Origin of the sequence: Algoriphagus confluentis (assembly GCF_036245625.1) — a bacterium.
Classification (GTDB): Bacteria; Bacteroidota; Bacteroidia; order Cytophagales; family Cyclobacteriaceae; genus Algoriphagus; species Algoriphagus confluentis.
This window is the reverse complement of the sequence record NZ_BTPD01000001.1, coordinates 109324-340009: the sequence shown is the minus strand read 5'-3', so window position 1 is coordinate 340009 and position 230686 is coordinate 109324. Positions and strand designations below refer to the sequence as shown.

Genomic DNA, 230686 nt, shown 5'->3' with positions numbered 1-230686 from the left:
TCAAAGACTTCCTTGGTCCAGTAAAGGCTTCCGATTTCGTCCATATACTTGGCGAAATATTTGGCAAAACGCGGGTTGATGTCGTCGTAATTTTTTCTCGGTACCACCGGATTTTCTGAGCCATATGGTTTGGTCGGCTCGAAGAAATAGGTGCTGTTGGTGCCCATTTCATGAAAATCCGTGGTTACATTGGGATACCACTGATGGTACCATTCGACTTTCACTTGCGATTCGGGATGGGCAAGCGGAAGCCAATCCCGGTTCAGGTCAAACCAATAATGGTTGGTACGACCGCCCGGCCAAGCTTCATTGTGTTCACGATCCAAAGGATCAGCAACGGCAGGGAAACCTTTGTTGGAATTAGCCCAAAGGCTATGACGGTCTCTTCCGTCTGGGTTTAGCGTAGGGTCGATATGGACAACGGAATTTTCTCTGAGATTCTTCGCCAAATCCGATTGGGAAGCCATCAGCCAATAAGCCGTCAGCATGGCCGCCTCGGCCGAGGAGGGTTCGTTTCCGTGAACGCCATAGCCCAAGTGAATGATCGAAGGCATAGAAGCCATATCAGGTTTGGGCTGGGAAGGATCTGCCAATTGGAGTTGTTTTTGGCGGATTTCTTCCAGATTTCCCATGTTTTTGACCGAAGCGATGGTTAGGATCACTTTGGGTCTATGCTCATGGGTGTAGCCGATGGTAAAAAGCTGAGCGCTTTCGCTCAGTTGATCGAGTTTTTCAAAATACTTCACGATCAGGTCATAGCGCGTATGCCAATCTCCGACAGGGTAACCCAAAAACTGGGAGGGTGAAGGAATGGAGGGGTCAAATTTTTCACCGGGGAAGTAATATTCCTCCTGAGCAAAGGCTTGTAAGGTCAAGATAAAGCCGAAAATCAATCCAAGTAAAGGTCTTTTCATTTCGATGGTTTTTTTGGGAAAAGTAGAAAAGGATTTGGGTAATTCCAGCAAAAATCCATCAACGGCTTTCCGTTTCACGCCTTTTTTCCTGTAATTTATTGGCTTAGTCCGATATCCTAAAATAATCTATTGTACCATGAAGAAACTTTTGACCCTGGCTTTGATTGCAAGCGGTTTGAGCTTGAGCAATTTGTCCATCGCCCAGCAAAACCCAACACCACCCCCCATGCCTCCTCAGGCTACGGAATTTTACACCCCTGTGCCTCCCAAAATCTCACCCGGAGCCCAAAACAATCTTCCTCCATCGGATGCCATCGTGCTTTTTGACGGAACCAGCCTGAGCAATTTTGTTTCAGCAAAAGACGGTTCGAGTCCAGCAGAGTGGAAAATCGAAAACGGAGAATTGGTGGTCGTCCGGGGAAAAGGGGATATCCAATCGAAGCTTCCTTTTGGAGATGCGCAATATCATGTGGAATGGTCCGCACCTACTGAAATCGTGGGCGAAGGTCAGGGCCGAGGCAATTCCGGCTTTTTCCTGATGGGCATGTACGAAGTGCAAATCTTGGACAGCTACGAAAGCAAGACGTACACCAATGGACAGGCAGGTTCGATATACAAGCAATATCCACCTTTGGTCAATCCGCTGAGAGCTCCAGGTGAGTGGAACTACTACGACATCATCTTCAAAGCGCCACGTTTTGACAAAAATGGAGTCTTGACTTCCCCTGCCACCGTGACTGTACTGATTAATGGGGTGGTGGTCCAAAACCATGTGATCCTGAGAGGTCCGACGGAGTACATCGGTATTCCTAATTATAAAGCTCATCCAGAGGAATTGCCGATCAAATTGCAGGATCATGGCAATCCGGTGAGATTCAGAAATATCTGGGTCAGACCCTTGTGATTTCGGATTTCGGAAGGTTGATTTCGGATATTCCGACGTCCGAAATCCCAAATCCGAAACTTCACTTTTCTCCCAATAACCAATAATCCAATAACAATCATGTCTTCAAGAAGAAAATTTATACAAAACACCATGCTCCTCGGAGCTGGTCTCAGCATGCCGAGTGTGCTTAACGCAGCGGATTTCGGGCGGTTTACCAGAACTGTAGGTCCTAATGACCAGATCAACTATGGCGTAATCGGCTGTAAAGGTATGGGCTGGTCCAATATGAATGCCCATCTCAAAATCCCCCAGGTCAATTGTGTTGCCCTCTGTGATGTAGATCAAAGTGTCTTGGATCAGCGTACCGAAGATGTGTTCAAACTTCGCGGTACCCGACCCAAGCAGTACAAAGATTACCGAAAAATGCTCGAAGACAAGGATATCGATGTGGTCATTATCGGTACTCCGGATCATTGGCATTGTCTGAATATGGTAGATGCAGTGTCTGCCGGAAAGCATGTCTATGTAGAAAAACCCATTGCCAATACCATTGAAGAGTGCCAAATCATGGTCAAGGCCCAGGAGCGCTATGGAAAAGTAGTGCAGGTAGGACAATGGCAACGATCCGGTTCTCAATACGATGAAGCCATTCAATATGTGAAATCAGGGAAACTAGGGCAAATCCGTCTGGTGAAATGCTGGGCCTATCAAGGCTGGATGAAGCCCGTACCTGTCGTGCCAAATGGATCGGCTCCTGCTGGAGTTGATTACGACATGTGGCTGGGTCCTGCACCCAAAAGAGAATTCAATGCCAACCGCTTCCATTTCAATTTCCGTTGGTTTTGGGATTATGCGGGTGGCTTGATGACCGACTGGGGCGTACATGAGATCGATATCGCCTTGTATGCCATGGGAGTGAGTGCCCCTAAATCCGTGATGGCTTCCGGAGGAAAATTCGCCTATCCCGATGATGCTTCCGAGACACCGGACACCTTGCAGACGGTGTATGAATACGAAGGATTCAATATGCTTTGGGAGCATGCGACTGGTATTGACGGAGGAAATTACGGCACGACCGAAGGAATTGCCTTTATTGGAAACAATGCAACCTTGGTTGTCAACCGTGGCGGCTGGAAAGTCATTCCTGAAACCGAAAATGTAGACGGGCAACGTAAACCAAAAGTGGATGAAGTGCCTCATACCCGACCTCAGGGCTCGGCTTTGGACTTGCATGCTGTCAATTTTGTGGAAGCAGTGACGGCAAATGATCCCAAGTTGCTGAAGTGTGCGATTCAAACCGGTTCGGTTGCTGCTATCAATGCCCAAATGGGAAATATTGCCTACAAAACCGGAAAGAAGGTGTATTGGGATGCAGGGAAAAATATGTTCACCGATTCAGAGGCCAATCAGCTGATGAAGGCGCATTATCACAATGGTTGGAATGTGCCAAAGGTTTAATGTCATTGCGAGGAGCCCTTCAAGGTACAGAAGACTGTTTGAGAATGACTGAGGCGACGAAGCAATCTCATTGAAAGTACAAAGTATGATTTACGAGCCCTCAGGAGAGATTCTGGAGGGCTCTTTTTCTTGAAAAAGACATTTCTTTTGAAGGGTTTCATTTCGTTCATATCCGCACATTTTTGTTCGAATACCAGATCACCTTGTTCTACACTATCCTCATTCTGATTAACCGGATTAGGTTTTCTTTGGCAAGACTTTTTCAATAGTCAAGGAGTTCAAAACCCTTATCTATGGTATTTCACCTCCTCAAGACCAGTTTTCGAAGTTTCCGATCCCATCCTTTTTACAATGGGATCAGCCTGGCCGGAATTAGCTTGGGTATTGCAACCTGTCTGTTGATGGTCAGTTATTGGTCTAAGGAAACACACTACGACCAGTTTCACCCTGATTTTGAGAGTATTTACAGGATTGCTCAAGTCAAGGAGATTGAAGGAGGAGGGGAGGTTCTCAGTGCATCTACCTATTCAAAAATAGGTCTAAACCTTTTTGAACAAACCAGTTTGGTAGAATCAGGTGTTCGAATCCACAGAAATGGTCCAAACACGAGTATTCAGGCTGGAAAGGAAATCCTAATTCAAGGAGAAATGCTTGGGGTGGAAAACACCTTTTTCGACTTGTTTGATTTCCAGTTTCTCTATGGCTCAGTAGCTTCTTGGAAATCCACCCCACAGGCAGTGATTTTAACCCAAGAAGTATCAGAACGTCTCTTTGGTGAGCAAAATCCAGTTGGACAATCTCTTTTGATCAATGGATCTTATGGGGTTTATGGTTCTGAGGGATATGAAGAATTTAGAAATTATACCGTAGCCGGAGTCTTAAAACCCATTCCTGACGATACGCATTTGGAATTTTCGACTTTGATTTCACTGGATCTGTATGCAGATCCAGATCGGGAATTTTCGAATTGGGGAGATCAGTTTTTCACTTACGTCAAACTGAGGACTGGAACATCTGAGGCCGACCTGAATCAAGCATTAGCCCAAATTGCCTCTGAGCATTTCCAGGGTTCAGGACTTGCCTTTTTCGCCCAGCCCTTGTCCTCCATTCATTTGGAGTCTCATTTACTCAATGAATTCAAAGCAAACGGGAATCCCGGATCGATTTGGATCATGGTAGTTTTGGCTTTTTTGGTGCTGGTTTTGGCCTGTACCAATTACATCAATTTCACTTTGGCTAGGTCAATCCAGCGGCAAAAAGAACTCAGCCTCCGCAGAATTTTTTGGGCAAGCAGATCACAGCTTTTCAGGCAATTGGTTTTGGAGGCTGCGATGATCAATTTCTTGGCATTGGGAATGGCGGCTCTGATCATTGTGCTGATTCATCCGGTAATCCAGACAATCACGGGTTTGGACTTATTGTCGCCTTTCTTTCGTTTTGAAAATATCGTTTTAGCTTTTTTGATTTGGGTACTCGCGGTAGTGATTTCGGGGTTTTATCCCGCTTGGTCCATTGCCAGCAGGAATTACCAAAAGGTAATTCCCGAAGGCTTTCAGGCTCCCAACTTCCAAAAACCTTTAGTGATTCTCCAGTTTACCGTTTCGATTTTTGTCGTCGCATTTACTCTTCTGATTTATCAGCAAATACGGTTTATGAAGGAAAAGGACTTGGGCTATGAGCTCAATCAAACCTTGGTTCTTACTGGACCCACTGTCATCATTGATCAAGAAAACCAGGATAAAAGGCTCTCTTCTTTTTTGGAAGAAATCCGACAAATGCCGGAAATCCGCGCTGTGTCCTCAGCCAATTTTGTGCCTGGGCTGGCAATTCGGGGAAAAGCCGAAGGCTATGTGCGGCAGCTAAACCAAGCAGAAGAAGGAGCCCAAACCTACTATTTTTCACAGGTAGATTCCCGCTTTTTTAATGAGTTCAAAATGAAGCTATTGGCAGGTGAGTTCTTTTCTCCGGAGAAAAGTCAGGAAAAAGGCTTGGTGATTTCCAGACAGGCTTCCCGATTTTTAGGCTTTGATAGTCCTAATGATGCAATAGGGCAAAAAATTCATTACAGGATGAATTCCACACCTGAAATCATCGGGGTAGTAGAGGATTTCCACTTGCTGGGCGCGCAGCAAGCGTTTCAGCCTGTGATTTTTGAGCTTAGGGATTTACCCGATACCTATTTTTTCCTTCATTTTCAGGCAGGATCGGATATAGCAGTCAGGAAAAAGACAGAACAGCTCTGGGCCTCTTTTTTTCCTGCCAGTCCTTTCCAATTCTTTTTCTTGGATGATTTTTTCATTAGACAATATGAGCAGGAAAATCACTTTTTCATCGCCATGAGGCTATTTGCAGGCCTTACTTTGTTGATTTCCTTTTTTGGGTTTAATGGCTTGCTTTTTTGGATAGCCAATTCGAGAACCAAGGAGCTGGCCATCCGAAAAACTCTGGGAGCAGAACTCAAGGATTTTTTGTATTTAATGGGAAAGGAGGCGGTAATATTTCTGCTGGTTGCAGGTTTGGTCAGTGGGCCACTTGCAGTTGGGTTGGGATTCACTTGGTTGGAAAGGTTTGCATTTAGGGTTTCTCCGGACTTGTGGTTTTTTCTGTTTCCAGTAGTGGGATTCGGGACGTTGATCGGAATTTTGGTTGGGTTCCAAGCACTCAAGATTAACTTCCAAAGTCCGGTAGAGAATCTCCGAGATGACTGATTGGACAGGAATTATATCGATTTTTGGAAAACAATAAATCTGGTGAATCCAGATTTTTCATGTTCCGGAATGTCTTTTTAAAGCCTTCTTTTTTAGGCTGAATTGGTTTTTTGGTCCAAAATCGAGGTGTTTTTCTTATCTGAAAGCTCAGTCAAAAGGGAATTATCCCGGATTTATCGGGGAACAAGTTTTTCCAAATAAAAAACGGATAGCTTAACTTTTTAAAAAGGCTTATTTAAACAGGAGAATATTCCTTTTTCAAAGAATCTGCTGATAGATTTGGCCTATGCGCTTCCGTTTTTGTGTTTTCCTAATCGCCCTTTTTTTTACTTTTTGGAATGTACACCTGGTTTGCTCCCAAACTTTGGACAGTAGGCTGGAGAAGATGGAGGAAAAGGTCAGTAAAAATGATTTTGTGGAAATTTTCCCCATGATGGAGGAGCTGCTGCACAAGATTTCAATAGGAGAGCTTCGACCTTCCCCGAGGCAAAGCCTGCGTTTCGGGGTGGTCCGGATGGCTGTTTTGGATTATTTGGGAGAGTCTGAAAAAGGTTTGGCTTTGGGCGATTCCCTGGAAAAGGACAAGGCTTTGGAAGTGATTCCTGGGTCGGAGTGGGCTAGTTTTCAGTATAGAAAAAGCACTATTCTGCTGAATCAGGAAAAATTTCTTGAGTCGGCTCAGACCTATGAAAAGGCCATTCGGCTGTTTGAGATGCAGCCTCAACCTGATTTTTCCCAAGTGGCACTCTGCTACAATAATCTCGGCTACCTGCAAGACATTTTGGGGTTTCAAAACCGGTCTATGGAAAATTATTACCGGGCCTTTGAAATCTGGAAAATCAGCCATCTGGATGATTTTGAAAATATCTCCACTGTTTTGAACAACCTGATTTTTGCTGAAATTGAATACGGTAACTACAGTGCTGCCTCCGAATTGCTTCATTTTTTTGAGAGGTATGTAGCTGAAACACAAAGCACCTATGATCTGACTCAGGTAGAGGCTTTGGATTTGGAAATAAAACTTTTGTTGAATTATTCCCGGTATTACGGAGCCACCAAAAATGACCGGCTTCTGGACCTGAATCTGACTAAAGCAGAAAAACTCTTGAAAACCTCTCCAAAGGACTTTTTTGCCGAACAGTGGGGGGTATTGGCAGTGATGTATGAGGAAGCCGGATTTTTGCAAAAGGAATTGAAAAACTATTCCGCTGCAGTAGCCTACTACGAACGAATGAGAAACCTTCCTCTCTCGGGTTTTTTTGAGATGAAATACCACGCCAATCTGGCGATTGTCTACTACGATGCAGGAGAAAATGAAAAGTCTTTGGCCTTTACCCGAAAAAGCCTTTCTCTACTTAATCAGTTTGGTTTTGAGGGCTCGAGTAGTTTTTCTCTACAAGTCCTGCAGGCTGATTTATTGTATCGAATGGGAAGGGAGGAAGCGTCTATTCTTGGCTTGCAAAAAATGCTCGGAGAACTATTGGATCGAGAGATCAGCAGGTCCTCCATTCCTCAGCTTTCCTACAGGGATTTTTCCCGCTTGAACAATGTCCGTTACCTCACTATTTTGATTAAGGCAGGGCAGATTTTTCGGAAAGTAGGCCTGAAAAATAACAATAGGTCAGATCTGAGATGTTCTTATGCTCTTTTTTTGATTGCGGCAGAAATGTTTCAGGAATATTACCTGAAGGGAAGCTATACCCAGTCTTTGGAGAATATTCATCGACAAATCCAAGAAGGCTTGCTTTTTATGGCTTTGGAGAAAGGGCTCCTGAAGAAAGAAGAGAAAATTCTAGTGGTGGAACTTTTGGAAAAGAATGGTTCCCAGCAGGGATGGAAGAAGTTTCTCAGTAAAAATGAAGAGTTTTTGGGGACTACTGCTGATTTTTTGCGGGAGCTCAACCTGAAAAGCCTGGAGCTGAATCAGGTGAATGCTTCCTCGGATCAGGAAAAAGGGCTTCGGGATGAGCTTCGACAGATCGAAAGAAGAATTGAGGAGGAAGATACTTACCGATTTTTTACCGGAGGATCTTTTACTTTGGTAGAATTTCAAAAAAAACTTTCTCCCCAGACTACCGTGTTGAGTTACGCAGTGACAGAGAATCAGGTGTTTGTCACGCTGATCCAAAGGGGTCATCTTGAGATTTTTTCTCTGGGTCCGGTTGCTCCGGTCAGTTCATGGACTGAAGAATTTCAAAATTCGCTTCGCAGACTGGATGATTCCTACAAGGAAGCTGCGACGGTTCTTTTTCGGCTACTAATCGGTCCTCTTTCCAAACAATTAACCGATGAGGTATTTATTCTCCCGGATGATTTTTTGCATGTTCTGCCTTTTGAAGCACTTTTGGATGATAAAAGGAAGTTTTTGCTGGAGAATCATCGGGTCTCCTATCAGCAGTCATTTCGGCAGATGTCTTTCCAACGACTCAAAAGCAGACCTTTGGGGGATGGATTTCTGGTCGCTTTTGCACCCGAATATCAGGGGACCGGCTATCAGGCCATTCAAAACAACCTCACTGAAGTAAGCCAGCTTGTCCAAGCTCTTGATGGTCACCTGTACATTGGTCAGCATGCGACAAAAATGTCCTTTGTGAATAGTTTTACTGACTATCAGGTGCATCATTTGGCTATGCATTCCGCGCAAGATCCGGTCAATTTCGAAGAATCCGCCTTGATTTTTTCAGGGGGAGAAAAACTCCGACTAGGGGATCTGTACCAGATGAATTTTCCTGCAGAACTCGTGGTGCTCAGCGCCTGCAATACCGGATTGGGACAATTGATGCCAGGAGAAGGACTGATGAGTTTGTCCAAAGCTCTGAGTTTTGCAGGAGTAAAAAGCACGGTATACAGCCTTTGGGAGGTTCCCGATCGGGAAACGGCCGACTTGATGGTTGACTTTTACCGGGAGATCCAAGAGGGAAAGCCTAAAAATACCGCACTGACTTTGGCCAAAAGAAGATTCTTGGCGGAGAATCCTCTAAAAAAACATCCCTTTTTTTGGGCGGGGTTTGTTTTGAATGGTAAGTCAGAGCCCTTGGAGAAGCCGTATTTCAGAGGAGGGTATTGGTGGAGTTTGGGATTGGTTTTGGTGATAGTGGGAGCACTGTTTTATTCCCTTAAAATCCGGAAGAGGAAATGATTTACTCTAGCTTTTGGAAGATTTCTTGAGCTTGGGACTGAAGTGCATGGCCATTTGCCTGAGCTACTTTTCCGATTCTGAGCTTGGCTTCTTCCAGTTTATTGAGTTTGAAATAGCCCATGGCTTCATACCAAAGTGCGGTAGGTTTATCCGGTTGGGAAGCATTTTCTTTGATTTTTTGAAAAGATGGAATGGCTTTTTCAGGTCTTCCCAATTCCAGCTGGCAAATTCCCAGATAGAATATGGCGAATTCCGAGTTGGGTTCCTGTATCAGATTTTCGAACAGCACAGCTGCTTTTTCGTAATCCCTATTGTCAAAAGCCAGAAAAGCCTCAGACTTAAGGCCACCAGAACTTGATCCTCTGACCGTCGGTGCTACTAGGTTGGGATAGGTCTGATAATAGGTTTGGTAGAGTTTTTCTCCGGGCGTAGTGCTTAGGCTAGTCCAAAGAAAATATCCGACCAAAACAATCAAACAAGCTGCAACGCCGGCGAACAGCCAGGATTTTAAAGAGTTGGTTTTGGCAAGGAGACGGGCTTCATTTCGGTCGATTTCCCGCAAAAAATCCTTCAGTTTGGATCTTTCCTCCAGTGTAACGGCAAGTTTGATTTGGCGCTGTTCTTCCAGAGCCTGTAGGTAGACAGGGTCCTCTTGGAGGAGTTGCTCGAAGAGGCGCTTATCATCAGGGCTAAGTTTTCCGTCTAGGTAGGCATTGATTAGTTCGTCCTGGTCCATATTAGTTTCTAATAAGCGATTCTTTGAGATTTTTTATGCATCTGGATTTCGAGCTTTTGAGTACATCTTTGGATTCGTAGCCCATGAGTTTGCAGATTTCCTCCAAACTTTTGGATTGGAAGTAAAAAAGCCGGAGAATTTCCTGGCATTTGGGACCCAACTCGCTTAGCTTTTGCCTGAGCAGAAGCAGGTACTCGTCCCGCGCTTCCTCCTCGTAGGTTTCAATGGGTATGGTTTCCAACATCTCTTCACTGAGCTGACCAGTTAGGTTTTTTCCCTTTAGATTTTTGAAGAGTATAAATTTTCCGATGGAAAAGAGGTAGGTACCAATCGAGGAATTTAGGGTTTCGATTTTTCCTTTCTGGGCATTTTCGGCCAAGGCAATGATCGCATCCTGGTAGCAGTTGTCGATCTGAAATTGGTCTTGGGTATATCGCTTCGCAAAAAGACTGAAACCTGCTTTGTGCTCAAGGTAGAGTTGCTTGAGTGTTTCCCGGTCTCCTTTTTTCAGCAATTCCAGCTGCTTTTCTTTCACTTCCATTGGTTAAAAAAAAATCGAAAAGTAAACATAGATTTTTTTGACCAAGATGCAAGAGTGAAAAAATCTAACCGGAATGGGGGAAGAGCAAGGTGTTTTTGGACTTAAAATGACAGAAGAGGCCCTGCTTTTCTGCATTGGATATGTTCTCTATTTTATTTTTTATGTATATCCGCTAGGATGCCATAGATTGAAATGGCCTCGACACTTCGACAAGCTCATTGACTGAGCGCGGCCTCCGGGTTAGTATAGTTTTTAGGAGGGGAGTAAAATCCGGTTGTGCCGCATTATACTCCCCCCTCACCAAAAAAAACTTGACGGTCACCGAGCGACGGTTGGTGAGTTGGTCGAACCAAGTCGAGGGGAGTAGTTATGAAGTTTCGTTATTGGTAAGAAAACGGATACATATTTAATTTTTATTTTTTTTTGTTTTTGGTGTTTACCTTTTGGCTGATGCGATACTAACGGGAGAAATCTAATCTCAAAGCATCATGAAACAATTTTTAATTCTGGGTTGCTGCTTGGTTTTGCTCAATGACCTTAACGCACAGAGTTTGGGCAGACGAATTGTCCTGAATACGAAAACCCAAACTGAGGGTAAAGCAGAGTCCAAGAGTAGTGAGACTGTGGACAAGGCCTTCAACAAAATGGAAGAAGGGGTCAACAACCTTTTCAAAAAGAAAGAAAAAGGAGAGAAAACCTCAGAGGAGATGGAAGCAGAGCAGAATCCAGAACTATTGGATGATAGCTCCTCCTATTCGTCCTTGGGTACTGAGCTTGCCTCGGCTTCTACTCTTCAGACTTATTCCAATTTTGATTTTATCCCCGGCGAACGGTTGATTGCCTTCGAGGACTTCTCCCAGGATGCGGTGGGGGACTTTCCTGCCCGATGGAACACCAACTCCTCCGGAGAGGTAGTGACTATCGATGGTATGGAGGGCAGGTGGCTGCTTTTTTCGGATGAGGGAACCCTCTATCCCGAATTTGTAGAGGTGCTGCCAGAGAATTGCACCATAGAGTTTGATCTCATTGTGCTCAAAGAAAATGCAGTATTGACCAAATTGGCCTTCATCGATGAGAATCTCAATTCAAATCTACTTGAACTTGGATACCTCAATGGCACATTTATCGAGCTGGAACCGAATACAGGAAGTACCTCTATCCTCACCTATGATGCCAGTGGAGGGGTTGTTTTGCAAAATAGAAAGCCTCAAAACCAATTTTTCATTGCCGAAGGTGGGGAATATTCTTCCGTCAGAGTATCCATTTGGAAACAAAAATCAAGACTGCGTGTGTACCTCAATGAGTCCAAAATCTGGGATATTCCCAGAGCTTTTCAGTCGGATGGCAAGTATCGTTTTGCTTTTGGTACCTCTACTTTTTTCATAGAAAACAGGGAGTTTATGATGTCCAACCTCCGCTTTGCTGTAGGTCAGCCGGATACCTGTTCCAAATTGATAACTGAAGGAAAATTCACCACCCAGGGGATTGTTTTTGACTCGGGTTCGGCATCCATTAAGCCGGAATCTTTTGGCGTATTGAAAGAAATCGCAACGGTCCTCAAAGAAAATCCAAGCGTCAAGGTACACATCATTGGGCATACCGATAGTGACGGAGATGTCCATCTCAACCTTACCCTCTCCCAAAAGCGGGCCGAAGCAGTAAAGGCTGCCCTTTCGGGTCAGTTTGAACTGGATGAAGGGCGGATGAGCACCGAGGGAAAAGGGGAGTCTGAGCCTATTTCCGACAACGGAAGCCCGGCTGGAAAAGCGCAAAATCGTCGGGTGGAATTCATCAAAAAGTAAGCGATGAAAACTCAGATTTTCTATGTGATTATTCTTCTGGGAATGGTTTCCTGTGGAGAAAAAGGCAATACCGGTTCACTCGGAGAGGCAGTGGAATTGGCCGAGTCCAAGGGATTGTTTGAGGCGGCTAAAGCCTATGAAGGTAAATTGAATGAACTGCTCACGCTGGAAATGGCAGCAAATACCATGGGTTTCCCAGCTAATGACGCTGATGTGGACTATAATACCACGCTTTCCAATCCTTCATTTCATGCACTTAACTACACCTGGGACAGAGGTCGAACTCGCCCGATGACCGTAGCCAATATGAACATCGAGGTGCCGGACTTAGATCGACTCGAGCTCAGTGGCATTCAAGAGATCAGCAAAAAGGATTATGAATTCCAATATCGCGTGCTTACTCCTGAGGAAGTGCAGCAATCCAATCAACTCATGAAGGATGCTCTTCAAGATCGGGTAGCCAAAGGCGAAATCACACAGGACCAAGCAGACCTCGCAGGAGGACTAGGCGAAGGATTGGCTGGAAATCAAACCCGTGAGTTGGTCTCTGAAGTGGGTGAAGCGGCTACCTGGATGCCTGAGGAAGGTGCGCTCTATGTCTATCAAGATGGACTGATGTTTAGACTCACGATCAATCAAGGAGAGGATGAGGCTAATCTCAAGCAAAAGCTGATTAAGCTCGCAGAAGAAATCATCACTAAACTCTGATTCATTTTAACCACTCTTTTCAAGTAAAATTTCCTGACCATGAAAAAGCTCCTTTTTATTCTTCTAATGCTATCTGGGCTGGGTCTTTCCTCCCAAGCCCAAAATCTGAATTTTGTCAATATCAAATCCACCCAAAACATCCCCCGCTTTGAGGTGAAAAATAACCAAACCACCCTCTACCACATGGTGGGAGGGAAGCTGGTAGTGATGCAGACTTGGAATCAGGCTCCTCAGTTTTTCAACGATGAGGATCGCATCAATCGATACAAAATGACCGTAACTCGCGAGGATAAACTGGCCCGCCGGACCTTTGAAGTGTACTACAGTTTTTCGCGTGATGCCCAAGCTTATGATGGGTATATCAAAACTACCATCCGATACAAAGACTCCCGGCCAAGCAAAGTCTTCGAAGATTTCTTTGTCCAGCGAGCCGTGACCAATTAGTTTATAGATATCTGACAGACAATGTTTTAGGATTATTTTCATACGAAAAGTTTAACTCCAAAAGCGATGAAACTCAAGTTGATTTTTGCCTCTCTCTTTCTATTGAAAAGCAACTGGACTGCTGCCCAAATGTGGGAAGGTACCTACCAAACTCAATACGGTCCAGTCCAAGCTGGTCTATGATAATGGAATTTATTATGGGGATTATGCCGGTGGTGGGACGGTAATAGCATTTGAATATTATTACCAAAACTATGAATTGCAGGGCATATTTTTCAACGGAAATGCCCGGGGAAAATTCCTGTGGCGGGCAGGAGCTAATCTCAATATTCAGGGATTCAGCGGTCACTTTGCTTATGACAATAATGCCACTCTTCAAAATATAAGGGGTAAAAACCAGTATTTTATCAATGATTTTCAAACGGGTAATCTTGATTTCCATTGGAGCGGAAAGCGAAATTCCAATGCAAAGGTGAATGATTTAGTCACAGCCGTTTGGTCAGGAACGTGGAAAACCAATTTTGGCGATTTGGTTCTGGAACAAGTTGGAAATAAAGTGACAGGAAAATATAGCACCGTCGGAGAGATCAATGCGACTTATGACAAGAATGCTAAAAAGCTGAAGGGAACCTTTACCAACAAGGGGCGAACGGGCTACCTGGAACTCACCTTTACCGGCAATGCCTTTACAGGAAATTGGGGCTGGACCACCCAAATGACCGAAACACAGGCCTGGACTGGTGATAAGGCTATCAAATCCATGATGCCAATTCCTGCACCCGTTTCTGCTTCAGCCACCAAAAAAATCACCTTTCGTCTAGGATCAATTATGGCCAGTGATATTCCAAGCCATCGAAATCCTGGGATTTACGGTTTTGCGGGCATAAATGTGTATCGGGTGACCTCCTCGGGAAGGGAAGAAATCAGCTCATTTGGAAATAAAGCTCCCAACTACTTTGACCGAACGGAGAATAATCCTTTCCCGAGAGACTCCCGCTATGCCTATCAGGTGGACTTGCCTGATTCCCCGGAATACACTCGAGAATTCACCATCTCTACCCAAGATCTCAATAATCCCAATGTCGATATCGAAGTGGAAATATGGCACCATGTAAAAGGGAAAGTCCTAGGCCCAAAATATGACATGGTGTATTTCAAAGAGATTCTTAATTTGGAGAACATCCGAATTGAATCTGGAAACCTTTTGAGAGTCGGTCAGGAATATCGGAATGGACAACGCCAAGGAAATCTCCAATCCAAATCCCATGCGATGGTCTATGTGTCTGGATTGTAGTTTGTTTGAGCGTAGCCGTTCATCTGAAGATAGGCCGTAAAGCAGTCAGTAAAAAGAGGCTTTCAAGAAGCGGATAGTCTCTTTTCTTGAGACTAGATAAACCCTTTTTCCTTGATTTCCAGGTATTTATTGATCGTCTGTATCGTCAGATCTTGAGGTTTGGTCAAAATGGTCTGAATCCCATTTCGCTGAAGTTCCTTGGCGATCAGTCGCTTATCAAACAGAAACTTTGAAGCAATAGTTTTCTCCACAATTTCCGAAAGGGTGGAGGCAGGTGTCTCAGCAAATTCCTCCAGGATGTGATTTTCAAAAAATATCACCAATACCACATGATGTTTACTCAGGGCTTTTAGGAACGGAAGCTGCCTTCGCATGGCTCCTACATGTTCAAAATTGGTATAAATCATCAGAAGGCTTTTTTGCCCCAGTTTTTTTCTGGACCAGCTGTATAATTTTCCAAAATCTGACTCTGGAAATCCCGTCTGAATCCCATACAACAGCTCCATTACCAGGCGAAGTTGAGTGGGGCGATGGGTTGCCTCGCAGTTTGGTCCAATTTGATCCGAAAAAGTGGCCAACCCTGCCTTATCCCCATTTTTCAAGGCGATATTGGAAAAAACCAAGCTACTATTGATTGCATAATCCAACAAACTCAAACCGTTGAAGGGCATTTTCATAACTCTGCCCAAGTCAATGATCGAATACACAGGCTGTGATTTTTCTTCCTGGAAATGGTTGGTCATCAGTTTTCCTGTTTTTGCCACCGCTTTCCAATTGAGATGCCTGAGATCATCTCCCAATACATAGGGTTTGATTTGCTCAAATTCCCGACTTTGGCCGATTCGTTTCTGTTTTTTTAAGCCAAATTCCCTTTTCAAGGCTGTAAAAGCCAAGAACTCATATTTTCTCATTTGCAGAAAAGAAGGATAGACTTTGACAGTTTGATTTTTGTCGAAACTAAATCTCCTGACTACCAGCCCTATTGGACTCTGAGCGAAAAGGTGTAAGTTGCCAAATTGGTAAACACCCCGTTGGTTTGGGGTGAGCGCGTAGACTTCTTCGACTTCTTTTCTGGAAAAGAGTTGTGTGGAAAAACCGAAATCCCGCTTTTGGAATTGGTCCGGAATCTCATCCAACACAAACAAGCCAACTTCAAAAGAATATTGATTTAAGATTCGGAGGATGACTCCGTTGGCATCGCCATTCGAAAATTTTTCCGGTAGAGTTCTGCTTGCTTTTATCCCCTCTTTTTTACCAAACAGCAAGGTGAAATCGACGATGAAAAAGACTCCCATCATGCAGGCCAAAAACAAACCGAAAGGATAAAGGATATAAAACCAAAAGGAAAGGAAAAAAATCAAAACAATTCCCATCAAGGCCCAATAAAACCTTTTCCCCAAATACAACTGTCTGAGTATATGAATCAACTTACCGCGGGATTTCGATGGACTGGATGATTCCTTGAATGATCAAATCTGCAGAGACTCCTTCCATTTCTTTTTCCGGGCTGATAATGATTCGGTGCCGCATAGCCGGTAGAGTAGCGCGCTGAATATCCTCAGGCAGAACAAAATCCCGTCCCGCCATTGCCGCCAAAGCCTGAGCAGCTCGGAAGATGGCCAAAGAGGCCCTAGGAGATGCGCCTGCATAAAGGCTGGGATGATTTCGGGTTTTTACTACCAGCTGGGCTATGTAGTTCACCAGGTTTTCCTCCACCTGAATCGCCTGAGTCCATTCTTGAAATTGGTTGACTTCCGCCCCGGTCAACACCGCTTGGGCTGTAGCAGATTCAGAGTTTTCTTTACCCCGGGTTTTCAAAATCAGAATTTCCTCCTCCAACTTAGGCAAGTCTAGGTTGATTTTGAAAATAAATCGGTCCATCTGGGCCTCTGGTAGCCGGTAAGTGCCTTCGGAATCAATGGGATTTTGCGTGGCAAGAACCATGAATGGAGGAGCCATGGGGTAGGTATTGCCGTCTAAAGTCACCTGTCGTTCTTCCATGACTTCAAACAATGCCGCCTGCGTTTTGGCTGGAGCCCGGTTGATCTCATCAATCAAAATCAGGTTGGAGAAAATCGGACCTTTTTTGAATTCAAATTCACCGGACTTGAGAATGGAGGTTCCCAGCACATCAGCAGGCATCAAATCCGGGGTAAATTGGATTCGGCTGAATCCGGTTTGTATGGCCTGCGCAAAGAGTTTGCTGGTAAGAGTTTTGGCTATTCCGGGTACACCTTCCAACAACACGTGGCCTTTGGACAATAGGGCGACAAGCATGAGTTCCAACAGCTCCTCCTGTCCGACTATTGTTTTTTTGATCTCATTTCGGACTTTTTCTATGCCTTCAGCCAATTTTTCAATGGGTAGCCGGTTGCCAAAAGAAAGGGATTCGCCCTTAGGGTGCAGATTGGAGGTTTCTTCCATGGTGGTCTAGTGATTTGAACTTTTCAATACTTCTTTGGATAATTTCAATGTCCGAGCTGTGCAACTGAGCTTGCTTTTCAGCTTTGCGGAGCTGCTCGATTAGAGGAAGAGTGGCACTTTGGTCCACTCCGCTTTTTTCAATAAGATTTTGGATGAAATAGGGATCATTGGGATCTCCGGAAAGGAAAAAGGCCGATCGGCAGTAATCCCAAAAGAGTTTGATCTGTAGCTGCCCCAGTTCTGTCATATCTTTCCGTTTGAAGTAGATCGAGGCGATCGTTTTGGCAAATTCCAAGGACTGATTTTTGACTGGAGGGATAAGTTTGATGGCTTTCTGCCTTCTTTTTCCTTCAAAAAGCACCCAAAAGATCACCCATACCCAAGCAGCATAATAAGCCGATTTCAGGTATTGGTTTTGTAAAATCAAACTCAGCGGGGTCAAGAGCGAGCCCCGTTCTTCTTTGATATACTGATCCAGGATAATCGGCTGATCCCAATTCCAAATACCGCTTACTTGTTCGGTGTATAACTTCCACTCCGGATGAAGCATGAAGTAATTGGAAAATGCCTCCGGAAATGCATGGAGGGTCACCCAGCCATTTTCTAAGGGCACTTGGATAAAGTTGGGTTTAGCTTCTCCTTTGTTTGAAGGGGGATGGATTTGCCCCAATACCCTGATTGAGAGGCTGTCCTTCCAAGTGAAGTAAATACCCTGAAGAAAACGATCGTAGGTGACGGGCTCTTCTAATTCCAAGGGGGGGAGAAGCATTAATGAAGAAAATTCGGTACTGTCCGGATCGAGAGAGTTGAATTCCATTGGGAAATTAAAATCTCCTAGATCAGCACCAATTCCCAAACTGTCCAGAATTCCCCCTGAAAAATAAGTGGCAGAGACAAACAAATGTCCCCCATTTCTCACCCAGGCGAGGAGTTGGTGAGTTTCCTGAGGGTCTGAAGTATAGCCATGGTTAATTATGACGAAAGTAGCCTGATCCGGAGCTTGTTTGATCCAGTCGATGGGTGGTTCTAGATTGTCAGATTTATCCCCGGGAACCTTCCTGAGGAGTTCATAGAATACCTGTGCACCTACAGGGCGGCTGTCGGTTTGAGAATAGCTGAGTGTCCAGTCCAAAGGTGGGGGAGAAGAATGCAAAAGCAGCAACATGCCCAAGATCGAAAGGGAGAGGAGAAAAAAGAGAAACCGCAAGCTCTTGCTCATACCCTTTCTTTGATCTGATGAAAAGAAGATTCTAGTGCAGAAAAAGTTGCCTTATCCAATTCAAAATGACCATACCAGACAAAGTTGTAGATTCGCGTCACTTCAGAAAAAGGAGCCTGAAGGGCATTTCCCTGAAGTTCACGGAGGTAATCTCGATTGGTTTTAAATGATTTCCACTCTATCAATTTTCTGCTGATCAGCTGTTGGAGCGCTTCTATGTAGCGATAGCGCACGGCCTGCCTGTAATCTTGTCGAGCCAATGCCTCCTCGGCCAAGGCATGAAGATCCCGACGCTGAAGCAAGAGCTCATCAGAGCTCATTCCCTGCACCTGAATCCCACTTTGTGGATTATTGCCTACCCCATACTTCAAGGCTATCCAAACCAAAACTCCCATTAGAATCAATACCAGGAGATAAGGAGCTAGCTGAGCGATAAAGTTGGTCAAGCCTGAAGTATCTATGGTGCCAAAGAACAGGTCCAGAAACTCGTACCAAAGGTGATTGAGCCAACTCTTGAACTCCTCCCACCAATTATTTTCATACACTATTTCCTCATATTGAAACTCCCTTTTGGACTGGTAAGCTTCAATATAGGATGAGCCGAAGTTAGGAGCTTGGGGGGTATAGACGGGTGATTCGACCCGGCTGAATTCAACCGAATCTATCTGGAAAAGCATGCTTTCCTGGGCTATGGCAATTCCCTGAAAACAAACCAAAAGAAGCAAGATGAAGCCGTGTTTAGCCAAGTTCTTCCAATTTTGCACGAATTCCTGTTTTGTTTTTTTCTTCATCCAAATCAAAATATACCAGCCCCATGGCGATGATTAGAAATATGGAAAGAAGATTGCCTACCGCCGATGAAAGCGTAGAAAGAAGGAGAAAAATAAAATCTCCGCTCATGGCATTGGTTTCCGGCTCCACAACGAGGGTTTTTAAACTTAAATAGACCGTAGCGGGAAGGCTGAATACAAACGAAATAATCCCTATGACGATCACTACAACCAGCAGGGTGCCGAATGTCACCCACCAATAGCCCGAAACCAGCTTAAAACTTGCCTTGAAGCTTTCCCATTTACCTAAATTTCGAAAAATCAATATCGGGAAGCTTAACGCAGCAGGAATAAGCAAATAGATCCCGGGAATCAGAAAAAAGACCAGTCCGATCAACAGAATAAAGTAAACCATCAGGCCCAGAAGAAGTAGGTTGACCATTAGGGACCAACTCTTCTGAGTGATCTGATTGGGATCGACCAGCCCTTTATTTTCCAGGTAGTCTGCCATAAAAGAATAGATTGCCGATGAGGCAGAAGCATAGTAAAGCAGACTTCCCATCAACATCAGCAGCAGGGATCCGAAAAACAATCCCGGATTGGTCACAGCCAAGTTATCCAGAGTGGTGTATTGATACACTGCTGAAAAAAACAGATTGATCAAAAAAAAGACTCCGGTGGTTTTGATCAAAATAGGCAGGAGCGTTTTCGAATTGATCCGGGCAAAAGTAAAAGTGTCTGAAAGGATTTCGCCCAGTTCTCTTCTTTTCCTTAGTTCAAAATAGGTTTGCATAATTTGGTTTGCTTATAAAGTTTACGTGGTAAAATGACATAGTAAAACAAAATCATACCCAGCGAACTCAAGATGATCAGAAAGCTGAGCCAGTCAGGCATTTGAGTGTAGCGAGTGACAAATGACTCCAAAAAACCAGCTAGGATAAAAAAGGGAATGGTGCTAACCAATATTTTTAGTCCGTCTTTCATGGCTCTTTGGAAAGAGATCAATCGGCTGTAAGTTCCGGGAAACAGCATTCCTTTCCCAAGTACCATTCCTGCACATCCAGCTACGATGATGACTGAAATCTCAATCGTGCCATGGATCCAGATTGTCCGCGCAGATTCCCAAAACAGGTCCTGAGTCCGAAAGAAATACTGAAATGAACCCAACATGATCCCATTGTACATCAGGACAAGCACTGTACCCAGTCCCAGAAAGATTCCGGCCACAAAAGCCGTCAAAGAGACCCGGATGTTGTTGACCGTAATTCCCAGAAACATGTCCGCTTCATTCATGGATTTGTACACGGCCATGGGATCTCCGGATTCAATGTTTTCTAGGGTTTTGTTGACATAGGCATCACCAAGAATACTTCGGACAAAGGTGCTTTCGGTATGGGTGGAATACGCTCCCATCAGCGCAAACAAAGCGAAAACCGCAAAGGCAATTCCAAGCACAGGGAGGTATTGATAAAACATCAACGGGAATTCTCTGAAATAGAAGTTCAGAATGGATCGGGATCCTAATTTTTTATCCTGATAAACCTCACGGTGATAGGTGGAGGCGAGCTGATTGAGGTAATAAAAAACTTGGCTATCTGGAAAAAACGTCCGTGCATAATTCAGATCATCTGCTACTTCCAAGTAAAGGTCTGCAAGCTGGGAGGGGGAAAGAGCGCTTTTCTTGGCTAAATACTGCTCAAGACTGGTCCATTTCGATTGATTTTTTTTTACAAAAAGTGATTCCCGCATACATACTGGTCAACAGTCCTAAAACTATTTGATTAAATGCAATTCTGCAAGGAGTGGATTGGAGTTTGGGATTAAAAAAACAAGAATCCCCAATTGGATAGATTGATCCATTAAGATTTCCTTTTTAAATTTTTGGCAGCCTAAAATCCGAAGGATTGTAACCATTCCTAACCCCCGGTATAGCCGGGGGTAAAGTTAAATAATAAAATAGGAACCCTGAAGGGGTGACACTTTGATGTTTCACCCTTTCAGGGCTTAGGGGAGGGGGAATTTCAATAGCTAGCCTGCACTTCGTACAGGGTCATGAATAGTTTGGCTCCTTTGGAGCTACTAAATATGGCGGTTGAAATTTCCTAAAAATATCGAGTTCATAAATCTTGTGCAGCTTTCAATTTTATGCTGTTGCAATTGCGGATATAATGTAAACCTTAAATGTATATCAGTAATTCTGCCAGTAACCAAATTTTATTAGGTCTCACGTCGGTTTGGTTCGACCAGCTCACCAACCGTCGCTCGGTGTCCGTCATTTTCCTCCCCTCCCAATAAGTACCTGAAATCCGGTGGCCGAGCTTGGTCCCTGAGCTTGTCGAAGTGTCGAGGCTATTTTGAACTTCTGGCAAAGAAGTGGATAATCAGAAAACCTTTTTTCATTTGGATTATACTCAAAGAAATTGACTGCTCTTTTTTGGATTAGGAATTAGAATCAGTGGCTAGAGTTAAAAATTCAAGCATTTGCCTAATGTGGCAAAGCACCGATCTACTGATTAGGATAAATATACCGAAGCATTAGTTTTTGAAGAATTTTGAGCTTGGAACAAAAAATCTAATGCATATTTTGGGTTTAATTGCCATAAAAAGAAGTCCAATGAATTCATTGACCCTTGAAACCGCCCAACATATTCAAATCATGCAGCAGCCGGCCAGCTTGTGGGAACGCATTCTTGCCTATCTGATTGATGTTTTTTTTCTTGGTGTGTATATCATTTTGGCCTCTTTGACGGTTTTTGGTCTTTTGGAACAGAAAGCAGAGGGTTCCATTGCCCTACTCACCGGATTAAGCTTACCCTTTTTCCTCTATCATTTACTTTTTGAGCTGTTGATGAATGGACAGAGTCCCGGCAAACATGCCATGGATATTCGGGTGGTGAAGTTGGATGGTTCCAAAGTTTCTTTTGCCGATTACTTGATTCGTTGGATCCTTCGGCCAATTGATTTGACAATCAGTAGCGGAGGAATTGCCGTATTGGTAATTCTTCTCGGGGGAAAAGGTAAGCGTTTGGGGGACTTGGCGGCAGGGACAGCGGTGATTTCTCTTAAGAAGCGCGGATTGAAAGGTTCGGAGCTTTTGACCAAAGTGGCAGAAACCCATACCCCAAAATTCCCTCAAGTGATCAACCTCAATGACGCCCAAATCCGAAATATGAAAGAGATTCGCTTGGAGGCTTTGACTACCCAAGATTTTAAGTTGATTCAATCTCTAGCCGATAAGACCGCGGAAATTCTTCAAATAAGCTATGAGACAAAAGCTTTGGAATTTATCAATCAGGTGATTTTGGACTATGAGTTTTATGCACAACGGGAAGAATAGGCTGCTTTTTTTCAATTTTTTCCTGGTCTAATTGCTGAATCTCAATTTGAAAAATTGAAAGTACTCCTCAGAAGACTTCCCTGACCCATCCAAAGCTTGAAAAAAATTTGCAAAATTAAATTTGGGTAAGATTTCAACCGACTTTAACTTTTGAATCAAAAAACCGTGCTTTTTTTGGTAACTCACTCATTGATAGTCTTTTGCAAGAGAGGTTAAGCAATGGTTTCAATTCGTGACCGGGAGTTTTTCCCGAGGTTTCACCAAACTAAATTTGGCTGCTAAAAATCTTCGATTCCGGGCCCAAAGTGCTGTTTTTTGAGGATTTTTCTTGATCTACATTTGAGGTTATGCTGTTTGCAGCATTTCCTATTTATGAAAAAAAACGGTCTTACAGTTGCCATTTTGGCGGCTATGTTTCTGGGTCTGATTGTGGGCTTTTCGATTCATCAAACGGGTAGTCAGGAGCTAATTGACAGCTACAGTAAGAATATCAAACTACTCGCCACCATTTTCATCCGATTGGTTCAGATGATCATTGCCCCCCTTGTATTCAGTACTTTGGTGGTGGGGATTGCTAAATTGGGCGATATTCATGCCGTCAGTAGGGTGGGTTCTAAAGCCTTGATTTGGTTTTTTTCTGCTTCCTTGATTTCCTTGGTGATCGGTTTGGTGATGGTCAATTTTTTCGAACCCGGCGTAGGAATGAATCTGAGCATCACCGATGCATCAGGAGTGGAAGATGTGACCGGTAAAACCCAGAGTTTTTCTCTTCAGAATTTTGTGGAACATATCGTTCCCAAAAGTGTGATTGAAGCTATGGCCACGAATGAAATTCTGCAATTGGTGGTTTTTTCGATTTTTTTCGGAATGGCTTTAGCTGGATTGGGTTCGAAAGGTAATTCTCTGATTAAGGCATTGGACATTGTCTCCCATGTAGTGCTGAAAATGGTGGGGTATGTCATGAAGACTGCCCCATTGGGTGTTTTTGGGGCCATTTCGGCAGTGATTGCCACCAGAGGATTGGATATCCTGTTGACCTATGCCAAATATTTTGGAGCATTTATCGCAGGAATAGCCGTGCTTTGGGTGATTTTGTTGCTTGTGGGATATTTGATCTTGGGAAAAAGGCTGGGAAGTTTGCTTCAGCGCCTTTTTGGCGCCATGGTAATTGCATTCAGCACTACCAGTTCTGAGGCTGTATTTCCCAAATTGACTGAAGAGTTGGAGCGTTTCGGATGCAAAAACCGCATTGTTTCATTTATTCTCCCTTTGGGCTACTCCTTCAATCTGGATGGGAGTATGATGTACATGACTTTTGCCAGCATCTTTATTGCCCAGGTCTACGGAATCGAACTTGACCTGGGCACTCAATTGACCATGCTATTGGTGTTGATGCTGAGTAGCAAAGGGGTGGCTGGAGTTCCCAGGGCTAGTTTGGTGGTGGTAGCTGCTACCTGTGGCATGTTTGGAATACCTGTTGAGGGAATCGCATTGATTCTGCCCATCGATCATTTCTGTGACATGTTTCGCAGTGCTACCAATGTTCTGGGAAATGGATTGGCTACGGTGGCGGTTTCTAAGTGGGAGGGAGAGTTAGAAGTAGAACGACTTCCGCAAGAGGAAGAAAAGGTCCTCGTTTAATCTGTTCTTACCCAGCATAGGAGGTTATTCTCATTCATGCTCTAATGGAGCAGAGACGGAGGAGGTGGGGTGGTTTTCGAGTTCTTCTTTTACCAAAAGTTCACAAAAAATATGGGACCAAATCAAGCGCTTTGCTGTCAAAGGCGAAGAGATTGGTGGTTGATCTGACTTCGCTTCAGAAAAAGAGAGGCCTGCGGCCGTAATTTGAGCTGTTTTATTATTCACTTGTTATTTTTTCCAGATTGGATTTTAGGGATCAACTGCATTTCAGCGAAGTATTTTGAAAACATAAAGCTTGCTGAGGCTCCGAAGTGAGGTTTCTTTTTTGGCAAAACTCCCCAAAAACTTCTTTCCCAAATTCTGCCATTAACATCCATTTTCCCGCCATCCTCATAATCCTTTTGAAATTCCCTGAGATTCGGGTTACATTTTGGATTCTGAATGACTAACCAAAAAGTATAAACTAACAAACCATTGAAAAGAAGAGACTTTCTACATTATTCAGGGCTTGGTCTAGGTGCCATGATGGTTCCTGGCTTAGTTGCCTTTAGCAAACCTGTCCCCGCGGAGCATCTCCTGGCACCCGGAATGGATGCCGCCGCCAAAAAGCTTTTGGCAGACGTGGCACTGAACACGACCAAAAGTCTTGGAGCTACTTACACTGATGTCCGTATCGGTCGCTACTTGCAGCAGTACCTGTTTACCCGCGAGAAAAACGTACAAGGAATCACCAATGCCGAGTCCTTCGGTGTTGGAATCCGTGTGATTGCAAACGGCACCTGGGGCTTTTCTGCCACCTCCGACGTGACTCCTGACGGGATAAAAAAATGTGCAGAAACAGCAGTAGCTATTGCAAAAGCCAATTCCAAACTCCAAAAAGAACCCGTAGAACTCGCTCCGGTCAAAGCGTATGGAGAAGTGAGCTGGAAAACTCCCATCCAGAAGAATGCGATGGAAGTGCCGGTCAAGGACAAAATTGATTTGCTGCTTTCTGTCAACAATGCTGCCTTGGACAATGGGGCTGCTTTTGTGAACTCCGCGCTTTTCATGATCAATGAGCAGAAGTATTTCGCTTCTACGGATGGCTCCTACATCGATCAGGATATCCACCGCATTTGGCCAAACTTCACGGTAACTGCCGTTAACCGTCAGGAAGGACTTTTCCGTTCCCGTCAGGCACTCAGTGCTCCTATGGGCATGGGTTATGAATATTTGGATGGCTTGGCTTCCGAAAAGTTTATGAATCCGGCCGGATTCAATAGCTACCGAAACAGCTACGACATGGTGGAAGACGCCGTCACGGCTGCCAAGCACGCCAAGGAAAAACTCACAGCCAAGTCTGTTCAGCCCGGAAAATACGACCTGATGCTCGATCCGGAACACTTGGGATTGACCATCCACGAGTCTGTGGGTCATCCGCTGGAGCTGGATCGAGTGCTTGGCTATGAGGCCAACTATGCGGGAACAAGCTTTGCCACACTGGATAAGTGGGAAACCAAAAACTTCAAGTACGGCTCTGATTTGGTCAACATTGTAGCGGACAAAGTCCAGCCCAATTCCCTTGGAAATGTAGGTTGGGATGATGAAGGCGTACAGACCAAGGAATGGGATTTGATCAAAAATGGGGTGTTGGTGAATTACCAAGCCATCCGCGATCAGGCTAAAATCATCAATGAATCCGAATCTCACGGCTGCTGCTTTGCGGACAATTGGAGTTCGGTGCAGTTCCAGCGCATGCCAAACGTGTCCCTGAAGCCAGGTGAGGCTAAAATGAGCCCGAACGACATGATCAAGGACATCGAAAAAGGAATTTACATCTTGGGTCGTGGTTCGTATTCCATCGATCAGCAGCGTTACAATTTCCAGTTTGGAGGTCAGCTTTTCTACGAAATCAAAAACGGAGAAATCGCCGGAATGCTGGAAGACGTCGCCTATCAGTCCAATACGCAAGAATTCTGGAACAGCTGCTCTGCCCTTTGTGACAAAGACGATTACCGTTTGTTTGGGTCATTCTTTGACGGCAAAGGTCAGCCTTCCCAAGTATCTGCAGTTTCCCACGGTAGTCCTACCACCCGCTTTGACGGAGTCAATGTAATCAACACCGGTAGAACTATTTAATCCTCAAAATCAATATGGCTATACTAACTCAAGAACAAGCTAAAGCAATCATAGATAAAGTGTTGTCTTATGCCAAAGCCGATGAAACCGAGGTGACCATCAGCGGTGGCCGAACCGGAAACATCCGCTATGCAAGAAACACGGTCAATACCAGTGGGGAGACCAACGAGCTGAGCCTCGCGATCACCTCTGTGTATGGTAAAAAATCAGGTACCACCACCATCAATGAATTTGATGATGAATCGCTCAAAAGAGCCGTGGCAAGGGCCGAAGAAATCGCCGCACTGGCTCCGGAAAACCCGGAATATATGCCCGTGCTTGGCCCTCAGAATTATGCGGAATCCAAGACCTTTGCCAAGGCAACTGACTCCATCAATCCTGATTATCGGGCGCAGCTGGCAGTGGACAGCATCCAACCTTGCGTCGAAAATAACCTGACTGCTGCCGGATATTTGGAAGATTTCACCGGATTTGTGGCTACTGGAAACAGCAAAGGCCTTTTTGGTTACAACCAAAGCACTTCGGTGGATTTCACCGTCACAGTAAGAACAGCAGACGGTACCGGTTCAGGATACGCCGGCAAAGACTTCAATGATGCCAGTCTCCTCAAGGCTGGACCGGTGACCAACATCGCCGTCCAAAAAGCCAAAGCCTCTGTCAATGCACAAGCGATCGAGCCCGGAAAATACACCGTGATTCTCGAACCAATGGCAGCCAACGACCTCCTTCGGTTGCTGACTTCTGCCATGGATGCCCGAAATGCTGACGAAGGCCGGAGTTTCCTGAGCAAAAAAGGCGGAGGGACCAAATTGGGAGAAAAGCTCTTTGATGAGCGGGTAAATATCTACTCCGATCCCAATCACCCGGATATTCCTTCTGCTCCTTGGTCAGGAGAAGGCTTGCCTTTGGAAAAGACAACTTGGGTCGAAAATGGCGTGGTGAAGAACATGTTTTACTCCCGCTATTGGGCTCAAAAACAAGGTGTTCAGCCCGTGCCCAGACCAAGAGGAGTGATATTCGAAGGAGGTGATCAGTCTCTGGCCGACATGATCCGAAATACCGAGCGTGGGGTTTTGGTGACCCGATTCTGGTATATCCGGGCAGTAGATCCTCAGACTTTGCTCTACACAGGCTTGACCCGTGACGGTACATTCTACATCGAAAACGGTCAAATCAAATTCCCGGTGAAAAACTTCCGCTTCAACGAAAGCCCGATCATCATGCTCAACAACATCGAGGCGATGGGCAAACCCGAGCGAACCGGAGGAAACATGGTGCCTCCGATGAAGATCAGGGACTTCACCTTTACCTCCTTGTCGGACGCTGTTTAATTTGATAGCCTTTCCATACCTGTGAAAAGTAAGTGGTAACTGGTGAGTAGTAAAGGAACTACTTACTTTTTACCACTTACTGTTTACTGCATTTAAACTGAACTCTGTGACTGCCAACTGGAAACTGCCATCTGGAATTTTCTTCTTCACCCGAATCAAATACACCTCAGGCAATTGGGATACGGATCAGCGCATGCCGTCCAATATCCTGCATAGCCTGGTGGAGTACACGACGATTCCGGTGGACGAAAAGGAGCGCGTGATTGAGTTGAGCAGTGAGGAGATTTACAAAAGTCCCTTTTGCTACCTGAGCGGACACAAGCTCGTGGAGTTTACCCAGCAGGAGCGACAGATCTTCAAAAACTATGTGAAGCGGGGAGGTTTTGTCTTTGTCGATGATTGTAATCATGATATTGACGGGCTTTTTGCCAAGTCCTTCGAAAAAGAAATGGCCCGAACCTTCGGAGAAGAAGCCTTGCAAAAAATCCCAAACGACCATTGGCTCTACCGATGCTTTTTTGAGTTTGAAGACGGTCCGCCTACTACTTCCTTCGAGCTCAACGGCTGGGGAGATGACTTGGTGCACGACTACCTCAAAGCAATTCAGATCAACGGACGGATCGGTGTCCTGTACAGTAACAAGGATTATGGCTGTGAATGGGATTACGATTTTCGAAACAAACGCTTTAACAAAATCGACAATACCCGATTCGGGGTCAATATTATCGTTTACGCTTTAACCTAAATCTATGAGTCCTAAAACTTTCGCTCAACCAAAGGTTATAAAGTTTGATGCTGGATTTTGGCAAATTCCCCCTTATAATGGGGGCTAGGGGGATTTAAACCTCGAAATGATTTCAAATTTTATTTATTCGTGAAACAATCCAAAAAGTCATAAACCTAAACCTACTTGGAGACCGAACTAATCAAATACCAACAGCTCGTGGAGAAGATTCTACAGCTGAAAAAAGAAATTGCCAAAGTCATCGTTGGGCAGGAGGAAGTTCTTGACGAGGTGATCATCACCCTTTTGGCAGGAGGGCACTGCCTGCTTGAAGGAGTTCCCGGTTTGGCCAAAACCCTGATGGTAAAAACCATCTCTGAGGTGATGGAGCTGAGCTTCAAGCGGATTCAGTTTACACCGGATCTGATGCCCGGTGACATCATCGGGACAGAAATTCTCGAGGAGGATCACAGCACGGGCAAAAAGTTTTTCCAGTTTAACCAAGGGCCGATCTTCGCCAATATGGTTTTGGCCGATGAGATCAACCGAACGCCTCCCAAAACTCAGGCAGCTTTGCTGGAAGCCATGCAGGAAAAGTTGGTGACCTATGCCGGAAAAAACTACCCGCTTCCTGATCCTTTTTTGATCATAGCAACCCAAAACCCCATCGAGCAAAGCGGTACCTATCCGCTTCCCGAGGCACAGTTGGATAGATTCCTCCTTTATATAAAATTGGGCTATCCCTCCGAGCAGGAGGAACTCGAAGTTCTCCAAAAAACCACAGGAACCTATAAAGGATCTCCTCAGAAAGTTTTGTCAGGGGAGGAAGTCAAACAACTTCAGGAACTCACCCGACAAGTTCATTTGGACTCAGCTTTGTTGGCCTATATCAATCGCCTGATCCGGGCGACAAGATTAGAAACCACCTCAGTAGCCGAAGTGAAAAACTTCGTGGAGTGGGGGGCAGGCACCCGTGCCGGACAGGCCTTGGTTCTTTGTGCCAAAGCCCGGGCTATCGTCAAAGGCAGGTTTTCCGTGATTCCTGAAGATATTCAGCACCTGATCTATCCGGTTTTGAGGCATCGGATTTCCCTGCATTTCCGTGCAGAGGCTGAGCAGTTGGATACCGACTTTATCATCAAAAAGATCCTCGAGCAAGTACCCGTTCATGCCAAGTAATCTGGAGATCATCAAGCTCAACGACCTGCGTCTCGCCGCCCGACTGATCAGTCAGCAGCTGAGGCAAGGCATCCATTCGGGCATTCGGGTGGGGGTCGGCAGCGAGTTTGAGCAATACCGGCACTATCAGCCCGGGGATGATCTCAAGCGGATTGATTGGAAGTATTTTTCCCGGTCCGGCAAGTACATGATCAAAGAATCCACTACCGAAAGCAATCTCAATATCCGTTTGATGTTGGATCTTTCAGGGTCAATGAATTATATCGATAATGGGGTTTCAAGACTGGATTATGCCAAAAACCTGATTGCTTCTTTGGCTTATCTGGGATTTTTGCAGGGGGATGCTTTGAGTTATTTTACCCTTTCCGAAGGCAAAATCGAACAAAAAGTAGCACCCACACCCAAAAGCTTTCAGCGGATTTTATTGTTTTTGGAGCAGGCCAAAGCGGCCGGTTCTTGGCCCTTGCAGCCGATTTCAGATTCTTTTTTTCAGGGAAAAGAACGAGAGTTGGTGATTTGGGTTTCTGACTTTTTGCAAAAGGAATCCGAATGGGAAAGCCTCATCAAGTCCTTCAATCATCCCAGAAAAGAGCTGATGCTGATTCAGATTTTGGGTGAACAGGAGTTGGACTTCAAGCTGGAGGGGAACTTTGTTTTTCGGGATTTGGAGTCCGGACAGGAAGTGGTGCAGGATGCACGGGCCATGCAGACTCAGTTTCGCGAGAGGTTTCAAGGATATCTCGATCACTTGAATCAAACTTTTCAAGCGCCAAATGTGCAATTGATCCGGGTTTCCATGAAAGAACCTTTGGCAGGAGTGGTTCGGCAGATTTTGAATCGTAAAAAGTTAGCCTGATGGAGTGGATTCAGCCGAATTTGCTTTGGGGACTTTTGGGTTTGACGATTCCCGTGTTGATCCATTTGTGGAATGGGAAAAAGGGCAAAGTAATCGCTTGGGCGGCTTTTCCATGGCTCGATCCCAAAGAATCCCAATCCAGCCGTTCGATCAAGTTGGAGAATTGGCTATTGCTTTTGATCAGAATTCTCCTGTTGGCCATGCTAGTTTTTTTGTTGGCGGGGTTGATTTGGAAAGGATTTGGAAGCAGTCGGGAATACAAAGTAGTGCATCTGATTTGGCCGGATGAGCAGGTGGAGGCAGAGTTTCGCTTTGAACTAAATCAGGCTGCTCAAAAAGGGCAGGAAGTTCGCTGGATTGGAACTGGCTTGCCGGAATATGGAACGGAGCAGGTTTTGGCGGTGGATTTTTCTCAAGAAAAATTGCAAGACTACCTCGATGAACTGAATACGGACTTGGACTCGATTTATCTCTACACTTCATTGCAATCCTCATTTTTTCCAAAAGAAACCTATTGGTTGCCTCAAAATCCGGTGATCCGAATGGCTGAGAATTACCTTCCCAACGGATCGAATCCGGCTGTCAGCTTGGAATCAGGCGAGTTTTTGGAATTGGATCAAAATGGGATTTTGGTCAAAACGGCTACCAAAGGCAATGCACCCAAGACCATTTCGGGTCAGATTTCCTACGCCTTTGGAGCTATTTCGGAAGAGAGAAAAGCGAGTATTCAAAAGGCCTTGTCTGCGATTTCAGAGGTCTATGGTTTCCACTTTAATGAAGGGAATTTGAATACAGCCGAACTGCTGTTTTTAGATTCGTTGACTTTAAATTTTGATGGAAACAAACTAGTGTTTCTATCAGAAAATCAAGGAGATAAGATTTCAAATCAAGTCTTGGTCCTAAGCAATTCCGTTAATCTGAACTGGGAGGAAACGGTAGAAAAAGGGCTTCTGCCGGAACAGATTTTGGAAGGGATTTTGGCTAATTTGGGAATGGAAAAACCTGATCTGAAAATCACCAAAACTCAGCTCGAAAAAAAGTTTTTAGCCATTCCAAGCTCCAAATTGAGCAAAACCGCCAACCTGAATGAAGTGCTGTTGGTTCTCTTGGTGATCCTCTTTGCTGTCGAACGCTTTCTCGCCTATCGCGCCAACCTGTGAAAACGCTCCAATCACATATCGCCTCGATCGAGCTACAGCTTTCAGCCAATCTTTGGTTGAAAGCTTTAATGCTTGGGCTGAGTTTGGCACTGATTTTTGGTTTTTGGTGGGATGATCAGGTTTGGAAGAGCGCTGTAGTTGGAGGAGCTATAGTCTTGATCGCCTACGTTTTGGGTGCTTTTCGAAGCCAAAAGAAAAAAGCAGTTCAGATCGTTCATCAGCGAGCCGAAAATTTGGAGTTTAGCCTGGAACTGCTGGAAAAGAGCGAGCTGAATATTGCCGAACAGCTACAGATTTCACGGATTTTGAAAGAAATCCCACAAAAAATTTCGGTTTGGGGAACAGGCCTTTGGCCCTTCTTAGCTGGATTTGGGGTGTCTGTTTTGCTCAGTTTTTTAAGTCCCTTTTTGGCCAAACCAAGCCAAAATTTAGACTCTGCCTCAACGACTTCTCAGGAAGCATTATTGGTAAGTGAGGAAAGTCCAAAGCTCCCCATTCTACAATCTGCCCAAGTTCAGATTCAGGCTCCGGCCTACACCGGTTTGCCCGCTAAAACCGATTCCAATCTTAATCTCCAAGCGCTAAAAGGTTCGCTTCTGACTTGGAATTTGAATTTTGAAAACGGAAAGGGTTTAGAGGTTTTTCTGGTGAATTCCAGAAATGAAAAACTGCCTTTCCAGCAACAAGTTGCCGATTTTCGGTTGCAAGAGCGATTGCTCGGTTCGGGAATTTATTCCATTCAGGCTTTTCGAGAAGGTCAACCTGTTTTCCAATCGGAGTTTTACACAATCGAGGCAAAGGAGGATTTGAGTCCGGTGATCGACCCTGAGGAGAAAGAGACGTACAAGTTCTTTTTCCCAGGAAACAACCCAAAAATCCCCCTCAAAGCTCAGATTTCCGATGATTTCCGGGTGGATGAGGTAGTGATCGTGGCGACCTTGGCGAGAGGAAGAGGTGAGAATGTGAAGTTTAGGGAAACTCAGATTCCGGTGGAGAGCAGGCCTTTTCAGCGGAAATCCAGCGAATTGGTTTTGGATCTTTCCGGCATGGATTTCCAGCCTGGGGATGAGTTGTACTACTATTGGTCGGCCAAGGACAACAAGCAACCTGAAGCGAATTTTTCCCGATCGGATACCTATTTTATCAAGTATTTCGATGAAAATGACGACAGTGAGGAAGCTTTTGCGGGCATGGCGATCAATGTACTGCCGGATTATTTTCGAAGTCAGCGGCAGATCATCATCGATACCGAAAAGCTGATCGCCGAGGGGAAAAAGAAATCAGAAAAGGACTTCAATTTCACCTCAAACGAGATCGGATACGACCAAAAACTGCTACGCCTGCGCTATGGGCAATATCTCGGAGAGGAATTTGAGTCCGATGCAGGAGGTGGTACGATGGAAGGGCAGGAGGGTGATCTTTTGAGCGGATACATGCACCTGCACGATCAGGAAGGGGAGCATGATCCGGATTTCAAGGTTGAGGAGGAAGAGCACGACCATCACGTGGGGCATGACCATGGGGAGGAAACCGCTGCGGGAGGTGGGATCGAAAATCTGCTCGGAGACTACATGCATGCGCACGATTCGGAGGAGATGAACACCTATTTTGAGAAAAGTACACGAGGTGCTTTGAAGGCTGCCCTCGAGCAAATGTGGCAGGCGGAGCTGTATTTGCGGCTTTTTGAACCCGAAAAATCCCTTCCTTACCAGTACAAAGCCTTGGAAATGCTGAAAACCGTACAGCAAAAATCCCGGGTGTACATCAAGCGAACGGGCTACGATCCGCCTCCAATCAAAGCGGATGAGATTCGTTTGAGCGGAAAGTTGGAGCAACTCGGAACCCGCTTGGAGAAGGAAATAGCGGAATTCGAGAAGCAGATCGAACCGCTGGCTTCTGAGGTCTTGGGTTTTTTGCTTAAGCAAGTTTTGACTGCTGCTGAAAAGGAAAAAGTCAAGCAGTTGGGGCAATTGTGGACCGCACGGATTCAAAACACCGGGATGGAGGATTGGTCAGTTTTGTTGGGGTTGCAGGAATTGGAAGCGGGAAAATTGGATGAAAAAGGCAGAAATCTGCTTCGGGAAAAACTATATCCTTTTGCCAAAAATTACAAGCCCACCGACCCAAGTAGGCTGTCCAACAAAGCCCTGAAAGAGGCCTTTTTAAAGAAGAATTCATGAGTTTGAGCTTTGATCCGATAACATCTGATTTTTTCCTTTGGACCATCCTGATTTTGGTCTTAGGGATCGGTTTGGCTTTTGTATTTTTTTATGGGAAGAAAGGAATTTCAAAAAATCGACTTTGGGTTAAAACCGGTCTATTTTTCGGATTTTGGGCTTTTTTGGCTATTTCTTTGCTTCGGCCTCATGTTTCGGATTTGAAAGATTCTAAGCCTTGGTTGGTCTACGAAGAAAGCCTAGAACAGGCTGAGCTTGACTTTTGGATGGACAGTTTGGGTTTGGAAAAGTCAGTCGGAATATCGGATTTTGACTTGCACTCAGACCCAGTCGTTTTGCTCGGAAAGCAATTTTCCAAGGAAGAACTTTATTTCCTTCGGGGAAAGCAAGTCAGCTGGATTTTGCCCCGTGAACAGGGAATAATCCGGGATATTTCCTGGAAAGGCTACCTGCGAAAAGGGGAGGTTCAGCGTGTTTCCTTTTCGGTTTTTTCCTCAAAATCCGATCAAAAACTGTCATTAGGAATTCCTCAGGTCGATTCGGTTGCTTTGGTCACCGGCTGGAATGAAGGGCTGCTGGAGTTTAGACCTTCCGGTCAAGGCAGGGCGGAGCTTCCTCTTGTTCTGGAAAAAGACACCCTAGCTGTTCTTCGCTACTTTATCGGACCGGCTGTTCCCAAAAAGTATCAGGTTCAGATGGGATTTCCGAGCGCAGAAAGCAGGACTTTGGCCAATTGGCTTCGAGAAAAGGGAGAGACGGTAAGCGAGCAGATTCAACTTTCTCGGGAGACTTTTTTGCAGAGCAATCCCCAATCGGATTCCCTTCAAGTCCGCATTATTGATCCTGCTCAACTCAAGCAAAAGTCTGTTCAGGATTGGGTGAAAGGCGAAATGGGAAATCTGATGCTGATTCAGGTAAGCGATCCTTTGGCACTTACTCAGCAGGTAAATCGGCTTTTCGGGACTGATTTTGAATTGGAATCAGCCGGTTCAGAGTTGGAAAATGGGTTGGAAGCCTTGCCTTTCTCTTGGAAAGAAAAGCCCGGTCAGGAAGTTTTTCAGGAGAATCGAATTGCGATTCAGCGATTGGGGAATGCCCAAATAGGGATCAGTCTGCTGGAATCAACCTATCCACTGCTGTTGGAAGGGAAAAAGGAGTCCTATGAGGAGATTTGGGGAGACGTATTTGGAGCGATGGAACCCGCCGAACCGAGATCCAAAAGGTTGGATGCTCCTGTTTTTCAGGGTTTGGAAGCTCAGATTCAACTTTTTGATCAGGATAGTTTGCCGGAGATTTGGAGCGCTGGAGAGGATACCGTCTGGTTGAAACGAAGTGCGATCAATCCCTTTTTGGCGGAAGGCACCTGGCAGGCAACTTCAATCGGATGGATCGATTCAGGCACTGATTTTTCGGTTTATGGGTATGGTTTGGAAGAATTGCCTGCTGTAAGGACTGCTCGGAATATTTCAGATCTTGAAAGAAACTCCAATAAGATCGAAGAATCCCAGTCTAGCCCGCTTTCTCCTTGGATTGGCTTGATAGGGATGTTCCTGTTTTTGGGGGCGATGTGGCTGGAGCCTAAGCTTTGACCGCCAAGTTCACAAAGATAAAATGGAGGGCACAAAGAGAAATTCACCACAGAGGCGGGGAGTTTGGCGAGTAATTTTTTTAAAAGTTAACTCAAATACTTTTTGTCTCACAGATTCCACAGATGGGCACAGATGATTTGATTTCGTTACTTTTTGCACCACAAAGTTCTCAAAGATTAAAAGTAGGTCTTAGAGAGAAACTTCCAGGTTCCTAGGGTTCTACTAATCCCAACGGCATATTTTATTTAATCTTGGAACGGAACGCCAATTAAATCAGAAGAGCGATTGATTTTAGTTTTTTCAAAGATTGCATGACAGGTTAATAAATTATCAATCAAATCCGCGATAGCCCGTCAAATCTGCTAATTTTGTGACCCGATAAAAAGGCCCTTTTTTGGCCTGAAATGAAGAAAATCAAATTTCCTGCACGACATATCTTCCATGGAAGCAAAGAAAATCCGAAGTACGTTTATTGAGTTTTTCCAATCCAAGCAACACCAATACGTTCCTTCCTCACCCATTGTAGTCAAAAACGATCCCACGCTGATGTTTACCAACGCGGGGATGAATCAGTTCAAAGACGCTTTTTTGGGGAACGAAGTCGCTAAATATCCGAGAGTTGCCAATTCCCAAAAGTGTCTTCGAGTCAGTGGCAAGCACAATGACCTCGAGGAAGTAGGCGTGGATACCTACCACCACACCATGTTTGAGATGCTTGGTAATTGGTCCTTTGGAGATTATTTCAAAAAAGAGGCTATTGAATGGGCATGGGAGCTTTTGACAGAGGTCTATGGTCTTCCCAAGGACAGATTGTACGTGTCTGTTTTTCAGGGAGACGAAGGAGATAAGCTAGCCATGGATCAGGAGGCTTATGACTTATGGAAATCCATCGTAGCCGAGGATAGGATCATCATGGGTTCCAAAAAGGATAATTTCTGGGAAATGGGCGATACGGGGCCATGCGGACCTTGTTCAGAGATCCATGTGGATTTGAGATCCGATACTGAGCGCGGGGAGATTGCGGGAAGAGACCTGGTCAACAATGACCATCCACAGGTTATTGAAATCTGGAATTTGGTCTTCATGCAGTTTAACCGTTTGGCTGACGGGAGCCTAAAGGAGCTTCCTGCCAAGCACGTGGATACCGGGATGGGTTTTGAGCGCTTGGTGAGAGCCATTCAGATGAAATCATCCAATTACGATACAGATTTATTTGGGCCGTTTATTCAGGCTTTGGAGAAAAAGTCCGGTAAAACTTACGGACAAAACGAGCCCGATGATATCGCTTTCCGAGTCATTGTAGACCATATTCGAGCGATTTCCTTTACTATCGCCGACGGGCAGATTCCTTCCAACAACAAGGCTGGCTATGTCATCCGAAGGATTCTTCGAAGAGCTGTGCGTTATGGATATACTTTCTTGGGCTTTCAGCAGCCGTTTTTGTACGAATTGACTCCTCTGATCGCAGACTATTTTGGGGATATTTTCCCTGAAGTCAGAGCTCAGCAGGAGTTTATTGCCAAGGTGATTCAGGAAGAGGAAACCTCTTTCCTTCGCACTTTGGACAATGGTTTGAAAATGCTCGAATCCATCAAGGCAGAATTAAATGCAAAAAATCAAAAAGTAATCCCAGGCAAAACTGCTTTTGAACTCTACGATACCTATGGATTTCCTCTGGACCTCACTTCTTTGATCGCCAGAGAAAATGGATTCTCGGTGGATGAAAAAGGCTTTGCAGGAGAAATGGAAAAGCAAAAGACCCGTTCCAGAGCGGCTTCCGAATCAGAAACCGGGGATTGGGTTTTCGTTCATGATGATACTGGCGTGGAGTTTATCGGATATGATTTTACCGAAACCCATTCCCAGATTATCAAATACCGAACTATCACAGATAAAAAAGGCGACCGATACCAATTGGTATTGGATCGAACTCCATTTTATGCAGAAAGTGGAGGACAGGTAGGAGATACGGGTTGGTTGATTTCAGATTCGGAAAAAATCAGGGTCATGGACACCAAAAAGGAAAATGATCTGATCGTTCATTTCGTAGAAAAATTGCCCGCTAATCCCGAAAAACGCTTCTCAGCCGAAGTAGACAAGGAAAAGCGAACCTTGACGATGAACAACCATACAGCGACCCATTTGCTTCAATCGGCTTTGAGAGAAGTATTGGGAGATCATATTCAGCAGAGAGGCTCCTTGGTCAATGAATATCTACTTCGATTTGATTTTTCCCATTTTGGGAAATTGTCTGAAGTGGAGATTGCCAGGGTAGAAGAAATCGTCAATGCCAAGGTTCGTGAGAATATTCCTTTGACGGAGCAAAGAAATGTGCCGATTGAGGAAGCAAAAAAAATGGGCGCTACGGCACTTTTCGGAGAAAAGTACGGAGACTTTGTGCGTGTAATCACTTTTGATAAGGACTTCTCTGTAGAGCTTTGTGGAGGTACCCATGTGCCAGCCACTGCACAGATTGGCCTCTTTAAGATTACTTCCGAAGGTTCCATTTCTGCTGGGGTCAGAAGAGTGGAAGCCATTACTTCCAAAGCTGCAGAAGCCTACCTACGCGAGCAGGAAGCTTTGGTCAAAGAAATCCAAGAGTTGTTGAAAAATCCACGGGATATCAAAAAGGCCATAGAATCACTCATCCAAGAGAGAAATGACCTGAAAAAAGAAATTGAATCGCTTCACTTGGAAAAAGCAGCCAACGTCAAGGGCGAATTGCTCTCCAAGTTTGTTGAAAAAGACGGGGCTCAAATCCTCATTGCCCAAGTGGAATTGCCCCATGCGGACTCCTTGAAAAAGCTAGCCTACGAATTGAAAAATGAAGTCTCGCCTGCATTGGTGGTTTTGGTGGCAAAGATTGAGGATAAACCACAGATTGCAGTGATTTTGGAGGAAAGTCTGATTGCTTCCAAGGGCTGGAATGCAGGACAGATTGTGCGGGATTTGGCTAAAGAAATCCAAGGTGGAGGAGGAGGGCAGCCTTTCTTTGCCACTGCAGGAGGAAAAGACCTGTCGGGATTGGAAAAAGCAGTGGCCAAAGCCAAGGCCATGTTTTTGTAAGAAATGAATCAAGAAACCATGCCTAGCGAGGAAATAAAAGATAAATATCAACTGGTAATCGGGCTGGAAGTCCATGCCCAATTGCAAACTGAAAGTAAAATATTTGCAGCGGACTCTACCGAGTTTGGAAATCATCCCAACACTCAGGTGTCGGTCATTACTTTGGGACATCCCGGTACACTGCCAAAAATCAATAAAAAGGCGGTAGAATACGCCATCAAAATGGGTTTGGCCTGTAATTCAGAGATTACCCGTACGAATATCTTTTCCCGCAAAAACTACTTCTATCCCGATCTGCCCAAAGGGTATCAGATTACGCAGGACAAAGGACCCATTTGTGTAGGGGGCATTGTGCCTATTCTTTTGGCCGATGGTACAGAAAAGCAAATCCACCTCAATCGGGTGCATCTCGAAGAGGATGCGGGTAAATCCCTACACTTGGCTGGGGAGCAGGACACAGCTGTGGATTTTAACCGGGCAGGTACCGCGCTGATCGAGATCGTAACTGATCCTGATTTGCGAAGCTCAGAAGAGGCTACGGCATTTCTTGCAGAAATCAAAAAGCTGGTCAAATACCTAGAAATCTGCGACGGCAATATGGAAGAAGGCTCTCTTCGCTGTGATGCCAATGTCTCAGTGATGAGAAAGGGGGCTACCGAGTACGGAAAGAAGGTAGAAGTAAAAAACATGAACTCCTTCCGTAATGTAGCCAGGGCTATTGAGTACGAGTTTGACCGGCAGGTCGAATTACTCGAAAAGGGAGAGGAAGTAGTGTCTGAGACGCGAACTTTTGATGCCAATTCGTTTACGACGGCTAGCATGCGGACCAAAGAAGATCTGAATGACTATCGGTATTTTCCTGAGCCGGACCTCAGTCCTGTGGTGATTTCCGAGGAGTGGTTGACTTCTATTCAGCATCAGATGCCGGCTTTGCCCAAGGAGCTTTTCCACAAATTCATGGATGAGTATAGCCTTCCGGTATATGATGCAGCCTTTTTGACCGAAGAAAAAGATTTGGCGCTGTGGTTTGTGGAATTATGTTCTAAAACGACCAACTATAAATCAGCCTCCAACTGGATCATGGGGCCCATCAAATCCTCGCTGAATGAACTTTCTCTTTCTTTAGCCGATTTTCCTATTCGACCCCAAACCATTGCCGAGCTTATTGCTTTGATAGATGAAGGAAAAATTTCTTTCTCGGTTGCTTCCCAAAAAATCTATCCTGAACTTTTGCAAAATTCAGGAGAAAGTCCGGAAGAAGTGGCGCATAGACTCAATCTGATTCAGGAAAGCGATGAAGATTCACTGAAGCCGATTGTAGAAAGTGTCTTGAAAGAAAATCAAGCCAAAGTGGCGGAATACCGATCCGGGAAAAAAGGATTGATGGGCATGTTTATGGGGCAGGTAATGAAAAAATCCCAAGGGAAAGCCGATCCCAAAGTGGCTACCCGCATATTGACAGAATTATTGGAAAATTAAAGCTATGAACAAAATGATGATTGGAATCTGGATGATTGCCTCGCTCTCACTTTTTTCCTGTGGAGGAAGTGAAACAGCCACTGACGGGAAGGTTCAGATTAACGGAAAAATCGGAAATGCACCGGAAGGAATAGTCATTCTTTCCCAGTTTACAGACAGTCGACCCAAGGTATTGGACACCTTGGAGGTCAATGGTCTTGGAGAATTTTCCTATGAGTTGGAAGTCACTACCCCTACTTTCTATGAATTGAACTTGTATGGTCAACGGGTGGTGAGATTAGCGCTTCTTGATGAGGATGTGTCTGTCAGCTACAACTTCAATGAGCCATCCAGTTTGGTGATCGAAGGTTCAAAAGATTCTCAGGAAATGCTGAAAATCGAGACCCTGATGGAAGAGTATCAGCTGGCTGTAAACCAGCTTAACGAGCGGTACTATGAGGCTATGGGAAATAATGATACCGAGGCGATTAAGCAGATTCAGACGGAAGCATTGAAACTGGAATCGGATCAGGCAGAGAAGGTCAAAGCAATGATCAGCAGCATGGGAGACTCCTTTGCCCCCTTGGCAGCAGTGGGGTTGCTTAATCCTAAAAATGATTTTCCTTTCATCGATGAGCTGATCACCAAGTTGGATCAACGCTATCCCGGGACTTCATCCATCATGCAAATGAAGCAGCAACTCGATGAATTGAGAGCCTTGTCTGTCGGACAGCCAGCACCGGAGATTGAGCTTCCCAACCCTGATGGCACTGTGGTGAAACTGTCGGACCTTAGGGGGAAATATGTATTGATTGATTTTTGGGCGGCATGGTGTAAGCCTTGCCGTCAGGAAAATCCTAACGTGGTAAGGCTCTACAATCAATACAAAAACAGGGGCTTTGAAGTATTTGGAGTTTCATTGGATAGAACAAAAGAGGATTGGGTAAAAGCCATCGCTGAGGATCAGCTGACTTGGACTCATGTTTCTGACCTCAAGTATTTCAATTCTGCAGCTGCAGAGACTTATCAGATTCAGGCTATTCCGGCTACTTATATGATCGATCCGGATGGGAAAATCATTGCCAAGGACCTTCGGGGACCTTCTTTAGAGAACAAGCTTGCCGAGCTTTTCGACTAATGTCCGGAATCTATTCAAAAAAAGAGCCTTCTGTTTTTGCAGAAGGCTTTTTTGTTGAGCAGAAGTCCAAAATTAGAAGAAAAGGAGGAGGAAAAAGTACCAAACATTCCTCCCTTTTAAAAGTCGAGTCTCTCAAAAAGGAATAGCAAAAGTTGTTTATCACCCGAGACAAAGCTAATAAAAAGATTCAATTTAAAAACAATTCGATATTTATTCTTTTTCATCCTTCTTTCAATTTTGTAATAATTATTTGCACTATTCGAATATAGGACTTCTGGATTTATCGATTGCAGAGGCCTGGAAGGCGTTCCGTTATTAAATTGTAAAGAAATCGATTTCCTTATTTTTTTATTTCGGACCCCTTTCTTGCCTCATGGAGAAGGGGATAGAATTGGAAAAAAATTCAGGAGACGTCGGAAGGTTTGAAAAAGTCCTTTATCGGGAGGTTGAGAAAAAAAAAAACCGACAGAAACTTGTCGGTAGTGGGCCTGAGATTTTCCCTTGTTATTTCTCTATTTTTTGATAACTGGCAATCACACCCCGAACCATTGCGGAACTGAAGCCCTGATGCTCCATTTCATTGAGTCCAACTATAGTACACCCTTTGGGTGTAGTTACCTTGTCTATCGCTGCTTCGGGATGGATGTTCTTTTGAATCATCAATTCGGCTGCGCCTTTGACGGTTTGGTTCACAATCTGACTGGCTGTATGGGCATCAAATCCAATCTGAATTCCTCCTTGAATCATGGCCCTCATGAATCTCAAAACATAAGCAATTCCACAAGCCCCAAGGACGGTAGCAGCTTCCATTAGGCTCTCATCGATGGTAAGGGTATGTCCGATCGAGTCAAATAGTTCTTTGACCAAACTGATTTGTCCCGGGTTGGCTTTTTGCTGACAGATGCAGGTAATGGATTCCTGGATATCCGCCGCAATATTGGGCATAGCTCGAAAGGTGACGGTTTCAGGATAAAGAACCTGATACATTTCTTCCAAGGTCACTCCTGTAGCCAAAGAGATGATCAACTGCTTTTTAGGGTTTAATACAGGTTGGATTTCCCTAAGGATGGTGGCTACATTGTAAGGTTTGACTCCAAGTAGAATGACATCAGCATACTTTGCAGCCACTTTATTGTCTGAATGTACATGCACACCTTTTGCTTCAAACTCAGCCAGGGCGCTGGTATTTCTTTTGGTCAGGCTTAGATTTTTTGGATCAAAATCCTCCTTCATCAATAAACCATTGGCGATGGAAGTACCCAGGTTGCCACATCCGATGATGGCGATTTTCTGACTGTTTAGCATGGATTTTCTAATTAGAGAAGCTGTCGCTTAAATAAAGGTAAACAAATCGGGCTTTTTTTTGCCAAAATGAAAAAGTATTCTTTTCCTCCTCAAATTCGGAATGAAAAAATTTTGGAAATTTTGTTTGACATAAAGTAAAGTATGTTTTACATTTGGTAAAAAATACTTGACTTATGGAAAATCAAATCTCATTCAAAGTTCCTCTTTTGCCGGAGTCTTGGAAGAAGATCGCATTGGTCTTCTTTCCGCTTCCAATCTTGTTGGTGATCGGTTTGGCTTTTGTCAATCCAAATTGGGATCCCAATGAAGCAGCGCAGTTGATTTATGGGTTTTGGGCGATTGGTTTCGGGATCCTTAATCTGACCAAAGAAAAGATTGAGGATGAAATGATCCGGTCATTTCGTCTTCAGGCTTTTCAGACGGGTTTTTATTGGCTGCTTTGGGGCCTTGCAGCCTTGATGCTGATCAATTATGTCAGATTTGAGCGGTTTACTTCCGAGCTATTTACTGCCTACCTTGTTTTGTTTTTGCTCAATCTGTACATCTATGCGGCTTTTCAGCTTCAGAAGTATCAGGCCAATAAAAAGGAGGATTAAAAGCCACTGCCATGAAACTTTCACCAATCATATTGCCCTCCAGATTTAAGCCCATTGGATGGATTCTGCTAGGGCCATTTGCTTTCTTGACTTATAAGGCAGTATTTCAAAAATTTTCCTTTGAGTGGCTGGATATGGTGACCCAATCCCTTTCTTCAGCCTTTAATTTTGAGGTTAAAAACCTGGTCATGGAATTGGCCTTTTTTGGGCTGTTGATTTCCTTGTTTCTGATTTCTTTTTCAAGAGAAAAGGAGGAAGATGATTTTATCCAAAAAATCAGGCTTGATGGTCTTTTGGTTGCCAGTTATGGCTATTTCTTGATCAATGTGTTGGGCACCTTGATTTTCTTCGGGCTGGACTATTTGCCTTTCATATTTTTCAACCTGATTATCATTCCTGTACTTTTCCTGGTGAGGTTCCATTGGGTCTTGTTGAAAGAGCGAATAAAACCGGACTTGGCCTTATGAAGAATATCCTAAAAATAGAGCGTGCCAGGCAGAATCTGACCCAACAGGATTTGGCGGAAAAAGTTCAGGTCTCAAGGCAAACGATCAATTCCATCGAGGCAGGAAAATATGTTCCTTCGACAGTCCTGGCTTTGAAGATTTCCCGGGTTTTTGGAGTCCCGGTAGAAACTTTATTTGAGTTGGAGGAGGGAGACTAAAAAAAATAAGCTTGCTCTTCCATTTTTGCAGTTCCCAGAAAAACTGCTTCCCTGCTTTTTGGATTTTTCTGGAGATGGATTCAATTATTGAGGAATACGACTCGTTAAAAACCTTACCTTTGCCACCCAAGAATCTGCTTTTTTGATGCCAAAACTGATCCGAATCACCACAGTTCCCATTTCTCTTAAACTTCTTATTGCAGGTCAGCTGAAGTTTATGAAAGAAAAAGGATGGGAAGTGATTATGGTCAGTGCCGATGGGAGGGAAGTTGCCCAAGTGATCAAAAATGAAGGCGTCCGGCATGAGGTGATCCCTTTTTCCAGAAAAATCACTCCCGTCCAAGATCTCAAGTGCATTGCCCTGTTGGTTAAACTTTTCAAGCGAGAGAAGCCGGATATTGTGCATACGCATACGCCTAAGGCAGGATTGCTGGGAATGATTGCTGCAAACCTCGCCGGAGTAAAAATCCGGATTCACACCCTGGCAGGAATCCCGGCCATGGTAGCTGAAGGAAGTAAGAAAGGGCTTCTGGAACATGCCGAAAAATGGACCTATTCCAATGCTTCGGAAGTTTGGCCCAATTCACAGGGACTCCTGGATTTTGTACTACAGTCAGGGTTATGTCCGGCTTCCAAGCTTAAATTGATCGGAAGAGGATCTTCCAATGGAATTGATCTGGAGAAATTCAATCGAGAAAATCTAAAGGAAAACCATTTGGTAGCCGCTACGATGAGGATTTTGCCGGGAGATCAGGATTTTATAATTCTCGCAGTAGGCAGGCTGGTCAGAGACAAAGGGATTGAAGAATTAGTGGATGCATTTTTGGGGTCGAAGATCGTCAACCGATCCAAGTTGGTGCTTTTGGGCTCCTTTGAGCAAGAGTTGAATCCACTTTCTTCTGCCACCATACAGACGATTCAGGATCATCCGAGAATCGTCCAAATCGACTGGACAGATCATGTATCTCATTATCTGGCTCTTGCTGATGTATTGGTGCATCCTTCACACCGGGAGGGTTTTCCCAATGTACTTTTGGAAGCTGGAGCGATGCAGGTTCCCGTGATCTGTTCCGACATCATTGGCAATCGGGATTTGATTTCCCAGCAAAAGACAGGACTTATTTTCCCGGTCAGGGATGCTCAGGTATTAAAGGAGGCTTTGGAGTTTGCTTTTGTCAAGCGGGAAAAAATGACGGAATATGCCAATAATCTTTACCTGGAAGTGGTTCAGAACTTCGAAAGGAAGCGCATGCATGAGCGGATTTTTAATGAATACCAAAGGCTGATTGAGCAGGCTTAAACGAGAGAATAGCTTATCTTTGAAGATCAATCACACACAATACTTTTCTTTATGAAGTACCTAGTGACCGGCACCGCCGGATTTATTGGATTTCATGTTGTTCAGAAACTGATAGAAAGAGGAGAAGAGGTAGTCGGCTTGGATGTCATCAATGATTACTACGATATCAATCTTAAGTTTTCCCGACTGGAACATCATGGTATAGCCAAGGAAAATATCGAGACTGGAGTTTTAATTTCCTCCTCCAAGCATCCCAATTACCGTTTTTTGAAACTGGACCTGATTGATAAGGATTCTCTTATGGGTTTGTTTGAGCGGGAGAGATTTGATGTGGTTATTAATTTAGCTGCTCAGGCTGGAGTGAGATATTCTCTTACTCATCCTGAAGTATATGTGCATAGCAATATCACCGGATTCCTTAATATTTTGGAGGCTTGCCGTTTTTATCCGGTCAAGCATTTGGTTTATGCCTCTTCCAGTTCAGTCTATGGAGCTAATGAAAAAATGCCTTTTTCTACTTCAGACTCTGTGGATCATCCGATTTCACTCTACGCGGCATCCAAAAAGTCCAATGAATTGATGGCGCATACTTACAGCCATTTGTTTGGAATACCCACGACAGGATTACGGTTTTTCACCGTTTATGGTCCTTGGGGAAGACCTGATATGGCTCTTTTCCTTTTCACTGAGGCCATTCTAAAAGGAGAACCTATTCAAGTCTTCAATTACGGGCAGATGAAGAGAGATTTCACTTACATAGACGATATAGTAGAAGGTATTCTGAAGGTTGCCGATCGTCCTGCAAGTCCCAATCCTAATTTTGACTCTCAAAATCCTGATCCAGGGAGCAGTAAAGTGCCCTATAAAATATACAATATCGGAAACTCCTCCCCGGTTCTCTTGATGGACTACATCCATGCGGTAGAAAAGGGCTTGGGGAAAGAGGCCAAAATGGATCTATTGCCCTTGCAGCCCGGAGATGTGCCTGCATCCCATGCTGATGTGGAGGATCTGGTCCGAGACACTGGTTACAAACCTGCTACTCCAATCGAAGAAGGAGTGAAAGCCTTTACAGACTGGTATTTGAGCTATTACAAGAAATAAACAACTATGTCAAAATCAATTCTGATTACGGGAGGGGCCGGATTTATCGGTAGCCATGTGGTGAAACTTTTTGTTGAAAACTATCCTAAATACAGGATTGTCAACCTAGATGCCTTGACTTATGCAGGTAATCTGGAAAACCTCAAAGAGGTCCAATTCGAGCCCAATTACTTTTTTGAAAAAGCAGATATTCAGGATGCGGAGGCCTTGGAAGCGGTCTTTGAAAAACATCAAATCACTGATGTGATTCACCTTGCAGCAGAATCCCATGTAGATCGCTCGATTTCTGATCCTTTGGCTTTTGTGAAGACCAATGTCTTTGGAACTGTGAATCTCCTCAATTCAGCCAAAAAAGCATGGGCAGGAGAATTGGAGCAGCACCTGTTTTATCATGTTTCCACGGATGAAGTTTACGGTTCACTTCATGATGGAGGCTTCTTTTTGGAAACGACTCCCTACGATCCCCAATCGCCTTATTCTGCTTCCAAGGCAGCTTCCGATCATTTTGTACGTGCCTATGCCAATACCTACAAAATGAAAACCGTGGTGTCCAATTGCTCTAACAACTACGGACCCAATCATTTCCCTGAAAAGTTGATTCCGCTCTGCATCAATAATATCAAGAATATGAAACCGCTTCCAGTCTATGGAAAAGGGGAAAATGTTCGGGATTGGCTGTTTGTCAAAGATCATGCACGGGCCATTGACACGGTTTTCCATAAAGGGAAAGCAGGGGAAACCTACAATATCGGTGGCTTCAATGAATGGAAAAATATCGATATCGTCCGATTGCTTTGCAAAAAGATGGATGAGAAGCTAGGCCGTGAACCCGGAACTTCCCAAAGGCTAATCACCTTCGTCCAAGACCGTGCAGGCCATGACCTTCGCTATGCCATCGATGCGAGCAAAATCCAACAAGAACTGGGTTGGGAGCCAAGTTTGCAGTTTGAAGAAGGTATTGATTTCACCATTGATTGGTACCTCTCCAATCAGGATTGGCTCGATCATGTGACAAGCGGATCGTATCAGGATTATTATAAAGAGCTCTACGAAAACAGGTAAAATCAAAAGCCCCGAGGAATTTCTCAGGGCTTTCTTTTTGTTGGGTATTGATCTCAATAGAGTGTCCTGAACCGAATGGTTCCCGGGATACTTTTCAAAGCTTCGATCGCATCTTCCTCATAGGCTTTATCGATATCCGTGATCACGTATCCTATTTTTTCATTGGTCTTCAGATACTGACCCACAATGTTGATGTTGTAGTTGGCCAAAACCTGATTGATTTTTGCCAAGACTCCGGGTTCATTGTGATGCAAATGGATCAATCGGTGAGCATTTTTCAGGAATGGCAACTGGATATTCGGGAAATTGACCGAGTTGAAAGTATTGCCTGTATTAATGTACTCCATGATTTTGCCGGGAACAAACCGGGCAATATTTTCCTGAGCCTCCAAAGTAGACCCTCCGATATGGGGGGTCAGGATGGTGTTGGGCAGACCGATCAATTCAGACTCAAAAGGCTCCTTGTTGTTTTTTGGTTCTTCGGGAAATACATCCACCGCACACCCTGCCAAATGTCCGGAGAGCATAGCATCCCGAAGTGCAGGAATATCCACCACATGCCCGCGGCTGAGATTGACCAGAATGGCTCCTGGCTTCATTTTTCGGATTTTCTCAGCGTCTATCAGGCACTTATTTTCCTTCCTTCCGTCTACATGGAGGGAAATCATGTCACAGGTTTCCAAAAGCTCATCCAAGGAATTCATTTTGGTGGCATTGCCTAGGGCCAGCTTTTCTACCACATCGTAGTAGAATACATTCATGCCCATGTTTTCTGCAAGGACAGACAGCTGAGCACCGATATTTCCATAGCCTACGATTCCCAGCTTTTTGCCCCGTATTTCAAAAGATCCGGAAGCAGATTTGTCCCATTTCCCTTGGTGCATTCCTATGGATTTGTCATGAAATCTCCTCATGAGGAAAATGATCTCAGCAATAGCCATTTCCACTACAGATCGGGTGTTGGAAAAAGGAGCATTGAATACCGCCACACCTTTTCTCTGGCATTCTTCCAGATCGATCTGATTGGTGCCGATACAGAAAGCTCCTACTGCCAAAAGGCGGTTGGCATTGTCCAGAACCTTTTTTGTCACATTGGTTTTGGATCGAATCCCCAAAATGGAGACGTTTTTGATTTTTTCGCAGAGCTCATCCTCGCTCATCGCTCCAGTGGCCACTTCGACTTGGTAGCCTTCTTCTTTGAGTAGGTCCACAGCGATTGGGTGTACATTCTCGAGGAGAAGTACTTTGATTCGGCTTTTTGGGTAAGAAAACTTGGTGTTCAATTTATTGATGTATAAGATTTCGTCAAAACTCGGGGCAATATGGTCTGCTTGGCTGGTGACTTTGGGTCGGTGGACATTTTCCGTAAAGGCGTAGAATTTATTGGCCAATCCCGAAGCCTTGATTTCATAATCGGTATACCCGTCACCAATGACGTAAATATCCCCTTCCAGATTTACATTTCTTATGGTTTCGGATTTGCCGTTATTTTGAGAAAGAGGATTGTTTCGATTAAAATCGATGATGTTCCCTTTTTCGTCATAGACAAAATCGTTGGCAAATACATTTTCCTTTTTGATTCCGAATTCAGTCACGATAGGGATAATAAAATCCTTAAAGCCATTCGAAACGATAAATACATCTTTTGCATTTTCCTCAAGCCATTCTTTGTTCCGCTCAAAGGATTTGGAGACTTTTTTCTTAAGGGCTTGGATTAGCAGGTCAATTTGCGACTTGTTGGCCTTAAGGATTTCCAGTCGCTGCTCTAGACTTTCCCGAAAAGTGACCGACCCTTCCATTCCCCGGTCTGTAATCTCTTTGATGGCTTGGAGTTTTTGGGGCTTCTCAGGATCGCCTTCTAGGGAGATTTCCCCGAGAATATCCAAGGCTTCCACTCGGGTAAAGGTACTGTCAAAATCGATGATGAACTTTTTGGTTTGAGGCATAGGTGCTGGGTATTCACGTAATTGAGGAGGTAAAATTAAGGGATTGTCAAAAATTGTAGGGGATTATTGACATTTTTGTTCGAAAAGATTTTCCTCAATTGAAATTTGTTAAAATATTCCGGGTTTCCTGTTTTTTCAATCGATTTCATCCCTTTGGTTCATGAATTCTTGCTAATGGACAGGAAGCCCAAACGGGTCGAAAAGCACTTCTCTTTTAAATTCAAATGACTCGTTTCAACTGAATGGGGATATCCCGGGGTGGTGACACGCTTTTCTTCTTTTCAGGAAAAAATCAACCAACGGTCCCTTTTGGGGAGGCGAAGAAGAAGCGAGGCAAAGACAACCCGGCTACATCCGAAGTTTTTAAGATCCATTCTTTTCCGTCAACAGTTTTTTCGCGGGGTGCTTTTGCCTTATTTTTGGGAAAATAGTCTTGCTCTTGTAGATCAACTCTCCACAATACTGGGGAATCATCTCGAAGACAAGTCTATTCTCGAGTGTTCAATCTTGAAATCAATACCTATCCATCGCGCAATGAAAAAATCCTTCCTTCTTTCTCTGGTAGTCTTGTCTTGGACGACCTTTTCCTGCCAAAAAGCATCAGAAACATCCGCTGAATCCACCACCTACGAAGTAGTGGGGGAGGCAGAGGTGGTACCCGGAAATTACGGGGACCTTTTGGACTCCAAAGAGATCCGTACGACCACAGAAATGGTGTCTCTGGTCCAATCCAATGGAACTTTTGAAGGTAAAATATCCGGAGAAATAAAAGAAGTATGTACCAAAAAGGGCTGCTGGTTTGCCATGGACCTTCCCAATGGGGAATCCATGCGGGTCACATTCAAGGATTATGGATTTTTTATCCCCACCAATTCTCAGGGTTTTCCGATCGTGATGGAAGGCAAAGCTATTCTGACCGAAACAGATGTAGAGACTCTTAGGCATTTTGCAGAAGATCAAGGAAAAACCAAAGAGGAAGTAGAGGCCATCACTGAGCCTAAGAGAGAGATTACTTTTGAGGCCACAGGAGTGGTGATTAAAGCAAAAGCGTGATGCCAATCGCTTTGGATAATCTCCGGGTGGGAAGGACTTACCTCCTTATCAATCAGGGAGAGAAGAGGAAGTTGGAAATAGTCTCCAGGATATCAGGTGAAAATTTCCGGGTCAAAGACCTGGATACCTTGGAATATTATACCCTCGAAGAACTATTGCAGTGGGGAAAAGGCAAAGATTATGACTTGGAAGAACTGAGATAGCTCAAGACGATAGCATAGGCTTTTGAGACCAATAAAAAGGGGCAGCATCCGTCGTGATCTGCCCCTTTTCGATTAATGAATCGCTTTGAAACCCGGTTCGTAGATGATCCGGACAAAGGAACCCAAGCCTGCATCCGGCTGGCCAATCGGGATAGCAGAAACAATCCCGACCATCAGGTTTTCGGCCAATCCCAATCTCATTTGGGGACGAAGCGTGGTCCAGATTTTATCCCCTTCCAGTTCCTGATTGATCTCCATCCCGATGAAGTTTCTTGTGCCAGTGACCATGTAGTGGAAGTTCCAGTTGATCTGATACCCAAAGTTTGCTTTTTTATCAAACTCCTTTTCAATCACCGGGCCGGTGTAAATCAGCGTATGATAATTGGTGTTCCACCGTTTGGCAGCCACAAAAAAGGGATTATAGATATTTCCTTTGAAGGTTTGTCCTTTTCCCAGTTTGTTAAGGTCTACCAATTCGAATTCATGGATATATCCTAAGGCTAGGGATATGTTGCTTTTTTCAGAGACCAAAAAGGTATACTGAGTAGCAAGTTTTAAGGATTCCAAGCGATTGGCAGGAATGGTGCCTTCCCGATTCCCGTTTCGAAAGGAATACATACTCAAAGGAAGCTCTACCTCCAAGCCCAATCGGTCAATAGGCGCCCATTCGTATTCAATCAAAGCCTCAAACTCATCGTACCGCCGCATATCCTGCATACCCATCCCGATGTTCCATTCTTTTTCGCCTTTTCTAGCACCCAAATCCCGAATCAAGTCGATGTATAAGGGTTCGGCATGTAAGACTTTTGGTTTTTGGTTGGAGCGGGGTTTCTCTACTTCATCAATAAATAAGCTGTCCTTGTATTCCCGGGTAAGCTTGAGTGTATCGCCCTCCTGTTGGGAAAAGACCAAATGAGAAAACAGCCCAAAAAGGACCATAATCAAGAATTTTTTCATGGTATTTGAAATTAGTTGAGTTGGTTGAAAAAAAGCGGGAACTCAACTCAAATCAGGAGGTGAAAAAGGTTTGGGAAGTGAACTTGAAATCAAAGTTTCCTGATCAAAATGGTGTTTTTTCTTGTATGGTAGACTGGAAAAGTGCAAAGAAACCAGCTCCAAAGGAACCCCCCAAACTTTCCCTTTTTTGGGAGATTTGTCTTCCTGTTCGGTTCCATTATCTGGGATGACATCACAATCCCCGTTCAATGCCCATTCATAGACAAGCTCTCCTAAGGTGTCAATCGGGTCTTGAAGATCCAGATTTTCAGGGTGGGAAATCTGTGACTCTTGAAAATTGACTGAGAGATTAATGAAATTGAGTAAAACCAACCAAAAGAAAGCCTTGCAAAGGGAATTGCCTTTGATGCGGGACATGACTGAATAGGATGGTTTGGGATTCATGGTTCAAAGCTAAAAAGGGAATTTCCAATCCGGTAATTTTTTAATAATAATTAGCATAAAGGTAACCTTTGTCACCTATTTAATCCCCTTGCCGGTTTACTTTTGGGTACAATTGATTCCCTATGTCTAGATCTCTTTCCTCTGCCATCGCTCGCTGTAGCTGCCCCCGGTGCCGGGAAGGAAAGCTATTTCCGGTGTCCCCATTCAGCTACAGGAAGCTTACAGAAGTGAATATGACCTGCGAAGTTTGTGGTTCCAGGCTGATTCCGGAACCTGGATTTTATGACGGTGCCATGTATATCAGTTATGCCTTTTCGGTAGCCTTGGTGATTACATCTCTTGTGGCTATAAATCTTTTGGTGAAAAAGCCGGAATTATGGATGTATCTCAGTTCCGTAGCGGTATTGAATATGGTCTTGCTACCCGCTATGCTTAGGTATTCCAAAACGCTGTATCAATATGCGGCCGGAAAACTCAAATACAGGGGAGATTGAGCAAATGGGCTGTGAAGCTTTTGGATTCTGGGATTTTTTTGCAAGTTGGGTGTGGATAATTTCTTTCTGATGAAAAAATCAACCTCCCTTGTCTTAAAAAAAGTGGTGATCCATGCTATGGGCTATTTTTATCTTATTGCCGGAATCAATCACTTTCTGACCCCGGAGTTTTACCTGCCTTTGATCCCTCCTTTTTTTTCTCATCCGGACTTGATCAATACCCTTTCTGGAGTAGCTGAGATTCTGCTTGGATTGGGCATACTCTATTTCCCAACCCGGACCAGAGCAGCTTGGGGTGTGGTGCTTATGCTTTTGGCATTTATCCCTGCTCATGTTTATTTTATCCAAATCGGGTCCTGTATCGAGGAGGGTTTGTGTGTATCCGAGTGGATAGGTTGGGTCCGATTGATGATCATTCATCCCATTTTGATCTTTTGGGCCTATTGGATCGCAAAAAATCCCAGGATTTATGGCTAAGAATATTTTTGGAGAGGAACTGGAAATGTGTTGCAACAATCCCATGACTGGATTCTTTAGGGATGGGTTTTGTAAGACAGGTCCTCAGGATTTGGGGACACATACGGTATGTGCAGTCATCACTCAGGAGTTTTTGGAATACACCCTCTCTATGGGTAATGACCTGATCACTCCAATTCCAGAATACCTTTTTCCTGGATTGAAGCCGGGAGACCGTTGGTGTCTTTGTGCCTTAAGATGGCTGGAAGCCTACAGGGCGGGGAAAGCTCCTGCCGTGGTCTTGGAAGCTACCCATGAAAAAACACTTGAAATCATCCCGATGAATATCTTGGTAGGTTTTGCTTATCAGAGGTGAGGTTTATTCGGGGTCAGAATTGCAATGCCTCCAAGAAAGGGAAGGATTTGAGGATTGAATGCTTGCTCACTCGGTAGATAAGCTAGCCCTCAGTATGGAAATCAAAAGTGAATTGGGCTCAATGTTTTCAACTTTGACAGGGAATAGATTTCTATAATTTTTCCTTATTGTTAATATTACTAACAATTCTGAGAGAATAACAAACTTTTTGTTTGTAAGCCTCGTTTAGTCCTTGTTCGTGGAACCAAGGATGCTATGGAGTCAATTCTAAAAAAGATTCGGGTAGAAGTGAATTCCAACCTTTACCTGAAAGATCCTTTCAGTTCTGAACTGGGAGTTTCAATAATTAAAGAGGCAATAAAGCAAATCCAGCAATTGGGGATGGAAAATTTCACCTTCAAGAAACTGGCTTCTGCGATCGGAAGTACCGAAGCGGCTATTTACCGATATTTTGAAAACAAGCACATGCTTTTGCTCTATCTCAACGCCTGGTATTGGGGATGGATGGAGCATAACTTGGTCTTTGCCACGGCCAATCTGAGGGATCCTGAGGAGAGACTTGGAGTAGCCATTCGCCTGATGGTAGATGGCCCCCTTTACTGTGAAAATGATTTTTTAGACCCCAAGCAACTTCACCTTTTGGTTGTCAATGAATCCCTGAAAGGCTACCTTACCAAAACAGTGGATAATGAGCATGAATCCGGAATTTTTGCGCAGGTATATAAGTTTGGGGAAAGGATTTCGGCTATTATTCAGGAAATCAATCCTACGTATCAATTTCCCAAAACTCTCGTATCGACCGTAATGGAGTCCTCCCTTTTGCAAAACTTTAACTCCCGCCACCTACCCGGAATGACCGAAGCGAAGCCGGAAGGCGGTGAGCGTTTGAATTTCTTTAAAGAACTCGTTGTAAAAACCATTTCCAATGCATAGCACATCAGGTTTGACCCCAACCAAAAGGTTTTTCAGCCTACTCCGAGAGGAGAAAAAGCCGGTTTATGCCATCTATTTCTACGCCATTCTCAACGGAATCATTACTCTTTCGCTTCCTTTGGGAATTCAGGCTATTCTTAACTTTATTCTGGGCGGTCGGATTTCCACCTCTTGGGTGATTTTGGTGGTGATCGTAGCTCTGGGGATAGTTTTTGGTGGGTTTCTTCAGATTTCCCAGCTGCAGATCATGGAAAAACTGCAACAAAGGATCTTTTCCAAAGCCGGTCTCTCCATCGCTTATCGACTTCCTAGAGTCAAAACTGAAATTCTGCATGGGGAGTATGGTCCAGAAATCGTCAACCGGTTTTTTGATACCGTAAATCTTCAAAAAGGACTTTCCAAAATCCTGATTGATTTCTCGGCTGCTTTGCTCCAGGTGTTTTTCGGCTTGCTGCTGTTATCCGTTTACCATCCCACCTTTATTCTTTTTGGTTTGGTTTTGATCGGAATTCTGACATTGATTTTCTACATCACAGGGCCTCAGGGGATGGAGACGGCCTTGAAAGAATCGAGCTATAAATACAAAACGGCTTTTTGGCTGGAAGAAGTGGGCCGCACTATGAATGCCTTCAAGCAGGCAGGGCACACTCGACTTCCCCTTCTTAGGGCAGATAAATTGCTTCAGCGCTACGTGGAGTTTCGTTCCAAGCACTTCTCGGTTCTGATTTTCCAATATAAGGTCATGATTGCCTTCAAGGTCCTGATCGTTACCAGTTTGCTGCTTGCGGGAAGTTTGCTTTTGATCAACGAACAGATTTCCATCGGACAGTTTGTAGCGGCTGAGGTGATCATCGTTTTAGTGATCAATTCGGTGGAGAAGCTCATTCTTTCCCTTGAGACTGTATATGATACTTTGGTATCGGTAGAAAAGTTGGGGCACGTGATGGATCTGGAACTAGAGCATACCTCTCCCAATGAAAAAGTAGTGCAGCCTACCAAGGAAGGAGCTCTCAAACTGGCCTTGGATCAGGTTGTATTTCAGCCACAGGATTCATTAGAGCCTCTACTGAAGGGGGTCAGTCTTACCGTAAATCCGGGGAAAAAAGTAGTCATCACCGGGAAAAGCGGAAGTGGGAAAACGGCCGTTTTGGCTTTGATCTCAGGAATCTATGAAGAGTATGAAGGAAGGGTTCTGATCAATGATCTTTCTTTGGAATTTATCAATCTGGAAAAATACCGAGGGATGGTCGGGGACTTTCAGGAAATTCAGCAAATCTTCCATGGCACTATTTCCGAAAACATTCTTTTGGGTCGGGATTTTGACAAAAAGCACCTGGATCATTTGATCGAGCTGGTTGGGTTGGACGAATACATTTATCGGCTTCCGGATGGTCTGGAAACCATGCTCCAACCAGAAGGAAAAGGACTCTCTAAAGCTCAAGCTCAAAAAATTCTGGTGGCCAGAGGCTTGGTCGGATCTCCCAAAGCGATTTTGATCGAAGAGTCTTTTCACTACCTCAATTCTGAGATTTCACAACGCATCATTGACTATCTCCTATCCGGTACTTGGACACTGGTGGTGATCTCCGAAAACGATGAAATCATGCGAAGAGCTGATGAGGTGATTCTGATGGACGAGGGAAAAGTAGTCTTTCAGGGTCCATATGAGGGATATAAAAATCTTAAATTCTAAAGGCTATGATGAACATCACTTCCAATAAAATCAAGGATACCATCCCATTTAGCGGATCCAAAAGCCTGGTGATGACCCTTCCCCAAAAGGAGAGCCAAAAGAGAATCCGGATCTTGACCTGGGCGCTGCTGTCCGTGTTTTTGATGCTCTTTTTGCCTTGGACCCAAAATATCCGGTCCAAAGGCTATGTCACAGCACTCCGACCCGATCAAAGACCACAAACGATTCATTCCATCATCGCAGGCAGAATCGAAAAATGGTACGTGGCCGAAGGTGATTTTGTGAAAGCCGGCGATACCATTCTCAGGGTATCTGAAATCAAAGACGAATACTTTGACACCTTGCTTTTGCCCCGAACTCAGCTTCAGGTAGATGCCAAATCCCAATCTGCTCGATCCTATGGAGATAAAGTTCAAGCGCTTCAGAACCAGATTGCTGCATTGAGAAGGAATAACATTCTGAAAATTCAGCAGGCTCAAAACAAATTGAGAATAGCGGAGCTGAAAGTGGAATCAGACAGCATTGAGTTTGAGCAATCCAAGGTCAATTTTGAAATCGGCAAGTACCAAATGGAGCGGTCCGAACAACTTTTCAAGGAAGGGTTGAATTCGTTGACCACTTTGGAAGGCAGACGCCTGAAATTTCAGGAAGTCCAAGCCAAACTTATCTCTTCTGAAAATAAACTTCTGAGCAGTAAAAATGATTTGATCACGGCTCAGATTGAGTTAGGGGCAATTGACAATGATTTTCAGGACAAGCTAGCCAAAGCTGAATCCGATATGTATACGGCTATGTCCTCCCAGTTTGATGCCGAAGCCTCGGTGACAAAACTAGAGAATCAGTACTCCAATTATGCTCAGCGAACCAGTTACCGGCATATTCTGGCGCCACAAAACGGATATATCGCCAAGGCGATTCAAGTCGGTATTGGAGAAACCATCAAAGAAGGTGCAGAAATCGTACAGATTGTGCCATCAGAGGCTGATTTGGCAGTGGAGATGTACGTGCAGCCGGTGGATCTGCCGCTGATCAAAGTCGGAAACAAAGTTCGATTTATTTTCGATGGATGGCCTGCCATCGTCTTTTCAGGTTGGCCTCAGATTTCCAATGGTACCTTTGGCGGAAAGGTAGTGGCCATCGATCAGTTTGCCGGACCAAATAACTTGTACCGGGTTTTGGTGACTGAAGACCCTGAAGAGGAGGCTTGGCCCGAGTTGTTGAGAATAGGTTCAGGGGCCGATGGAATTGCCCTACTGAATGACGTACCTGTTTGGTATGAGATTTGGCGACAACTCAACGGCTTTCCGGCTGATTATTACACCCAAGAAGAGAAAGATAAGACTGCTTCTGCCAAAAAATGAAAAAATTAATCGTCAGCTGCGTTATTCAGGTTCTTTTTTCAATGTCCTCTTTTGCCCAAGATACGCTTCAATTGGGTTTTGAAGATTTCTTGGAGTGGGTGAGACTCTATCATCCCATTTCTGCGCAGGCAGAAATCAATCTTCGTATGGGGCAAATGGAAGTGAGGCAGGCTAGGGGAGGTTTTGATCCCATGGTCTACGGCAATCTGGACAAAAAAGAATACAAGGAAACCAACTACTACGACAAACGAGAAGCAGGGGTGGTCATCCCCACTTGGATGGGCGTAGAATTGATGGGAACCTTCGAGCAGAATACCGGTGCATTTCTCAATTCCGAAAGTTCTGTCCCTACTGAAGGCTTGATTGCTGCCGGCGCTGCTGTCAATCTCGGCCAGGGTCTGATTTTGGATGATCGAAGAGCCGCCTTGCGAATTGCTCAGATCTATCAGCAATCCACGGAAGTAGAGCGGGTCAGGCTTCTCAATGAGCTCCACCTTTCGGCTACCGATATGTATTGGAAATGGTCCGAAGCATACGAAAACCTCAAAGTATTTCAAGAAGGGGTAGAATTGGCTGCTTTCCGATTCAGAGGCATCAAGAGAAGTTTTGAGCAGGGAGATTTGGCGGCTATCGATACCGTAGAAGCCTACTCTCAGCTTTTGAATCGACAGTATCGCCTTCAGACCGCTGAGAATGTGTTTTTCGCAACTACCCAGGAGCTGAATACCTTCCTGTGGAATGAGGCAGGAGATCCCATGGAAGTAGCCCTGGGTACCATTCCTCAAAATCTCTTCGATGAATTTACCAAAGTGCCTGATTTTGAAGAGCTCAGGGATGTGGTTCCCAATCACCCGGAGTTGATGTTGACAGACTACGAATTGGCTAGCTTGGATGTAGAGCGAAGGCTCAAAGAGCAGCAGCTTCTACCCGTGGTCAAACTCAAATACAATTTCCTCACCGAGTCAATTTCTGAATTCAATCAGTCTCCATTTTTCGAAAACAATTACAAATGGGGAGTTTCAGTCTACACCCCGCTTTTGTGGAGAAAAACCCGGGGAGCCATCGGTTTGACCCGGGCAAAAATTGATTTCAAACAGAACTCACGGGACTTGAAAGAATTGCAGCTGAGAAACAAACTGGAAACCGAATTGAACAATTGGACTATTTTAAACAGGCAGATTATCACTTTTCAGGACAATGTGACCAGCTTGGAACTGCTATTGAGAGGGGAGTTGCGTCGCTTCGAAATCGGAGAAAGCAGCTTATTCTTGGTCAATGCTAGAGAGGTTTCTGTGTTCGATTCCCGGGTTACGCTCAATGATTTGGCAGCCAAGCTCCGTATTTCCTTTGCTAAGGCTAGATATGCTGCCGGTTTGGGTTTTGAATAAAAGCCAGGTTTACCGAAGTGATGTCAAGAAATGCCTGTTCCAGACCAGGATTCCATTTCAATCCAAAGAGGTTTTTTGTTACCCACATGATTTTTTCTTTGGATGAAAGCTCCCGGGGCACCTCAGCCAATAAAGAAGTGACTGCAGATGTTTCCCGGACTTGATTGGGGTTTTGTAGGTAGAAATGGAGAAGGTAGATTAATCCCTTGCAGATTTCCTTCGGATATATTCCTTCATTTTTTTGACTGAATGGAAGGAATAGAGGGAGTAGACGGCTTTTGAATTTGGCTGTGGAATTGAGCAGGATGTCTTCCAGACGGTGATCGACAAAAGGATTGGCAAATCTGGCAAAAATCTCTTCTTTGTAACTTTTTAGTTCATTTAGATCCATTCCCAGGTAAGGAATGATTTCCTTTTCTACCATTTCATTAAGAATGGACAGATTTTTTTTGTCAGAAATAAATTCCCGGACTGTCTGATATCCTGTCATTATTCCTTTGGCAGCGATGTAGGTGTGGCAGCCGTTGAGTATTCTGATTTTTCTCAGGGAGAATCCTTGGATATCTTCTTCCAAAACCACTTGAGAATCTGCCTTCAAAAAAGGAAGGAGAGGACTTTGCTCTTTTTTTCCTTCAATCGCCCAGAAGGAATAAGGCTCGGTTTGCACCACAAGTGCATCGTTTTCTTTTTCTTTCAGATCCAATCGATTTGGGAATCCCGGCACTATACGATCCACAAGGTTATTGAAAAAATAGACCTTCCGGTCTAGCCATGAAAAGAACTCGGGGGATTGATTCCATCTTCGGGCATGCTTGACCACAAATTCTTTCAAAAGGTCCCCGTTGTTGGGAATCAATTCACAGGGCAAAAGGACGGTTTCTGTTTCTGATAAACGTTCAAATCTCCGAATTAGCCATTGCGCAATCCGTCCCGCAAAGGATTCCGCAAATTCTTCGAGAAGTCCCTCTTCTTTCCACACCATTCCGGCTTCCGTTACATTCGAAATGATCCATTTGACCTGAGGATTGGAAGCCAAGTCCAGAAATTTCTCATTATCCTTAGGAAGGTCAAGTCCTTCCCTGACACAGGTAATTTTCTGAATTTCCTGAACTTTTTCTCCATTTTTTATCCCGGCTTCACAGACATGGTAATGGAAATTTTGGGCTTTCAATTTATCAAGTGTTTTCCCTCCAGTACTTTGTATCATGCAGATATTCAGCGGGATATTTTTTTTATTCAGCGTCTGAACCATGGGTTCAAAAAATGCCCTGAGAAAATTTCCCGTTCCGAATTGAAGGATATGGATGTCTTGGTTTGGCATTTGAATTTTTTTTTTCAGTTTCGGTCAATCAATTATTTCAAACTATGGCAGCATTTGTACTCGTGGAAGTAGATATCTATGATAATGAAGTTTACGATGAATATAAAAAATTGACACCCGGAAGTATCGAACCCTTCGGGGGTAAGTTTGTAATCAGAGGGCTTCCTGTGGAAGCTTTGGAGGGAGAGTGGAAGCATGACCGGCTGGTTTTGCTCGAATTTCCAGACAAGCAAAAAGCCTTGGATTGGTACCACTCTGAGGCCTATATCAAGGCAAGGCAAATTCGGTCAAAAGGCTCTTCGGCCAACTTTTTTATTGTAGGTTGATATTTTTGGCATTTTTATTGGTATGAAATGCAAAAAATATGTTGTTAGTAGTGAGTTTGTTTAAATCACCCAACTTCTTATTATCTTCCAACATTGTATTTCAATCACCTAACTTAATCAACACATGAAAGTAAAATTTCTAAAGCCATGGGCTTTGGTGATGGTCTTTGCCGTTGCTCTAGGGTCTTGTACGGAATCCGTAGACCAAAAAGCCGTCCTTGAAATGAACGAGGAAATAGCCGAACCTACCTATGAGGAAGCTCTTGGAGTATGGCAGGAACTCGATCTGGAAGCCGGAAATCCGTTTGGTCTCAGACTTGCCGGGAACTTCAATTATTTTGAAACTTCCAGAAATCAGCTGTTTTTCATACCCGGCGAAGGATATGTCGGAGGTCCTGCTCCTGGATTTTATCCAGGTACGGGGCGAGTAAGCGCCAGCAAAATGGGTAGAGCCAACAGTTTTTTAAACCAGTTCGCTTTCTTCGAAGGGCAGGAGTTGGTCACTGTGGGAGCACCGGTATCTTCTGTATTCGGCGCAGAGTTATTGGCTTTGGGCATTGAAAATGTACCCGATGAGGTGAGTTCTTTAACCGTCGACAAAAAGGGTAATTCCATTTGGTTTAAGAATGTAAAGAACACGGTCACGCCTATTTCCTCAACCCTGTCTTCATTTTTGGCAGAAGTAGAAATCATAGGAGGAACGGGAAGGTTTTCTAAGCTCCGAGGTACCGGGGTGGTCCGAGGAAACTTCAATCCGGTCAACGGAGAAGGGAAATCAGTCACGATGGCCCAATTGAAAAATGGCAAGTAAGGATTGAATTCCTTCAGAAATTCCGGATTAGGTCAGTGCCTCCAACGAAGAAAACGGCTTGGGGGCACTTTCATTTACAGCTGAGATCAGAGAGAAACTCCCCTTTTCCAAGGGATAAAGTCGAAATTTGACTTTTCCTCCGCTTTGGTTTTTTTCTTCCCGCTAGCTACCTCAATGATCAGGTTCAGAAGTTTTTCTCCGGCGGAATGGGGAGTATCCAGTCCTTCAATGATGGTACCTGCATTGAAATCAATGATATCCGGCATTTTTACCTCCAACTTTGAATTGCTGGAAACCTTGATTACCGGAGCGATAGGATTGCCAGTGGGGGTTCCCAGGCCTGTAGTGAACAGGATGATGTTTGCTCCGCTTCCTGCCAATCCTGTGGTGCTCTCCACGTCATTCCCCGGTGTGCACAGTAGGTTGAGTCCCGGGTTGGTTGCATATTCGGTATAGTTCAATACGTCGGAAACTGGTGCAGTTCCCCCTTTTTTGGCAGCTCCACAGGACTTGATCGCATCGGTCAGCAGTCCGTCTTTGATATTTCCCGGACTGGGATTCATGTCAAAACCGCTTCCCACTCGTTTGGCAGCTTCATTGTAGGTTTCCATCAGATGGATGAATTTTTCGGCAAGCTCAGGACTTTCGCATCGTTGGATGAGATTTTCTTCAGCTCCGCAAAGCTCTGGAAATTCGGACAGGATAGCCTTTCCTCCCAAAGCCACAATCAAATCGGAAACGGCACCTAAGGTGGGATTGGCCGAAATCCCCGAAAAACCATCCGAACCACCGCACTCCAAACCAATGGTCAGATAACTAAGAGGTACTGGTTCTCTCATTGCCTGATTGGCTATTACAAGCTGGTGGAAAGTCTCCTCAATGGCTCGGTTGAGCAGGGCTTCGGTAGTCCCTGATTGTTGCTGATCGCAGATGACCAGGGGTTTGGTGCAGCCCAAGGCTTGGAGTTTTTCCTGAAGAATTCTCACCTCTGCATTTTGGCAACCCAAACTAAGCACAGTTGCTCCTGCAACGTTGGGATGATGGATGTATCCTGCCAGCAAGGCACACAAAGTCTCCGCATCCTGTCTCGTTCCTCCACAGCCCATAGCATGGGTCAAAAATCGGATTCCATCCAGATTGGGGAAGATTTTTGATTCAAAGGTCTCTGTTTTTTGCGCAACCGATTCCGTAAATTTTTCCCCGTTCATGCCTGAAATCAGGGCTCTGATTTGTCGCTCAAAGGGGTTTATTTTCTTTAATCCCAAGGCATTTTCAAAGGCTTCCTGCATGAGTTGAACATTGGTATTTTCGCAAAAAACCATAGGCAAAACTAACCAGATATTTGCTGTACCTGCTTGATTGTCAAGTCTTTTAAATCCTAGAAAGGTTTGATCTTTCCAATGCGATACATCAGGAGGATTCCAGCTGTAGCCCCCTGTTTTGACCTCATACTTTTTGGTTTTGTGGCGGATGTTTTGCAGGGTAATAGCACCTCCTTCACGGATAGCTTGGGTCGCTTCTCCCACGGTGGTGCCATACATAAAAATTTCCTCACCCGCTACAAAAGGCCTGATGGTAAACTTGTGTTTTGCCGGGACAAATTCCTGTATTTCAATGCTTTTTCCATGGATATTTACCGTATTTCCAGGAAAAAGATCCATCAATGCCACAGCTACATTGTCAGAATTATCCAAAAGGAGGACCGTATTGTTCATTTGTATTATTGCTTAACTTGGTCAAATTAGAGAAAAAAATTCTTCCATGAAGAAAATCGTCACCCTTGGGGAAATCATGCTGAGGCTGTCTCCCCCCGGAAATCAACGCTTCTTTCAATCGACCTCTTTGGATGTGGAATTTGGGGGCTCTGAAGCCAATGTAGGAGCCGCACTAGCTTATTGGGGAATGGATGTAGCTCATGTCACGGCTTTTCCTGACCACGAGCTAGGCCGCTCAGCAGCAGGTAAGCTCAGAAACGTTGGAATTGACACCCGATTTGTCCAATTCTCTTCCGGTAGGATGGGGATTTATTTTTTGGAGCAGGGAGCCATGCAGCGAAGTAGTCAGATTATCTACGATCGGGTAGGGTCTTCTTTTTCCCTGCTTGATCCCAAAGCCCTGAATTGGGAGGAAATTCTGGATGGGGCCGATTGGTTTCATTGGTCGGGCATCACTCCGGCATTGTCTCAAAACTGTGCAGATATTACTCTTCATGCCTTGGAAGTAGCTGCCCAAAAAGGAGTAAAAGTAAGTGGAGATTTGAATTACCGAAGCAATCTCTGGCAGTTTGGGAAATCACCTGATGAAATCATGCCTCGATTAATGGAACTCACGGACGTGATGATTGCCGGTTCTCGGGATTTCAAGCAGTGCTTGGGAGAAGATTTCAAAAGCTTTGCGGAAGTCAGATCTATGACCTTCGACCGATTTGATCGTCTGGAATATATTGTGAAAACAGACAGGATTTCCCATAGCTCTTCCAGCAATACCCTTTCTGCTTCACTTTATGCCAAGAAGAAGACTTTTTCTTCCCGCGCATACGAACTCACGCATATTGTGGATCGGGTAGGGACAGGAGATGCTTTCGCAGGAGGATTGATTTACGGCCTTCTGGAAATGAAGCCCAAAGATGCAATTGAATTTGCCATGGCTGCTGGAGCGATGAAGCATAGTGTACCTGGTGATGTACTGATTTGCTCCCTGGAAGAAGTCCTGGAACTTGCAAAGGGAGAAGCCACCGGAAAAATCAAACGATAATGAGAAATCCAAGTCCATTTATTCAACGCATGCATGCCGGAGGCATGATGCCCATATTTTTTCACCCGGATGAGCAGGTATGCTTAGACTTACTCTTTGCTGCCTATGAAGGGGGAGTTCGAGTGATCGAGATGGTCAATCGGGGAAAAGAAGCGAAATCCATTTTTCCAAAAATACGAGAGGCAGCAAGCCGAATGCCGGGGTTATTCCTAGGTGTGGGTACGATCTATCATCCTTTCGAAGCGGAGGAGTTTCTGGATATGGGAGCTGAGTTTATCGTTGCCCCGGTCATGAACCCCAAATTGGGGGAGTATTGTGCTAAAGTTGATGTGCCTTGGATTCCCGGATGCGGAACCGTTTCCGAAGTTTTTTTTGCTCAACAGCTTGGTTCCCAATTGGTAAAGATCTATCCTGCCAATATTCTGACACCTGAATTCGTGCCAGCGGTTCATGCGGTTTTGCCCCAAATTGAAATCATTCCAACAGGAGGGGTGGAGCCCACCGCCGAAAGCATGAAGGCATGGTTTGATGCCGGAGTGCTTTGTGTGGGTATGGGATCTCAGCTTTTCCGAAAAGACCTGATCAAACGGGGAGCTTTTGGAGAGATTCAGGAAAGAGTAAAGCAGGCAATGAATATCATTGAGTCTATTCGAGAACAACCAACCCAATGAACCCAAAACTGACGCTAATTCTTTTGTTATTGCTGGCCTTGTCCGGATGCAAAGAAGATTCCCGGGTGAAAATCATCAAAATGGGCCATGCCCAAGTCACCGCCCACCCGGTGCATAATGCCATGGTATTTTTGGCTGAAAGACTGGAGGAGAAATCCAATGGCCGGATCAAAGTGAAAGTCTATCCCAATCAGCAATTGGGTACAGAAAGAGAGCTGATTGAGCTTCTTCAGATCGGAAGTGTGGGAATGACCAAGGTTTCGGCAGCCTCATTGGAGGCATTCTCTCCTGAAATCAGCGTTTTTGGAATCCCCTTTCTTTTCCGGGATGATGCTCATACCAATCAGGTTTTGAATGGGGAAATCGGAACCGAGCTATTGCTGAGCTGCCAGAAGTTTTGGCTTCGTGGCCTTTGCTTTTATGATGCAGGCAAAAGAAGCTTTTACACCAAAACCAAACCTGTAGAGACTCCGGCAGATCTTGCCGGATTGAAAGTGAGGGTACAAGAATCCAAAATGGCCATCAATATGGTCCGGGCTATGGGTGGATCTCCGACTCCGGTAGCTTATGGTGAGCTTTACACGGCCCTTCAGCAAGGGATCGTCGATGCGGCAGAAAACAACCCTCCAAGCTTTTACAATTCACGGCATTATGAAGTGTGCAAATTCTACTCCATTGATGAACATACCATGGTGCCAGACGTGGTGCTGGTCAGCACTAAGGTTTGGGAGGAGCTCAATCCCCAAGAACAAGAGTGGCTTCAGGAGGCAGCGGATGAGTCGGCAGTCTTTCAGGCACAACTTTGGAAAGAATCCGTGGAAGAATCCATGCGTGAGGTTCAAAAAGCAGGAGTGATAGTTTCTTACCCTTCCAAGGATGCCTTCCGTGAACAAGTACAGTCTATTTATGATCAGGTAGAAGCTGAAAATCCCGTTTTGGCTCGCCTGATCGAACGAATCCAAAATACACGCGAATGAGAGTCAAAGTCTTTTTGGATCAAATCATCCAAGGATTGATTGCAGTCCTGATGGGACTGATGGTCGTCAATGTTACCTGGCAGGTGTTTTCCAGGTACGTGCTGGGAGACCCTAGTTCTTTCACAGACGAACTTTCCCGGTATATGATGATATGGCTGGGTTTGGCAGGTGCTGCCTATGTTTCAGGCAAAAACGGGCATTTGGCGATCGATATTCTCCCAGAAAAGCTCAAAGGTAGGCAATTGCTTTATCTTCAGTTATTTATCCATACTATGGTCATTGTTTTTGGTTTTTTTGTTATGATTATTGGAGGGGGAAATTTGGTTTACATCACTCAGATTCTTCAGCAAAAATCAGCAACTCTTCAGATTCCCTTATCCTGGATATATGGAATTGTCCCTATCTCCGGAGCCTTGGTGGTGTACTATCACCTGTTTCATATTGTCCAACTAGTTAAATCCAAAGCCTAACCATGGAGTGGATCGGTATACTTATTTTGATTCTGAGCTTTATCACCCTGTTGGTATTGGGTGTTCCGGTAGCTTGGAGTTTGGGGCTTTCCAGCTTTTTCACTTTGTTGATTACCGTTTCTGCACTTCCTGCATCGACCACCATCGCCCAAAGGATGGCCACGGGATTGGATAGTTTTGCGCTTTTGGCGATTCCTTTTTTTGTCTTGGCGGGAGAAATCATGAATCGGGGAGGGATTGCCAATCGTCTGATAGATTTTGCAAAAAGCCTAACAGGCAGACTTCCAGGAGGATTGCTGTATGTGAATATTATTGCGGCTATGCTTTTTGGGGCTATTGCAGGCTCTGCAGCAGCGGCAGCTTCGGCTATTGGAAGTATTTTGGGTAAAAGAATGGATGAGGAGGGCTATCCTAAGACGCTTGGGGCCTCAGTAAACATCACCTCATCCACGACCGGCTTGATTATTCCCCCTTCGAATATTCTGATAATTTATTCCTTGGCAAGCGGAGGAGTCTCCATTGCCGCCTTGTTTGTGGCAGGGTATCTCCCCGGGCTACTATTGGGACTGACTTTGATGGTATGTGCCGCCATTTTTGTCAAAAAACACAAAATCAAAGGTGGGGAGTCGGTCAGTTTAGGCGAACTGGGTAGTTCCTTTTGGAGAGCAATACCCAGTCTGTTTTTACTTTTCGTGGTAATAGGAGGGATTGTAGCCGGAGTTTTTACAGCGACTGAGGCTTCTGCCATTGCAGTGGTATACACCTTGGTGCTTTCTTTTGCTTATAGGGAGTTAAAGCTCAAAGAGCTTCCCGGAATATTGGTGCGGAGTTCGGAGACTACCGCTGTGGTTTTGCTCCTTATCGGCACTTCCATGAGTATGTCCTGGGTAATGTCAGCTGAGGATATTCCTCAGATGATCAGTGACTTTATGCTGAATGTAAGTGATAATAAATGGGTGATTCTGATTCTGATCAATCTGATTCTTTTGGCCGTTGGGGTGTTTATGGATATCACACCAGCCGTTTTGATTTTCACTCCGATCTTTTTGCCAGTGGTTACTAAAGTAGGGATTGACCCTGTGCATTTCGGAATTATGATGGTGTTGAATCTTTGTATTGGATTGTGTACTCCTCCGGTGGGTTCTCTGCTGTTTGTAGGGGTTTCAATAGCCAAGATTTCTCTGACTCAGGTCATTCGCCCTTTGATTCCTTTCTTTTTGGCCATGATTGTGGCATTGGCCTTGATCATGATTTTCCCCGAGATTACGCTAGTCCTTCCTCGTCTTTTTGACTTGATTTAAAGACTGGAATAATAAAGAATTATTGGAATAAAGAAGGCTGTCTTTGCGTAAGACAGCCTTCTTAGGTTTTATAGGTCTGGTTGAGGAGTAATCCTTAGGTAGGGTTTGATGACCTTATGCCCTTTTGGAAATCTTGAAGGGATATCTGCTGTAGCTATCGCTGGAGCGACTACCACATCCTCGCCCTGCTTCCAATTGGCAGGTGTAGCCACAGAGTAATTGGCCGTAAGCTGCAGAGAGTCAATCACACGCAATAATTCATCAAAGTTTCTTCCCGTACTCGCAGGGTAGGTAATGATCAGCTTGATTTTTTTGTCAGGACCAATAACAAATACTGATCTCACGGTGAAATTTTCATTGGAATTCGGATGAATCATGTCATATAATGAGGAAACCTTTTTGTCATGATCAGCGATGATTGGGAAATTGACTGCTGTTCCTTGGGTTTCCTGTATATCTCCGATCCAACTTCTGTGGCTTTCCAATCCATCTACACTTAAGGCAATTACCTTCACATTTCTCCGGACAAACTCATCTCTGAGCTTGGCCACAGCGCCCAATTCTGTAGTGCAGACTGGGGTGAAGTCTGCAGGATGAGAGAATAATACTCCCCAACTGTCTCCAAGAAATTCATGAAAGCGGATTTCACCTTCTGTCGATTCGGCAGCAAAATCCGGTGCTACATCTCCAAGTCTTAAGCTCATTTTAATTATATTTAAAGTCTATAGAATTAATAGAGTAAATATAAGACTGATCAGGCAAATCTTCTACAGAATTCAAAAAAATCATTCCCCGTGGGAGCTTATAGGACATCAATGAAAAAAATAAGTGATCCAGAAAATCTCCTTTTCTCTGTAAGAATCAAGTAATCAAAGCCTTGCGTGATTAATCCCTTGCATAGCAATATTCTTTTGTTCCAAGCTCCTTTCAGATTGGGGAAATTTTCAGCTTTTTTGAAACAATGACAATCTACATTTAGCTATTAGTTCGTATTTCATCCTAAAATCAATTAACCTTATGAAGACGTATTACAATCCTGAAGATTTGAAAAAATTTGGTTCTATCACAGAGCTTCAAAAAGCAATGGGTGATAAGTTTTTTGCTTATTACGCAGAGGTGTTTAAAGAAGGAGCGCTCACTGCCCGTGAAAAGTCTCTCATTGCCCTTGCCGTAGCTCATGCGATTCAATGTCCTTATTGCATCGATGCCTATTCAGTGGATACGCTGGAAAAAGGCTGTGACGAGGAGCAGATGATGGAGGCTGTGCACGTAGCCGCTGCTATTCGGGGAGGGGCATCTTTGGTTCACGGAACCCAAATGATGAATAAAATCAAGGAATTATCCATGTAATGAAATCTTTAAAAGCTTTAAATCACACTTTAGCCAATTCTAAGGAGGCCTTTGACATCCTTCAATCTCCCGTCTACGGGAGAGAAATTTCCTTTGCTGACCATTTAGAAGCTTCGGGATTATTTCCTTTGAAGCCTACCCAACTTGAGATTTTTCAAATCAATCTGGGTAAAATGTGCAATCAGGTCTGCAAGCACTGCCATGTGGACGCGGGTCCTGACCGAAAGGAGATCATGACCCGAACCACGATGGCCCAGTGTCTTCGCGTGATTCGGTCTGAATCCAGCATTCACACAGTGGATTTGACAGGAGGAGCTCCAGAGATGAATCCGGAGTTTCGTTGGATAGTGGAGGAGATACGAAGCTCCAGGCCGGATGTTAAGATTATAGTCAGATGCAATCTCACCATCATCCTTGCCAATCCACGATTCCATGATTTGCCGGATTTTTTCAAAGCCAATAGAGTAGAGGTGGTTTCCTCTCTTCCATATTTTACCGCATCCAAAACCAATGCACAAAGGGGAGACGGAGTTTTCGAAAAATCTCTGGAAGCCTTGAAAAGACTCAATGATGTAGGATATGGTATGGAGGGATCAGACCTGGTTTTGAACTTGGTTTACAATCCATCAGGAGCCTTTCTTCCCGGAGATCAAAATGAACTTGAGTTGGAATTCAAAAAGAAATTGCTGGACAGGTATGGTATCCATTTCCATGGGCTTTTCACCATCACCAATATTCCTATTTCGAGATTCTTGGAATATTTGATTCGCTCAGAAAATTATGAGGGCTATATGGAAAAGCTTGTTGGTGCATACAATCCTTCTGCTGCTGCAGGGGTAATGTGCCGAAACACACTTTCGATCGGCTGGGACGGTTATTTGTATGATTGTGACTTCAATCAAATGCTGGAGATGAAAGTGGAAAAGAGTGCTTCTCAGCATATTTCTGAATGGGATGCAAAGTCCCTTCTGGAGCGCTCCATTCAAATCAATAATCATTGCTTTGGTTGTACTGCCGGAGCGGGTTCTAGCTGCGGAGGGGCCACAGCCTAATGCAAAAAACTGCCCTGATTATTTTTCAGAAAAATCCCGAATTAGGTAAAGTGAAAACCAGACTAGCTGCTGGTATAGGTGATCTCAAGGCCTTGGAAATCTACCGGAATTTGATCCAAATAACCTGTGAGGAAGCTCAAGAGACAGGTTTCGAGGTGTTTGTATTCTATTCCTCATTTATTCCGGATCAGGTAGCATTCCCCAGATTTCAGGCATTGCTACAAAAAGGCAAAGACTTGGGAGAAAGAATGGAAAACGCTTTTCATGAAGTATTTGCTATGGGGTATTCCAAAGCAATTATCATTGGGACGGACTGTCCTGAGCTCAGCACGGAGATTCTACTGGAAGCAGAAAGCAAACTCGAGACAAATGAAGTGGTGATAGGACCTGCAGAGGATGGAGGATACTACCTTTTGGGCCTGAAATCCCTGCACCCCGAACTATTCAGATCCATTGCCTGGAGTACGGGATCAGTTTTGAAAGAAACCTTGGGCCGGGCTAGAGCTTTTCGTTTAAAGTCGGAGTTGTTGGTTCAGTTGAGTGATTTGGATACAGAAGAGGATTTGATCCGGCTCTTTGGTCAGGGTTCTGAGTGGAAAGAAAAATTGGGATGGGATGAGAAAAAACTGGAAAACCATCAGAAGTAAGGGTAGGATTCTTCGTTTCCTGATTGGTTTCATGCTCTTTTCTCAAAATTCACCTGCGCAAGAGGCAGATGTGGCTCTATTTGAGGTGGTGGTTTTGGGTATAAAGATCGGAGAGCTCGAGGCCAGCCGGGATAAGAATAGGAAAGATAGCCTCGTTTATGAAGTGAACAGTCAAGTTAAGTTTTGGTTTTTTGGAGGGGTGGATGTGCGGTTTCAAAACCGGTCCTTTTTTCTGAAAGACCATATTGTCAAGACCACTTCCACAAGTAAAACCAACCGGGGAGATTTTTTTTCTTTAGTCCGCTGGGATGGGGATCATTACCAGGTAAAGGCTGATTCGTACCAATTTGAAAATAGAACACCTGTATCAGGACCTGTAGCCTGGTGCAGCACCAAGCTGTTTTTTGAAGAGCCAAGTCCTCAGGATATTTTCCTCTCTGAAGTCTATGGATTAGCTCAGAGGATTATCCAAGTTGAACCCGGTGTGTATGAAATTGAAATCAACGGAAATAAAAACCGCTATTACTATCAATCCGGAAAGCTAGATAAGATCGTACTTGAAAACCCGATTAAAAATTATCAAATCAGAAGGGTAAAATGAATGGTTTATTTCAACTGTCTGTCATCATTCCGGTTTTGAATGAGGAGGCCAATCTCCGGGAGCTGCTCCCCTTGATTTCCGCTCATGGAGGAAAATTCGTCGTGGATTTGATTGTGGTGGACGGAGGGAGCAAAGACAACAGCGTCGCAGTAGCCCAAGAGTTTGGGGCTAAAGTTTTTGAGTTAAAAGAAGCCTCGAGAGCCAGGCAGATGAACCTCGGGGCTAAAGCGGCTCAGGGAAATACGCTTTACTTCGTGCATGCCGATACCAGACCCCTTCCCAGTTTTGCCATGGATATTCAAGAGGCCAGATTGAGAGGGTTTAGAGCCGGATGCTATCGCTATCAGTTTGATTCTGACCATTGGCTTCTCAAAATCAACGGTTGGGCCACTCGATTCAACGGTCCATTTTCGGGAGGAGGAGATCAGACGCTTTTTATTTCGACCAGTTTATTCCAAAAGTTGGGCGGATTTAAGCCGGACTATTGCCTGATGGAGGATTTTGAACTAGTCCGACGAATTAAAAAAAGATGGTCCTTCTATATAATCCCAAAATCCATTGTAGTTTCTCATAGAAAATATGTAAATAATTCCTGGCTAAGGGTTCAACTGGTTAATCTTTATATCTTTATCCTGTTCCTCATGGGAGTTTCTCCTGAGTCCCTGAAAAAAACATACAAAAAACATTTGAAACATGGGTGACTTCGGCTATCAGTTAAATGGGATTCAACAGGTAGGTATTGGCGTTATAAACCTGGAAGAGTCCTGGAAGTGGTACCGAAAAGCATTTGGAATGGATGTTCCTATTTTTCAGGACAAAGCGGAAGCTTACCTTATGAAAGGGTATACTGGAGGAGAAGTTCACTCCCGGCATGCTGTATTGGCGATGAATATGCAGGGTGGAGGAGGATTTGAAATCTGGCAATTTACCAGTCGCAAGCCCACTGCTTATCAGGGAAAAACGAGTTGGGGGGATTTGGGAATTTTCGCAGTGAAGATTCGCAGCCGGGATGTGCTCAAATCCAAGGCATGGTTGTTGGAATGTGGGGCAGAAGTCGTGACTCCTCTTCTTACTCACCCAGACAGCACCCGAAGTTTTTTCATCCGTGATCCCTTTGCCAATTTGTTCGAAATCCGCGAATCCGAATCCTGGTTTAGATCCGGTAAGTCCTTGCATGGCGGTGTACTGGGCGTATGTATTGGAGTCAGTGATCTCCAAGAGTCCCTCAATTTGTACCAAGATATTTTGGGTTTTTGTGACCAAGTCTATCTGGAAAAAGACTACCAAGCCAAGTGGGAGAACAATATAGGAACCTCTTCCAGAACCTTGCTTGAGATGAAAGGACTAAATCCGGGAGCTTTTGGTGCCCTATTGTGCAAGGCTCAGGTAGAATTGGTGCAGTTGGACCAGAAACCGACCTGCAGGATTTTTCAGGACAGATACTGGGGAGATTTGGGATTCATTCATTGCTGTTTGGATGTCAATGGGATGCATGACTTAAAAGCTAAAGCTCAACTAGCAGGCTATCCCTTTACCGTAGACAGCGAAGACAGCTTTGATATGGGCACCGCTTCCGGTCATTTTTGTTATTTGGAAGACCGGGATAGCACCTTGATTGAAATGGTCGAGACTCATAAAGTGCCCATTTTTGAAAAGTTCAATTGGTATATCCACCTCAAATCTCGTGATCACCGCAAAAATCTGCCCTCGTTTTTGGTCCGGATGCTTGCAATCAATCGAGTAAAGGATTGATTTCGATGAGCTTGAGGGCCAAGTCGACCAACCGATTGGCATAACCGGATTCGTTGTCATACCAGCCGACTACTTTCACCAAATTCCCTTTGGCAGAGGTCAGAGCTTCGTCAATAATGCAGGAGTGAGAATTGCCTATGATATCCATGGAAACAATAGGGTCTGATTCCACCTGCAAAATCCCCTTCATTTCACTTTTCGCTGCCTGTTTGAATGCCTGATTGATTTCATCGGCACTTGGAGATTTTTCCAGTTCTACAATCAAGTCTGTCAGAGAGCCATCAGGTACAGGAACCCGCATTGCCGAAGCTTCAATTCGACCAGCAATAGAGGGCAGTACACGGTCCAATGCCTTGCCGGCATTGGTAGTAGTAGGAATGATGGAATAGGCAGCAGCCCTGGCTCTCCTAAGGTCCCGATGGGGCGCATCGTGGAGGTTTTGATCATTGGTGTAGGAATGGACCGTGGAAGCATACCCCTTAATCACTCCAAAATGCTCATCGAGGACCTTGATCATCGGAGCCAGGCAGTTGGTCGTGCACGAAGCGTTGGAGAGGATCTGTTCCTTTCCTGTCAAAATGGAATCATTGACACCCAAGACCACCATTGGAACGCTGGTGTCAGCTGCCGGGGCAGAGATAATTACTCTTTTTGCTCCTGCCTTCAAATGCTTTTCGGCGCCTTCACGATGGGTAAATCTTCCGGTACACTCCAAGACCAAATCAACGTTCAGTTCTTTCCAAGGGAGATTGATCGGGTCAGAGTGGCACAGAAGCAAGGTTTTTTCTTCTCCTATGTTCAAGTAGGGAAGGGATAGACTTACCTTTTTTTCCAATTTTCCATGAATGGAGTCGTACTTGAGTAGATGGGCTATGGAATCCGGCTGGGCCAAATCGTTAATTGCCACTAACTGAATCTGAGGATTATCCAAGAGCAACTTGGCTGTGTATCTGCCAATACGGCCAAAACCATTGATGGCCACTCGAATTTTGGGTAAGCTTGAGTTCATTGGGTTTTTATTCCGGGACGAAATTAGCTAAAAGTCTTTAAGGTATTTCAAGCAAATTTTTAAGGCTTTGGTTCAGTGATTTACCCTATTTCCAAAGAAATTTTTGCAGCACTTTTGGCTTTGTAAACTTGACCCGCTATATTTGCACAACCTTTTGAAAAAGCACGTTTTTCAAACAAAAAATGGTCCGTTCGTCTAGGGGTTAGGACGTATCCCTTTCACGGATAAAACACGGGTTCGATTCCCGTACGGACTACTTAACATGCTGATTTACATTGATTTATGAAAACATATTCCCTTCGTAAATCAGTTTTATTTTTCACCCTTTCATGGTCCGTTCGTCTAGGGGTTAGGACGTATCCCTTTCACGGATAAAACACGGGTTCGATTCCCGTACGGACTACTAAGACGTCAAGCTCAATCACCGAGTAGTCTTAACTTATTTTTGTTTTATGGTTGTTAGTGGTTAAAGTGAACAAAATCCCGATCCTTGATCGGGATTTTTGTTTTTTACGGCATTTTGATCAACGGCGTGCGGAATATTTGCCTTTTTCCTATTTTTCTGTGTCAAAATTCCAATAGTTATGCCCAAAGCCTATTTTCCTTTTCGGTTTTCTTTCTTTCCCCCTTTAGTTGTTCTCCTCATACTTTTTTCCTGTAAAAAGCAGGAAGAAGTAGACCTCCGGATTCAGACACTGACAAAGGATCAAATCCTTCCTTTGGTAGAAAGTGCCAAAACATCGGTGAATCCCATTTTGACCGAAGGGTTAAAACTCGAAGTTTGGGCAGTTGATTCTCTTGTCAAAGATCCCATCTCCATTCAAGTCAATGACCAAGGAGATATTCTCTATTCCCGGTCTCCGAGAAGAAATACAGCCGAATTTGATATCCGGGGACATCAATCTTGGGAAATTCGCTCCATTTCTCTTCAAAATATTGACGACAAGCGGGCTTTTCTCCGGGAAGAACTTTCACCTGAGCGTTCTTCCGAAAATACTTGGCTGACTGACCTCAATGGAGACGGAAGCCATGACTGGAGAGATATGTTGGTGGAGAAAAACGAGGTGTATAAGCTTCGGGATACTGATGGGGATGGGTATGCCGATTGGTCTCAGCTCATGGTGCAGGACTTTCATGAGGAAGTCACCGACGTGGCCGGAGGCCTGATGGAAACCGAAGATGCGCTCTTTGTGGCCGCAGGTCCGGATTTGTGGAGGCTGATGGACAAAAACGGCGATGGAATCATGGACGAGAAGAAATCGCTTTCCTACGGCTATGGAATTCACATCGGCTTTGGAGCTCATGGTATGTCCGGGATCGAAATGGGGCCTGACGGGAGAATATATTGGGGCATAGGAGATATTGGGTTCAATGGAAAAGGTCCTGATGGTACCGAATGGAAATATCCCAATCGGGGAGTAATTGCCCGGGCAAATCCCGACGGAAGTGATTTTGAGATTTTTGCCATGGGCGTGAGAAATACCCATGAGTTTGTTTTTGATCAGTACAACAACTTGATCTCTGTGGACAATGACGGGGACCACCGGGGAGAAAGTGAAAGGCTGGTCTATCTCACCAATGGCTCAGATACGGGCTGGAGGATCAATTGGCAGTTTGGAAAGTACCGAGACCCTGACAACAATACCTACAAAGTCTGGATGGATGAAAAATTGTACCTTCCGCGCTGGGAGGGCCAAGCGGCATACATCACCCCTTGTATCCAAAACTACATCAACGGTCCTACGGGCATGCTTTTCAATCCGGGTACGGGATTGGGTGAGCGCTGGAAAGACCACTTTTTCGTGGTTGAGTTTGTTGGGAATCCTTCCACTTCAGGTCTTCATGCCTTTCAGCTACAGCCAAAAGGAGCCTCCTTTGAAATGACCAAAACCGAAAAGGTAATCGGTAATTTCCTGCCGACAGGAATTGATTTTGCCCCGGATGGATCGATGTATCTGGCTGACTGGATTTTTGGATGGAATGATAAAAATTATGGAAGGATCTGGAGACTGACAGACGAAACAGCCAAAGGTTGGGAATTGCAAAAGCAGACAGAAACTGAAATCAAGGCTGATTACAAAAAACTCAGCGAGAAAGAGCTGGAAGCCAAACTTTATTTCGGAGATCTCCGGGTCAGAAGAAAAGCTCAATTTGAGCTTGCCCGCAGGGGAAGCAAAGGGGCAGAAGTTTTTTCAAGAGTCATCCAAGACCAAAGCAATCAATTGGCAAGGGTGCATTCAATTGTTGGATTGAGTCAGCTCGCAAGGATGGAAAAGATGGAGTTTGCAGATGCACTTGTGCCTTTGCTGAAAGATAAAGACCCTGAAATCCGGGCTCAGGCCGCCAAATGGCTGGGAGACATTCGTTATTCCAAGGCTGGAAAGGAATTGATTGCGGGACTTCAGGATGAAAATTCACGTGTACGCTTTTTCAGCTCGGAAGCTTTGGGACGAAGCAGCAATCAGGAGGCTGTACAGCCTTTGATTTCACTTTTGGAATCCAACAATGATGAAGATGCCTACATCCGCCATGCAGCCTCTTTGGCTTTGGCAAGAATCGGTCAGGTAGAGCCTGTGGCAGCGCTTTCCACTCACCCTTCTTTTGCAGTGCGCTTGGGAGCGGTAGTGGCCCTGAGAAGAATGGAATCTCCCGAATTGGTTCGATTCCTGAATGATTCCAATGAGTGGGTCGTCACAGAAGCAGCAAGAGCAATTCACGATGACTTCTCCATTCCTGAAGCAATGCCTGCCTTGGGTGCTTTGCTTAGCACCACCGAATTTCAAAATGAAGCTTTGATCCGAAGAGCCATCAGTGCCAATCAGCGATTGGGAAATGTAGAAAACCTGAATCATTTGCTCGTCTACCTCGGCAAACCGGGGATTTCTGAAGCATTAAGAATGGAAACCCTTGCCGCAATTGGCACTTGGGCCAAACCATCCCTAGTCGATCGGGTAGATGGACGCTATCGAGGAGTCGTCGAAAGAGACCCGGCCCTAATTCGCGATCAGGTGAAGCCGGTTCTTGTCTCTCAGATCAACCAACCTGCAGAAGGCTTGAGAATGGAGTCTGCCAAGGCTTTGGGAAGGCTTGGGGTCAAAGATGCTCAGGATTTGCTTTTGACAAAATTGAAATCAGACCCGTCCGACGGGGTGAAGATTCAAGCCTTGGATGCCTTGGTGGCTTTGAATTCGGATAATTTGGGAGAGGCGATTTCCACGGCAATGAAAGATAAGTCTCAGGCAGTGCGTGTGTCCGGATTGAGCTATCTCGCGGAGCTGGACCTTCCTACCGATCAAAAGGTTCAGCTATTAACCGACATCATCCAAAACCAGACAGTTCCCGAAAAGCAAACGGCACTGCTCACCTTGGCAGGCTTGGAAGGAAGTCAATCCTTTCCTGTTTGGAAGACCTTCTTGAGTGATTTTGAGGCAGGAAAAATGCCGGAAGCCACTTGGATCGAGTTGGAAGAAGCCATTGTGCAGACGGGTTCAGAAGAATTGAAAAGCCAGTTTACTGCCGCTTTGGATAAAAAGGCGGATGGTGAAGAATGGAAGAAATACTCTGGCGCTTTGGCACAGGGAAATGTGAGATTGGGAAGATCAATTTTCTTTGAAAATCAAACCGCCCAATGCATCCGATGCCATGCCTACACGGATATGGGTGGCACCGCAGGTCCGCCATTGGATGGCATAGGACGAAAGCTTTCCCGAGAGGAATTGCTTATTGCCTTGGTTGAACCAAGCAAAAGACTCGCTCCTGGTTATGGATTTGTGACTTTGGAATTGAATTCAGGAGATAAGGTCACAGGAACTCTATTGGCTGAAGATGAAAAATCTTTTCAGATCAGAGTCGGTGCTGAGGACAAGACGATTTCAAAAACAGAAATCAAGTCTTCTCAGTTGGCACCTTCCAGCATGCCGGCCATGGGAGGACTTTTGACCAAGAGGGAAATCAGAGACTTGGTTTCTTATTTGAGCACCTTATTGAGTACTGAATGAAAAAGCTGTTGTTTGTCACTTTAGGGATTTTTTTGGTCATCATTGCACTGACTCCGTGGATGCTGATTCTCTTTGCCAAAGGACAACTGCATGACCCTGAAGTCATCCAAAGGGATAATTTGGTGGGAAAAATGCCAAAGAAGGTGATTTTGGCACTTTTTCCTCATCCCGACGATGAAGTGACCGTGGCAGGTACCCTGATGAAATTGAAGGAAGACGGGCATGAAATACGGATCGTTACTCTGACCAAAGGGGAAAAAGGGAAGTCATCCGTACTGGAAGATGAGGATATCCTGGCAGAAATTCGGTGTGAAGAAATGCACAAAGCTGCTGATTTGATTGGAGCTTCTGAATTGCATCTTTTGGATTATCCGGACAGCGGTTTGTCAGCAATAGGTTTGGATTCTCTGAAAGGGATTGTTTCAGATTTGATAGACCAAATTCAGCCAGATGTCCTGATTACTTATGACTCCAAAGTGGGACTTTATGGCCACCCCGATCATCGATTGTCTGGTTTGGCTGTAGAGCAGGTCTTTCAGGAAAACTCATCCAACCCCCAATTCAAGCCTCAAAACCTTTTTCAGGTTACTCTTTGCTCCAAGCAGATTAAAGTGGCCTTGAAGCTTTCTTCCAGCTTCAATAAAAACTATCCGGAAGACCCTTCCCAAGGATTGCCCGATCCCGATTTTTCTGTAAAAACTCAAGAACATTTTCCTCAGATATTGGAAGTAATGAATGCTCACAAGAGCCAAAAAAAGGTACTTAAAGACCTGATGCCCTTTCATGACCGGGTGCCTATTTGGATGTACTCCCGGGTTTTTGATCGGGAGTATTTTCACGAAGTCAAGTGATGGGAGGACTCATTGAGCCCCTGCAAACTATCAGTCAGGGTAGTTTTTCAAGGCAAAGTTTTCTGCATTGGTGTAGCAGAAGTCATCCACCCATTTTTCTACGTCTTCTCTGGATTTGAAATGAGCTAAATGCTTGGCTTGGGGATTTTTTCTTGCTTGGTCGATTTCAAAAACCAGATTGTTGGCCATCTGCTCGTACTGTAGGGAAGTAGGATAGGGATCTACCGGATCGATCAGCCCTTCAAAATCCGTCCCGATGGTAATGCACTGCCAGATCTTGGGTTTTTCTTCCTCACTCAGATTTTTGCTGGAATAAGCCGCTTTTACAATTCCTTCGATATTCTCCCAAATCAGCTGAATTCCATTGCGCTTGGGGTTATTTTTTAAATCGGATTTGGTGATGCCCAGAATCCTTTGATCAAAAGAAATTCCAAACAATCCCCCCGTCTTCACGATCATCTCGATATCTTCATCACACATGTTGATGTTCCATGCGTTGAATTTTCCTGTAGGATCGCAGTAGTCATCTTTTTCCTTTTTTTCACATTCCATGTGTTCTGCCAGGGAGGCCATACCAGAATACCCACAATGGGATGCTATCACCGGGATAATATCACCTTTCTCCATGCAGGTTTTGACCATCTCGTAATATTCCATTCTTGATCGGGCAGCCATGTGCTTGACATCAATGAGCATCCTGTATCCGAGTTCGGGGTCTTTTTCAAATTGGCTGTTCAGTCCCAGCATTTCCCGGATGATTCTTCTTCCATTTCTTCGAAAACCCTCATTCATGTGTTTTTTCTGAGTCATCAGGACTTTTCCCATGCCCGGAATGGAATGGGCATGACCGCAGAGGTGATTGTCAAAATGGTGGGCAAACGTGATGAAGAATACCGGTGCTTCCCACATTTTCTTAATGAACTGCACCCGGTCCGAAATGTCCTGTACGTAGCGAAGCCGGTCGGTACCTAAGGCATGTGCGCCTTCGATCGTGAGGATCATAGTAATTTCCGAGTCATCAGCCAGTGACTTTTTGAGTTCTGCTTTGTCTTTTGGTATCCGGTAGCAGGCGTTTTCAGCCACATAGACTTGGGGTTCAGCTTTGGCTCGCTTTTCTGCTGCTTTTTTGTCTCCGAAAAGGGCCTGGGGTACATGGATTTCATTTTTTTTGATCCGCTTGCCGGAGTCCATCAGGACAAAGTCCTTTTCCCGGTTGAGGGATTCCCAATAGTCGTATTCTTTGGATTGAAAGAAATTGACCACCTTGTCCGGTATTCGCATGTAGGCTGTCTGGAGAAGATCTCTTTTGATCCCTGAGTGACCCAAAATGCCTCTCGCCAGGAAATTGTACCACTTGTCTTCTCCGATTTTGGGATCCATGCCGATTACAAACTGACGCTCGAGGGGGTAGAGGGAGTTGAAAGTGAGTCTCAGGTTGGAGTTCCAGCATTTGACCAAATCGATCTGACTGTAGCTGGCTCCCATTTTCCCTTTATCCTTATTTTTTGAGTTGGAGGCAATTACAGTCCAAGGGCTGAATTCACCTTTTCTGGTAAATTTCTTTTGCTTCTCCTGCATGTGAAAATGTGCCCTCATGTGATTGTGGCAGTGCAGGTCTGAAAATTTCCTCTTCATAATGGTTTCTGTTGGGTTGAAAAAGAATTGGGTACTTGAAAACTTTAAAATGAAAGAAAATACTTTGGTATTCGATTCTATAAGTTGTTGATAAATAGAGGGAATTGCAAGTCTGCCTTAGGGTTTTTAAATGTATGCCTAGGATTAAGAAATTGATAAATTTGATCTGTGGGCTCTATTTTCCACTGCATATTTCCCATTTTTCCTATGCAAAAAATCATCACATGAAATGCCAATGAGAAAATGCTTCTCACACAGGGGGATGATTATCAAGGGCATTCCATCTGACCATTAAAAATCAAAATATAAACAGATGAAATCCATCCGAATCCTATTTCTTACTGCTCTAATTTTGGCAGGCATTTTTTCCTGTAAAACCCAAAAACAAACTTCCTCTGAAAATGAAATTACGCGCATAGCTTTCGGTTCTTGTAACAGACAAGATGCTCCCCAGCCACTTTGGAATCCCATCCTTGCGGATCAGCCTGATCTTTGGATTTGGATGGGAGATAATATCTATGGGGATTCTCCGATCATGGATACGCTCAAGGCTAAATATGCCCGACAAAATGCCCATCCTGACTATGCACGACTGAAAAAATCCGTTCCAATCATCGGAGTCTGGGATGATCATGATTATGGAAGAAATGATGCCGGAAAGTTCTTTGCCCAAAAGAAGGAGTCAAGAGACCTTATGTTTGATTTTTTGGATGTACCCGCAGGTGCACCCGAAAGGAAACGTGAAGGAGCCTATTCTTCTCATGTTTTCGGTTCCGCAGAGCAGCAGGTGAAAGTTATTTTGCTGGATGCAAGGTACTTCCGAGATACTCTGGAGCGGGTGGATAGGGTATACCGACCCAATCCGGAAGGAGAAGTACTCGGAGAAGCACAGTGGAAGTGGCTGCAAAAAGAGCTGAAAGAAAGTCAGGCCAAAATCAATCTGATAATATCGGGAATTCAGTTTTTGCCCACTGAGCATGGGTATGAAAAATGGGCCAATTTCCCCAAAGAGCGGGAGAGGCTTTTGGATGTGATTGCCGCCTCCGGAGCTCAGTCTCCTGTTTTGCTGAGTGGAGACAGGCATATTGCAGAAATTATGAAGCTGACTGATTCGCGTTTTCCGGAGGGTATTTATGAGATTACTTCCAGTGGGCTCACGCATACTTGGAGTGAAATAAGCGAAGAGCCTAATGCTTATCGGGTCGGTGACTTGATTGCCAAGCTCAATTATGGATTGGCCAGCATCGATTGGGAGAAAAAGGAAATTCTCTTTGAGGTAAAAGGGGAAACGGGGGCCGTCTATGCTACTCAAAAAATCCCATTCAATTAATGAGCGCTAAACGGGCATACAGAAGCTAAAAATTATCCTTCCGTTGGCAAATAAGCAGCAAAACCATCCTATCTATGTTTAACAGAAGAGAATTTATCAAAGGATTGAGTCTAGCCTCAATGGGCTGGGTAAGTTTGGGAAATCCTGTTTTGGCTGAGATCCAGAGGGAAGTTTCCCTTCAGAATTTGCCGACTCTATTCCGTCCCATTCGAATCAGAGGTCGGGTGACTACTTCCGGTCAGGGATTGTATCGAGTGGCAGTTTCGGATGGGAGAAGTGTAGTCTGGACCAATTCCTCGGGGGAATACACACTTTATTCCTCCTCGGACAGGGATTTTGTCTTTCTATCTCTTCCTTCAGGCTATGAGATACCCAGACAAGCCAACGGTTCCTCCTCTTTTTTCCAGAAAATCAATAAGGCCCGGGAGGAGCAGCAAATCAGCTTTGAATTGAAGAAAACAGTCTCTTCGGATGAAAATCATCATTTTTTGCTGCTTTCGGACACCCAAATTCAGGACGAATACGAAGCAAATCAGCTTTTGACGGTAGCGGCTCCGGATGTCAGAAATACTATCTCCTCACTGAATGATCCCAATTTGTTTGGGATCGGATGTGGTGATTTGGTCTACGACCGCTTGGAGATGTTCAAAGAATACAACGAATCGGTGGCCTCCTATGGAGTGCCGTTTTTCGAAGTCATCGGAAATCACGATATGAACTTTGGCGTGAGATCGGATGAGGGTACTTCGGATACCTTTAAAGGGCATTTTGGGCCCACCTATTACTCTTGGAATCGAGGGGAGATTCACTATGTGGTCTTGGATGATGTCTTTTACCTGGGCACCGGGTCCAAATACATCGGGTATATTCCTGAGGAGCAGTTGGCTTGGCTGGAGCAGGATTTGATTCAGGTGGAGAAGGGGACTACCGTTGTCGTAGCCTTGCATATCCCCACTTATACCGGTGCGGTACAGCGCTATCCGGACAGGGATACCTTAGGAGGTACGGTCAGCAATCGAGAGCATCTTTATCGACTACTGGAAGGCTATCAGGTCCACATCCTCTCAGGACATACTCATTTCAACGACAACATGATTAATGGGCACGTCTATGAACACTGCCATGGTACAGTTTGCGGAGCTTGGTGGTCTGGACCGATTTGCTATGACGGTACGCCTAGCGGATTTGCGGTTTATGAAGCAAAAGGTTCCGAATTGAGATGGAAATACAAAGGCACAGGCTTGGATATAGAAGAGCAGTTTCGAGTCTTTACCAAAGGAGAGCATCCGGATTTTCCTGATTTTTATTCCCTGAATTGCTGGAACTACGACCCGGCCTGGGAGATTTCTTGGTATGAAAACGGCATCAAAAAAGGTCAGCCGGAGAAAATAATGGCTTTGGACCCTTTAAGTATGGCTCTCCACTCGGGACCTGAATTGCCCGCCCGAAGGAAATGGGTGGAGCCTCAGCTCAATGACCATATGTTCTTCTTCAAGCCTGAAACTACTTCCAATTTGGTGGTGGAAGCCAAGGATAGGTTTGAAGCCGTCTATTCCAAAAAAATAGGTTGATATACCTTCCAAAATCAAAAAGAGGAGCATCACATCTGCTCCTCTTTTGATTTATGGGCATTTACCAGGCTATTCCATAGTCATCCCCATAGTTACTGGATCCTCCCCAGAAGGTGCCATGCTTCCAGTCAAACCAGATGGCATTGATCGGTCCGGAGGTTTTTGGCCAAAAATCCATTTTGTAGCCCCGTCTTAGCAAATCCTTTAGAATCCATTCGGGAGTATCTTCCCTTAGAGTAATTGCCCCGGGTTTGATCTCGTGGTCCCCAAAGCTGCTCTGCATCTGATAGGTATTGAAGTTGGCAGCTTCGCTAGCTTCCTGCACATCCATTCCAAACTCCACAATATTCAAAAACAGCTGGAGCAGGTTTTGATCCTGAGAATCTCCACCCTGCACGGCAAAGGCCAAGAAGGGTTTTCCGTCTTTCAGTGCTAAGCTAGGTGTGAGGGTGACTCTTGGTCTTTTTCCCGGTTCGGGAAGGTTGAAAGGATTCAGGTTTTCATCCAAAACGAAGCTCTGCATGCGCTGAGAAAGCCCCACGCCGGTGTTTCCGGCAATGACAGCGGGAATCCATCCTCCGCTGGGTGTGACGGAAACTACCCATCCATCCGCATCTGCTGCTTCCACGGAAGTGGTTCCGCTCTGGAATGCGGATAAGAAGGTTTCATCAAGGGTCGAATTAGCTTGTGAAGGGTCTAAAGCCGCGATTTTTTCCTTGTTTTTGTTTAGGATATCCAGGTAGGGATTGGTTTCTCCCTGAAATGGATAAGGATCGCCAGCCGTGATTTTTGGGTCGTTCTTTTCCCCGATGAGCTTAGCTCTTTCCCTGGCGTATTCTTTGGAAAGCAGGCCTTTCATAGGCGATTTTACGTAAGCCGGATCACCATAGTAAAAATCCCGGTCTGCGAAAGCCAAGCTCATGGCCTGGTAGAGGGTATTGATATATTCCCCGGAATTGTACCCCATGGATTTTAGATCAAAGTTTTCCAAAATATTTAGGGATTGTAGCAAAGCCGGACCTTGAGTCCATTCCTTAAGCTTGTACACGTCGATTCCTTTGTAGTTTACATGCAGAGGCTCCTCGATTTTCACCTTCCAGTTGGCAAGGTCGGCTTCCGTGAATAAGCCTCCCTGTTCCCGGGTTCCTCTTACGATTTCTTTGGCGATGTCTCCTTTGTAAAATCGGTCATAGGCAGCATAAATGGCCTCCTTTCTGGATTTTCCGGCTTTTAGCGCAGCTCTTTCCGCTTCGACCAGCTTGGAAAGGGTTTGGTAAAGATCTTCTTGGACAAAAATTTCTCCGGGAGAAGGTCCTTCTCTTTCTTCTCCCAAGTGGGGTAAAAATACTTTTTTGGAATAAGGCCATTCTTTTATCCTTCCTTTGCCGGATTCTATGGCATTGGCAGTCTGTGCTTCGATGGGATAGCCTTGTGCCAATTGCATGGAGGGGGCGAGGACCTGCTCCAGACTCAGCGTACCGTATTCAGCAAGCATAGTCATAATACCTCCGGGAGTCCCCGGCGTCGTAGCTGCCAAAGGACCAAACTTTGGAGGGTAATCCATCCCTTGGGATTTGTAGAAATCCACCGTTGCCCCTGTAGGAGCGTAGCCCATGGCATTGATGGCGATGACTTTTTTCTCTAGGGGATGGTAGATGAGCGCTTGCGTCTCACCACCCCAAGAGAGTACATCCCACATGGTAGAGGTCGCCGCAATCATCGCACATGCTGCATCCACCGCGTTTCCTCCTTGATGAAAGATAGCGGCTCCTGCAGTCGCAGCTAGGGGTTTTCCGGTGATGGCTACCCAGTTTTTTCCATGAAGGATGGGCTTGTCATTGGGTGTGGATCCGGGAGCCATTCCCGGGAGATTCTGTGCTTGGCTCATCCAAGGCAGACAGCATAGTGCCCATAGGTAGAGTTGTTTCATAAGGTTAGGTGTTGATTTGCTTTGGGTGTTCTGTTTTTACTCAGGAGAAATTGGAATCCCGGGCTAGAACCCCAATTCTATTGGCTTTGATGGCCTTCTAATCCGACTCATCGAGGAGCTGAGTCATGATCGGGACAAAGCCTGGATATTGGGCATTGTAATGCGTGAAAAGCTGAAAAATACTGCCTTTCTCTTTGATGTTGAGTAAGTTGTCTTCAGTAAATTTTTCCATTTCTCCGGCTTGTTCTCCAAATATCTGAAAGAGGTCTTTTCTTTTCTTGGGGACTTCGTATAAGTCTTTTCCTTTCAGATAGTAATAGACATTTCTTTTGATGATTTCATCATTCCTATTGCCTACCATTAATGCAGTATTGTAATTGGACTCTTTGAAAATAGCCTTGGTTCTTCTCATCAGAGGAAGTTTGCCTTCCACCAAAACTTCAAAGAAACCGGATATCGGTGCTCCATCCTCCTTGAAGTCCATTCCATTCACAAAGTACCTTGGTACTTTGTATGCACTATCCATCCAGACGATATTCTGAATTCTCAAGCCGGGCATCACGGAGACCAAGTTGTTTTCCGGCTCCATCAGTTCAAACATGTTGGAATTGATATTGTACCTCACCCGGAATCCTTCCAGGACTTGCTGTTCGCGATAGAGTAGGATAGAGGCAAGATTCCATTTGGTATCGAGATAAAAATTGCCTACCACTTCTTTAGGTTCGGGCGGAATGCCATAAAACATATTGCCTCCGATGAAATTGGGCCTCTCTACCAATAAGCGACTCACATTGGCAGAGCGAATGGTCTTTTGCAAAGCTGCTCCAGTGCCCTCGCTGCCAAATTTGACCATGCGGATGACTCCCAGATCCAAGTCTTTGTCCAGAACAAGGATTCTTTCCTGAATATTGTACCCAGGTAAACTGATTGCCAAGGTGTATTTCTCTGCCTGCACGTTTTCAAGGACAAATCCGCCTGCTGAATTGCTCTGTATCCCCATGGGAGTGTTTCTTAGGACAACAGAGGCACCTCCCAGCGTTTCTTCAGTTTGGGAGTCGATTAGTCTTCCCTTGATGGAAAAATTTTGACCCCAAGTCAGTAGGGGTAAGGATAGGATAAGTGAAAGGAGGAAGAATACTCGGGGCTTGGGACAGTACATGAATTCAAATTTCTTTGGATAGGGGAATATAAGCTAAACTATTCAATCATGCGAAATGATTTGGGTTTGACTTCAATTTGGCGCAGCTCATCGGCAAAATTCGTTTTCTATCGTTTAAGGTCTTATATTTGAACGGCTTGGCCTTATTGCCAGCTTCTTTTATAAAATCACCAAACATTGAATTTTAAATCATTTGAATTCGAGGAAAATCTTCAGGATGGCCTCGATGCGATGGGTTTTGAACAGCCCACCCCCATTCAGGAAAAAGCTATTCCGGTCATTTTGCAAGGCAAAGATCTGATAGCCTGTGCACAAACCGGTACCGGAAAAACGGCTGCTTTTATTCTTCCTATCCTAAACAAAATTTCCAAATCGGGCTCCAGCAGTCTGAATACCCTTATTCTGGCGCCAACCCGAGAATTGGCTTTGCAGATTGATCAACAGATTCAGGGTTTTGCCTACTTCCTGGGAATCAGCTCCATCCCGATCTATGGTGGAGGAGACGGAGTGGTATGGGAACAGCAAAAACGTGCTTTGGAGACCGGGGCTGAAATCGTGGTAGCTACCCCTGGAAGATTGATAGCTCTTTTGGCCGGAGGAAAAATCGACCTTTCTTCCCTGGAGCATCTCGTCTTGGACGAAGCTGACCGGATGATGGATATGGGATTCTCCGAGGATATTCTCAAGATCGTCAATTACTTGCCTACCCAGCGGCAGACGGTTCTTTTTTCGGCTACCATGCCGCCAAAAATCCGGCAGTTTAGCATGAAAATTCTAAACCAACCGGAAGAAATATCCATAGCCATCGGCAAAACAGCCGAAGGGGTCACCCAATCCATGTATTCGGTCTATGACACCCAAAAGGAGGACTTGGTTCGACAAATCCTTTCCCAAAAGGCCTACGAGGCGGTCATTATTTTTGCTTCGACCAAGGAAAAGGTAAAAGCGCTCTACAAAGTACTGCGCAAAGGCTTTGATGTAGAGGCCTTTCACTCTGATTTGGACCAAGTGGAGCGTGAGAAAATCATGTCTGCCTTCAAAAACAAAATGGTCAAAATTCTGGTGGGTACAGACATCATTTCCAGAGGCATTGATGTGGTCGGGATTGAATTGGTGATCAATTACGATACTCCAAGCGATCCGGAAGATTACGTTCACCGGGTAGGGCGTACCGCACGTGCAGACAAGGAAGGTGAAGCCATCACCTTTGTGAACCCAAAGGATCAGCACAAATTTGTGAGGATAGAAAAGTTGATCGGTATGCAAGTCACCCAAATACCTCTTCCTGAAGAGTTGGGTGAAGGGCCTGTTTATTCAGGTGACAGTCCCAAATCCTCAGGAGACTCGGGTAAGTCCTTCAAGAAAAACAAGAAGAAAAAACCCTTCAATAAAGGCTCCAAAGGTCCAAAGCCGGAAGGAAGCCATGAAGAAAAAGCCCCAAGACAACCTACTCCAAGTGCATCCATTTCTCAGGTAGAATCACCAAAGTCTGAATCAAAATCCAGTCGTTTTGGGAATAGAAAAAATGTAATTGATTCCTGACTTACAGGGAATTGTTTGCAGATTTGTAAAGTACTTCAGGTAAATTGGAGTACTTTTCTTTTTTTCATCAAACCAAAAATCCCATGCAAACACTTAAATACAGATCAAGAGGAGAGTTTGTCTCCTACCTTCAGGAATTACTCAATAAGCTGGGTTACCAGATTCCGGGTACAGGCTATTTTGGTCAGATGACCGAGGCAGCGGTGAAAGACTTTCAAAGGAAAAACGGATTGGTAGATGATGGAAAGGTAGGAGTCAAGTCCTGGACTGTCCTCATGGAAAAAACCAAGCCTGCCAAAAAGTTGGAAGACAAGTTCCTTGGCGAACAGGACTTGATCGACTTTGCCGCCAAGTTTCAATTGGAACTGGCAGCAGTCAAAGCGGTAAATGAAGTGGAAAGCAGCGGAAAGGGCTTTTTTGTGGATGGACGACCGAAAATTCTCTTTGAAGGTCATATTTTTTGGAGACAGCTGAGAGACAGAGGGATCGATCCTACTTCGCTTTCCAATGCTTCCAATGCAGACATTCTCTATTCCAAATGGACCCGTTCCCACTATGTTGGAGGCCCCAGAGAATACGATCGGTTGGAAAAAGCCGCCAAGTTACTTTTAGATCCTAAAGTAAGAGAGGCAGCCTTGGCTTCGGCTTCTTGGGGGAGTTACCAAATTATGGGTTTTCATGCCGAAAAACTAGGTTATGCATCGGTGCAAAGTTTTGTGGATGAAATGTACGTCCACGAGCGGAATCAGCTGGAAGCCTTTGGCAAATACCTTTCTGTCTTTGGATGCCTCGCTCATCTCAAAACCAAAGACTGGGCTAAGTTTGCCAAATGCTATAACGGTCCAAGCTATCATGTCAACAAGTACGATGTCAAGCTGGCTAATGCCTATCAAAAATATCTCAATCAATAATGGAGACAAAAGATATTAACTTATTGTTTCAGAGGGATTTGGATCGATTGAAAAAAGAAGTGGAGGCTTATCAAATGGAGGAAGATCTATGGGTTATCGTGCCCGGAACAAGCAATTCAGGAGGAAATCTCACCCTGCATCTCTTGGGTAATCTCCGGGCTTTTATCGGCTCGGACATGGGAAAGACTCCTTACCAAAGAGACCGAGAGCGGGAGTTTGGAGCCAAAAATATTCCAAGAATAGAACTTTTGGAGGAAATCGATCTGGTCAAGGGAATCATGGATCGCTCGCTGACCAACTTGAATCCTCAGGAGCTGGAAAAAATATCACCTCATCGATTTTTTGGTTATGAAATGACTCAGGGCTACTTCCTTGTTCATCTATATGGTCATTTCAATTACCATTTGGGTCAAATCAACTATCATCGGAGAATGATAAATTCGTGATGAAATAGTAAAAAATTGCAATAGAAAGTTGAATAAAGGAAACAAATGAAAATTATTACCTTACCTTTAAGGTAATGAACAGCCTCTTTGCCAACCTTCTTCTTCTTTTGGGAATTCTTTTTTTGACCAATGTTCCTGCGTATTTCCTTGGGTTGAGATTTGAGGGAAATGAGCCTAAAAAAAGGCTCTGGTTTGAGCCGCCAGGATTTGTGATTCCCATCGTTTGGATCTTTTTGTTCCTTCTCTTGGGGTACCTGAGGTATGAATTGCTTCAGATTAACGCAGACAGGCTGGCTCTGATGGTTGTTTTTCTCGCGTTGGTTTGTGCTTCTTATGCCTATTACACACTAGGTTTGGAAAAACTCACCGGTATTTCAGCATTGAAATTTGGCTTAGGGGGAAATATTTTGGTCATTTTGGTTGCCCTTTGGGTAGGCCGAATGGTTTCGGATCTTTCCGCCAATCTTTCCTATTTTGTCTTTCCGATCGTGGCTTGGACATTTTTTGCCACCATGATTATTTTGGGTCAATTGAGATACGAAAAAAGCTAAATTCTTAACTTTTACGTTGATCAGCCAGGAAAATCAAAAGTCCCAAAACCATGATTCCTATTCCTGCCAGACTTTCCCAAGGCCTGCTCCAAAACAGATAAATCAAAACCGACGTACTGAAAATCAGATAGATGTATTGAGGAATCGGCTTGAATGGGGTTTTAAAACCGTTTTCTTTTTTGATTCTCAGCGAAGAATAGACAGTGATCGTTCCCATCAACTGCAAGATAAATCCCGCATAGATCATTACCTGCTCAAAGGATCCTGAGAGAAAAAGCAAAAGACTGATTGCTGTATTCAGGAAAATGGCCCTTACGGGAATTCCTTCTGAATTAAGTTTAGAAAGGGGTTTCCACAGTCGGAAATCCTTGGCCATGGCATAGGTGATTCTAGGTCCTACCCAGCTATATCCGGAAATGGTGGCTATGAGTTGGACGGCAATAAAAAAGCTCACCCACAAAGCTCCTTTGGCACCAAAAAGATTCCCAAAGGCAATATCTGCTACCTGCACCTGTCCTGAAAGTTGCTCCAAACTGGCATGTCGAAGCAGAACCAACTGAAGCAGAATATATACTCCCATCACAAACATCGTAGCCCAAATCAATGCTTTAGGGAGGTTTTTGGCCGGTTGTTCCACTTCCTCGGTGATGTAAGCAGCCGAATTCCAGCCTGTGTATGCGTAGAAAACATAAATCAGAGAAACCGCAAATCCTGGCTGAAGGAGCTCACTTTTCCATGTGTCAGAGAAAAGTAAAGCAGAAGATTCCACGCGGGAAGCGAATAAAACTCCAAGTAGGATCAAGGCCAGTACAAAAAAGATCTTTACCAGGGTGAGTAAATCATGAATCCAGGCAGATCGACTGATGGAAAAAATATGAGCCAGAGGTACTGCCAAAAGGAAAAACAAACCCACCCAAATTTGCTCTCCAAAGAGGGGAGAGAGGTAGAAGTTCATCGCCATGGCTGCTATGGCAATAGGGGCTGAAAATCCTACTGTAAGTGAAATCCAAGCATATAAATACCCGATTGAAGGATGGATGGTCTCGGATAGGAAAATGTAATCCCCACCCGTCTTTCGAAAATGAGTGCCCAATTCAGCATAAACCAAGGCTCCGATCAAGGCCATACCTCCTCCCAATATCCAAAGCATAAGTATGGACCAAGTATTTTGGACCTCGGCCAGCTGAAAACCCAAGCTGGTAAAAACACCGGTGCCTATCATATTGGCAATGACCAATCCTGCGGCGGTTTTCCAGGATATTTTTGAAGTGGTGTAGCTCAAGTTCTGGCTTTTGTAGGGTGATTTTAATCAAGAGAAATGAAGTCTTTTTGATTTTCCTTGGAAAATGCGCGCAGGAAATTCTTTTCCATCAAAGTAACTCTAAATAAACAAAAAAAAGCACCCGAAGCGATCCGGATGCTTTTTTAGGATTAAGGTTGGTTTTAATTTTTCACTGCTTCAAACAGGTCGATAGGAGTGGCTTTAACTTTTTCTTCGTAAGCTTTCCAGTCTCCGTTCACGAAAGCATCAACGATAGCCATGGCCTCATCAGCCGATTCTTTGGCCTGATTGTAAAGTCGCTCTTCTGTGCTTCCCGGTGCACCAAAACTGGAATTGACATAGCTTCTAGGAGCAAATTGTCTGGTCATCGTGGTTGGATAAAGGTTTCTCACGATTCCCTGACCTTCGCGGGTAGGGCCGTAGAAGGCTTCTCTGGTTTTATCCAACTTCTTTTTGATCTCCTTCGTGGCTTCTGCCAAAGCCTTGGCTTCATCGGTGTCCACATCTTTGATCATTGCATTGACCTTGTCAATTACTTTCTGGGCATCCTCCAGCTTTTTGGTGGATTGGCTCACCTCGGTATTCAAGGACTCTAGTTTTTTGAGGAAGTCATCTTTTGCTTTCAAATCAGCCAACTGATAGTCAATTCTAGGGTCCATATTCACTTGGATGGAAGTCTCAGAAGATTCTCCTCCATATTCGAATACCGCCTTGTACAGACCGGGAAGGGCATCTCCGCCACTTGGTTCAAAGAATCCGGATCTTCTTCCGGATCGGGCTGGCATCTCTGCGGTCGATTTTCTGTCGAGGTTCCAAGTAATTCGGTTGACCCCTTTTTCAGGTACCGTCTTCAAGGTGCGAATTTGCTCACCAGCTGCATCGAATATTTTCACAGTAACGGAATCCAGTTTTTCCTTGTCGTCATTGAGGAAAAAGCTCAGTCTTCCACCAAACTCTCTGTTTTCTCCGGCATATTTTCCATCAGCCATAAATCGCTCCCCATGGGCCCGCTGAATTACAGCCTGATAGGCATCCGGTGCTTCAAAAGCTGTGATTTTTCCCGAAGGTGCTTTTCCACCATTTTTGGCGAAAGCCCTCAATGGTCGGATATCGTCCAGAATATAGATCGCACGGCCAAAGGTACCAATCACCAAATCAGCCTCTCTTTCCTGAATGGTCATATCATAGGTGGAGACAGCTTTTGGATAGCCATGTTCCCACTTGTTCCAGGTTTTGGCCTTGTCAAAGGAAACATAAAGTCCGTATTCTGTGCCCAAGAATACCAACTCAGGAATTTCGGTATCCTGAACTACAGAAAGGGTATAGCCCCAGACTTTGTTGTCATCCACGATACGTGTAAACGTTTTGCCGTAATCAGCGCTATGGTACGCGTAGGCACTGAAGTCGTTGTTTCGGTAGTTGTTGGCAATCACCCATACTTCACCTGCATTGTACTTGGAAGCCTGTACTTGAGGAATCCAAGAAGCCTTGGGCAATCCAGGAAGTTTGGATGCCAAGTTAGTCCATGACTTTCCTCCGTCGGTGGTCAGTTGTAGGTTGCCATCGTCTGTTCCCACCCAGATTACATTTTTGTCCACCGGGGAAGGAGCTATGGCCAGAATGGTGGTGTGATTTTCGGCACCGGTGATGTCAAAAGTCAATCCTCCAGTCTGCTGCTGTCTTTGCTTGGTGGAGTCATTGGTAGTCAAGTCCGGAGAAATGACCTCCCAAGATTCACCTGAATCCGTGGATTTGTGGAGGAATTGAGAGGCATAATAGACCGTATTTGCATCGTGAGGATCCTGGGCAATGGCCGCATTCCAGTTGAACCGAAGGAACACGTCTTTATCAGGATGAGTCGGTTTGATGAATCGGTTGTGACCTGTCAGCTTGTCAAATCGACTTACATTTCCTCCCTGAGACATGGTGTATCCGTATCGGGAATCTGCCGGATGAGATACAACATCGAAGCCGTCTCCGAAAGAAACTTCCTGCCAATACGTGTTTCGGATGCCGTCCACTCTCCACACATAAGCAGGACCGGTCCAGGAGCCGTTGTCCTGCATACCTCCGTAGACATTGTAAGGAAGCTCATTGTCTACATTGATGTGATAAAACTGCCCAACAGGAATGCCTTCAGCAAAATACCAAGTCTTGCCTCCGTCGCGAGTGATGTTTAAGCCTCCGTCGTTTCCATCGATCATCAGCTTGGGATCGTTGGGATTGATGTACCAAGCATGATGGTCAGGATGCACTCCTTGATATTGCAAAAGCTGGGTGAAGGATTTTCCTCCATCCTCGGTCATCCCAACTCTAGAGTAAAGCGTATAGAGCCGGTTTTCGTTTTTGGGATCGGCATAAATTTCGAAATAATAGAAAGGGCGGTCGCCGATTTCCTCTTGATCATTGATCATAGAAAATTTTTCTCCTCCATCCTCTGAGACATACAAAGCATTTTTAGAGGATTCAATCAAAGCATAGACCTTATTGCTGTTGGCTTTGGAAATAGCCAAGCCCATTCTTCCCAGATTTCCTTTGGGTAGGCCATTTTCCTCAGCTGTAAGTTTTTTCCAGTTTTCACCTCCATCATGGGTCACATACAGACCTGAAGATTCCCCTCCTGATTCAAAGAACCAAGGGTATCTTCTGTGCTGCCACATGTTGACAAAAAGTTTGTTTGGGTTATTTGGATCCATGATCATTTCTCCGACTCCAGTTTTGGTGTCGATATAGAGGATTTTGGACCAGGTTTTTCCTCCGTCTGTAGTTTTGTAGAGGCCTCTTTCTTCCTGCTCACCCCAAGGTGAACCGATGGCACCTACAAATACGGTATTGGGGTCATCAGGATGAACGATGATTCGGTGAATGGCTCTGGTTTTTTCCAATCCCATTAATTCCCAAGTCTTACCTGCATCCAGAGATCGATAGACTCCATAGCCTAGGTTGAGCGAGTTTCTCGGATTGCCTTCGCCGGTTCCTACCCAGATGATATTTGGATTTTTCTGATAGATGGAAATAGCTCCGATAGAGTGCACCTTCTCGTTGTCGAAAATGGGCTCCCAGGTGATTCCTCCGGAGGTGGATTTCCAAAGTCCGCCTGAAGCCGACCCGGCATAAATAATGGATGGATTATCGTCCACGGCATCAATGGCTGTGATTCTGCCGCTCATTGCACCTGGACCGATGCTTCTGGCTTTCATGGACTTGAACCAATCCATGTTGACCTGCTGGGCTTGGATTCCCAAGCTGAACAGCGCCAGAACAATCAATAAACTGATTTTTTTCATAGGGTATTTGATGGTTTTCTTGCCTTCAATTAAATCAAAAAGGCTTGAATTGTCTCTGGAATTTTATTTCAATGGAAGAATGACCTTATTGGAGAAGATTCAAAATTTGACTGATGGTTTGGGTAAGGGATTTCTTTTCCCTTTCTTTCGAAAAAAAAGTTTACCCTTATGCATAAGATTTTCGTGAAGCCTTTGTTGGGGCTTTTTCTTTTTGTGATAGCCAACCCGCTTTCCGCTCAGACAGGGCGCTTTCAGCAGGCGGTGGATTATAAGATGGAGGTTGCCATGGATGTCAACACCAATCAGTACCAGGGAAAGCAAAAGCTGGCTTACACCAACAATTCTCCGGATACCCTGACCCGGGTTTTTTATCACCTGTATTACAATGCTTTCCAGCCGGGAAGTATGATGGATGTCCGATCTAGAACTATTGCCGATCCGGACAGAAGGGTAGGAGACCGGATTTCCAAGCTGAAACCTGATGAAATAGGGTATCTCCATGCCAAGTCTTTGACCATGAATGGGAAGCCCGTGGAATTCAGAGAAGTGGAAACCATTCTGGAAGTGAATCTTCCAGAGCCGATTCTGCCCAATACCACCGTTACCTTTGATATGGAGTTTGAGGGTCAAGTTCCTTTGCAGATCAGAAGGTCAGGAAGAGACAGTGATGAGGGGGTACGCTACTCCATGTCCCAGTGGTATCCCAAGATGGCCAATTACGATGAGCAAGGCTGGCATGCCAATCCCTACATCGGGAGAGAGTTTTATGGGATTTGGGGAGATTTTGATGTGAAAATCACCATTGACAAAACCTATGTACTCGGTGGCACAGGCTACTTGCAAAATCCCAACGAAATCGGGCATGGATATGAGGACGAGGGAGTTACCGTTCCTGCTCCAAATGGAAATACACTGACTTGGCATTTTGTGGCACCTAAAGTCCATGACTTCATGTGGGGTGCTGATCCCAAATACAAGCACGACAAGGTGGAAATGGAAAACGGGATCACCGTTCACCATTTTTACATCCCTGGACCAAAGACCACTGAAAACTGGGAAAAACTGAAGGAATTCACCCCAAAAGCGATCAACTTCCTTTCCGAAAAATTTGGACAGTATCCCTACAAGCAATTTTCGGTAGTCCAAGGTGGAGACGGAGGTATGGAGTATGCCATGTCCACCTTGGTGACCGGAGAGCGTTCTTTGCCCAGCTTGGTAGGAGTGATGGTTCACGAACTGGCACATAGCTGGTTTCACGGGGTATTGGCTTCCAATGAGTCCTTATATCCATGGATGGATGAGGGCTTTACCTCTTATGCTACCAATCTGGCCATGGCAAATATATTCCAGGCAAGTGCCAATCCTCAGCGGGGATCTTATGCTGGCTATTACAGATTGGCCCTATCAGGATTGGAAGAACCCATGTCTACCCATTCAGACCACTACCATACCAATCAGGCCTATGGTGCCGCAGCCTATTCCAAAGGGGCAGTTTTCTTGGCTCAATTAGGCTATGTTTTGGGTGAAGAAGTCCGTGACCGGGCCATGCTTCGGTATTGGGATACCTGGAAGTTTAAGCATCCAAATGTTAATGACCTGATTCGGGTGATGGAAAAGGAAAGCGGAATCGAGCTGGATTGGTACAAGGAGTACTTTGTTTACACGACCAAAAAGATTGATTATGCGGTCAAAGAAGTAAAAGCCAACGGAAGCAACACAGAGATTACTCTTGAAAGAATTGGCTTGATGCCTATGCCTATCGATTTGGTGATTACGTACAAAGATGGTTCTCAAGAGTCAATTTACCTGCCTTTGGTGATCATGAGAGGTGAAAAAGCTCAGGAGTCTTTCACACCCACAAGAATTCATACCGAAACCTGGCCATGGACTAATCTGACCAAGTCCTTGATCCTTTCCAAGCCTTTTAGCTCGATCAAATCTGTGGAAATTGATCCTTCCAAGCGATTAGCGGATGTGCAGCAGGAAAACAACAAGAAGGAGTTTTAATTCCCCTTTGTCAACAAACAAAAACGGCGACCCAAATCAGGTCGCCGTTTTTTTTTGGATCACACTTCGACTCCGCTCAGTGTGACCTGTTTTTTGGAACAAAATTCAAAAGTTAAATTATCCGATCTAAAAGGGGACGGAAGTCATAGTTTGAAAACCTTATGAACCCCTGTCTTTCATTTCAAAGGTTTGATCCAGATATTCCGGTAGAGGACCTCATGTCCTTCCGCCTGAAGTTTGAGTCCTCCAGGGGTGTCGGTGATTCCTTTTCCTCCGTCATTTCCCCCATCGATCCCTGAATTGGGACCGCCCCAAACTTGCTGGATCACCACATTGTCATGTATTCTTACTCCGTTGAAAGTGACGGTCACTCTTGCCTTTTCGGTCAGCTTCCCATTTTCAAATCGGGCGGCTCGGAACTGGATATCGTAGGCATTCCATTTGCCGACTCCGTTGTATACTTTTTCTGAAGGTAAATGCTCGTTGATCACGGCAGCCATCCCATGGAGTCCATAGTCCCCATCCAGGATTTGGATTTCGTATCGGTTTTGAAGGTAGACTCCACTGTTTCCTCCTTCATTATTCACCAAAAACTCCACATGAGCTTCAAAATCCCTGAATTCATCCTTAGTCACAATGTCCGCTGCCCCGTATTTGCCACCTGCCCCGGAGGGGTCATTGGAGGAAATAGCCGGCTTGCCATCCACCGGATCGGTAACTTCCTCCCATTTGATGGGCATTTCTGCTGAGAATCGGGGACCTTCCCAGTATTTCCAGTTTTTGTGTAAAGATTTGGCAGTACCGTCCAAATAGACTTTCGCACCTTTTGGGGCTGGGGTGCCCAAATAGGAAGCTTTCTGTGCCGAAACATAGCCGACTACTCCAAAGAAAAGGAGCAAAAAGGAGTTGATGATTTTCAGGTTCATGGGTTTGAATGTTTTTTTTGAGTTCGGAAACGAATACTTAATGCATTCCACACGTCAATTTCTTTAAATTTATCCTAAATCAAATACCCTTTTACTCAAATGGCCCGGATTAGGTAGCATCGTCTGTCTTGGTCAAGAATAAGTTCTCACGATCTCAATGAAAATCCCATGAAATGGCAAGGCAGAAGACAAAGCTCAAATATCGATGACCGGAGAGGGCAGCCGGGTCCAAGAGGGGGAGGCGGTGGAATTAATCCTTTGCTTTTGGGGCCACTGCTAAAGATTCTTTTTTCCAAAACAGGCCTAGTCATCATTGGTTTGTTTATCGCCTTCTCCGTTTTCACTGGGACCAATCCCTTGAATCTCTTGGGCGGCCTATTGGGCGGTGGGGGAAGTCAGGGTTTTACCACAGAGACCAACTATACTCCAACTGCCGAGGAGGAAGAAATGGCTGCTTTTGCGGCTACTATTCTAGCTGATACCGAAGATGTCTGGAATCAGTTGATCGACAACTACCGTGAACCTACTTTGGTGCTGTACACAGGGGCTGTTTCCTCTGCCTGCGGAAATGCCAGTGCGGCTACAGGTCCATTTTACTGCCCTGCGGATGAAAAGCTATACATCGATCTGAGTTTCTTTCAGGAAATGGAAACCAAGCTTCGTGCGGGAGGAGATTTTGCCTATGCTTATGTCATTGCCCATGAAGTGGGACATCATATTCAGAAAATCATGGGGATCACGGATGAGGTACACAGCCTTCGGGGTAAGGTAAGCCAAAAGGAATACAACGACAATTCGGTCAGATTGGAGCTTCAGGCTGATTTTTTAGCCGGTGTATGGGCGCATCATAGCCAAAGGTCTTCCGCGATGATGGAGGCAGGAGACTTGGAAGAAGCGCTGAATGCAGCCAATGCCATAGGCGACGATCGGTTACAAAAGCAAGCTACGGGTAGAGTGGTGCCGGATTCCTTTACTCACGGTACCTCTGCCCAGCGGATGCGATGGTTCAAAAAAGGATTTGACACGGGGGATTTGAGCCTGGGAAATACGTTTCAGGCGAGGGAGTTGTAAAAAAGATCGAAGACGGGAGACGGAAGTATTGACCGATGTCGGATGACCGATGTCTGTGAAGGATAAAGTAAAATGTTTAAGGTGAGGGAATCAGGGTTGAAGATCCTACAGATGTCGTAAATCGTAATTCGTACCTCGTAAATAAACTCAGGCCTGTATTCGGAAATTTCAAAAATCGAACTTCAAAACCATCCAAAAACAGCCCCAAGACTTTTTAAGCCCAAAACCAGTGTAAGGACCCAAATCAAAAAGCCAAAAAAGGTCCATGTTTTGGAATTGGTGTGGTGTCCTAGAAAACCGGATTGACTACCTGCCCAAATCAACCATCCACTGATAATGGGCAAAAGGATGCCATTGGCAAGTTGGGCCAATGTGATCAGGTAAAATGGACGAATCCCGAGAGAAGAAACGACTATTCCCAGCAGTAAAATACTTCCCATGCCAATCCTCATCGATGTCGACTGGATTTCCTGACTTTTTCCCAATAAGCCACAAATCACCATTCCACCTGCCAGAGGAGCGGTAATCGTAGAGGTCAATCCTGCAGCCATCAACCCAAACCCCATCAAGTAAGAGGCAAATTCCCCAAAAACCCCACGCAGTCCTTGGGCAATATCAGCGGCTGTCCGGAGCTCGGATACGGGATTGGCTACACCTACAATCAGAATACTCATCGATACTCCTACGCCCAATATCACAGCCAAGCTGATATCCCAGCGCATATCAGTGATTTCTTTGGGCTTAATCCACCTGTTTTTAGCCAGACTGGCGTAGAGAAAAAGATTGTAAGGAACTACCGTAGTCCCAATTAGGGCAACTATAGTGGGAAGTTTTTCCTCATCAAAAACGGGGACAAACCCTGAGAATACCGCCGACCAATCCGGTCGGGTCATGCCTGCCGCCATCAAAAAGGCCAAGGACATCAAGATGACCAAGGCAATCAAGGCTTTTTCCAATGTTTTGTAATTCCCGGACCAAAGGAGGAAAAAAGCCAGTCCCCCGAAAAGCAAGGTGCCGGATTGGATGCTGAATGAATTGATTTCCCAAACCGGAGCTTCCCAAAACACGCCCAAACCTAGATTGGCACCAGTAAGATTCCCTCCCTCATAGGCTGCATTGCCCAAGCCAATGGCAAGAAAGACCAATACCAGAGAAAGGATTTTAAAGACTTGATTTTGGGATTGTTTTTTCAATAATTCACTCAGATCCATCCGGGTAATCAATCCCAATCGACCTGAGATTTCCTGTAGATAAAGTGTAGCTACCAAACTCAGTCCCAATGCCCATAGCAAGGTATAATCAAACTGGATGCCCGCAAGAGAACAAACCGTGACTGTTCCCGGACCGATAAATGCAGCGGTGACCAGAGGACCTGGACCGGTTTTTTTCAGGAGATCTTTGAGTTTCAAAACAGATTTTTTGGGAAAATAGAGAATTGGGAAGATTTTTTGTAGGAATTGTTATATCGCTTAAAGAAAATAGGGCATGCAGTGGATTTTCAAGATTTTAAAAGTTTTAGCCGTTCTGATATTGGCATTGGTGTTTTTTTTGGCGCTTCTTTACCGGGGAGATATTTCGGCTGAGGAAATCAATTCCAAATACTGGACACCTCAGTCTCACTTTATAGAAATCGACGGAGTTAATGTACATGTCCGGTTTTTGGGAGATGGGGAACCCATTTTTCTTCTTCACGGAAGCTTTTCCTCTTTGCATACCTGGGATGTTTGGCAGCAGGAGTTGAGCCCTTACTTCATGACCATTTCTTTGGATTTTCCCGGGCATGGGCTTACAGGTCCGGATGAGCTTAAGCGCTACACGGTGGAGGATTACAGTCACCTGGTAATGAGGTTGGCCGAGAAGCTCAATATTTCAAAGTTTCACCTAGCGGGTAATTCCATGGGAGGAGCAGTGGCTTTGAATATCGCTTCCAATCGTCCGGACAAGGTTCTTTCTCTGAATCTGATCGACGCCTCAGGTGCACCGCAAAGAGAAGTGAGAAGCTTAGACTCTATTTCCACCACCAACAGAGGGGGAGGTGCTTGGATTTTCAAACTGATCGAGAACCCGGTATTTTCCAAAATTCTACTCAAGTGCACGCCAAAGTTCCTTTTTGCCATGAATATGAAGGAAGTTTACGGGGATGAGTCCCGGGTATCTGCTCAAGTGGTGGATCGATACTATGAATTGATGCTTCGGGAGGGTAATCGCCGAGCTACCATGGATCGGATGACTCAGGGAAGAAGATCCACCATTGATTTTGATCGACTGACTATGCCGACTTTGATTCTTTGGGGCGCAAAGGACACCTGGATTCCCCTTTCTCAGGGGCAACAATTGGAAAAGGTCATTCCAGGCTCCAACCTGATCGTTTTTCCTGATGCGGGACATGTGCCAATGGAAGAAATACCGACAGAATCTGTCGCGGAATACCTGTCTTTTTTAGGGGTGGAGGTCAGAAAAAACTACCTTCATCCACCTAAACAAATGGTATATGCAGATTGAGTATTGGATTTATGTACTTCTGCTGCTTCAGATTTTGCTTTTTTTCTTTCTTATTTTCAGGAAAGGTGGAGAAAATCAGCAGCAGGCTCTTTCGGAGGAGTTCTCTAAAATTTCCAAGGAATTGACTTTTTCTCTTAAGGAAAACAGAAAAGAAGTATCAGATCGACTAATCCAGCAATTTCAGTTGGTTTTTGATTCCCAAAGAGCAGGGGCAAAGGATCAAAGTGAAGCCCTGCGTCTGTTTGGAGATACTGTTCGCCAAAGCATGAGAGACTTACAGGAAATGCAACGGGAGAAGTTTTCTGAGCTGAACAGAAGACAGGAGGAGCTGGTCAGAAACACGGAAACCCGACTGGAAAAAATTCGGGAGACGGTAGATGAAAAGCTGCAGAAAACCTTAGAAACCCGTTTGGGCCAATCCTTTGAAATGGTAAGCAATCAGCTACAGGCCGTGCAGAAAGGATTGGGTGAAATGCAGCATTTGGCCAATGGAGTAGGAGATCTGAAGCGAGTTCTGAGCAATGTGAAAAACCGAGGTGTCTTGGGTGAATATCAGCTACAGGCTATTTTGGAAAATATGCTTTCTCCCGACCAATTTCTGTCCAATGCCTCCGTCAACGGATCAAGAGAGCGAGTGGAATTTGCTGTGAAAATGCCCGGACAAGAGGAAACGGTCCTTCTTCCCATCGATTCCAAGTTTCCTCAGGAATCCTACCTGAGACTGGTGGATGCCTACGAAACAGGAGAAAAAATCAGCATCGATGCTTTTCGCCTAGAGTTGGTGAAAGCGATTAAAAAGTCAGCTGCTGATATCCAAAACAAATACATTCATCCCCCGGCAACCACAGATTTTGCCTTGCTTTTCCTTCCTATGGAGAGCCTTTACGCGGAGGTCCTTCGCGAACCTGGCCTAGCCCAGCAGATTCAGCAGGAGTATAAGGTCATCGTAACAGGTCCCACTACGCTTTCGGCTATTTTGAACTCCCTTCAGATGGGATTCAAGACTTTAGCCATCCAAAAAAGGAGCTCCGAAGTCTGGCAAATTCTTGGAGCGATCAAGAATGAGTTTGGGAAATTTGGAGATTTACTGGAGAAAACGCAGAAAAAGCTGAGTGAAGCCAATGCTGAGCTGGACAAACTGGTAGGGGTGAGGACTCGGGTGATCCAAAGGAAGTTGAAAGAAGTTCAGGAAATGCCCGATGCAGAAAGCCAAAGTCTATTGGATGAATAGGAAGGGCAATCATGGAGATGGGTTTGGAATAAATTAAAGAGAGTGGGAAATAATTGGTCGTTTCGGAAAAAAGAAATAGTCTGAATTCCGTGGTACACTGCCAAAAGAATTTAATTTTGTTTCTCAATTCACTCACGCTACCTACATGGGAATGAACATTGTAATCGCCGGGGCAGGAGACATGGGATACCACCTTGCCGAGCGATTAAGTTTCGACAACAAGGACATCACCCTCATTGATACCGACCGGAATGTTTTGGATTATGTGGCTTCCAAATTGGACGTGATGACCGTTCAAGGAGATGCGACCTCCCTGGATGTGCTCGATCAGGCCAATGTCCAAAACGCAAATATGGTCTTGGCGGTCACCACTTCTGAGAAGACTAATCTGGTTACGGCGGTTTTGGCTAAGCAGCTGGGAGCTAAGCGAGTGATGGCAAGGGTGAGAAATCACACGTACCTGAAGGAAGATAATGTGCCTTACTTCAACAATTTGGGCATAGACAATCTGATATCTCCTACCATGCTATGCTCTCAGGAGATTGCCAAAATGATTGAAAACTCCAGCTTTACCGAGGTTTTCGATTTTGGAGGAGGCAAGTTGAACATTGTAGGGATCACATTGGACCAATACAGTCCTTTGGTCAATCAACGGATCATGGATACCAAAGAAGATCCTACCTACGAGGATATCCGTATCATTGCCATTGTTAGAGACCAAAAGACGATCATTCCTCGAGGAAGTACGATTATCCGAAACAACGACCATGCATTTTTTATCTCCCACAAGAAAAACACCGAGAGCATTATCGAAGCTTTGGGTCAGAAAAAGGTACGGATCAAGAACATCATGATCATCGGAGGAGATGACATGGCGGTGACCACAGCGATCCGTCTTCAGGGAGACTACAGAATTACCTTGGTCAATAACGACAAAGAGCGCTGCAAATGGCTTGCGGAGCGGTTACCAGACACTTTGGTCATTAATGGTGACTACAAAAACATTGAATTGCTGGTGGAAGAAGGGCTAGAGCAGATGGATGCATTTTTGGCTCTGACCGAATCCTCAGAGACCAATATCATCACCAGTCTTTCAGCCAAGAATCACGGAGTGTATAAAACCATCGCCCATGTGGACACCAGGGAGTACATCCATATCTCCCACAGCATCGGGGTGGATTCTCTGATCAATAAAAAACTCGTGGCAGCCAATGAAATCACCCGATACCTTCGGAAAGGAAAAGTAGATGCAGTTTCTGGGATTTACGGAGTGGATGCAGAATTTATTCAATACAGCGTTTCCAAAAACAACAGACTCACTAAGCATCCTTTGAAAGATTTACACTTTCCTTCCACCGCGATTGTGGCCGGGGTGATTCGGGGGGAAAATGTATTTATACCGGATGGGGAGTTTATTCTTCATATGGATGATAAAGCTATTGTCCTGGCCCTTCCTGAAGCCAAGCAGACCTTGGAAAAGCTGTTTCACTAAGCGATGGTTCATCTCAAAGCCATAGGGAAAATCATGGGAGCCTTGATGTTTTTGATCGGGGTTCTGATGCTTCCTGCCGTAAGTATTTCCTGGATTTATGGAGAAAACTCAGCCCCATTGGCTATTTCCGCAGCTATTTCGGTTCTTCTTGGATTGATCTTTTTCTTTTCTTTTGCCAAGTACGATCAGCTCATCAGAAAGCGGGAGGGCTATTTGATTGTGGCCTTGAGTTGGGTGATCATGTCCCTGTTTGGGATGTTGCCTTTTTTGCTTTCAGAAGAAATCAATAGCCTCTCCGATGCTGTTTTTGAGACCGTTTCGGGTTTGACTACCACTGGGGCCTCAATTCTGAATGACATCGAAGCCATGCCCAAGGGGCTGCTTTTCTGGAGAAGTATGACCCAATGGATAGGTGGTTTGGGAATTATCGTATTGACCGTTGCCATCTTCCCCTTGCTGGGTATTGGAGGTTCTGAGCTCTTTGTGGCCGAATCTCCCGGTCCTACTTCAGACAAGGTACATCCCAGAATTTCCGAGACTGCCAAGCGATTATGGTACATTTACGTAGGATTGACTGCCCTTGCCACCTTGGCCTATTGGATAGGAGGAATGACGTTTTACGATGCGATCAATCATGGATTGACCACCTTGGCTACGGGAGGGTTTTCTACCAAAAATGCCAGCATGGCCTTCTATGACTCGGCATTTATCCAGTACTCAGCTGTTTTTTTTATGTTTTTGGCGGGGACTAACTTCACCTTGATTTATTTCGGGATGGTCGGACGCTTTTCCAGAATTGTGAAAAGTGATGAATTCAAAGCTTACACCGGGGCAGTCGTCTTGCTGACTTTGGTTGTTTTCGCCGGAATCTTGGGTACCTCAGATAATGGAATCGAATTATCCTTCCGTAAAGCATCATTCCAAGTCGTTTCCTTGATTACCACCACGGGTTTTGTGACGGATGATTATACGCAATATGGAAAAGGGATCACCTATATCTGCTTTATGATGTTGTTTTTGGGAGGTTCAGCAGGTTCTACAGCAGGAGGAATCAAGTTTATCCGACACGTCACCTTCCTCAAAAACTCCTGGCTGGAATTCAAACGCATCGTTCACCCTCGCGCCATTGTCCCTTTGATCATTAACGGTGAGCGGGTTACCGGGAGGATCATCAATAACATCATGAACTTTCTTTTGATCTACCTCAGCACTTTTGTAGGTGGTTCATTGGCAATTTCGCTCTTAGGCTATGATCTATCCACCTCCTTAGGGGCTGTGGCTACCTGCTTGGGAAATGTAGGACCGGCCATCGGTGAAGTGGGCCCTGTCGATAATTTCGCCTTTTTCTCACCGGCCGCCAAGTATGTGCTTTCTTTCCTGATGCTTTTGGGCCGCTTGGAGCTCTTCACCATTTTGATTCTGTTTACTCCGTTTTTCTGGAGAGCCAATTAATCCACTTCCTCCATTTGAGCGAGGATTTTGGCCACTTTGTCTTCCACACTTTCTGAGGAAATGTTGGTTCGGCTGAGTCGGTCCACCATGATGGGAAAGGAAAAAGGGGTAAACTGACTGGGATATTGGATACTGAATCGGGAGCGGTTCAGTTTTTTCATTGCTCGGATAAACATCTCCTGCTCCATCTGTTGATTGAGCGCTTCTTGCCGAGCCTGTCTGAGCAGAAGGTTGTCCGGGTCGTATTGTTCAAAAACCTGAAATAACAGGCTGGAATTGGCCTGAATATGCTTGAAGGAAGTGGGCTTGCCCGGGTATCCCTGAAAAACCAAACCGGCTATGCTGGCAATTTCCCGGAACTTCCTTCTGGACATTTCACTCTCATTGACGCAGTGAAGGATATCTTCTTCGATGTTTTTCAGAGTAAAAATATCCTCCTCGATCAGCTCTTCTATGGAAATCGGGGTGTCGGACAAGATCTCAAATCCGTAGTCATTCATAGCCATGTTCAAAGACACCGGATAGCTTAGGGAAATCCGATAGGCAATCAGCGCACTCATCAACTCATGCATCATCCTTCCCTCGAAAGGATAGAAAAACAGGTGATAACCATCCCTGGACTGAAGCGATTCTATCAGAAAAGTCTCTCCATCCGGCACGATGGACAGCTTACTTTGCAAATCCAGAATAGGCAGCACCCTTTTTACTTCCTCTGAACGGATGATTCCCTGATTGTATTCCTTGAAAATCTCCCTAATCTTGTCAGAAAGCATGGAGGAAAGAGACATTCGTGCTCCCATCCAGCTCACCACATTTGAAGTCTTCTTTTCCGACACTTTTACAAAAACATCCATTCCCTTCACCTGCAGGAGTTCCAAGCTTCTACCGGCAAAAAAGAACCGATCTCCGATTTTCAATTTGGATATAAAATATTCCTCCACCGAACCCAGGTAAGTCCCATTCTTAAACTTTACCCTGAGGTTCACATCGGATACGATGGTTCCCATGCTGAGCCGATGCTTCATGGCGATTTTCTTACTCTTGACCCGATACAGCCCGTCTTCGTCCCGTACTACTTTGAGAAAATCCTCGTAATTGCCCAAGGATGCACCTCCTTTGATGATAAAATCCAAGATCCATAGCTCCTCTTCTTCATTCAGTTTGGAAAATGAACGGGTCCTTTTGACCAAAGGGAAAATAAACTCAGGATCAAACCCTTCTCCCACTGCCAAAGTGACCAAAAACTGAATCAAAACATCGTAAGGAAGCTCAGGTGTGTATTGGGATTCCATTTCTTCCATTTCTATGGCATTTCGAAGAGCTGCTGCCTCGACCAACTCCAAGGCATTCGTGGGGACAAAAAATATTTCCGAGGGAAGTCCAGGCTGATGACCTGCCCGGCCAGCCCGCTGTACAAAGCGACTTACCCCTTTTGGACTTCCTACTTGGATGACTCGATCCACTGGCCTAAAATCCACTCCCAAATCCAAGCTTGAGGTACACACGACCAATTTCAGGATTCCTTCGTGCAGCGCATTTTCTACCCAAGCTCGTACAGACATATCCAATGAACCATGATGCATGGCAATCCAGCCTGCCCAATCGGGACGGGTTTCCAGGATTTTCTGATACCAAATCTCAGTTTGTGAGCGAGTATTGGTGAATAACAGGACTGATTTTCCACTTTCAATGATGGAAATTACCTGATCGAGCATACGAATTCCCAAATGCCCAGCCCAAGGGTACTTTTCGATTTCCTCAGGAAATACTGAGCGTATGATGATCTCTTTTTCCACCTTGGCCTTCACAATATGGATGGGAAGATTATTTCCCAAGAGCGTTTGTGCTGCTTGGCTAAGGTTGCCGATGGTGGCAGATACCGCCCATCTTCTGAATTGACCGGGACAAATAGCCTGAAGGTATTCCAAAGCCAGCTGAACCTGCACTCCTCGTTTGTTTCCTACCAGTTCATGCCATTCATCGACCACCACTGCTTTCAAGGACTGAAAAAGATTCCTGTGATCTTTTTGGGAAATAAGGATATGCAAGGTCTCCGGGGTGGTGATCAGGCATTGGGGAGGCCGGCGCTTCAGTGCTGCACGGGTCTTGGCATCGGTGTCTCCATTGCGGACGACTACTTGCCAAGGAAGCCCGATTGTCTCACAGACTTCCTGCATGGCTTTTTGGAGGTCTTGTGCCAAAGCTCTCAGAGGAGTCACCCAAATCAGCTGAATTCCATCATTTTTAGGGGTTTTCCAGCTATCCGGATGGTTTTGGATGTACTCCAAGATAGCCGGAAACCAAAGCGCAAAAGTCTTTCCCGATCCGGTGGGTGCATTAAGAAGTCCCGACTTTCCTGCCAAAAAATCCCTCCAGGTCTCCAATTGAAATGGAAAAGGGGTCCAGCCTTTTTGCCGGAAAAACTCAAGGCCGATTTCCAGATTCTTATCCTCCATAGACTTTGAGCAGGGATTTGAGATCTTCGAGCGTATTGGCTTCCTCCATGGGTTTGTCTTTTCTCCAGCGTGAAATTCGGGGAAATCTCAACGCAATCCCACTTTTGTGACGGGGACTGTCCTGAATTCCTTCGAAGGCAATCTCAAAAACCAACTCGGGCTTCACGGTTCTCACCGGACCAAAGCGCTCCTTGGTGTTTTTCTTAACAAAGGCATCCACCTCTCGCATTTCCGCATCGGTCAGCCCGGAATAGGCTTTGGCGAAAGGAACCAAACGGTCTCCTTCCCACACTCCAAAGGTGTAATCCGAATACAGGTCAGCCCTTCGGCCATGACCTTTTTGAGCGTAGATCATTACCCCGTCAATGGTCAGGGGTTCGATTTTCCATTTCCACCAGCTTCCTCTTTTTCTTCCCGATTCGTAGGGAGAATCCAGTTTTTTCATCATCAGGCCTTCAGCAAAGTGTTCTCTTGATGCTTGTCTAAGATCGGCAAGATCCTTCCAAGACTCAGGAGACAAAGCTTTCGAAAGTTCAAATCTTGGATGGGGATGGGAGTGATAAAGTTCCTGAATGATTTTTTTCCGCTCAGCCAAAGGCCAGTCTCTAACATCCTTTCCCTTCCATTCCAGCAAGTCATAGACGAGAAGACTTACAGGAGCTTCTGTCAGCTGCTTTTTGCTAAGATTCTTTCTTCCAATTCGGGTTTGAAGAATTGCAAAGGGTAGGGGTTTGCCTTCACTAAAGGCGAGAATTTCACCGTCTAGGACTGTTCCATCCGGGAGATTTTCGGCCAAGTCCAGTAGCTCGGGAAACTTCTCGTTGACCAGTTCTTCCCCACGACTCCAAATAAAAGTCTCTCCTTTTCTCCGGATCAGTTGCCCCCGAATTCCATCCCATTTCCATTCGGCCAGCCACTCAGCCCTATCTCCCAACTCTTCAGGCACGCCTTCCAAGGGATGGGCCAAAAAGAAAGGGTAGGGCTTGGATATGTCCTGTTCAATTTCCCCCTGATCAAAGAGCTCTTCAAAACTGAGCTTCAAGGGATCCCAATTGCCCATCAAAGCATGTGCTATTTGGGATTTGTCTCTATTCAAAAACTTTGACAAGGCCTGAATCATCAGATTTTGGCTGACACCAATCCGGAAACCTCCAGTAATCAGCTTATTGAACACAAAGCGCTCGGTACGATCCAATTGATCCCAAGCCTGAAGGATAAACTCTTTTTTGTTTTCCTCTTCTTGTTTTTCCAGAGCAATCAGTTGATCAATCCACTCTGAAAGGGGTAGGGAGTTGGCCTTGGAAGGCTGTGGAAGCAGCAAAGCTATGGTTTCGGCCAAGTCACCCACGGTATGATAGCTTTCTTCAAAAAGCCATTCCGGGATACTGGATGTCTCCATGCACCAATCCCGAAGCTGTCGTGTGCTGACTTGTCTTTTGGGCCTGCGGTGGGAAAAAACTGCAATTGCCCAAACTTTATCAGAATCAGAAGCCTCTTCGAAAAATTGAAGCAAAGCACCAAGTTTATCTCCAGTCTTATTGGATTGGTCCAGTCGGGAAATAAGTTCCGCAAAATGCTTCATAGGGTGGAGAAAAAAGGTGAGCTCAGGAAAGTGAGCGAGATCACCGAAAATGTGGTTTTAATTGATAATTTTAGCTAATTAATGAACAGCTTCCCAGAAGTGTTCGTTAGAAATGAAAAACTAGGAATTTATGAAAAAGTTAATCCTTGGATTGGTTGTGATGGCTGGTTTGTGGTCTTGCAGCGAGCAAGAACCGGATCTTTATACAGGACGTCAATTGGAATTTCAACTTTTTAAGTCCAGTGATTACGATTTTGATGGGAATTTGGTCGTCAAAGAGCTCGCTGACGGAAATTTGGAATTGTCTCTGAGAATGGATGGATCAAAATCGAATACAGACTATTCTTTTCCTGCACATCTCCATTTTGGAAGTTATGATCAGGCGGATTCTCCGATTGCGTTTATTTTGAGCCCTGTATCAGCAAGAAATTTAAGCTCGGTGACTCAATTGGGGCAATTGTCTGATGGATCCAGGCTTACCTTTGAAGAAATGTCCCAATTTGACGGGCATGTGAAAATCCATCTGGCCAATGAGGGACCGGATTACGAGGTGATTTTGGTGGCAGGAAATATAGGAATCAATCCTTCGGCTGGTTTTGATGCTCAGAAAGTAGCTATTTGCGGAAAAGAATTCTAACTCGAAAAAAACATTAGATATAAAAAAAGCAGCCCTAGAGCTGCTTTTTTTATTGGCAAAATTGGAAATCAATTAATCACCACTGGGAATGTAATATCCAAATCAGACTCTCCGCCTGCCTGAACAAAGTTGGCAAAGTTAGGGTCATCTGCTCCAGGGGAGTTTTTATCCAAATCGTGTCTCAGGACTACTCTCATTTGAGTGTTATTGGTGCCGGGAGAGGAAGAAACAGTGAGCATATTTCTCAGGCCTAAGGCGATTCCATCAGGGTCAGCATAGGAAATTGAAAGAATATTGCTGTCAAATCCGCTTCCCAAGAAATAGAATTGATGCTCATCGGCTTCCTCTTCGATTTCTTCCGTGATGTCTTCATCTTCAATGGAATTATATACCTCGATGGTCATCAAATAAGTCTTTCCTCTGGTCAGAGTTACCGTTTCGATAGTAGGAGAGCCACCCACTTCGATCCCTTGAGGGTCACTTGCCGTGAAAGAAAAGGGACTTCCTACCGGATTGTTGGATTCGTCCATTTCTTGGAAAGTTAAAGTTACATCGGTGATCACTTCTCCGTCGTTTTCCTCTACCGGATCCTCGCTTTCGCAAGATGCAAAGGCAAAGCCCAAGGCTGCAAATAGGTACAACGGTAGTTTGGTGTAGTTTTTCATAGGATTTTTTGGTTTTAGAATTGATAGTTGAGTTTGATTAATAAATTTCTTCCCATATCCGCGGTGAAGTAGCGGAAGCGATTCATGTATTCTTTGAATTCGGTATTGAATAAGTTGGTGACCTGTAGGCCTACATTAAGGGAATTGTCCCCTAATTGGATTTTTCTCTGATAGCCAAGATTAAAAAGAGCATAGGCAGGAGGTGCAGGAGCCAAGTCAAAATCCGGTTCCCGAGTCTGTTCTGCTACCAGCAGATTGCTAAGGGTGATTCTGTTGGCGTTTGGCTGTGCTTTATTTCCAAACTGATAAGACAGACCCCAATCCATCCTGTCTGAAGGAATAAAAGGGAAATAGTTGTTTTCTTCAATATTTCTGGCCCGGATGATCGAACCTTTCAAATATCCACTGAATTGGTCTGTGAAAGAGTAACTTCCGGAAAGGTCTACTCCATAAAAGAAGGCGTCGGCCTGCAGGTACTCGTAGACATTAAAGGTCCCCCTCAGGCTGACAAAAGTCTCCCCTGTAGGATTCAGGTAAATGTAATTATTGATTCGATTGGCATAGGCAGTTAATTCAATCAGTGCTTTTTTGCTTTCGTATTCCAGCCCATTGACCCATTTGAGGGAGTTTTCGGACACCATGTTTGGATCTCCTATTTCCACTGCAGCCGCTCCGTGATGCAAGCCCTGACTGAATAGCTCATTGATATTCGGAGGCCTCCAGGCAGTTCCCAAATTGGAAGTGAAGGAGAAATAGGGGCTCAGTTGATATCTTCCTCCAAAGAATGCTGAGAAGTTTTGGTAGTCCAAATCGGCTTCCTGAAGTTCATTTCCCACAAATCGGGCTGCACTTACTGTTCTGAAATCATAGCGAAGGCCTCCCTCAAGCTCCAAGGGACCTTTCAGGTACTTCTCCATCGCATAGATTCCCGCATTGACCATGTCGTAGTTGGGGATCAAAGGAGTGACCCCGGTCCCCGGAACATTGGAATTGGCCTGCTGAATCACATTTACTCCAATTGATCCGCTCCAGGTATTTTTTCGCGTATGGTCTACAAAAAGGTCTAGGGTGTTGGTAAATAGCTCCAAATCCAAGCTGGGACGGCTATTCAATTCTCCTCTTCTTCGGTCAAATTCCTGTCTCTGATTCAATTGGAAGCCGTATTGGAAATTGATCTTCCATTCCGGAGATAAGTGGTAATGGGTTTTGACCTTGGCCAAATGATGGGACACCACTTGTTTGGGGTTATTGATTTCGTAAGTGAAATCCGGTTTGATAAAGGGTTCTCCGTTGTTTATAATTTCCTGCAGGTCAGAAAGGTTACCTGTGTGTGAGTCCCGTAAAATCCCTATTTCCGTATTGAAAAAGCTGTAATAAAGTTCTGCCCCCAGTTTTTGAGAACTGTAGCCTACAGAACCTGAGAAATTGTACTCGGCCATTCCGGTATTGGCCTGATAGTAGTTGGGCGTGCGTACATTTCCAGCTCGCTTGGCAGAACCCTGCACCCGGTAGCCTAGTCCTTTTATTTTTTCAGATCCACCGGTATAGGCAGCCGAAATGTTACCCATTCGGGAGTTGGTACCTCCAAGGAGATGGATGTCAGTCTGATTTTGCTTAGAAGTAGGTAAGGATGGAGGATTGACCAAAATAACTCCTCCCATTGCTTCCGGACCGAAACGTACCGTCTCAGCACCTTTGATTACTGTAATTTCATCGGCAAGGAAAGGGTCGATTTCAGGGGCATGTTCGGCACCCCACTGTTGCCCTTCAAGTCGGATTCCGTTGTTCAGAATCATGATTCTATTGCTGTGCAGACCATGAATTACAGGTTTTGAAATCGTGCTTCCTGTTGAAAAGGTGGTGACACCAGCCACTCTTTTCAGACTTTCCCCCAAGCTTTCGCCTCTGGATTCGAGAAGGGTTTCACCATAAAGAGAAGTGACAGCAGTGGTAGTTTGTACACTTTCCCTATGCCCGTGCACGTCGACTCCTTCAAGCCCTATTGACTCTTCCATCATTCGGAATGTCTGATTAATGGAGCTGCCAGTAAGTTCCAATGTGGTACGAATTTCCTTATGGCCAATGTATTGCACAGTGATGGTATAAGTGCCTGGACAAAGATCCCTGATGATAAAGTTACCGTTGGCGTCAGAGGCAGCTCCGGTTCTGGTTTCCATCACCATCACATAAGCAGCCTCTATCGGGTTGTCATTTTCCTGATGGAGAATCTTCCCTCTTAAGCTCAAATTGCACTTTTGTGCCAAAGAAGAGCCCGCACCCAAAAGAAAGAGGTGAAGTAATATCAGAACTGTGACTTTTTGTAACACGGTTGCAAAAGTAGCTTTTGACTTCACATTAAACCAATCTTTTTGAAACAAAGTTGCATAGATTTTTAAATGGTCTATTAGCCGGATGTATTGAAATCGGGTGCTTTGGCAAAAAAAAATCCGGCTTAGTTAAACCGGATTAAGAATGTATTGATGGAGATTAACCCAACCAAGCTGCCCAAGGAATACGGCTAAGAATCAAGACCAAGCCTACTGCGTAGAGCATGTAGATGCTTCTGAATTTGGCTCGGGATTCCTGCAATTTCTTGGCGCGGATGTAGCCTATGGAAATCAGTACAATCGCCACAATATTGATCAAAGGGTGCTCCAAAGCAGTCAATCTTGCTGCTGAATCCGACATAGCTCCTCCTCCGGTAAGCAGGGAAAAACCCAAAGGACTGACGAAATAAAGAATCAATCCGATCAAAAGTTGGGTATGGGAAAGGATAAAGGCAATCATAGCGATTTTCCGGTCCTTTTCTGTAAAGGCTTTGCCAGAGAGTGATCCGATTAAGGCGTAAATGATTACCAAAACCAAAGCCGCTAAAGCCAAGTAAGCCAATCCTGAATGGGCGTGTTGAAGTCCTGTGTACATAGTTGTTTGTTTACCGATGTGAAATTAGCACAAATGAAAGTAGGATAGGTCCTGTATTGTTTGAAAACTTTACTCGATGTATAAAACCAGCCCTTTTAAATACTCTGTTTCAGGGTGAAAAATATTCACCGGATGATCCGCAGGCTGGGAGAGGTGGTGAAGGATTTTTACCTTCCGCTTACTTTCCATCGCAGCTGCGGCTATGGTATGAGCAAAGAGATTTTTGTCCACTACCTGACTGCAGGAGAAGGTAAATAGGATTCCACCGGACTTGATTTTCTTTATTGCTTCCAGATTGAGCCGCTTGTATCCCTGCACGGCATTGTGACGGGCTTTGATGTTTTTGGCAAAAGCGGGAGGGTCCAGAATGATCAAATCAAAGTCGTCGCCGATTTCCCGGATGTATTTGACCACATCTGCCACAATAGACTGGTGAGCGCCCTCAAAGCCCGGATTGAGCCTTACATTTTCTTCGGTCAATTCGATGGCTTTGGGGGAAATGTCCACCGAATGTACTTCTCTGGCACCTTCCTGAAGGGCCAACACCGAAAAGCCTCCGGAGTAGCAAAAAGTATTCAGCACCTTTTTTCCTTTGGCATAGGTGGAAACCAGTTTGCGGTTTTCCCGCTGATCGATAAAAAAGCCTGTTTTCTGCCCTTTTTCCCAATCGATCCTGTAATTGGCTCCGTATTCCTGGACTAATTCCGTCTCGGCTTTTCCCCACACCCAAACATTGGAAGCAATACCTGAATCCCGTGGTAGTGTCTCGGAACTCTTGTCATAAATGCCCTTCAATTCACTGCCATAAACAGACTTAAGCGCTTCTGCGATATCCTCCAAATGTCGGTGAATCCCCACATGATGGGCCTGAATCACGGCAGTTCCTTTATAAAAATCAATGATCAAACCCGGAACAAGATCTCCTTCACCATGAACTAAACGATAGACGTTAGTTTGCTGATTATCAGTTAATCCAATTCTTTTTCTTAAATCAAAAGCAGAAGCAATTTTTTCTTTCCAAAAGGCTTGATCAATCTCTCTTTCCTCAAAGGAAATGATTCGAACCCGGATCGAACCATTGGAAAAATGACCGGTTCCTAGGAATTCATTTCTGTGGGAAAAGACTGAAACCAAATCTCCGTTTTCAAGGCCCGGTTCTGCTTTGGCCACGGCTCCGGAGAAGACCCAATGGTGTCTGCGAAGTAGGGAAACTTCTTTGCCTTTATGAAGGACGATTTTAGGGTAATTCATAAGTCTGTTTGATTTTGTCCGGAAAGGAATAACTCCCGAATATCATGGAAAGAATACTTGCACCCAATCCGAAAAGATGGGTTTCCTCTACCCATTCGTAGTTTTCTGCAGCCAAATAGGCAATCATCCCAAATACCATAGACATCAGGGCTCCCATTTTGGAGGCCTTTTTCCAATAAAGTCCTGCAGTAAGGGGAACAAAAAGGGATACGAGCATCAAAATGGATGCTCCCGCAACCAATTCGTAAATATTGGACTTCCAGGATGCCATCAGGATGGCAATAATGGCTACCAAGATCACATTCACCCTCAATATCCAAAGGAAATGCCGATCTTCTAGCTTTTCACCAAAGTAGGGTCGGATGATGTTTTCAGAAATGATCGCGGAGGGAGCCAAAAGCCCGGAACTCGTCGTGCTCATGATAGCAGAAATCAAGGCTCCAAAGAACACAATTTGAATTCCGATGCCTCCATGCTGCAAAATCATGGAAGGAAGGAGCATCTGCTTGTTTTCCAGATAAAGCTCAGGATAGAGCACTTTGGCACCCAAGGCAATGAAAAGCGGAAGAAGCCCGAAGGTCAGGTAGAAAATACCTGCCAAATAGGTGGACCTGACAGCTACCTTTTGGGATTTGGAAGCCATGACTCGCTGGTAGATATCCTGAGAAGGAATACTGCCCAAACCCAAGATTGCCCAGGCCCCGAAGTATTTGGTCCAACCCGACCAGGTGTTTTCAGGAAAAAACTGAAAGCTTTCCGGAGGTGCTTGCGAAATAATTTCCTGTATTCCTCCTGCCTCTTGGGCAACCGTAACTGCTACCCATACCAAACCTACCACAATCATGGTCGTCTGGATAAAGTCGGTAATCGAAATCGCCCACATTCCTCCGAGGAATGTGTAAAATACCACGATTCCTCCTGAGATGAGAATGCCTTGGAAAAGCGACAAATCAGTAACGGCCCCCAAAACCAAACTCAGGGCCACTAATTGCGCAGCTACATAGCCGAAATAGGCCGGAATCATGAAAATAGAGGCAAAAAATTCGATTCTCCTTCCGAACATCTTTTTGAAGACATCCCCAATGGTCAGCACATTCATCCCGTACATGGGACGGAGGTAAAACATCCCGAAGAGAATCAAACAAAGCGCTCCGCCAAAGGGATCTTCAATCACTCCCAGGAGTCCTTCTTCCAAATAAACCGAAGAGGCCCCGAAGATCGTCTCCGAACCAAACCAAGTGGCGAAAAGAGCTGAAGCAGAGAGAAATAGAGGCAAGGATCGTCCAGCCAGGACAAAATCACCGGAGTTTTTCACCAGTTTGGATGACCACACGCCAATGCCGACAGTCACCCCCAAATAGATCAGAATTGCGGTGAGTAGCAATTCAGTAGGACTTAGCTTTTTCCATACATTTTCTCTCGCAGAGCTTTGATCTCTTCGCTTGCCAAGTAATCGTCGTAAGGCATTCTGCGATCAATGGTGCCGTTTGGAGTGAATTCCACGATCCGGTTACAGGATGATTGCACAAACGTGTGGTCATAGGAGCTCATCAAAACCGTTCCCTGGAATTCGATGATGGCATTGTTGAATGCCGTGATGGATTCCAAATCCAAATGGTTGGTAGGTTCATCCATAACCAAGAGGTTGGGATTTTGGAGCATCATTCGGGAGATCATGCAGCGGACCTTTTCCCCTCCGGATAGGACCGAACATTTCTTTAAGGTCTCCTCACCTGTGAACAGCATTCTGCCCAAGAAAGTCCGGACGTAGGCCTCTTCCTGATTGCTGGAATATTGTCGAAGCCAGTCGATGAGGTTTAGCTCGGATTGAAAATACTTGGAATTGTCATTAGGAAGGTAGGCTTTGTTGATGGTAACACCCCATTTCAAGCTGCCTTTGGTGGGCTTGTTTTCCTCCATAATGACTTCGAAAAATTTATTTACCGCCTGTTTGGTCTTGGAGATAAAGGCAATTTTATCGCCTTTGTCCACCATGAGATTCACATCGGTAAAGTAAGTGACTCCATCTTCTTTCAGCTCGAGATTTTCGGTCATAAAAATCTGGTCTCCGGCTTCTCGTTCCTGCTTGAATTGGATGCCCGGATACTTTCTGCTGGAAGGTTCGATGTCATCTACATTGAGTTTCTCGAGCATCTTTTTACGGGCAGTTGCCTGACGTGACTTGGCCACGTTGGCAGAGAATCGGGCGATAAATTCCTGAAGTTCTTTTCGCTTCTCCTCAGCCTTCTTGTTTTGGTCCGAGCGCTGCTTGAGAGCAAGTTGGGAAGACTCATACCAGAAGGTGTAATTACCGGAGTAGATTTTGATCTTGCCAAAGTCAATATCCACGATATGCGTAGAGACTGTATCAAGGAAGTGACGGTCGTGAGACACAACAATGACCAGATTTTTGAAATCGATCAGGAAGTCCTCCAGCCACACGATGGTTTCGGCATCCAGGTCGTTGGTCGGTTCGTCAAGGATAAGGATGTCCGGGTTGCCAAAAAGAGCCTGAGCTAAGAGCACACGTACTTTTTGATTACCCGCCAGATTTTTCATGGGGGTGTAGTGAATATCCTCAGAAATCCCCAAGCCGGATAGGAGTGCAGCTGCATCAGATTCTGCATTCCAGCCGTCCATTTCGGCAAATTCTGCTTCCAGTTCAGAAGCTCGGATTCCATCCGCCTCAGAGAAGTCCTCTTTGAGGTAAATGGCATCTTTTTCCTCCATGATGGCATAGAGTTTTTTATGTCCCATCAGCACGGTTTTTAGCACTTCCACCTCATCAAACTCGAAGTGATTTTGCTTCAAAACAGCCATTCTCTGACCTGGAGTAATATTGATGGCTCCCGAAGTGGAGTCGATTTCTCCGGAAAGGATTTTTAGAAAAGTGGATTTTCCGGCACCATTGGCACCAATTACCCCATAGCAGTTGCCGGGGGTAAATTTGAGGTTGACGTCTTCAAAAAGTGTTCTTTTACCAAACTTAAGGGAAAGATTATCTACTGAAATCATGGGTGTGTATTTGCCTTTAGAAGGCGCAAAGATAGGGAATTAAAATTTTTTACGACTTAAGCAAAATAAACCTCTGCTCACCCATTTCACATTTTCCGGGTTTTAAAAAAAAATATGTATCTCCGCTTGTTTGCACGTTACCGATTATCTATTGGTTTTGAGGATCCAAATAGGAGGATTCCCCCTTATATAGAGGCTAGGAGTCTTTCCCGACGAATGACGGATGGATTTTCCGTCATAGAAATTTGGCTATTCTTAACCTACGGCAATGTTCCGGATTCACATAAAAAAAAATTATTTAAATTGATTTCTTTAAAAATTTTTTAGTATTTAGTAGTTCAACGAAGAAAATCTATTTATGATTGAAAATGAAAACAACCTAATCAGGGGAAGCAAGAGCCTAAGGATAGTAGGGTTATCTTTACTTTTTTTTACGTTTATTTTTCCGCCTAACTTATTTGGGAAAGCAACTCCAACTGTAACAATTACAGGTCCGGAGATTGTATGCCCTAATAACTTTCATCCTAACGGGTCGATTGGACACACCTATATAGCTAATGCAAAGCTTTGGGGACAAAATATCAATTGTTCAAATTGGGAATGGATAATTAGTGAAAATGGGTTTCCAGTAGCTTCGGGTTTGGGAAATACTATTTCGAATTATTCATTCCCAAATGTTGCATCCTACCGAATTCAGTTTTCCACGACCTGCAGCCCTATCCCCATAGAAAAGAATTTATATGTGACTTCAAGAGTCAAAATGCCCAATCCAATCCAGCATGTCACAGCTCCAATTATTTGTAACCCTGGACAAGCCTATACTTTTGCAACAACCCCTCCATTAGATTTAGGTGATTCAACTTGCTATTATCATTATTTATATGAATGGACTGCTCCAACAGGTTGGAGTATTGAAAGTGGTGGAAATATTGAAATGGAGGGAGCTTCTGTAAGTATAGTTGCTCCTGCCAGTACTCCGCACGGAACATATACTATTTCTGTGAAGTCGACTATTCCAAGAAGTGGTCAGCCGAACAATCCATTTAAAAGTGCTCCCGTCAATTATTCCGTACGGGTAGGTCCATTTAATCAGTCTGAAATGTACGTGACAGGTTCCCAGGCAGTTTGCAATGGCAATACTTATCTTTACACAGCAGTTGTGCCGGGGGGCCATAAAAATGGGTACATATACAATTGGTATTTTCCTTCTGGTTGGACCGTGCAGCAGCAACTTACGAACACAATTACATAATATGTACCCACCTATAACAGCTCCTATGGTCCAGTAAGATTTTCTGTAAATACAGGCTGTGGTCCACCTACTGGATATTCAGGAATTACTACATATCCGTGTAATTATTCTGGGTATGGAAACTTTATAGTTTACCCTAATCCGGTAGAAGGGGAATTCAACGTTGAATATATCTTGTCAGAAAACTTTGGTGAAGGCCATAATAGTGAATCCCGAACAGAAACCAATATAAATAATCCTCAAGAAAAGGAGTTTAAGATTGAATTGTACGATAAAGATCAAAAGTTGGTCAAAACAGGTAATTCGAAGCACGGAAAAGTTACCGTTGAAACTTTTGGTCTAAATCCCGGCACCTATTTTCTCCATATCCACTTTGGAAAAGAGGTCTATACAGATCAGATCATTGTGAAATAGTATTAATGTTTTATTGCCACTAAACAATTAAAAAAATGTCATTTCCGAAAAAACATATTCTTCTCGCTTTATTTGGGCTTTCGATGTTTGAAAATAAACTGTTTGCTCAATCTGAAACGGAAACTAAGGCAGAAATTTTCACGGCTAAGAATTTGATATTTGCAGAATTCTTTGGGAATTCTGGTGGCTATGCACTCAATTTTGGGAGGATTTTTTTCCAGAAAGAGAAATGGAAGATTTCAGCAAGTGCTGGCTTCTCTGTATTGTATAAAAGTGAAGATGAACCGCTCCACCCTGGATATTTAGTGCCTGCCTTCATACCAGAGATCTCGGCATTTTATGGAAAGTCAAAACATCATTTAGAATTGGGAGTCGGTTTCAATGCTGCCTATCAAAAAAGCTATTCTTTTGATGAAGATTTTCCAAACAATACAAAAGAACAAACTTACTGGAGTAAATCTATTGTGCCCAGAATTGGATATCGATATCAGAAGCCCGAAGGAGGGTTCTTTTTTAGGGTAGGTTATACTCCTTCGATTAGTTTTGAAAGTCTTGATAAAGCGGCTAAAAAGGCCACCTTTATCCCATTTGGTGCTGGAATCAGTTTGGGGGTAAGTTTTTAATCTTAGCTTTGAAGTAACATAATTAATTAGTTTAAGGCAGCCATTCTCAAGAAGATCAAACTTTTTTAGCCAAAATTTTCGCCACTTTACTATCTTGAATTTCCTTTAGAGGCCCTTTAAGATATGCAGGTAAAGTTTTTGAGGTTGGTTTTGATCTTTGTGTTGTTCTGCTTTGGTTTTTCAGCATTTGGCCAACTTTCCACCGTAGGCAAGGAGTTTTGGGTAGGCTTTATGGATAACAACCGGGTGCTAGGTGGCGGTCCAAATAATCCCGGAGCTCCAGATTTTGCTGTATTGATCATCACTGCAAATGAGGATGCGACAGGATTTATAGAATATTTGAATGTATCCGTTCCCTTTTCCATCAATTCCGGCCAGCAGTTTTCGATAAGGGTTCCTTCAGAAGATTTAGACCTTTTGCACCGATCCTCAGGAGTGATTGAACGAAAGGGGATCTATATTTCTTCCACAGGAAAAGTAGCTGTGCATGCCTACAATGAGCGCTTTCGAAGTGCGGATGGTACTGTGGTCCTGCCTGTCGGGGCTTTGGGAAAAGATTATTACATCACCTCCCATTACGAGACCATGACTACCCCGGTCAATTACAATGCAAACCTCAATGACGAAAGTACCTTGCTCGTGGTAGCTACGGAAGACAATACTACGGTTGAAATAACCACTTCCGTGGGCACTTTGAGTGGAAACCCGGCCCGAACACCCTTTACAATCAATCTCAATCGGGGGCAGAGCTATCAGCTCAAAGCTAAAGCTGATTTGACCGGCTCGAGAGTTCGAGTGGTGGGAGACAATGCGGATGAATGTAAGAAAATCGCTGTTTTCGGTGGGAATAAATGGACCTCAGTTGGGAATTGTGGAGAGGCAAATGATCACCTTTTTCAGCAAGCTTATCCGGTCAATACCTGGGGTACTTCTTTTGCGCATGTGGCTTTGAATGGTCGGACTTCCGGGGAATTGGTCAAGGTTTTGGCCTCGGAGGATAATACGGAAGTATTCGTTAACGGAGCCTCCCGTGGAAGTATCAATCGGGGAGAATTTCTTTCTCTTGAGTTTGGCATCAATGAGTCAGGGAAAATCGATACATCCAAACCCGCCTCAGTTACTGTTTTTTCCAAAAGTATGGCCTGCAATCAGCCCAATGCCCCCGGCCAGCTTTCCGGGGATCCATTCATGATCACCTATAGCCCTGCCGAGCAGTTTCTTACACAATTGACTTTCAACTCACTTAATCTTCCATCCATTACAAGTCATTATGTCAATATTGTAGTCAAGACCGGCGAGCAAAACAGAACACTTTTGGATGGGCAAAATATTGGTGGGCGTTTTTTCCCGCTTCCCGGTGATCCTGATTTACAATACGCCCGAGTCAACATCACTCAAGGAGTGCACCGATTGAATAATCCCTCAGGATTTAATGCCTTTGTTTATGGATTTGGGGAATTGGAATCTTATGGGTATGCCGCAGGTGCTGCATTGGACAATCTCAATTTTCAGACAGAGACGGAGTATGGATTTGATGTCGTGGGAGAAAAAGTGGCTTGCCTCAACGTGGAGGGAGTTTGGGATATCAATCCTGACAATCCTGATTTCAGCTATTTTGTCTGGGATTTTGGAGACGGATCAGATCCGGAGGTGGGTAAGCAGGTGCCACATACTTTTTCCCAGCCGGGAGTTTACGAAGTGACGGTTACCGCTGCTTTGAGCCCTAATTCCTGTGACGAGCAGGAAGAGGTGGTGTTTGAAGTGGAGGTTTTTGAAACCAAGGCTGAAATTTTGGGTGAGCAATCGGTCTGTCCTGAGGTGGAAGAGGTGATGTACCGTATCCAGGGAAAAGAGAATGTAGCCCGGGGTATTTTTGAAATAGAGGGAGGAGAAATTCTGCAGGATTATGGGGATTCAGTTTTGGTCAAATGGGGGAGTGCCAATGATGCTGCACGAATTCGGTTGATTCCCTTCTCTCCCAATGGTTGTCCCGGTGAATCGATTGAATGGCCGGTAGTCATCAATCAGCGAATTGAAGTGACAGAGGCCGAAGGGGCTGAGGAGATTTGCTTTGACCCAAGTATTCCTTATTTCTACGAGGCTCCAAACTCAAGTAGTTCCAGAGGCTATGAATGGACAGTCACAGGAGGTCAAGTCGTCTCTGGACAAGGTACTTCTCGTGTGGAAGTGATTTGGGATCAACCGGGGATCGAGGGCGAAATCGAGTACGTAGCTTTCAGCTTGATCGATAATTCCTGTGAGGGAAAAGCTCCTGTTCATCGGGTGAGTATAGCTCCTGAGTTTACCACAAGGATTCAAAATGTACAGAATGTAGGTTGTAATGGTGATAGCTCCGGTTCTATCCGTCTGGAAATATCAGGCGGGACGGGAAGCTATACCTATTCATGGTCACATGATTCTGGCCTGAATTCTCCCAATGCCAATCAGCTTTTGGCCGGAGTTTATACTGTTGAGATTAGAGATGAGAGGGGTTGCCTCAGAACGGTGGAGGGTATTGAAATAGTAGAACCCGAAGCCCTGAGCTTAGTATCTGTTTCCCCTGTAGCGACTTCCTGCTTTGGAAAAGCGGATGGTGAGCTGGAATTGGAGATAGCAGGAGGTGTGGCTCCATATACAGTAGATTTTAATGGACAAAATGTGTTTTCCGGTCGGTTAAAATTGGATCAGTTGCCCCAAGGAACATATCAGTGGGAAGTGATCGATGCCAATGGATGCAGCATTCCAGTCAGTTTTGACATTGATTCGCCTCCAGCTTTGCAAGTGGATGTACGATTGGAAAGGCCTGCCTGTCCCGGAGGGTCTGAAGGGGCTCTTTTGGCTTTGCCTTCAGGAGGAAACGGTCCTTTTGTATTTCAATGGAATACGCTTGCCAGATCAGGTTCCTTGGTCGATGGGTTGAGTGCAGGCAGCTATGATTTGGAAGTGACTGATACCAATGGATGCGTAAGTCTGGGTCGGGGAGTTGTTTCAGAGGCCGCACCTCAAGTACGGATGCCAACCGGATTTGACCCGAGACAGACCCCTGGGCTTTATGAGGGAGTTTCAAACTGTGAGACAGATTTTCAGTTGTTTATCTACAATCGCTGGGGACAATTGATCTATTTTGGAAACACAGGCTGGGACGGAACTTATCAGGGCGAAGAAGTGCCCACGGGCACATATACCTATCGGGCTATTTATTCCTTTTCACTTGAAGGAACTCCTCAAAACAAGGAGTTGCAGGGGTCGTTTTTTCTGGTTAGATAGAAGCTGTAAAAGTGGAGGGAGATGAGAAAGGAACAGAAAATAAGTGGCCTTGGAGGATTACTGGTCTTGCTGTTGGTGCTTTTGCCTTCCCTTTGTTTTTCCCAAGTAAATACCCTTGGAAAAGAATTTTTTGTGGGTTTTTTGGAAAATGGACGGCCTCTCGACTCAGTCAACACCGCTCCTGAAAAAGCGCTGATTATCCTTACTGCCAATGAACGGGCTATTGGTACCATCACCACACCCCGTCAAAGCATTCCCTTTGAAATCGAAAAAGGGCAGCAGTTTGTCCGGGAGTTTGATGCCAATTCGGAAGGACTGCTTCTTTCGGCTTCCGGAAGGGTGGAAAAGCGATTTGTCCATATCGTATCTTCCGGGGAAATCGCCGTTCACGCCTTAAATGGCCGCTCCTACAGCACGGATGGTACGGTGGTGCTTCCCAAAGAATCCCTTGGACTGGACTATCTGGTCATGTCCCATCACGAAAGGGCACTGATTACCGGTTCCTCGCTCAATCATACCACCTTGGAGAGTTCCCTTTTGGTCTTGGGAACAGAGGACAATACCGAAGTGGAAATCATCCCCTCAGCCCGCACCCAAACCGGAATTCCGATCAATTATTCTTTGAAAATCACGCTCAATCAAGGCGATGCCTATCAAATCAAAGCCGATGCAGATTTGACGGGTACCATTGTTCGGGTACTCAATGACAACGACACCAATTGCAAGAAGGTAGCTGTTTTCGGGGGTAACCGAATGTCCAGTTCGGGAATTTGCGGGACCACAGGGGATCATCTTTTTCATCAGGCTTATCCTACCAATACTTGGGGAAAGTCCTTTGTCCATATCCCATTGAAAGACAGGACCTCGGGGGAATTTGTCAAAATCTTGGCCTTGGAAGACAATACCGAAGTCTATGTCAACGGAAAACTGGAAACCCGTCTCAATGCCAGAAAATATACCCAACTGGAGTTTGACAAGACGCAAGTGGTCCATATCGAGACTTCCAAACCCACCTCCATGGCGGTGCTTTCCAAAAGCGGTTTTTGCAATGAATTTTTTGTGGCCTCTCTTGGCGACCCCACACTTTTTGCCTATTCGCCTACCAATCAGATGATCCGGGAAGCGCCTTTTTCCACAGGAAAGCTTTATGGGCGGTTCAATATTTCACTCAAGCATTATATCAATGTGCTGGTAAACAAGGGCTCAGCATCCAAGACCAGGTTGGATGGGCAAAATATTGGGAGCCTGTTTCGACCTGTACCCGGAGCGGATTTTGACTATCTGCAGCTGGAAGTAAGTGAGGGGCCGCATATCCTGAGTAACCCGGAAGGGTTTATTGGCTATGTCTATGGTTCGGGTCAGGTCGAATCTTACGGATATCCAATCGGTTTGGGAATGGAAAGTATCCAGTTTGAGACGGAGACTAACTATGCTTTTGAAGTGGAGGGAGATCGGGTAGGTTGTCTGAATCAGGAGGGAACTTGGAAGATTCTGCCTGAGAATCCCATTTTCACCGAATTCGAGTGGAATTTCGGAGATAGCTCATCCCTGAAGCAAGGGCAGGAAGTCAGCCATACCTTCACCCAACCGGGCAACTACCTGGTGGAGGTATTTGCCACTTCAGGTTCGGGTGATTGCGATGAGCAGGAAACTTTCCGCTTTGAGGTCGAAGTGAAGGACATCTCTGCCCAAATCTCCGGGCCGGAGTCAGTTTGTCCTCTTTTGGACGAACAGGTTTATGTTTTGACCGATACGTTAAATGTCCATCGGGTAGTCTGGGAAATAGCAGGAGGGGAGATTTTGGAAGAGTCCCTCACCTCTGTAAAAGTCAAATGGGGAGCTCCTTCCAATTCTGCCTTTATCAAAGCAATTCCATTTACCGATCAGGGCTGTCCTGGAGAAGTTCAACAGCTGGACGTGGAGATCACAGAGGCGATCGAGCCTTCCTTGCCTAAAGGCGACTCGGGACTCTGTGGGGGAGAGACGGAGTTGATTTATGAGGTTCCTTTTCCAAATGATAATAGAATCTACACCTGGACCCTCAGCGGAGGAATATTGACCTCGGGTCAGGGGACTTCACAGGTGAGCGTGGCTTGGGATCTAAGTGCCCCAACAAAGTCGATTTTTTATGAGGAGAAAAGTACGTCCAATTCCACCTGTTTCGGAGTTTCTGAAGTGCTTGATGTGGTGATTTATCCGGAATTTCGGCTAGAAGAACCAGAGATTTTGACTCCGGCGTGTCCGGGTGAATCCAACGGCAGGATTCAGATTAATCCTCAAGGAGGTTCTGGAGTGTATGATTTCGAATGGTCTCACAATCCTAAGCTGAATGCTTCTTTGGCTCAGGGACTTCCTAGCGGAACCTATGCCGTTTGGGTACGGGACCGAACAGGATGTGCCGAGGAGCTGATTACCATCACATTGGAAAATGCTAAGCCATTGGAGATTCAGGGTCAGCCTGAGGCGATTCCGGTTTCTTGTTTTGGAGGAAATGATGGGTCTATAGAAATCCGTTTGACAGGAGGCACGCCTCCTTATCAGGCCATCGGCTTGGAATCCATTTGGGATGGAAATGTCCTTCGGGTTTTGGGCTTGGAAGCTGGAGAAAATGAGCTTCTTATCGAAGACCAACGGGGATGTCAAATCCCGGTTTCCGTAGAAATCGAGTCTCCCGAGGAGCTAACTGTTTTGGCTTTGGTCAATAATCCGGGTTGTGAGGGGAGTTTGGATGGAGAATTGGAATTGCAGATCAGTGGTGGAACCGGTCCTTATGAAGTAATATGGGACAATGGACAGACAGGCAATAGACAGGTCGAGCTTCCATTTGGGGAGTTTGGCTATACTATTACGGACGCGCAGGGATGTGTGCTTACCGGAAAAGCCCAAGTCAATCAGGCTAAAGCACAGGTCAGAATGCCGACAGGTTTTGATCCGGAGCGTGAACGCTTCGGGCCGGTTTCAAACTGTAGCATTGACTATGATCTTTTTATTTGGGATAAATGGGGTGGATTGGTTTATCAGGGAAGAGAACCTTGGGATGGACTTTTGGATGGTACGGAGACGCCTCCAGGATCTTTCTCCTACTTGATCCGATTTAGCTATCAGTGGCAAGGAGAGCAGGTCACAGAGGAGAAAAAGGGAGTTTTTACCTTAATCCGATAACTTTTCTTCTTTGATTTGGGAGTATTTGGGATAGTTTTGCCAAGAATTCACTTTTACATCAGATGAAGAAAATTTTGATCACCGGAGGAGCCGGGTATATCGGTTCCCATACCGCAGTGGAGCTTTGGAGTGCGGGAATGGAGCCTGTAATTATCGATGATTTATCAAATACTCAGGAGAAAGTAATTGATCGACTGGAGGAGATTACGGGCAAGCGCTTCAGTTTTTATAAGGGAGACTGCAATTCCAGAGAATTATTGGATCAGATAGCGGCAGACCATCAAATTGAGGGGGTGATTCATTTTGCGGCTTTCAAAGCCGTGGGAGAAAGTACCCAAAAACCCCTGAAATATTACCGGAATAATGTCGGTTCACTTTTAGTGCTGTTGGATTGGATGAAAGACCACCGAATTCTTGACCTGGTCTTTTCCTCTTCCTGTACGGTCTATGGACAGCCGGAAGTGTTGCCGGTGACAGAAGCCACACCCCGTCAGGAGGCAGAAAGCCCCTATGGCAATACCAAGAAGATCTGTGAGGATATTTTGGTGGATTTTGTAAAAAGCAAGGCGGGTGTGCGGGTGATTTCCCTGCGCTATTTCAATCCCGTGGGGGCTCATCCTTCGGCTAAAATCGGAGAATTGCCCCTTGGAGTACCTCAAAATTTGGTTCCGTTTATCACCCAAACTGCCGCAGGAATTCGGGAAAAGCTGACTGTGTTTGGAAATGATTACGATACACCGGATGGCAGCTGCGTCAGAGATTATATCCACGTGATGGATTTGGCGGATGCCCATGTCAAGGCTTTAAGCTTTCTTGGAAAGCAGGAATTGGATTTTTACGAGGTTTTCAATGTGGGCTCGGGCAGGGGAAATACCGTGTTGGAGGTCATCCACGCCTTTGAAAAGGTATCCGGGCAGAAGCTCAACTACGTGATTGGTCCACGCAGACCAGGAGATGTCGTCAAAACCTGGGCTGACACCACCAAAATCAATCAGGTCCTGGGCTGGTATCCCCAATACTCCCTGGAAGACTCCATGCGGGACAGCTGGAACTGGCAGAAGAGTTTGGGGTAATTCTTTAGTCTCGGGCTAGTTCAATTCTTCAGGCTTGGACTATATTTTCTTTGCAGTTTTCAGACCTGTCTGCCGACAAAGGCAGGTCAGGAGACTTGAACCAAAGGTGGCAAGTTTATGCCTCGATCAATGGGAACCGACTTATTCCCGAATCCACAAACTGTCATTTTTCACAAAAGCAATCAATCCCAGACGCTTGGCTAAGTAGATTTCCTGAGGCTGGACATTCGGATTGGCTTGGCTGATCTTGAAAATGTCATTATAAACCATTCCTCCCAGTGTCAGGGAAGTGATGTTTTCATAGGTTAATTCTTCGAAATCCCATTTGGTATGACGGGTTCGGTTTCCAACCAAAGTGTCATTGACAATCCTCATTTGCACCGCAGTGGAATCAAACAAGACACTGATGGAAGGCTGCTCCTTGGAATTTTGATAGCCAATTGTGTTGAGTATTACCAAGGATCGGTCTTCAGTGGTATGGCTAGAAGTGTAGCTGGCAAAGCAATCCCTTACCTGACCATCCGGGAAAAGAGCAAAAATTGACCTTCTTTCATATTCCAAGGTGTAGGGCTCGGAGATGTTGTATTCCGAATTGAGCCTCAGGATCTTATCCCCGCTTCGAAAAGAATAAGATCTTCCTTCTGGAAAAAGGATCCAATTACTCTCCTGAATGCTGAAGTCAAAGGCCTCACAGTTTTTGACCACTAGTTTGTCTTTCTCTGAAATACATCCCGAGAAGGCCAGCAGAAAAATGGAAACAAGGACTTTGGAGTAAGGCCTCATGGATTTGAAGTTGATTGAAAGATAAGCCTGCTGGTTAAAATTAGAATTTATTCTATAATCCACAGACTGTCTCTCATGGTAAATGCCACCAATCCCAAGCGCTTAGCCAGGTAGATTTCCTGGGGCTGTGCAGAAGGATTGAATTGACTGATTTTGAATACGTTGTTGTATTGTTTTTCTCCGATCCGAAGGGTGGGAAAATTTTCATAAAGATAATCCTCAGAGTCTTCGACGGTAGGGTTAATTCTTTTGCCGACGAGTGTGTCATTGACAATCTCCATCCGAAAGCCCATTTGTAGAAAATATACTTCCATCAATCCCAATCCGGATGTTTTTCCATAGCCGACTTTATTGGAAAAACTGAAGGCATGGTCTTCTGCTCGATGGGTGGCCAGATAAACCCCTCCACACCTGCTTTGGCCTAATTGAACCTGTTCCGGATCGGACTCCACGGTGTAGGGTTCGGTAATGGTATAATTTGACTCAATTTTTCTGGTTTTTTGCCCACTGCGGACGGAATATTCAGGTCCGGGAGTGAGCAACATCCAATCACGGGCGGGGATGGAAAAATCAAAGCCCTCACAGGATTCATAAAAGAGTTCCTCTTCCTCAGGTTGGCAGGAAATCAAGCTCAGACTTACCAAACTTGCGAAAAAAAATGACCGGATTTTCATGGAGTGGAAGTTCGTGTAGGTTTTTAAACGAAAATAAGTTAGGGAATATTTAGGTGAAATTGAAAAATTTTGTTTTTCGTTTTCCTTTAGGTCATTTAATGGGTCAAGCCTGTCTGCTTTTGAAGACCGGCAAGTTGTTTGGGACCAAGGATTTAGAATGATTCAAGTCTCCTGACTTGGACTATTGATTAATTAAAAAAAACCAAGCCTTTCCGCCGAAAAAGGCAAATCAAGTATCTTGAATTCTGGGTTTTATTTTCAGCCCTGAAGGGCGGTTGTTCCTAGCCCCAAATTCAATTTAGGGCTAGGTCCAATCGGAATGCAGTGAAGAGCCCTGAAGAGGCGAACTTTACCCTCGGATTTAAAATCCGGAGATAGGACCTTCAAATTGCAAATATGGAGGAGCTTACACTCTTCTCAAACAAATACAATTATCCCAAATACTAGAAAAGGTTACCTGAAAAGAATTCATTTGAATTTAGGTGAGACGGGTCATGATTGAAAATCAGTCTTGGGATTAAGGTACCTTAATCCTAATGCTTCTACTCTCCGGAAGTCTTTATCATTGTCCCCAATTAGAGTTAAATCATTCGCAATCGCCGTAGCGGCAATCAGAGCATCTGGGATTTTGATTTTGAATCTTTTACGTATTTCGATTGTCGTCTTAATCACGGAATGATCAATCCCAAGAACTTCGGCGGCTGAAACAAAATCATTCAAAATATTAGCTTCTTGAGCATTTTGTTCCCAGACCAAGAGTTCGATTTGGGTAATGCAGGAAATAATACATTCCCGATCCAATATCCTATCAAGAAAATGAAGTGATTCAATTGGAAACGATTCGTTTAAAAATTTAATTGCAGCGCTGGTGTCGATCAAAAATCCCCTTTCCATTCACTTCTTAGCTCTTCTATTCTTCTATCTATTTGTTCCTCTGTCAGTTTTTTCATTTTCCCTCTAAGCGCGGACACCTTACTCTTTTGGTTGTGAGGCTTTAGAAACTCCATATTTAGGGAATTTGGCTTAACATACATTGTAGATTCATCAATCCTAATCACATTAGAATTAATATCAATAGCTAAACCAGTTGCAAACCAGGATTTTTTAACGTAAGGTGTAACTGGTTCATTGACGATTGCTTCTGCTTCCATGGTTTCAATCCCTCTTGATGAACTTATACTTTGTTAATTTAAGAATTATGCAAAGTAAAACTATAACAAAACCCAAACTATATTCATCCACATCCAATAAGCAATGTGCTACCTTATTGCGTAGATTGTATCCTGATTTTGATGTCATTACATATTTGATCAAGAATCGATCATCTTCATCGAAATTTGTCTTTTGATCTGGATTTCCTTCCGGCATGTGTGCTAAATCTGCCAATAGGTCGTCCAAAAGCTTTTCTATTGCAATTGAATCTTTAAACTTGAATGTTGGGATTCCAAGCCTTTCGACGAAGTATCGAATCAATCCTTCAATTTTCAAAGTCAAGCTGTCGATAACCGTTACTATATCCGGGTTGTAAGAATTATCTAATCGGTACCTTTCCAACTCAACAAAGAAATACTTGATCGGCGGTTTTAAAATATCAAGTGGCTTGATCTTCGCCGCCTGACCATAATAGTTTCTTTCTATTTCTTCGTTTAACCAAGTCGATTCCAGATGGCCCAGGATCGATTCGAAGCTTAATTTTTTTGCATGAAAAGCCTCCCAAAAAAACCTAACCAAGGTCTGGGTCCCAATTTGGAAGTTGAATCCATAGGTTGATAAAAAGTTGTGTTCGATTTTCTCCGCGTCTGAAGTAAACCGTTCAATAGTATTTCCAAACTTATCCAGTACAACAGTCGGTATAAGCGTCAGAAAAACACTCTTGTTTGCACTCTCCTCTGACATTTGGCGTGCCATTTCCAATGAAGGGTACCAGGGACACCTGATTAACAATCCTATGATCTCCTGTTCATTGGATATGGAGACAGATTCTTTGATCCTTCTCAAAAGGTCGCGGGTCGCTTCACTTTCAAGTTCCTGACTGAATTTGCCGAGCTTAAATTTCCCTCTTAGGTGTGCATATTTCCGTTGAAGTCTATCCAAGTCTGATTTGGACTTTACCTGCTTGAATAGCCGAATCGAATCCTCAACAAGGGACACAGCAGAGTTATTCCCTGCCTTTTCGGCTTCGTCAGCTAATTCCTCATAAAGGTTGGCTTTTTTTGCTATATAACTTTCTGTTGGTTTTTGCAACTTCTTTTGGAGACTAATACATAAGCTCAATACAGAAATAGATCCCCATTTATTGTGGTTTTTTAGGTGTTCGGCTGCTTCAAAGCATTTTTCGATCACCTTGTCAAAGTCGGATTCAGCTTTTTTAAACCAATTTATGTTTTGAACAATTATTCCAACCAGGTCTGAAACGACTCTCAATGTCCCCGGTTTTCTTATATCCCAATCATAAAGCCTGTTTAAAACGTAATTTAGTATTTGTTTTAATTCGCCTTCAAGCTTTGCTTCGATAGCAATTTTTAGAGCTTTTTCGACTGAATCGAAAAAATATAAAGTATAACCCTTTGGATTTTCCTGTGAATTAACCTTCTCAAAATATCTTTTGGCTAGATCAAATAAATTTTGATATAAATGGCTCTTAAAAGTTTTATGATTTGAAAAATCAGTCATTTTACCAAAATAAACTAGTAACCCATACTCGGCTTTGGCATATTGGTTCCTGCAATTTCTAAATCTTTCCTCGAAATAGTTGAATTCGTTAATGGAATAAGCAGCTACATTGGGCCAATAGAAAGGAATAACCTCTCCGTTTTCTAGTGTCTGTGTCCCACTGAATTGCCAGCTGAGGCCTGCAACTTTCCCATTCCCGGGTTCGTTTTTGTAATCAAATGATTTTTGAATAGAAAAAGCTTCTCTTTCAAGCTCAGAAAGCCCAGCATCTTTGCTTTTTTTAGAAGAAAGAAGGTTGGTTAGTTGTTTTAATCTGTCGCATATTTCTCCTTCGTTTGACTTATCAAAGTCAGACACATCCAGAGTATTATAAAATTCTTGGAGGCTATTCATACACAGTCAATATAAGTCATTTCTGATAGCTCTGAAAAGAAGTGATTTTTGGTTATACTTCAATAAATTTCTAGTCAAGTATAAAAACGATATTACCAAATGCTAACTACAATTCATAGTGCTCTCATTCAAACTTTCCAAGCTTTCATACAAAGTTGTAAATAACTTCCTCGAAGTTAGTAACCTTGAGTACCTATTTCAGGGTTTAAAATCCAGAGGAGCCTAAAGAAACTTAATACCCCGCTGCTTGCCCGTCCTTCCGGGATTCAGAGGCGCCGATGTAGACTTTGTTGATGGCATCGAAGAGGATAGCCTGATAGCCTCCATAGGGCCCTACACTAAACTCGACCCGATGGCCCATTTCCTCCAATTGGCGGATGACTTCGTAGGAAAACCCGCTTTCCAGATTCAGGGAACCTCCATTGGTCATTTTAGAACCAGTAGGTTCGGAACTTCCATTGTGTCGCATTCGTGGAGCATCTCCAGCCTCCTGCAGATTCATGCCGAAGTCAATCAGATTGACTACGATCTGAGTATGACCCTGAGGCTGTACCGAGCCGCCCATCAATCCAAAACTGATGTAAGGCTTACCGTCTTTCGTGACAAATGCGGGAATAATCGTATGAAATGGACGCTTGCCTTTGGCTAGTGAATTCCAATGATCGGGATCCTGGACATTGAACTGCTGACCGCGGTTTTGCAGCACAAAGCCCAATCCATCAGGGACCATGCCTGATCCAAACTCATCGTAAATGCTCTGAATAAAGGACACCATATTTCCATCCTTGTCCGCCACAGTGAGATAGGTGGTGTTTCCTTTTTCGATTTCTCCGGCAGGATAGGAGAGGGCAGCCTTGTTGAGATCAATCAATTTGCGACGCTCTGCAGCATATTCCTTGGAAATCAGGGTCTCCACCGGAATTTGATTGAATTCCGGATCGGCGTAGAATTTGGCCCGGTCCTCAAAAGCCAATTTTTTCGCTTCGGTCAGTACGTGTAGGTATTCTACACTTCCAAAACCCATGGATTTGATATCGAAACCTTCGAGAATATTCAGCATTTGTAGGACGGCGATGCCTTGTCCGTTGGGCGGGAGTTCCCACACATCATAGCCCCGGTAATTGGTATAGACTGGCTCCACCCATTCCGATCTATGCTTTTGCAGGTCTTCGTAACGGAGATAGCCTCCATTTTCTTTCATAAATCGGTCGATGGTTCGGGCGATTTCTCCCTCATAGAAAGCCGAGCGGCCTTCCTTTGCGATCAGGGAATAGGTTCTGCCCAAATCCGGATTTTTGAAGACTTCACCTTTCTTCGGTGTGGTTTGCCCATTGGGCATATAGGTCTGACGAAATCCGGGAATGTCCTTCATTTGGTCTACCATACCGCTCATCTGCCAAGCAATCACCTCGGTGACTGGAAAGCCGTTATTGGCGTAGTCAATAGCCGGTTGGAGGATTTCAGCCATGGGGAGTTTTCCGAATCTCCCGTGCATCTCAAACCAGCCATCTACACATCCTGGCACTGATACAGGGAGCGGACCCAACAAGGGCACATTTCTCAATCCTTTTTCTTTGAAAACGTCCATGGTCAGGAGTTCTGGTGCCCGACCGCTGCCGTTGAAACCATAGAGTTTTTGGGTTTTGGCATCCCAGATGATGGCAAAAACATCCCCACCAATTCCGCAACCGTTCGGTTCCACGAGTCCCAGCATGGCATTGGCAGCGATGGCTGCGTCCATGGCTGTTCCTCCTTTTTTCAGGATATCCAAGGCCACTTGGGTTGCCAAAGGCTGGGCAGTAGCAGCCATGCCATTTTGGGCAATGACCTCTGATCTTGTGGTGAAGGTTTTTCCGGTGACTCGGTCCTGGGAAAAGGACAGAAATGGAAGAAGGAGTCCGGTGAAGAGGAATAGAAGGGCGTTGCGATAGCTCATAGGAGATTGGATTCTTGGATGGATTGAAACTACTCCTTGGAGGATGTTTTTCATTTACCGAAAATGTAAAAAATCAGGAAAATCTGGAGCCTGTCTAATTAGTCCAAATCTGTAGGCTTGCCTGAACTCTTGGACGTTACCGAAAAAAAAGTGGTTTGAGGACCGGTTCAGGCTTTATGGAACTTGAACCGTGAACGAATATCCGCATCAGATAACGCTTGCCAAAGTCAAACATCCGTTATTGTGTATACCCGAACTATTTTTTCCCGTAGATCTTAATTTTGTTTTTTAAATAGAGCCATATAGAGGCTTTTGTAAACAATAAAAATAGATTAATACAACTATTTTCACCGAAATGAATAATTTTTAATTGTAGAAATTTCCACAATACAAATCATAATAATCAGATGATTTAAATTGGATATTTTAAAATTTTTCTAAATTTATTAATGTTCTGAGTAACTTAATTTTCGCGTAACTGATTAATTTTTAAATAAATACGATTATCTACTCTAGTTTGACACGGATAGCCGAAACCGCTAACAGTAGGCAATAAATTTTAATACAGCGCCAAAATGAAAACAATCAAACTTGGCAAACTTACCTTACCGGAGTTTGCAGCAGAAAAATCAATTGGAGTTCGTGGTGATGGTTCGCTAATGTATGCTAAGGAGGTTTTGTCAGGTAAAATTCCTCCAAAGTTCGGACTTGATCTTACCTCATTAGATAATAAGGTAAAGATGGCAATTCAGCGAATTAAGTTGGAACCTGACTTGAAAATAGGGGTGATCAATGCAGGTATTTACAACAAAGCCGAGATCATATCGCACATAGAAAGGCAGACCTCTTTTGGAAAGCAGATTGCTGACGCTGAGGTGAAGTATGCGGAATTCACGCTAAATCAAATGTTGGGTAAAGTTTCGGTAGCAACCAAACGCTTCGTAATGCCAAAAGCGGTAGCATTACCCGCAGTACCGACTGAATGGAAAATAATTCCAAAAAATAGGTGGGTTCTTTTTACAAATAAAGTTTTGTTCTCTGAAAATACGACCGACAATGTTACCCTAGAAGCAGCGAACTATAGGATAAACAACGTACATCCTGTCTTTGAAAGTCGGGGGTTTGAAGTAATTAAGTTAACAGGAGTAAATAACAACCGAACGAATTTTGCAGCAAGAGCCAAGGAATCCCGTGTGGTGTATATAAGTGGCATTGGGCACGGCAATTATGATAATTATACCGGCCATAGCAATTCGAGTTTGATGCGAGTTGGTTCGTATGATTCTGAAGAAGTTAACCATAGCTCTATTCACCTTTTGAGCTGCCGAACAGGAAGAGATTTGGGCCCAAATACAGTCACCAAAGGGGCAGTTTCCTATATGGGGTATAGCGAGAACTTCACATTTACTTGGTCAAACTCAACACTATTTTGGAAGGCTGATTCCCAATATGACATTAGTTTGGCCCTCGGCCGTACTGTTCAACAGGCAGTAGCCGATACCGTTGCCCAGTTTAATATAGGCATGGCATTGGTTCCCGGAACGACTACAGCTGCTTTGCTCATGCAAGACCGTGATTTAATGCGTTCTGCTATGTCCGGAAGTGCTTGGGGTAGCAAAACTGCCAAGATTCTTCCTTATCTGTTCTACAATATGTCATTTGCTGACTATGCGATGAGACGTTTTTAATGAATTAAATAGCAGTTGTTTTAGAATGAACAACTGCTATTTTTTAGCTTTAAATCTATGGAAAAGATAACCCTCCCGCCTATCGCTGCTGAGGCTAAACGAAAACCTCTAAGCTATAATCCACAATCAGGTGAATTTATCTATTACGACAAAGTCGCAAACGGTGAGCAAAGGATCTATCCAATTTCCCGATTGGAAAAGAGTGACCGAATCCTATTAGCAATTAAACGCTATCAATGCTCTGAAGAGGATTTGATGGTGTCGTCATTAAATGGAGAAACGTATTCAAAACAAGACATTGTTTCTCAGATAGAAAAACAAACTCCAGTTGGCCAGAGTTTTTTATTACTTGATCTGAACTATTTAGAATATTTTCTGAGCACTTTTCCTAAGAGTGTTTTTAGTTAAAAAAGGTGTTTGTATTAAAAAATAAACTAGTTAAAACTTCAATTTTGATCCTTTTATTTCCCGATTACCCTCACCAGCAATCGCTCGCAGACTTTTTCGCTGAGGGTCTCGGAAGGATGATCATCATAGCTGACGACCATACTTTGGTCATAGGCCTCTCTGGAGTGGATTTTTAGATTTAGCCCCAGTCTTAAAGCGCGCCCGTTCAAAAACTCCAAAAATTCGGTGGAGGAATTGGTAAGTGCTGTCAACTGTACCTCCTGTCCAACTTTGCAGGATGAAAGCGGGAGATAGGAAAACTCCTGAATACGGCCCTGAGCATCCGGAATCGGTGATCCATGAGGGTCGATAGTCGGAAATCCAAGCATCTCATCCATTCGCTCGAAGAATTTTGGGGCATGAATATGCTCAATCTGTTCGGCTACTTCGTGCACTTCTTCCCAGCCAAAGCCCATCTTTTTGACCAAAAACATTTCTGTCAATCGATGCTTTCGGATAACCAAAGCCGCTGCCTTTTTTCCCTCTTGGGTGAGTATTACAGGCTTGTATTTTTCATAGCCAACCCAGCCTTGCTTTTGTAGGTTTTTGACCATGCTGTTGGCTGTAGGCATGGATACATGGAGGTTTTGTGCCAAGTCAGAGATACTCACTTCTCCTTGCTCATTGGCCAGATTAAAAAGGGATTTGAGGTAATTCTCTTCGGTCGAAGATGCCATGTATTGGGATTTTGTCCAAAAATCGAAAATTTATCTTAAAAACAAATTTGTTAGATTAATCTAAGTATCTAATTTTGTTCTTCTAAATATAAATTTTGAGATAAAATTACTTTAAATGCAATAATGTTGCATTTTTGAAAAAAACTAAACCAATGAAAAAGCTGGCATTTCTGATAGGATTCATCTTTTTGCTTTCCAAAGGGCTTTTGGCGCAGGAAGCATTGCTTTCGGGTAAGATTTATTCCGATGGAAAACCCTTGCCTTATGCTACTGTAGTCATAAAGGATACAGGTAAGGGAACTGTGACGGACGAGGAGGGAAGGTATTCTTTGCAATTGACCCAAGTTGGTCGATACAGCATTCAGGTAAGTTACTTGGGAAAGAAAGCTTTTGAAGAGATCGTTGAAATCACTAAAGAGTCATTCGAACTGGACATCAATGTAGAGGGTGTGGAGGCCCTGTTGGACGAGGTGGTGGTCAGTGGTACCCTACAGGAGATTTCGAGAAAGGACAGTCCCGTGCCTGTGGAGGTGTATAAAAGCTCCTTTTTTCAAGCCAATCGAAGTCCTTCCCTTTTCGAATCCTTCCAAAATATCAATGGAGTTAGGCCACAAGTTAATTGCAGTATCTGCTACACGGGAGATATTCAGATCAATGGGCTGGAAGGTCCGTACACCATGATTCTGATTGACGGGATGCCCTTAGTCAGCGGTCTGGGGACGGTGTATGGACTCTCAGGAATTCCCCAAAGCCTGATTGATCGAATTGAGGTGGTGAAGGGGCCCGCATCCACTCTTTATGGCTCGGAAGCAGTTGCAGGGCTGATTAATATTATCACCAAACGGCCTGAAAATGCTCCTTTGGTTTCGGCTGATGTGATGGGAACTACTTGGGGTGAACTGAATCTGGATTTAGGGATTCGATCTTCATTGGGTGAAAGCGTTCAATCTTTAACAGGCATCAACGCCTTCTACTACGACAATCCGATCGATAACAACGGGGATGGTTTGACGGATTTGACTTTGCAGGAGCGATTTTCTCTCTTTCAAAAATTTCAGATTCAGCAGCGAAACGGAAAAATGCTTTCTCTGGCCGGAAGGTACATTCAGGAGGACCGATGGGGAGGAGAGCTCAATTGGACACCAGCTTTTCGAGGTGGAGATGAAATCTATGGGGAAAGTATCCGAACCCGGAGATGGGAGCTTTTCGGGAATTATCAACTGCCCGTAAAAGAAGAAATCAACCTCCAAATTTCAGCCAATGGGCATAAGCAGGATTCTTATTACGGGGATATGTTTTACTTGGCCGATCAGCGGATTGGTTTTGGACAGCTGACCTGGAATAAGACCCTTGGAAAAAATCAATTGCTCACAGGATTGGCTTATCGGTACACCTATTATGACGACAATACTCCGGCTACAGCAGAATCAGGCGGACAGGGAAATAATCCGGTTCAGATTCATCTGCCGGGATTTTTTGTCCAAAATGAGTTCAAATTCAAATCCAATCAAAGTCTCTTGGCGGGATTGCGATATGACTATAATTCGGTACATGGAGGGATTTGGTCTCCTCGGATCAATTACAAACTGAGCTCGAAGGACCAATCCCTGATCTGGAGGACTTCCATCGGAAATGGCTTCCGGGTGGCCAATGTCTTCACGGAAGACCACGCGGCGTTGACTGGAGCTCGTCAGGTAGTTTTTGAAGAGGATTTGGATCCAGAGAGAAGCTGGAATATCAATACCAATCTGGTCAAAAAGATCTATACCGATCAAGGGAACTACTTCAGCTGGGATGCTTCTGCCTTTTTTACCCAATTCTCTAACAAGATTATCCCTGACTATGATACCAATCCCAATCAGATCATCTATGCCAATCTGGACGGAACTTCCAGAAGTCAAGGGATAAGTTTGAGCTTTGATGGGCTTTGGGCCAATGGTCTGAAAATCCTTACTGGTGTGACCCTAATGGATGTCTCTTTTACCGAAGGAGGGGTTAGGGAAAGGCAATTGCTTACAGAGCGATTCTCCGGAGTGTGGACGATTGGCTATCATTTTCATCCCTTGGAGCTCACCGTGGATTATACCGGCAACATTTATGGACCAATGCGGCTTCCACTATTGGGAGAACTGGATGATCGCTCGGAGTATTCTCCTTGGTGGAGTTTGCAGAATATTCAAGTCACCAAAAGTCTGGGCAGAAAGTGGGAGATTTATGGTGGGGTGAAAAATCTGTTGAATTACACTCCTCCGGCAAATAGTATTGCAAGACCTTTTGATCCATTTGATCGAGAAGTGGTATTTGATGAGACAGGGCAGGCTGTCTCTACTCCTGACAACCCAAACGCACTGACCTTTGACCCTACCTACATGTTTGCTCCCAATCAGGGAATGCGGGGATTTCTCGGCGTTCGATTGACTTTGGACTGATCAGACCCAAAAACAAAAGCCCCCAGAAGAATCTTTTTCATCTTGGGGGCTTTGATTGTTCAAGGTTGGTTTTATTCCTCTTTGGCTACCGGAGCACCATTCATCTTTTTGACCAAATCTCCATCTTTCAGCTGCTTGCTTACGATGAAATATGGACCAGAGATAACTTCTTCTCCGTCTTTGATTCCTTCTAGAATTTCTATGTTTTCGTAATCGGAGATTCCTGTTTTAACCACCCGCTGCACGGCTTTTCCATTTTCATGCACGAACACCAATTCCTTCACTTTGGTGGTTCCTCCGGCTAAGGTATCCAGTACGTTGTCTCGTGTAGTCACAGAGGCCAAAGGAATGGAAAGGATATTGTCCTTTGAAGTAGTCAAAATCTCAACAGAAGCCGTCATGCCGGGACGGAAGGGATATCGGTTTCCTGTTTTTACCAAATCTTGGTAGGAGCTGTTGAGGATTCGGATTTTTACCTTGAATTCGGTCACTGCGTCCGCAGAAGCTTTGGTATTTGCGGTATTGGCAATGCTGGTGACGATTCCCTTAAATTTCTTGCCTGTAGAAGAGTAAGCGTCTACATCGATAATCGTTGTGTCTCCCAAGGACAATCGGATGATGTCGTTTTCATTGACATCCACGCGCACTTCCATTTTGGAGAGGTCGGCGATGGTCATCATCTCGGTGCCGGCCATTTGCTGAGTACCTACTACCCGTTCCCCTTTTTCCACTAGAAGGCTGGAGACAATACCGGATACCGGAGAATTGACATTGGTCAGCCTCAGGTTTTCTGCAGCTTCGTTGACAGAGGCTTGAGAGCTTTTAATGATGAATTCTGCGGCAACCACATTTTGCTTGGCAGCCTCCAAATCGTTTTTGGCAGAAAGGAAGTTGGCCTGAGCCGTTTCAAAATCCGCATCAGAAATGGCTTTGGATTCGTACAGGGATTTTTGCCTGTTGAAGTTGAGCTCAGCTTGAGTGTATTGTGCTTCGGAGCGCTGTAGGGTAGCTTTGGTTTGGGCCATGTTAGCCATTTGCTGATTGAGATTGGCACGGCTTCTCTCGAGTGCGGAAACGAAGTTGTCAGGGCGGATTTTGACCAAAAGTTTTCCTGCTTCCACAGAATCCCCTTCCTGTACATTGAGCTCGATGATTTCACCGGCTACGTCGGGGGAAAGTTTGACCTCCACTTCGGGTTGAATTTCTCCTGATGCACTTACTTTTTCCACAATGGTGGTCTTTTTTGCAGTAGCAAATTCCACCTCGGTCACTTTTTCTCCGCCAATCCATCCGGCGGTCCGTCCGATGACCGCAAAAAGGATAATCAGGACAACAGCTCCGAGGAGGTAATACAATAGTTTGTTGGACTTTTTATTAGCCATGGTTTAGTTTAAGTTAATGGGGTTACCGATATAGAAATCAAGTACTTTTATTCTGAAAATGTAGGTGTATTTGGCATTAAGCAAATCAGCTTGAGCATTGAAGAGGTTGTTTTGGGCCACTTGGAAATCAACCGAGTTGATGGCTCCCAAGTCAAATCTTTGCTGTGCTATCCGGAAGGTTTCCTCCAGACTTTTTACCCGGACCAGAGAAGCTTCGTAAGATTGTTCGGCAGCTAGGGCTTGATTGTAAGCCGTCTCGATATCCTGACGGAGTTGGTTTTTGGCCTGCTGATTGTCTACTTCTGCCAAAGCTTTTTGAGCTCTTGCCCGCTGTACCGCTGCCCGGTTACTGAAGTTGGTAAAAATAGGGATATTCAACTGCAAATTGGCTGATTGGGAGAGGTTTCGCTCTACTTGGGTGCCAAAGCTGGGAATTTCAGTCTGGCCAAAACCCGGCTGATCCACGTAGTTGGAGAATACGTTTGCTCCGAGGCCCAAGGTAGGGTAAAACGCCCCTTTGGCAATTTTCACTCCGTATTCTGCACTTTCGATACTTGCCTCGCTGGCTTTGATCTCCGGCATGATGTTGATTGCGATTTCATAAATTTTAGCAGGGTCATTGGTTTCCAAATCGTAGGAAGTCACTTCAAACTCCGGCTCGATTACATCAAAATCTTCTGAGAAAGGAATTTGCATCGCCTGTGCAAGCGCAAGTTTGGCTTGTCTTAAATTGTTTTTGGCATTGATTACCTCCAGCTGATTGGTAGCATTTTGAGACTGAAGATCCAATTGATCGGAGATGGGGAGTGAGCCTGCATTGACCAGTTTAGTGGTTCTTTCCAATTGCTCTGAAGTAGATTTCAACTGGTTTTCGGCGATTTTCACTTGTTCCCTGTTGAAAACCACATTGATAAATTGGTTGATGATATCCAAGGTCACCTGATTGGTAGTCGCCTGAAGATTAAACTCCCCAGACTCCAGATCTTTTCGGGCTTGTGCTACGGTGTTGTTGATTCTCATCCCTCCAAAGACGGTCACATTGGAATTGGCAAACAGGTTGATGTTGCCTATTCGGTTGTTTTCAAAGAGGTTGGTTACCGGGTTGATAGAACGACCCCATCTATACCCCGAGCTGGCACCCATGGAAAAGCTGGGTATTCTTTGGCCTTGACTCTGAAGCAAAGTAGCTTCTGTAATTTCCTGATTAAGTCGGGTTCGCTGCAAGGTTAGGTTGTTTTCCAAGGCGATGTCCACACAGGTCTGGAGATCATAAGGACCTGAAGGCAATTCTGCTTGGGCCAATACTGTAAAGAAGGTCCCCAGAGATAGATAAAAGAATAGAAACAACTTTTTCATTCGGATGGATAGTTGGTTTAAGTTGGGAATTTAATGGGTTTTAGAGATCAATATCAGGAATGTATATCAACTCCTTGATCCATGGTATAGACTGTAAATATTGGGTAGTGATCGGTCTAATTCCAGAATCCATTTCAATAACATGGCAGGCGGTATCATGTTTTCCTTTTCTGGAAACGGACATAGTGGCGATATTCGAACCCTCCTGAGCGATCACACTGGCAATAAAAGCGATAGCTCCGGCGGTATCTTTTGCTTTGATGATAAGGGTATGGGATTGTGCAGAAAAATTAGCCACAAAGCCATCCACTTCGGCAATATTGATGACTCCGCCGCCCAGACTTTCACCTACCACCTCTATGATTTTCTCTCCTTTTTTCAGGTTGAGCTTGATCGTATTCGGATGGTGAACTGAGGAATTGCCGATTGACTTAAACTTGTATTTGAGGCCTTTTTCTTTGCTCAGTTCGATTGCATTTTTGATTTGGGAATCATCGGTTTTGAAATCCATCAAGCCTCCCAAAATAGCGCGGTCACTACCGTGCCCCTCATAGGTACGTGCAAAGGAATTGTAGAAAGTGATATCTGCCTCGTCTGGAATCCCACCAAGAATGCGTATGGCTGAACGGGCTATCCGTACTACTCCGGCTGTATGGGAGGAGGAAGGACCGATCATTACCGGACCGATCATATCAAACACACTACTTTTATTGGCCATGGGCTTTTTTCAGTCAATATTAATGCTAAGCCTGATTTCGTCCCGAAGATTAAAAAAATATTTCCTTAAACGGCATATTCAGTCAAAAATCCACGCTTTCTAGAATCAGTCTATTCAATGGTCGGTAGAACAGATCAGAAAAGTGTGCGAATATGAACATAAAGATGAGCGGATATGAAACAGGTTTTGGGGAATGGGATGGAAAACGAGGAGGAGTCCGATGTCGGATGACTGATGATCACTGTCAGGCAGAGCACCTGAGAGACGGGAGTCTTGAAGTCGAAGCCCGTACATTCATTTGATCAGGAAGGAGGAAGACCAAATACCTAAGACCGGAGTCGGGAGATGGATGGAACGTTGACGTTTTACTGATTTTGTTCTGTGGAGGTCGGAATTATTGATGGATTTCGCCACTTTTCCACTATTTATGAGAGAAAAAGGGGATGAACTGTAGATTTTCGATAAAATTAAACGAGACTCAAAGAAATCTCTGCAGACGTTTGCATCAAACCTTTTATATTTATCGACCTTAATAAATAAAATTTGAACTAATCCTGATTCTCATTACCCAAAACTCTCAACCTAACCCAATCCTATGCTCCTTGAACCCATTGACCTAGCCGTATTCGTAGGCTACTGCCTGTTGATTATCGGAATGGGCCTTTTTGTCTCCCGTGAGAAAAAAGGCCATGTCAAAAACTCCTCAGATTATTTTTTAGCCTCCAAAGCCCTTCCTTGGTGGGCAGTAGGTGCCTCTCTGATTGCTTCCAACATCTCAGCTGAGCAATTTATCGGTATGTCGGGCTCGGGCTTTGCCCTGGGTCTTGCCATATCCACCTACGAGTGGATGGCGGCTGCGACTCTTCTGGTGGTGGCTATCTTTTTTCTTCCCGTATATATTAAAAAGGGCATTTATACGATGCCGGGATTTCTCCTGGATCGGTACGATACCCGGGTGAGGACCACAATGGCTGTCTTTTGGCTTTTGCTGTATGTCTTTGTCAATTTGACTTCTGTACTTTATCTCGGGGCCTTGACCCTCAACACCATTTTGGATGTGCCTTTATTTACTGGAATTGTGGGATTGGCACTTTTTGCCATGGTGTACTCCATTTACGGCGGATTGAAGGCTGTAGCTTGGACAGATGTGGTTCAGGTTGTTTTCCTTATTGCGGGTGGATTAGCTACGACTTATATCGCCTTGAGTATGGTCGGAAATGGGGACGCATGGGAAGGTCTTGGATTATTAAGGAAGGAAGTCCCCGGTCACTTTTCCATGATTCTTTCGAAAGGTGAAATGATGATTCCCGATGGAAAAGGAGGAACCAAAGACGCTTACCTAGAGCTTCCCGGACTTTCCGTTTTGGTCGGAGGAATGTGGATTACCAACCTCAGCTATTGGGGGTTCAACCAATACATCACACAGAGGGCCTTGGCAGCCAAAAGTTTGGATGAAGCCCAAAAGGGGATGATTTTTGCAGGATTTCTGAAGCTTTTGATGCCTTTGATCGTGGTGATCCCGGGGATTGCCGCTTGGGTAATCGTGAAAAATGGAGGAGACACCACATTTATCCAATCCATGACTGACCCGGCTACCGGACTGGTAAAATCTGACCGGGCTTATCCTACCTTACTTCAGTTGCTTCCTGTTGGCTTGAAAGGCTTGGCTTTTGCTGCATTAACTGCCGCAATTGTTTCTTCTTTGGCTTCCATGGCCAATAGTACTTCCACGATTTTCACCATGGACATTTATACCAAGTACTTTGGGAAAAATGCCTCTGAAACCAAGCAGGTGACTGTAGGTAGGATTACCGCTTTGGTTGCTTTTGCCATTGCATCGATCGTTGCTCCAGCGTTGGGGCAGTTGGACCAGGCATTTCAGTTCATTCAGGAATATACCGGGTTCATCAGCCCGGGAGTGTTTGCGATATTCTTTTTCGGTGTATTCTGGAAAAAAACCACTTCCAATGCCGCCCTTGTGGGAGCTTCCTTAAGTATCCCGCTTTCAGTGGTATTAAAAGCAGTTTTCCCCAATCTTCCTTTCCTTGATCGGATGGGAGTGGTATTCCTGATATTGTCTACCTTGATGGTGGTGATTTCCCTGGTTGAAGGGAAAGGAAAAGATCATCCAAACAGCATAGAGGTCAACAGAGACTTGTTCAGGACCAGTACCCAATTCAAAATAGGAGCAATATTGATTGCCGGGATTATTGCAGGTCTCTACACTATTTTTTGGTAAGCCATGAGAAAATTACTGTTAGGACTTGATTTGGGAAGCAGTTCGGTGAAAGCTTCCTTACTTGACGCTGACTCCGGCAAATCCATTGCTTCCAAAGCTTATCCGGAGGAGGAAATGCCAATTTCGTCTCCTGAAAACGGCTGGGCTGAGCAAGACCCGGAAATGTGGTGGAACTATGTCAAAGAAACGACGGCCTTTGTCCTGAAGAAAGCAGGAGTGAAAAAAGGAGAGCTCAAAGGCATAGGGATTGCCTATCAGATGCATGGCTTGGTCTGTGTGGACAAAGATCAAAAAGTCCTCAGGCCAGCAATCATCTGGTGTGACAGCCGAGCGGTGTCCCTAGGGGAAAAAGCTTTCCAGGCTTTGGGTGAAGGCTATTGTCTACCTCACTTGCTAAATTCCCCGGGGAATTTCACAGCTTCCAAACTCCGGTGGGTGATCGAGAATCAGCCTGAGGTGGCGGCTCAAATCGACAAAATCATGCTTCCGGGTGATTTCATTGCCATGAAGTTGAGCGGAGAGATATTGACCTCTGAGACGGGACTATCCGAAGGTATCTTTTGGGATTTCAAATCCAATGGGCTGAGTAAAAAGCTGCTCAAGCAAATGGAAATCCCAGAACATTGGATTCCCAAGGCCGTTCCTTCTTTTTCCATTCAAGGAAAAGTCAGCAAAAAAGCCGCGAAAGAAACCGGTCTCGATGAAGGGGTTCCCATAGCCTATCGGGCAGGGGATCAACCCAACAATGCTTTTTCCCTTCAGGTACTCAAACCCGGAGAATTAGCCACTACGGCTGGCACTTCAGGGACTGTTTATGGAGTCTGCGATCAGCCTCTTTATGATCCCAAATCCCGGGTAAATACCTTTGTCCATGTCAACCATTCAGAGAAAAACCCTTCCTATGGGGTATTACTTTGTGTAAATGGTACTGGAATTCTGAATTCATGGCTGAAAAAGCTCATGGGAGGCAGCAGGCTTACCTATGATGAAATGAACCGAATAGGCAGCAGTGCCCTGATCGGTTCTGAGGGCCTAGTCTTTATTCCCTTTGGCAACGGAGTAGAAAGAATCATGCAAAATCGTCCCGTAGGCGCACATCTTGTTGGGCTTGATCTTCTAAAGCATGATAAAAGCCATGTGGTACGAGCAGCCCAAGAAGGGATTGTATGTGCCTTGACCTATGGATTCCGAATCATGAAAGATATGGGAATGAATCTTCAGACGGTAAAAGCCGGGCATGCCAATATGTTCCTAAGCCCATTGTTCCGCAAAACCTTTGTGCACATGAATCGCGTGTCTCTTGAGCTTTATGATACAGATGGAGCACAGGGGGCAGCAAGAGGGGCAGGGATTGGAGCAGGGATTTTTGCTTCTGAAGCGGAAGCTTTCCAAGGCTTAAGCTTGTTGGAGACCCTGGAGCCTAACGTAAACTTCTTTGAACCCTATGAGGAAGCTTATCAGCAATGGGAAAAACGTCTAAATGAACTCCTCAGAAATTGATCGATAAAACTCAAACACAACCTATTTATAAACCTATTACCAAAATAATCTAAATCTTATGGCTAAAACTTATTTTCCCAACATCGGCAAAATCCAATTTGAAGGAAAGGAAAGCGATAATCCTTTGGCATTTCGCTATTATGATGAAAACCGCGTGGTAGCCGGAAAAACCATGAAGGAGCATTTCAAATTTGCCATTGCCTATTGGCATTCCTTCTGTGGTACAGGAGGAGATCCTTTCGGACCAGGCACGATTGTCCATCCTTGGGATGCAGATCCGGATCCGGTGCAGCGGGCAAAAGACAAAATGGATGCTGCATTTGAGTTCATTTCCAAAATCGGCGTGGATTACTATTGCTTCCATGATATCGATCTGATCGATGAAGGCCCTAGCCTTACTGAATATGAGCGAAGAATGGGAATCATTACCGATTATGCGCTGCAGCATCAGAAAGCCTCCGGGATCAAGTTGCTTTGGGGTACGGCCAATGTCTTCAGCAATCCCCGCTACATGAATGGGGCTTCCACCAATCCTAATTTCGATGTGCTGGCTTTTGCCGGTACTCAGGTAAAGAATGCACTGGATGCCACTATTAAACTGGGCGGTGAAAATTATGTCTTCTGGGGTGGAAGAGAAGGCTATATGTCCCTTTTAAACACCGATATGAAGCGGGAGAAAGATCACCTGGCACGCTTCCTTACCATGGCCAAGGACTATGCCCGAAAAAATGGATTTAAGGGTACCTTCTTTATTGAGCCCAAACCTATGGAGCCAACCAAGCACCAGTATGATTATGACTCTGAGACGGTGATTGGCTTCCTGCGGCACTATGGATTGGATAAGGATTTCAAATTGAATATCGAAGTGAACCATGCCACTCTGGCTGGACATACCTTCCAGCATGAATTGCAAGTCGCAGCGGATGGAGGGTTTTTGGGCTCTATCGATGCCAATAGAGGAGATTATCAAAATGGCTGGGATACGGATCAATTTGCGATCAACCTTCAAGAACTAGCCGAATCCATGCTAGTGATCTTGGCGGCAGGTGGTCTGCAGGGCGGAGGAGTGAACTTTGATGCCAAGGTGAGACGCAACTCCACGGATCCTGAGGATCTCTTCCTTGCGCATGTCGGAAGTATGGATGCGTTTGCCCGGTCAATGATTATCGCCTCCGAAATCCTGGAAAAGTCAGATTACCTCGAGCGGAGAAAAAACAGATATGCCAGCTTCGATTCCGGCAAAGGGAAATCCTTTGAGGCAGGGCAGCTGACTCTGGAAGATCTTCGTGCCCATGCTTTGGAAACAGGCGAACCCAAGCAGATTTCCGGTAAGCAGGAGTATTTTGAGAATCTCATCAATCGATTTATCTGATAGGCATTAGTGCCAACAAATAATGAGGCTGTCTCAAAAGTATAGTTTGTCACATGGAGCAAAGTGGAAATATGTTCCAGATATCTGGAAATGGCTTTCGATTTCGAGACTCCCGTCTCTCAAGTGCTCAGGCTGACAACGAAACGATATTTGAGACAGCCTCTTTTTGTTACTGGTCAAGACTCTCTACCAAATTCTTGGCTCTTGCCATTTCCTCTACCTGCTCTTGATACTTGGGGTTGGGCTGGACCCCGACCACATTTTCCAAGAAATCTATACTGGCAAACAGCACTCCCTGCCAGTCGTGGGAGGTGATGGTACTCGCGATCACATGATCCCCAGATTTGGGAAAAGCCTGTTCCCGTTTAAGGTTTTCCGGAGTCCCTACCTGAGCGTACATCTCCAGCATTTTCGGTACAGAGACGACCCGATCTTGCTCCTGATCATTTTTGAAATAGTAGCCAAGAAAGAGCGGCTGCCTGATTTTGGCAAAAGTCTCCGGATTCATCGCACTGTACATGAGCACGCCCAAACTTTCGTAAGCATTGAAATGTTGGATTTCGGACCAAAATTGAGCCTTTTCTCCGGTTCTCTTCATGTCCACGACGCCATTCTCAGTCATGGCACTTTTCATAAATACCTTAGCCCAGGGATTGAATAAATAAGAAAGTCGCTCCCCGTTGTCCCGGATGGCTGGCGAAAAAAGAACGACGGCCGCTAGCTCAGGCTGCTGACTTGCCAAAAGCAAAGTTAAGGTGCCTCCCATGGAAGTTCCCACTACAATGACCGAATCTCCCAAGCTTTTTCCTATTTGAAAGGCCTCTCCGGCGGCATCTGCCAGCTTTTGGGCAGTCACGTATTCCATGCCGTTGGCCCGGCGAATACCATGGTCGGGAAGACGGGTCACAAAAACATTGGCCCCAAAATGCTCCCCAAGAAATCGATGGACTGGATCTCCTTCCATAGGACCCGCCCCAAAGCCGTGAATGTAAACGATAGCGTAGGGAGTTTTTCTCTTGTTGAGACTGTCTGCCCATTGGATATAAGCTTCATTACCCTGTTTCAATCCAATCACGGTATCCTCTCGATGATGAAGGTATTGTTCCAATTCTGACAATCGGGTAGGGACTTCAGGAAAATGGATGATCAGCTCCTCTTTATTGGTCTTTGGTCCCAGCATATAGACAATGACTAGGACCATAGCAGTGGCAAAAACGCCTAAAAAAATTTTTCTGAGCATGTCAATTGATCTTTAAGTAGGGAGAAGTAGAGTCGATGAATGAGCGGTCACCATTTCTCAAAAACAAAAAGGTTCTTGTTTTCAACTGGGAATAGTTTTCAGGGGTGATAGTCAATCTGCTGCCAAAGTAAACGGAAATCCCATCAAAAGTTCTCAGGTCAGCTATTTTTTTACCTTCTGGGGTTTGCAGAAGATACCCGATATCCGTTCCGATGGGAAGTCCAGCAAAAGGTGCAGTTAAAACAACCGAAATGTTGGAAATATTGCGAAGGGTAAATGTTTCTAAACAGCTCAAGGCATAGGCCTGACCGGGTAAGCTCCCTCCTGAAGGATTTTCTTTTCTCAGAATTTCCAGTTCAAAATTAAATCTAAACTGCTCTATCGAAACGGTGTCTGAGGAGCTGGCATAGCGCTGATTGAGGTAGGGACTGTAAAAAACCTCCTTGATACTTAGCGCGTCGGCTTCTACCGGGTTGGGGCAAAGGTCATTCAAGTCGGGGGTATCTACGCAGGAAGAAGTGATCAGGATCAATAAATAGGCGAGTCCCAAGCAGCAGGTAGCTGTTGACTTTTTTGAATTCAGGACCCTTGACCAATTTTTGATTTTCATATCTTAAAATTAAGCAATTGAATGAGGATCAGTGAGCTTCAGGTTCTTTTTCAGATCTTTTAAGAAATTAATTCATCAGATTTTTTGAAAAAAAATTGTTTGCAGCACCTACTTTGTACGTGTAAATGTAGCGGATTCCCTAGTTTTAACGTCGAAAACAAAACCTCAGGATTAATTATGAAAAAACTACTTCTATTTTTCTTTTTGGCCTCAACCACTATTTCTCAGGCCCAAGACCTATACAGCATTGAAACCAAAGTTCCGTACCAATCCATGTATTTGGAGCTGGGTGGCGCCGGCTTACCGTACTCCTTCAATTATGATTTTCGCTTTGACAAAAGCAGAATTGATACTTGGGGAATGCGTGTTGGATTTGGTGGATATACCATAGATGGGGATTCTTTCTTCTCTTTGCCAGTAATGGTAAACAAACTTTACGGCAGAGGTCCTCATTATTTTGAATTGGGCTTTGGAGCCACTTTTTTCGCATTTGATGAATACACCTATTCTTATTGTTCCAATGGATATTTTGATTCCAATGGACGCTACATCTGTACCAGCACGGTGCAGGAGACCAGCAACTATAATTACATTTTGGATGTGGATGGTTCTCCAAGTGTCATGGGAACCCTAAACTTCGGCTACCGAAGAGTGCCAATAGATGGAGGATTTACCTGGAGAGTCGCATTGACTCCTATCTTCAACAACAATGGTTTCTGGCCGCTTTATGCAGGATTCGGATTTGGTTATGCCTTTTGACGAGAAGGTTCCCTTGGAGATTTTGATTCCTTTCGGACAAAACCTGTACGCATGCGTACAGGTTTTTTTGTGTCAATGCATTTTATTTCAGTAGGTTATAAACTTTTTGAAAATTAATTTCTCTTAACCTGAACAATAAGATGTAACATGGATTTTCTCTGGTTTTGGTCAAAATTGTACGGAAATGTGACAGTCGAACGAGGGTTTTCCCAAAGACGATCATTTTTTGATGAATTTTTGAAAAAGGAATTAGCGGCTCATGGAATAGGTTTTTTAAAAAAATCTTAATTCCGATGCTTTCAGATGGTTGTTCAAATGGGGCATGTTGGCATTTGGTATTCCGTTCGCAGTAAGGCTAACAACTCTAAACCAACAAAACATTATGAAAACCTTATTCACATTCGCACTTGCAGGCACATTGACTTTAAGCAGCCTCGCTTCGTTTGCCTCCGATGATTTGAAAGCCGACTCGGATGTCAAAGCCAATTTCAAGAAAGTAAACGTACTCCTAAAAGAGGGAGTAGGGGAAGCAAAAATTGCCCTTTATGATCATTCCGGCAAAAAGCTTCATCAGAAAAAGGTCAAGGTACAAGATCAGGATGTGGTCATTCCTTACAACCTGTCTGAGTTGCCTTGTGGAGAATTTACCATCAAAATTGAGTCCGATTCTGAAGCAGTGGAGTACAAGGTCAATACTTTTGAACGACCTTTTCAGGCAGTAGCTTCCCCATTGACGGCCTATGGCAAGGTCACTGACAGAAGCACCATAAACTTGACCGTGATCGGAATTACCGAAGAAGGGGTGAAAGTTCAAATCCGAGAGAAAGGATCCAATCAAATCATTTATTCAGAAGACTTGGCAGTGAAAGATGCTTTCAAGAAGGACTACGCGCTCAAAGGTTTGGAAGCTCAGGATGTCTATTTTGAGGTGATGGATTCCAGGGGACAGATGAAGTCTCTTCACTTTGAGTAATCGCTAAACCACCTATTGTAGCGACCCCGGTTCTTGTTGAAGAGCCGGGGTTATTTTTTGAGCAAATGTTTCGTGAGGTTTTGGGCGGACTCGACCAAGTCAATTCCCAGCTCGTTCTTGCTGATTTCCAAAACCTGATTCTTTTCCTTCTCAGGAAGAGCCTTAAAGCCGTACCAGGTACCCAATATTCCACCAACCAAAGCCGCCGTGGTATCGTTATCCCTTCCATAATTGGTCAGGAAAATCAGAGAGTTTTTGAAATCAAAATCTGCATAAATCATTGCAGTGAGGGATTGAAGGTAGATTTCCCCGGCATGAAAAGGCATGTCTTGCTGCTTTTGATCGAGTTGGGAAAAAGCAAATTCAAGTGCCGGACTGCCCGATTTCATAGCGCTGGGTAGGCTGTCCAGTTTTTTGGCTTCCTGATTGATGAAAAGTGCATCTCTGAGAATCCGGTACGATGTCCTTCCCACCAACCTGCTCTGAAAATAACCCTCAGGATCCAAGCGTAGGGAAGCCAGCAAATCCTGCTTGGTTGCTTTGGGCTTCATTCCTGCCGAGGTCATGGCCATGGCCAAGGCAGAAATATCTCTTGCATAGCCCAAATCAAAAAATGTAAGCTGAAATCCCTCCTGATAGGCTTTTTCCGGATTTCCCGGGAAAAACACACCTAAGGCCGGGGCGTACAATAATCCCGCACAGACCATTTCTCCTCCGTAAAATTTGGAAAGGGAATCCGCATAGCCAGTCAGGTTATCATCTAGATAGGGTCGACTCACTTTTGCCCACTCCGAAAGCCAATTGACCTCCAACATGACCTGTTCGTAAGGTTCCGGGTCGGAAGTCTCGAGTTTCTGGAATTTCTTCAGGCTTTGCTCATAGGTTTTCAGAATATGCCCTGCAAACTCTTTGGCTTCCAATTCTCCCGGTTTTTGAGTGAGCAAATATTCTGTAGTTAATATTTTCCATCGGGTATCGTCTGTGGTTCCGCCTGCGGGCAGATTTGCTATCCATGTTCCCTCGGGAGATACTTCCCGAATCATGGAGTCGAGACTTTCCACGTAGCCGTATTCCAGATTAATGCTCTCCCTGCTCCACATTTCGGTAGGTGCACCCATCGCATCCCCAATGGCCGAACCTACCAGCATACCCAGTATTTTATCGTAGAGTTCTGCTTCGGTAAGGCCTGATTCAGTTTGAATTTCGGAGGAAAAAGCAGGTATTTCCTTTACCACATCCTGATTGGTACAGGAAAAGAGGAGAAATAATAATCCGAAAAAAAGTAAGTGAAAATGCCTCATATCAATTCAATATCAAGTGTTTAGCAAATTTGAGAAGCTCTTCTTTTTGTTCCAGATTCAACTGAAGCGGAAGCTGAGCAATGCCAATCAGGCGACGGAGGATTTCTACACCCCGGCATTGATTCAGCAAGTGATGATCCAGGGGATGAGCGTATTGATCCACAATCCGACTAAGAATCTCCTCACCCTGCAATCCCAAATCCATATGTGCCAAAAAGACCCCGAGATCAAATTCCCGATCTCCCAAAAAGCCAAATTCCGGATCAATAATCTTGATTGCTGAGTCGACCTGAAGCCAGCTTCCGGGATAGAAGTCGCCGTGAAGCAGTGTTTTACCAGAGGATAGATACCTTTCACCCAGCTCGGCTACTTTCTCTTTTAATACTTCATCCTGTTTTATTTTCATGCTTAAGGCCTGAAGTCCGGGCTGAATGGTATCTAGATCGAAGCCGTTTTCCTCCCGAAAGGGAAAATTGAAAATGTGCTCATGATTCAGTCTTCTCATGGGGAGATTGTCCGGAAAGTCTGTTACCGAAAGCTCATGGAGGGTATTCAGAAATCGGACAAGCTGGCCCACTTCCTCCAGCCGGAGCTTTTTCTTTCCTGAATAGATCTCTGTAAAATCCTTGCCTACACCCAAATCTTCGGTGAGAAGCAGATGATTTTCCGGATCAAAGCCTAAAATTAGAGGGACAAATTCCCGCATGGTCTGCGATTGATTGAGGATTTGATAGAATTGATACTCAACTTGGATTCGATCAATCGGTGCAGGGATTTGAGGAAATTTCTTGACGAAAGGTTTGGACTGCTTGAGGATCACAGATCGTTGATCTGTTTTTACACGGAGCACCAAATTCATGTTTCCAGGGCCGGCGATACTGATTTGGGCTACCTTTTCTCCTTGCTTCCAGAAGCTGAGCTTTTGGATTTCTTCCAGAGAGCTTTTTTCGGATAATTCTAGCATAGTTTTACAGAAAGCCTTCAAAAGTAAATGCTTTGGCTTCATTTCGAGGCAAATTCTTCAATTTCTTGGCAATTGTCTGAGGAACGGCAAGTATGTCCTTTTACAAAAACCTTATTTTTGAAAACAGAAAAACTAAACCCAAATATGTTCGGACTACACAGATCCCTTTTTACAGAAGAGCACGACCTGTTCAGGCAAAGTGTCAGAGATTTTATCGCCAGAGAAATTGTCCCCAACAATGCCCAGTGGGAAAAAGACAAAATGGTGAGCCGGGAATCCTGGTTGAAATTTGGTGAGAATGGCTTTTTGGGCATGCAGGCCCCAGAAGAACTGGGCGGAATGAATATTCAGGATTTCCGTTACCATGCCATTTTGATTGAAGAAATCGGGTTGAGCGGTTGCTCCGGCCCGGCGATTGGCTATCCTTTGCACAGTGATATCGTGATGCCTTACATTCTTCACTATGCGACTGAGGAAGCCAAGAAGAAGTACATACCCAAAATGATTACCGGGGAATACATCGGTGCTGTGGCCATGACCGAACCCGGGGCTGGTTCCGATCTTCAGGGCATGCGGTCTACAGCTGAGGATAGGGGAGATCATTACCTGATCAATGGCTCCAAGACCTTTATCACCAATGGATATCTTTCTGACGTCGTGGTCGTTGCAGCCAAAACTGACCCTTCCAAAGGAGCTAAAGGCATCAGCTTGTTTTTGGTAGACCGGAATATGAAGGGATTTTCCAAGGGAGTTCCTTTCGAAAAAGTGGGACTTCATGCTCAGGATACCTGCGAGTTGTTTTTTGAAGATGTAGTAGTCCCCAAAGAGAATCTCCTTGGGAAAGTAGGTGACGGCTTTAAGTACCTCATGACCGAGCTTGCACAAGAGCGGCTGGTCGTGGCTTTGTCTGCAGTGGCATTGGGAGAATTTATGCTTCTTTCCACTTTGGACTATGTGAAGCAGAGAAAAGCCTTTGGTAAAAGTATTTCTGACTTCCAAAATACCCGATTTAAACTGGCTGAGATGACAGCAGCCCTAGAGCAGGGCAGAATCTATTGCGATTATTTGGTTCAGCTGCACAATGAAGGCAAGCTGGATTCTGCCATGGCCTCAGCGGCCAAATACAATATGACCGAGCTACAATGCAAGGTGGCCGATGAATGTGTGCAGCTTCATGGAGGTTATGGCTACATGTGGGAATATCCTGTGGCCAGAGGATGGGCAGATGCTCGGGTCCAAAGAATTTATGCAGGGACCAATGAAATCATGAAAGAACTCATTGCAAGAAAAATCCTCAAGTAAAATTCAAACACTTGGCGATACAGTGGATTTTTAAGTAATTGATCCTCGAAAAAACCCAAAACCCACCCAAACCAATGAGCGATTACCCTTGGCTAAAGCAATACCCCGCCGCCGTGGATAAGGAAGTCAATTATCAGGCCTATTCCAGTGTCACGGAGCTGTTTGAAGAAAGTGTAAAGAAATATGGTTCAGCTATTGCCTATGAATGCATGGGCAAAACCATGACATTTGATCAACTCGACCAATTGAGCGCCCAATTTGCCAATTACCTGACTCAGGTACTGAAGCTGGATAAAGGCTCCCGAGTGGCGATTCAAATGCCCAATATCCTGCAATATCCAGTAGTCATGTTTGGTGTATTGAGAGCAGGAATGGTGGTAGTGAATACCAATCCGCTTTACACTCCTTCTGAGATGAAGCATCAGTTTAACGACTCAGGAGCTGATGTGATCGTGATAGTGGCCAATTTTGCAGCCAACCTGGAGAAAATCCAAAATGAAATCTCTGCCAAACATATAATCGTCACCGAATTGGGAGATCTATTGGGAGGACTGAAAGGGACTATCGTCAATCTGGTAGTGAAATATGTGAAAAAAATGGTGCCTCCATTTTCCCTCAAAAACTCAGTCACCTTCAAGCAGGCTATATCCAAAGGTTCCGGATTTACTTTCAAACCGGCTACCTGTACCTTGGCACAACCTGCCTTTTTGCAATATACCGGAGGTACAACAGGAGTCTCCAAAGGAGCGGAATTAACCCATGGAAATATCGTCGCCAATATGCAGCAGATTTCCGCCTGGATGAAACCTCAACTCAAAGAAAGAGAAGAAATCGTGATTACGGCTTTGCCTTTGTATCACATCTTTGCTTTGACTGTGAATTGCTTGGCCATGCTGAAAATTGGAGCGCATAATGTGCTGATTACCAATCCAAGAGATATGAAGGCCTTTATCGGTGATTTAGCTAAAAAACGATTTACTGTCATCACCGGAGTCAATACCTTATTCAATGGACTTCTCAATCAGGAGTCTTTCAAAGGTTTGGACTTCTCCGGATTGAAAATTGCAGTAGGGGGAGGAATGGCAGTACAGCGGGCTACTGCTGAGAAGTGGAAAAGCATCACCGGAGTTCCTCTGGCTGAGGGCTACGGTTTGACAGAAACTTCTCCCGTAGCGACCTGTAATCCCATCGACGGTACCGAGCGAATCGGAACCATCGGAGTACCACTTCCCAATACAGAAGTGATGATCGCCGATGATCAGGGCAATCCTTTGTCAATCGGAGAGCGTGGAGAGATCCTCATCAAAGGACCTCAGGTCATGAAAGGTTATTGGAATCGTCCTGAGGAAACCGCCAATGTTATGCACGGAGAGTGGTTCAAATCCGGAGACATCGGGGTGATGGATGAGGATGGCTTTGTCAAAATCGTGGACCGTAAGAAAGAGATGATCCTTGTGTCAGGTTTCAATGTATATCCCAATGAAGTGGAAGATGCCGTAGCCTCTTGTCCTGGAGTATTAGAAGTAGGGGTAATTGGAATGCCTGACCCTAAGTCAACAGAGAAGGTCGTGGCCTATGTGGTTCAAAAAGACGGTTCCTTAACTGCAGAGAAGGTGATTGCTCATTGCAAAGGTTCGCTAACCAATTACAAAGTTCCTAAGGAGGTTTACTTTACGGATGAGCTGCCTAAGTCCAACGTAGGGAAAATCCTCCGCAGGAAAATCAAAGAAGCCCACATCGAAAAAGTGGGTGAAAATGGATAAACTGAAAAACTAACCTAATCCTAAACTCATAAAACCGCGTTTTCGCGGTTTTTTTGTTTCCTTTGTGCTCTTTGATCAAAAGCAAGTCACTCTAAATCAAATCATACAAAATCTCTAAATCCTATTTTAATTTTTGACTGAATGAACTGGCAGCTTTTTAAAGACGCGATTTTGGGCAAGGAGCAGGATTTTACCCGTCTTTCCCTTCGCACAGCAATTTTCATACTTGCCATACCCATGATTTTGGAGATGATGATGGAGTCGGCCTTTGCAGTGGTGGATATTTTCTTTGTAGCCAAACTGGGAGAGTTTGCCATTGCTACGGTCGGGCTGACCGAATCTGTGATCGTATTGACCTATGCTATTGGATTTGGAATCAGTATGGCAGGTACTGCCTTGGTATCCAGACGATTTGGGGAAAAAGAGTATCATGAGGCGGGCTCTGCCACTTTTCAGCTTTTGATTGTCGGAGGTGTGATTTCCGTCTTTTTGGGAATAGGAGGCTGGATCTTTGCGTCTGATTTATTGACCCTGATGGGAGCGGAGGAAGCCGTAGTAAAATCCGGAACCAACTACGCGAGGATTGTTTTCGCAGGGAATACAGCCATCATGTTGCTTTTCTTGATCAACGGAGCCTTCAGGGGAGCAGGTCAGGCGCATCATGCGATGCGCTCGCTTTGGATCGCCAATGGGCTGAATATCGTGTTGGACCCCCTTTTTATTTTTGGTCTGGGTAGTTGGGATGGATTTGGACTGGATGGAGCAGCGATTGCCACTACCTTGGGGCGAAGTGTAGGGGTGGTCTATCAATTATATCACCTTTTCAATGGAAAGCATCGACTCAAAATCGTCCGGGAAAACCTGAGAGTGAAGTGGGAGACCATCCGTAAGATCATCGATCTGTCCTTGGGCGGGATGGGGCAATTTCTCATTGATTCTCTTTCCTGGGTAGCTTTAACCCGGATGAACGCAGAATTTGGTTCGGCAGCTTTGGCGGGGTATACCATTGCCTTTCGGGTGTTGATTTTTACCATTTTGCCGGCCTGGGGACTTTCCGGAGCAGCAGCTACGTTAGTCGGGCAAAATTTGGGTGCCAAAAAGATGCTGCGGGCCGAGCAGGCCGTTTGGTTGACCACAAGGTACAATGTCATCTTCATGGCCTCTGTCACGGGGATATACCTCCTCTTCAGCAAGCAGTTGGCGGAGATTTTCACAGATATTCCTGAGGTAAGAGATGTTGCAGCCCAAGGGCTTTGGGTCATCGCATTGGGTTACATTTTCTTTGCGGTTGGGATGGTACTCACTCAGGCATTTAACGGAGCTGGAGATACCAAAACCCCCGCTTGGATCAATACGGGGGTACTTTTGGGGATGGAAGTGCCTTTGGCTTATTTTCTGGCTTTTCCTATGGGAATGAAATATCTGGGAATATTCATAGCTATCGCATTTTGTCATTCTTTCCATGCTTTGGTTTCTTATTACTTTTTCCGTCAGGGAAAATGGAAGAAAATGGAGGTATGAAAAAAAGCCTTCCTGCATCTCAGGAAGGCTTTTTGTTATCTGGTAATCAGGTATATCTTGTGATTGTTGTGTTCAAGCAGAAGCTCTGTTTTCTCCAGTAGGACTCCAAATTCCTTTTGGATCTCTTCTCTTTCTCCATAGAATTCGGCTTTTACTTTCAGCTCTTTATCAACCAGGATTATGGTGGGGAATTTCTTATCCAATCCCTCAATTTCCAGCTTGATTTCTACTGATTCGGGTTGGTTGTTGGGTTGATTGGCAAAGGTATTCTGGCTAGTTCCTAAGCTCATTCCCAAAACCAATAGCGCAAACCCTATTTTTTTCAGCATTTCGTTTCGGATGATTTTCATGGTTTAATTCTGTTTGAAATAGTTGGTTAGTAATACTAACTACCTTAACGAAAAGAGAACTTCCGGGTTAATTAATTTTACTTATTTTTAAAATAAAATTCTGTTTACTTTCAATTTTTTAGATAAATTATATAATCAAATGAAGATAATTTTCTTGAATAAAGATTAAAATTCTGTTTTGTAAGAAATTCGGTTAATTAAGATTTCTTCTCTAATCTGGACTTGAATTCAGAAAAAAGTGTGGAAATCAATCCAAGATTTTCATCTGAAGGATCCTTACCTCGGAAAGGGGCCGATCCTGCCGATTGGTCGGAACGGATGCGATGGAGTCGATTACTTCCATTCCCGAAATGACCTCCCCAAATACCGTATAGCTTTGATCCAAATGTGGGCTTCCCCCCAGTTTGCGATAGATTTCTTGGTGCGGGTCAGGGATTTGATAGGCTTCAAATTCTTGGTAATTCTCTGCGATTTGATTCCATTTTGCCTGTAACTGAACCGCAAGGAGCGAATCACGCTGAGCTCTTGCCTGCTCTAGAGAATCCAAGAGCGGTTTGTTTTTCGGATCATTGACTGCATAGTGCCTGGACAAAAACTGATTGATTCTTCCCTGATTATGCCGAAGAAGACTGTCATTTTGGATTTTTCCCTGGACAATGTAAAACTGAGTACTGCTGGAGACTCTTTGCGGATTATTGGTACGTGCAGCTCCGATCGCTCCTTTCTTGTGAAAATACTCCGGTCTGATTTCCGCCGGGAGCGTGTAGGGTAGGTCCGAACTGCCCAATCGGGCTGTAGAATTCGCACTTTTACTTTGGGTATCACCTGTCTGGATCATAAATCCTTCGATAACCCGATGAAAGAGCAAGCTGTCATAAATTCCTTCATTGACCAGTTTGATAAAGTTGTCCCGATGAATGGGAGTCTCGTCGTAAAGGAGTAGGACCATAGTGCCGTAATTGGTCTTCATTTCCACTTTGATCGGGTCAGAATTTATCCGTAGCCATTGAAATTCCAGTGCCAATAGTATTAGTAGGCCACTGAGAAAATTTAGAATTGAGCTCATGATTTACTGATTTATATCAGGGAATTGGGTGATCTTCTTTGGGATTATTCTCCGGCAATCTAGCCAACTTGTCTTAGATCTAAAAAGCGAATTGGCGTGGCAAACAAGGAAAATGCTTTTTTCAAAGAGGTAGGAGAAATCGCGCGATTTACAGCCCGATTCTTCAAGGAAGTCTCCAAGCCCAAGCAGGAATGGGAGGAATTGATTAACCAATGCTACTGGATTGGTTACAAAACCTTTACGCTGGTTGGGATCACCGCATTTATCATGGGTTTGGTATTGACGATTCAGTCAAGACCTACTTTGGTGGAGTTTGGAGCAGAATCCCTCTTGCCCTCGATGGTTTCTGTTTCCTTGGTCAGGGAGATTGCTCCTGTCATTACAGCTTTGATCTGTGCGGGCAAAATCGGTTCAGGAATCGGGGCGGAGTTGGGATCCATGCGGGTGACTGAGCAGATAGATGCCATGGAAGTCTCCGGTACCAATCCATTCAAGTATCTCGTGGTGACCCGGGTTTTAGCTTCCACGGTGATGGTCCCCATTCTGTCTAGCTTAGCTATAGCGATTTCCCTCTATGGTGGGTATTTGGGAGCCAATCTGAAAGGGGACGTTTCTTGGTCTTTGTTTTGGTATCAGGCGTATAAGGTGCTCATTTATGGGGATTTTATCCCGGCCATAGTCAAGACGATCTTCTTTGGATTTGCCATAGGTATTGTGGGTTGCTATAAGGGATATACTTCCCAGAAGGGTACCGAAGGAGTAGGAAGATCAGCTACCACTGCCGTGATCGTAGCTTCTTTGATGGTATTTATTCTGGATTTGATTGCGGTGCAGATTGCTGATGTATTGGGATTGACATGAGTCCTATGGAGAAGGAAAAAGCTATAATTGAAGTAAAAGATCTCAATAAATCCTTTGGGGAAAATCATGTTCTCCGGGACTTTTCTCTTTCTCTTTTTAAAGGGGAAAATTTAGTGATTCTTGGAAAATCCGGTTCCGGAAAATCAGTATTGATCAAATGCATTATCCGGCTTATTGAACCGGACTCTGGAGGGATAATCGTTTTGGATCAGGATATCAGCGAATTGGATCAGGATGAGATGGATAGACTCCGAGCGGACGTGGGTTTTCTCTTCCAAAGCAATGCGCTCTATGATTCGATGACAGTCAGGCAAAATCTGATGTTTCCTCTCAGAAGACACTGGTCTAAAGAAGAACGGGCAGCTAATGCAGAAACTGCTGTAAAAGAAGCTTTGGAGGATGTGGGACTAGCCCATACGATCGATATGATGCCTGCGGAGCTTTCCGGAGGGATGAGAAAGCGAATTGCCCTAGCTAGGACGCTGATTCTCAAGCCTAAAATCATTCTCTACGATGAGCCTACTACCGGCCTTGATCCCATTACGGCCAGAGAAATCAGCGAGTTGATGAACAGTATACAGGCCAAGTACAATACGGCGGCCATTATCATATCCCATGATATGAATTGTATCAAAATGACAGGAAACCGGATCATCATGCTGATTGATGGGAAAAATTATGCGGAAGATCAATTTGAAAATCTATTGAAACACACCGATCCCAAAGTCAGGGATTTCTTTGAAGGACTATGAAAAGCGATAAAAAAATAGACAATACCAAATTGGGAATAATCGTCATTGCCGGGCTGTTGTTTTTGGTTTTTTCCCTCTACATGATCGGAAGAAATCAGAATATTCTCGGCGCATCCATGAATGTCTACGTGGAGCTAAAAGATGTAAATGGCCTCTTACCGGGCAATAATGTCCGCTACAAAGGAATGAATGTAGGTACCGTGGCGGATATCGAAATGCAGGATCCCGAGCTGATTCGAGTTCGGCTGTTGATCAAGAAAACCATGGCTCCCTATATTATGGACAATTCCCGAACGACGATCAACACGGATGGACTGATGGGAAACAAAATCATTCATATCCATCCTCAGGAAGGTCACGGAAATCCAATCGAGGAAGGGGTAGTCCTCTATCCTTTGGATCAGGTGGGCACAGAAGATATGCTCAAAAAGCTCAATGATTCGGGTGATTATCTGGAAAGAACCTTGATGAACCTATCTGAAATTACTGACAAACTCAATGAGAATGAGGTGCTTTGGAAATTCATTTCTGATTCACTCTTAATTTCCGAGGTGAAGAATGCCGTTCGTTCATTTACTCAGGCCGGAAGCAATGCCGCTGAAATGGCAAAGGCAGGAAAAGAACTATTGCAGGAGATTGAAAGTGGAGATGGATTGACCTCTGCATTGATTTCAGATTCCTTACTGACTGAAAGTGTCGAACGTACAATCACGCAAATGGAATCTACCACCCAAGAAGCCAATCAGGCACTTCAGCAAGTCAGGCTTCTGCTCAAAGATGTGCAAGAGGGGCAGGGGACGGTCGGAATGTTGATGAAGGATTCTCTATTTCGGGAAACTTTGATTCAGACCATGATCAATCTGGAGCAGAGTACGGAGAGCTTCAATACCAATATGGAGGCGATGCGGTCCAATTTTCTGTTCAGAAAATATTTCAAAAAGCAGGAAAAGGCCCAAAAAAAGGCCGAAAAGGCCAAAGAGAAATCCAATTAATCAAAAAAAACTCCGGGTTGTGCCCGGAGTTTTTGATTTGGTTAGGGCTAGAAGGCTAAGGCCGCCAGCCCAAGTTTGGATTTGAGTGGGTTGATCCCTTTGAGGACGCTGCCCAAGTATTTATCTGCCAAGCCACTTCCCAAAAGATTGGTAAGGAATCCCATGCGCTTATTTTTCAAGTCTAGAATACTCGCTTTTTTCTGATCATCCGATCCGGATCCACCGGTGATTTTGAACAATTGGTCCACAAAGGACTTGTTGTTGGCTTTGAGCTTGGTGGTTTGGTCACCGGTCAGATTAAGACCTGAGGTATTATCTAAGATGCCAAGAACCTGCTTGGAGAGGTCAGCTCCACCTACATTGGGGATTTTTGGAACCTGAGCTTGAGCTGAGATTACTACTCCGAAAAGGAAAAGTAAGAGGGAGAGAGTTTTTAAATTTTTCATAGTTAAAACTTTTAAAGAGATTCTAAAATAAGGATTACAATCCAGAAGTAATGATGTCAATGTTCATATTAGCCAAAATAAAAGAATTATTGGCAGCCTTCCGCATGGTCAATCCATTTGCCATCCAAGCTCAGATAGCCTCCCATGCAATCGGCAGTCATGCAGGAGTGGATAGGTAAAATTCCTATCAAATCCCCAATCTGAACCTGATTCAAGAGGGTAGAAGATGCCTTAACGATCCCGTGTTCTTGGGAAATACTTTTCAGGTAAGACCGTTCAGGCAGAAGGGACCATCCCTTTTCAAGAAGTGAGACCACTTCTCCAAAATTTTTATTGCCTGAAGAATCCAATAAGACATCTTTGGCGAGATGCACTCCACCTCCATGAACCAATATTTCCCCTCTTTCCCGATTAATATCCACCACAGGCACAGCTAAACACACAGCGATATCTTCCTTGGAGCAGCTACCCAGTTCCGCTTGCATGAGGTCAAAAAAGACAAAATTCCCCGGCCCAAGTTCATCCACATCTCCAAATTCCTCCATGACTGCACAACCCGGAGTATCTCCCAGTCGGGTGACCAAGTCCGGAAATTCGCTGCTGTATTTGGTTTTGAGCATAATCAGCGCGTCTATACTCTGTTGGTAAATCTTTTTCTTGTCAGGAGTATAGTAGGTATGGCCCGGGTGGAGATAAAATCCCCGAAACTTCAACTTATCGGTGGATTTGGCTATTCTCAAGATTTCCTCAATAGTGCCAAAGTCTGATACATGAACTCCCGTTCTTCCATATCCAGCGTCGATTTCAATAAAAAAACCCACAGGTTGGGTAAGTTGATCTGCTAGTTTTTGAGCAGTTACCGGACTGACAATCTGGACTGAAAGTGATTGATTGACAGCCAAAGTATCCAGTTTTTTGATTTCCCGGATATTGAATGGAAAGGCTATATGGATGGTATCCCAACCTTGACCGCAGAGATATTCGGCAAGCTTGATGGAAGAGGCGGTGACTTCTCTGATCCCGTAGTCTTTTGCCCAATTTCCTATTTGATTGGATTGGGCTGTTTTCCAATGGGGCACCAGTTTCTTTCCCTGAGCAGCTGCCTTGTCAGCCATTCGTTTGATGTTGGTTCGAGTGATTTTTTCGTCAATAAGAAGAGTAGGAGAGGTGATTTGGTCTAAATAGGACATAAGGTCAAGGTTGGATTCGGAATATAGGCGGTGTTGCCATCATTTTCAAAAGAATTGGTTCAAACGTCAAATGAAAGCCGAAACCCAAAGCGAGGAATACGCTCATTCTCTGCTTAGGAGATTCGGCTCAGATTAGTCGCAGAGAGATGGGGAAATCAGCTTGCTGTTCATTAACAAGGTTGGCCGATTTGTAACTTGGCGGTTTAAAACAATGGGAAATTGCAAATAAACTTTAGAGCTAAAGTCGCTTCGATCTTGGGTCCCATCTACAGAAGGAAAGATCCAAACCGGCAGGATTTCGGACAATCCATTATTTAAATAACCCTTTACCCATATTCATCAGTCCTCCAAGGTCCATACCTCGGTCTTTTCCTCCTCCGAGTAGAGAACCCAGAATGTCTGCTCCTCCAGTCCCCGGTCCGCCTTGAAGGGCTTTGACCACCGAGTTCATGATGTCCTCGTTAGCTTGAGGCGCGTCATTTACTCTTTGGTTGAAGAAGTTCATCAGCATAGGTAAGGCGGTTTTGGCCAGATTTATGGCCTGGTCACTACTGATACCAAGTTTGTCCATCAGTCCAGAGGACAAATCACCTGCAAGATTTTGAATCACAGGACTCTGGGGATCCGTATCATTTCCCGAAAACATCTCTTTGATGGCAGAGACATCACCTGATTGAGTTTTGTTTTTCAAAAGAGAGCCTAAGGTGTCCTCAATGGCTCTTGAAGCACCGGGGGTGCTGTTCATTCCTGACTGAGAAAGCAGGTCCTGCAAGGGTCCGTCAGCCATTTTCAATAATTGATCGATCATATGCTTAAAAGTTAATTTGTAATAAAAATCCAAATTCCGTAGACCAATTCCAATCAAATGGGGCGATTAGGTAAAAAATCCTAAAGATTTAATGTTAAGTTTTTAAGTTTTGCCAAAAACTTAACATACTTTCTTGGAATGTTATGCTAAGTTCAATTTAATATTACCGAAATATTAATCAAATCAAGCTTGAATGAAATTAGCCTTTATTCTGATTGCAGGTTCATTGGTTTTGACCGAATTGATCAGGAGATGGATGAAAGTAAAGAAATAATGGTAAAAGTTGGTTTATCAATCGATCGGTGAGGATTTTCTATCCGGTCAAAAAGGCGCAGTTTGTTGAATTGCGCCTTTTTTACTTCATCTTGTCAGGTTTTAAATCCGTTTTTCCAAAAATATGGCTAATATAAATATTCTTCAAAGCCTGTACTTAGTATATCTATTTTTGGGTATGATCTAGCTATTCCTATTTCATCCCTTGTTTTTTTGCAATCCTCCGATGATTATACTGTGGACTTTAGGATTTGAAATCATTCAAAGAGTAGATTTGGCAAGGTTTTAGAAAAAGGGGTGGGATGAAATTAAAACTAATTTCTCTGCTATTTCTATTTTTTACATCCTTTGGGTCATTGCAACAGGAAAGTAGGTGGATCAAAGGGAATGAAGATTCCCACTCCAAACCAGAAAAGCACCAATATTCAGATTTTTTGCAGGATGTAGGGGAGGTATCCGCTCACCAACTTGTGCATCTTCCACTTCCAAACCGAGGGTATTACTTCCATAATTTTTTTCCCACAAGGCTCGATCAAAAATGGTTTTTTAGCCTTCAAAATGAACTCTTTACGGACTCTCTACGTCTGAAATATACGTGCAAATACAAGGCACAGGAGGAGTCCTTTTTCAAAATACCTGAAAATCAATACCTTACCCAACGTGTTGTTTCGAACGTTGATTCGGTTTGTCCATCGGGTAATGCTAATTCTTCTGATCTTCGGATATGGATTGATCTAAAGAGTTTTCCTCAGCACTTGGTTTGGACTTTCTGCCTAAGGGCAAATTCAAATGATAGCATTAAGTTAAATGGTATTTCTATTGCCAACTTTCTTTCAGCAGCTTCACCCAAATAATTGAACCACCCAGGCGGTCCTAACCTAGGATAGCACCTGATTCAATCCCTTATGAGTCAAATTGATCAATTTTCTTCACTTGATAAAAATGCAGAATTGGTAGATCTTCCCCATGGGTTGCCTTGGCGCTTTGCCAAATCCACTTTTCCACCCAAGAAAGAACTCCAGACTATTGAAAACCTTCACTTGTTTTTTTTCGGAAAGCCTGTTCTTGGTAGTTTAACTACCGGAAAAGATTCAGTATCCTTCCTGCAGAATTCTTTGGCCATTTCAGAGACTTTTGAATCTGCACCTGACCAACTTATTTTGCATTCAAATACAATTGATTCAGATCTGCTTTCTCATCAGCCAACGGATATCCAATCCCCCAATCCATTCGAAAAGAGGCTGAATCGAATGAAGCATGCACTTCCCAGCACAAAAGATCACTTCCACCAAACAAAAAAATTGCTATTACTATGAGAATTTTGAGCCTTGCATCTCCATGTAAGAAATCCATGGACGATGGTTTTGCCTGTTTGGATTCAAGGGGATCAAGGAAAATATTGATTTTGGCGGTGTTTTTTTTGGCAATAAATACTTTGCATGCTCAGGAAAATGGATCCGACAGTTTGACTTTTTCTTCCCTGAACAAATCCAGCTTGTCATTTATACTCGATGACACCTACCTGATCGGAGGAGTTAATTCCTCGGGAATTTATTATAGTAACAGTTTTAGGGATTTATCTTATCGGCCAGGCTTTTCATTTGGCCTGGAGCAATACTTTCCCCTGAAAGGGAAAGTGTTCTTAAGCTCGGGGTTTAATTTCAGTCAAAGGAATTTTTCGTATTTGAAAAATCAACCTGGAATCGATGTAAGTAACTTTTACCTGGACCTCCCGATTACTGCTGCCATTGAATTGCCGATTATGAGAGATCTTGATTTTCGGATTTTTTTCGGGGCAGTGATTGCTTTCCGGCTCAATTCAAAAATCAATGGTGATTACGATGCTGTGTTGAATCAAAATCCCGATGCATTTATTTATGAAAGCAGTGATTTTCATTCAGGAGATTTTGGGTGGCATTTTGGATTGAGTGCAGAGTATAAGAGAGTTTTATTCAGACTTCGTTCCTACTCAGGATTTGTAAAGTTTGATAATAAAGATCAAGGGATGATTAGCTCATTTAATTTTGAAGTAGGGTATTTCTTATTCAGAAGTATGAAAAAATGATCAGAATGAAAATAAAAAAATATTGTCTAAGTGTCGTGTCAATTTTTGTCTTTTTCACTGTCCAAGCTCAAACAAAGCTAGATGAAACCACTTCGTTTGGAATTTATTCAGGCAGTGAAAAAATAACTCTTGTCGAGAATGATAATGTTCAATTCAGAGATGGAAATTACTTGTTCACTTCCGAATTAATTCCCCTAGTTGATAAGGATATTGTTGTTTTGAAGGATTTGTTAATCAACGGTACTTACTTAAAGAATGAAAAAAACGGAGTCTGGAATTATAAGTACAATACCTATATACTGGATGATTTAAGTGTAAAGCGTACGTTGAACGCCGCCCTGCAACATAAGCTGAATGGAATCGAGGAGGAGTTTAAAATCAGTTACTCTGATGGAAATTTTAATGGAAGTTCAACCTTTTCTCAAAGAAATATTTCCAATGGACGGTTTGAAAATCCAAGTATTCTGGCAGAAATCGAATATGTAAACGACACCCTAGTTGGTGGTTTTGAGATAGTATTTGATGGAGTCGAGATCAAAGGTGAAACGGATAATAGGGGTTATTTAAACAATACCTTATACCTGATTTATAGCGTGGATGGTCTTCCTGTTTTGGAGACAAGGAAATATCAAAATGGATTCTTATTGGAGCTTGAAAAAAGAAATCCAGCTACTGATGAACTGCTCCTGACTATCCTTTATGATGATGTAAAACAAATGCTTTCCCAACTTGAAAGAAATGAAGAAAATTTGGATTTCGAAATTTCTGATGATTTTTTTGGATTAAAATTTAATATAGGATATCAGCAGACAGACAAAAGAGTGACAGAGCAACTTCCCGGCAATGATGTCCTTGAAAAATACTTGTACCTATTCGATTCTATTCATAACAACAATTCTAAAGAAAATCAGAAAAGAAGTATATTGAAGTTCACCAATAGGTTTCATTTTCCTTCTAAATCTGTAGAAGATTCACTCGCCCTTAAATATTCGAAGGAAAATAAGATGCTCAGTGAAAAGATTGTTGAGAACATTAACAAACCAAATATTGTATTAAGAAAAAATAATTCAGACACCTTATTCCAGCAGTATCAGGTGTTGATTCATATAAAGAGTAAAACCGATACCATTCAGCAAGTATTGGATAAAATTAACTCGGGTTATTTCGACAATCGGTCAATAGATAAATATTATTCGGATGGGATTCCTGGCTTAAGTGAGATCGATACCATTCACTATAATTTCGGCGAAGATACGCTCGCATTACCCTTCCGCATTGACCGGAGGATCGTAAATTCAGATAGCTTGATCTTTCAAATTGGAAATTATATTGGGGCTTTGGACGAAAAAACAACTGCTACTATCCAAAAACTTTCCCAATCTCTTACCATTTACGAAAATCAAGAGAAAATTGATAGTTTGGACCGGGTAATTTCTTCCCTGGAATTGAACCTTAAAAATAAATATCCCCAAAATTTACAGTTGACCGAAGAGGATTTGTCAAAAACTTCTTTCTCCTACAGGGTATACCATAGTCTGAATGAGCGGTTTTTGACAGAGATGAACAATAAGTATATCAATAACTCGCTTCCGCAGGAAGAAATGATCACTTTAGGAAGTTCCCTTATTTGCTATTACTCATTTCTTGATTCCAATAAATTTTATCTCGACAAGGTGAGTACCATGCAAAAATATTGGAGTGACAGCCTATTTACTGTTTATCGTGACAATCCATTCGATTTCAGAAAATTGGAAACGCCGATTTTAGAAGGTGTGGAACATGCTTCCACTATCCTGCTAAGGCAGTATGCCAACCAATTGCTTAATGCAAAGAGCTGTGAGCAGATTGAAGCCGAGCTAGACAAGATTGTGCGGCTCAATGAACGAATTGAATTTTTGGTAAAAAATCAGGACTCACAAAATGTACAACAATTGAATAAGGCTTTGAGAAGAGAACGGGTGGCCAACAGAATTGAAAGATTATTGGAGCTATGAGAAAGTGTTTATTGATTTTTACCTTGATAGTGTTGCCATTCATTTCATCAGCTCAGGAAGCTGAAAATTTGGATAATCGAATTCTCTATACCAAATGGTATCTAGCTGATTTTTTCAATGATTCTACCAAGTGGGCTTGGGAACTTGATGTGGTCTACAGAAGACAAAGTGAACTTGGAGAAAATGATTTTTGGTCAAATCCTTTGCGTTACAGTGTCAGACCTTGGATAGCCTACCAATTTACCAAACTGACCCGAGTCAGCCTGAACCCAATAGGTATTTTCAATTCTGCCCCTAGATTCCCCTTGGAGTCAGATTTGGATCGGCCTTTTGAAAGAGAGTTGAGGACCACTTTGCAAATAAATAATTATGCCAATTATGGAAGGTTTAATTTCACCCATCGTCTGAGGTTCGAGTCAAGGTGGAGGGGAATAGACAATCCGGAGGGAGTCCAACACAATTTTAGATTTAGATATCGAATCAGACTTAGAACTCCTTTGAACACGGATTACTTTTACAAAAACAATACTTTGTATATTTCCAATTACCATGAAGTTCATGTGGAGTTTGGAAGAGACTATGGAACAAATTATCTCTCCCAAAACCGGAATTTTGTCGGACTTGGATATAGATTTTGGGATTGGACTCGGGTAGAATTAGGGTATATCTACCAATTCAATACCAGATCAAACAATACCCAAGTTGATGTGAGCCGAGGACCTATGTTTTATCTGTTTTTGGATGTCTTAAGCAGAAACCAAAGGAAGTATAAATATTCCTTTTAAGATGGATGGAAATGAATAATGCCATACGATGGTCTTAGTCTTGATTTTCCTATAAAGAAAAAATGAATTTTGTTCTCCCATTTCTGAAAAGCTGAAAGAGAAAGCCCTTAAAACCACCACATGCTGTACTAGAGCCTGCATTAGGAATGAAAATTTTTAATTTCTTACTATTCGCACAGCTTGTCCCAGTGTTCTTCAGGGATTAATTCCAACCCAATTTCAGGCGATCAAGGACCTGTAAGGGGAGAACTTTCTCCAAAAAAGGATCCTTGGCATGATATTCCAAAAAGAAAACCTGATCTCCGGAACTGGAAGCTATGAGGGTATTTTTCAAATCAATGTAAAAAAGCCCTGAATCCCGGTCAAAAGCCACTTCCTGACCTTGGTAATTCTGCTGAAAACCCTGGAATAATTCGCGGATTTCCCTTTCTGAATCAAATAGTTCAGGTGCAGGACGAATCTGCATAATCAGGGAATAGTCTATAGGGATGTAGCTGGTATCTGCATGGATCAATTCCTTTTTGATACTCGTAATCCTCGGCTCAATAAAGGTGATCTGAAGGCCTTGCTGATTGTCCATCTGCCTGTAAACCTGCAGAAGGAGCTCCTTGGGGACCTGTAGAAAATACTTGGGATTGACCATATTGATCAGCGTGTTCCAGTCCTTGGTTTCCATGGCCCGGAGATAGCGTAAGGTTTCGCTTTCCACTGCTGTTTTTTCCTGCTGTCCCATACTGGTGAGTGGCAGGCAAAGCAGGGCAAATAGAAGTAGCAGTTGATTTCTCATGGATTTTGGGCAGCTTGGCCAGTCTGATTTAGTTAAAATCCCCGGAATAAAGAAGACTTGGAAGAAAATTGAACAGAAAAGGGAAGGAATAAGGGGAGATTTTTGGAGTAATTTTTCAATAAAGCAAGTTTTAAATTCAGATTTTCCGCAATCCTGCCAGTTACCGAATTTTATATGGTTTCACCTTGGCATCGCTCGGTGACCGTTTGTTTTCTAGGTTGGAGAGGGGAGAAAAAAGGGGCGCATCCCCTTTTTTCTCCCCTTCCATAATTACCTCCAAACCCGGAGGCCGAGCCCGGTCACTGAGCTTGTCGAAGTGTCGAGGCTATTTTGATCTACTGGTATCATTGCGAATAATCCAATATTAAATAATCACTTTTCAAAAACCTCCCGGATGGCTTCCAAATAATCAAATCCGTGCCCTTCGGTGGGTTCAATGTAATTGCCTTCTAGATACTCGTTCCAACAGCAAATCATGACCGTGTTTCCATTGGTAGGGCGGTATTTTCTGGAAACTTGCTGGGCTTCTTTCAATTTGGCCGTGAAGCTGGATTTATCACTGTGCACCTTATCCTTGTAGGGCTCGGAAGGGAATCCGCTTTGCTGAGGCCAAGTACCTCCCGCGGGCCGCATATCCCAACCCATGGCTACCGGAACCTGATATTCAAAATCAGGATCAGCTGCAAATTTCTCACTCCACATCTTCCAATGTCCCCGGTAGGTCTCCCGCATATCGGAGTAGGAGCGGTTGTCTTTTTCCAAAAAGTTGTGATATACATAGGCAGTCATTCCTTCAAAGCCCATGGATTTTAGTCTTGGAACATATTCTTGGAGCAACATCTTTTTTTGGTATTCTCCACCTTCCCAAGGGCGTATGGGGTTTTTGGCTTTCCAAAGGGTAGGAAGTCCATAGCTTCGCTCTCGCTCCAGCATAGGGCCTGCGGTCACCGCGATGAATTTAATTCCCGGAAGCTTGGCTTTTTTGGCTACAGCTTGGGAAAGGTCCAAGAGATCTTTTAGACCCAAGCCATAAAAAGCAGCTCTCGACTCGGCATCCTGAGGGAAGTAGAAATAGACTATGGGTCTGCCATCTTCATCTCTGAGGTAATCTCCCCGACTGAAATACTGATCGATCCAGAGTTGGGTGATTTTTTCGTGGACTTTCAGATACAATTCTTTATCCGGCTTTTCGCCCTCGTAATTCGCTTTTCGGGCCAATTCATCCGGAGCGCCTACTTTCAGCCACAGCATCCACCGCTCATGACTGTCGTCACACCAGTTGATTGCAAACTTCATCTGCTGCTCTTTGGGAAGCTTGGCATTTTCTGCCAAAAGGACTTCCAATTGGTCGCCCCATTCTACCAAACCGGGCACCGCCACTCTTCCGTCCCGATTGGTGTCGATCTTCCAGCCTTGAGGGTAGTAGATTTTGGATTGGGGACCAAAGTACAGGTGGTAGTAATAGTGCCTTCCAAAAAACCAATCGTAAGCGAAGAAGTCGATTCCATATTCCTTCATGTACTGAAGTTGCTTTCGTGCCACTTCAGGATCGGTTCGTTTGTAGAATCCTTTCAGTTCTTTGATCGGTTTGCGATCCAGATAGGGTCCTTCGTAGGGGTATCTCGCATTGTAAACTCTTCCTTTGGGTCCCCAAATTCCTGTATTCTGAAGGCTAGCGCAGTTTTTTGGATCCTGAAGGCAGGACCAAAAGCTGTCCCGATCCACATTGGGGTCAGGGGATGTATTCCAAGACGGCATAAAATAAACTCCTACCTGTTCCTTCGATTCATTTTGGCTATTTGTAGGCAGACTAGCCAAGGGATTCAGACTGGAAGAAAGGTAGCTGCTTTGGGTAGTGCTAGCTTTTTGGCAGGAAGCCGAAATAAGGGCAACAAAGAAAAAGGCCCACATTTGAAAAATCCGATTCATAAGACTTAGTTTAAATTACTTTAGCTCAAGATAAAAAAATGCAGGAAATCCCTTGGCTTTAGGATAGGTCTTTCTTCATAATTAAAATCTCCCGGTATTCCGGAAAAATCCGCTCAAAATCAAGCGTATAGGCCAAGACCTTCTCAAAGCCCATTTTTTCATAAAAGCGTTTGGCTTGGGGCTGACAATCCATGCATTCCAGCCAAATGGCCGCCAAACTCTTTTCTTTGGCTTCCCTTTCGCAGTAATTCATCAATTCTTGTGCAATCCCTTGCCCATAAGCATCGGGATGAAGGTAAAGCCGATGAAGCTTCATCGCATTGGGAATGTCCACTTCTCTGGGAGAAAAAGGATAATCGTATTTCAAAATGCCGACTTTTCTTTCTTTCCATTCCACAAAGAAATAGTGGGTTCTCTCCCGGGAAAGTTCTTTTCTCAAGGTATGCCGATTGTAAATCAGGTTGACATACCAATCTCCTCCATCTTCCCAAACGTATCGATAGGGGGTCTTGTATACCTCATCCATGAGCGTAAAAAGCAGGGGTTGGTCTTCCGTTTGAATGCGTTTTAAGAAGAGGTTATCGGTGAGAAAAAGCGGTTGTTCCATGCCCGAAAATAGAAAAACCTACTTAAATTTTTCCATCAAATCGTCTGTCATATCATCGGAATAGACTCCATAGGAATTGACGACAACTCCCTTGATTTTTCCATCCAGAGATGATATGGCATATAATATTGCTTCATCGGAGGGATTCGTGTTTCCTTCGAATCGAAAGGTCTCATCTACTTCAAATTGAGACGGGAGCAGGCAGATATCACCGCAGATCAAACTGTCAAATCGGATATTGAAATCTTCGGTGTAGCCTTCTTTTCGGAGTTTTTCGAGAATTTCGACGAGAGTGGGTTCGTAGTTTGGCATTTCTATAATATTTCAGTGTCATTAAAATTTACAAAGAAAAAAGGGGTAAAAAGAAAAAACCACAGACTTTTTGGCCTCCTCTGGGAGTAGAAAGAATATGATTAGGTCTAGGTGTAGATTGCCTGCCCTGAAAACCGGCCTCTCGCTAAAAAGCTTTACAAAAGCTTTTTCTGACGCTCGATCCAATCTTTCTATCAAACCAAATTTGTAATTTGCTTTAGAAAAAGGAAGGTACCAAAATGAGCCAATTGCATCCCGAACTATCGGGATGGTAAAAATATAAGGGTGAATTTGCAAACTTCACCCAGCACCAAACTGAACTTCAGAGGTGCTGAGAAGATACTACGCCTAGGGGGGGGCAACATGCTCCGGAATCCTAACGGAAATCCCGCTTTGGGAGGTCAACATCCGCCTGAAGACACTTTCTCCTTCCAAAATTATTCCGGAATTAGGGGGTCAATATGCTCTGGAATATCCACCAGCTTTTCCAAAATTAGGAATTGGTTATAAAAAAGAAAATCCTGCTTCAGGAGAAGCAGGACATCATTTATTTTGCAAGAAGGCCTTTGCGTTTCTCTGCGCTCTTTGCGGTGAAAAAGAAAAACCTTCGAGTACGCCGCGGCGCACTCATAGGTTACTTCCTCGCCAAAGCTCTTTTAACGGCCTTCACGATATTTTCGGCATTCAGGCCATACTTTTCAAGCAATTGAGTTGGAGTGCCGGACTCGCCAAAGCTGTCATTTACACCCACATACTCCAAAGGAGCGGGGTTGTGACGAGCCAAAGTTTGAGCAATGCTGTCTCCCAAGCCACCGTTGATCTGATGCTCTTCGGCTGATACCGCGCAACCGGTCTTTTTCACCGATTCCAAGATCGCTTCTTCATCCAAAGGTTTGATCGTGTGAATGTTGATGACCTCGGCATGGATTCCTTCTTCGCGAAGCATGGCTTCTGCTACCACTGCTTCCCATACCAAGTGTCCGGTTGCGAAGATGGTCACATCTTTTCCGTCGATCATTTTCCAGGCTTTCCCGATCTCAAACTTCTGATCTGCAGGCGTGAAGATAGGCCAGCTTGGTCGTCCAAATCTCAAATACACCGGACCTTCATGTTCCGCAATTGCTAAGGTCGCGGCCTTGGTTTGGTTGTAGTCGCAAGGGTTGATTACGGTCATATGCGGGAGCATTTTCATCATGCCCAAATCCTCCAAAATCTGATGAGTCGCCCCGTCTTCTCCAAGCGTCAAACCTGCGTGAGAAGCACAGATTTTCACGTTTTTGTCGGAATAGGCTATGGATTGGCGGATTTGATCATATACCCGACCAGTGGCAAAGTTGGCGAAAGTGCCTGCGAAAGGAATTTTTCCTCCCAAGGTCATCCCCGCTGCCAAGCCAATCATATTCGCTTCGGCAATTCCAGTCTGGAAAAAGCGATCCGGAAATTCCTTCTGGAAATCGCCCATTTTCAGGGAACCGATCAAGTCCGCACAAAGGCCGACCACATTGGGGTTTTTTCTTCCTGCTTCGAGGAAACCGTCACCAAAACCGGAACGGGTATCTTTTTTTTCTGTATAGGTAAATTTTAAGTCTAAGCTCATCTTCTTGTCTTTTGGGATAGGAAATCAATAATCACCGAGGGTTTCTTCCAATTGACCCAAGGCCTTGGCCAATTGCTCGTCGTTTGGAGGGGAACCGTGCCATTTGTGCGTGCCCACCATGAAGTCCACACCATAGCCCATTTCGGTATAAAGCAGATTCATCACCGGCTTTCCTTTTCCAGTCAGGGACTTTGCCTTTTCCAAGCCTTCCAAAACCGCTTTCATATCATTTCCCTCCTTGATTTCATTGACTTCCCAACCAAATGCTTCCCATTTGGCTTTCAGATTTTTCAGGTCCATGACTTTGGTGGTCGGACCGTCAATTTGCTGACCGTTGTAATCTACCGTGGCAATCAAATTGTCCACTCCATAGTGTGCCGCATACATCGCGGCTTCCCATACTTGGCCTTCCTGAAGTTCGCCGTCACCCATCAGAATGTACACGAGCTTGTCGTCTCCGTTGAGTTTTTTGGCCTGAGCTGCACCCAGGGCTACGGAAAGTCCCTGTCCCAAGGAGCCTGAGGCTACCCGGATACCGGGGAGATGCTCGTGGGTAGCAGGGTGACCCTGAAGTCGAGAATTGATCTTTCTGAAAGTTTTCAGTTCCTCAACCGGGAAATACCCGCTTCTTGCGAGAACGGAATACCATCCTGCAGAAAGGTGACCGTTGGAAAGGAAGAAAAGATCTTCACCCTTTCCGTTCATTTGGAAATCAGGATTGTGGTGAAGCTGATCAAAGTAGAGAGCTACAAAGAACTCGGCGCATCCAAGCGGTGCACCGGGGTGTCCTGACTGAACGGCATGTACCATTCTCAGTACGTCCCTGCGCAGCTGAGTACAGATTTTTTGGAGTTGTTCAATTGATTGTTTTTCCATTAACTGGGGGTTTATTTTAGGATTTGAGCAGTGTGGTTTTTGGTGTCGACTTTGGCGATCACCTCAGCAATTTTTCCCTGCTCATCAATCACGAAGGTAGTTCTGGCGGTGCCCATATACTTACGTCCGTACATGGATTTTTCCACCCAAGTACCATAAGCCTCGTGCACCTTCAGATCTGTATCCGCGATCAAAGGGAAGGGGAGGTTTTGCTTTTCTATAAATTTCTTGTGGGATTTTTCATCATCCGAACTGATTCCCAAGACTACATAGCCTGCTTTCAGTAGGGCATCGTAGTTGTCCCTGAGGTTACACGCTTGAGCAGTGCAGCCCGGAGTGGCATCTTTTGGATAAAAGTAAAGGACCACTTTCTTGCCTCGGTAATCGGAAAGCTTGATGGTTTCGCCTGTTTCAATTTTTGCTTCGAAATCTGGGGCCATTTGGCCTGCTTCTAGTGACATAAAATTTTGATTTTTGAATGGAACAAAGATTTAAGGAATCGTCGATCGATACTCGGCAACATTCCCTGCCATATCGGTGACTTTTAGTAAAACTGCCCCTTTCAGCGGTTGTTTATCTTTTGTTTCAGACCAAATGACGGCCTGTTTGTGTTCGTAGCGCATTAGTACCCATTTGCCATCAACCCAAGCCTCAAAACTTCGGATTCCGGACAGGTTGTCTTTGATGGTAAATCTCATGCCTTGCCCATTGACCCGGATAGGAGTAATCGTCGGATTTACCTTATCCTCAGCCAAAACAAAACTACCAAAATTTCTGGTTTTGAAGCGGATTTGACCGGCTTCCCATTCTCCTCCTGCAAAGGATCGGGAACCATTGGGAGAGCGGAGGTAAACGTGGGTTTTGGTTTTGTCTCCGGTGTATCCGCTCACATCCCACAGCAATTCGATTGGGTTCCAAAGGTATTCGGTCGTTTCTTGAAGCCTCAGTATCGGAGCATTTGCAGGTCCGGAATGAGACGCCCTGAGGTATAAATCTTGGAGAAGGCTGTTTTCTTCAGTTTTCACAGTAAGCTTTGGCGTAGCCAATAGAAACTCCTGACCCAAGGGAATATGCCCGACCAAATCCGGAATGTAAATCTCTGAACACAGGTCAATTTTTTCAGGAATCCCGAATCTCAGGTCCCAAAGGTAAGTTCGGCTTTGTGCATCCTGATAGGCCGGGAGGATTTCGTAGGATTTGTTCCCGATAAAATACCTTGCTAATCCACCCTTGTCACTTTGACGAACTTTGATTTTCATCACATTTCGGAAGTAGCTGACCTGAGGAGTGGAAGGAGCCGCTCCGTCGGCAATGGTCGAATCCAAATCTGCACCGGTGAGCGTCAATTTGACAATTCTGGTATTTTGATAAGCGTCTTTCAGCCGAATTTGGAGATTTTTCTTTTCTCCGGAAGCTACTTCAAATACGCCTGTCGCCGGATCGGCAGGGCTGAGGTAATCATACTTCAGCTCAGGCTGGAAATACAGTTTGGTAAAGCGATTTTGATGGGTGTGCAATAAAAATTGCCGGGTGAAATTGTAGTCTATTTTGTCCACCAAAAGAGAAAAAAGCGAGCCTGAGTCATCCGCCACTTCGAAAAGTGGGAATCCGTTTTGGTTGCTGGCTCCGTCCAGTCGGTCATAGCTTTGCATTTCCAGTCCTACTCGGCCCGTCACTCGAATGGTCTCGGGAATCCGGTATTCCGAACCAGAGAGAACTGGGGTAAGCTCGATTCTTTGATATTTCCCATTGACGCGGCTATCCAGCTCCAGCGGCACAATGGCTATTTTTTGGGGAGTAGGAGGGGTTGTATCCAAGATTTCAGAGAATCCAGCCAAAAGCGGATCCATGGCTCGATCCAAGCTGTCCCGGATTTCAAAGTGAAGGTGAGGGCCGCCGGAGCTTCCGGTATTTCCTCCATAAGCGATCAATTCCCCTTTTTTTACGGAGATTTCACCTACAGCCGGATAGACTTCCAGCTCGTTTTGCTCTGCCTCATACATTTTGGCCACCATCCAGTCATGCAACTTGGGGACAAAATTCCTCAAATGCCCATACAGTGTAATATGTCCGCTGGGGTGCTTGAGATAGATGACATTTCCGTAGCCGAAAGAGGAGATTTTGATCCGATGAACCCAACCATCTGCCGCAGCATAAATCGGCTCTCCCTCGGCACCTCCAAACTTAAAGTCCAAACCCGCATGGAAGTGATTGGGACGGAGTTCGGAATAGTTACCGGAAAGGTAGTTTCTCCCTCCAGGCTTTACCGGGGAGCGGAAATAGCCTTTCTCAATCTGTTGGGAAAAACCAGTGAAAGGAGTGGAAAGGCTGAGTACAAAAACGAGGAAAATCAGCTTTCTAGACATCAATTCAAAGATTGCTTCACTGCGTTCGCAATGACGTTTATTCAAAAAAAGCTTACTTAACTTCAAAATCGAGCATTTTTTCATTTCCTATAAATCCAGTCAGGTGATCTCCGATTTTTACGGGACCTACTCCAGCCGGGGTTCCGGTGTAGATCAAATCTCCCTTCTTTAGAGTGAAAAACTGGGAGACATAGGAAATAATGGTGGCGAAGTCAAACAGCATCAAGCTGGTGTTTCCTTTCTGCTTGAGTTCTCCGTTAATTTCCAAATGAAAGTCGATGTCTTTGAGGTCGACAAAATCTGAAACCGGTTTGAAGTCGCCGATTGGGGCCGAACCGTTGAAAGCCTTGGCGATTTCCCAAGGCAGGCCTTTGGCTTTGCATTGATCTTGAAGATCCCGGGCTGTAAAGTCAATTCCCAATCCGATTTCTTCGAAATAGCGGTGTGCAAATTGAGGCTGAATGTATTTGCCTTCCTTGGAGATTTTGAGGACAAGTTCGACTTCGTGATGGATATTTTCAGAAAAATCGGGGTGAAAAAAAGGAGCTCCACCTTTCAGCACTGCGGTATCTGGCTTGAGAAAGACGACAGGTTTTCCGGGTTTTTCGTTTTTGAGTTCTTCGATATGGGCGGCATAATTTCGGCCGATGCAGATGATTTTCATGGATTCAGGTTCAAAAATTCAGGTCTCTATTTGACTGCGTGAAAATAAAAATTCCCTGCCAACAATCGGGATAAATCGTGCAGGGAATTCAATTAAATTATGAATGGTTTAATCCACCCCCTGAAGCATCATCAGGGTCTTTTCCTCCTCATCCATTAAGTAGAGTAGGCCTTTGTCAAACTTGTACTTTCTGATTTTCTCCAGGGCTTTTCTCATGTCAATTTCCACCTCCATATCCGGACAAGCCATCATCGTGGTCGCCCCCGGACCAAAAAAGACTGATGAATGGTCCAATACCTCCAGACTTCCCCGCACGGTATTGCAGCCCATTTCTCCGAAATAAGTCCCTGAGCTCACATTCAGCTCAAAAGTGAGCGGATTTCCGGATTTGAATGATTTAGGGTCTTGAAATCGACCCACAGAAACCACTTTCCAGATATTGGTCAGGGCAAGTCGCTGATCGGGTTCCTTACTGAGGACTTCAAGCAGCTTATAGCTTAGCGAAGAAGCATCGGCAGGCACAGGCTTGGGCTTCTCTGTGATTTCTACTTTGACTCGGTAGATGTTTCCGGGTTCGTAGGTGAAGCCTTCGATTTCATTATAAAACAATTCCCAATTTCGATGATCTAGGGTTTCTGATTTCTGGATTTGAAAGCAGGTCATCGGACCTACTCCCATGCAGTCCACTTTGGCAGAGTTGATCCACCAAGTTTCTGTTGGGACTTGATTTTCAACTTCTTCTTTTTCCTTACTGGTACATGAAGCCATAGCAACGAGGATCAATTGAGAGAGAATCAGAAAGGTCTTCATGGGCTTAGAAATTGATTTTTTTGACTTCTTCCAAAAGTTTTTCGGTCCACTGGGTATAGACCAATCCGGAAGGGTGTAGGCGATCGCCGGCCATCATTTCCGGTAATCCCCCGATTTCCCGGTACTCATCAGTGATATCAACGAAGACCACTCCATATTGGCTACAGATGGCTTTTTTGGCAGCATTATAGGCGTCGATTTCTGCAGCTACTTTTTCCTGATCAGTATTTCTGGCTTTAGCAAAACCAGTCACTCCCCAATCCGGAATGGAAAGCACCACGACATGATCGTTTTTCCCCCGGGCAAAAGCTATCGCGCGCTGAAGTATGGCTTCAAAGTCTTTTTCGTAGACCTCGACCGGTCTTCCCCGGTATTGATTGTTCACTCCTATGAGAAGTGTGACTAGGTCATATCCTTCCGGGGAGGTGTCCGCAGCTTGGATTCCCGCTTCCAGTTCATCCACAGTCCAACCTGTCTTGGCAATGATTTTGGGCGGAAAGAAATACTGACCTCCGAGGGAATTCAGTCGGCTGACCAATTGCATGGGATAGCGTTCGTTTTCTTCCACTCCTTCACCGATCGTGTAGGAGTCACCCAATGCGAGATAGCTTAGAGTTTTCAGTTCCATGGGTTCATCGGTTTTGCACTGAAGGAAAAGGAATAAGGAGAAAACAATGGAAATAAGATGGGGAAACATGTCAATTTCAACTTAGGATTCAAGATGGATAAGGTTTCTTTAATGATCAAGCAAATACGGATTCTAGTAAAGTCAGGCTCCCTTCATCGGCATTGAGTTTGACTCGTGCTCCTACAGGAAGAATAAATTGCCTGGGTACATGTCCAATCATCGCTCCGGAATAAGCAGGGATATTCAGAGGCAAAACGTATTGATCCAGAATCTGATCTACTGTCAAACTCCCATAGCCTCCTCCCGGATCGCAATCGGTGCATTGGCCGAATACAAATCCCTTGATTTGGGAAAGTGTGCCATTGAGCTGAAGGGTACTCATCATCCGATCTATCCGATAAGGATCTTCTCCAATGTCCTCTATGAATAAAATAGAGTTCTGAAAATCAGGGTAATAAGGAGTTCCTGATAAAGCTGTTAATACAGTCAGATTCCCTCCCAAGAGTTTGCCTTCTGCTGTGCCTCCTTTCAAAGTTTGGATTCGATTGGACTTTTGTACCAGCTCATCGCCTTTACTTCCCTCGTTGACATAGCTTACTTTTTCCCGGTTGAAAAACACCTTTTCAAATTGTCGCACATTGAAGCTGTTCCAGCTGCCGGAGCCATTAGGTCCATGAAAGGTGATCAGTCCGGCCTGACTTTGCAAGGCGCAGTGAAGTGCGGTGATATCCGAATAGCCCAAGAGCGGTTTGGGGTTCTTTTTCACTAATTCATAATCGATTAAGGGAAGAATCCGTGCAGCTCCTGAACCTCCGCGGATACAAATAACGGCTTTGACTTTCGGATCGGCAAACATGGCATTGAGGTCTGCTGCGCGCTCCTCGTCGGTTCCAGCCAGATGTCCAAAACGGTTTTTCAGGTTTTCTCCTAATTTGACTTTAAGCCCGAGTCCTTCCATGGCTTCTTTTGCATAAGTGAATTCCATGCGATTTGCGGTGGCCGCTGCAGGGGAGATGATGCCTACAGTATCTCCTTTCTGAATGCCTTTAGGCAATAGTAGGTTGGGTAGTTTGGTTTTTTTGAAATCAAAGCCCAGGAGTGAAGCGGATGCCGCAGCCATGCCAAATGATTTGAGAAAAGTGCGTTTGTCCATTTTGGATTTATTTTTGGTCAAATTACTTTCTTTTTCCTAAGGACATCAAAGAAAAACCCTGCCAATTGACAGGGTTTTGCTCATTTTTCCAGTTCATCGAGGAGTTTTTCCAATTGCCTGATCACAGGTTGGGATTCGGCTTCAAATTTTTTCCTCTTTTTTCTCAAAGTAATCCACATGATCCCTGCGATAAAAAGCGTGGCCCCAACATGAGCAAATATTCTGTAAGGTAAGGATAGCGGCGCCAAAACTGCCAAATACCCCAGATTGATGGCGATAGTCAAGAGAATTCCATAGGTAATCATATGCTTTTGGATGATTTTTCCGCGAAATTTGAGTTTCTGGAGCTGTTCCTCCAGGTAATCCCGCTGATTGTAGAGATCGGAATTTTCCACCTTTTTCAGAAGGGATTTACTATTCAGCCAAATCACCCAACCCATTCCAAAACCGATAATCAACAGGGTGATTACTCCCAAGGGACTGTCTTTGAGTGGAAGTACAAAAGTCAAAATAACCATGGTAATCGGAGTGCATATCCATGCGATCATCCATTCGGCTTTTTGCTTCTTTTCGGTGGCTTTCATTTGCTGAATCAGTCCACTGAGGTCAAAATTATTGGCTTTTTGGCTTTGCCAGAGTTGCTGTATATCGTTGAAATTAGTTTCCATGAGGTTGCGGATTGAGTTTTTGAGTGAGGGCCGCTTTGATGCGGTTGACTTTTACGGCCACGTAGTTTTCGGAAATGCCCGTGATCTCTCCGATGCTTTTGTAAGGTGTCCCTTCCAGCAGCAGGGTGGCAATGATTCGGTCCAATTCATTGAGTTCCGATATGGCCCGGTAAAGTTGCTGCAGTTGGATTTCCTGTTCCTTGGAGAAGTTTTCCGGTTCGGCCAGGTCCAATGATTCCGGCAGTTCGGTTTGCTTTTCAGCCTTTTTCTTTTCTTTGGTGGTGAAAGTAAGGGCCGTATTGTAGGCTATTCGGTAAATCCAGGTGCTGATGTCACTTTCGCCTTTGAAGCTTTCGAGATGCCTCCAAATTTTGATCAAAATTTCTTGGAATAGGTCATTGGCTAGTTCTTTTTCGCGAACAAACCCCAAACAAAGTCGGTAGATTTTATCCTTGTGGCTTTGGTATAACGATTCAAAGTCCAGTTCTTTTTGGCTTCTCATTGGAGAAATGCGGTTATTTTTTCCATAAACCATTCCGGATTGTCCCACATGATAAAGTGATGCGCAGTGGGAGCCATTTCAATTTGGACGTTTTCAGCCAATCGGTATTGATCCCCGAAGGTTTTTTTCACACTTTCTTCGGTCAATCCATAATTTTTGCCCGAAGCCCAAGCTCCCAAAACCAAAATGGGAGTTTTTACTTCCGCCAGTTCATCTCTGAAGTCGGTAGTCATCAACTCGTAGAATGCTTCCGCAGTGGTATTTCGGTCGCTTTGTATGGACCACTCTACTGCGAGTGGAAGCTTCTGCTCGTTGATGGTCATCATGGGCATGGTGGTTTTTTGCTGGGCGAGGTATTGTTCCTGACTTTGGGAAAGTATGAGTTGCTTCATTTGGGAAGCCATATCGACCATGTTTTCTTCGGTGGCAGCAGGATTAAAGGCAGCGGAGTAAAAGGGAAAGGAGTCGACGATAATGGTTTGCCGAATGTGGTCTGGGAGACTCCGGGAGAGCCTGAGCGAGAGAAATCCGCCCAAGCTGTGTCCGATTAGCGTGACTTTTTCTTTTTGTTCCAAAATATAATCTAGGAGAAGTTCTTCCATGGTATGTAAAAAACCCTCAGGCATTTCAATTGCTGGATTGGTTCCAAATCCGGGTAGGGTAAGTATGTGGCATTCGTAGCTTTTGGCAAGTTCGGCTACGGTCTCATCCCACACTGCTCCTGAAGAGGCCAAGCCGGGAATCAATATCAGTTTGGGACCTTTTCCCACGATTTGGCTTTGCAAACCTTGGGATTGACCAGTAGTCAAGGATCCAAAAATCAGCAGGTAAAGAAGAAATAACTTTTTCATGGTTTGTTTTTTTCTTCTTTAGACCAAGGCCTTTTCTTTTCCTTACAGTTTTGGAAAATTTTTTTTTAAAAAAGCTTTCTCAAAATTAAAGTTTGTCACATTAAGTACTTGAGAGACGGGAGTCTCGAAATGTTGTATAGAAAGCTGGAAACGGCCTTTGATTCCGCTACCAATGACAGAATAAATTAAATTTCGAGATAATTGAAATTTCGGAATTTAATTTTTTGATTTGGAAAATAAGTTGTTGCTAAATCAAGCGTCTATAGCCTTAATCAATCATTTTCTTTTTCTTTGTTCTTTTGGCTTGAACCAAAAGAACCAAAAGTTCAAGACGCAGCAAAGCTCCAACCGCACATGGCCGGACGCTGGCCCGCTGCTGCGTCAGCCCACCGCGCCCTTACTAAATAAGTTTTCGTTAAAAATTGTTTTCAATTGTGAAATGATAACAGAAGAATCCATTTAGGATTACCCTGTCATCCCCTTTTATATATTTTCAAAGACTTTTTTTACTCAGGCTGACAACGAAACAAATTAAGAAACAGCCTCATTAGGGTTCTTTTGGTTTTCTTAACTACCCTTCATCCAGCCTCAAACTCCTTTCTCCCCACTAATCCGACATCGGACATCGGATACCGGACGGACTTTACCACTTTCCAACTCCTTTCTCCCCACTCTTCGGTCATCTGACATCCGACACCGGACAAAACATTTCACTTTCCCATTCCAAGCTTACAATCTTAAAGTATATCCCTTACCGTGGCCATTACCTTTTCCACCTCTGCACGAATGGCTGAGGGTCTGGATAGAAAATTGGAATTCATAAATGCGAAAGCATAGGTCTTCCCGCTTTTGGTACGCACCAAACCGGCGAGGCTGTAGAGATTGCTCATGCTTCCGCTTTTGGCAAAAATGTAAGGCTGGGCAGCCTGAAAAGTGTTTTTGAGCGTTCCGGTTTTTCCTCCGGTTGGCAATAAGGCATTGAGCTGATCTTCCGGAACGATGCGATACAACTTATCAATCAGGACCACCATGGATCGAGGTGTGAACAGGTTATGACGTGAAAGTCCACTTCCATCCACCCATTTGGGCTGGTCAGGCAGGTCAAAGAAAAAAGTCTTTTGAACGTATTCGATGGCTCGTTCTGTATCCAAAGTCTGAAATAGCCGATCCGAAACCATCCATAACAGCTGCTCAGCAATGAAATTATCGCTCTCGAGCATCATTTCCCGAAGTAGGGGAAAAAGTGGGGCACCACGGAAAAGGGAGGTGTTATCCGGCATGGCCTCTTTTTTGTAAATCCAGATTTTTCCGGTCAATTCTTGGGCGAGTTCAGAAGTGAGCTGACCTGAGGTCAAAAGCGGAATGTAGCGTTCTCTTCCCTGAAATGTATTGGGATTGTAGGAGAAAGAATTACTGTGGAAGTCCCTTTCCAATTCCTTGATAGGAAGGGTTGTGGTCACAATGGATTTTTGAAACCGGGAAGGAAAGACCTCTGCCCGATTCCCGACCTTTTTTACTTCTAAGAGATTACCATAGATAGGCAAAGGACTTCTTTCTGCCGAATAATCGAAATAATAATCGTCCCATTGCCAGCCGTAACCGAAGGCGGGACTGATTTGATTGGCATCCGAAAATTGGATTACCCGGTAGTTTTTCCAGATTTTTTCAAAATTGGGTTGAAGAAAATCCTGATACTTCCAGCTGGGATCCCCGGCTCCCCAAATTTTCAGTGTATCCCCAGCCGGAAGATATCTCAACGTTTGCGTACTGTCCTGCAAAATAGCCACCGCAGCAAAGAGGGTAAAGAGCTTGGTGGTAGAGGCAGGAATGAAGTTGAGTTGACTGTTTTTCTCATAGACCACTCGCTGGGAATCCAAGTCGAAAAGGACAAAGCCAGTCATGTGGCTGGAAAATGTACTTTTTTCTCCAAGGATATTTTCCAAAGAGGAAAATTGGGCCCTACTCAGCTGTGCTGATGCTGGGTTGGTGATGACCAGCCAAGCGAGGAATAAAAGTGTATTGATTCTCAATGGGCTACGAGTTTTTGAAGGCAGAATAAACAAGACCCAGCCAACCTAAGATAAATCCTACTCCTCCGATTGGGGTGATAGCCCCGAGCCAAGTGATTCCGGTCAGAGAGAGGACGTAAAGGGATCCGGAGAAAATCAGAATTCCAAGAACCATGCACCAAGCCGAAAAGCTGAGGTATTTCCAATCGGGTTTGATCAGGGAAAGTAGGCTGATTCCGAAAAGTGCCAATACATGGTAGAAGTGATAGCTCACCGCAGTTTCGAAGGTTTCCAATCTTCCATTTTTGATCAGTAGCGGTTCCAATCCATGGGCTCCAAAAGCTCCTATTCCGACGGCCAAGGCACCCAAAATACCTGCTGAAATTAAGATTTGAGTTCCTTTCATATTCCCGAATAGTTTCTTGCTCCAAATATCGCCGATCCGATTCTCACCATTGTGCTTCCCTCTTCCTGAGCGATCTGATAGTCTCCGCTCATGCCCATAGACAATTGTTCCATTTGGACGAAAGGAGAGAGGTTTCGGTTTTTCAATTCATCGAAAAGAGTTTTGAGACCTCGGAATTCCTTTCTGATTTGATTTTGATTCTCGGTAAAGGTGGCCATGCCCATCAATCCTTTGATTTGAACATGGGTCAATTGAGCAAACTCTTCCGAGCTCAGCATTTCTTCAAGTTCAGCCCGGTCAAATCCGAATTTGCTTTCTTCCTCAGCAATATGAATTTGCAACAAGACGGGAATCACCCGATCGATCTTTTTGCCCTGCTTGTTGATTTCTTTCAAGAGTTTGAAAGAGTCTACACCATGAATTAGGTGTATGTAGGGAGCAATGTATTTGACCTTGTTGCTTTGCAAATGTCCGATCATGTGCCATCGGGTATCGGCTGGCATTTCCGGCTGTTTTGCCTGGATTTCCTGGACTTTATTTTCCCCAAAATCCCGAATTCCAGCGGTGTAAGCTGCGCGGAGGTTTTCTATTGGCTTGGTTTTACTGACAGCAATCAACTGGCAGGCAGGGTTGATAAATGATTTTTTGACGGCTTCTAAATTGGCTTTGATATCCATTTTCTATTTTTAGGCGTTCATTTTTACATTCACAGGCCAAAACAAAGATATGGCAATCCTCAGCAATTTGCTCAAAAAGGGCATTCGACTCCGGGAAAGTTTGGAGCAGGAAGTCACTCAACCTCTTGATCTTCAGAAGGAACAACTTCGAAAACTTTTACTCAAAGCGGAACGAACTGCTATCGGCAAGAAGTACGATTTTCATGGGATTTTGAAAGGGTTGAAAAAAGGGCCTGATGAATTCTACAATCGGTATAAGGCTCAGGTTCCTATTTATGACTACAATTCCATTCATGCCGAGTTTTGGCATTTGCTACAGGAGGGAAAAAAGAACATCACTTGGCCGGGGCAGGTCAAGTATTTTGCCCTGAGTTCGGGGACTTCCGGTGCATCCTCAAAATATATCCCCATTACCAAATCCATGGTCAAGGCCATCCGGAGGACCGGAGTTAGGCAGATTTTGAGTCTGTCCAAGTATGATTTTCCGGCATCTCTTTATACCAAGGGGATACTGATGCTGGGAGGCAGTACAGATTTGGAGTTTAATGGTACGTATTTCTCCGGTGATCTCAGTGGAATTACTGCGGGCAACCTTCCCATTTGGTTTCAAAGATTTTACAAACCCGGAAAGAAAATTTCCCGCAACCGAAATTGGGGAAACAAGCTAGATCAGATAGTGGAAAATGCCCCCAAGTGGGACATAGGGATCATAGTAGGTGTGCCGGCTTGGTTGCAGATTTTGTTGGAAAAAATCATTGAGCGCTATCAGGTGCAGGATATCCATGAGATTTGGCCTAATCTCCGGATTTTCGTTCATGGGGGTGTTTCATTTGAACCCTACAGGAAAGGATTTGAAAGCCTGCTTGGAAAACCTCTGACTTACATGGAAACCTACCTGGCCTCGGAAGGATTTTTGGCCTTTCAGGCTTTACCCAATCGCAAATCCATGCGCTTGGTCCTGAATAATGGTATTTTCCATGAGTTTGTTCCGTTTTCCGAGGCCAACTTTGACGCAAATGGGGATATTCTTCCCACTGCAGAAACTTTGAAAATTGATGAGATCGAGGAGGGTAAAGATTACGCACTTCTCATCACTACCTGTGCCGGAGCTTGGCGATATCTGATCGGGGATGTGATCCGATTTGTTTCCAAGGAAGAATCCGAAATCATCATTACCGGACGGACGAAGCATTTTTTAAGCCTCTGCGGAGAGCATCTTTCTGTGGACAACATGAACAAGGCCATAGAGATGGTGGCAGAAGACCTGAATATTCGGGTTCGTGAATTCACCGTATTGGGTATACCTTCCGGTAATCTTTTTGCCCATCGATGGTTTATCGGTTCTGATGATGTGGTGGATTCCCAACTTTTCCGGGAAAAGCTGGACGGGCATCTTTGCCAACTCAATGACGACTATGCAGTGGAGCGAAGACATGCCTTGAAGGAAGTTTTGGTTGAGGTTTTACCTTCCTCCGTCTTTTACGATTGGATGAAAGCTCAGGGAAAAGAAGGAGGACAAAATAAATTTCCCAGAGTATTAAAAGGAGAAAAGGCAAAGTCTTGGGAGGATTACCTGATTCAAAACGGTTACCTCCATGGGTAATGCTTGGCTGGAAGGAGTCAGCATGGGCCTGCTTTTGAGTGTCATTGTTGGTCCTGTTTTTTTTACTCTGATTACCAATAGCCTTCAACACGGGTTTCGCTACGCGATGGTATTGGCTTTGGGAATCCTGTGTAGTGATGCCATGTATGTGCTATTGACTTATTTTGGTGTGGCTTTCTTGGCCAATACGGTGCTTTTCGAGAAAATACTGGGATATGGTGGAGGATTGATTCTGGTTGGATTCGGGATTAGTTCTTTGGTCAAAAAACAGGTGAATCGGCCCAATACTGGAGGAATAAACCTTCCAGTTCCCAAAAAGAGAAATGCATTTGCCAAGGGATTTAGCATCAATGGAGTCAATCCCTTTGTCCTCCTATTTTGGATTTCCATCGCCAGTTTGGTCTCTTTGAAGCAAGGCTGGACTGGTTCTCAAATAAGCCTGTATTATTTGGGGATTTTGGGGACGGTTTTTTTGATTGATTTGATTAAAGCTTTCATTGCCAAACAGCTATCCCGGTTTGTGACTCCTCGATTGATAGCCCTGTTGAATAAGGGAGTCGGATTGGTGATGGTGTTTTTTGGCTGTAGAATGCTTTGGACTGCTTATTTTTCTTAAACTTAGTCTGCATCTACAGGTTAAAAGCTCATGAAAAAGCAAACTATCTCTCCTTTTGTCCTTTGTTTGATTCTTTTATTTACCACGGCTTCTTTGGCTTTGGGACAAGAGCTTCCCTGGCTTACCGAGTTTAATCAAACCCGCCTGGAATACAATCAGCAGGGCATGATGATTTTGGGCACATGGGCTGTGGGAAATATGATTTGGGGTGGGATAGGAGCGAGTCAGACTACCGGGCAGACCAAGGCCTTTCATCAGATGAATCTGTATTGGAATTCGGTCAACTTGCTCATTGCAGGTTTAGGATATTGGCAGGCCACCAAAGAATCTCCGGGCTCAGATTTTTGGGAGACGCTCAAAGCACAGCAAAGTGTCGAAAAGATTCTTTTAGTCAATGCAGCTCTGGATGTGGCGTATATGGCAGGAGGATTCTATTTGAAAGAAAGAGGCCTGAGAATAGAAAATGACCGATTGATCGGATTCGGGAAATCCATCATTCTCCAAGGTACTTTTTTGATGGTTTTTGATGGGATCATGTATGGATTCCATGTGACCCATGCCAAAGAGCTTCCAAGCTTTGTCCAGAATATCAGTTTGGGGCCTACAGGCGTCTATTTCAGAATGAATTTTTAAAATAAGGGTTGATATTGAACTACTTATTGAATAATCCGTATCGTAGATAGTTTCCCTTACGACCCTAGAACTATGAAAAAAATCCTTCCCTTACTCGTTTTGATTTTTATTTTGGGATCCTGCAAGGTTTCAGAAACTCTCAGAGTGGATACACTCTCCAATTCTGAGATGCTTAAAGAATATCAAACCTTTAAAATGATAGAAGAGGATTATTCTGATAAAAGAAATAATAGGATCAAGCAAGCCTTTAGGGAAAAATTAATCGACTATGGATTCAATGAAACTGAAGAAAATCCGGATTTTTTGATTCAGGGAGTAGTTGTTTCTCGGGATTTCATTGAAACTGATGACCTGTCCACTGATGCTTCTGTCCCTGGTCCATTCTATGATGTTTATAATTCAGGAAATAGATCTCCAAACGGAAGTGGTGGGGGAAGAAAAATTATCAACTCTGGAATGATCGGAAAGGTGATTTTTCTGATCCAAGATTCAAAAACCAATGAAATTGCTTGGATGGGGATCAGTTCGGGAGTGGTCTATGGAGGTGGTCGTCAGTTTGATTTGGCAAAAGTAGACCTTATTCTCCACCAGTTACTGACCTCCCTTTATGAATTAGAATAGGGGGCTACGTATTACCCTTGTTCTTTCATTTTTTTTGGATTGGATGGAAATAAGATTTTTCGCTGAATGACGATTGGTAAAGAGATAGACTTTATTTTTTCAATGGATTAGGCTTACCAACCAATCTGCCTGCCTTCGAATTTGAAGTTTCCACAAATACTATTTTTTTCTACTAGGAGAAAGTGATAACTTCTTGAATGTTAAACTCAAACAGAAATTTTTATCATGTTTTTGAAATCCAAAATCAACCTTAGCCTGCTTTTTTTAGCAGTTGTGGTTTTATCCTGTACACAGGAAGAACAGCCCTCGGTCTCCCTCGCGGAGGATCTACAAGAAGTCCAAAAAATAATCCCATCTAAGGAAATTGACCGGATTATTCTTAATTCCCTTCAGGAAAAAGGGGATTTTATCTGGATGGAGCAAAGCGATGAGCTACTCTACAGCGCCCTGATTCAGGGTGATTCTATTTTGACTATCGGATACAAGCCGGTGGGAATGGAAGATCCCAATGCCCGGATAGGTTTGGATGATGTCAGCTCGGCCAGTTGGGAAGCTGCTTCTGAATCTATTCTGGAAATGATCTCCGCCACGCTTACCAAAAATCAGAGTCCCAATTTCCGACTTCGGGATCAGGATGCCTTGATTCATGAGCAATTACCCTATCTGGAAGTGAAGGTGGCGGATTTTGAGATTTTGCAAAACCTCCGAAAGATGCCAGAAGTAAGGTATTTTGAGCCGGTAGGCTATCAGTTTGATTATTCCTTACTCAATAATGGGGAAAGTCCAGCCGTCCGAATCCAAAGCGATGCCGGCTGTTCCAACCATCCCAATACAGGACTTCCGGCTTCAGATTTTACAGCCGTGACCCCAAATGCCAAAGCCTCGTGGAACTATCAGCAAATGGGAATTGCCCAGGCATGGAGCCAAAGCACCGGTGCAGGAATCACTGTGGGGGTAATTGATACGGGCCTTTCTCCCGATCAGCCCCTGCTCAATTCTGGATTCAATTCAGGAGAGTCCTCTGGAAGATATGTGGCCAAGTTCGGGACGTTCAAGACCGGATTTTGGTTTTGGAAAAGCTACGATGGACCGGATGACCGATGTGGACATGGTACGGCCATGTCAGGGGTGATTGCAGCACCAAGAAATACAGTAGGCAATACGGTAGGAGTTGCTTACAACTCCAATTTAGTCTCAGTGAGAGGCACAAGCGATGTAATCATCAATTCTTCGGATGAAAAAAATGGTGTCTCAGAAGCTTTGGTTCTCTTGGGCAACCGACCGGATGTACGGATTATCAGCATGTCTATTGGAGATGTTTTTTCCAATTCTAAAGTGGCTGATGCCGTGCGCTATGCCTTCAACCGGGGAAAGCTGATTTTTGCGGCAGCGGGTACTTCCACCTCCTTTACCAATTGGGTTGGTGTCATCTTTCCGGCAAATATGAATGAAACCGTAGCCGTGACAGGCATCAGAGAAGGCACAGGCTATCAGCGATGTGACACTTGTCATTCGGGAAGTCAGGTTGAGTTTACGGTAGTAATGCAGCGCTCCGGAAGTGGCAATACACCCCTGAGCGTGGCTAACAGCGGAGACCAGCCTTCGACGGTGGGTGGTTCCTCGGTAGCAACAGCAACGGCCTCAGGAATTGCTGCCTTAGTCTGGGCCAAGAATCCGGGCTGGACCAGAGATCAAGTGCTCAATCAAATGCGGTCTACTTCAGATTTGTTTCCCAACAGAAGTTCCCAATATGGATTTGGTAACCTGAATGCAGCTGCGGCGGTAGGTGTAAACTAAAAAAGGGGCTATAGCCCCTTTTTTACAAATAAAGGTGGCCTTGAAGCCACCTTTATTATCTTAGATCATCCGGCGTTTTTCATGTTTTGTACTTCGGATCTGATATCCTGCGCCAAAGTTTTCAGCTCCTGCATGCCTTTTCTTACTCTGGTTCCAGCAGCCTGATTTCCTTTTTCGTAGAACTTTTCAAAATCAGCTTCCAAGTTCATTACAAGATTTTTTACTTCACTAAATCTGCTCATAGTAAAAGTTTATTTTTTAGGTTGATGATAAGTTAATTGTGATCGAATATAGCCCAAATACTTACTATTTCAACCCTGAGGCCATTTTTTTTGAATTTTTTTTTATTCTCCAAAAGAAAGTGCCAATTCAGAATTCTTGTAAACTCCTGAAACTAGCTTGTCTTTTACAGCTGCAAATGCTTTCACTGTTTCGTCTACATCAGACAAAGTATGTACTGCGGTAGGAATTAATCTCAAGATAATCATGCCTTTAGGGACTACGGGGTAAATTACTACTGAACAGAAGATGCCATAGTTTTCTCTTAAATCCATAGAAAGAGCCGCAGCTTCGCCCACGGTGCCATTCAGAACCACAGGAGTGACCGGGGAATTGGATTTTCCAGTGCTGAATCCATTCTCGTGAAGGCCTTTTCTCAGCGCATGGACTATCTTCCAGAGATTTTCCTTCAGCTGAGGTTGGGTTCTGATCAACTCCAACCGCTTCAGAGCACCCTCAACCAGCAGCATGGGAAGTGATTTGGCGAAAATCTGAGAACGCATATTGTATCTCAAATAGAGAATCACATCTGCATCTCCGGCGATAAATGCACCAATGGAAGCCATGGACTTGGCAAAAGTAGAGAAGTAAAGGTCAATCTGATCCTGAACTCCCTGCTCTTCACCGGCGCCTGCACCCGTGGTACCCAAGGTACCAAAGCCATGGGCATCGTCCACTAAGAGTCGGAAATCAAATTTTTTCTTCAATTCTACGATTTCCTTCAGCTTGCCTTGATCGCCGGTCATTCCAAATACCCCTTCGGTGATCACCAAAATTCCTCCTCCGGTCTCGGCGGCCAGTTTGGTTGCCCGCTCTAACTGCTTTTCGCAGTTTTCAATATCGTTGTGAGGGAACACGTATCTTTTTCCCAAGTGCATTCTCAAGGCGTCGATGATACAGGCATGGCACTCAGAATCATAGACAACAACATCTTTTCTGTCCAAAATAGCATCAATAACAGACATGATGCCCTGATAGCCGTAGTTCAGTAAGTAGGATTTTTCTTTGCCTACGAAGGCTGCCAATTCGTCCTCCAATTGTTCGTGGAGATTGGTCTGTCCGGACATCATTCGGGCACCCATGGGATAGGCAGCCCCCCATTTTGCAGCAGCATCAGCATCTGCTTTTCGGATTTCCGGATGATTGGCAAGACCTAGATAATTGTTTAGGGACCAAGTGAGCACTTCTTTTCCTTTGAATCTCATTCTGGGAGCAATTTCTCCCTCGAGTTTAGGAAAAGACCAATACCCGTCGGCAAAGCCTGAGTGTTTGCCCAATGGGCCCATATTCGTTTTTAATTTTGCAAATAGATCCAAAGCTTGTAGAATTTTTAGGTGTATCAGGGTTAAGGTAAGGTTTCCTTAAAGCCCGCCAAAAATAATTACTTATTGCCTTTGAACCAAAATTCAGTTTCATTTCTCCGGAACCCTCGGCAATAGTCAACATTATTTCCTTATTTCGCTCCCGGACTATTATCCATACCCAAAAAACTGTAGAGATTATGCCCAAAATCAATAAACTTTTGGTTGCCAATAGGGGCGAAATTGCCTTGAGGATCATGCGTACTGCCAAGGAGATGGGGATTGCGACGGTGGCCGTGTATTCGGAGGCTGACCGGCTTTCCCCCCATGTTCAATTTGCCGATGAGGCCATATGTCTAGGCCCACCCCCTTCCAACCAATCGTATTTACTCGGAGAAGAAATCATCCGGTTTTGCAAAGAACTCCAAGTCGATGCCATTCACCCGGGATATGGTTTTCTTTCTGAGAATGCGGACTTTGCCCGAAAAGTGACCGATGCAGGGATCATTTTTGTTGGTCCATCCCCAGAGTCGATCGAGGTGATGGGAAGCAAGCTTGCGGCCAAGCAGGCCGTTTCAAAATACGACATTCCCTTAGTTCCCGGTACGGAAGAAGCCATTTCGGATATTGCCGCTGCCAAAAAGAAAGCTGCAGAGATCGGCTACCCTATTTTGATCAAAGCTTCTGCTGGTGGTGGAGGAAAAGGAATGCGGATCGTGGAGTCCGAGTCGGAATTTGAGGAGCAAATGCAAAGAGCAGTCTCTGAAGCGCAGTCTGCCTTTGGGGATGGAGCGGTTTTTATAGAAAAATTTATCACCTCTCCCCGACATATTGAAATTCAAGTGCTGGGCGACCAACAAGGAAATATCGTCTACCTCTTCGAAAGGGAATGTTCTATCCAACGTAGGCACCAAAAGGTGATTGAGGAGGCTCCCTCTGCGGTTGTTACTCCCGAAATGCGGAAAGCGATGGGAGAGTCCGCGGTAGGTGTAGCCAAGGCCTGCCGGTATTACGGTGCAGGCACGGTGGAATTTATCGTAGACGATCAGTTGAATTTTTATTTCCTGGAAATGAATACCCGTCTTCAAGTAGAGCATCCGGTGACCGAGATGATTACAGGAAAGGATTTGGTTCGGGAACAGATTCTTATTGCCGAAGGAAAGCCTCTTTCTTTTTCTCAAGAAGATTTGAAAATACATGGACACTCCGTCGAGGTAAGAGTCTATGCCGAGGATCCCAAAAACAACTTTCTTCCGGATATTGGAAGACTGAAAACCTACCGCAGACCCCAAGGGCCGGGGATTCGTGTGGACGATGGATTTGAAGAAGGGATGGATATTCCCATCTATTACGATCCGATGATTGCCAAGCTGATCACGCACGGGGAAAACAGACAGGATGCGATTGACCGAATGATCCGGGCGATCCACGAATATCGGATAACGGGGATTGAAACCACCTTGGACTTTTGTCGATTTGCCTTGCAGCATGAAGCCTTTGTTTCCGGTCAGTTTGACACCAAGTTTGTCGAGCGATATTTTACTCCGGACAAATTGGACCCGGTTTTTACCACTCAGGAAAAAGAGCTCTTGGCCGCCTTGGCTGTCGCCTTTTTTGAGCAGGAAGATCAAAGGATCAATCCGAAAAAGCCGCTTTCACCTACTCCAAACACCAATTGGAAAAACCGATTACTCTGATGGCGGAAATTTTACCTCTCAGGGCATGGAGATACAGTGAAGAATGGGCCAATACACTGGAGGATTTGGTTGCACCACTCTTTGACGTAGTATCAGCTAAGCAGCGGGAAATGCTTTATCATCATCCTTTCAATAGCATCCACCTGTCTGTACCCCAAGGGGAAAACCCCTCCCAACAGGCTCGGGAAACTTTGGAAAAATGGAAAAAGGAGGAGATTCTTAAGCAGGACGAATTGCCGGGAATCTACGTCTATTACCAATACTTTAGGTTGGCAGGTGAGGGGCATATGCGTTGCAGAAAGGGCTTTATTGCACAGATCAAGGCCTATGACTGGTCAGAAAACCAGATTCTCCGACATGAAAGTACCATAGTCTCTGCAGTCAATGACCGGATTGATCTTTTGGCAGCCACTCAGATTCAGGCAAGTCCTACTCATGGACTCTATGAAGATGAAAGTCTGGAGCTTGAAAAATACATGGATGCTGCTATAGCCTCTCCTTTGTATGAAGTGGAAGACTATCAGGGAGTCCGTGAAGTATTGGCAGTCATCCATGATGCCCGGGTGATTTCCAGATTTTTGGAAATCATGAAAGATAAACAGGTCATCCTGGCTGATGGACATCACCGACTCGAAGGTGCGATTGAGTACCGAAAGCAACAGAAGGATATACTTCCTGACTTGAAATGGAAAGGTTCGGATTTTCATTTGATGTATTTCACCAATGCCCATGGAAATGATCTGAAAATCCTTCCTACCCACAGGCTTTATTATGGGCTGGACTTGTCTGAGGAAGATTTGTTGAAAGAACTGAGCAAATGGTTTGATATGAGACCTTTTGGAGATGCGGAGGAGCTTTCCACCTATACCTTTCAGCGCAAGTGGTCCTTTGGCTTAGTCCTTAAAGATCAGGCATGGATCATCAAGTTCAAGCCGGACCTTTGGACCCAAATCAGACCTGAGCTTCCAGAGACCCTGAGAAATCTGGATTTGGTTATTTTGCATGAAGTTCTTTTCAACCAAATCTTGGGATTGGGTACAGAAGAACAGAGAAAATCCAAAAATCTGGCTTTTGAGCGGAATTTTTCCAGATGCATTCGAGAAGTAAGGGAAGGAAAAGCTGACTTTGCGGTAATCACCCGGGAAATCGACCTGGAGCAGGTCTTGGAAGTATGCAAATCCGGTGCTGTGATGCCACAAAAATCTACCTATTTTTATCCCAAAGCCTTGGGAGGATTGTTGTTTGCCAGTATCCGACAGGAAGAATTTGAATCGAATTATGAAGCCTTTTTTGAAAAATATTGAGAAGAAAAGCCTGATTTTGGCTTCCGCATCCCCTCGTAGGCAGGAGTTGCTTAGAGGTTTGGAATTGGATTTTACTGTAAAGGCCTTGGATATCGATGAGCGTGTACCGGCTGATATGCCTGCTGAGTATGTAGCGGCTCACCTTTCCAAATTGAAGTCAGTAAGCTATCCCGAGACAGTGAAGGAAAATGAAATTTTGATCACTTCGGATACGGTGGTGATCGAGAATGGGCATATCCTTGGCAAGCCCCAATCTGAGGAGGAAGCCTATGATATGCTCAAAAGTCTATCGGGAGCGGTTCATACCGTGATGACTGCAGTGACTCTTCGAGACCACAAGCGGAGTGTAACCTTGGAAGATCAGGCGGAAGTCACTTTCCGGTTTTTGGAAGAGGAGGAGATTCGGCATTATATCCGGAAATACCAACCTTTTGATAAGGCAGGAGCCTATGGAATCCAGGAATGGATCGGGTTTATCGGTATTCAAAGCATTCAGGGTTCCTATTTTACAGTCATGGGATTTCCGCTGCATTTGGTCTATGAGCAGCTAAAAAAGTGGACCTAATAAATACAGGGTGTAGCATCAGGAAAAAGGGGTTCGTTTCTGATTTAAAATGTCCCATGAACCGATTACTATTCCTTCTGTTTTTCTTTTGTCTGTTTTCATCCTGCAATGAAACAGACCCCTTGCTGTATTGCGGTACACAAAATCCAACAGAAGATCTTCCTTGGCTGAAAGCTGCGATTGAAGAAGTAGAAAATTCGGAACTCTCGGAGTATACCTACTTGATGTCTGGAAGATTTGAGGGACAAACTGTTTTCTTTTTCCAAAACTGTTGTCCCTTCTGCAATTTTGCGATTATTGTTTTAGACTGTCAGGGCAATTCATTGGGGATATTGGGGGGCAATGATGGGATTGCTATCGAAAATATCGAAGAGCTGAACCCAGTTTGGATCCCTGAAAACTCGGTCTGTCAGATTACCTCCTAATTACGGGTCACTTTACCAATCCCGCTGACATTCTCCTTAATCACAGTGGGATTTCCGGTGTATTTGACCTCTCCGATACCCGATACGTCCAGGGACAACTCTCCCGTACAGTGAACGGCTATCCTGCCAATACCCGAACTGATCAAATTGACTTTTTCAGCATTTAATTGGGAAGCATCGATATTTCCTATCCCCTCATTGGTAATATTCAGAAGTGCGGATTCTCCTTTCAGCTTCATACTTCCTACCAGATTGAGGTCCGCAGTGATTTGTTTGGACTGGATTTCAAGTTCAAGATTGCCGACTCCTTCCCCTTGGATGGCTGTTTGATCGGTATGGAATGCATTTTGGGTTTCTACATTTCCCACTCCATTGAACTCAAATGATTCCAGATTGGAAATAGACAATCTGACTTCCAATTCATCCATTTCAAAAAAACTGCTTTTGACATCCTCCAGAGTCAATTCCAACAAGTCTCCATTTTGGTTGATTTGGAGCTTCTCTACCAGTTTTTGATTCCCGATGACCTGAATGGATTCTTGGTCTGATTGGGTTAGCATCAGGTTGAATACGCCTTTTACTTTGAGCTTGGCAACGCCACTGAGCTCTTTTATTTCATCGTATCGGTTGTCAGAGCTTCCGTCTCTTTCTCTGCAGGAAAGAAAAGAAAGGAAAAAAAGAATATAAATAAGTGAATTTGAGCTTTTCATGAGAGTGGGGTTTAGGAAATTTCTCTTCTAATTACAAACCTTATCCAACATGTCCAAAAGGGGGAGGGCACATATTTTCGCATCGGATCAAAATTGTCTTTTTTTGAAACATTACTGTCTTGAATTCGGACATGTTTTTTTCTCAACAGCTTATTTTTTGCTATTGGAGCTGGTTTTTTGGTTTGGCATTGGTTTGGAAAATCAGGACGGCAGTCTAAACCAACTATTTATGAAACCAAAATTTAGTTTTGACGCAGTATTGATTTTACTGCTTCTGCTCGTGCTATCCTGCCAAAATCAGGATGATGTCCAACCTGCCTCCAAACCTTTTGTGGGTACTTGGATTCCAGTCTCGGAGGATTTTATAGCAATCTATGCCAATGGGGAAGAAATGACTCTAAGTCAATTCGGTAGGGAGGTTTTAGGATTTCAGGAAGAGGAGGCTTCATTTCAGGCCAAATCTTACTTGGAAAGTACGCTGATTGGTCCGGTTTTTTGGGATAAAACCCGGATGGTATTTTTCTCGGATGGGAGTTTCTCAGTCCAAAAAGGTGGGAATACGGAATTTGGACAATGGAATGAAATCAATGAGAATCAAACCTTGCGGCTGATTCCCAATCCAGACTCCGATTCATTCTTTGATTTTGAAGTGAAAAAATTAAATACCACCGAGCTGATTCTTTCCAAAAAAGCTGAGTTGGAGTTTTTGGAAGATCCACGGGAAATATGGGAAGTGGAAGTCCTTATCCATCTCAAAAATTGATGTCATGTGCAATTCCTGTTCAATTGATCTCCAAAAAGCAGAGGGATTTGCAGAATCCATGGTTCAGATGATTAATCAAGGGGCCTTGGCATTGATGGTTTCCATAGGCCATCAGACCGGGTTGTTTGATGCTCTCGCCGAAATGAAGACGGGAAGCAGTGAGTGTTTGGCAAAGACTTCCGGTCTGCAGGAAAGGTATGTGAGAGAATGGCTGTATGCCATGGCAGCGGGGAAAATTGTGGAAGCGATTCCCGATTCGGACCTGTTCCACCTTCCCGAAGAGCATGCAGCACACCTCTGTAGGAAATCCGGAGGGGATAACATTGCTTTGTATGCCCAATATATTCCGGTGCTTGCCTCCGTTGAGGCTCAGGTAATTTCCTGTTTTTGGCAAGGGGGAGGAGTTCCTTATTCTTCCTACGAGCGATTTCATGAAGTCATGGCGGAGGATAGTAGCCTGACCATTGTGGATCCTATTTTGGATAAAATTCTTCCCATCGAGCCAGGACTAATAGCCCAACTTGAAAAAGGTATCCAAGTCTTGGATATCGGTTGCGGCAGAGGAAAAGCAATGATCAAACTGGCGGAGCATTTTCCCAATTCCAAGTTTTGGGGAGTTGATTTGTGTCTCGACCCTCTTACAAAAGCCAAAGAAGAGGTGGCTCAGAGAGGATTGACCAATGTTCAATTTGAGCTGGCTGACTTGACCACCTATCGGCCTGAGGGAAAGTTTGACCTGATTACCGCATTCGATGCCATTCACGATCAAGCCCGGCCAGATTTGGTTTTGAGCACTGTTTTCGAATGCCTGACAGATCAGGGAATCTTTCTGATGCAGGATATTTTCGGTTCTTCGGAGGTGAGAAACAATCTGGATCATCCATTTGGTCCCCTGCTCTATACGCTATCCACCATGCATTGCATGACGGTATCTCTGGCCCAAGGAGGAATGGGGCTGGGGACGCTTTGGGGAGTGGAAAAAGCCCGGGAAATGATCAAGGAAGCCGGATTTTCATGGATTCAGGAGCATAAACTCGAGCATGATCCGATGAACTGCTATTTTATCATTCGGAAATAATGAAAGAAAGGAGGCTAAATAGGCCTCCTCTTTTTTTTGGGTGGAAATTTTGAAGATCAGGCCATTTGGTCTCAGGTATTCTCCTTTTTCAATTCCTGCTTATTCAATATTCTTTTCACCAACGATCCTATAGTCAATCCTTGGAAAATAATGGAGAAAACCACGACCACGTAAGTTACAGTCAAAAACAATTCTCTTTCCATTTCCGGCTGCAAGGAGAGGGCCAAAGCAATGGAAATACCTCCGCGGATTCCTCCCCAAGTCATGATGAGATCGGTCTTTGGAATGAATTCCAGTTTTTTGCTGAATAGGGAAATGGGGCCTTTCAATGCAAGATATCTGGATAAAAGGGTAATTGGGATAGCCAAAAGACCCAATAAAATATATTCTCCGTTGATGGTAATGATCAGAAGCTCGAATCCGATCAATACAAACAAAATTGCATTCAAGAAGACGTCCACCAGCTCCCAGAATTTATCCACATACAGCTTGGTACTATCAGACCAGGCTACTTCAGGGGATTTATTGCCGATGAAGATTCCAGCTACCACCACGGCTAAGGGGCCCGAAAAATGAAGCGATACTGCCAAAGCATGAATTCCCATGACCAAAGCGAGCGTGATCAATACTTCTGTCTCATAATGGTCTATGCTCTTCATTACTTTGAAACCTAACCAGCCCATCAACAAACCCAAGGTCAAGCCTCCAAAGACCTCCTCAAAAAACAAAAATCCCACATCCTGAGCATCTACTGAGGCAATTCCCCGCTGAGCAATGGAAAGAAGAACGAGAAAAACCACTACACCTACTCCGTCATTGAACAAGGATTCCCCTACAATTTTGATCTCCAACTTTTTTGGAGCCTGAGCATCCTTGAGGATACCCAAAACGGCAATAGGATCGGTCGGAGAAATCAAGGCTCCAAACAAAAGACAGTAGATGTAATCAATGGGATGACCCATCCACATCGCCACATAGTAGAAGGCACTCCCCACAATAAACGTGGAAACAAGGATTCCGAAAGTAGCAAACAGGATGATCGGTCCTCTCTGTTTGGCTAAATCTTCCAGCTTGGTATGAAGAGCTCCGGCAAAAAGCAGAAAGCTCAGCATGACATCCAACAACAGAGTTCTGAAGTCAATGGAGGCAATCAATTCTTTGGACTGGACCAATATCCGGTTTTCAAAGTGTCCCAGAATAATAATTGCCAAGGTAAAGCCCATGGCAATAATCATGAGTCCAATCGTAAAGGGTAATTTGAGGAACTTGGTATTGACGTAGGCAAAAACGGCAGATAAGATGGTCAGGACGGTGACGATAGCAAAAATGTCCATGGCTTGATTTTTAAATTGGAGCTTTAAAATAGACACACAAAGTCTATTTCCAAGGGATACGATCGGGGATACAAAAGGAATATACGTCATTTGACGTATTCCTAACCTAGGAATTTGAGGGCAAGTTTGTATCAGTTCTTTCAAAACTATCCCAAATCCAATGATTATGAAAAAAATCACCTCTACTCTTTTAATGGTCCTTTTTGCAGGCTCGACCCTGCTGGCTCAGGACTTGTTTTATGGCTTTGGCTCCAAGGGATATTACAATAAAATATCTCAGGAAACTGACATCGTGACCATTCCCCAGCTCAGCGTCAGCTTTGATAAATTTGTTGAGACCAAGGTGGTGGTCTCAGAAGGTAAGCTGAGCAAGCTCCAAAATACCTTTGAGGCTGCAAGTAAAGGGGGGAGCTATGGTGGAGAGGCGAAATCCTCTGCACAGACGATTACCATTCTGAATTCAGATATGCAGTTGTCTGACTTCCAGGAACTGGCTAATGAGTTTCAGCTGATTCTGGAAGAAGAAATTTCCAAAGCGGGCATCAAAGTACTTCCGCTTCAGGAGTTTGTAAATACGGCAGGTTTTCAAAAAATGTCTGAAAAGTATTCCGACAAAACCGAAAACAAAGGGAAGAAAAACTCTGAGGAGGATACCAAAAGCAAAGTCAGGATGTTCCCGGAAAATGGAGTATTCATGTTTGACGAAAAATCCGTAGCCAGAGGTGGAGTACCTTTCATCGGAATGGTCAGAAACATCCAAAAAGAAACCGGAGCCATTATGCTTCTACAGAACATTGACATCAATTTTGCCACGGTGGAGCTGGATGCCTCGGTGGAGGCGAGTTCAAAAAGAAAAGTTACCACAGCAGAAACCAAGGTAATTCCCAAAATGAATATCAGCCGAAACACCTTTGATTTTGTGGGTAAAAACGGTCCAAACAATGCTTCAGCGGAATTGACCGTTGAATATTTGGCAGACAAAGAATTTGATGCAAAAATCTATCAGGACCCTGAAAAAGGAAGAAGTCTTTTTGGACAACTCTTTGGTATAGGTGTACCAACCATCGAATTTGATCCTTTTATTGTAGAAATGAATAAGGAAACCTACAAATCAGCGGCAAGAGATCTGTTTAGAAAATATGCCCAGGATTTTGCCAAGACTTATGCTTCAGTAGGGAAGAAGTAATCCGGGTCAACCCAGAGGAAATGCTGTCTCTGATTTCATCGGAGACAGCTTTTTTTATTTTAAAACTCCCAGCGCGTATAAAGGCCAAAATTGTCCTTGGCAATTTTTTCCGGTCCGTATTGATCCCAGTTTGCTCCAACCCCAAAGCCTAGTGGTCCCTTTTTCAATCCCAATCGGAGATAAAGAAAACTCCGATTGTGCTGATTCTCTGCCAAACCCAGATTGTACACAAACTGAACGCGACTGTAAAGTGACCAAGTTTCATTGATCGGAGGTTTGAACTCGTAGAGTCCAAACAGTTTCAAATCCCGCTGCTCGTTGATTAGGTAATTAAGCACGGTGATGGCTAGCCATTTTCGGTTGGCAAAGCTATGTTCTACCCCCACCAAGGGACTAAATCCCACCACGGAGTTGCCTTCTCCACCCGCTGCTACAGCAAATCCTTTTTTTCCTACGCTGTAGTTAACCTGAAAAGGAATGATTACAGAATTGCCGATTGGGTTTTTTTTATCCCAGTTTTCTGAAAACACCGAAATCACCAAAAGGTCAAATTTGCTGGTAGGGGTAAATTTCTTTTTCACGATCAGCTGGAAATTGAGCTGTTCATGACCAAACATCAATTCCAAGGGAATCGGTGGTCCTGAGGGAATGGGTTTGGAAGAAATAGCCGGTGCCGTTTCCTGTGCTTTTGCCTTTTGGGAAGACAGAAGGAAGAAACCCAAGATTAGAAGAAAGCTGAACGGGAAGTAAGGTTTTGATTTTAAGGTCATTGGAATGAATTTTTATCATTCCAAAAGTAGAGGGGGGGAGATCAGAAAGTTTTGCTCTACAGCAAGACTTTGACTTTACAGCTCGCTTTTCAGCCTGCTTAGGGTGTATTGACTGATGCCCAAATAGGAGGCGACCAAGCGGCTTGGAATTCGGCTGAGTATCAAAGGATATTGCTCAAGAAGCCACTTCAAGCGATCCAAAGCAGACATCCCCTGAAGATCATAGATTCGGCGCTGGGAGGTGATATAGGCATTCTGAAGGATGTTTCGGTAGATTTTGTTGACTTGAGAGATGGTCTCAACTAGCTGGAAAAAAGTTGCTTTTTTGATCTCAAGAACAAACAGGGGCTCTACGGCCTGAAGATTTTCTACGGAAGGACTGCCTTCAATCATACTGGTCAGGTTGGTTCCGAATTTGTTTTCAAAAGCAAAATAGCGGGTCAATTCCTGTCCGGAGTCATTGATATGGAAAATTCGAAACGAGCCTTTTACGACAAAGTACATGGATTGGCATAGTTCACCCTGACGAAGCAAAAAGCTGTTTCTTGGAAAATAGGAAGGGGTAAAGGAGGGTTTCAGATCTTCAAACTCCCCTTCACTGATCGGGGCTATTTTGGAAAAATAGTTCCTCAATTGATCCCATGCACCGGGTGGGAATTTTGCCATAATGGTAGAAGGAAGTCTTTGGGTTTAGGAGTTTATCAAAGCGGATAGGGAGAAAATTTAACCAAATTTTTCAACTTAGGGCTCATCAAAAGAAACTGATTCCAGAGTGCTTTGTGTCAATCCTTATCCCTTATGAAACCTATTCTCTAACTCGTCACTCTTTGCATCTTGAGTGTTGTGGACGTTTTTGCCCAAGAACCTTCTCTGAGTCAATCCAAGGAATGGATCCGGGGCCTACGGGAAATACACACCCCCAACGGAATAGAAACTCTGGAACAGGTAGAACTGAACGGAGCCAAGCAATGGATCAGCATCCGGGGAAAAGACAGGAACAATCCCGTTCTTCTGGTTTTGCATGGCGGACCTGCCAACCCACTGATGCCAGCTGCTTGGGCTTATCAGACATCCTGGGAGGACTTTTTCACCGTAGTCAATTGGGATCAGCGAGGCAGCGGCAAAAACTGGATTTCCTCCGATACCACTCAGTTGGCCGATGAATTGAGCTTTCGCACACTGATCCAAGATGCCTATGTCTTAGTGGATTATCTTCGGGAAAAGCTGGAAAAGGATAAGATTTTTCTGATGGGCTACTCTGATGGGTCCAGTTTGGGAATTAGAATGGCGGCAAGAATTCCCCAAAAGCTCCATGCCTACATTGGAGTAGGACAGATGGCAGGAGGCAATCCGGAGAAAGTCATCTACGATCAAGTCATGCGTCTTGCTGAGGTCGATGGAAATGAAACCGCCCTGAATGAGCTTCGCACTTTGGCTCCCTATCCTGCAACGGATGGATCTACTCCCATGCGGAAATTGATAGCAGTCAGGAAATGGTCTAGATATTACAATGGGGGCTGGTACGGCAAGCCGTATTTTTTTTTCTATTATTCACTTCCAAACCTATCTCCTGAGTACAGCGATCAGGAAATCAAAAGCCTGGATGTCAGCATGCCCTGGATCACCCGAAGACTTCTTCCGAAAGGACCCGTTGCCGAAATCCCGGAAGAATTTCAGATTCCTGTGTTTTTTATGATGGGAAGGCATGATCTCCATACACCTTATCTGTCTGTTGAAGACTACGTGAAGAGGATAAAAGCTCCCCAAAAGCTACTCTTTACCTTCGAATACAGTGGCCATATGCCTTTTTTGGAGGAGCAGGGCAAATTTTTAATGGTTTTAGTCAATCAGGTCTTTCCGCTTTCTCAGGAGAGGAAATGATTGATTTGCTTTTGGATAAAAGCACGCCATCTCCAAAAAAGAACTAAAAAAGCCCGGTCAATTGACCGGGCTTTAGTTTGATTTTCAAGAATTTATCGTTTCAATAACCGAACAATCTTTGTCTCCTGGCCTTGATTCAGGTGCAGGTAATACAAGCCTCTTTCCATCTGATTTTCAGGGAAAAGTAAACTCAGTTTTCCTTCTACAAATTCAGCTGTTCCGCTACTGATGGCCTCCCCTCGGTGATTGAAAAGGACATAAGCTACAGTTACGGTAAGTGGCTGATCCAATTCCAGATGGATTTCTGAATCCATTGGATTAGGGAAGAATCGTCTGATTTTGGCAGACTTGAAATTAGTTTCTGGTTCTACCTTGTCCGAGGCCTGGCAGGGAATGGTACCACAAGCTCCCAAAGTAGCTCCATTTCTGATCAAGGCCGGTACAGCCTGAGGTGCGACACTTAGGGTTCGAGACCTTCCTGAATTGCCCAATGGAAGGCAGACCAAAACCTGGTCTCCTTTTCTGCCACTCCTTACATCCACTACACAGACAGTCACCTCGTCGGTAAACACATTTCCTGCTTCATCTGTCACGGTGAGGGTGTAGGTGGTCGTTTCAGTAGGAGATACGGTGATTTCCTGACCTACCTGCCCATCACTCCAAGTGTAGATGTAGGTACCGTTTCCGCCGGTAGCATCTGCTGCGCGGAGCGTGATGCTTTCTTGAGGTGGATATCCCAAATAAACCACCCCACCTTCTCCTGCATCGGAAACCAAAGGCGATCCTGCGATCAATCGGGCAGATACCGGGAGGTGATCCGAGGTAGTGTTGGCGTAGTTTGGAATCAGATTGAATGGAATGAACAGGGTTTCAGAACCTTCCAAATAGTTGTCGTACAATTCATTGGAGATTGTGATATGGTCAATCATATTGTCATTGAAAATAAATGACCGGAGTCCTGCCTCGCTGAGAGAAATCGTGATTCCATTAAAATCCGGATCATTGATAAACAACTCATAGGTGCTAGGCCCTGAACCGATGGATTCGTCCAAATCATCGTTGTAATCTCCCAACAGAATGATGTTTTGGTCTCCATAGTATGCATCCAAGGTGTCTTTCAAAGCCTGATTATCAAACCTTCTTCTGGCCAAATCCTCATTGGATGATCCTGATTTCGCATGGATATTGATGAAGTTGATTTTTTCTTTCACCCCATTGATATCTGCTATAGCAGTGATCAACCAAGGGAGGCGACCGCTAGACCAGAAGGAGGAGGCAGTTCCGGTGGGATAGCCATCGAGTAGGTTATTCAAGCCCATTCTGGCCTCATCATAGATTTGCTCAAACAGTACTTTGGTTTCGAGAATTTCGATCACAGCCGTATTGTAAATCAGACAAAGCTTCTGAGGAGGGAAGGTAGGATCCGGTCCTTCAAATGAACGGGAGAAACGCTCAGAGCAGATGACTGCATATCCGGGCAATTGGGCTACGATGTCGGCCAAAAGATCCTCATCACTGATTTCCTGGACAGCAATGACGTCCGGAAGGGTAGCTTGGAAGACCTGAAGGGAATTTGCTGCCTGAAGTGTCACATCATTGGGGCCGAAATTATTGATCGTGGCTCCAAAGAACTCCATATTCCAAGTCATCACATCCAAAGTTTCAGTGGCAGGGATATCAGATCCGGCTGGTTCGAAAGGTGCCGTGCCCGGCAAATCTTCAATAAACCTTGGGAAGAGTTGCAAAGTGCCCCGGAAGCTTCCCAATACTCCGGTGATAGTTTGAGCCTCAGTAGGAATTACCCGACCAACCAAGCTGTTTACTTGGCCGTCAATTCTTAACTGTAAGTTTCCTGTACCGTCAGTGATGATGTAGTTGCTTTCAGGGAATAGCAATCCTTTAGGAATGGCAAATGCAGCGGCAGGAATCTGGATAAACTGGCCTTCCAGACTTGGATTGATGTCCTCGATGGAAACCACCCTCGGGAGGATAAGATTACCGGAACTGATCAGCTCGATCTCAGTTACGTTTCCTAATTGGATTTGCTGGTTGAAAGCTCCAATCCTAGCCGAAATTTGAATTTCATCTCCGATCTGGTACAATCCAGCTCCATGAATCTGTGCATCAAAAACTGGAATTCCTCCCGTTTCATCCTGTAAAAATGCAGGACCACCAAACTGATCACTTGCTGTCAAAATACCTTTCACTAATACTTCGGAACCCTGAGGCTTGGTTCTAGCGGCTGCAATAGAAATCAGGATTGGCTCAGGATCGACAATCACACCGCCAAAGCTTTGACCGGTGTTGATTTGATTATAAGTATTGGCTATACTTTCTGACCAAGTGAAATCTGCATAGCTTGTGCCAGTACCCTGAAGCTGGAGAGAGGTACCTACCGGGGTAGAGGAGGTTTGAGCTACGCCTACATCTTCGCTGAGGAGACCATCTGCAGGTCCTCCCACGGCCACAAAAGTACCTTCATAGCTCAAAAACTGGATCACTTCATTATCCGGATTGACCAGAGCAAAGCCATCAGGGGATCCGTTTTGAAGACCTGGAGCAAAGAAAAATAAAGTCCCGAAACCATTGTCCTGATTAGGAAGGGTTCCTGAGAGATTGATCGTGCCGTAAGGTGCTCCACCGCTTCCGTTGTATAGGACAATACTGTATCCAGCCAAGTTGAGACCTGCTGTGCCGGCAATCTCTATCCCTTCATTGACATCGGAGCCCACATTGTCGTAATGGAATTCATTGACAAACAGGACAGGTTCGGAAACAAAAGTTTGACCTGTATTGATCGCTCCAAAGGTATTAGTAGCTGCCTCCTGCCAAACAAAATCCCAATATTCCTTGCCATTTCCGCTCAATTGCAGAGAAAATCCAATGGGGGTAGAACCGGACTCTTCGACCCCAATATCGGTGCTGATCAGCCCATCTGCGGGACCTCCTACTGCAGTAAAGGTTCCTTCGTAGCTGAGAAACTGGACGACAGTGCCATTGTTGATCAAGGCTATTCCGTCAGGGCTTCCATTTTGAATTCCGTTTGTTGGATAAGTCTGTACCACGAATCCAAAACCGTTTCCTGAGTCAGGAATGGTTCCGCTCAAAGTTTTCGTGTCATAAGGGGCACCGCCACTACCATTGTAAAGTATCAGGGACCAACCTGTTAGGTCGGTTCCCGCCGGACCCGCAATTTCAATTGCCTCTCCAACATCAGTTCCTGTGTTGTCGTAGTGGATTTCATTGATAAACACTTCCTGAGACCATACCGAAAAGGGGGTAAATCCAAGAAGGATCAAAAAGAGAGTGTAGAAGTTTTTCACCATAAAATTAATTTTAATTCACTGGTGCAAAATGCAACCATATGGATATAATCTGAAGTATTTTTTGTTACGCTTTGGTTAATTATAAGGACTCTACTGCTTTGTTATCAGGAGTTTGATTGCATTTGCTTTGCCGAAAAAGGAAGCGCAGTTCTGGAGATTTTTGAGGAATTAATCCTCAAGCAATGCCTGCAGAGCTTGGTAAAAGGCAGAATGGGAAAGAACAGGCTCCTTCCAAATCAGTTAAAATGCCTGTTGTCCGGCGCATTCATTATTGGTCCCTATTGCTTAACTTGTTTTGGCTTTTCGGCAAGAGTTCATTTTCCATCCGTTCTGATTCCCTTAGTGTTATGTTCAATTTCTATTTATTCAGAAATGTGTTCTTTTTTGCCATCTGTGCCCTTTTTTTGGGTAGTTGTGTCAATCTCAGAGCGGTGGGTGATTTTGCCTTAAGTTCTTCCGCTAGTATAGGACATTACGAGAATTTGGGCTATTCATTTTCTGATCATTGCACAGACCGATGCCGGGATGAGGCTATTCGTACCCTAGAGATCAAACTGGAGTTAAATTGTCCCTGTGATACCTTTTTTAAAGCCGACAGTGTGACAGGAGTCTTTTACCAAACCATTCAGCATTATCTGAATGAAATGGGAGGATTGGCCGGAAAAGACTTGACTTCCTACAAAACCCAGGCGCTTTTTGGAGCCCTTACCGCCCAGCAATTTGGCCCAATCCGGGTGAGCGAATCAGAAGTTGGGGCCTATGCGGCTGTTTCCGATTTGATAGCCCGGATTGCTCTGACCGGCTTTAGAAAAAAGAAAACTTCCAAATACCTGGAAGAGGCCAATCAGCCGATTCAGACCCTTCTTGATAAATTTTCGTCCATTATCTCCAATGATTTGAAAGGAGAATTGCGATTCAAAAAAGCCCGGCTATACAGCCAATACATGAATTTAAAAATGGGAAATACCCTGGATTCGGATTTTGAAAGCCAAAGCGCAGTCAGAACCTACTACACCTCCCTGAGTGAAATCGAGCGAAAGGAAAAACTTCTCGATGTCTATGCGCAAAGTCTGAAAAAAATAGCCCAAGGACATCAAGAGCTGTATGAAAAGAGAGACCAACTTTCCTTCAAGGAATTGACGCAATCCATGTTGGGCTATTCGGAAGAAATTCAGAAATTATACAAGGAGTTTAATCAATTAAATCGCTGAACTCATGGGAAAACTCACCGCTGAGCAAGCCAGAAGTCTTTCGGATCAATTTTATTTTTTGGGAATGGCAATAGGAGATTACCGATATACCCACTGGGATAAACTCACTTTGGAAGAAAACAAAGAGCTCAGCGACTCCCAATTTGCCATTCTGAAAACCGGTGAGGATATGTTGGCAATGGCTCCTCAATTGGTTATGGAAGAAGCCCAAACTTCATTGGATCAAATTCAGGGTTTGACTAAAGAAATTCAGGATACCATTAAAAATTTGAAAACCATTCAAAAGGCAATTGATGTAGCTGCTGGGATTCTGGTCTTGGGTGCAGCTATTCTGGATAGAAATCCAGCCGAGATTTCTCAGAACCTCTCCGGCTTGATTTCACTTTGGAAATCCGATTAACTTCTTAACTGCTTCTTTAATGTGTGGTTTTATCAGGATTTGTTCAGATCTGTTGTTTTTCTGCATTTATTTCTTGTTTTCCACGATGCTGTAAAATTGATTAGCGGGGCAGCAGGAGGAAAGAGATATTCGGGAGTACTTTATACCAATTCCCATGAAAAATCCATTCGTACTTCCTTTGTTGCTTGTATTGTCGCTCACTGTCGGCTCCGGTTATTCTTCCTTGGCCCAAGTAAAATCCTTGGAATTCCTTCCCAAGGCTACGGTAGTATTTCCCGGTGAATACGAATCCCAAGAGCGGGGACCCAATACCATTTACTCCTACCAAAGTCCGGATAGTCTGGCCAACTTTCTGGTAGTGGTAGCCGATCTGATGAGAACAAGCGGATTGGATGCAGAGACGTTGGCCATGGCTTCTCTTGAGCCCGAGTTTTGGCTTCAGGTGGAGCAGGGATTCATGGGGCAGTTGGGTGCAGATGCCAAATTGGAAAATAAAAGCAGTATGAATGTAGATGGAGTAGAGGTTTTGAAGCTGGACGTATCCCGGTTTAGGCCAGAAACCAATACCACCAATTACCTGACAGCCTACATTTTTGTGATGGATAAATACTCCATCAACATTGCCCATACCAGCAGAGGAGGCAAAGCGGACCCTGAAGTCAGGGACGCTTTTTTTGCATCTTTGAAAATTGAGTGATCCAAGCTGAAGGATGCCTGGAAAAGGAGAAATCCCGGACATCTTCTGTCAAAAATGAACAGCAGGAGCAAAATCCTCGGGGTAGAGGAAACCTGAATCTTCTCAATTCAGTAGGTTTGGCTATGAATCCTTTACTCCAAGTTTTTTCTTTTCTTCTCTTTTCCGTCTTTATCTATCTCAGCTCGCCGCCTTTACTTCATGCTCAAAATCGGAGTTCTCCAGTCCTAGTCACCAAAGTGTCAGACGGGGACACCTTTTGGGTGAGATATCCTTCAGGGAAAGAGGAGAAAATCCGCCTGATCGGGATCAATGCCCCCGAATCCAGAAAAACAGGCAATCGGGATGTGGAATATTTCGGCAAAGAAGCAAGTGCCTATGCCAAACGCTTGCTGATCAACCAAGAGGTGACCTTGGAGTTTGATGTGCAAAGGACAGATCGGTACCAACGTACCCTTGCCTACGCTTATCTTTCCTCAGGTGCCATGGTGAATGCTATTCTGGTCAGGGAGGGGTATGCCCAAGTAGCTACATACCCTCCGAATGTAAAGTATCAATCCCTTTTTCAAAAGCTGGAAAAAGAAGCCAGGTCTGCGAAAAGAGGGCTTTGGAAATAAGAAGTTTAAACAAAAGGTCCTTTTCTTCCTTTCTACCCTCATGAGCTTGATGAATTGGATTGGGGTTTTCTGGGTATCCTTTATTGTAATCGGGATGGAAAAAGAGTTGATTTTTGATTTTGGAGAAGGGAAAAACTTTGGCCGATGGACTATTATCAACGATGGAGTCATGGGCGGGCTATCCCAATCGCAAGCAAGACTTACTGAGGATGGAGTTTTGTTTTCTGGGACGGTGTCCTTAAAAAATAATGGGGGATTTGTATCTCTTCGAGGTCCACTCGGTCGGTATGATCTCTCTGAATTCACTTTTTGCGAAATCCGATTCAAGTCAGATACCGATCGGAAGTTTGAGCTGCTGATTGAAAAGGAAACACCCTTCCACCTTCCCAAGTACCGTAAAAAGTTTGGAGCTAAAGGGGAAGATTGGCAAATCTTTAGATTTGAACTCAAAGAATTGGAAATCAGCCGAATGGGAAATCTGATCGCTCAGGGAATTGATCCCGGTGAACTGAAAGAATTACAGCGAATCGGCTTTATTCTGGCTGACAAGCAGGAGGGAAGCTTCACTTTGCAGATTGATTATTTGAAGTTTTTTTGAGGTTTTCTGCAAGTTTTTCAATCTAAGTCTGTCAAATATCCACGCTGTATTTCACCTTTCCATCCTGCCCCCGTGTCGCACGGAGGCACTGTCTTCTTCCGCCTTGAGGATTGAAGGAAACGTGTACCCACTGATTAAACTCCTGTATCAGCTGATCATAGGGAATGTCGGAGTTTTTGATCCGTTGATAGAGTTGTTCGATGCTGAGATGCCCTGTTTCGATATCTGCTGCATGGCCGGAAAGGTGCTGACTGCTTTTTGATCCGCCTACTGCCTGATTGACCCGGGGACTTCGGTAGCCGGAGTTGACAAATACTGCCCGACCGAGACGGTCTCTTAGTGGCTGTAAGACATGCTCGCAGAGCAGACGGAGATTATCAATGATTACAGGTTCTGGTGAAAACTGCTCCTCATAGCTCCATCGGGTGGCGGTCTGAGAGCGAAGCAGTTCGCGAAGTGGGAAGTTTTTGGTGAGTTGCATGAGAGGGCCGTTAAAGTGTGAAGAGTCCAATTAAATTGCCAAGAATCAGCTAGTTGAAATTTAAGCAATTATGGGATCCTTTCCGTAATTATATTTCTTGCTCTGAGGCCTCTCCTTACACCTGGATGCTCGATATTCTGACTTGATGCAAAATAGAATCTTGGCAAAGATCCATTGATTCAGTAAATTTCCTTTTTGCCATCATGCCTTTTCCCAATTTCCGAACCGGAGTACCACCACTTGAGCGACTAAAGCTGTCAGGGATTCCCACTTGGGTTCATGTCTTTGCCTTAGGAGGCACAGGCCTTACTCTTTTCCTTACAGCCCTTGTTTTTCTTGGGTTCAAAGAGGTCCCGGTCTGGACAGATTGGAAACCTGCTCAGGAATTTCTCCAACCAGAATACGGAGAGCGAATCTATCCCGACAGTGTTTTCCGAACTAGGATGAATACCTGGTCCAACCTTGTCTATGTGTGTTTTGGGTTTTATGCTATTGCTTTGGCCCTATTTGACTGGAAAAGAAAGCTTTCCCTGGATAGAGGCTATCTGACTTTTGCGCCTTTGCAGACTTTTCTGTTTGGATTGACCGGAATTTATTTGGGCTTAGGCAGTGGTTTTTTTCACGCCTCCCTCACGCATTATGGGCAGCAGTGTGACGTCGGCGCCATGTATGCTACGCTGATTGCATTGGTTTCCTTCGCTCTTGGAAGCTGGCTTCCCATAATGCGAGTTCCGAAAACCCGTCAGATTTTTCCCACTTGGCCGGTTTTGTCAGTTTTGGTCGTTCTGGGATCGATTTATTTTACCTACTACAAATGGGAGTATTCCTTCACAGAAATCTCAGGTTACTTGAGTGGCATCCTATTCCTCTTTGCGGGAGTGAGTGCCATTACGCCGGGAAAATACCTTCAATTCCGCTGGTTTTTGGCAGGAGTGCTTTGCCTGGTTTTGGGATCCAAAATCCGTGATTTGGACATTTCCGACCAGTTTACGGGTCCGGATTCCCTGCTTCAGGGCCACGCAATCTGGCATGTGCTGACCTGCGGAATGTACGTTTGCCTGTTTCTCTATTTCCGGTCCGAGGAAAGGGAGGCAAAAGGATAAGCCCATTCAATCTCATTTCCGAAACCTGCAAAAACTGAAATTACATCTAATCCAGTTTGTTTTTCACCACTTTTCCATCCTTCATAATCACCAGAAATTTTTCCTCCGGTTGGGCAAGGAGGGAAATATCTTCCAAGGGATTGCCATCCACCAAAATCAAATCGGCCAAAGCTCCTTCCTTAATCACGCCCAATTCTCCGGGATAGGGACTTCTGTTTCCCGATAGGGCCAAAAGCTGGGCGTTGTCGTAAGTGATCATTTTCAGGATTTCAGCAGGAGAAAACCACTCCTGAAGCTTCAAAATGTAAGCATTCTGCTCTTTGTTCAGCTCAGGTTCAAACAAAAAGTCAGTCCCCCAGGCCAGTTTTACACCGAGTTCCTTGGCTTTGGCCCAAACCCTCTTCTGGCCTTCGAGTACGGGTTTTCGCTTTTCTCTTCTTGCCGGGTCCATTTTAGGACTGTCTTCCATCAGATTTTGAAGGCTCAGCCAAATGCCTTTTTCCGCCATGAGTTTTAGCGTCTCTTCGGATACCATCTGCCCGTGTTCCACACATTTGACTCCTGCATGGATGGCTTTTTGTACCGCCCGGTCCGTGTAGGCGTGTACGGTCACATAGGTGCCCCAATCTTCCGCGGCTTCTACTGCGGCTTGCATTTCCTCCAATGTGTATTGAGTCACATCTATGGGGTCATAGGCAGAGGAGGTTCCGCCTCCTGCCATCAGCTTGATCTGACTGGCTCCAAAGCGAAGATTTTCCCTGACTGCGGTCAGTACTTCCGGTTTGCCATCGGCGATGAATGTAGCCCCGAACAACTCAGCCCGCGAAGGCTGTCCAAAAAACTTCCGAGATCGCTCCTGAGGGGTACGGAAATCTCCATGTCCGGCAGTTTGGCTGATGACAGCGCCTGAAGGCCATACTCTTGGTCCAAGGATTTTTCCTTGATCAATGGCATTTTTCAGAGGGAAAATCGGTCCGCCCACATCTCTCACACTGGTAAAACCCCTGAGGAGCATTTCCTCCGCCCCTTTACCGGATTTATCCAAAATGATCTCTTGATTCAGGCCGGGAGACATCATTTCCACCATACTCAGAGAGCCAAAAACCAGATGAACATGCACATCAATCAGTCCGGGAATCAGGGTTTTACCCTTTCCCTCGATTTTTGCCGAGGCAGTTTTCATTTCCTGAGTCCACTCTTTGCTGATCTGAAGGATAGTATTGTTTTCGATCAGGACATTTTGGGCGGGTGAAAGCGATAGGGTGCTTTGGTCGAAGACCCGGACATTTTCAAATGCGATCCGCTGGCTTTCCTGACCAAAAGAGGGAATGGAGATCGAGCTCAGGAAAAAGAGAAGGTGGACTAACCTGATTTCTTGGAAAAATGAAGAACGCCTACGCATAGGAAAAGGATTTGGAATGGAATAAAGGACTGAATCCAGCAGAAAGCTTTAATGTAGATAAAAAGAACTGCTTTCCTGAGTATAATCTGAATTAAAGCTTTTGGTTTTTCCCTTCCCGAACTATTTTCAACTTTCTGCAGAAAAAAGGAAAATATCTCCCTTCAGGTAAAAGGGGAGGAGTCAGGGAGAGTTTTGGCCTATATTCGTCCTCTCCCTCTGTAGAGACCTTAATCTTTGCCACCTATTATGAGCTTGCAAATTCATCTCTGGACTTTTAATCAACTCACACCAGAAGAACTCTACCAAATCCTCCGTCTCCGAAGCGAGGTATTTGTCGTCGAGCAAAACTGTGTCTTTCTCGATATGGACAATAAGGATCAGCGATGCTATCATCTCAGTCTCTTTCAGGATGGTGAATTGGTCGCCTACTGCCGGATCGTACCTCCTGGACTATCTTATGCAGAGGTGGCTATCGGCAGGGTAGTTTCTGCTCCGGCCTACCGGGGAAAGGGGCTTGGTAGAAAAGTGATGGAAGAGGCGATCTCAGCATGTAGGCAGCTCTACGGGCAGGTGCCGATTCGCTTGGGTGCTCAGACTTATGCCTTAGAATTTTATCAATCCCTGGGATTTGAAGCAGAAGGGGAGACCTACGACGAGGATGGGATCGAGCATGTTGAGATGGTGAAGACAAAATAGTTGCTACAAAGCCATCAAGACCAAAAGCGATTCATTTTTAGCTTTTGATCGAATCCACTTCAAGTATCCTAAAGATAATAGATGTTAATTAGCTCTTATTCAGAATATTAAATCTATCAAATTCTAAGACTCTTTAAATTTCAAATTCTCAATGAAGGCTACAAGCTGGGCAGAATTTTTCAGACCCAGTTTGTGAATGAGGTTTCTTCGGTGGGTATTGACTGTGAATTCGCTGAGGAAAAGCTGCTCGGCTATCTCTGCGGAGGTATATCCCTTGGTGATGAGGTTGGCTATCTGTTTTTCCCGTTTGCTAAGGATATTCAGCTGGGATTTGGACTCTGATACTAAAGGTGGATCAGGGCTAAGTTGTGGAAAGGTAGGAATGTCTTGAATAGCATTTTCGAGGGCTTCGACCAGATCCTTTTTGCTGATGGATTTAGGCAGGTAAGCAATCGCTCCTTCCCTACGGCATTTTTCCATGACCTCCGGGTTGTTTTCCATGGTAAGTAGGATTATTCGGCAATCCGGATAGATATCTCTCAGCTTTTGGATTGATTCCACCCCCTTGGAGTCGGGCAGAAAATAGTCGAGCAAGACCAGCTCAGGTTGGATTTTTTTCACCAATTCCAAACCTTCACTGAGCGTCTCGGCATGGACCAAGTTTTGAATAAAGGTTTCGTTACCGATTAGAGAATATACCCCCTGTGCAAACAGCAGATGATCGTCGATATGCACTATACTGATTTCGGAGAAGTTAAGCATGAAGGGGTAGGGTAATCGTTACGGTGGTACCTCCAGGACTGGATTCCAGTTCCAGGCTACCTTTGAGGTAAGCTACTCGCTCTTGAATATTCTTTAGACCAATTCCTTTATTCCGAAGATCAGGATTTATCCCCACTCCATTGTCTTCTGCCACCAATTCAATTTTTCCATCAATTTCTGAAATACTCAGCAAGGCTTCGGTAGCTTGGGCATGTTTTACCATGTTTTGAAGCAGCTCATTGGAGATCCGGTAAAGCATCAATTGCAGGCTTTGGGGGACCACGGAGTCTAAATGAAAATAAAAATTAATGTCCAGGGGATATTTCTGACGAAGAAGGTTGATTTGTACTTGGAGTACATTTTCCAGCCCATTTTCTTCCAAGTGATGTGGGGTCAGATTGTGGCTGAGTGAACGGGCTTCTTGGATACTTTGCTCGATCATTTGTCGCAATTCAGCAATGGATTTCTCCGGGCTATTGGACTGAATCGTTTCTGTTTTTAGGTAAAGGCTTGCCAACATACCTCCGATACTGTCATGGAGATCCCTTCCGAGTCGTTTTCGCTCTTCTTCCTGGACCTGAATCAATTGGTCAGCTACCTGCTTTTCTTTTTCCAATATCTCAATGGTCAGTTTTTCCTTTTCCTTTTTGAAAATGGAAGCCCTCCGGGCAAAGGCTGCTGTGATCATTCCTGTCTCGCCCATCAGGCCAAAAGCACTGCCATAATCCACCAAATAGGAGGGAAGCCCCATGGGTAAAATTTTCTGGTTTAACTGAAGAATGATCCCGAAAAGTGCCAAAAAGGCCACTCCAGTCAGGTAATATCCGGCTAAGGGCACATTCGCTCTCCATTGCTGAAAGGAATAAATCAGGACCAATAGGCTGGAAAGCAGGGATACTACCCCAGTCACCTGTAATAGAAGAACCTTTGAGGTAATGGTTTCCATGACTGTAGGAATAAAAGCTACTCCAATAAGCAAGATGACCTGAAAGATGATCGTTGCCCAAATTATAATCGCCATCTTTTCTCCTCTTTTCTGAGGAGGGAAAAACCGAATCACCAAGAGCAAAATCATCACTTGGGTCAGCAGGTTGAAAAAAGGACGGGCCTTTCCTACCCAAGTGGTTTCACCAGGCCATAGGTATTCAAAGGTCAGACCCCAATGGGTAGCTAACCAAAACGAAATAGCCAAAACATACCCAGCATAAATGGCCCCACTCCAAGATTTGAGTTCTGCTGCAAAAAATAGGGCAAATAGGAAGATGATGCACATCCAACCCAAGATCCAGCCCATCACTAGGGTGTCATCGGACTTTTTTTGCTGGAAAGTTTCGAAATCAAAAACTTTAGGTTCGATATGGAAAGTTTCGCCTACTTTATCCAAACGCAACAGGTATTCCTGTTGGCTGTGAGGCCGCAAGGTAATCGGAATGACTAAGTCCCTATCTAAAAATGGACGCTGCTCAAATGGGAAATTATCCCCCAATTCCAAGAAAGGAGTAGAAGAACCATTGGTGAATACCCGGATTTGATTGATATGTGGGTTGTTGGAAACAAAAATCAACTCTTTTTCAAAATCAGTCTCATTGCTTAGGGTGAAGCTCATCCACCAAGGGGATCGGGTGATGCCGGGGTTGAATAGTGTTCTGTTTTTTTGAAGGGTGTCTGATCGCTCCCAAGCCAAGGTAGGGCTAAGGTTTTCATCAGGAAATACCCCAAAGGGAACTTCAACGCCTTTGTCCGAACAAGCACTCAGTAAAAGTAAAAATAGAGCGCAAGCCCAAAGTGGAATGCGAGTACACAGGACTTTGGCCGGAGTTTTAATCCAAGGATAATGAGTGATGCCCAAGAAGTATAGGTGAATGGGGTGAATTCAAAAGCAAGATAAAGATTGACCCGTATTTAAAACAAGGGTTTTGAAAAATACCAATTTTTAGGTATTGTGAGCCCGGTCAAACTCATCGAATATTGGAGATGAATACGCATAGTCCGATTAGCCGGATTGACTTAACACACCCATTTCCATTACATGAGTTTTCTTTCCTCTAATTTTAAAAGCTCTTTTCGATCGATGAGGGCATTCTTGCTCGGCATCTTCTTCTTGTTCACCGCGTTTTTCCTTCCCGCTTGCGAATTTTTTGAGACTAAAGTAGAGGAGTATCTATTGCAGTTTAATTCTTCAGCCGGTACACTTGAGCAGGTAATTGTAGACGGATATCTCTTGATTGATGGTCAGCGAACAGATATTTCTCTTTCAAATCTATCTGAGCTTTCAGTATCTGAGAAATGGATTAGACTTACCATATATGAAGGAAGGGATACCTACTATCTGACTGTGCCTTCCTTTAATAAGGACTTTGATTTAGTGGAAGAATACCTAGACGATGTCATGACATTCGTTAGTGTTTTTCATAACACGCTGGGAGGAATTGGAAGTGTGTCCAATTTCTCGGTAGAAGCCACCGATACTTATGAAGGGGCGGGCAGTTTTCAATTGGCTGGAGTAGGTGAACTTCAGTCTACTTCAACTGGTCAAGTTCAGGACTTAGTTTTTGAAATGGATTTTGACTTTGATACCAGTCGCACGGGAGGATCACTGGGCACAGGAGGTGGCAGTTCTGGGGGTGGAACTGGCTCCGGAGGCTCAGGATCCGCTTCGTGTGACAATACCATCCAAATCAGCCAATTGCTCAGCTATTGGCCGCAAATTGGAAAAGGAGATGCTGTGGGTACCGGGAAGAAAGTGGCCGGCAATACCCTATTTTCCAATCTGAAACCGACCGACGTGGGCCTGGTGGTGGACGGCACTTCCGGTGACACCCGTTATGTAGTCCAAATTCTCCTGACCCCTGGAAATTTGGTGGCCAACAAGAGGCTTGATTTTATCCATGCCGGCAGGGGTGCCCCCCTAACAAGTTCAGGTGCAGTAGGTATTCTAATTGCCATAAAGGGGGGTGTCAATGACGGTTGGCAAACCAATTATGACTACGGGGAAAACAGGGATACCGGAAATCTTTTCATAGAATCTGTCAGCCCACAAATTCGAGGAACCTACGAGTTTGAAGCTTATGGAGATGGTTTTGATAATGTGAAAAACAAGCAATTGGTAAGGCTCAAAGGGGAATTCTGCATTGATCCCTAATCCAGTCTATTTTTTAACTTTCAATGGTCTGCGGCAACGCAGGCCATTTTTTTTATCCTCTAGGCTCTGTTTTGCTTTTTGCTCCAAAAATAAACCGGTAAACCCAAGGCAATTCCACCCATTCCCCAAAGAATAGCCTCCATTCCCGATCCAACAAACAGCCAAATGCTGAACAACAAACCCAGAAGAGTAAGGATCACAGATTTTGGATTGATAGAAAAACCAAATCGACGGCGGGTGCAGAAATACCCAAAGGCCAAGGCTGCAAAAAGGTAGAAAAACAAGGAGGTGACCGTGGTCAATCGGATCATAAAGGAATAGATGTTTCCAAAGCTTTCACTGAAGTTGAAAATCAAAACGAGGGAAACCAGCACACTGGAGAAAATCAATCCGTTGCCGGGAATGCCAAATCGGTTTTTTTGAGCGAGTTTCTGGGGCAAAAGCCCGTCTTTGGCCATGGCATAGGAGATTTGACCCTGAATCAAAATCCAGGCATTCAAGGCTCCAAAAGTGGAAATACAGGCTCCCAAGGCAATGATGTAGCTTGAGCTTTTTCCAAAAATCAAAGTTCCTGCATCGCTGAGCGGGGCCAAGCTGCTGGCCAATTCGGCCGGAGAAAGTACCCCAAAAAGTGAGAAGGTGCTGAATAAGTACAAAAACACTACCAAGCTTACTCCAATCAGGGTTCCTTTGGGAATGTTCCGCTTGGGATTTTTGATGTTTTCAGCAGGAATGGTCGCCGCCTCGATACCCATAAAAGCAAAAAAGCAAAGCACTGAAGCGGTAGTCAAAGCCTGAAAGTCCGACTCTCCGGACAAATTCATGGGCTGAAAATGACTCCAATCCAAGAAAAACAAACCTCCCAGAGCGACGATCAGGAGAGGAAGAATTTTCAATGCGGTGGTGATCACCTGAAGATTTCCTGAGGATCGAATCGAGTAGCAATTTAGAGCGGTGAGGCTCCATACCGCTCCCAAAGCAGTCAAGCCAAATCCAAAGAGGGAGCTTTCCAATACCGGAAAAAATACACTCAGATACCCTGTGAAGGCTAAAGCAATCGCGGCATTGGTGCTGCAGTTGGAAAGCCAATAGCCCCATGCTACCAAGAATGCCGGTAAGTCTCCGAAGGCCGTTTTGGTGTAGGCATAAGTCCCTCCGCTTTCCGGAAGTGCTTTGCTGAGTCTGCCCAGAATGATGGCCAAAGTATAGGCACCTGCTGCGGCCACGATCCAACCCAAAAGGCTGATGGCACCCAATTGACCCAAAACCACAGGAAGGGAAAAAATACCGGAACCGATCATTCCTCCTGCTACCAGAGAAATGACCGTGATGAGTCCAAGTTGCCTCGAAGAGGAATTTTTCAAAGGAAAGAGGGGATTGGTGGGTTTTCCTTAATTTGTGATGTCAGTAAGATAAGCATATATGTCCAAAGCCTTCACCGTTCACCAGGATATTACCCAAGCAGAAACACTTCCCTCATCTTTCTATCGCTCACAAGCAGTCTTTGAGGAGTTGATCGAAAAGGTCTTTGCCAAATCCTGGCAATTCATAGGGGACAAAAGCCAGGTGGAAATCCCCGGGCAGGTCAAACCCTTCTCCTTCTTGGAGTTTGGGCTGGAGGAACCCATGCTGCTGACCAATGACCAAGGGAACATCTATTGCCTATCCAATGTCTGCACCCATCGGGGCAATATCCTCTGTCATGACCCCTGTAAAACCAAGCAAATCATCTGCGGCTACCATGCCCGAAGATTCAATCTGCAGGGGGAGTTTCAGTTTATGCCGGAATTTAAGGAAGCCAAGGACTTCCCCAGAAAGGAGGATCACCTCACCCGTTTTCCACTCAAAAACCTAGGACCTTGGCTTTTTGCTTCCTTGGGAGAGGAGATTTTTGACTTTGCTCCGGTTTTGGAAGCGATGAACCGAAAGATCGGTTTTTTGCCCTTGGAGGAGTTTAGGGAGGATAAAAGCCGAAACAAAGATTACCTGGTCAATGCCCATTGGGCCTTGTACTGCGACAATTACCTGGAGGGATTCCATATTCCTTTTGTCCACGAAGGGCTCAATGCCGTCCTCGACTACCTGAAGTATGAAACGGTCCTTTTCCCCCATTGCAATCTGCAGGTAGGACATTCCTCAGGAGGGGAGCACGTATTTGATTTGCCCAAGGACCACGAAGACTACGGACAGCAGATTTCGGCGTATTATTTCTGGATTTTCCCAAATATGATGTTCAATTTTTATCCTTGGGGCTGCTCGATCAACGTGGTGAAGCCGATTTCCCTTAATCGAACCAAGGTCAGCTTTATCAGCTACGTCTACGACGAATCCAAACTCGACACCGGGGCGGGGGCAGCTTTGGACAAGGTGGAGCGGGAAGATGAGTTTGTAGTGGAGGGAGTCTTCAAAGGAATGGCTTCCCGAGTCTACAAAACAGGCCGATTTTCACCCAAAATGGAAAAAGGAGTCCACCATTTCCAGAGTTTACTGTCGGAGTTTTTGGGTAAATAGATTTTTTTAACCACTAAGTTCACAAAGGATTAAATGAGGTCGCAAAGAAGGAAGAAAAATTGATTTTATCGTGACCAACTCTTCCCTATAGGGGGGGGCAGGGGGGTAACCGCCAAGTTCATCAAGGATTAAATGAGGTTGCAAAGAATGATAGCTTAAATGGCCTGCGGAAAATTCAAAAAAAGGAAGGAGGCAGGCTTGATTTTGGGATTGTGTAGATTAAAAATTGATTCTGGATCGTAGCTGGTATTTACTTCTTTGTTCAATCTGATTCGGAAAAGCCAATTCTTTGACTTCTTCCGTCCTCCGTCTTCCAGCACAAAATGACAGAAATATTAGCCTCCTAGTCGAATAGCGTATAATCAGATTTCAAAATGTGCTTAGCCGCTTTCTTTCCAGCTGAAGAATTAAACGATTAAAATCATTGGGAAATGTCCGATTTAGGGAGTTATCGGTCATCTAATGGGATAATCCTACTTCAAAAAATACATATCCCAGATTCCCCGGTTTTTGATCTCAATACTGCCTCGGTATTCGCAGTCAAATTTATCCTTGATAATCTCATAGGTCTTTCCGGATATATTGATTTTCCCTTCTTCGGAATTGCTTTCCATTCTTGAGGCAATATTCACCGTGTCCCCCCAGATGTCATATTGCCATTTTTTCACCCCAACGATACCAGCCACAATAGGTCCGGTGTGAATCCCGATCCGCATTTCAAACTGAACGATGCCTTCGGGTTTTGGACTTTTGGTAAACTCCATCATCTCCTTAGCCGCCTTGACCACCTCGAAGGGATTTCTCTCGGTCTCGGTAGGAAGTCCACCTGCGCACATGTAAGAATCTCCGATGGTTTTGATCTTCTCCAGCCCGTACTTGTCGGTAATTCGATCAAACTCCTGAAAGTAGTAGTCAATGCTTTCGACGAGTTTCTCAGGTGAGATTTCCTCTGCCATGCTGGAGAAGCTTTTGAAATCCGTGAAGAGCACCGTCACCGAATTGAATCGATGGGCTTTTACTTTTCCATGGACCTTCAGCTCATCGGCGATCTCCTCGGGAAGAATATTGAGCAGGAGTTCGTCGGAGCGGTTTTTCTCCTCTTCGATGATTTTCTTGGTTTCCTTTTCAAACCTGAAGCGACGGAAAGAACCTATTGCCAATAAGGCCACCAAGATCAGGTAAAGCGTCCAAGTTCCTCTAAATGAGCTTTATCTGTAGGGTTTTCTTGCACTGGTTTGGAAGGAGATTTTTAAATTTAAGCTAACAGCTTAGTAGGAGGCTTTTTTCTAAAGATCTGCACAGTTATATTTTTTAAATTAATCCACTTCCCATAAATGGGCTTTCAAGTCTCTCAGCCTACTTTTTACTGAATTTCAATCACTTATTGGTTTTTATATTTCTGAAAATCAATAAAATATGAATCAATGTCAAGTCATGGCTGTTCTCTTAGCACAGGGGTTTATTTCCTTGAGATAAATCCAATCACCTCATGCCTAGTTCGGAACACCAGCATTTCAGTATCGGCCAAACCGTGTTTACCAAAGTATCTCCAAAAGTGAAAATGAGCGTGAGAAAGTATTACGCGAATATCTACTATTGCACCTTTGTGGATCATCCAAAAAAGAAGGAATTGGCGCTATTCGAATGTGAAATAATTTATTGAAACCCAAGTGGGTTGTGAATAAATTCAGGCTTCAACTACACTAAAAAGACCTTATGAAAATTACAAGAAGTTGGCGAGAGCAAAAAGTGATGCTCAAAAGAAGGTTTTCCATTCTATTGGATTTCGACTTTGAATATCAGGAAGGTGATCGCGAACGCATGATTGATAGGCTCTCGGTGAAACTTGACAAAACGAGAGATGAACTCGATTTGCTATTTGCTGAATTGCAAACCTATTGAACAGATATAAGACTTTGAAAACTACTATTCTTCACAGGGATAGGGTCAGATGAGTATAAACCTAAATCCCTATGAAACAAATTAAATTCCAAAAATCGACGAATAAGGAATTCACAACAACACTCCAGGATAGAGTGAATGAATACTTTAAAGGCAATGGTACCAAAAGATATGGAGGAAGGACTATGGTGATCAAAACCATAGTTATGCTTTCTCTATTCTTTATTCCCATTGGCTTTATTGGTTCTGGCCTGATCCAAAGTGTCTGGCTGCTTTTTGCCTTATACATTCTCAGTGGCCTGGGTATGGCCGGAATAGGAATGGGCGTGATGCACGATGCCATTCACGGGTCTTATTCGCAAAACCCAAAGGTCAACAAATACCTGGGCTACACCATGAACCTCATCGGTGCCAATTCCCGAGTATGGAAAGTACAGCATAATGTGCTCCACCATACTTATACCAATATTGACCAGGGTGATGATGATATCAATGCACCGCTTTTCCTCCGCTTTTCTCCCAATGCCAAGCGCTATTGGATCCATCGCTTCCAGCACTTCTACGTATGGTTTTTCTACGGCTTGTCTACCATCTCGTGGATTACGACCAAGGACTTTGTCCGAGCGCTACGATATCGTAAAATGGGTCTGCTGAAGGGGGATTTTAAAAAGGTGCTGCTGAAGATTTCCGGATGGAAGGTGCTCTATTATTCCTATGCTTTGGTTTTGCCTTTGATTATGGTGCCACTGCCTGCATGGATCATTTTGCTGGCCTTTTTGTCCATGCATTTTGTCACGGGGCTATTGATCAGTTTGATATTTCAGACGGCACATATTCTGGAAGAGACCTCCTTTCCCAAAGCTGACGAGAAGGGGATTATTGCCGATGCTTGGGCTACCCATCAGCTGGCAACTACCAGTAATTATGCTCCTAAAAGCAGGATTTTCTCCTGGTTGATCGGAGGGTTAAACTTCCAGGTAGAGCATCATTTGTTTCCCAATATCAGCCATGTACACTACTCCAAGATTTCCAAAATCGTGGCCAAAACGGCGGAAGAGTTCAAAATTCCCTATTTGGTAAATCCCAGCTTTTTGTCCGCACTGACCGATCACGCCAAGATGCTTCGGCAGTTAGGCAGAGCCTAGGAACAAGGCCACTTATCCTTAGCCCAACTTAAATCCCAATCTCTTAACCTAAGGGGTTGGTTTTTTTTTATTCTGATTATACGCTATTCTGCCAGTAGACAAATATTCTCCTGATTTGGGGCTGGAAGACCGAAGACGGAAGACAGAAGAAGAGCTAGAGTTGACAATTAATAGTTCATTTGTGCTTCTAGATAGGCTAATGGCAAAATTCCGTATATCCAAATTTTTTATTGGGACAAGGCCTCAAAGGAGCTGTCGCTTCAATTTCTATTTATTCCGGCAGTGGCAATCGAGTAAAAGGGTTTAGTTCTTCTAATGGATTATGGGATAAAGTCCGGGAAAATCCCTGGTCAATCAGGGATTGATACAAGAATTAATTGAGGGTAATTCGGACAGAATATGGAAAAACCTCGAATAAACCCTGGAGAAACCTTGCATTTGATCTTTCAAAAAACAGGATTTAAGTATCATTCCTTAGGTCAATCCGATTGGATTCCCTAGTGAATTTGTATCAAAAGGTCTTCAAGGATTTTGGATTATAAGACGCTTTATTGCTTTGATGTCAGCAATAACCTTCTAAAAACCTGTCCAATTCCTTCTCTGAGGAAAAGGAAATTTCGGGTTCAATTCCTTTTTGAAAAAATGCGATCAAACTCAAATAAGAATCAAAAAAGCGGAAATGATTTCCTTCATAGTTGTAAATATGGACCAGTCTCGAATCCTTTTGATTGGCTAAAGTTAGAGTTTCAATAGTTCGAGATGGGGAAATGTATTCGGTGGAATGGGGGAGGATTTTGTTCATGGTTGTTTTGATATGTTGTTGAAATTACAAAACTAAATCCAATTTGTAGACTATAGCCGGTGGTACGATAGGCCACATTTTTTCAGATTGCAATATGGACGTCAAGGCTGAATACGGCAAAAGAGTAAGGACAATCAGGAAAAAAGAGGGTGTTTCACAAGAAAGTTTGGCTGATTTGGCCGGACTAGACAGGACTTATATCTCTGATATTGAGAATGGAAAAAGAAATGTTTCTATCGAAACCATTTTTAAGATTGCCGAAGCATTGAAGACGCCAGTAGTTGAGTTTTTTGAATTTAATCTCTAAAAAATGATCTCAGAATTTAAAAATTATATCAGGAATTGTGCAGAAAAATTCGGCGCAAAAGCAGATTCATATATCCTTAGAGATAATACTGAAATTAGTTTTAATACAAAAACACCTGGTGCGTATTTAGGTCTTGTTGAATTTGAAGAAGGGAATTCGGGAGTTTATCATGATTTTTCATTCGTTGTTTTTCCTTCCGATGAGGAGATGCATTCTCTTATTGTAACATTAGGGATTGGTTCTCAGGGTTTCAAAAACGACTATAGCCTTGCATCATATCCAGGTTTAAGACGATTATTCAAGAAGGTTACAAATGAGAATGGTTACTGTAAAACCGATTTTTCTGATATTGAGAGCAGCCTCCCTAAAAAGTTTCTTGATTTAATTGAGAGTGATTATCTGAAAAAATCAATAATAAAATATAAAGATGTATTACCAGCATGTCAAATTGTTAATGAACCATTTGGTGAAGAAGGAAAAAAGATCATTGAAGCATTTATCGCAGCATATGCGAAGCTCAGAGATTGGCCGTCTAACAAAGACCATCGAAAGGCAGTTTCTGAAGCTTTAGAGCCATTTTTGGAAACAGAAACAATCGATGATACAGAAGAAGTAAAAAATCTATTAAACGAAAGAAAGTACATAGTTCTTCAAGGACCTCCGGGAACAGGTAAAACTAGAACAGCAAAAAATGTGGCAGAGAAAATAGGAGCTAAAACTTTCTTCACTCAGTTCCACGCGGAAACAAGTTTTTCCGATTTTATTTTTGGAATTCGACCTGACACAGCAAATGAAGAACTGAGATACAAAGAGAATCTAGGTAGTTTCTCGGAGGCCTTAAAATATGCCGTTGAACATAACAAAGAAAAAGTCATCTTAATCATTGACGAAATAAACAGAGCTAACCTCTCCAATGTATTGGGACCTATTTTTTATCTATTTGAACATAAAATGGATGTTTCGAATGTTGAAATTGAAATTGCTCCAAATTTCAAAGTAAAAAAACTACCTGAAAACTTTTCTGTCATCTCTACAATGAACACAGCGGACAGGAGTTTAGCAGTTGTTGACTTTGCTTTAAGAAGGCGTTTTGCCTGGTACACTATGAAGCCAAAAATTATAAAATCAAGAAATTTTTTTAATGAAGACTTTATCAAAATTCAAGAAATTTTCAATTGGTATGCCTCAAGCACTGAATTAAATTTACAACCTGGTCAAGGATACTTTATAGCAGAATCCGAAGACGAAATGAAGAATCGCATTCGATATGAAATATTCCCTTTGATAAAAGAATATCTACAAGAAGGACTGTTAAGCAATGCGAAAGAAGAGTTCAATAACTATTTCTCGACTAGAATAAATCTGTCTCTATTCGAATGACAAAGCCACTGGATGTTTTTTGCGAAATTCCTTGCCTAACAGAACAATCAAAACAGTTGGGTGGTGTTGCTTTGCAAAAAAAATGGTTCAAGTCGGCAGATAAAAGAATTATCGGGCAATACCTCCAGAAGTTCATTGATTACAATAGTGAGCAATTTAAATTTCTTGGTGTTCAACCATACATCATTGGTTCAGACCAAAGTACTGCACTTGCATTTCGTTCATCTGGCTTCATTGGCTCTATTCCTTTGAGGGCTTCTGACACAGGAAAGCAAATCGGTGATTTTGTAGTTATGCCTAGGTTTACCGGTCGTGATAGATTTGAGGACTATATTGAAATTCTAAACTTACTGGGCACTGAAATAAGTCCAGAGGTAATTGATAGTTTACCATTGGCATCTGGTAAGAATTTCAGGCCACCATTGTATTTGGAGGCTGTGAAATTTATAGCAGCTCTTGAAAAACTGACAATGAGACCGTGGAGAAAGTTTGACAATATTGAAAAGGTATCAAGTCAACCTACTGGTCAAATCAATTGGACAAAATATATTAACAACCAATTCAAAGTAGAAAACAGGCTAAAATTTCCAGCAAGAACAAATATGTTGAGGGAATTTCATTCTGAATATTCGGAAATTAGATATGTCTTTGACATTTGTAAAAGTGAAATACTTTCAGCCAATACACCTCAGAGAATTAAGAATTCTTTGCGAACCAGATTGAGCTTCCTTGAAGAACGATTATATTATCATAAACCAAAAGCAACCAATAAAATCACAATCCGATTTTCCGATAGCCCAACTGTCAAAGCCTGCAAAGAACAAGCAAATAGGATATTAAACTTTAACCTTGTTGACAGCACAGCTTGGCGGGTGGATTTTTCAGATGTATTCGAAAAATTTATTCAATATATTTTTAAAGAAGCTGCAAAAGAGACTGGCGGACGACTTTATTCAAACTTTAAGTTTCATTCCAGGACTTCAAAGCATTATGCCTGGGAATTAAAACATATCGAGCCTGATGCAATTTTTCAGAAAGAGAATGCTTTGGTTTTTATAGATGCTAAATATAAATCGAATTTATACAACAAATTTGACCAAAGTGAAGTACTGAAAGAAGACCACAGACACGACTTACATCAAATAATGGCTTATTCTTCATTTAGTAAGGCTGATCTTAAATATGGTTTTTTGTGTTACCCATCAGACCAAATTGAACTTAAAATTATTAGATATAAAAACATCATAAACGAAGCAATAAATACGATATTGATCTTAGGAGTTCCATTAAAACTCAATGCAATCAATGAGGTTAAAAAGTTATTAGTGGAAACGTTAAATAGAATTGAGTCCAATTCGTTTGAAAGAGTATATTAACCAACTTTTTATTAACCATACAATTCCCCTCAAATCCACCGTAACCACCCCCGCCTCAACCATCCTAATCCCATAGCTCATTCGTGCTGGCAGTTGTGCGCTGGCTCTTGGGCTAAAATAAGCAGGGATTTTGATTTTTAAGTTCTTAATTGGAATAAATTCTTTCTGCGGGGAATTCAGGTGGTTATTTGGGGATTGTCAATTGGTTAAGGTGGAGTATGTGAACAGGTTAGGAGAGGCCTTGATGGATCAAGAGGGGATTCGCTCTTTTCTTAAAGAATGGGTTTTTCAAGTTGGGATTGAATTGATGATACTCTTTATCGAACTTTCTTCAATCCTAGAGAAGGCAAACCACCGCTTCCCTAGATCTTTCAGTGAAGCACCCAAATGATAGATTTCTTGACTATCAATGATCAAAAATCGATCGTGGCTTTTTTCGAAAAGTTTCGATTCAAAATCACCGTATTGTTCATTTGCTTTCTGAATATCCAATTCAAGTTGTTTGGAGATTGATTTGGTGAGCAGAATTACTTTTACCCCTTGTTTCTTCTTTGCCAAGTGAGTTAAGGTGGACTCATTGATGTAATTGTCAATAAGGAAAATGCTGGTGTTGGCAGAGCGGATGATTCGGGATGCCAACTCATAGGCATCAAATACCTGCCCGTCGAAAAATATACCCTGAGATGGAACGGATCCTCGATTTTCAAGGGCTTTGAAGATCTTTTCAAATTTTTGATCTGATTCAAGTTGCTTGAATTCAATCTTGTCCAATCTTGATATAATTAATTGATTATCCTGGACCAACTTTCGCATGGCTACAAAAGCTTTGATAATTTGGATGCTTACTTTGACTGCTATTTCACTTCTAAGAACTGCTGAAAGCATCGCAACTCCTTGTTCTGTAAAGGCAAAAGGGTTGGAAGTGGAATGTTTTAAATTCTGGAACCGGTCACATTTTGTGACCTGTTCATCTTTCTCCAGCTTGTTAATCTGAAATCTAAATTCTTCAGGAAATCGATCTAAGTTTCTTTTTACAGCTTGATTCAAAACTTTAGTTTCAACTCCATACAATTCGGCTAAATCCCGGTCAATCATTACCTGAACACCACGAATTGAAAAAATTCGATTTTCAATTTCTTGGTTGGAAAACAGTAGGTCTTTGCTCATGAGTTGAAAATTAGGTTAAAGAATGACGCAGATGGGTTAAAATAATCGGATTCTGTCTTTGTCTGATTTGAGGATTATAAACAGTAAAGAATTTTATATCAATCAATTGACCTCCTGTATCGATTTTTTTGGGGTCTGAAGGCAAAAAGTGCAATTAACTTTTCTTGGATTTAGCCCCAATTTCCTTAATCAAGCCAACTCCCTCAAATCCACCGGAACCATACTAGCCACCCCCACCTCAATCATCCTAATCCTATAGCTCATTCGTGCTGGCAGTAGTGCGCTGGCCCTTGGGCTAAAATAAGTAGGGATTTTGATTTTTAAGTTCTTAATTGGAATAAATTCTTTCTGCGGGGAATTCATGTGGTTATTTGGGGGATTGCTATAGAATGAAGTGGTGAGAGAATCCAAATTCAATTGGGCTTAAGCCGAAATAGAAAGGGAACCATTTTTGGAATGGTCTAAAGAGTTGCCAATTTTAGGAGTGACCTAAAGGCATATTCCTATTCAAGAGGAAGGCACATAGTAAGGTGGAATCGGATTAAAATTCAAGCCTTTGAATTGCCTCCTGCCCCGAAGCATCGGGGCTGGAGGCAAGTAGATGGCTAAAAATAAAGCTGGGCTTTAGCCCAATCAACCCTTGAATTTCTGAAAACCATATTTGGACATAAATTCATCATACTCATCCTGAAATGTCTTTTTCTGATGATGCTCCTCTTGATTTTTAATATAATCCCGAGTTTTATCCAGCATTGATTCAGAAACTGATACAGCAAAATATTCATCCTGCCATTCAAATTTCTCTTTTGTAAGCTTGTTTTTATTGATCCAAAAGGATGATTCGCCTTTTAAAAGTTGCAAAGTCTTTTCGATGGTTTGATCTACGCCTAAAGAAATCAGACAATGGCAATGGTCTGAGTATCCATTGATGAAATCCACAAAAATCTCTTTCTTCTGGGCGTTTTCACGGATATGATTCCAGACTTTTACCCTGAGTTCTTTTGAGTTCAAGTGTGGCACCCTGTTTTTGGTGCTCCAAACGAGATGAATGTAAACTTTTACGAATGGCATAATTGAAAAATTTTAGAAGAAAAAGAATTGGGCTAAAGCCCGTTCACGTTATCGTAATTTAATGGAAATGGGCTAAAGCCACATTCCTATTCAATGAAATTAAACTTCAATCGGAAATTATTTGAAATACCTCCTGCTTTAGCTGAAATAATTTGGGCTAAAGCCCGGGAATCTATCGCTTCCTTATTTTTTTGAATGGGCTAAAGCCGCATTCCTATT

200 protein-coding genes and 2 tRNA genes (1 of these 202 cut by a window edge) are annotated in these 230686 nt (G+C 44.3%); 118 read left to right on the top strand and 84 right to left on the bottom strand.

Translation table 11 applies throughout. From position 1 onward, the window contains the following. Positions 1–914 carry the start of a M14 metallopeptidase family protein gene (locus AAA943_RS01500; RefSeq protein WP_338222472.1) on the bottom strand. 1627 nt of this gene lie to the left of the window's left edge, so only the first 914 of its 2541 coding nucleotides appear in the window; it begins with the start codon at positions 912–914; its stop codon lies off the left edge, out of view. A 136-nt stretch (positions 915–1050) separates the two neighbouring features. On the opposite strand from AAA943_RS01500, the gene AAA943_RS01495 reads away from it, so the two are divergent. The 4 genes from AAA943_RS01495 (at position 1051) to AAA943_RS01480 (ending at position 9105) form a co-directional block, all read left to right on the top strand. Then, positions 1051–1818 (top strand): 3-keto-disaccharide hydrolase, encoded by a 768-nt coding sequence (locus tag AAA943_RS01495; protein WP_338222471.1) that lies wholly within the window; start codon positions 1051–1053, stop codon positions 1816–1818. Between the two features lie 99 nt (positions 1819–1917). Then, positions 1918–3258 (top strand): Gfo/Idh/MocA family protein, encoded by a 1341-nt coding sequence (locus tag AAA943_RS01490; protein WP_338222470.1) that lies wholly within the window; start codon positions 1918–1920, stop codon positions 3256–3258. A gap of 293 nt (positions 3259–3551) precedes the next feature. Next, positions 3552–5966, top strand: a complete 2415-nt coding sequence (locus AAA943_RS01485) for an ABC transporter permease (RefSeq protein WP_338222469.1) — start codon at positions 3552–3554, stop codon at positions 5964–5966. 364 nt (positions 5967–6330) lie between these two features. Next, positions 6331–9105 (top strand): CHAT domain-containing protein, encoded by a 2775-nt coding sequence (locus tag AAA943_RS01480; protein WP_338222468.1) that lies wholly within the window; start codon positions 6331–6333, stop codon positions 9103–9105. Position 9106: 1 nt separating this feature from the next. Here the strand turns inward: AAA943_RS01480 and AAA943_RS01475 are convergent, their stop codons facing one another. Both AAA943_RS01475 and AAA943_RS01470 read right to left on the bottom strand, forming a co-directional pair. Beyond that, complete coding sequence (locus AAA943_RS01475) at positions 9107–9841, bottom strand: tetratricopeptide repeat protein (protein ID WP_338222467.1); 735 nt, start codon at positions 9839–9841, stop codon at positions 9107–9109. 1 nt (position 9842) lies between these two features. Next, positions 9843–10382, bottom strand: a complete 540-nt coding sequence (locus tag AAA943_RS01470; protein WP_338222466.1) for an RNA polymerase sigma factor — start codon at positions 10380–10382, stop codon at positions 9843–9845. A gap of 488 nt (positions 10383–10870) precedes the next feature. On the opposite strand from AAA943_RS01470, the gene AAA943_RS01465 reads away from it, so the two are divergent. From AAA943_RS01465 to AAA943_RS01450, 4 genes are all read left to right on the top strand, one after another. Beyond that, on the top strand, positions 10871–12184 hold the full coding sequence (locus tag AAA943_RS01465) for an OmpA family protein (RefSeq protein ID WP_338222465.1): 1314 nt from the start codon (positions 10871–10873) through the stop codon (positions 12182–12184). 3 nt (positions 12185–12187) lie between these two features. Further along, on the top strand, positions 12188–12892 hold the full coding sequence (locus tag AAA943_RS01460; RefSeq protein ID WP_338222464.1) for a hypothetical protein: 705 nt from the start codon (positions 12188–12190) through the stop codon (positions 12890–12892). Between the two features lie 39 nt (positions 12893–12931). Next, the gene (locus tag AAA943_RS01455; protein WP_338222463.1) at positions 12932–13336 is read left to right on the top strand and encodes a hypothetical protein; all 405 of its coding nucleotides are present in this window, start codon (positions 12932–12934) and stop codon (positions 13334–13336) included. Between the two features lie 259 nt (positions 13337–13595). Beyond that, a complete protein-coding gene (locus tag AAA943_RS01450; protein ID WP_338222462.1) occupies positions 13596–14630 on the top strand; it encodes a hypothetical protein in 1035 nt (344 codons plus the stop codon). 92 nt (positions 14631–14722) lie between these two features. Here AAA943_RS01450 and AAA943_RS01445 read toward each other — a convergent pair whose 3' ends face one another. From AAA943_RS01445 to AAA943_RS01420, 6 genes are read right to left on the bottom strand one after another with little or no spacing between them, the layout of a single operon-like run. Beyond that, positions 14723–16057: a DUF58 domain-containing protein gene (locus AAA943_RS01445; RefSeq protein WP_338222461.1), complete on the bottom strand. Its 1335-nt coding sequence runs from the start codon at positions 16055–16057 to the stop codon at positions 14723–14725. Between the two features lies 1 nt (position 16058). Further along, positions 16059–17054: an AAA family ATPase gene (locus AAA943_RS01440; protein WP_338222460.1), complete on the bottom strand. Its 996-nt coding sequence runs from the start codon at positions 17052–17054 to the stop codon at positions 16059–16061. Next, positions 17026–18273, bottom strand: a complete 1248-nt coding sequence (locus tag AAA943_RS01435; RefSeq protein ID WP_338222459.1) for a DUF4350 domain-containing protein — start codon at positions 18271–18273, stop codon at positions 17026–17028. The genes AAA943_RS01440 and AAA943_RS01435 overlap by 29 nt, the downstream gene beginning before the upstream one ends. Continuing rightward, positions 18270–19019, bottom strand: a complete 750-nt coding sequence (locus tag AAA943_RS01430) for a DUF4129 domain-containing protein (protein WP_338222458.1) — start codon at positions 19017–19019, stop codon at positions 18270–18272. Before AAA943_RS01430 ends, AAA943_RS01435 begins: the two co-directional genes overlap by 4 nt. After that, positions 19012–19836: a hypothetical protein gene (locus tag AAA943_RS01425; RefSeq protein WP_338222457.1), complete on the bottom strand. Its 825-nt coding sequence runs from the start codon at positions 19834–19836 to the stop codon at positions 19012–19014. Before AAA943_RS01425 ends, AAA943_RS01430 begins: the two co-directional genes overlap by 8 nt. Further along, positions 19815–20792, bottom strand: a complete 978-nt coding sequence (locus tag AAA943_RS01420; protein WP_338222456.1) for a stage II sporulation protein M — start codon at positions 20790–20792, stop codon at positions 19815–19817. Before AAA943_RS01420 ends, AAA943_RS01425 begins: the two co-directional genes overlap by 22 nt. An 865-nt stretch (positions 20793–21657) precedes the next feature. Here AAA943_RS01420 and AAA943_RS01415 point away from each other — a divergent pair. The 13 genes from AAA943_RS01415 (at position 21658) to AAA943_RS01355 (ending at position 40817) form a co-directional block, all read left to right on the top strand. Next, a complete protein-coding gene (locus AAA943_RS01415; RefSeq protein WP_338222455.1) occupies positions 21658–22380 on the top strand; it encodes an RDD family protein in 723 nt (240 codons plus the stop codon). A 372-nt stretch (positions 22381–22752) separates the two neighbouring features. Then, positions 22753–24021: a dicarboxylate/amino acid:cation symporter gene (locus AAA943_RS01410; RefSeq protein WP_338222454.1), complete on the top strand. Its 1269-nt coding sequence runs from the start codon at positions 22753–22755 to the stop codon at positions 24019–24021. A 474-nt stretch (positions 24022–24495) separates the two neighbouring features. Continuing rightward, positions 24496–26139: a TldD/PmbA family protein gene (locus AAA943_RS01405; RefSeq protein ID WP_338222453.1), complete on the top strand. Its 1644-nt coding sequence runs from the start codon at positions 24496–24498 to the stop codon at positions 26137–26139. 14 nt (positions 26140–26153) lie between these two features. Beyond that, complete coding sequence (locus tag AAA943_RS01400; protein WP_338222452.1) at positions 26154–27470, top strand: TldD/PmbA family protein; 1317 nt, start codon at positions 26154–26156, stop codon at positions 27468–27470. Positions 27471–27576: 106 nt separating this feature from the next. Next, complete coding sequence (locus AAA943_RS01395) at positions 27577–28215, top strand: DUF4159 domain-containing protein (RefSeq protein ID WP_338222451.1); 639 nt, start codon at positions 27577–27579, stop codon at positions 28213–28215. Positions 28216–28380: 165 nt separating this feature from the next. After that, positions 28381–29373 (top strand): AAA family ATPase, encoded by a 993-nt coding sequence (locus tag AAA943_RS01390; RefSeq protein WP_338222450.1) that lies wholly within the window; start codon positions 28381–28383, stop codon positions 29371–29373. Then, complete coding sequence (locus tag AAA943_RS01385; RefSeq protein WP_338222449.1) at positions 29363–30229, top strand: DUF58 domain-containing protein; 867 nt, start codon at positions 29363–29365, stop codon at positions 30227–30229. The genes AAA943_RS01390 and AAA943_RS01385 overlap by 11 nt, the downstream gene beginning before the upstream one ends. Then, the gene (locus tag AAA943_RS01380; protein WP_338222448.1) at positions 30229–31389 is read left to right on the top strand and encodes a BatA domain-containing protein; all 1161 of its coding nucleotides are present in this window, start codon (positions 30229–30231) and stop codon (positions 31387–31389) included. The genes AAA943_RS01385 and AAA943_RS01380 overlap by 1 nt, the downstream gene beginning before the upstream one ends. After that, on the top strand, positions 31386–33569 hold the full coding sequence (locus AAA943_RS01375; protein WP_338222447.1) for a hypothetical protein: 2184 nt from the start codon (positions 31386–31388) through the stop codon (positions 33567–33569). The genes AAA943_RS01380 and AAA943_RS01375 overlap by 4 nt, the downstream gene beginning before the upstream one ends. Then, complete coding sequence (locus AAA943_RS01370; protein WP_338222446.1) at positions 33566–35155, top strand: hypothetical protein; 1590 nt, start codon at positions 33566–33568, stop codon at positions 35153–35155. The genes AAA943_RS01375 and AAA943_RS01370 overlap by 4 nt, the downstream gene beginning before the upstream one ends. 441 nt (positions 35156–35596) lie before the next feature. After that, entirely contained in the window at positions 35597–38221 is a 2625-nt protein-coding gene (alaS, locus tag AAA943_RS01365) for an alanine--tRNA ligase (RefSeq protein ID WP_338222445.1), read from the top strand. A gap of 18 nt (positions 38222–38239) precedes the next feature. Next, complete coding sequence (gene gatB / locus AAA943_RS01360) at positions 38240–39700, top strand: Asp-tRNA(Asn)/Glu-tRNA(Gln) amidotransferase subunit GatB (protein WP_338222444.1); 1461 nt, start codon at positions 38240–38242, stop codon at positions 39698–39700. Between the two features lie 4 nt (positions 39701–39704). Next, positions 39705–40817: a redoxin domain-containing protein gene (locus AAA943_RS01355; protein ID WP_338222443.1), complete on the top strand. Its 1113-nt coding sequence runs from the start codon at positions 39705–39707 to the stop codon at positions 40815–40817. A 504-nt stretch (positions 40818–41321) separates the two neighbouring features. Here AAA943_RS01355 and proC read toward each other — a convergent pair. Further along, complete coding sequence (gene proC, locus AAA943_RS01350; RefSeq protein WP_338222442.1) at positions 41322–42122, bottom strand: pyrroline-5-carboxylate reductase; 801 nt, start codon at positions 42120–42122, stop codon at positions 41322–41324. Positions 42123–42295: 173 nt separating this feature from the next. Here proC and AAA943_RS01345 point away from each other — a divergent pair, with 173 nt between their 5' ends. The 6 genes from AAA943_RS01345 (at position 42296) to rfbB (ending at position 46848) form a co-directional block, all read left to right on the top strand. After that, positions 42296–42718, top strand: coding sequence for a hypothetical protein (locus AAA943_RS01345; RefSeq protein ID WP_338222441.1), 423 nt, complete (start codon positions 42296–42298; stop codon positions 42716–42718). A gap of 11 nt (positions 42719–42729) precedes the next feature. After that, a complete protein-coding gene (locus tag AAA943_RS01340; RefSeq protein WP_338222440.1) occupies positions 42730–43185 on the top strand; it encodes a hypothetical protein in 456 nt (151 codons plus the stop codon). Beyond that, entirely contained in the window at positions 43182–43382 is a 201-nt protein-coding gene (locus tag AAA943_RS01335) for a helix-turn-helix transcriptional regulator (RefSeq protein WP_338222439.1), read from the top strand. Before AAA943_RS01340 ends, AAA943_RS01335 begins: the two co-directional genes overlap by 4 nt. A gap of 145 nt (positions 43383–43527) precedes the next feature. Then, a complete protein-coding gene (locus AAA943_RS01330) occupies positions 43528–44682 on the top strand; it encodes a glycosyltransferase family 4 protein (protein ID WP_338222438.1) in 1155 nt (384 codons plus the stop codon). Between the two features lie 51 nt (positions 44683–44733). Beyond that, positions 44734–45786 (top strand): NAD-dependent epimerase, encoded by a 1053-nt coding sequence (locus AAA943_RS01325; RefSeq protein ID WP_338222437.1) that lies wholly within the window; start codon positions 44734–44736, stop codon positions 45784–45786. A gap of 6 nt (positions 45787–45792) precedes the next feature. After that, complete coding sequence (gene rfbB / locus AAA943_RS01320; RefSeq protein WP_338222436.1) at positions 45793–46848, top strand: dTDP-glucose 4,6-dehydratase; 1056 nt, start codon at positions 45793–45795, stop codon at positions 46846–46848. Positions 46849–46901: 53 nt separating this feature from the next. Here rfbB and serA read toward each other — a convergent pair whose 3' ends face one another. Beyond that, on the bottom strand, positions 46902–48794 hold the full coding sequence (gene serA / locus AAA943_RS01315; RefSeq protein ID WP_338222435.1) for a phosphoglycerate dehydrogenase: 1893 nt from the start codon (positions 48792–48794) through the stop codon (positions 46902–46904). A 534-nt stretch (positions 48795–49328) separates the two neighbouring features. Here serA and AAA943_RS01310 point away from each other — a divergent pair. Continuing rightward, positions 49329–49847, top strand: a complete 519-nt coding sequence (locus tag AAA943_RS01310) for a DUF4920 domain-containing protein (protein WP_338222434.1) — start codon at positions 49329–49331, stop codon at positions 49845–49847. Beyond that, positions 49847–50050 carry a hypothetical protein gene (locus AAA943_RS01305; RefSeq protein ID WP_338222433.1) on the top strand — a complete coding sequence of 68 codons (204 nt, stop codon included), beginning with the start codon at positions 49847–49849 and terminating at the stop codon, positions 50048–50050. The genes AAA943_RS01310 and AAA943_RS01305 overlap by 1 nt, the downstream gene beginning before the upstream one ends. Before the next feature lie 72 nt (positions 50051–50122). Here AAA943_RS01305 and AAA943_RS01300 read toward each other — a convergent pair whose 3' ends face one another. Both AAA943_RS01300 and AAA943_RS01295 read right to left on the bottom strand, forming a co-directional pair. After that, complete coding sequence (locus AAA943_RS01300; RefSeq protein WP_338222432.1) at positions 50123–51007, bottom strand: HAEPLYID family protein; 885 nt, start codon at positions 51005–51007, stop codon at positions 50123–50125. A gap of 42 nt (positions 51008–51049) precedes the next feature. Further along, positions 51050–51451: a hypothetical protein gene (locus tag AAA943_RS01295; RefSeq protein ID WP_338222431.1), complete on the bottom strand. Its 402-nt coding sequence runs from the start codon at positions 51449–51451 to the stop codon at positions 51050–51052. Positions 51452–51573: 122 nt separating this feature from the next. Between AAA943_RS01295 and AAA943_RS01290 the strand changes: the two genes are divergently transcribed. From AAA943_RS01290 to AAA943_RS01260, 7 genes are all read left to right on the top strand, one after another. After that, on the top strand, positions 51574–51945 hold the full coding sequence (locus tag AAA943_RS01290) for a DUF983 domain-containing protein (protein WP_338222430.1): 372 nt from the start codon (positions 51574–51576) through the stop codon (positions 51943–51945). Between the two features lie 69 nt (positions 51946–52014). Then, a complete protein-coding gene (locus tag AAA943_RS01285; protein ID WP_338222429.1) occupies positions 52015–52422 on the top strand; it encodes a DoxX family protein in 408 nt (135 codons plus the stop codon). Next, complete coding sequence (locus AAA943_RS01280) at positions 52415–52777, top strand: DUF2237 family protein (RefSeq protein ID WP_338222428.1); 363 nt, start codon at positions 52415–52417, stop codon at positions 52775–52777. Before AAA943_RS01285 ends, AAA943_RS01280 begins: the two co-directional genes overlap by 8 nt. A 255-nt stretch (positions 52778–53032) precedes the next feature. Beyond that, on the top strand, positions 53033–53710 hold the full coding sequence (locus AAA943_RS01275; RefSeq protein WP_338222427.1) for a TetR/AcrR family transcriptional regulator: 678 nt from the start codon (positions 53033–53035) through the stop codon (positions 53708–53710). Next, positions 53703–55403, top strand: a complete 1701-nt coding sequence (locus AAA943_RS01270) for a peptidase domain-containing ABC transporter (RefSeq protein WP_338222426.1) — start codon at positions 53703–53705, stop codon at positions 55401–55403. Before AAA943_RS01275 ends, AAA943_RS01270 begins: the two co-directional genes overlap by 8 nt. A 5-nt stretch (positions 55404–55408) precedes the next feature. Continuing rightward, positions 55409–56764: an HlyD family secretion protein gene (locus AAA943_RS01265; protein ID WP_338222425.1), complete on the top strand. Its 1356-nt coding sequence runs from the start codon at positions 55409–55411 to the stop codon at positions 56762–56764. Continuing rightward, entirely contained in the window at positions 56761–58152 is a 1392-nt protein-coding gene (locus AAA943_RS01260; RefSeq protein ID WP_338222424.1) for a TolC family protein, read from the top strand. Before AAA943_RS01265 ends, AAA943_RS01260 begins: the two co-directional genes overlap by 4 nt. Here the strand turns inward: AAA943_RS01260 and AAA943_RS01255 are convergent. Next, on the bottom strand, positions 58121–59479 hold the full coding sequence (locus AAA943_RS01255) for a tagaturonate reductase (protein ID WP_338222690.1): 1359 nt from the start codon (positions 59477–59479) through the stop codon (positions 58121–58123). The genes AAA943_RS01260 and AAA943_RS01255 overlap by 32 nt on opposite strands. A 38-nt stretch (positions 59480–59517) precedes the next feature. Between AAA943_RS01255 and AAA943_RS01250 the strand changes: the two genes are divergently transcribed. Both AAA943_RS01250 and AAA943_RS01245 read left to right on the top strand, forming a co-directional pair. After that, on the top strand, positions 59518–59799 hold the full coding sequence (locus AAA943_RS01250; protein ID WP_338222423.1) for a DUF1330 domain-containing protein: 282 nt from the start codon (positions 59518–59520) through the stop codon (positions 59797–59799). Between the two features lie 124 nt (positions 59800–59923). Then, positions 59924–60610: a hypothetical protein gene (locus AAA943_RS01245; RefSeq protein ID WP_338222422.1), complete on the top strand. Its 687-nt coding sequence runs from the start codon at positions 59924–59926 to the stop codon at positions 60608–60610. Between the two features lie 86 nt (positions 60611–60696). Here AAA943_RS01245 and AAA943_RS01240 read toward each other — a convergent pair whose 3' ends face one another. Further along, the gene (locus tag AAA943_RS01240) at positions 60697–62325 is read right to left on the bottom strand and encodes a UxaA family hydrolase (RefSeq protein ID WP_338222421.1); all 1629 of its coding nucleotides are present in this window, start codon (positions 62323–62325) and stop codon (positions 60697–60699) included. A gap of 46 nt (positions 62326–62371) precedes the next feature. Here AAA943_RS01240 and AAA943_RS01235 point away from each other — a divergent pair, with 46 nt between their 5' ends. Genes AAA943_RS01235 through AAA943_RS01215 form a run of 5 tightly spaced genes read left to right on the top strand, consistent with a single transcriptional unit; the run spans position 62372 to position 66783 of the window. Further along, the gene (locus AAA943_RS01235; protein ID WP_338222420.1) at positions 62372–63364 is read left to right on the top strand and encodes a PfkB family carbohydrate kinase; all 993 of its coding nucleotides are present in this window, start codon (positions 62372–62374) and stop codon (positions 63362–63364) included. Further along, positions 63364–64035, top strand: coding sequence for a beta/alpha barrel domain-containing protein (locus tag AAA943_RS01230; RefSeq protein WP_338222419.1), 672 nt, complete (start codon positions 63364–63366; stop codon positions 64033–64035). Before AAA943_RS01235 ends, AAA943_RS01230 begins: the two co-directional genes overlap by 1 nt. Continuing rightward, positions 64032–65012 carry a TRAP transporter substrate-binding protein gene (locus tag AAA943_RS01225; RefSeq protein ID WP_338222418.1) on the top strand — a complete coding sequence of 327 codons (981 nt, stop codon included), beginning with the start codon at positions 64032–64034 and terminating at the stop codon, positions 65010–65012. Before AAA943_RS01230 ends, AAA943_RS01225 begins: the two co-directional genes overlap by 4 nt. After that, complete coding sequence (locus AAA943_RS01220) at positions 65009–65482, top strand: TRAP transporter small permease (protein ID WP_338222417.1); 474 nt, start codon at positions 65009–65011, stop codon at positions 65480–65482. The genes AAA943_RS01225 and AAA943_RS01220 overlap by 4 nt, the downstream gene beginning before the upstream one ends. Positions 65483–65484: 2 nt before the next feature. Next, the gene (locus tag AAA943_RS01215; RefSeq protein ID WP_338222416.1) at positions 65485–66783 is read left to right on the top strand and encodes a TRAP transporter large permease; all 1299 of its coding nucleotides are present in this window, start codon (positions 65485–65487) and stop codon (positions 66781–66783) included. A gap of 68 nt (positions 66784–66851) precedes the next feature. Here the strand turns inward: AAA943_RS01215 and AAA943_RS01210 are convergent, their stop codons facing one another. Then, the gene (locus AAA943_RS01210) at positions 66852–67487 is read right to left on the bottom strand and encodes a peroxiredoxin (RefSeq protein ID WP_338222415.1); all 636 of its coding nucleotides are present in this window, start codon (positions 67485–67487) and stop codon (positions 66852–66854) included. Between the two features lie 313 nt (positions 67488–67800). Between AAA943_RS01210 and AAA943_RS01205 the strand changes: the two genes are divergently transcribed. Genes AAA943_RS01205 through AAA943_RS01180 form a run of 6 tightly spaced genes read left to right on the top strand, consistent with a single transcriptional unit; the run spans position 67801 to position 72185 of the window. After that, the gene (locus tag AAA943_RS01205) at positions 67801–68133 is read left to right on the top strand and encodes an arsenosugar biosynthesis-associated peroxidase-like protein (protein WP_338222414.1); all 333 of its coding nucleotides are present in this window, start codon (positions 67801–67803) and stop codon (positions 68131–68133) included. Beyond that, positions 68133–69185, top strand: coding sequence for an arsenosugar biosynthesis radical SAM (seleno)protein ArsS (gene arsS, locus AAA943_RS01200; RefSeq protein ID WP_338222413.1), 1053 nt, complete (start codon positions 68133–68135; stop codon positions 69183–69185). The genes AAA943_RS01205 and arsS overlap by 1 nt, the downstream gene beginning before the upstream one ends. Next, positions 69185–69832 carry a TIGR04282 family arsenosugar biosynthesis glycosyltransferase gene (locus AAA943_RS01195; RefSeq protein WP_338222412.1) on the top strand — a complete coding sequence of 216 codons (648 nt, stop codon included), beginning with the start codon at positions 69185–69187 and terminating at the stop codon, positions 69830–69832. Before arsS ends, AAA943_RS01195 begins: the two co-directional genes overlap by 1 nt. Further along, entirely contained in the window at positions 69801–70433 is a 633-nt protein-coding gene (locus tag AAA943_RS01190; protein ID WP_338222411.1) for a DUF6134 family protein, read from the top strand. Before AAA943_RS01195 ends, AAA943_RS01190 begins: the two co-directional genes overlap by 32 nt. Beyond that, complete coding sequence (locus tag AAA943_RS01185) at positions 70430–71134, top strand: TIGR04283 family arsenosugar biosynthesis glycosyltransferase (RefSeq protein ID WP_338222410.1); 705 nt, start codon at positions 70430–70432, stop codon at positions 71132–71134. Before AAA943_RS01190 ends, AAA943_RS01185 begins: the two co-directional genes overlap by 4 nt. Then, positions 71127–72185 (top strand): VOC family protein, encoded by a 1059-nt coding sequence (locus AAA943_RS01180; protein ID WP_338222409.1) that lies wholly within the window; start codon positions 71127–71129, stop codon positions 72183–72185. Before AAA943_RS01185 ends, AAA943_RS01180 begins: the two co-directional genes overlap by 8 nt. Here the strand turns inward: AAA943_RS01180 and gap are convergent. Further along, the gene (gap, locus tag AAA943_RS01175; RefSeq protein ID WP_338222408.1) at positions 72166–73194 is read right to left on the bottom strand and encodes a type I glyceraldehyde-3-phosphate dehydrogenase; all 1029 of its coding nucleotides are present in this window, start codon (positions 73192–73194) and stop codon (positions 72166–72168) included. The two genes, AAA943_RS01180 and gap, sit on opposite strands and share 20 nt — an antisense overlap. A 184-nt stretch (positions 73195–73378) precedes the next feature. Here gap and AAA943_RS01170 point away from each other — a divergent pair. From AAA943_RS01170 to AAA943_RS01155, 4 genes are all read left to right on the top strand, one after another. Then, positions 73379–73450: transfer RNA gene (locus AAA943_RS01170), tRNA-Glu, on the top strand. A 75-nt stretch (positions 73451–73525) separates the two neighbouring features. Continuing rightward, positions 73526–73597: transfer RNA gene (locus AAA943_RS01165), tRNA-Glu, on the top strand. 181 nt (positions 73598–73778) lie between these two features. Then, the gene (locus tag AAA943_RS01160) at positions 73779–77192 is read left to right on the top strand and encodes a HEAT repeat domain-containing protein (RefSeq protein WP_338222407.1); all 3414 of its coding nucleotides are present in this window, start codon (positions 73779–73781) and stop codon (positions 77190–77192) included. Next, entirely contained in the window at positions 77189–78043 is an 855-nt protein-coding gene (locus AAA943_RS01155) for a PIG-L deacetylase family protein (RefSeq protein ID WP_338222406.1), read from the top strand. The genes AAA943_RS01160 and AAA943_RS01155 overlap by 4 nt, the downstream gene beginning before the upstream one ends. A 30-nt stretch (positions 78044–78073) precedes the next feature. Here the strand turns inward: AAA943_RS01155 and AAA943_RS01150 are convergent, their stop codons facing one another. Further along, the gene (locus AAA943_RS01150; protein WP_338222405.1) at positions 78074–79678 is read right to left on the bottom strand and encodes a hypothetical protein; all 1605 of its coding nucleotides are present in this window, start codon (positions 79676–79678) and stop codon (positions 78074–78076) included. A 313-nt stretch (positions 79679–79991) separates the two neighbouring features. Between AAA943_RS01150 and AAA943_RS01145 the strand changes: the two genes are divergently transcribed. Both AAA943_RS01145 and AAA943_RS01140 read left to right on the top strand, forming a co-directional pair. Then, entirely contained in the window at positions 79992–81008 is a 1017-nt protein-coding gene (locus AAA943_RS01145; protein WP_338222404.1) for an alkaline phosphatase D family protein, read from the top strand. A 74-nt stretch (positions 81009–81082) separates the two neighbouring features. Continuing rightward, positions 81083–82579, top strand: a complete 1497-nt coding sequence (locus tag AAA943_RS01140; protein ID WP_338222403.1) for a calcineurin-like phosphoesterase C-terminal domain-containing protein — start codon at positions 81083–81085, stop codon at positions 82577–82579. Between the two features lie 61 nt (positions 82580–82640). On the opposite strand, the gene AAA943_RS01135 is transcribed toward AAA943_RS01140, so the two are convergent. Beyond that, entirely contained in the window at positions 82641–84509 is a 1869-nt protein-coding gene (locus tag AAA943_RS01135) for a gamma-glutamyltransferase family protein (protein ID WP_420915576.1), read from the bottom strand. Positions 84510–84606: 97 nt separating this feature from the next. Beyond that, positions 84607–85668 (bottom strand): carboxypeptidase-like regulatory domain-containing protein, encoded by a 1062-nt coding sequence (locus tag AAA943_RS01130; protein WP_338222402.1) that lies wholly within the window; start codon positions 85666–85668, stop codon positions 84607–84609. A 177-nt stretch (positions 85669–85845) separates the two neighbouring features. On the opposite strand from AAA943_RS01130, the gene AAA943_RS01125 reads away from it, so the two are divergent. From AAA943_RS01125 to AAA943_RS01110, 4 genes are all read left to right on the top strand, one after another. Further along, entirely contained in the window at positions 85846–87210 is a 1365-nt protein-coding gene (locus tag AAA943_RS01125; RefSeq protein ID WP_338222401.1) for a DEAD/DEAH box helicase, read from the top strand. A gap of 83 nt (positions 87211–87293) precedes the next feature. After that, positions 87294–88121, top strand: coding sequence for an N-acetylmuramidase domain-containing protein (locus AAA943_RS01120; protein ID WP_338222400.1), 828 nt, complete (start codon positions 87294–87296; stop codon positions 88119–88121). Continuing rightward, complete coding sequence (locus AAA943_RS01115; RefSeq protein WP_338222399.1) at positions 88121–88567, top strand: DUF1572 family protein; 447 nt, start codon at positions 88121–88123, stop codon at positions 88565–88567. Before AAA943_RS01120 ends, AAA943_RS01115 begins: the two co-directional genes overlap by 1 nt. Before the next feature lie 74 nt (positions 88568–88641). Beyond that, the gene (locus AAA943_RS01110; RefSeq protein ID WP_338222398.1) at positions 88642–89118 is read left to right on the top strand and encodes a TspO/MBR family protein; all 477 of its coding nucleotides are present in this window, start codon (positions 88642–88644) and stop codon (positions 89116–89118) included. 4 nt (positions 89119–89122) lie between these two features. Here the strand turns inward: AAA943_RS01110 and AAA943_RS01105 are convergent, their stop codons facing one another. Both AAA943_RS01105 and AAA943_RS01100 read right to left on the bottom strand, forming a co-directional pair. Further along, a complete protein-coding gene (locus AAA943_RS01105; protein WP_338222397.1) occupies positions 89123–90400 on the bottom strand; it encodes an APC family permease in 1278 nt (425 codons plus the stop codon). Between the two features lie 161 nt (positions 90401–90561). Further along, a complete protein-coding gene (locus AAA943_RS01100) occupies positions 90562–93687 on the bottom strand; it encodes a WD40/YVTN/BNR-like repeat-containing protein (RefSeq protein WP_338222396.1) in 3126 nt (1041 codons plus the stop codon). Between the two features lie 168 nt (positions 93688–93855). On the opposite strand from AAA943_RS01100, the gene AAA943_RS01095 reads away from it, so the two are divergent. Next, the gene (locus AAA943_RS01095) at positions 93856–95694 is read left to right on the top strand and encodes a M1 family metallopeptidase (RefSeq protein ID WP_338222395.1); all 1839 of its coding nucleotides are present in this window, start codon (positions 93856–93858) and stop codon (positions 95692–95694) included. A gap of 176 nt (positions 95695–95870) precedes the next feature. On the opposite strand, the gene AAA943_RS01090 is transcribed toward AAA943_RS01095, so the two are convergent. Beyond that, positions 95871–96620, bottom strand: a complete 750-nt coding sequence (locus AAA943_RS01090) for a 3-keto-disaccharide hydrolase (RefSeq protein WP_338222394.1) — start codon at positions 96618–96620, stop codon at positions 95871–95873. A gap of 168 nt (positions 96621–96788) precedes the next feature. Between AAA943_RS01090 and ypfJ the strand changes: the two genes are divergently transcribed. Next, positions 96789–97691 carry a KPN_02809 family neutral zinc metallopeptidase gene (gene ypfJ, locus AAA943_RS01085; RefSeq protein WP_338222393.1) on the top strand — a complete coding sequence of 301 codons (903 nt, stop codon included), beginning with the start codon at positions 96789–96791 and terminating at the stop codon, positions 97689–97691. Between the two features lie 182 nt (positions 97692–97873). Here the strand turns inward: ypfJ and AAA943_RS01080 are convergent, their stop codons facing one another. Further along, positions 97874–99100 carry an NRAMP family divalent metal transporter gene (locus AAA943_RS01080; RefSeq protein ID WP_338222392.1) on the bottom strand — a complete coding sequence of 409 codons (1227 nt, stop codon included), beginning with the start codon at positions 99098–99100 and terminating at the stop codon, positions 97874–97876. A 76-nt stretch (positions 99101–99176) separates the two neighbouring features. On the opposite strand from AAA943_RS01080, the gene AAA943_RS01075 reads away from it, so the two are divergent. From AAA943_RS01075 to AAA943_RS01060, 4 genes are all read left to right on the top strand, one after another. After that, positions 99177–100193, top strand: a complete 1017-nt coding sequence (locus AAA943_RS01075) for an alpha/beta fold hydrolase (RefSeq protein ID WP_338222391.1) — start codon at positions 99177–99179, stop codon at positions 100191–100193. Beyond that, the gene (locus AAA943_RS01070) at positions 100183–101424 is read left to right on the top strand and encodes a DNA recombination protein RmuC (protein ID WP_338222390.1); all 1242 of its coding nucleotides are present in this window, start codon (positions 100183–100185) and stop codon (positions 101422–101424) included. Before AAA943_RS01075 ends, AAA943_RS01070 begins: the two co-directional genes overlap by 11 nt. A 145-nt stretch (positions 101425–101569) precedes the next feature. Then, entirely contained in the window at positions 101570–102916 is a 1347-nt protein-coding gene (trkA, locus tag AAA943_RS01065; protein WP_338222389.1) for a Trk system potassium transporter TrkA, read from the top strand. A 3-nt stretch (positions 102917–102919) separates the two neighbouring features. Continuing rightward, positions 102920–104368: a TrkH family potassium uptake protein gene (locus AAA943_RS01060; protein WP_338222388.1), complete on the top strand. Its 1449-nt coding sequence runs from the start codon at positions 102920–102922 to the stop codon at positions 104366–104368. Here AAA943_RS01060 and AAA943_RS01055 read toward each other — a convergent pair. Together AAA943_RS01055 and AAA943_RS01050 are read right to left on the bottom strand one after the other, a co-directional pair. Continuing rightward, complete coding sequence (locus AAA943_RS01055) at positions 104365–106824, bottom strand: ligase-associated DNA damage response DEXH box helicase (protein ID WP_338222387.1); 2460 nt, start codon at positions 106822–106824, stop codon at positions 104365–104367. The genes AAA943_RS01060 and AAA943_RS01055 overlap by 4 nt on opposite strands. After that, positions 106814–108406: an ATP-dependent DNA ligase gene (locus tag AAA943_RS01050; protein WP_338222386.1), complete on the bottom strand. Its 1593-nt coding sequence runs from the start codon at positions 108404–108406 to the stop codon at positions 106814–106816. The genes AAA943_RS01055 and AAA943_RS01050 overlap by 11 nt, the downstream gene beginning before the upstream one ends. 130 nt (positions 108407–108536) lie before the next feature. Here AAA943_RS01050 and AAA943_RS01045 point away from each other — a divergent pair, with 130 nt between their 5' ends. Beyond that, a complete protein-coding gene (locus AAA943_RS01045; protein WP_338222385.1) occupies positions 108537–109043 on the top strand; it encodes a hypothetical protein in 507 nt (168 codons plus the stop codon). A gap of 68 nt (positions 109044–109111) precedes the next feature. On the opposite strand, the gene AAA943_RS01040 is transcribed toward AAA943_RS01045, so the two are convergent. The 6 genes from AAA943_RS01040 to AAA943_RS01015 form a co-directional block, all read right to left on the bottom strand. Next, positions 109112–109708 carry a hypothetical protein gene (locus tag AAA943_RS01040; protein ID WP_338222384.1) on the bottom strand — a complete coding sequence of 199 codons (597 nt, stop codon included), beginning with the start codon at positions 109706–109708 and terminating at the stop codon, positions 109112–109114. Between the two features lie 14 nt (positions 109709–109722). After that, positions 109723–112086 carry a TonB-dependent receptor gene (locus AAA943_RS01035; RefSeq protein WP_338222383.1) on the bottom strand — a complete coding sequence of 788 codons (2364 nt, stop codon included), beginning with the start codon at positions 112084–112086 and terminating at the stop codon, positions 109723–109725. Between the two features lie 109 nt (positions 112087–112195). After that, complete coding sequence (locus tag AAA943_RS01030; RefSeq protein WP_338222382.1) at positions 112196–112630, bottom strand: hypothetical protein; 435 nt, start codon at positions 112628–112630, stop codon at positions 112196–112198. Positions 112631–112699: 69 nt separating this feature from the next. Further along, positions 112700–113881 (bottom strand): class I SAM-dependent rRNA methyltransferase, encoded by a 1182-nt coding sequence (locus AAA943_RS01025; protein ID WP_338222381.1) that lies wholly within the window; start codon positions 113879–113881, stop codon positions 112700–112702. Continuing rightward, positions 113868–115265 (bottom strand): high affinity choline transporter 1, encoded by a 1398-nt coding sequence (locus tag AAA943_RS01020; RefSeq protein WP_338222380.1) that lies wholly within the window; start codon positions 115263–115265, stop codon positions 113868–113870. Before AAA943_RS01020 ends, AAA943_RS01025 begins: the two co-directional genes overlap by 14 nt. 11 nt (positions 115266–115276) lie before the next feature. Then, positions 115277–116896 (bottom strand): ABC-F family ATP-binding cassette domain-containing protein, encoded by a 1620-nt coding sequence (locus AAA943_RS01015; protein ID WP_338222379.1) that lies wholly within the window; start codon positions 116894–116896, stop codon positions 115277–115279. A 358-nt stretch (positions 116897–117254) separates the two neighbouring features. Here AAA943_RS01015 and AAA943_RS01010 point away from each other — a divergent pair, with 358 nt between their 5' ends. The 6 genes from AAA943_RS01010 to galE all read left to right on the top strand — a co-directional run bounded on the left by AAA943_RS01010 (position 117255) and on the right by galE (position 126687). Further along, the gene (locus tag AAA943_RS01010) at positions 117255–118148 is read left to right on the top strand and encodes a hypothetical protein (protein WP_338222378.1); all 894 of its coding nucleotides are present in this window, start codon (positions 117255–117257) and stop codon (positions 118146–118148) included. A gap of 84 nt (positions 118149–118232) precedes the next feature. Next, the gene (locus AAA943_RS21855; protein ID WP_420915585.1) at positions 118233–118562 is read left to right on the top strand and encodes a T9SS type A sorting domain-containing protein; all 330 of its coding nucleotides are present in this window, start codon (positions 118233–118235) and stop codon (positions 118560–118562) included. A 35-nt stretch (positions 118563–118597) separates the two neighbouring features. Then, positions 118598–119185: a hypothetical protein gene (locus AAA943_RS01005; protein ID WP_338222377.1), complete on the top strand. Its 588-nt coding sequence runs from the start codon at positions 118598–118600 to the stop codon at positions 119183–119185. Positions 119186–119308: 123 nt separating this feature from the next. Continuing rightward, positions 119309–122452, top strand: coding sequence for a PKD domain-containing protein (locus AAA943_RS01000; RefSeq protein WP_338222376.1), 3144 nt, complete (start codon positions 119309–119311; stop codon positions 122450–122452). 21 nt (positions 122453–122473) lie between these two features. Next, positions 122474–125614, top strand: a complete 3141-nt coding sequence (locus tag AAA943_RS00995) for a PKD domain-containing protein (protein WP_338222375.1) — start codon at positions 122474–122476, stop codon at positions 125612–125614. A gap of 62 nt (positions 125615–125676) precedes the next feature. After that, on the top strand, positions 125677–126687 hold the full coding sequence (gene galE, locus AAA943_RS00990) for a UDP-glucose 4-epimerase GalE (RefSeq protein WP_338222374.1): 1011 nt from the start codon (positions 125677–125679) through the stop codon (positions 126685–126687). A gap of 141 nt (positions 126688–126828) precedes the next feature. On the opposite strand, the gene AAA943_RS00985 is transcribed toward galE, so the two are convergent. The 6 genes from AAA943_RS00985 to ggt form a co-directional block, all read right to left on the bottom strand. Continuing rightward, positions 126829–127470 (bottom strand): hypothetical protein, encoded by a 642-nt coding sequence (locus AAA943_RS00985; RefSeq protein ID WP_338222373.1) that lies wholly within the window; start codon positions 127468–127470, stop codon positions 126829–126831. A gap of 47 nt (positions 127471–127517) precedes the next feature. Then, positions 127518–128144 (bottom strand): hypothetical protein, encoded by a 627-nt coding sequence (locus tag AAA943_RS00980; protein ID WP_338222372.1) that lies wholly within the window; start codon positions 128142–128144, stop codon positions 127518–127520. 492 nt (positions 128145–128636) lie between these two features. Continuing rightward, positions 128637–129038, bottom strand: a complete 402-nt coding sequence (locus AAA943_RS00975) for a type II toxin-antitoxin system VapC family toxin (RefSeq protein WP_338222371.1) — start codon at positions 129036–129038, stop codon at positions 128637–128639. Further along, positions 129020–129295 carry a hypothetical protein gene (locus AAA943_RS00970; protein ID WP_338222370.1) on the bottom strand — a complete coding sequence of 92 codons (276 nt, stop codon included), beginning with the start codon at positions 129293–129295 and terminating at the stop codon, positions 129020–129022. Before AAA943_RS00970 ends, AAA943_RS00975 begins: the two co-directional genes overlap by 19 nt. 4 nt (positions 129296–129299) lie before the next feature. Further along, positions 129300–131210 (bottom strand): DUF4209 domain-containing protein, encoded by a 1911-nt coding sequence (locus AAA943_RS00965; protein ID WP_338222369.1) that lies wholly within the window; start codon positions 131208–131210, stop codon positions 129300–129302. Between the two features lie 232 nt (positions 131211–131442). After that, entirely contained in the window at positions 131443–133146 is a 1704-nt protein-coding gene (gene ggt, locus AAA943_RS00960) for a gamma-glutamyltransferase (RefSeq protein WP_338222688.1), read from the bottom strand. Between the two features lie 575 nt (positions 133147–133721). Between ggt and AAA943_RS00955 the strand changes: the two genes are divergently transcribed. Together AAA943_RS00955 and AAA943_RS00950 are read left to right on the top strand one after the other, a co-directional pair. Beyond that, positions 133722–134834, top strand: a complete 1113-nt coding sequence (locus AAA943_RS00955; protein WP_338222368.1) for a hypothetical protein — start codon at positions 133722–133724, stop codon at positions 134832–134834. Positions 134835–134891: 57 nt separating this feature from the next. After that, positions 134892–135242: a hypothetical protein gene (locus tag AAA943_RS00950; RefSeq protein ID WP_338222367.1), complete on the top strand. Its 351-nt coding sequence runs from the start codon at positions 134892–134894 to the stop codon at positions 135240–135242. A 53-nt stretch (positions 135243–135295) separates the two neighbouring features. Here AAA943_RS00950 and AAA943_RS00945 read toward each other — a convergent pair whose 3' ends face one another. Continuing rightward, the gene (locus AAA943_RS00945) at positions 135296–135958 is read right to left on the bottom strand and encodes a metal-dependent transcriptional regulator (RefSeq protein ID WP_338222366.1); all 663 of its coding nucleotides are present in this window, start codon (positions 135956–135958) and stop codon (positions 135296–135298) included. A 152-nt stretch (positions 135959–136110) separates the two neighbouring features. Here AAA943_RS00945 and AAA943_RS00940 point away from each other — a divergent pair, with 152 nt between their 5' ends. Further along, positions 136111–138387, top strand: a complete 2277-nt coding sequence (locus tag AAA943_RS00940; RefSeq protein ID WP_338222365.1) for a TonB-dependent receptor — start codon at positions 136111–136113, stop codon at positions 138385–138387. Positions 138388–138458: 71 nt separating this feature from the next. Here AAA943_RS00940 and AAA943_RS00935 read toward each other — a convergent pair whose 3' ends face one another. The 3 genes from AAA943_RS00935 to sdaAB are packed head-to-tail and all read right to left on the bottom strand — an operon-like array spanning position 138459 to position 141843. After that, on the bottom strand, positions 138459–139769 hold the full coding sequence (locus AAA943_RS00935; RefSeq protein ID WP_338222364.1) for an efflux RND transporter periplasmic adaptor subunit: 1311 nt from the start codon (positions 139767–139769) through the stop codon (positions 138459–138461). A 3-nt stretch (positions 139770–139772) separates the two neighbouring features. Next, positions 139773–141125 (bottom strand): TolC family protein, encoded by a 1353-nt coding sequence (locus AAA943_RS00930; RefSeq protein ID WP_338222363.1) that lies wholly within the window; start codon positions 141123–141125, stop codon positions 139773–139775. 40 nt (positions 141126–141165) lie between these two features. Beyond that, a complete protein-coding gene (gene sdaAB, locus AAA943_RS00925) occupies positions 141166–141843 on the bottom strand; it encodes an L-serine ammonia-lyase, iron-sulfur-dependent subunit beta (RefSeq protein WP_338222362.1) in 678 nt (225 codons plus the stop codon). 152 nt (positions 141844–141995) lie between these two features. Here sdaAB and AAA943_RS00920 point away from each other — a divergent pair, with 152 nt between their 5' ends. From AAA943_RS00920 to xylA, 4 genes are all read left to right on the top strand, one after another. Continuing rightward, on the top strand, positions 141996–142145 hold the full coding sequence (locus AAA943_RS00920; protein WP_338222361.1) for a hypothetical protein: 150 nt from the start codon (positions 141996–141998) through the stop codon (positions 142143–142145). 293 nt (positions 142146–142438) lie between these two features. After that, positions 142439–144082 (top strand): sodium/sugar symporter, encoded by a 1644-nt coding sequence (locus AAA943_RS00915; protein WP_338222360.1) that lies wholly within the window; start codon positions 142439–142441, stop codon positions 144080–144082. A 3-nt stretch (positions 144083–144085) separates the two neighbouring features. Beyond that, positions 144086–145582, top strand: coding sequence for a xylulokinase (locus tag AAA943_RS00910; RefSeq protein ID WP_338222359.1), 1497 nt, complete (start codon positions 144086–144088; stop codon positions 145580–145582). Positions 145583–145640: 58 nt separating this feature from the next. After that, on the top strand, positions 145641–146954 hold the full coding sequence (xylA, locus tag AAA943_RS00905; protein WP_338222358.1) for a xylose isomerase: 1314 nt from the start codon (positions 145641–145643) through the stop codon (positions 146952–146954). A gap of 169 nt (positions 146955–147123) precedes the next feature. Here the strand turns inward: xylA and AAA943_RS00900 are convergent, their stop codons facing one another. Both AAA943_RS00900 and AAA943_RS00895 read right to left on the bottom strand, forming a co-directional pair. Beyond that, a complete protein-coding gene (locus AAA943_RS00900) occupies positions 147124–148194 on the bottom strand; it encodes an alpha/beta hydrolase (RefSeq protein ID WP_338222357.1) in 1071 nt (356 codons plus the stop codon). 1 nt (position 148195) lies between these two features. Next, a complete protein-coding gene (locus AAA943_RS00895) occupies positions 148196–148804 on the bottom strand; it encodes a hypothetical protein (protein ID WP_338222356.1) in 609 nt (202 codons plus the stop codon). 177 nt (positions 148805–148981) lie between these two features. Between AAA943_RS00895 and AAA943_RS00890 the strand changes: the two genes are divergently transcribed. Both AAA943_RS00890 and AAA943_RS00885 read left to right on the top strand, forming a co-directional pair. Further along, the gene (locus AAA943_RS00890) at positions 148982–149563 is read left to right on the top strand and encodes a hypothetical protein (RefSeq protein WP_338222355.1); all 582 of its coding nucleotides are present in this window, start codon (positions 148982–148984) and stop codon (positions 149561–149563) included. A 382-nt stretch (positions 149564–149945) separates the two neighbouring features. Further along, positions 149946–150536 (top strand): hypothetical protein, encoded by a 591-nt coding sequence (locus AAA943_RS00885; RefSeq protein ID WP_338222354.1) that lies wholly within the window; start codon positions 149946–149948, stop codon positions 150534–150536. A 50-nt stretch (positions 150537–150586) separates the two neighbouring features. On the opposite strand, the gene AAA943_RS00880 is transcribed toward AAA943_RS00885, so the two are convergent. After that, on the bottom strand, positions 150587–151837 hold the full coding sequence (locus AAA943_RS00880) for an ADP-ribosylglycohydrolase family protein (protein WP_338222353.1): 1251 nt from the start codon (positions 151835–151837) through the stop codon (positions 150587–150589). A 1-nt stretch (position 151838) separates the two neighbouring features. Continuing rightward, positions 151839–152801 carry a phosphotransferase gene (locus AAA943_RS00875; protein WP_338222352.1) on the bottom strand — a complete coding sequence of 321 codons (963 nt, stop codon included), beginning with the start codon at positions 152799–152801 and terminating at the stop codon, positions 151839–151841. Positions 152802–152945: 144 nt separating this feature from the next. On the opposite strand from AAA943_RS00875, the gene AAA943_RS00870 reads away from it, so the two are divergent. The 3 genes from AAA943_RS00870 to AAA943_RS00860 all read left to right on the top strand — a co-directional run bounded on the left by AAA943_RS00870 (position 152946) and on the right by AAA943_RS00860 (position 157387). Beyond that, on the top strand, positions 152946–154103 hold the full coding sequence (locus AAA943_RS00870; RefSeq protein ID WP_338222351.1) for an acyl-CoA dehydrogenase family protein: 1158 nt from the start codon (positions 152946–152948) through the stop codon (positions 154101–154103). A 74-nt stretch (positions 154104–154177) separates the two neighbouring features. Continuing rightward, the gene (locus AAA943_RS00865) at positions 154178–155866 is read left to right on the top strand and encodes an AMP-binding protein (protein ID WP_338222350.1); all 1689 of its coding nucleotides are present in this window, start codon (positions 154178–154180) and stop codon (positions 155864–155866) included. 141 nt (positions 155867–156007) lie between these two features. Continuing rightward, positions 156008–157387 (top strand): MATE family efflux transporter, encoded by a 1380-nt coding sequence (locus tag AAA943_RS00860; protein ID WP_338222349.1) that lies wholly within the window; start codon positions 156008–156010, stop codon positions 157385–157387. A gap of 35 nt (positions 157388–157422) precedes the next feature. Here the strand turns inward: AAA943_RS00860 and AAA943_RS00855 are convergent, their stop codons facing one another. Next, positions 157423–157737 carry a hypothetical protein gene (locus AAA943_RS00855; protein ID WP_338222348.1) on the bottom strand — a complete coding sequence of 105 codons (315 nt, stop codon included), beginning with the start codon at positions 157735–157737 and terminating at the stop codon, positions 157423–157425. Positions 157738–157984: 247 nt separating this feature from the next. Further along, entirely contained in the window at positions 157985–158803 is an 819-nt protein-coding gene (locus tag AAA943_RS00850) for a peptidylprolyl isomerase (RefSeq protein ID WP_338222347.1), read from the bottom strand. Between the two features lie 96 nt (positions 158804–158899). On the opposite strand from AAA943_RS00850, the gene AAA943_RS00845 reads away from it, so the two are divergent. Genes AAA943_RS00845 through AAA943_RS00835 form a run of 3 tightly spaced genes read left to right on the top strand, consistent with a single transcriptional unit; the run spans position 158900 to position 161408 of the window. Continuing rightward, positions 158900–159664, top strand: coding sequence for an MlaE family ABC transporter permease (locus AAA943_RS00845; protein ID WP_338222346.1), 765 nt, complete (start codon positions 158900–158902; stop codon positions 159662–159664). Between the two features lie 5 nt (positions 159665–159669). Continuing rightward, complete coding sequence (locus AAA943_RS00840; RefSeq protein ID WP_338222345.1) at positions 159670–160416, top strand: ABC transporter ATP-binding protein; 747 nt, start codon at positions 159670–159672, stop codon at positions 160414–160416. Further along, positions 160413–161408, top strand: coding sequence for an MlaD family protein (locus AAA943_RS00835; protein ID WP_338222344.1), 996 nt, complete (start codon positions 160413–160415; stop codon positions 161406–161408). The genes AAA943_RS00840 and AAA943_RS00835 overlap by 4 nt, the downstream gene beginning before the upstream one ends. Before the next feature lie 47 nt (positions 161409–161455). Here the strand turns inward: AAA943_RS00835 and AAA943_RS00830 are convergent, their stop codons facing one another. The 3 genes from AAA943_RS00830 to AAA943_RS00820 form a co-directional block, all read right to left on the bottom strand. Continuing rightward, positions 161456–161854, bottom strand: a complete 399-nt coding sequence (locus AAA943_RS00830; RefSeq protein ID WP_338222343.1) for a hypothetical protein — start codon at positions 161852–161854, stop codon at positions 161456–161458. An 86-nt stretch (positions 161855–161940) separates the two neighbouring features. Then, a complete protein-coding gene (locus tag AAA943_RS00825; RefSeq protein ID WP_338222342.1) occupies positions 161941–163044 on the bottom strand; it encodes an alanine racemase in 1104 nt (367 codons plus the stop codon). A gap of 310 nt (positions 163045–163354) precedes the next feature. Then, positions 163355–163852 (bottom strand): hypothetical protein, encoded by a 498-nt coding sequence (locus AAA943_RS00820; protein WP_338222341.1) that lies wholly within the window; start codon positions 163850–163852, stop codon positions 163355–163357. 1585 nt (positions 163853–165437) lie between these two features. Here AAA943_RS00820 and AAA943_RS00815 point away from each other — a divergent pair. Genes AAA943_RS00815 through AAA943_RS00805 form a run of 3 tightly spaced genes read left to right on the top strand, consistent with a single transcriptional unit; the run spans position 165438 to position 168969 of the window. After that, positions 165438–166190 carry an outer membrane beta-barrel protein gene (locus tag AAA943_RS00815; RefSeq protein WP_338222340.1) on the top strand — a complete coding sequence of 251 codons (753 nt, stop codon included), beginning with the start codon at positions 165438–165440 and terminating at the stop codon, positions 166188–166190. 5 nt (positions 166191–166195) lie between these two features. Next, positions 166196–168184, top strand: coding sequence for a hypothetical protein (locus tag AAA943_RS00810; protein ID WP_338222339.1), 1989 nt, complete (start codon positions 166196–166198; stop codon positions 168182–168184). Further along, positions 168181–168969 (top strand): DUF2490 domain-containing protein, encoded by a 789-nt coding sequence (locus AAA943_RS00805; RefSeq protein WP_338222338.1) that lies wholly within the window; start codon positions 168181–168183, stop codon positions 168967–168969. The genes AAA943_RS00810 and AAA943_RS00805 overlap by 4 nt, the downstream gene beginning before the upstream one ends. Before the next feature lie 202 nt (positions 168970–169171). On the opposite strand, the gene AAA943_RS00800 is transcribed toward AAA943_RS00805, so the two are convergent. The 18 genes from AAA943_RS00800 to AAA943_RS00715 form a co-directional block, all read right to left on the bottom strand. Then, a complete protein-coding gene (locus tag AAA943_RS00800) occupies positions 169172–169756 on the bottom strand; it encodes a hypothetical protein (protein ID WP_338222337.1) in 585 nt (194 codons plus the stop codon). Between the two features lie 372 nt (positions 169757–170128). Beyond that, positions 170129–171685, bottom strand: coding sequence for a glycoside hydrolase family 99-like domain-containing protein (locus AAA943_RS00795; RefSeq protein ID WP_338222336.1), 1557 nt, complete (start codon positions 171683–171685; stop codon positions 170129–170131). A gap of 58 nt (positions 171686–171743) precedes the next feature. Then, entirely contained in the window at positions 171744–172292 is a 549-nt protein-coding gene (locus AAA943_RS00790; protein WP_338222335.1) for a GNAT family N-acetyltransferase, read from the bottom strand. A gap of 18 nt (positions 172293–172310) precedes the next feature. Further along, positions 172311–172604: a phosphoribosylpyrophosphate synthetase gene (locus tag AAA943_RS00785; RefSeq protein ID WP_338222334.1), complete on the bottom strand. Its 294-nt coding sequence runs from the start codon at positions 172602–172604 to the stop codon at positions 172311–172313. 634 nt (positions 172605–173238) lie between these two features. Next, complete coding sequence (locus tag AAA943_RS00780; RefSeq protein ID WP_338222333.1) at positions 173239–174201, bottom strand: transketolase family protein; 963 nt, start codon at positions 174199–174201, stop codon at positions 173239–173241. Between the two features lie 24 nt (positions 174202–174225). After that, positions 174226–175077, bottom strand: a complete 852-nt coding sequence (locus tag AAA943_RS00775) for a transketolase (RefSeq protein WP_338222332.1) — start codon at positions 175075–175077, stop codon at positions 174226–174228. 11 nt (positions 175078–175088) lie between these two features. Beyond that, a complete protein-coding gene (gene bcp, locus AAA943_RS00770; RefSeq protein ID WP_338218465.1) occupies positions 175089–175538 on the bottom strand; it encodes a thioredoxin-dependent thiol peroxidase in 450 nt (149 codons plus the stop codon). Positions 175539–175568: 30 nt separating this feature from the next. Beyond that, positions 175569–177443 carry a M23 family metallopeptidase gene (locus AAA943_RS00765; protein ID WP_338222331.1) on the bottom strand — a complete coding sequence of 625 codons (1875 nt, stop codon included), beginning with the start codon at positions 177441–177443 and terminating at the stop codon, positions 175569–175571. Between the two features lie 52 nt (positions 177444–177495). Further along, positions 177496–178107, bottom strand: a complete 612-nt coding sequence (locus tag AAA943_RS00760) for a fumarylacetoacetate hydrolase family protein (RefSeq protein WP_338222330.1) — start codon at positions 178105–178107, stop codon at positions 177496–177498. Positions 178108–178215: 108 nt separating this feature from the next. Further along, on the bottom strand, positions 178216–178917 hold the full coding sequence (locus AAA943_RS00755) for a DUF4377 domain-containing protein (protein ID WP_338222329.1): 702 nt from the start codon (positions 178915–178917) through the stop codon (positions 178216–178218). 4 nt (positions 178918–178921) lie between these two features. Next, positions 178922–179545, bottom strand: coding sequence for an SGNH/GDSL hydrolase family protein (locus AAA943_RS00750; RefSeq protein WP_338222328.1), 624 nt, complete (start codon positions 179543–179545; stop codon positions 178922–178924). A 115-nt stretch (positions 179546–179660) separates the two neighbouring features. Continuing rightward, positions 179661–180698, bottom strand: a complete 1038-nt coding sequence (locus AAA943_RS00745) for a S66 peptidase family protein (protein WP_338222327.1) — start codon at positions 180696–180698, stop codon at positions 179661–179663. Positions 180699–180778: 80 nt separating this feature from the next. Further along, complete coding sequence (locus AAA943_RS00740) at positions 180779–181366, bottom strand: hypothetical protein (protein ID WP_338222326.1); 588 nt, start codon at positions 181364–181366, stop codon at positions 180779–180781. Next, positions 181356–181868, bottom strand: coding sequence for an RNA polymerase sigma factor (locus AAA943_RS00735; RefSeq protein WP_338222325.1), 513 nt, complete (start codon positions 181866–181868; stop codon positions 181356–181358). The genes AAA943_RS00740 and AAA943_RS00735 overlap by 11 nt, the downstream gene beginning before the upstream one ends. Beyond that, the gene (locus tag AAA943_RS00730; protein ID WP_338222324.1) at positions 181865–182719 is read right to left on the bottom strand and encodes an alpha/beta fold hydrolase; all 855 of its coding nucleotides are present in this window, start codon (positions 182717–182719) and stop codon (positions 181865–181867) included. The genes AAA943_RS00735 and AAA943_RS00730 overlap by 4 nt, the downstream gene beginning before the upstream one ends. A gap of 737 nt (positions 182720–183456) precedes the next feature. Then, positions 183457–184749 (bottom strand): D-alanyl-D-alanine carboxypeptidase, encoded by a 1293-nt coding sequence (locus AAA943_RS00725; protein WP_338222323.1) that lies wholly within the window; start codon positions 184747–184749, stop codon positions 183457–183459. 4 nt (positions 184750–184753) lie between these two features. Continuing rightward, complete coding sequence (locus tag AAA943_RS00720; RefSeq protein WP_338222322.1) at positions 184754–185134, bottom strand: DUF423 domain-containing protein; 381 nt, start codon at positions 185132–185134, stop codon at positions 184754–184756. Then, positions 185131–185811 (bottom strand): YggS family pyridoxal phosphate-dependent enzyme, encoded by a 681-nt coding sequence (locus AAA943_RS00715; RefSeq protein WP_338222321.1) that lies wholly within the window; start codon positions 185809–185811, stop codon positions 185131–185133. The genes AAA943_RS00720 and AAA943_RS00715 overlap by 4 nt, the downstream gene beginning before the upstream one ends. Before the next feature lie 49 nt (positions 185812–185860). Here AAA943_RS00715 and AAA943_RS00710 point away from each other — a divergent pair, with 49 nt between their 5' ends. The 5 genes from AAA943_RS00710 (at position 185861) to AAA943_RS00690 (ending at position 191081) form a co-directional block, all read left to right on the top strand. Beyond that, positions 185861–187414 (top strand): GH3 family acyl-acid amido synthetase, encoded by a 1554-nt coding sequence (locus AAA943_RS00710; protein ID WP_338222320.1) that lies wholly within the window; start codon positions 185861–185863, stop codon positions 187412–187414. Next, a complete protein-coding gene (locus AAA943_RS00705; RefSeq protein ID WP_338222319.1) occupies positions 187407–188030 on the top strand; it encodes a LysE family translocator in 624 nt (207 codons plus the stop codon). The genes AAA943_RS00710 and AAA943_RS00705 overlap by 8 nt, the downstream gene beginning before the upstream one ends. Before the next feature lie 30 nt (positions 188031–188060). After that, on the top strand, positions 188061–188663 hold the full coding sequence (locus tag AAA943_RS00700) for a DUF6992 family protein (RefSeq protein WP_338222318.1): 603 nt from the start codon (positions 188061–188063) through the stop codon (positions 188661–188663). Positions 188664–188735: 72 nt separating this feature from the next. Then, complete coding sequence (locus AAA943_RS00695) at positions 188736–189284, top strand: DUF4136 domain-containing protein (RefSeq protein WP_338222317.1); 549 nt, start codon at positions 188736–188738, stop codon at positions 189282–189284. 225 nt (positions 189285–189509) lie between these two features. Then, on the top strand, positions 189510–191081 hold the full coding sequence (locus AAA943_RS00690; protein ID WP_338222316.1) for a S8 family peptidase: 1572 nt from the start codon (positions 189510–189512) through the stop codon (positions 191079–191081). Positions 191082–191146: 65 nt separating this feature from the next. On the opposite strand, the gene AAA943_RS00685 is transcribed toward AAA943_RS00690, so the two are convergent. Together AAA943_RS00685 and AAA943_RS00680 are read right to left on the bottom strand one after the other, a co-directional pair. Then, positions 191147–191323, bottom strand: a complete 177-nt coding sequence (locus AAA943_RS00685; RefSeq protein ID WP_338222315.1) for a histone H1 — start codon at positions 191321–191323, stop codon at positions 191147–191149. A 102-nt stretch (positions 191324–191425) separates the two neighbouring features. Then, the gene (locus AAA943_RS00680; protein ID WP_338222314.1) at positions 191426–192676 is read right to left on the bottom strand and encodes an aminotransferase class I/II-fold pyridoxal phosphate-dependent enzyme; all 1251 of its coding nucleotides are present in this window, start codon (positions 192674–192676) and stop codon (positions 191426–191428) included. 185 nt (positions 192677–192861) lie between these two features. Here AAA943_RS00680 and accC point away from each other — a divergent pair, with 185 nt between their 5' ends. The 4 genes from accC to AAA943_RS00660 are packed head-to-tail and all read left to right on the top strand — an operon-like array spanning position 192862 to position 196652. Beyond that, positions 192862–194358 carry an acetyl-CoA carboxylase biotin carboxylase subunit gene (accC, locus tag AAA943_RS00675; protein WP_338222313.1) on the top strand — a complete coding sequence of 499 codons (1497 nt, stop codon included), beginning with the start codon at positions 192862–192864 and terminating at the stop codon, positions 194356–194358. Beyond that, the gene (locus AAA943_RS00670) at positions 194358–195662 is read left to right on the top strand and encodes a DUF1015 domain-containing protein (RefSeq protein ID WP_338222312.1); all 1305 of its coding nucleotides are present in this window, start codon (positions 194358–194360) and stop codon (positions 195660–195662) included. The genes accC and AAA943_RS00670 overlap by 1 nt, the downstream gene beginning before the upstream one ends. Continuing rightward, complete coding sequence (locus AAA943_RS00665) at positions 195637–196227, top strand: Maf family nucleotide pyrophosphatase (protein ID WP_338222311.1); 591 nt, start codon at positions 195637–195639, stop codon at positions 196225–196227. The genes AAA943_RS00670 and AAA943_RS00665 overlap by 26 nt, the downstream gene beginning before the upstream one ends. A gap of 56 nt (positions 196228–196283) precedes the next feature. After that, a complete protein-coding gene (locus AAA943_RS00660; protein WP_338222310.1) occupies positions 196284–196652 on the top strand; it encodes a hypothetical protein in 369 nt (122 codons plus the stop codon). Here AAA943_RS00660 and AAA943_RS00655 read toward each other — a convergent pair. Beyond that, positions 196649–197362 (bottom strand): GIN domain-containing protein, encoded by a 714-nt coding sequence (locus tag AAA943_RS00655; protein WP_338222309.1) that lies wholly within the window; start codon positions 197360–197362, stop codon positions 196649–196651. The two genes, AAA943_RS00660 and AAA943_RS00655, sit on opposite strands and share 4 nt — an antisense overlap. 229 nt (positions 197363–197591) lie before the next feature. Here AAA943_RS00655 and AAA943_RS00650 point away from each other — a divergent pair, with 229 nt between their 5' ends. Together AAA943_RS00650 and AAA943_RS00645 are read left to right on the top strand one after the other, a co-directional pair. After that, a complete protein-coding gene (locus tag AAA943_RS00650) occupies positions 197592–198125 on the top strand; it encodes a hypothetical protein (RefSeq protein WP_338222308.1) in 534 nt (177 codons plus the stop codon). 4 nt (positions 198126–198129) lie between these two features. Then, positions 198130–199203, top strand: a complete 1074-nt coding sequence (locus AAA943_RS00645) for a class I SAM-dependent methyltransferase (RefSeq protein WP_338222307.1) — start codon at positions 198130–198132, stop codon at positions 199201–199203. Between the two features lie 71 nt (positions 199204–199274). On the opposite strand, the gene AAA943_RS00640 is transcribed toward AAA943_RS00645, so the two are convergent. Continuing rightward, positions 199275–200537, bottom strand: a complete 1263-nt coding sequence (locus AAA943_RS00640) for a cation:proton antiporter (RefSeq protein WP_338222306.1) — start codon at positions 200535–200537, stop codon at positions 199275–199277. Between the two features lie 166 nt (positions 200538–200703). Between AAA943_RS00640 and AAA943_RS00635 the strand changes: the two genes are divergently transcribed. Then, on the top strand, positions 200704–201723 hold the full coding sequence (locus tag AAA943_RS00635) for a hypothetical protein (protein ID WP_338222305.1): 1020 nt from the start codon (positions 200704–200706) through the stop codon (positions 201721–201723). 59 nt (positions 201724–201782) lie between these two features. Here AAA943_RS00635 and AAA943_RS00630 read toward each other — a convergent pair whose 3' ends face one another. Both AAA943_RS00630 and AAA943_RS00625 read right to left on the bottom strand, forming a co-directional pair. Further along, on the bottom strand, positions 201783–202493 hold the full coding sequence (locus AAA943_RS00630; protein WP_338222304.1) for a hypothetical protein: 711 nt from the start codon (positions 202491–202493) through the stop codon (positions 201783–201785). A 75-nt stretch (positions 202494–202568) separates the two neighbouring features. Beyond that, entirely contained in the window at positions 202569–203159 is a 591-nt protein-coding gene (locus AAA943_RS00625; RefSeq protein ID WP_338222303.1) for a Crp/Fnr family transcriptional regulator, read from the bottom strand. A gap of 177 nt (positions 203160–203336) precedes the next feature. On the opposite strand from AAA943_RS00625, the gene AAA943_RS00620 reads away from it, so the two are divergent. Then, positions 203337–204374 (top strand): alpha/beta fold hydrolase, encoded by a 1038-nt coding sequence (locus tag AAA943_RS00620; RefSeq protein ID WP_338222687.1) that lies wholly within the window; start codon positions 203337–203339, stop codon positions 204372–204374. A 92-nt stretch (positions 204375–204466) separates the two neighbouring features. On the opposite strand, the gene AAA943_RS00615 is transcribed toward AAA943_RS00620, so the two are convergent. Further along, entirely contained in the window at positions 204467–207700 is a 3234-nt protein-coding gene (locus tag AAA943_RS00615; protein ID WP_338222302.1) for a DUF5689 domain-containing protein, read from the bottom strand. A 182-nt stretch (positions 207701–207882) separates the two neighbouring features. Between AAA943_RS00615 and AAA943_RS00610 the strand changes: the two genes are divergently transcribed. The 5 genes from AAA943_RS00610 (at position 207883) to AAA943_RS00590 (ending at position 211220) form a co-directional block, all read left to right on the top strand. Then, positions 207883–208911, top strand: a complete 1029-nt coding sequence (locus AAA943_RS00610) for a hypothetical protein (RefSeq protein WP_338222301.1) — start codon at positions 207883–207885, stop codon at positions 208909–208911. Positions 208912–208915: 4 nt separating this feature from the next. Further along, a complete protein-coding gene (locus AAA943_RS00605; protein WP_338222300.1) occupies positions 208916–209311 on the top strand; it encodes a hypothetical protein in 396 nt (131 codons plus the stop codon). Between the two features lie 154 nt (positions 209312–209465). Further along, the gene (locus AAA943_RS00600; protein WP_338222299.1) at positions 209466–210008 is read left to right on the top strand and encodes a hypothetical protein; all 543 of its coding nucleotides are present in this window, start codon (positions 209466–209468) and stop codon (positions 210006–210008) included. Next, on the top strand, positions 210005–210622 hold the full coding sequence (locus tag AAA943_RS00595) for a thermonuclease family protein (protein ID WP_338222298.1): 618 nt from the start codon (positions 210005–210007) through the stop codon (positions 210620–210622). The genes AAA943_RS00600 and AAA943_RS00595 overlap by 4 nt, the downstream gene beginning before the upstream one ends. A 40-nt stretch (positions 210623–210662) precedes the next feature. Next, the gene (locus AAA943_RS00590; protein ID WP_338222297.1) at positions 210663–211220 is read left to right on the top strand and encodes a CIA30 family protein; all 558 of its coding nucleotides are present in this window, start codon (positions 210663–210665) and stop codon (positions 211218–211220) included. A gap of 31 nt (positions 211221–211251) precedes the next feature. Here AAA943_RS00590 and AAA943_RS00585 read toward each other — a convergent pair whose 3' ends face one another. Next, positions 211252–211701 carry a D-Ala-D-Ala carboxypeptidase family metallohydrolase gene (locus AAA943_RS00585; RefSeq protein WP_338222296.1) on the bottom strand — a complete coding sequence of 150 codons (450 nt, stop codon included), beginning with the start codon at positions 211699–211701 and terminating at the stop codon, positions 211252–211254. A 203-nt stretch (positions 211702–211904) separates the two neighbouring features. Between AAA943_RS00585 and AAA943_RS00580 the strand changes: the two genes are divergently transcribed. Beyond that, complete coding sequence (locus AAA943_RS00580; RefSeq protein WP_338222295.1) at positions 211905–212804, top strand: ceramidase domain-containing protein; 900 nt, start codon at positions 211905–211907, stop codon at positions 212802–212804. Positions 212805–212850: 46 nt separating this feature from the next. Here AAA943_RS00580 and AAA943_RS00575 read toward each other — a convergent pair whose 3' ends face one another. Beyond that, positions 212851–214206 carry a metal-dependent hydrolase family protein gene (locus AAA943_RS00575; RefSeq protein ID WP_338222294.1) on the bottom strand — a complete coding sequence of 452 codons (1356 nt, stop codon included), beginning with the start codon at positions 214204–214206 and terminating at the stop codon, positions 212851–212853. 246 nt (positions 214207–214452) lie between these two features. On the opposite strand from AAA943_RS00575, the gene AAA943_RS00570 reads away from it, so the two are divergent. Then, on the top strand, positions 214453–214902 hold the full coding sequence (locus AAA943_RS00570; RefSeq protein ID WP_338222293.1) for a GNAT family N-acetyltransferase: 450 nt from the start codon (positions 214453–214455) through the stop codon (positions 214900–214902). Between the two features lie 123 nt (positions 214903–215025). Here AAA943_RS00570 and AAA943_RS00565 read toward each other — a convergent pair whose 3' ends face one another. Beyond that, complete coding sequence (locus AAA943_RS00565; RefSeq protein ID WP_338222292.1) at positions 215026–215664, bottom strand: response regulator; 639 nt, start codon at positions 215662–215664, stop codon at positions 215026–215028. Beyond that, a complete protein-coding gene (locus AAA943_RS00560; RefSeq protein WP_338222291.1) occupies positions 215657–217348 on the bottom strand; it encodes a sensor histidine kinase in 1692 nt (563 codons plus the stop codon). The genes AAA943_RS00565 and AAA943_RS00560 overlap by 8 nt, the downstream gene beginning before the upstream one ends. A gap of 387 nt (positions 217349–217735) precedes the next feature. Here AAA943_RS00560 and AAA943_RS00555 point away from each other — a divergent pair, with 387 nt between their 5' ends. Further along, positions 217736–218806 (top strand): hypothetical protein, encoded by a 1071-nt coding sequence (locus AAA943_RS00555; protein WP_338222290.1) that lies wholly within the window; start codon positions 217736–217738, stop codon positions 218804–218806. 59 nt (positions 218807–218865) lie between these two features. On the opposite strand, the gene AAA943_RS00550 is transcribed toward AAA943_RS00555, so the two are convergent. Next, on the bottom strand, positions 218866–220170 hold the full coding sequence (locus tag AAA943_RS00550; RefSeq protein WP_338222289.1) for an APC family permease: 1305 nt from the start codon (positions 220168–220170) through the stop codon (positions 218866–218868). Positions 220171–220228: 58 nt separating this feature from the next. Here AAA943_RS00550 and AAA943_RS00545 point away from each other — a divergent pair, with 58 nt between their 5' ends. Continuing rightward, a complete protein-coding gene (locus AAA943_RS00545; protein WP_338222288.1) occupies positions 220229–221317 on the top strand; it encodes an aromatic ring-hydroxylating oxygenase subunit alpha in 1089 nt (362 codons plus the stop codon). A gap of 473 nt (positions 221318–221790) precedes the next feature. On the opposite strand, the gene AAA943_RS00540 is transcribed toward AAA943_RS00545, so the two are convergent. Next, the gene (locus AAA943_RS00540; protein WP_338222287.1) at positions 221791–222486 is read right to left on the bottom strand and encodes an adenylate/guanylate cyclase domain-containing protein; all 696 of its coding nucleotides are present in this window, start codon (positions 222484–222486) and stop codon (positions 221791–221793) included. A 320-nt stretch (positions 222487–222806) separates the two neighbouring features. Between AAA943_RS00540 and AAA943_RS00535 the strand changes: the two genes are divergently transcribed. The 6 genes from AAA943_RS00535 (at position 222807) to AAA943_RS00510 (ending at position 228229) form a co-directional block, all read left to right on the top strand. Beyond that, positions 222807–222980, top strand: a complete 174-nt coding sequence (locus AAA943_RS00535) for a hypothetical protein (protein WP_338222286.1) — start codon at positions 222807–222809, stop codon at positions 222978–222980. A 53-nt stretch (positions 222981–223033) separates the two neighbouring features. Then, positions 223034–223219 (top strand): general stress protein CsbD, encoded by a 186-nt coding sequence (locus tag AAA943_RS00530; protein ID WP_338222285.1) that lies wholly within the window; start codon positions 223034–223036, stop codon positions 223217–223219. A gap of 71 nt (positions 223220–223290) precedes the next feature. Further along, positions 223291–224364 carry a fatty acid desaturase family protein gene (locus tag AAA943_RS00525; protein ID WP_338222284.1) on the top strand — a complete coding sequence of 358 codons (1074 nt, stop codon included), beginning with the start codon at positions 223291–223293 and terminating at the stop codon, positions 224362–224364. An 896-nt stretch (positions 224365–225260) separates the two neighbouring features. Next, a complete protein-coding gene (locus AAA943_RS00520) occupies positions 225261–225473 on the top strand; it encodes a helix-turn-helix domain-containing protein (protein WP_338222283.1) in 213 nt (70 codons plus the stop codon). Positions 225474–225476: 3 nt separating this feature from the next. Then, the gene (locus tag AAA943_RS00515) at positions 225477–226853 is read left to right on the top strand and encodes an McrB family protein (RefSeq protein ID WP_338222282.1); all 1377 of its coding nucleotides are present in this window, start codon (positions 225477–225479) and stop codon (positions 226851–226853) included. Next, on the top strand, positions 226850–228229 hold the full coding sequence (locus AAA943_RS00510) for a hypothetical protein (RefSeq protein ID WP_338222281.1): 1380 nt from the start codon (positions 226850–226852) through the stop codon (positions 228227–228229). The genes AAA943_RS00515 and AAA943_RS00510 overlap by 4 nt, the downstream gene beginning before the upstream one ends. A 288-nt stretch (positions 228230–228517) precedes the next feature. Here AAA943_RS00510 and AAA943_RS00505 read toward each other — a convergent pair whose 3' ends face one another. Further along, positions 228518–229396, bottom strand: coding sequence for an ORF6N domain-containing protein (locus tag AAA943_RS00505; protein ID WP_338222280.1), 879 nt, complete (start codon positions 229394–229396; stop codon positions 228518–228520). A gap of 633 nt (positions 229397–230029) precedes the next feature. Continuing rightward, positions 230030–230467, bottom strand: coding sequence for a transposase (locus AAA943_RS00500; protein ID WP_338222279.1), 438 nt, complete (start codon positions 230465–230467; stop codon positions 230030–230032). Positions 230468–230686: the final 219 nt, after the last annotated feature.

Coding starts and splice junctions, on each gene's coding strand:
- AAA943_RS01495 (WP_338222471.1), top strand. CDS start 1,051: ATGAAGAAACTTTTGACCCTGGCTTTGATTGCAAGCGGTTTGAGCTTG.
- AAA943_RS01490 (WP_338222470.1), top strand. CDS start 1,918: ATGTCTTCAAGAAGAAAATTTATACAAAACACCATGCTCCTCGGAGCT.
- AAA943_RS01485 (WP_338222469.1), top strand. CDS start 3,552: ATGGTATTTCACCTCCTCAAGACCAGTTTTCGAAGTTTCCGATCCCAT.
- AAA943_RS01475 (WP_338222467.1), bottom strand. CDS start 9,841: ATGGACCAGGACGAACTAATCAATGCCTACCTAGACGGAAAACTTAGC.
- AAA943_RS01470 (WP_338222466.1), bottom strand. CDS start 10,382: ATGGAAGTGAAAGAAAAGCAGCTGGAATTGCTGAAAAAAGGAGACCGG.
- AAA943_RS01465 (WP_338222465.1), top strand. CDS start 10,871: ATGAAACAATTTTTAATTCTGGGTTGCTGCTTGGTTTTGCTCAATGAC.
- AAA943_RS01460 (WP_338222464.1), top strand. CDS start 12,188: ATGAAAACTCAGATTTTCTATGTGATTATTCTTCTGGGAATGGTTTCC.
- AAA943_RS01455 (WP_338222463.1), top strand. CDS start 12,932: ATGAAAAAGCTCCTTTTTATTCTTCTAATGCTATCTGGGCTGGGTCTT.
- AAA943_RS01440 (WP_338222460.1), bottom strand. CDS start 17,054: ATGGAAGAAACCTCCAATCTGCACCCTAAGGGCGAATCCCTTTCTTTT.
- AAA943_RS01435 (WP_338222459.1), bottom strand. CDS start 18,273: ATGAGCAAGAGCTTGCGGTTTCTCTTTTTTCTCCTCTCCCTTTCGATC.
- AAA943_RS01425 (WP_338222457.1), bottom strand. CDS start 19,836: ATGCAAACCTATTTTGAACTAAGGAAAAGAAGAGAACTGGGCGAAATC.
- AAA943_RS01420 (WP_338222456.1), bottom strand. CDS start 20,792: ATGCGGGAATCACTTTTTGTAAAAAAAAATCAATCGAAATGGACCAGT.
- AAA943_RS01415 (WP_338222455.1), top strand. CDS start 21,658: ATGAATTCATTGACCCTTGAAACCGCCCAACATATTCAAATCATGCAG.
- AAA943_RS01410 (WP_338222454.1), top strand. CDS start 22,753: ATGAAAAAAAACGGTCTTACAGTTGCCATTTTGGCGGCTATGTTTCTG.
- AAA943_RS01400 (WP_338222452.1), top strand. CDS start 26,154: ATGGCTATACTAACTCAAGAACAAGCTAAAGCAATCATAGATAAAGTG.
- AAA943_RS01385 (WP_338222449.1), top strand. CDS start 29,363: ATGCCAAGTAATCTGGAGATCATCAAGCTCAACGACCTGCGTCTCGCC.
- AAA943_RS01380 (WP_338222448.1), top strand. CDS start 30,229: ATGGAGTGGATTCAGCCGAATTTGCTTTGGGGACTTTTGGGTTTGACG.
- AAA943_RS01370 (WP_338222446.1), top strand. CDS start 33,566: ATGAGTTTGAGCTTTGATCCGATAACATCTGATTTTTTCCTTTGGACC.
- alaS (WP_338222445.1), top strand. CDS start 35,597: ATGGAAGCAAAGAAAATCCGAAGTACGTTTATTGAGTTTTTCCAATCC.
- gatB (WP_338222444.1), top strand. CDS start 38,240: ATGCCTAGCGAGGAAATAAAAGATAAATATCAACTGGTAATCGGGCTG.
- AAA943_RS01355 (WP_338222443.1), top strand. CDS start 39,705: ATGAACAAAATGATGATTGGAATCTGGATGATTGCCTCGCTCTCACTT.
- proC (WP_338222442.1), bottom strand. CDS start 42,122: ATGCTAAACAGTCAGAAAATCGCCATCATCGGATGTGGCAACCTGGGT.
- AAA943_RS01345 (WP_338222441.1), top strand. CDS start 42,296: ATGGAAAATCAAATCTCATTCAAAGTTCCTCTTTTGCCGGAGTCTTGG.
- AAA943_RS01340 (WP_338222440.1), top strand. CDS start 42,730: ATGAAACTTTCACCAATCATATTGCCCTCCAGATTTAAGCCCATTGGA.
- AAA943_RS01335 (WP_338222439.1), top strand. CDS start 43,182: ATGAAGAATATCCTAAAAATAGAGCGTGCCAGGCAGAATCTGACCCAA.
- AAA943_RS01330 (WP_338222438.1), top strand. CDS start 43,528: ATGCCAAAACTGATCCGAATCACCACAGTTCCCATTTCTCTTAAACTT.
- AAA943_RS01325 (WP_338222437.1), top strand. CDS start 44,734: ATGAAGTACCTAGTGACCGGCACCGCCGGATTTATTGGATTTCATGTT.
- rfbB (WP_338222436.1), top strand. CDS start 45,793: ATGTCAAAATCAATTCTGATTACGGGAGGGGCCGGATTTATCGGTAGC.
- serA (WP_338222435.1), bottom strand. CDS start 48,794: ATGCCTCAAACCAAAAAGTTCATCATCGATTTTGACAGTACCTTTACC.
- AAA943_RS01310 (WP_338222434.1), top strand. CDS start 49,329: ATGAAAAAATCCTTCCTTCTTTCTCTGGTAGTCTTGTCTTGGACGACC.
- AAA943_RS01305 (WP_338222433.1), top strand. CDS start 49,847: ATGCCAATCGCTTTGGATAATCTCCGGGTGGGAAGGACTTACCTCCTT.
- AAA943_RS01300 (WP_338222432.1), bottom strand. CDS start 51,007: ATGAAAAAATTCTTGATTATGGTCCTTTTTGGGCTGTTTTCTCATTTG.
- AAA943_RS01295 (WP_338222431.1), bottom strand. CDS start 51,451: ATGAATCCCAAACCATCCTATTCAGTCATGTCCCGCATCAAAGGCAAT.
- AAA943_RS01290 (WP_338222430.1), top strand. CDS start 51,574: ATGTCTAGATCTCTTTCCTCTGCCATCGCTCGCTGTAGCTGCCCCCGG.
- AAA943_RS01285 (WP_338222429.1), top strand. CDS start 52,015: ATGAAAAAATCAACCTCCCTTGTCTTAAAAAAAGTGGTGATCCATGCT.
- AAA943_RS01280 (WP_338222428.1), top strand. CDS start 52,415: ATGGCTAAGAATATTTTTGGAGAGGAACTGGAAATGTGTTGCAACAAT.
- AAA943_RS01275 (WP_338222427.1), top strand. CDS start 53,033: ATGGAGTCAATTCTAAAAAAGATTCGGGTAGAAGTGAATTCCAACCTT.
- AAA943_RS01270 (WP_338222426.1), top strand. CDS start 53,703: ATGCATAGCACATCAGGTTTGACCCCAACCAAAAGGTTTTTCAGCCTA.
- AAA943_RS01265 (WP_338222425.1), top strand. CDS start 55,409: ATGATGAACATCACTTCCAATAAAATCAAGGATACCATCCCATTTAGC.
- AAA943_RS01260 (WP_338222424.1), top strand. CDS start 56,761: ATGAAAAAATTAATCGTCAGCTGCGTTATTCAGGTTCTTTTTTCAATG.
- AAA943_RS01250 (WP_338222423.1), top strand. CDS start 59,518: ATGGCAGCATTTGTACTCGTGGAAGTAGATATCTATGATAATGAAGTT.
- AAA943_RS01245 (WP_338222422.1), top strand. CDS start 59,924: ATGAAAGTAAAATTTCTAAAGCCATGGGCTTTGGTGATGGTCTTTGCC.
- AAA943_RS01240 (WP_338222421.1), bottom strand. CDS start 62,325: ATGAACAATACGGTCCTCCTTTTGGATAATTCTGACAATGTAGCTGTG.
- AAA943_RS01235 (WP_338222420.1), top strand. CDS start 62,372: ATGAAGAAAATCGTCACCCTTGGGGAAATCATGCTGAGGCTGTCTCCC.
- AAA943_RS01230 (WP_338222419.1), top strand. CDS start 63,364: ATGAGAAATCCAAGTCCATTTATTCAACGCATGCATGCCGGAGGCATG.
- AAA943_RS01225 (WP_338222418.1), top strand. CDS start 64,032: ATGAACCCAAAACTGACGCTAATTCTTTTGTTATTGCTGGCCTTGTCC.
- AAA943_RS01220 (WP_338222417.1), top strand. CDS start 65,009: ATGAGAGTCAAAGTCTTTTTGGATCAAATCATCCAAGGATTGATTGCA.
- AAA943_RS01215 (WP_338222416.1), top strand. CDS start 65,485: ATGGAGTGGATCGGTATACTTATTTTGATTCTGAGCTTTATCACCCTG.
- AAA943_RS01210 (WP_338222415.1), bottom strand. CDS start 67,487: ATGAGCTTAAGACTTGGAGATGTAGCACCGGATTTTGCTGCCGAATCG.
- AAA943_RS01205 (WP_338222414.1), top strand. CDS start 67,801: ATGAAGACGTATTACAATCCTGAAGATTTGAAAAAATTTGGTTCTATC.
- arsS (WP_338222413.1), top strand. CDS start 68,133: ATGAAATCTTTAAAAGCTTTAAATCACACTTTAGCCAATTCTAAGGAG.
- AAA943_RS01195 (WP_338222412.1), top strand. CDS start 69,185: ATGCAAAAAACTGCCCTGATTATTTTTCAGAAAAATCCCGAATTAGGT.
- AAA943_RS01190 (WP_338222411.1), top strand. CDS start 69,801: ATGAGAAAAAACTGGAAAACCATCAGAAGTAAGGGTAGGATTCTTCGT.
- AAA943_RS01185 (WP_338222410.1), top strand. CDS start 70,430: ATGAATGGTTTATTTCAACTGTCTGTCATCATTCCGGTTTTGAATGAG.
- AAA943_RS01180 (WP_338222409.1), top strand. CDS start 71,127: ATGGGTGACTTCGGCTATCAGTTAAATGGGATTCAACAGGTAGGTATT.
- gap (WP_338222408.1), bottom strand. CDS start 73,194: ATGAACTCAAGCTTACCCAAAATTCGAGTGGCCATCAATGGTTTTGGC.
- AAA943_RS01160 (WP_338222407.1), top strand. CDS start 73,779: ATGCCCAAAGCCTATTTTCCTTTTCGGTTTTCTTTCTTTCCCCCTTTA.
- AAA943_RS01155 (WP_338222406.1), top strand. CDS start 77,189: ATGAAAAAGCTGTTGTTTGTCACTTTAGGGATTTTTTTGGTCATCATT.
- AAA943_RS01150 (WP_338222405.1), bottom strand. CDS start 79,678: ATGAAGAGGAAATTTTCAGACCTGCACTGCCACAATCACATGAGGGCA.
- AAA943_RS01145 (WP_338222404.1), top strand. CDS start 79,992: ATGAAATCCATCCGAATCCTATTTCTTACTGCTCTAATTTTGGCAGGC.
- AAA943_RS01140 (WP_338222403.1), top strand. CDS start 81,083: ATGTTTAACAGAAGAGAATTTATCAAAGGATTGAGTCTAGCCTCAATG.
- AAA943_RS01135 (WP_420915576.1), bottom strand. CDS start 84,509: ATGAAACAACTCTACCTATGGGCACTATGCTGTCTGCCTTGGATGAGC.
- AAA943_RS01130 (WP_338222402.1), bottom strand. CDS start 85,668: ATGTACTGTCCCAAGCCCCGAGTATTCTTCCTCCTTTCACTTATCCTA.
- AAA943_RS01120 (WP_338222400.1), top strand. CDS start 87,294: ATGCAAACACTTAAATACAGATCAAGAGGAGAGTTTGTCTCCTACCTT.
- AAA943_RS01115 (WP_338222399.1), top strand. CDS start 88,121: ATGGAGACAAAAGATATTAACTTATTGTTTCAGAGGGATTTGGATCGA.
- AAA943_RS01110 (WP_338222398.1), top strand. CDS start 88,642: ATGAACAGCCTCTTTGCCAACCTTCTTCTTCTTTTGGGAATTCTTTTT.
- AAA943_RS01100 (WP_338222396.1), bottom strand. CDS start 93,687: ATGAAAAAAATCAGTTTATTGATTGTTCTGGCGCTGTTCAGCTTGGGA.
- AAA943_RS01095 (WP_338222395.1), top strand. CDS start 93,856: ATGCATAAGATTTTCGTGAAGCCTTTGTTGGGGCTTTTTCTTTTTGTG.
- AAA943_RS01090 (WP_338222394.1), bottom strand. CDS start 96,620: ATGAACCTGAAAATCATCAACTCCTTTTTGCTCCTTTTCTTTGGAGTA.
- ypfJ (WP_338222393.1), top strand. CDS start 96,789: ATGAAATGGCAAGGCAGAAGACAAAGCTCAAATATCGATGACCGGAGA.
- AAA943_RS01075 (WP_338222391.1), top strand. CDS start 99,177: ATGCAGTGGATTTTCAAGATTTTAAAAGTTTTAGCCGTTCTGATATTG.
- AAA943_RS01070 (WP_338222390.1), top strand. CDS start 100,183: ATGCAGATTGAGTATTGGATTTATGTACTTCTGCTGCTTCAGATTTTG.
- trkA (WP_338222389.1), top strand. CDS start 101,570: ATGGGAATGAACATTGTAATCGCCGGGGCAGGAGACATGGGATACCAC.
- AAA943_RS01060 (WP_338222388.1), top strand. CDS start 102,920: ATGGTTCATCTCAAAGCCATAGGGAAAATCATGGGAGCCTTGATGTTT.
- AAA943_RS01055 (WP_338222387.1), bottom strand. CDS start 106,824: ATGGAGGATAAGAATCTGGAAATCGGCCTTGAGTTTTTCCGGCAAAAA.
- AAA943_RS01050 (WP_338222386.1), bottom strand. CDS start 108,406: ATGAAGCATTTTGCGGAACTTATTTCCCGACTGGACCAATCCAATAAG.
- AAA943_RS01045 (WP_338222385.1), top strand. CDS start 108,537: ATGAAAAAGTTAATCCTTGGATTGGTTGTGATGGCTGGTTTGTGGTCT.
- AAA943_RS01040 (WP_338222384.1), bottom strand. CDS start 109,708: ATGAAAAACTACACCAAACTACCGTTGTACCTATTTGCAGCCTTGGGC.
- AAA943_RS01030 (WP_338222382.1), bottom strand. CDS start 112,630: ATGTACACAGGACTTCAACACGCCCATTCAGGATTGGCTTACTTGGCT.
- AAA943_RS01025 (WP_338222381.1), bottom strand. CDS start 113,881: ATGAATTACCCTAAAATCGTCCTTCATAAAGGCAAAGAAGTTTCCCTA.
- AAA943_RS01015 (WP_338222379.1), bottom strand. CDS start 116,896: ATGATTTCAGTAGATAATCTTTCCCTTAAGTTTGGTAAAAGAACACTT.
- AAA943_RS01010 (WP_338222378.1), top strand. CDS start 117,255: ATGATTGAAAATGAAAACAACCTAATCAGGGGAAGCAAGAGCCTAAGG.
- AAA943_RS01005 (WP_338222377.1), top strand. CDS start 118,598: ATGTCATTTCCGAAAAAACATATTCTTCTCGCTTTATTTGGGCTTTCG.
- AAA943_RS01000 (WP_338222376.1), top strand. CDS start 119,309: ATGCAGGTAAAGTTTTTGAGGTTGGTTTTGATCTTTGTGTTGTTCTGC.
- AAA943_RS00995 (WP_338222375.1), top strand. CDS start 122,474: ATGAGAAAGGAACAGAAAATAAGTGGCCTTGGAGGATTACTGGTCTTG.
- galE (WP_338222374.1), top strand. CDS start 125,677: ATGAAGAAAATTTTGATCACCGGAGGAGCCGGGTATATCGGTTCCCAT.
- AAA943_RS00985 (WP_338222373.1), bottom strand. CDS start 127,470: ATGAGGCCTTACTCCAAAGTCCTTGTTTCCATTTTTCTGCTGGCCTTC.
- AAA943_RS00980 (WP_338222372.1), bottom strand. CDS start 128,144: ATGAAAATCCGGTCATTTTTTTTCGCAAGTTTGGTAAGTCTGAGCTTG.
- AAA943_RS00975 (WP_338222371.1), bottom strand. CDS start 129,038: ATGGAAAGGGGATTTTTGATCGACACCAGCGCTGCAATTAAATTTTTA.
- AAA943_RS00970 (WP_338222370.1), bottom strand. CDS start 129,295: ATGGAAGCAGAAGCAATCGTCAATGAACCAGTTACACCTTACGTTAAA.
- AAA943_RS00965 (WP_338222369.1), bottom strand. CDS start 131,210: ATGAATAGCCTCCAAGAATTTTATAATACTCTGGATGTGTCTGACTTT.
- ggt (WP_338222688.1), bottom strand. CDS start 133,146: ATGAGCTATCGCAACGCCCTTCTATTCCTCTTCACCGGACTCCTTCTT.
- AAA943_RS00955 (WP_338222368.1), top strand. CDS start 133,722: ATGAAAACAATCAAACTTGGCAAACTTACCTTACCGGAGTTTGCAGCA.
- AAA943_RS00950 (WP_338222367.1), top strand. CDS start 134,892: ATGGAAAAGATAACCCTCCCGCCTATCGCTGCTGAGGCTAAACGAAAA.
- AAA943_RS00945 (WP_338222366.1), bottom strand. CDS start 135,958: ATGGCATCTTCGACCGAAGAGAATTACCTCAAATCCCTTTTTAATCTG.
- AAA943_RS00940 (WP_338222365.1), top strand. CDS start 136,111: ATGAAAAAGCTGGCATTTCTGATAGGATTCATCTTTTTGCTTTCCAAA.
- AAA943_RS00935 (WP_338222364.1), bottom strand. CDS start 139,769: ATGGCTAATAAAAAGTCCAACAAACTATTGTATTACCTCCTCGGAGCT.
- AAA943_RS00930 (WP_338222363.1), bottom strand. CDS start 141,125: ATGAAAAAGTTGTTTCTATTCTTTTATCTATCTCTGGGGACCTTCTTT.
- sdaAB (WP_338222362.1), bottom strand. CDS start 141,843: ATGGCCAATAAAAGTAGTGTGTTTGATATGATCGGTCCGGTAATGATC.
- AAA943_RS00920 (WP_338222361.1), top strand. CDS start 141,996: ATGAACATAAAGATGAGCGGATATGAAACAGGTTTTGGGGAATGGGAT.
- AAA943_RS00915 (WP_338222360.1), top strand. CDS start 142,439: ATGCTCCTTGAACCCATTGACCTAGCCGTATTCGTAGGCTACTGCCTG.
- AAA943_RS00910 (WP_338222359.1), top strand. CDS start 144,086: ATGAGAAAATTACTGTTAGGACTTGATTTGGGAAGCAGTTCGGTGAAA.
- xylA (WP_338222358.1), top strand. CDS start 145,641: ATGGCTAAAACTTATTTTCCCAACATCGGCAAAATCCAATTTGAAGGA.
- AAA943_RS00900 (WP_338222357.1), bottom strand. CDS start 148,194: ATGCTCAGAAAAATTTTTTTAGGCGTTTTTGCCACTGCTATGGTCCTA.
- AAA943_RS00895 (WP_338222356.1), bottom strand. CDS start 148,804: ATGAAAATCAAAAATTGGTCAAGGGTCCTGAATTCAAAAAAGTCAACA.
- AAA943_RS00890 (WP_338222355.1), top strand. CDS start 148,982: ATGAAAAAACTACTTCTATTTTTCTTTTTGGCCTCAACCACTATTTCT.
- AAA943_RS00885 (WP_338222354.1), top strand. CDS start 149,946: ATGAAAACCTTATTCACATTCGCACTTGCAGGCACATTGACTTTAAGC.
- AAA943_RS00880 (WP_338222353.1), bottom strand. CDS start 151,837: ATGAGGCATTTTCACTTACTTTTTTTCGGATTATTATTTCTCCTCTTT.
- AAA943_RS00875 (WP_338222352.1), bottom strand. CDS start 152,801: ATGCTAGAATTATCCGAAAAAAGCTCTCTGGAAGAAATCCAAAAGCTC.
- AAA943_RS00870 (WP_338222351.1), top strand. CDS start 152,946: ATGTTCGGACTACACAGATCCCTTTTTACAGAAGAGCACGACCTGTTC.
- AAA943_RS00865 (WP_338222350.1), top strand. CDS start 154,178: ATGAGCGATTACCCTTGGCTAAAGCAATACCCCGCCGCCGTGGATAAG.
- AAA943_RS00860 (WP_338222349.1), top strand. CDS start 156,008: ATGAACTGGCAGCTTTTTAAAGACGCGATTTTGGGCAAGGAGCAGGAT.
- AAA943_RS00855 (WP_338222348.1), bottom strand. CDS start 157,737: ATGAAAATCATCCGAAACGAAATGCTGAAAAAAATAGGGTTTGCGCTA.
- AAA943_RS00850 (WP_338222347.1), bottom strand. CDS start 158,803: ATGAGCTCAATTCTAAATTTTCTCAGTGGCCTACTAATACTATTGGCA.
- AAA943_RS00840 (WP_338222345.1), top strand. CDS start 159,670: ATGGAGAAGGAAAAAGCTATAATTGAAGTAAAAGATCTCAATAAATCC.
- AAA943_RS00835 (WP_338222344.1), top strand. CDS start 160,413: ATGAAAAGCGATAAAAAAATAGACAATACCAAATTGGGAATAATCGTC.
- AAA943_RS00830 (WP_338222343.1), bottom strand. CDS start 161,854: ATGAAAAATTTAAAAACTCTCTCCCTCTTACTTTTCCTTTTCGGAGTA.
- AAA943_RS00825 (WP_338222342.1), bottom strand. CDS start 163,044: ATGTCCTATTTAGACCAAATCACCTCTCCTACTCTTCTTATTGACGAA.
- AAA943_RS00820 (WP_338222341.1), bottom strand. CDS start 163,852: ATGATCGATCAATTATTGAAAATGGCTGACGGACCCTTGCAGGACCTG.
- AAA943_RS00815 (WP_338222340.1), top strand. CDS start 165,438: ATGAGAATTTTGAGCCTTGCATCTCCATGTAAGAAATCCATGGACGAT.
- AAA943_RS00810 (WP_338222339.1), top strand. CDS start 166,196: ATGAAAATAAAAAAATATTGTCTAAGTGTCGTGTCAATTTTTGTCTTT.
- AAA943_RS00805 (WP_338222338.1), top strand. CDS start 168,181: ATGAGAAAGTGTTTATTGATTTTTACCTTGATAGTGTTGCCATTCATT.
- AAA943_RS00800 (WP_338222337.1), bottom strand. CDS start 169,756: ATGAGAAATCAACTGCTACTTCTATTTGCCCTGCTTTGCCTGCCACTC.
- AAA943_RS00795 (WP_338222336.1), bottom strand. CDS start 171,685: ATGAATCGGATTTTTCAAATGTGGGCCTTTTTCTTTGTTGCCCTTATT.
- AAA943_RS00790 (WP_338222335.1), bottom strand. CDS start 172,292: ATGGAACAACCGCTTTTTCTCACCGATAACCTCTTCTTAAAACGCATT.
- AAA943_RS00785 (WP_338222334.1), bottom strand. CDS start 172,604: ATGCCAAACTACGAACCCACTCTCGTCGAAATTCTCGAAAAACTCCGA.
- AAA943_RS00780 (WP_338222333.1), bottom strand. CDS start 174,201: ATGAGCTTAGACTTAAAATTTACCTATACAGAAAAAAAAGATACCCGT.
- AAA943_RS00775 (WP_338222332.1), bottom strand. CDS start 175,077: ATGGAAAAACAATCAATTGAACAACTCCAAAAAATCTGTACTCAGCTG.
- bcp (WP_338218465.1), bottom strand. CDS start 175,538: ATGTCACTAGAAGCAGGCCAAATGGCCCCAGATTTCGAAGCAAAAATT.
- AAA943_RS00765 (WP_338222331.1), bottom strand. CDS start 177,443: ATGTCTAGAAAGCTGATTTTCCTCGTTTTTGTACTCAGCCTTTCCACT.
- AAA943_RS00760 (WP_338222330.1), bottom strand. CDS start 178,107: ATGAAAATCATCTGCATCGGCCGAAATTATGCCGCCCATATCGAAGAA.
- AAA943_RS00755 (WP_338222329.1), bottom strand. CDS start 178,917: ATGAAGACCTTTCTGATTCTCTCTCAATTGATCCTCGTTGCTATGGCT.
- AAA943_RS00750 (WP_338222328.1), bottom strand. CDS start 179,545: ATGGAACTGAAAACTCTAAGCTATCTCGCATTGGGTGACTCCTACACG.
- AAA943_RS00745 (WP_338222327.1), bottom strand. CDS start 180,698: ATGGACAAACGCACTTTTCTCAAATCATTTGGCATGGCTGCGGCATCC.
- AAA943_RS00740 (WP_338222326.1), bottom strand. CDS start 181,366: ATGGAAACTAATTTCAACGATATACAGCAACTCTGGCAAAGCCAAAAA.
- AAA943_RS00735 (WP_338222325.1), bottom strand. CDS start 181,868: ATGAGAAGCCAAAAAGAACTGGACTTTGAATCGTTATACCAAAGCCAC.
- AAA943_RS00730 (WP_338222324.1), bottom strand. CDS start 182,719: ATGAAAAAGTTATTTCTTCTTTACCTGCTGATTTTTGGATCCTTGACT.
- AAA943_RS00720 (WP_338222322.1), bottom strand. CDS start 185,134: ATGAAAGGAACTCAAATCTTAATTTCAGCAGGTATTTTGGGTGCCTTG.
- AAA943_RS00715 (WP_338222321.1), bottom strand. CDS start 185,811: ATGGATATCAAAGCCAATTTAGAAGCCGTCAAAAAATCATTTATCAAC.
- AAA943_RS00710 (WP_338222320.1), top strand. CDS start 185,861: ATGGCAATCCTCAGCAATTTGCTCAAAAAGGGCATTCGACTCCGGGAA.
- AAA943_RS00705 (WP_338222319.1), top strand. CDS start 187,407: ATGGGTAATGCTTGGCTGGAAGGAGTCAGCATGGGCCTGCTTTTGAGT.
- AAA943_RS00700 (WP_338222318.1), top strand. CDS start 188,061: ATGAAAAAGCAAACTATCTCTCCTTTTGTCCTTTGTTTGATTCTTTTA.
- AAA943_RS00695 (WP_338222317.1), top strand. CDS start 188,736: ATGAAAAAAATCCTTCCCTTACTCGTTTTGATTTTTATTTTGGGATCC.
- AAA943_RS00690 (WP_338222316.1), top strand. CDS start 189,510: ATGTTTTTGAAATCCAAAATCAACCTTAGCCTGCTTTTTTTAGCAGTT.
- AAA943_RS00685 (WP_338222315.1), bottom strand. CDS start 191,323: ATGAGCAGATTTAGTGAAGTAAAAAATCTTGTAATGAACTTGGAAGCT.
- accC (WP_338222313.1), top strand. CDS start 192,862: ATGCCCAAAATCAATAAACTTTTGGTTGCCAATAGGGGCGAAATTGCC.
- AAA943_RS00670 (WP_338222312.1), top strand. CDS start 194,358: ATGGCGGAAATTTTACCTCTCAGGGCATGGAGATACAGTGAAGAATGG.
- AAA943_RS00665 (WP_338222311.1), top strand. CDS start 195,637: ATGAAGCCTTTTTTGAAAAATATTGAGAAGAAAAGCCTGATTTTGGCT.
- AAA943_RS00660 (WP_338222310.1), top strand. CDS start 196,284: ATGAACCGATTACTATTCCTTCTGTTTTTCTTTTGTCTGTTTTCATCC.
- AAA943_RS00655 (WP_338222309.1), bottom strand. CDS start 197,362: ATGAAAAGCTCAAATTCACTTATTTATATTCTTTTTTTCCTTTCTTTT.
- AAA943_RS00650 (WP_338222308.1), top strand. CDS start 197,592: ATGAAACCAAAATTTAGTTTTGACGCAGTATTGATTTTACTGCTTCTG.
- AAA943_RS00645 (WP_338222307.1), top strand. CDS start 198,130: ATGTGCAATTCCTGTTCAATTGATCTCCAAAAAGCAGAGGGATTTGCA.
- AAA943_RS00640 (WP_338222306.1), bottom strand. CDS start 200,537: ATGGACATTTTTGCTATCGTCACCGTCCTGACCATCTTATCTGCCGTT.
- AAA943_RS00635 (WP_338222305.1), top strand. CDS start 200,704: ATGAAAAAAATCACCTCTACTCTTTTAATGGTCCTTTTTGCAGGCTCG.
- AAA943_RS00630 (WP_338222304.1), bottom strand. CDS start 202,493: ATGACCTTAAAATCAAAACCTTACTTCCCGTTCAGCTTTCTTCTAATC.
- AAA943_RS00625 (WP_338222303.1), bottom strand. CDS start 203,159: ATGGCAAAATTCCCACCCGGTGCATGGGATCAATTGAGGAACTATTTT.
- AAA943_RS00615 (WP_338222302.1), bottom strand. CDS start 207,700: ATGGTGAAAAACTTCTACACTCTCTTTTTGATCCTTCTTGGATTTACC.
- AAA943_RS00610 (WP_338222301.1), top strand. CDS start 207,883: ATGCCTGCAGAGCTTGGTAAAAGGCAGAATGGGAAAGAACAGGCTCCT.
- AAA943_RS00605 (WP_338222300.1), top strand. CDS start 208,916: ATGGGAAAACTCACCGCTGAGCAAGCCAGAAGTCTTTCGGATCAATTT.
- AAA943_RS00600 (WP_338222299.1), top strand. CDS start 209,466: ATGAAAAATCCATTCGTACTTCCTTTGTTGCTTGTATTGTCGCTCACT.
- AAA943_RS00590 (WP_338222297.1), top strand. CDS start 210,663: ATGAGCTTGATGAATTGGATTGGGGTTTTCTGGGTATCCTTTATTGTA.
- AAA943_RS00585 (WP_338222296.1), bottom strand. CDS start 211,701: ATGCAACTCACCAAAAACTTCCCACTTCGCGAACTGCTTCGCTCTCAG.
- AAA943_RS00580 (WP_338222295.1), top strand. CDS start 211,905: ATGCCTTTTCCCAATTTCCGAACCGGAGTACCACCACTTGAGCGACTA.
- AAA943_RS00575 (WP_338222294.1), bottom strand. CDS start 214,206: ATGCGTAGGCGTTCTTCATTTTTCCAAGAAATCAGGTTAGTCCACCTT.
- AAA943_RS00570 (WP_338222293.1), top strand. CDS start 214,453: ATGAGCTTGCAAATTCATCTCTGGACTTTTAATCAACTCACACCAGAA.
- AAA943_RS00565 (WP_338222292.1), bottom strand. CDS start 215,664: ATGCTTAACTTCTCCGAAATCAGTATAGTGCATATCGACGATCATCTG.
- AAA943_RS00555 (WP_338222290.1), top strand. CDS start 217,736: ATGAGGGCATTCTTGCTCGGCATCTTCTTCTTGTTCACCGCGTTTTTC.
- AAA943_RS00545 (WP_338222288.1), top strand. CDS start 220,229: ATGTCCAAAGCCTTCACCGTTCACCAGGATATTACCCAAGCAGAAACA.
- AAA943_RS00535 (WP_338222286.1), top strand. CDS start 222,807: ATGCCTAGTTCGGAACACCAGCATTTCAGTATCGGCCAAACCGTGTTT.
- AAA943_RS00530 (WP_338222285.1), top strand. CDS start 223,034: ATGAAAATTACAAGAAGTTGGCGAGAGCAAAAAGTGATGCTCAAAAGA.
- AAA943_RS00525 (WP_338222284.1), top strand. CDS start 223,291: ATGAAACAAATTAAATTCCAAAAATCGACGAATAAGGAATTCACAACA.
- AAA943_RS00520 (WP_338222283.1), top strand. CDS start 225,261: ATGGACGTCAAGGCTGAATACGGCAAAAGAGTAAGGACAATCAGGAAA.
- AAA943_RS00515 (WP_338222282.1), top strand. CDS start 225,477: ATGATCTCAGAATTTAAAAATTATATCAGGAATTGTGCAGAAAAATTC.
- AAA943_RS00510 (WP_338222281.1), top strand. CDS start 226,850: ATGACAAAGCCACTGGATGTTTTTTGCGAAATTCCTTGCCTAACAGAA.
- AAA943_RS00505 (WP_338222280.1), bottom strand. CDS start 229,396: ATGAGCAAAGACCTACTGTTTTCCAACCAAGAAATTGAAAATCGAATT.
- AAA943_RS00500 (WP_338222279.1), bottom strand. CDS start 230,467: ATGCCATTCGTAAAAGTTTACATTCATCTCGTTTGGAGCACCAAAAAC.